Consider the following 230,686-nt stretch of genomic DNA (forward strand, 5'->3'; position numbering starts at 1 on the left):
TTACCGTTATGGTCAATAACGCAGATGCTTGTTTTCTTCTGGGAAACATCAAGTCCAACGAAAGTTTTCATGGCAATCACCTCAGATATCACAGACTGGGATCGTATTAAGATTACAGCATGTGGTTGAGTGTGGTCAGGTCGCCGGCACGCAGCAGAAACGTAATGCCGGCACGGTACAGCTTGTGGCGATTCCCTAGGTACTCTTTCACCTGAGCCACGTCCTGACGCACGCGGCCGGACTCGGTATTCTCGCCGACGGCGTTTTTCGACAGCTTGTTGAAATCATTCTCCAGCGTGTCCTGAGGCTGTACCACGATGGTCATGCACAGCATCGTTCCCTCCGGGAACAAGTCCATCAGCGCATTGATTTTCTTCTCCCCGCGTTTCATTTCACCGGTGATGGTGCCCGGCTCCGGCGGGCGGCGCAGCTTCTCGACGGGAATGGCGCAATGCGCCTGGTTATCGAACCACCATACCCCCTGATCCGGATCGGACACGGGCGGGGTGAACAACAGGGTCTCGGCAAAATCGTTCTGCACCGGCATGGCGCCTTCCGGCGTGTCACGACTGTCAAAATAAGCGGCGTCACGGTACAGGGTCTCTTTTTCCACCCACTCCGGGTTGGGATTAAAATGACGCAGCAGCCAGTCATGGACCTGTGCCCCGTTCTGGCGCACGCAGGCAACGCCGGCGCCGGCGAGCGCCCCGGTCACCCGCTCACAGGTCTGATTCAGCATGGCAACCGGTGGCATCGGATCATGATTGCCCTTGCCAATCCAGCGATACACCACCATACGGGTACGGCGTTGCTGCCCACGCCATGGCTGATCGGTGATCAGCGTGTCCTTAAACAGACCTTCCGGACGAGCGATACCGCGCATATGACGTTCGGTTTCTTTCAGCCAGTCTTCGGTGAACGCGCTGCCCTGGGCATGGGGTTTGACGTAATTTCTCAGGCGGTCGATATACGCCTCGGCGTTGTTCTCGTCCTGGCAGAAGAACTGTGCGATCCAGGGGTTTTCGTCATGCTCGTCAAACGAATCCTGCAGTGCGTCTTCCACCGTGTCGCGCATTTGCTCCAGGCGATCGTCCGTGCGTCCTTCGGTCGCTACCGGCGTGATGTCAAAAACAGCCCCGACGGACACACCGTCATCGAGCAAAATACACTGTTCGCGGTCGAGAAATTCCGCCCAGGGCAGGTAATCAACGATGGACGGATTGGCGTGATACACCTGCTGCTCATCCTTTACCGTCATCTTGCCGGGCCGCCGTAACGGCTCACGTCCGTCTACGGACAGCGGCACGCCATCCTCGGTCGCAGTCAATGTATCCTGGGCAACCGCCTCCGGTACCGACGACTTCTTGCGCGTCAGGCGCTTTTTATCAAACAGGGAAAATCGCATCAGTAGGCCTCCGTCCGTTCACCCGGCATCGCATACTGCACCTGGTTGTAGAACGGAAACACGGTGCTGTACCCCGGCACCGGTGCGTTACCGTCCGCCAGATGCGGAAAGACATACATCACCAGGTCGGGGTTCGGCAGCCGCGGGAACTGCTGGCTGATTTCGCTTTCCTGGGTGCGGCTGTAGCTGCGATCGTCCGCCGCTGTCGCCTGGCGTTCGCTGTCGGTGAGTGGACGGCGCAGACTGTCGCGGGCCGCCACCGCATTACGCGCCGAACCACCGCCGTCATCACCCTGCCACAATTCCAGCATCGAGCTGTCGCCCGGTGGCAGCATTTCCTCTTTCGACGTCGAGCAGCCGGCCAATGCTATGATGCTGACCATGACAGCGGTAGCCAGGACTCGGTTAAGTAGGTTTTTCCGCATGATTATCATTCTCTTATAAGCAAACACAGCAGAAGCAGCACACTCAGCCAAAACGCGCTGCAGAACAGTAAAATGAACGCCCAGCCCTGTGGGGGACTCATCCTTTCGCATTGACGCCACAGCCACAGCATGCCCTTTCTCCTCTGAATGACGCGTTAATCCAGTCCGCCGGTGCTGCCGTCTTCGCCTGGCAGGCTAAAGTCGTAACGCACCTTGCGCCCTTTGGTCTCAAAATCGATCGCCAGTTGGCGGGTAATGTGTACGGCCAGTTTCTGGCCCGGAGGGACGTAGACGGCGTCGAACATCATGCCGTAGCGCTCGCGTACCCAATCGGCGGTCTCTTTCATTCCGCCGGACAGGGCTTTGCCCAGCACCGCTTGGCCGGCATTGCCGGTCATGGTGGCGCTGATGCCATTGACATTGTTTTGCGTGGTGTATTGCCCCTGGCTGATCCCCTCACCGGCGGCGCTGGCGGCAGACAACGCGGCAATGGTCGGCAGGTAGGTCGAGGCATTGGATTTACGCTCCCCGCCGATACAGGGAATGCCATTGTCATCGGAAATCCAGCCGATACCGGCGGTGGTGCTGACGTCTTTGCCACTGTTGCCGCTATTGTTGTTGCTGTTTGCCTTCATATTGGTGTCAGGATGCGGCAAGGTGCGTACCGTACCGTCCGCAAACACAAAGGTGATGCTGTTGATCTGGCCACGCACGCACGACAACGTCCAGTCTCCGCTGGCGGTCCCAGAGACAATCGCCCCTTCCACGTCCGGCAGCTCGATGCCGTTCGCCGTCAGGTTGTCTTTACCAATCATCAGTTTGAACGGATAGGGGTCGGTCACCGTACCGTTGATCGGCACCCGGCCCAGCAGCGCCGTCATGGAACGACTGCCCACCAGGGTGGAGTTCTCAGGCAAGGTAAACACCGGCTCGGCATTCTCCTCCGCCCCTTTTTCATTGGTGCGGCCTTTTACCTGCTGTTCATAGGCGGCTTTCTGGCGCGTGATGGCGTTATCAGACAGGAACGACGTCGGGAACTGCGGGCCGTCTTTGGCGCTGTTCGGATTGCGCGGATCAGGTTCTTTCATGTCCTTCGGTCCGACCCACATCAAACCATCCTGGCCAGGTGCCGCGCTTCCCTCGCCGGCACCCATGCCATCCAGCCCCAGACCGAGCGGGATATCACTGTCGCTCTTCGCCTTGTCTTTGTTCCCGGCCAATTGATCGGTCAGCGTCTGGATTTTCCCCATCAGCGTTTGTTGCTCCTGCTGAAGCTGCTGCTGACGTTGCTGTGCCTGTTTCTGGAAACCGGCCACAGCCTCATTGACCTGGCCGGAGACATTGGTATTGCGTTTGCGCAGCGCTTCGTTTTCTTTCAACACTTTGTCGATGTTGCTCTGCAGCTCGGCCTGCTGGGTTCGGGTGGTGCGCAGGGTGCCGACCAGGGTACGCAGCGTGTCTTCCGGGGTATCCCCTTCAACGCCCAGGGCGCGCAACTCCTCCGGCGACATGTTGGCCAGGACGTTATGCGCCTGCTGAGTTTTTTCCGTCGTTTTATTGCTGCTGCAGGCTTTCAGCCCAACGAGGATCGCGGCGGCCAACACACCGAACACTATCACTTTCGGCAGCATGTTAGATTTCACATCAGCCATGGTTTGCCCTCTTCTTCGCTGCCTTCACCGCTTTGCGAACCCCCGACGGCTCCGCGACAAACGCCCCGTCCGGGCGACCGGCGGTGACCAGGTACAGCGTGGTGGTGTCTTCCGGGGTCCCCACAGGACCGAGATAACGGTGCTGGAAGGTGGCCGTCACAAACTGCCCCTGCAGTACCCGTGGATCGAGCATGATTTTGCGGCTGGCCGTGTTCTGCACCTTCAGCGCCACCACGTTACGGTCGCCAATACCCCAGCCGCCCAGCGGGGTGATGGCCACGGGTTCTGACGGGTACAGTGTGGTGATGCGTTTCGGCAGGTGCAGGTTGACCGGGTGAATGCCCGGCACCGCTTCAACCGTGCGCACCGGGCCGTACAGGCTCTGTGCCGCGTAACGCGTCAACACCACCGGCAGCGGCGCGTTGTATTTGATTTTTTTACGCTTCGCCTGAGTGCCATCCTCCGCCCCAAGCGCTGCCGAACTGCTCCCGTTTAATGGGGACGGGGTATCATTACTGCTGCTGACCGACGACACATCACCGCTGTAGACAATGCGCACCGGCTCGGCGGAGCCTTTGTCCGATGCCGTCACATCGAGGAGAATAACCTCCCCGTTCTCTACGTCCTGCAGTTGCAGACGCGTTGGCGGAAATGCGGCATCGGCTTTCAGATAAACAGCCCCGCCACTGCTTTGCACCCGCAGCTTGCCGTTCAGTGCCGGCGGGAAACCGACACGGACATTTTTATCGGCAAATAGCACCCGCTCCTTGCCGACGGCCAGCGGGATTTGCAACGGGATACGCTCCCATTTCATCAGCTCTTCCGCCTGGGCAACCGGTACCGTGAACGTTGCCGCCAGGGGAAGCACACTCAGGGAAAGCGCCAGAACACGTGCTCTCATCATTGGAATACTCCTTTCTTCTCGGGTGCGGGTTCCACCGGCGCCGCAGCCAGACGTTGTGGCATGCTGTCGTAACAATCCAGGGCCAGACCGAACTCATTACGTTCCGGATCCCCTTCTGCGCGCACCACTTTCAGCGGGTAGCGTGTCAGTGCGCGCTTCACCGGTTCGCCGGCAAAGGACTCATCCGCCACCAGGTCAAGGCGTACCACCCAGTTATCACGGCCTTTCACCGTCACCGGGCTCTGGTTATAACGGCCGTTGTAGCCATGTTCGGGGATTTCAAACACCACGCGCGTCCTGCCGGCGAGCTCGCCGCTTTCGCTGCGCTTTTTGGCGTCAGCTTTCAAGAAACGCTCACACGACGGTGTCAGGTAGGGTGACAGGCCATTGATTTTGGCCGGGTAATCCACCTCACCGTTTTTTGGCCAGGCATTGAGTTGCTGAAAGATATAAAAGCCGAAGCTGTAGACAGTTGACGGCGGAACCTCCCACCAGGCGCGGGTAGAGCCGCTACGCAGGTCGGGGGGATTATGGATAGTCAGGTTCTCCGGCGCCCGCATCCAGCCGATGCTGGCCACCAGGAGGAAAACAACCAGCACACCGCAGGCAACGCGTAATGTGAGAATGTGCTGGTCGCGGTTTTTAACCGCATGTCTAAAATGGCTCATGTTGACCTCTTAACAACGCGGCTGCGGCGCAACGACCAGCCCTGCTTGTCGATAATCAGGGTGGGATCACCCCACCCCATGCGACGTTTACGCGCCTCGAGGCGCTGCCAGATATAATTCTCCGGTTTACCGCGCTTGAGGCGCGTCAGCCGGCTGCCACCAAACCAGATAACGAGGAGAGGGGTCACCAGCATGCCGGTGGGTATCACGACCCAACCGGCAAGCGGAAAAAACGGCAACGACACGAGCAGACCCAGTCCCACACCGGCCAAAGCCGCCAGTCCCATCTCCGGGGTGGTAAAGCCCCGGAAGACGACAGGCTCAGCGTTGAGGCGGTCAGGCAAAAATCGGATAGTCTGCATAGCGAACGACCTTAGAACAGGATTTCAGCGGACTTGCCGACCAGCCAGATAACCGCCACGACCAGCACGATACCGACCACGATAATGGCGCCGAATTTACCCCAGTTGGTTTTCCCTTCACGGACCTCATGAAATGTGGAAACCGCTGACTGGGCCACCACGATAAATGCCACCGCGGCCAACACCAGACCGACCAGCACAATGCCGTCCTGCAGATAGCCTTTCAGCGTATCCATCAGGCCACCTCCACCGCCGGAAGACGGAGGTTCAACGCTCGGCAGGGCAGCCTGCGCCGGTTGACTGGCGGCATAAGCCAGAGAAGTCGCCACCGCGACACGCGCAGAGAAATGACGGAAAAGACGAACTACAGCATTCATAAAACATTCCTTTTTGCAGTGTGAAATTAACAACATGTAAAACCGTCCAGCGTCTTCAGCTGGCAAACATCCAGGTGACAACAACCAGCAGCAGCACGAGCCTGACGGCAAACTGCACCATCGCCGCGTTGCGGATCTTTTCGTTGCTCCACCCTTTCCAGATATCGGTCAGCGCCCAGGCCGCCCAGACAAACAGCGTCGCCAGCAACCCGCCGATGCAGATCAGCGACAGGATGTTGGCTTCAACCCCACCGCTGGCCGCATTGAAGGCCTGTTCCTGTGCACCGGTCATGGCCATCAGGGGCGCTCCCGACGGTAATTACCGGCCACAGCACTGCCATCACGCGGCTGCGCGCGCGATGGCTCGAGGTAGCGGTCAATACCGGCATTGATGGTCTTGAGGTCGGCAGTGGCACGTGCATAGTCAAAGAAGAAACGACCACGCTCGGACGGGTCGGCCTGAACGGCGGCAACGCGCGCGCGTTCAAGCGCTGCCTGCACCTGAACCAGCATGCGCTGGGCAGATGCGAGCTCGTCTTTTTCAGCAGCCTGGGCAGACAGTGCGATGAGGAATGACAACCCCAGCAAAAAGCCGGCGCCCAATCCTCGGGTAAATACGGGGATACGCATGCAAGCACTCCATAACGATTTAGGGTGCTGTCAGGGTGCGATAGATGAGGCGGGAGGTCAGTGGATAACTCTTTATGGAATTTTGATAATTTTTATCCACTTTGGGGGGAGCATGGTTGGGGAAACCGCTACGTGAGGTAAAAATGTGACAAAGCCGCCACGAATGGCGGCCCCTCCTATTTATGCTTTCTCTTCGATCCCAACGGCATCAGTTGCAGAGTTAGCAGCGTTGCAGCCAGCAGAAAGCTCCAGAACGCAGGGTCACCAGGAGAAACAAAAAACAGAGCATACTCCTGGTGTATGTTCGTTGCGTTTAACCCGTTGATAACAGAGTGAAAAACTTCAGCGCTCAGAATGTTCATGCGAATATCCTTTCACTATTAGACCTAATGTCAGTTTCCTCCAACTGACACCCCTACCAGTCACAGATAGACCGAACTGGCATTACCATCGTACAACAGGTGAAAGGGGGGCCGAAATTCTGGGGGAAGCCAACTGACGCGCCGCTTTGCGGCTTGTCTGCTGACGGCAGCGCACAAAAACAAGTTTTGCTCGCCGCCGTCCAGCCTGGTTCAAGACTATAGGTACTTTTTAAAGCTAGCCGTCGTCACCGTCACTGCAATACCCAGCAAAATCGCTGCCGGCAACAGCAGGAGATTCGGGTATACCGCCGTTGGCCAGGACAGATACAGCATGCAGGGAATATAGATAGCCGGCTGAACCATACGTTTCGCATGATGGTAGACAAAGCTGGACTCATAGCCAGCGCCATAACGACGGATATCACGCCGCCCCAGGCCTTCTGTCAGCGCAACCAGGACCACCAGGATAAACAGCGGGATGGACAGCACAAGAATGGTCACCCGCACCAAGGTGATGACGGTGACATATACCGTCGCCACCAGGTACTCTTTGAGCGTGGCGGCCAGCCAGCCACTCCAACTGTTCAGCTCTCGGGCCACCGCATTCTGGCTGTGCACCTGCGAATCATAGGCACGTTGGATCCAGTCCAAAAAACCGCTGTCCACGAAGGTCCACTGATACGCCTGGCCAATCCACCGCGTGACGGTGACTGACGGCTCAGACAACATCAGACTGCGGGTAAACTCCGATGACAGATACCCCATTTCAGTATGCATCACCGCTTCACTGTGCGACGCGCCAAGTTCTGTCCAAAAAAATGCCATCCCGACATACTCAATCACCAGGCTCACTAACAACGAGGCGAAGAACATCCCGATCAGCATCCATGGCCAGCCCCACAGTACGTTGTAAAACACCCCATGCTTACGGGGTTGTACGGGCTGCTGAGGCTGATTATTCACCGCTTGTGACATTCAGTCCCCCTTTTATGACCGCATCAGGCATTACCGTGCTGGCTGACCACCAGGATTCACTTGTCCGGTAGTTGCGCTGCATCTCCTCGGCAATCTTCTGCAGGTTGGGCGGCATCAACGCATCACCGCCGTCGCCACTTGGCAGGGGCATCCTGATTTTCCACAACTGCCCGCCTTCCAGCAGCGCAAACGCCTGCCCCTTCGGCAGGTTGATCACATCCGCCGGCATCAGCAGCGGCGTTTTCACCGTACCAACGCGATCCTGGGTGCTGGACGTGAAGTCCTGCCCTTTCTCAACGTCGGCCGTATCAGCGTGCCCCGACACCAGGGTTTTGGTGTAGACATCGACCTCCGGGAGTTGTGTCGTCAGCAACTGTGCGGTCCGGTTCTCGCGCACGCGCAGCATGATCAGGGTATTGAAGTTACCCGTCACCTGGGCCGCCTTGGCGGTACTGCCGATGCGTGCCTCGATATCCGACTCGGTTTGCGTGTAAGCCGTCACCTGCATGCCGGCGCCACCGCCTTTGTTGATGAGAGGGATAAATTCGTCCCCCATCAACTCATTGAACTCGTCACAATGCAGGTTGATAGGCAGTTTGCCGTCTGCGCGGGTCGGCAACCCGCCATGCATGCCGTGTTTATAGATATGGCCGGCCACAGACACCAGGTCAGCAAACATACTGTTGCCGACGGCAGAAGCAACCACTCCGTCCGACAACGCATCCAGCCCGACGTAAACAATGCCGCGCTTGCGGATGACCTGTTCCCAGTCAAATATCGGCCGGGGATCGTTCATGTCCATGTAGTTCGGTGCCAGCAGCTCTGCGGTCTTGCCGGTGGTGAGTTTTTCCAGCAACGGCAGCAGTGACGCCACAATTTTATCAAAATAGGTGCGGTCATAGCGCACGGCCGAGCGCAGTCCATCCAGGATAGGATCATACAGCTGCTTGCCGGCTTCCGAGCTCAGGGCCATTTCAACCGCGAATATTTTGACTGCATTCGGTTGTCCCTGCATGTTGCGCGGCACGTCCTCCTCCGTCAGCACCTTTAGGTTGTTATCTATCTGCTGCTGCAGTGCCGGCATACGCGTTTCAATCACCTTTTTCGCGTAGGTCTCATACAGTTCACTGATGTTGTTCACATAACGGGTGATCAGGGTGTAGTCCGGTCGCTGCCCCAGAGCGACCAGGGCACGCGCGACGATGTTGACGAATCGCCAGGCGAACTCGCGGAACGCCGCACTGTTGCCCTCCCCACTCAACTGCCCGGAGATACGGCCAGCTACCTCGGAGACACGCTCAAAACGCCCGACGGCGTTATAGCGTGCCGAGATATCCGGCCAGCCCAGGTGGAAGATGAACAGCTCATCCCCGCGGCCGGCACGGTGGGCTTCAGCCCAGACACGCCGCAGCAGGTCAGCATCACCTTTCGGGTCAAACACGATGGTGATATCACCGCGGCGAATATCCTGGGTGATCAGCAACTCAGCTAGACGCGTTTTGCCCACACGGGTAGTACCCAGTACCAGGCTGTGGCCCACGCGTTCACGCAAATCCATCGAAACATCCAGCTCATCGGGTTCAATACCATGAATTGCCGGGTTCCCTCCGACCGGTGGCAGCGGCCTGACCGGGTTCAGTACAGAGTCTTTGCGCAGCAACTGGGATAACCACGGTAGGGTGTATTCGGTTTTAAGCTCCAGACGGCGCGCCATCTGGTACAGCTGCGGCGGCTGAACATACTTCTCAACCTCTGGACGACGGGTGTCCATCAGACGCTGGGTGTGCTTTTGCTGCCAGCGAAAACCCCGCCCCAGGAACAGCCGCTGCCGGCTAACCGGTATTTGTGCGCTGGTCATGACATACCGCGGCAGTCGGCGCAGATTACGGCGGTAACGGATCACCCGCAGGCCCTGACGTGCCCGTACCGCAGACAGCACCGCAAACCCGCCGGCAGTGACATAACTCACCGACGGCGCCAATGCCACTGACCAGGGGGCAACAAAACAAATGGCGGCTGCGGCGCCGGCCACAATCGCTGTATTCAATTCGACTGCCGGGCGCAGCAACGCTTCCATAACGTGGCGATTACTCATGGTCGATTGATTCCTTTTTCGTACCAACGGGGATTACCGGCCAATAAATCCAGCAGGCGCTGACCACTGACAAGGTGAACGTGAGTATGGTTTTGCAGCAATGCCCGGCTGAGGTGGCCAGTACGACCGGTATGAATAAAAAAACCCTCGCACCGAGATTTCAGCAACAGCGCACCAAAGTCTTGGATGTGTGAGGGGGTGATGGTTCGGCCATAGCGTTTGGCCTGGATGAAGTATTTTTTGCCATCAATGATGACCTGACCGTCCAGGCCGCCATCACCGCTGTATGAGTCATTGCGTTTGACCGGATGTCCCTGGCGTTCACAGGTCAGCAACAACAGCTCTTCAAATACGTAGGGATTGATTTTGCGCAGGTAAGTCAGGCGCTGCGCGTCACCGGCCAATTGTGGTAAACGCTGAAGCACCCTTGCGGCCGTCGCCTGATAACGGCGGTGGCGGCGATGGCTGGCTGTCTCCCGTCCACGGCAGTTGAGTCCCGCCATGACAGCAACAAACAGCCCAATCAGCACTGCCGCAAGCCATGGGTTCCCAACCAAAGCTGCGACGATGTGCTGTGCCGACATCATGGTGAGACCTGTTGTGACAACCCGGTATCGGTGATCAGCACCGGGTAATGCGCCAACTGCAGACGACGCGCCAGTTCACTGCCGGATGCGGGCGCCATCGGCACACCCGGTGCCAGCTCACGCAGCGCCTGCAGTGCAGGCAGGTTACTGACGTTAACGACGAGACCTGCGGCGTGCCGGGATTTGAGTTGTTCCGCGTTCGACTTTAGCCAGATACGGCTGTCGTCGTCATCACCCACAATAAACAGCGCGCCGATCCCGGGTAACTGCAGAGGTCTGTCAGCCACATCACCTGGCGTCAGTTCTGGCGTTGCCACAGGCAACACTGCAGCCTCGGTATCAGCAGGAGATGCCGGCGCCGGCGGCGCGACGGGAGACGATTGTGCCCCCTCCTGGCGGTTGATACCTTCAAAATACGGCGAAGCATCTTCACCACCGACATCGGCGATCACATTCAGATTGGCCAGCGCCGCGGTGGTCACCAGACTCAGGCCGAACAGCAGAAAATTCACTTTTTTCATGATTATTGGCTCCGTGGTTCAATCCAGGTCAGTGCGGCCGTTTGTGCCGGTAATGCCGTGGCCGTGGGGGTTGTACTGGCCACCCGGGGCAGGTCAGACGCCCTGCCGTTTAGGCGTGCCAGCTTGCCACTCACAATAGATTTATACCGGGCAGCGGGCGCACCGCCGGCAGGGTGGTGATAGCAGCCGGCTGCGGTCAGCCAACTCCCAGGATTGCGGTCATAGCATTCCCGCAGGATGGCCGCCGCCGCGTTGAGATTGGTGTACGGATCAAACGCCGCCCAGGTCGACGTAAAGTGATGGCCGTTCCAGCCCAGATTGACCTGGGCAATTCCGACATCGATGCGCTTGCGAGGATGTGTTTTCAAAAAACGCAGCAAGGCTTCCCACGCCTGCAGTCGGCTGGCATAGCGATACCCTTTACCCGCAACATTGATGGTCCAGGGCCAGGGGCGCTCCACATCCGGAGCCGGACCGGCGCCGCGGGTCACCGAGACGATGCTTTTCGGCGCCATCGATGTCTCGGCCAACGCCACCGAATACAGGGACTCCGGAGGAACCCCGTGACGCAACGCCACCTCCCGATAACCGGAAGGGACCTGCTGGGTAGCAGCATGAACGGCTCCGCCCCCCACAGAAGTGAGGAAGGCAAGCAGGGGCAATAGCCCCCGGGTCAGAACGCGGCGAGTGTCCATCCGTTTTCCCCTTGCTGCAGTACCACCGGCATCAGGCCGTTGCCGAACTTCATCCAGCGGCCACCGTCATGATTGAGCGTGATTTGACGTGCGCGCACCTTGTCGATAGGAATATGATGTTCCCGGGCCCAGTCACGCAGCAGGCTGTCATTACCCTTGCTGTCGACCAGGTAAATGTCGACCGGCCGGTTATCTGCCAGCACCGCCGCCAGTCGAGCATCACACTGACCGCAGTCCTTCGCTTTCACGAACAGCGCCAGTCGCCCGCCGGTGTCATGCGCGATACCCGCAGCGTTCCCCATGTTGACCGGCAACACACCGAGGCGCTGCCAGGCCGCATCCACCTCACGCTGGAACTTGAGTTCTTTCTCTGTGCGGACAAACTCCTGCTTCACCCACTGCTCGGCGTACTTTTTACGTTCGGCGTCACTCTGAGCTTCAATGCCAAGGGCGGTTAATGGATCAAGCCCGGGGGATTGGGTCCCGCGGGGACCATCCATCAACTGCTGGTATCGCTGGTACTCTTCCCCACTGATGCCCCACTGCTTACCCTGTTCAGCCGTCTTGTTGTCCTGGCTCTGCTGAAGCTGGCTCAGGGTAGACTGGCTGTTCTCGATGGCCGTCTGCTGCGCCGCCTGTGATAACGGGCTCAGTAGCATCAACGCGACCATGTGGTATTTCAGTTTCATCACGCTCTCCTTATTGGGCGCTGACGGTCTGCAGACGGCCGTTCACACGAAACGTCGCCTGCCCGTAGCCGGCACTGACCAGGGTCCAGCCAGCGACTGACTCCCCTTCCCCGATTAACCGCACCTGCGACAAATCACTGAACCCCTGCGGCGCCACAGCCGCCAAGGCTGACGTCCCACGCTGCTCCACCCCGGTCAGCACGAATGGTGCTTTGCTCACCACACGGCGTACCGCATTACGCGGGGAGGATTTAATCGGCGTAGGTTTGTGCTTTGGGGTGATTTTGGCTGTCGCTGAAGGGGCTGCGGGTACGGACGTTGATGGCGCCACAGTCGATGCCGGCTTTTCAGTCGCTGACTTTTTCACGGACTCTATGCTGTCTTTCAGCACATTCAACTCAACCTGTTGAGCCTGCAGCTGTTGCTCAAGTTTTTCCGGTAACCCATTGGTTAGCGTCAGCGCCCCAATCTGTCGCATGAGCGAGGCCTGGCGTTCAGCCAGGCTTTTGAGCTGTTTTGCATGCGTCTGCACCACATCGGCCATAGAGTTCATGCCATCCTGCGGCGCCAGTGCTTTCTGTGCCTGCTCAAGCTGGGCAATACGCTGATCGACATGGTTGATAACCCCTGTACCGACGAGACCAGTAACCAAGATGACAACGACGCCGGCCGTTGCCCCCCAGAAGGTCTTGCTGCGCAGCAACCCTTTTTTAGCCGGTGTCATCGGCACCATTTCTTCATTATGCTCTGTCATTTTTTCAACCACCCACCGGTTGCCGGCACCGCGTTAACGGCTTGAGGTGCAATGACAGTTGCAGCAGGACGTGCTGAAACCGGTGCTAAAATCGCCTTGCCCGGTGCCTCCGCCACCGGCGGCAGCTGTGTCGCCGGCAACTGATACCCGTCACGCAGGCTGTGGCAGACAACACGTTGCACGTCGTCTACCTCGAGCTGCCACGCAGGGCCGGCCAACACTTGTAGGGCAGTACGCAAACGCATCGGTCCCAGTTGGTACTGCACCGCCGGCAACGCCTGGCGGTACAGCACGCCGTTTGCCGGTCCGGTCGCGCACAGGGAATAGCCCGACTGGCGCAGCGCATAGCGCAACGCATCAGCAACTGTCGGTTTTACTGACGCCGGAATACGGATATCGATGATTTGCGAGAGCGGATCACGCTGAACGGCCGCCGGGTCAGTGCTGGCCAATAAATAACGGTCGTAGCGCACCACCTCCGGCACCTGCCCGTAGGCATCCGGGCTGACCGGCTGAACATTGCGGTTGACGGTGACAGACGACGTAACAGGGGAAATATCGCGCTGCTGCAGAGGTTGCTGAGTAACGCACCCGGTCAGCATGAGTGCTGCCAGGGAAGAGACGAGAATTGTTTTTTTCATCCGGAAGGTTTCCTGTTCAGTGACAATTGACAGGTGTCACTGTGCGGTTACCGTCCGGGACGCTCAATTAACAACTCTTTATTGCAAACGAAAAAATAACTTATCCTTTGAACTGACTGGTGAGGTCCCTAACCCCACCAAGAAACAATCAATCAACGGATAACCCCTACTTTCCTTAGAGTAGTAAGCAACTCTAAGAATGTATTCAGTCTAAAATCACCTTGATTATAAATAACTCTCAATCCCGCTTTTTTACCAAGATTAGAGGACGCCCTATCTAAGGCAAAATCCAACTCCATATAATTATAACCATCACCACCGCGAGACGAGAAACCGACATCCACCTTTGATAGTCGCGATGATACTTTGAACCCCTCCGTTTCTAACTCCACAGCGCTTTTAAAATAGACCTTAAACCATCCCTTCACTGGCTCATTATTCTCGTACATATTCAAGAACAACTCCGAAATTAAAGGCTCATACACAATCAACATATATGGATCTATCTTAATGGATAGTGATTTTCGCGCTCCAGGAGAATGACCGTGCGAAACGGCGTATAAACCATGAGCATGGAGATCACCTTCATAGCTGTGCGCAGTCTGTACATTCAATCTTTGGAGTTTTCCCTCAAGCCTCTCTATCGCGTCTTCAAATATATTATTTTCATCCTGTGTTGTCACACTACCTACTAGTGCAGAGAGATTAAAATGCACATAGTCAACTAACTCTAGCGCTTCATTATTTTTACCAACGATACCATCATCAAACTGGGAAATTCGTTCAAAGTCAACATTAGAGAACGAAGCATCAAAACTACATGCAAACTCTTTATTTAGTACACTAATTATATTATTCATCCCTTCTGACGATGAGACATTGAAACCTTGCAACAAGTTAAGTGGCGGTTTGAGTGCGCCGACATCAACACCCTTAATGCCCACTGGAATAACACGCACTCCTTTTGAATATGCAAACCCCGACTCAAAATATATCCAACTAGATGATATTGATTTTGGAGAAACAAAAACAAACATTATTTTTGCTTTATGCAAATTTTCTTCAATCTTATGAACCCAGTTATTACCGAACGGAATACTTTCACCATCACTGGATTGAAAAACATTAACAGTTCCAGATGTGCGACCAGTTATCATTCCCTTTAACTCAGAAATATACTCTCGATCAATAGATGAGTGACTAAAGAAAATGGTTGGCTTATCCATACGCTCTCCAATTATAAAAATGTCTATAGACAGAGGGGTACTTTACTACCAATAAAAAAATAGCACCACTGCTCTATCTATAATAAACCCTGCCAGAGCAGGGTTTATTGTTCTCAGTTAACAACTCTGAAAAAAAGTACTCTGTTGGGTAGGGCACGTGCGCCCAGAACGGGATAGCCGTTGCCCCCCCACCGAACCGTACGTGCACATTTCTGTGCATACGGCTCTCCATTGGATCAAACAAAGCTTCTTCGGTCTGGCAGTGTTCCTCTGTGAAGGTTGACGTGACAGGTCCGGCAGATCACTAATGTTTTCCTGTTACGGGCAATCATCAGCTTCTTCCAGTTATCTGTACCCGACTTGATATCCTTAAGTTTCCTCACATGGTGGACTTCAAAAGGACCGGTTCTGGTACCGCAATATTCACATTGGCATGCAGCCATCCTGTCCAGCAATTCAGTTCTACCAGAATATTTATGCGTGTTCGGCAATATATCCGGTGAACTGTGTTTTGGCGCACTCCTGTTTTTGAGTCTAAATACCTCCAACTCATATACCTTTCCATTACGATTTTCCCGATAAACATACCTGCCATCCGCTTGCCTTAACCGCCGCGCGATTTTGGTGCGTGACATCCGATGTTTACCTGCCAGCGTCTTATAAAGACTATTTTCCCATATCCAATGCAACTTATTGAGATAGAGAACGGGGGTAAGATTGTAGTAATTCGCATAGCCGCGCATTTCGGCGTTGTACTGACCAATTATTTCATAGTCAGACATGTGCATCATTGCTGGCCGACCAGCACTATTACCATATCCGCCATCGTAATTCCCATAGCCACGTAGAGAGCAGAATTTCAGGATTCTTTCCCTCGGTACACCCAGATGGACGTGTTCCGTTATCGTACGTTTTATCGCATGAGTTTTACTTCCATCTGCATTAAGCCCTACAACACATTTGACCTGTTTGCTTTCACGGCGTGTTTTAATTTCATAACCGAGAAAAGTGAATCCTTTCTTTGGGTCAATAATGCCGGATTTCTCTTTTGATATTTCCAGATGAAGTTCAGTTTCAACAAAATTGACAACCTCTTTCATTATCTTTTTTGCCTCATTTTTACTTCCTGTCACACCAATCAGAAAATCATCAGCATATCGAACATACCGCATTCTTTTGAATTCAGAATCATCCATAATAACACTAGATAGTGTGCGCAATTTTTTCTCCAGTTCATCCGCTTCATGTCTCCATTTTTGGATTTTCTGCTCATCAGCAGGCATTCCGGAAGCGCCGAAACCTTGCCTGATCCATTTAATACGATTTGCTCGGTTCTGTAGTGCTCTTTTGTATATGGGATTGGGTTTCCTCCGTCCCCCTTTGCCGAACTCGCTGATTCTATTTTTCATAAACTCATCAAGTTCATGGAGAAATACATTGGCAAGAATAGGGGAGATAATACCACCTTGCGGTGTCCCGCTATGGGTGCCAAAGTAACGCCAGTTGTCCAGATAGCCAGCCTTCAGGAACTTCTTGAGAAGCGCCAGAAATTTGTTATCAGCGATCCGCTTACTCAGGAATTTCAGCAGCAGATCGTGGTCAATGTTGTCGAAGTAACCTTTGATATCAACATCACATACCCATTTTGTTCCTTTCCAACGGTTTCTGATTTCTTTTAATGCAGAATGACAGGAACGTTTAGGCCTGAATCCATAGCTCCAGTCGCTAAAAACCGGTTCATAGATTTCTTCCAGTAACATCCTCATTACTTCCTGTATTAACTTATCGTCTCCAGTTGGAATACCTAATGGACGTTTCTTTCCATTCGGTTTTCGGGCATCTTTAGGTATGTGCGTGCGCCTGCAAGGTTTGGGCTTATACGAGCCTGAATTTATAAGCTGAATGAGATTAATAATCCTGTCCACGCTCATTTCATCCATCGTATTATTATTTATTCCTCTCGTCATGGCTCCCTGATTAGAATAAATATTGGCATAGGCCTGTGCCCAAAGATCTTTATTGCTACACATGATTTTGTGCAGCTTCTTGATCTTATAACCTTGTGTACTGGCTTTGTTTATACCACTTAGAGCATTGAGTGTTCTTTGTGATAGCACTGACTATCGAACCTCGCTTCTATTAGTATAGTTCCAACTGACTCCCTTCCCCCTTACGAATATAATTTCACCGATAATTGCTTATCAATTTATATATATTTTTCAGATTGGTTAGCCAATTGCGACTCCATTACAGAGCTACGTTGGGTACTACGGAGCCTCCGTTACCATATTGGTTAATTACATAACCAACTTAGGTAATCCCGTATTTCTTTGTAGTCAAGGTGCATCCCACTTAGGTTCCACTTACGTTCAATTACCACTCTCACCGAGCAGGTGCCAATATTGTTGGATATAGTAACCTTCTAAAAATAATTACTATAAATACTGGTATGACTCCTGAATAACCGTGAGTCAAAGGCATCCCGAAACCCACTATGAACTATGATTCAACCAATCAGGCTTAACCATATGGGACTTGCAATGGCTGGCGCAAAGTAGGTTATTTCCCCGCAACCAGCCTTTTCCTGACATGCTACACTCCCCTCCCTCTTTCGAGGTTCAAACCCATTACTGGGTAAGGATAAGTCAGGCTTGCAATAGGCTCTCCAACAGCCTATGGTTAACTCAGAACATTGAGTTAACCACTTGATTTACAAAGCAAAACGGCGCACTCAGAAAGGTATATCATCATCAAAATCCATCGGCGCTGAATTCCCACCCGATTGAGATGGCTGGGATTGCTGAGCCGGCGTGCCGCTGTGGGAGGGTTGCTGAGGTTTCCCCCAACTGCCCTGGCCTGATTGCGCACCGTTGGCAGGTTGCGAACACCCCCCCAACATCTGCAGAGTGCCGCCAATGTTGACGACGATTTCAGTGGTGTATCTTTCCACACCGGCCTGATCGGTCCATTTGCGTGTCTGCAGGGAGCCTTCAATGTAAACCTGCGAGCCCTTACGCAAATATTCACCGGCAATTTCGGCAAGCTTACCGAACAGCACGACACGGTGCCATTCAGTTTTTTCTTTCTGCTCACCGGTCGCCTTATCGCGCCAGCTCTCTGAGGTCGCCAGGGTAATGTTAGCAACCGCACCACCATTTGGCATGTAACGGACTTCCGGATCCTGGCCGAGATGACCGACAAGTATGACTTTGTTTACGCCGCGAGACGCCATAATCGAATCCTCATAGGGAATAGAATTAGAAAGGGAAAAACGCCCCGATAAATCGAGGCGTAGGGGGCGTTATCAGAAAGAGTTTTCCGCATATTGCTGCTGTGCGGAACCTTGCTGAGGCGGAGTAGAGTCGGATTTCTCAGCCTGGAAGACCTTCTCCTGACCGATCTTGATCCAATCGACCTTGATAAGACGGGCTTTGAGGCTGACGCGCTGTTCACCCGCATGTTCGCCGCTGTTGAGCGTGAAGATATCCGTTTTTAGATTGCTAAGCACAAAACCAATCAGGACCTTCTTGTCTTCATCAACCGACTTTTGACAGCGATTGATCAGGCTGCTGGCTTCTTTACCGGCGACCGTCACATCGAAACGCGTATAACTGGCGTTATCGGTAGGACCTGAGAGTCCATTGACGACACAGCTGATAAAGGTACCATTCGGGCCATTGACTTGACGAATGTTGCTGAGGTACCCCATGCCCTTGATGGTCAGGTTGAAGTATTCAGTTTTAGTGGATGCTTGTTGAGTTTGGCTAGACATGATGTTTTCTCCAGGCGTATAGATTCGGTGACGGAGAAATACACCTTCCCTGACGGGAAAAGTGTTTCCCGTCGGGAGTCTGCAAAGTCGTACGTCAGTGCAGACTGTCTTGATTGTGAAATGGACCTTCATCACCGCTAAGTGATCTCCGTTCTCAAAGGCTAAACGGAGTTACCGCCACATGGGCTTCCTCTTTCAGGCTACGAGGCTATTGGCAGTCACCCGAAGGCGTTTCTCACAGACCGCTGAAACTTTGGCTGGCACTCACCCGAAGGCGCTTCTCACAGAGTGCTGAAGCATTGGCTGGTTGTTCGAAGACAACAAGTAAGCCTGTTCATTTTTAATGCAAGTACCGAGAGTGTCAACCGTAATATTCTGTTTTGAGAGCCATAAAATAAAAACGGCGTTGATCCGAAAATCAACGCCGCACGGCCGGTACCTTAGCCTTCTGTGAATTCTGTCTAACTCCGGGGAGGAACCTAGTCTCCCGACGCTTTTTTCACGGAGTTGCATACGTCTTGACAGCCAACCTGAGTGTGGAAGCCGCTGACCGAACTGAAGCAGAAAAAAACCATGGAAGAATTTTCCCACCACCGCAGTTACGGGGTACCCTGCATCAAAGCTAGCTCACCTTAGCAAAACTTTCCGCTATGTACATCAGACAATCTCTTACTCCGATCCTGTTGCTTTATTTTTAGTCGGTGATTTCGCTTTATAGCGCTTAGCCTTGCGCCCACCTTTTGCATCGATGTTAATGACACCCTGGCAAGTGGGATAATTACTGCAGCCCCAGAAAGCACCACCGCCTTTCTTGCCGGCACGCCGGCGCATCGACCCACTGCATGTCGGGCACGGCGGTGAAGGTGGGGCGGTAAACTTCACAGCCTGCGCCTTCCCTTTCTCCACCAGATGCCCTGTCCACTGTGCCTGGCGGCTCATGAACGTATCGAGTGTCATCTGGCCCTGAGCAATCTCGTCCAGCGCCTGCTCCCACAGCGCCGTCATCCCGGGATTGGTCAGCGCAGTCGGTAACGCATCAATCAGTTCGCCGGCGATCGGTGTGGAGAGTAGGTATTTGCCCTTCTTCTCCAGGTACCCGCGTTTAAACAGCGTCTCCAGGATACCGGCGCGCGTCGCTTCAGTACCCAGCCCTGCGTTCTCTTTCAACACTTTCTTCAGTTGCGGGTCACTGACGAACGCCGCTGCATTTTTCATGGCGGCGATCAGTGTCCCGTCGGTGAAATGTCCTGGGGGCTTCGTCTGCAGCATTTTGAGCTCAGCGCCGGCAACCGAGACGGTTTCACCTTTTACCAGGGCAGGCAGCCGAACATCATCCGTGTCAGCCGGTTCCTCTTTCGCCTCGCTCACGTCATGCTGGAACAACACTTTCCATCCAGCAACAGCCTCGACCTTGCCGCGAGTGCGGAACAGTTGCCCGCCGATATTGAAGGTGGCCTCCGTCACATCTACTTCATGTAACGGCAGGAACTGTGCCAGGTAATGCTGACGGATCAGCTGATAGACCTTGAGCTCATCGGCAGACAGCTTGCTCAGGTCGAACGGCTGTTTGGTTGGGATAATCCCGTGGTGCGCCGTGATTTTTTTGTCGTTCCAGATACGGGAAACAAAAGCCCTGTCGAGCCTGGCTACACTCTCGTTGAGCGTTGGGTCTGTGCGGGTTACAGCGCTCAACACATCGGCAGCCTCTTCCCGCATCGATGTCGGCAGATAGCCGCAATCCGTCCGGGGATATGTGGTGGCCTTGTGCGTCTCATACAGTGACTGTGCGATACTCAAGACCTGGTTGGCGCTCATCCCCCACTTGCGGGAGCAAGCCTGCTGCAGGGTGCCCAGATCAAATGCCAACGGCGCGGACTCTTTCTTGCGCTCGGTCCCCACCTCAAGCACAACGGCATGAGCCGTTTGCTGACACCGCTGCACGACGGCCTGCGCCACATTTTGTTGAATACAGCGTTTCCCTTCATCACAATAGTTGGCAGCAGGTACCCAGTTTGCCGGGAAGGTGATCCCATCTTTCTGCAGAGTCGCCCTGACTTGCCAGTACGGTTTGGAGATGAAGTTGGCAATGTCGCGGTCTCGGTTCACGACCAGCGCCAGCGTGGGGGTCTGCACCCGCCCGATCGACAATACCTCACCGTATCCCTGCTCACGGGCTTTGAGCGTATAAAGCCGGGTTAAATTCATCCCCGTCATCCAGTCAGCCCGTGATCGCGCCAGGCCAGCTTCATACAGGGGCGCGGTCTTCTCGCCAGGGAGTTTGTTCGCCAGGGCATGCCGAATACTGGCCTCGTCCAGCGCTGACAACCAGAGCCGCTGGACCGGGCCGGTAAAGTGGCAATGCTCTAGTAATTCCCGCGCGATCACTTCCCCTTCGCGGTCCGCATCGGTCGCAATCACGACCGAATCCACCTGTTTGAGCAGACCACGGATAACGGCAAACTGGTCAGCCGTATCCTTCTTAACCACCATTTTCCACTGCGTCGGGACAATAGGCAGCACCGACTCACGCCAGGGACTGCCATACTGTTCACCATAGGTTTCGGGTTGGGCTTGCTCCAGCAGGTGTCCGATAGCCCAGGTAACAATCACACCGGCCCCGGTCAGGTAACCCTGTTTGCGCTGATTGGCGCCCAGAACGGCGCCAATGTCTTTTCCCTGGGACGGTTTTTCACACAGGTAGAGTTGCATCAGATCCCCCCCGTCAGCCCAGCTGACCTTTAGCGACCTGCTGCAGCTGCGTCATCAAACGTCCGAGGTAAACATCGGTCAGGTGCGACGCATCTGGTGAGCTGTACGTCACTTTCAGGCGACTGCCGGCGCCGGACTTGACCACTTCGAGCTCAAGGCGATCATTGCCTTTCCATTCCTGCCCCATCTTGTAATAACTGCCCCGGTTTGCTGACCAGACCGGGCGAGCTTCATCAATGGAGCTCGCGCTCCAGTCGCCGTGCTGATCACGCTGACGCAGACTTTCCAGCTCTTCGGAGGAGATAAACTGATAATGGCTTTTCAACCGCGCCGCCGCGGTATCAACATCCACCGGGAGCGTATACGTATGACGCACATCCTGCCGGGGCCCGGAAATACCGGCTCGAGTCATCCAGGGCATGCTACCTTCGCTGGAGCCAACGCTGCCACCGCTTGCCAGCGAATGTGCAGCGTCACTGATTTTTTGGTTCCATTCACCCAGTTCGGTGCCTGCACACCCCGTAAACAATAACGCGGTGCAGAGAACAGCCGGCATCAAAACAGACTTTACCTGTCGATTCATGCTCATGCTTTGGCTCCTTTTTTAGAAGACGCGGAGGCCGTTAACACAGAAGTCTTATTGAGGGGCGGCGAAAAAGCGGAACGTGACTTGCCCGACATAATGTCTTCGTCAGGCTCCCCCAGACGCTTTACTGCATCCATACCGACCTGAGTTTGAAGGCGAATATCATCACGCGTAACGGCTACAGATCGATACTGTTGTACCACCCCATAGACCTGACGCACCCAATGCCCTCCCTGACTCAGTAAGTCATCCCGCTTTTGACGGGAGATCAGCCCGTAGTGCCATGCCTGGAACGCTTTCATCGCCAGTTGATCAAAGCCAACGAGTAACCAGACACAGCGATACCCGAGCGGGGTACGGCTAAATACACCGATATTCAGTGGAGATACTGATGAGACTTCTGACATCGAAACCTGGCCTGGCAAGCTGGATAAAACGGCATCAAGTCCTGCTACTGCACCCTGCAATCGCGCGGTGCCACGTTCAATAACCTGCTCCAATGACAACATCGCGCTATCGGCATAAGGATTGTCAGTATTTGAATCTGCATTAATTTTCCCTGCACGGGCGATGACCTGAGGCATGCTGACTATTTGTGGTTTATTTGACTCTTTCTCTCGCTGGCGCCCTTCCCACAACAAAATGGCATATTGGGTATGTAACTGAACGGTTAACGTCGATTTGAGAGCACCTGCGCGGGCTGGAGAGGGCTTATTTTCTTTACTGCCTGATGAATCAACCATTTGAAGCATCCTTTTGGGATTATGTGTGGCTTGAAATAGTTGCGCCAGCCTGTCTTGACAACAATCCAAAACTCTTTTTGCGCGACGAACAAAAACTCAAAAGACAACAACGTTCACTTTTCAACCACTGCTGCCAGTGGCAGCAGTGTTCTATTTTTGAACAAGATTGACTATCTGCACTCACGACTCATTTTGTTGCTCGCATCATTTGCTGACGCAATTTGGCCACGACACCACTTACATGGTCCCGTGACGCCAGCTGTTGGCGGACTGGACCTGTTGGTTTTGCCGGTGCCACAGAGCAAGGTATTTGGTGTGCCGGAACAGGCCTGGCAGGCTCTGGGGATTTGGCACTCGCATACAGCTCACCGTTCCGGGCGCGCTTAATTACCGCCAAAAGCCAGCCGGTGGGATTATTCAGGTTGCCTCTAGCCATCGTCTGCTCAAGACTCGCCAGCACCTGGCGAGCAGTCTCTGCAGGCAAAGCCTTAAGCTGGACACCTATCTGACGCAGATCATCCGCTGCCATGCTGGACTGTAGTTCGGACGGTAACTCAGGTACGTACGTTGTTTTATTCACACTCTGTGTGAAAGAACGTACGTTACAGTTCGGTTGGGGTGATGCACCGTAAGTAGCTGATTCCAGAATGAGTTCGGAAAACGAACTCGGTATTTTGCTCCCCTGTTTCACACTGAGTTCGGTATCCGAACCGGGGGTATATCTACTGAGTTCGGCATCCGAATTCGGGGATTTTTTCCTGAGTTCGACGTCCGAACTCGGGGAATTGTCCTGCCATTGAGACACTCTGGTGGCCATCTGTTGCGGGGTTTGTGGCGAGCCCAGTCGTTCAGCAATTGCCGCCATCTGGGAATGCTGATGACGCATTGTCGGGTCATTTTGAATATCGGACAGTACTGACCAGGCCGTCTGGCTGACGGTGCGGTTTTTATGCGCGCAGCCCATGGCGACCGTATCCAGCCAGGTCGGATCCAATGTCTCCGCATCACGAGCCGAGAGCGGCTCATCGTGTTGGGCATAGATATTGCCCTTCACCCGCCCCTTGTCGTCACGCACACGCCGGCACAAACTGAGCCAGCCGGTCAGGCGTAACATCAGCAGCACGCGGCTGACAGTCTCGCGGGACGCCTTACCGTTAAACGGCGAGGCGAGCTGCAGCTGCAGTTCGTCATAGGTAGGGAACACGGCGCCCTGGTTCTGTTGCGCGTACAGGCGGATCATTATCCACGCGGTTTTATCCAGCGGTGACAAACGGGTGTCCAGGAGCAACCGGCGGGGGATGGAATCATGCACATTCCCCATGAACAAGAGACCGCTGCGCAGATTCGTGACATCGGGAGCCCCCGCGTGCTTTTCGGCACCTATTCGTTCCGCCAGGCGGGCATTCATTTGTTCGAGCGTAAAGGTGATCAGGCTATCATCAGGTGTTTTTATGCTCATCGATTTTGCGCATCCTTTTACGCTGCCCTCGCCCACAGGGCGAAGGCGTCAAGCGGTTGTTGGCCTAACGGCACTCAGGCCTGTACCTGACAACCAGGCACAGGGTGAATGTCATCACTTCCACAGTTCGTTGTTGTAGCGCTCGTGGGTCAACAACTCCCAGTCATCACCACTGTTTCGGCTGAGCAGTCGCCAGCTGGTCCCGATATCAATCTTCATCCAGGCTCGCCCGGGGGCGTGCTTGCCTTTGACATGAAGCTGCTTGTAGTTACGCTCCCCGCTGCGGAAGCGCCTGACCTGCTCCTTCGCCTTTTTTTGACAGGACGGCGGCGCCGAACGAGGGACCTGCAACCCCGGCATTAATATCACCGGCTTCATGCCAACCTCCTTGCATTTCCTCCCGGCGTACCGCGTGGCGTACGCACGGCCTGAATGGCTTTTCTGGCAGTAGCAGTCTGAGGGGCATCAAAGCTGCGAACGGCATGCCAGACAGCTGTCAGAGAAACATCCATCTGCTCGGCGGCCAGCATCATGACGTCCAGTCCATCCGCACTGGAGGCGTCATCGACGTCCGCTTTTTGCCACTGACGCCACAATGCCGCATTCTCGTCGTCGCTGAGCGCCGCACACCGCCCCTGCCGAATATTGATACCGATCATGCGCCGGCGAGCGGCGACTTCAACGGTGGAGAGGCCAAAGTAGTGCTGCATCATTTCGATAGAGCCCCCTAACGCCAGTGCACGGTCAATCCGCTGCATACGCTGCTGCTCGCGGCGCGCGTGTTGCAACATCAATGAGAAATTCTCGTGATGGATTTGGAAGGTCAGCACCGATACGGAGCTGTTCATCAGGTAATGCAGATCTTCAATGGTCAGACCGTGCAGCAGCTGCATCTCTTCCGTTGTCAGCCCCAGGGACTCACAACGGCGGATATAGCCTGATTTCAACTCCATCACCAACTGCGTGAGCAGGCTGTTCGTTGCCTGCGATAAGCTATTACTCATTGTCCTATTCCCCCCCAATGCTATGTGCGATTGCCACTGGCCCATCACCCTGAACCCCCTGGTGCAACCTGGCGTTCTGCCCTGCTTTAAACCCCTGACTGCGAGCAAGATCACCACCACGGCATCCTTTCAACGCACGTGTCTTGGCATCCACCATGTCCTGATTAGCAATCCAGGTCGTCATCAATTGCTGCTCGTTGTCTGGTACCGGGAAACTGGAAATGACTCTCTGTACACCACGCACCCAACCGGCCCGAAACTGCTCGGCGCGTGCACGGCGCGTGCTCAGTTTCAGGCGGCTATTCTGGGTTTTCAGGTAGTCTGCAGTACTCTCTTTCAGTTGCCGGCTCAGCACATCAAACGCATAGGCAGCAATGGCCGGCCGCTCACTGAAGCCGTAGAACGTCACGTTACGACGCTGACCGGAAGGGGTATCTCGCCAGGAAAAATACGGTCGGCAGCCAAAGGCTCGACTGACGGCCCAAACCAGGCTGATCATCCATTCCGGTAATTTCTGCGCCTCCGACGGCGCCCCCTGGCTCGGCGCTGTCTGGATAGAGGACAGATTTGCTTCCAGTTCGCTGATACCGTATTTCGCCATCAGCTTTTGCGCCCGGGCTAATGCCAGCCCAGCCTCATGCGCATTACTGTTGCTATGGGCCAGCTCGAGGAGTTTGCGCACAAGTTTCACCAGGCGCGTTTGTCGTTGTGAATGGCTCATCAAGCTGTCTCCTCTGACGCGGGTAAGTCACGCTGCAGTTCACGCAGACGGCGCAAAACACGAATAAGACGCATCAATTTCACGGCATGAATATCGTCAAGCAGCGGCCAGTCAGCAGCATTTTCCGACCCGATGAGGGCTTCATTGAGAGAGCTGGTTCCGGCACCGTCCGGGTTGTTTCCGGCAAGGGTAAGGAGTAAGGCGGTGAAGCGAGATGGTCGCTCGGCAGTCAATGCGTAACCGGCAGCCTGCAAGTCGGCTTTATCGGCTTTGATTTCAGCTTCACAGCCCGCCACTTCGGCCAGTTCAAATGCCAACCGGAAGGTGATCACCTGCAGGTGCTCAATATCGTCCTGCAGGGCAGAAATAGCCCAAATGGAGGAGACCGGCTCAAGTCCCACCTCCGCAAAAGGCACCTCTACCACAGGGGCTACAGCTTGCTTTGGCTGTGTCTCGATATTGTTGTGAGGGGCGGTCGACTCATGAGAGCCAGGCAGGAGGGATTCATTGACGGTGGTATTCTCACCGTCTAAAAGCGTTTCAACGTCACCTGATAACACCGAAGAAGCACCGTATAAATCAGGTTGAGTCTCAACACGCGGTTCAGTTTGGGATGAGGGAATTTCCTCGTCCTGAACACCCTGTGATTCATTATCAGAATCACCGGCCGACTCAAGCAAAGCGCTGTCCAGCACCAAAGAAGAGCCACCACCCGGCACTTCAGATTCCGTTGAGGGTAAACCACCGTTTTCTTCCTGCTGCAGCTCAGGCGCCAGCACGACGGTACTCGCCTTATCTGGCAACTCAGGCGTTGACGTCGGTTCACCGAGGTGCTTGCGCCGGTTTTGCTCTTTCGGATCGAGCTCAAGTAGCCAGCGATCATAATTGAGCAAAGGGTGTGGCAATGCTTTGATGAGTGCCCCAATCAACTCATCGCGAAACATATCAAGCGAATAGACCTCAGGCGAATCAAAATGGCGGCAAACATCACCGAAAACGGTATCAAATGGCTGATCCGAGTCTTGGGTAATACAGTGCTTCTGCCATGTGGTTTCGGCATGAGACCGCATCGCCAGTAATTGCAGAATTTGCGGACGCCCCAAGCCAGTCTCCAACAAATGAGGCATATAGGGATATAGGTACTGCACCGCATCTTCCATCCGACTGATACTGGAATTATGGACGGGGTAACCTTCTGCGGTAAGGAGTGTTGAGAGCTCTCGTAATGAGACAGGCTTACCCAACTGCGCTTCATATAATTCTCGAGCCTGGCGAATGCCAAAGGCTTTTTCAATGAAGCTCAAGTCACCGCGAACCTCATTCTCGGCAAGATGACCTATCACGCAGGATAATCGTCCTGGCCAGGGCTTGAATACACAAGAGAAGCGGTAAAATCGTTCTTCTCCCGTTTCCTGCCAGAGCTCGGAAAGAATGGCATAACGCGTATTCCCACCATCACTGAAGAAATACCCCAGCTCGGGGCGCTCTGGATCTCGCGTCACCTTCGGTACTGTATCCAGACCTCGGGCACGGATTGACGACTTTATTTCCTCATATTTCGGGTTACACGAGGTTCGTGGGTTATCCGGGTTCGGGTTCACCTCATCCAGTGTCAGCACCAATGGCATTTCACTGACGGGGGTCTCCGCCACCACGGGGGCTAAAGGCTGTGTGCCTGCTGCAGTCTTGCCCTGCTGGAGCAAAGCACTGTTCAGATCGAGGATCTTGGTTTTAGGACGCGCCATGTTTACGCCCTCCCCGAGTATTGGTCATACTGACCGTCGTGGAGGTCGCTGAATGCGGTGAATTGCCCTTCAAACTTGACGCGAACGGTTCCCGTCGCCCCCTGCCGCTGTTTACCAATGATAATTTCTGCCGTGCCGGCATCATCAGAATCAGCGTAATAAACCTCATCACGGTAGATGAACGCGATCACATCAGCATCCTGCTCCAGTGCACCGGAATCACGCAGATCACCATTAAAGGGCCGTTTGTCAGCACGGCTTTCCAACTGACGGTTCAACTGAGATAGAGCCACGACGGGACAATCAAGTTCTTTGGCCAACGCTTTCAGGCTGCGGGAGATTTCCGCAATTTCCTGAGTGCGATTTTCCTGCCCTGGGCAGCGCATCAGCTGCAGGTAATCGACCATGATTAAGCCAGGCTTCCCGTACAACCGGGTGTAGCGCCGTGCCCTGGAACGCAACAGAGCGGGTGTCAAAAATGACTCATCGTCAATAATCAGGCGGTTTTCCAATGGCAACAACCGCTCCATCGCGTTGGAAATTCGGGCCCAATCTTCATCTTCCAACTGGCCACTGCGTAGACGCGAAAGTTCAACACGTCCATCCACAGCGATAAGGCGTTGAAGCAACTGCTCGCGCGGCATTTCCAAGCTGAAAAAGAATGCAGGTTTCTCCGTGCCACGAAGCGCGCCAGTGTAGGCGCGCAACGCAAAGGCGGTTTTACCCATCGACGGCCGTGCGGCAATCAAAATCAAATCACCAGGCTGTAAACCACACGTCATCTCATCAAGCCGTGAGAAACCGGTCGGGGTGCCGGTGATACCATTGCCGCCATTCGCAGTCTCAAGATAGGTCACGACAGCATTCAACCCATCCGTCAGGCTGACATTCTGCTCTGATTGGGTTTGCTCCGAGAGCTGGAACAATTGCTGTTCTGCCCGTTCGGTCAGGGCAGAAGACTCAGCGCGGGGATTGGCAGCATCCGCGCTTAATTCACGACCGAGTTGCAACAGGCTACGCAGACGACTGCGTTCGGCCACAATTTCCGCATAGGCGACGATATTGGCTGCACTCGGCGTGTTTTTAGACAATTCAGCCAAATAGGCAAAACCGCCCACTTGCTCGAGTTCACCATTTTGTTCCAGTGATTCATGGAGCGTAATCAGATCAATCGGCTGCTGAACAGCCATCAGGCGAGCCATGGCCTGGAAAATTCGGCGATGTACCGCCAGATGAAAATCACGCTCTCCAACCAATGGGAGAACATCATCCCACCGCTCATTATCCAGCATCAAACCGCCGAGAACTGCCTGCTCAGCATCGGAAGAATAAGGGACATTGGATGTTGTCTGGTTCATGGCTGCACCTCCGATTTCCCTGCCAGTAGCGCATCAAAGTTTGATTGCCACTGAGGGAACAACTCACAGGCCAACATGTGCATAGTGACCGCGGCCGCCTGTGTCGATGTGCGAGTCGTCGTTTTTTCGAGACGATGAACGGGTTGACCGGAAGCATGCCCCATTTTGTAAATTTCCAGCTTGGGGATGATGGTGTCGAGAAGGGAGACGTCGAAGGCATCTGCACGCAGATATTGGCCATTTGTGATGATGCTGCGCAAACTTTCCAGAGTCTGCCAATCCAGATTGGTGTACTCCATGCAGTTGGTCAGGATACGGATACGAGGTAATGCGATGCCGTAACAGGTCAGCGGCAATAACCCCTCCATCAACCCCAATGTGCCACGCAGAAACTCACGGGTGTCCGGCAGTATAGGCTTGATAACCCCGACGGCAAATTCCGTGCTAGCCACCAGAATGAGTTCGAGCATCACAGACGCCGCGCCTTTGGAGTCAATGATGATGGCATCGTACTCGTTGAACAAAGGGTGTTGCAGGACATTCCGCAGGCGCATACGCCCATCAGGGGCATGCAGCATGGCAGAAGATAAACGGTCGTGGGGATCGTTGGAAACAATGATGTCCAGATTTCGGATAACAGAACGGGAGATAATTTGCTCAGAATGGTTGAGGTCGACCGTCTTCATCAACAGTTCGTACAAACCATTGGGTGCTTCATATTCCAGGGAGAAAATGCTGCTTGCGGTGGGTTGGGAGTGGTCGCCGTCGATGAGGAGGATCTTTTTACCTGCATCGGCGAGGAAGCCGGCAAGGTTAGCACTTTGAGTAGATTTACCTTCTCCGCCTTTAGTTGAAACCATAGGCACGATTTGTGGCTTAGTACTGATTGAAGCAGTAGTGGCTTTTGTGACGATATTTTCCATGAGTACACTCGAATAAAGTATTCGATGAGTACAAATTCGATACAAAAACTAATTTCCCACTGCGATAATTCAACTTGCTAGCGAAGAGAGGATTGAAAATCCCCGTGTCCTTGGTTCGATTCCGAGTCCGGGCACCACTATTCTAAAGAACCCGCCCAAAAGGCGGGTTTTTGCTTTTCTGGGGTAGGACTCTTCATCGAACACGTTCGATTATTCGGCCAGAGGCCTCACCCTGCGGGCCAACGCTAAAGCGTTGTTCAATCCGGTGCAAGCACCGGTTGTCCGAGTTCGGCACCCTATTTAGAAGAACCCGCCTATGGCGGGTTTTTTGCTTCCCAACATAAATGCTAATATCCCCTTTTCCTGATAAACAGAATCCAGCATGCCATCGTCTTATCGTCGCTGTCTCACCCTCGTTATCGCGCTGATTATCGGCGTTGGCTCCCCCATGCTGGCGCAGGCCAGGCCCGATCTGGAACGTAAAATCGGCACAACCCTGGTCGATTCGAAATCACCTGATTATCAATTCAGCGATCTGCGCTTCACTTCGGCGGACGGTCAGCGCCGTTATCGTGTCCGCATAATAAAACCGCGCATTGCTCCGCCCTTGGGCGGCTTTTCGGTTATCTACTTCCTGGACGGCAACGCAGTATTGATGGAGTTGAACGCCCAGTTGCTGGCTCAGCTTGCCGTACAAAAACAGCCGCCGGTTCTGGTGCTACTCAGCTATGACAACGATCTGCGTATCGACTCCAAAGGCCGCAGTTACGACTACACACCGGCTTCGCAACAAGGTTCAGGAAAGCAGCCCCATGGCGGTGCAGACGCTTTCCTTAAACTGATCGAAACCCAGATTAAGCCTGCCGTTGCCGCTCAGGTCACCGTTAACCCGCAGCAGCAAACGCTGTGGGGGCACTCTTATGGTGGCCTTTTCGTTCTGCATACTCTGTTAACCCAACCTGCTACTTTCCAGAATTACATCGCGGTGGAACCTTCGCTGTGGTGGGGGAAAGGTTTTATCCTGCAAGAAGCGCAACGTGTTATGGATAGGCATCCGTCTTTGTCCGCCCATTTACAGTTGTGGATCGGCGGTGCGGAGAAAATGCGTGAAGCCCCGCCGATTATCAGGCAGAGTCAGCTACCCGCAGATGCGGCTCATGGCCTGGCCACACAGCTGGCGACACTTGACGGACTTAAGGTTGACTATCGGGAATGGCCCGGCTTAGACCATGGGGCAATGTTAGGTGCGGCCATACCGCCGGCTTTGGAAGGCATAGCCAAAGGCGAGGCGGCGGGTAAATAAGGGTTTAAAAGCGGTTTCTGGGAAAAGGCTGTACGCGGCGGCTCCCCTTTGGCAAGTTAACTTGCTCTACCGGTGGAGCCTGAATAGCTAATGTATTTCCTGGATGGGGCCCTGGTGAGGCACAATAGGAATAGATAGACTGAGCAGGACCAAAGGCTATTTATTACCGCGTATTACGTTATTTTCTGGCCCTGTCGCAGCTAATATAGCCCCTTGGGTACGTGACGGGAACGGGTGAAAACCACCCTTGTAATACATTATGAAAAGTGATAGTTAAACCGGTTGGAGAAACCTCCGTTTGATTGCGCTGCCTAATAATTATCACAGGGAATTATATTATAACGATGAATATCAATATTACCGACCAACCGAACCCGAAAGACGAAGAGTTTGTGATTGACAGTCTTTGGGCCCACAACGCCAAAATTGAACCCGTCGATATCCACCCCTTATTCCTGACCGTCACCGATGACGAGGGTAAAATCGTTGCCGGACTGGTTGCCAGAACCTGGTGGGGCGGGCTTGAAGTGCAGTATCTTTGGGTCAGCGACCAATACCGTAAAAGCGGTTATGGCCGTCAACTGATGGTACAGGCCGAAGAAGAGGCCAAGAAACGCGGTTGCCACATGGCCTATGTCGATACTTTCGATTTTCAGGCCCGCGGCTTTTATGAAAAATTGGGCTATCAGGTTTACGGCAACTTAGGCGACTATGCCAAACAGCATACGCGTCACTACCTGGCGAAAAAGATTTAACCCAATTCCAGTCGGTGAGGTCAGAATGGATTCGCCCGATAAAAGTAATGAATTCTATTTGAAAGGCCTGATTGCCATGATGGAGCACTTAAGTGAGCCATGGGGCATCAAGGACCTGGCATCCCATCATCTTTACATGAACCGGGCCGCCTACCTCTATACCAATACGCCATTAAATTTTGATATAGCCGGTAAGCGAGACGACGAGTTCCCCGCCGACTGGGCCGAATCTGCAGCCGATTTTGTAGAACATGACAAAATGACCGAGATCTCGCGGGATCGGGTTGCCGTGATAGAAACACATTATTGGTACGGGAAAGACAGCCTGACACCGTTTATCAGCGAAAAACTGCCTATCTACAACGACAAGAAAGAAGTCTTCGGGGTAATGTGGAATGCCAAACCGCTTAACACCTTATCCCCGCTTAACTATATCAACCATCAAAAACCCAGCGTACTAACCACAGAAACCAACAGCACCATTTTTACCCGGGCTGAGCTGGACGTTATATTTTTAATGCTGCAACGGCTGTCGGTGAAAGAAATCGCCAAAATATATAACATCAGCAATAAGACCATAGAAAATAGAATATATAATATTTATCAAAAATCTGATGTCCACACACAGCAGCAATTTGAGGAATTTTGCAAATATGCTCAGCTGGACAGCTACATTCCCGATCGCCTGATAGCTAAAGGCATCCAGTTTATTTAAATAGCAAGGAATACCTCACCGTGATCAAAATCGAAGACTATCCGTTAACCCGGGTACCTCAGGATAAAAGAGTCTCGTTTTTAAGCGTAGCCATAGTGCATATGGGCATGCTGACCGCGCTCGATCAGTTTATGCTCGGGGCCGTACTCGGCCACTCCATGACGCTGCTCGATGCATTTACCGCTATTTTCATCGGCAGCCTGATCTTTGGCGTGGTGACCTATGGCCTGGGCCTGGCGGGCATGCGCGAAGGGATCTCCGGCAGCCTGTTGGCCCGTTGGTGCGGCTTTGGTCGACTCGGATCGGTGTTGATCGGGGTGGTAGTGGCCGTCAGCCTGCTGGGCTGGTTTGGCATTCAAAACGCCATCTTCGCCAAGTCGCTGGATTTCGCGTTGGGGAACAAGCTGGGCTTTGGTCTGGCGGCCGGTCTGTCCGGCACCCTGCTGACCATTCTGGTGGCGTTCGGCTTCAAAGCCTTGCGTATCGCCGCCAGGATTGCGGTACCGATGTTTATTATGCTGGTGGCCTATATCTCCATCATCACCCTCACCGGCCACAATCTGCCTGAAATTATCCAATTGGTACCACCAGGCGAACCGCTGTCGATCAGCGCCGGTATCACTATCGTGGTCGGCGGTGCGATTGTCGCCAGCCTGATGACGCCGGATCTGACGCGCTATTCCAAGAACGGCAAGCATGTCTTTGGCGTCACCATTTTCACCATCATTGCCGGGGAATTCGTGGTTAACGGCCTGGCGATACTGATCGCCAAAACGCTGGGCACGGCGGATGTGGTCACCATCATGTCACAGGTCGCCGGTGGTGCAGGCCTGCTGGTCGTGGTGTTCTCTACCCTCAGGGTTAACGACCTCAACCTGTATTCCTCTTCGCTGGGCATCGTTAACGCCGTCGAAGGCATGACGGGCAAAAGACTGAAGTACACCGCCACCACCCTGGTGATCGGCGTGCTGGGCACCACATTGTCAGTACTGGGGATCCTCGACCGCTTCGTCGACTTCCTGACGGTGCTTGGCGTGGTGTTCCCGCCGATTATCGGCGTCATGCTGGTAGATTATTATCTGCTGCGTACTCACCGTAAAATTCTCGACGAGAGCCGTCGCGAAGGGAAATTGCCGGACCAGACGCCAACTATCGGCTGGGCGGCGATCATCGCCAGCATCGTCGGCAGCATTGTCGGCTTGGTGACTGAGTGGGGCGTGCCGACCATCAACTCTCTGCTGGCTGCCAGCCTGATCTATTGGGTATTTAAATTGGCCATGAGTCGTTCTCAGAAACCTGCGCCTGCGCAAAGCTGATTGATATCCCTACTCTCCCGCGCTGGGGAGTGGGGATAATCGAAACAGAAAGGGTGTTTGATTAAGTTGTCGCCACCTTTTTTAGGCGCAACAAATTGATATCGGTCGGCTAAAAAGCCGACTGGCATCAATATGAAAGCGGGTTTTTTACTGCGAAGGTAAAACAGAAGACGTAGTGGGGATCCCTGGTGTCGGTAGCTAAAACATCCTTTAATACCCAGAGAATGGAAACGCCTCCCTCCCCGAGCTTTTTATTATAGAAGTTGTCAGACAATCGTTTATTAACCGTTTTGACCGTCAAGAAACACTTCAGTGTGGATGAACAGTAGCTCACGGAAACCACCGTGGTCAACACAAAAGTAGACACAAAACCCACTTTTGTGTCCACTTTCCTCAGTCTTAAACCTAACCAATTGATTTATATTTAATTACCTTTGTTTTACATTTTACTCATCATGATAAAAGCATCAGCTGGTATGATACGTGAAAGATCAAAGCTCATTTCCAATGATTAATCAGCCGGTTACCGCCCCTACCTCAGCGTCAGTTCTGGACAATGTCGGCGCGTGCGATATAGTAATGCCGGCCAGAATATTGTAAGGAATGCTTATGAAGACCACTAACGCGCAGCGCAAAATCAACATCATTAAGAATATTGAATATCTGATGCGCACCCGGGGCGAAACTAAAGCATCCTTCTCTAACCGCACTGGCCTGACGCGTACCACCATCTATAAAATTCTCGACGGTCGGGTTAACAACGTGCAGCAGGCCACCGTCAACCGGATTTCAGATTTCTTTGGCGTTTCCTGTGAAGAGATCGAAGATTATGATCTGGCCAAGCTGGAACTGCTCAATGAAACGCTCTCTACCGAAGGCAATAAAAACCCTTCCGCTGTGCCCGTTATTCCTCAGTCGCGTTTTTTAGCAGTTACCGGTTGGAAAGTCGGCCAACTGGTGACGGAGTTCCCTTTGACTTATTTCTTCGGCGATGAGTCAAATATGGTAGCAATGAAAATAGAGACCGAAATAAAAGGTTCATTTATTCCAGGCGAGGTGATTATTATAAAACGCCCGCCGGTGCTGGTTTGCGATTCGCCTTTATTGTATCACTCGGGAAAAAATGGCTTCTTTGTGGTTAACGACAAAGAAGATTACTGCATGGAAAAAAATCATCAGGATACCGTGCAATTCCTGGGTTATATCTTTGGAGAACGGCTATAAATGGAACCGAATCAAAAGTTCAAGCTATTGGGCTTTACCCGGCATGGCACCCTCGCCGCCAATGTCATGATATTGGCCACCGGCAAAACCATCACCATGGGGCTCAATGAGCTGGCCGACAGCGAAATATCGGAAGATCTGAGCCGCCATGAGCTGCAGGCGCTGTACCGCAAAATCTACGGTAACAATCAGCAGCAAACCGCCTATGAACTCAGCGATCGCCATGAACGATCGTGGTACGCCTACCTGATCATTACCGTCGCACTCAGCGTGATTTATATCTTCTCAACCCTGTGTGGCGTCAAACCGATTCAAATTCCCGCATTGAACCTCATCACTCCCCCGGCGATTTTTATTTACCCCCTCACCTTTATCCTGGTGGATATTCTGAACGAGTTTTACGGGCTGCGACTGGCCAGGCGCACCATCATCATCTCGTTTATGGCAAACCTGATTTTCGTGCTGGGCGTCTGGGTCACCACCTTGGTACCCAGTATTCCGCAGTGGGAGTTCAGCAAGACCTATGACGGCATCGTCCACAGCATCATGGCGGTCCTGGTGGCGTCGTCTGCGGCCTATTTAATCTCCGAGAACGTCAACTCTTACCTGCTGTGCAAAATCAAAGAGCTGACCAACTCCCGCTACCTGTTTGTGCGCGTGATCACCAGCACCGTGGTCGCCTCGGCCATCGACAGCGTGGTGTTTTGCACGCTGGCGTTCTACAACGTTCTGAGCTGGGATATCATCAAGACCATGATCCTGTCACAATTCTTGATCAAGGTGGTCTACGCCCTGGTGGGTGTCGGGCCGATTTACGCCGCTCGCAGCCTGTTTAACCGCTATATCAATACCGATCATGCAAGGAGCAATGAATATGCATATCAAAAAACAAGATAAAATCACCCATCTTGGCGCAAACTCCGATTATCCGGACCAGTACGCTCCCGAATTGCTCGAGGCCCTGCCACGCTCACGCGGTCGGGATCTGATCGGTGTAGATGAACAAAACCTGCCGTTCAGCGGCTTTGATCTGTGGACCGCCTTCGAGCTTTCCTGGCTCAACGCCAAAGGCAAGCCGGTGGTAGGCATTGGTGAATTCACCCTGCCCCATTCTTCCACCAACCTGATCGAGTCCAAGTCATTCAAACTTTATCTCAACAGCTTTAACCAGACGCGCTTCGATAGCGTGGAACAGGTGAGTGCCGCGATGCAAAAAGACCTGTCGCAAGCGGCAAACGGTCAGGTTGGGGTTAAGCTCTATCCGGGTCTGGACGGATATTCGCCGCAGATCGATAGCCTGCCGGGCATCAATATCGACGATCTGGATATTGCCGTCGATGATTTCGACTTTAAGCCGGAATATCTGCACGGTGCAGCAGACCAACAAGGGGACATCGTGACCGAAACCCTGTCGTCCAACCTGCTGAAATCCAACTGTCTGGTCACCAACCAGCCGGACTGGGGCAGCGTGGTGATCCACTATCAGGGCCGGAAAATCGATCGCGAGCGCCTGCTGCGCTACCTGATCTCCTTCCGCCAGCATAACGAGTTCCACGAGCAGTGTGTCGAGCGCATTTTCAACGACATCAAGCAAAGCTGCCAACCGGAAAAGCTCAGCGTTTTTGCCCGCTATACCCGCCGCGGCGGCCTGGACATCAACCCGTTCCGCAGCGACTTCGAAACGGCGCCAACCCTCGGTCGTCTGATCCGACAATAAGCTTCCCCATCAATGCCCCCATGCGGGGCATTATTTTTCCCCTGTTCATCTCCTTGTTATTTTTCGCTATTACCGTCGTTAGCAACTATCTTCAAAGCAAACCTCAGGGAGTTTAACGACGCATGCCTGACTTTTCGCGCAGAGAAATACTGCGGGCTGCCGCCATCGGATCGGCTTTTTCACTGTTACCCGCGTCGATCCGCAAAGCCTTGGCGATCCCAGCCAATAACCGCACCGGCACCATCAACGATGTCGAACACGTGGTGATCCTGATGCAGGAAAACCGTTCCTTCGACCATTACTTCGGCACGCTGCCCGGCGTACGCGGCTTTAGCGATCGCATAACCATTCCTTTGCCCGACAACCGTCACGTCTGGCAACAGCAAGGGGAAGATCGACTGGTGCTGCCTTACCATCTGGACAGCAAACGTGGCAATGCCCAGCGGGTGAGCGGCACGCCGCACTCGTGGGTGGATGAGCAAGCTGCCTGGGACAGCGGCCGCATGAGCGCCTGGCCAACCTACAAAACGCCGACCTCGATGGGTTATTACCGTCGGCATGAGCTGCCCTTCCAGTTTGCCCTGGCCGAAACCTTCACCCTGTGCGACGCCTATCATTGCTCGATCCACGCCGGCACTAACACCAATCGCTTGTTCCACTGGACCGGCACTAACGGCCCGACGGCAGCCGAGGTCGCCGTAGTGGTCAACGAATGGGACAGCCCAGGCCCACCCGACGTTGGCTACCAATGGCAAACCTATCCCGAACGGCTGGAAGCCAGCGGCGTCAGTTGGAAGGTCTACCAGTTTTTACCGGATAACTTCACCGACAACCCTTTGGCGGGGTTCCATCAGTACCGTGCGGCCAGCGTGAAAGTGGGCAATCCGGCGCAGCCATCGAAGGACTTTACTGCCTTTGTCCCCTACCGCGACAAGCTGAACGCCGAAGCGCCGTTATACAAAGGCAATGGCAATACGCTGCCGGCGGCGGACGGCAACGATTTAGAGGCCATGTTGGCCGGTTTCCGCGCCGACGTGCAGCAAGGCAAATTGCCGCAGGTAAGCTGGATCATCGCTCCGGCGGCCTACTCGGAACACCCCGGGCCTTCCAGCCCGGTGCAGGGTGGGTGGTTTACCCAGGAGATCCTCAATGCGCTGACGGAGAATCCCGAGGTGTGGAGTAAAACCGTGCTGCTGGTCAATTACGACGAGAACGACGGCTTCTTCGATCATATGCCGTCGCCCTCCGCACCGTCACTGCGTGAAGATGGCACCTTCGCCGGTAAATCGACGGTGCCGTTCGACAGTGAAATCTTTCAGCATGTCGCCCCGCCAGGTTCACAGGAACAACCGCCGCCGGACGGCCGCATCTATGGCCCCGGCCCACGTGTGCCCATGCTGGTGCTGTCGCCCTGGAGCCGCGGTGGCTGGGTTAATTCACAGGTGTTCGACCACACTTCAGTGCTGCAATTTCTCGAGAAGCGCTTCCAGGTACACGAACCCAATATCAGCGCCTGGCGACGCGCGGTATGTGGCGATCTCACTTCGGCCTTCAACTTTGTCGATCCCAACGGGGAAACCTTGCCCAACCTGCCCGCCACCAGCCGCCATTCCGCCGACAGCCTGCGCCAGCGGCAGGAGCAATTGCCGCAGGTGCCTCTGCCGGCAGTAGACAAACAACAGTTGCCGCATCAGGCACGACTGGCACGCCCTTCACGCGCCCTGCCTTATCAATTGCATGTTGAAGAAACTCTCTCCCCCAGCCAGCAATTATTGACGCTCAACCTGTACAACACCGGGGCACAGGGGGTGGTATTTCACGTTTACGACCGGTTGGATTTGAACCAGATCCCACGGCGCTATACCGTCGAGGCCGGCAAAACGCTCAGCGATAACTGGTCCGTGACGAACCAGTATCACCTGTGGCTGCTGGGCCCGAACGGCTTTCATCGTGAACTGCGCGGCGCCATTGGGCAACCGCAGCCGCAAGTCCGCCTGACGCCGCAAGGCGACCACTTGTCATTAACCCTCACTAACCCCACCCGCCAGGCTATAACCGTGACTATCGCCCGCTGCCCTTATACGCAAAACGGCCCCTGGTCGATTGAGCTGCCGGCAGGAGAGCGCCACCAGCAGGCCTTTGACGCCAGGGCCAGCGGAGGTTGGTACGATATTTCACTGCAGGCTTCTGACGGTTGGCAACGCCGCATGGCCGGGCGGCTAGAGAACGGCGAGCACAACGTCAGCGATCCGCTAATGGGCAAAGCCTAAGATATCCGCACGGGGGTGTTCAAAAAGCGAAAGGATATGGATTATCATTAGCCTCTTTATTCAACACCCCATGCCCAAGGATCTCCATGCCTGCCGTTCTTATTGCCAAAGCCAGCCGTTGGCTGGCCGCCTGCGCCCTGCTGATGGTCAGCGCCGTACAGGCCGCACCGATCGTAGTCACCGATGTCGCGGGTCGAGAAGTCACCCTGCAGCAGCCCGCCCAACGGGTGATCCTGGCCGATGCCCGCGCGCTGCTGGCACTGAATATCCTGCATCCGCAGGAGCCGTTGAAAAATATCATCGCCTGGGATAACTCGCTGAAGGTGAAGGCACCGGATCTGGTGGAGGCCTACGCGAAAAAATTCCCGCAGGTGATGCAGATCCCCACCTTCGATAATCCTTACGTCAGCGATTTCAGCGTAGAAAGCGCCGTTGTCCGTAAGCCGGATCTGATCATTTTCGACATCGGCCTGCTGAGCAAGCTGAAGGACAGCGGCGTGCTGGCCCAGTTGGAAAAAATCGGCATCCCGGTACTGATTATCGACTTCCGTCAGCAGCCGCTGACCAACACCGTCGCCAGCATGCAACTGTTGGGCAAGGTGTTTGACGAACAGCAAAATGCCGACGCCTTTATCCAGCTCTACCAGCAACGTCTGGATCTGGTACGCCAGCGGGTGGCTACGCTGAAGCCGGAACAGCGCCCCAGCGTGTTTATCGAACGCAGCGCCGGCATGAAAGGCGAGCAGTGCTGCAACACCTTCGGCAAGGGCAGCTTTGGCCAATTTATCGATACCGCCGGCGGCAACAACATCGGCAGTAAACTGTTCCCGGAAATGGGCGGTGAGGTGAACGTGGAACAGATGATCGCCAGCAACCCGGATTTCTATCTGATGACCGGCGCCGACTGGAGCCGCGGTCATAAAGGTACATTGGCGGTTCCCTTGGGCTATGCCACCGATACCGCCACCACAGAGAAAAAGCTGGCGGTACTGATGAATCGCACCGGACTGAACGTGCTGAAGGCGGTAAAGGAAAAACGCGTGATGGCGATTTACCACCAGTTCTATGACACGCCGCTGAATTTTATTGCGGTCGAGGCCATCGCCAAATTCCTGCACCCGGACTTATTTAAAGATATTGATCCGCAAGCGGATATTGAAATGGTGCACCATAAATTCACGGCGCTGGATTACAGCGGCGTGTTTTGGGTCACCGCAAAATAATCCCCCGCTCGGGGCCCGCCGGCCGGGCTCCGACACCTTTCCCCGCCACTTGCTTACCGGTTGAATTATTCCGCAACAAAGCTATTTACTTGCCAATAATTATCATTAAGATTGTCATTTCTAAAAAAACACATCCGGGTTCGAAACTTTTAAGGCATTATTATGTCAATTCTTTTTCGTCTTTCGCTGTTGGCGGCTTCCGTTGCCATGGCGCTGCCAGTCCTTGCTGCTGATAATAAATCTCAAAATGATGCGCCTGCCGACACTATTACCGTCGTCGGCAACTGGCTGGATAACCCGGATACCAGTTCGGTGTTGCTCAACCACCCCGGCGCACGTTCCATCGTGACCGAACAACAAATGCATGAACAAGGCGACCAGACCATTGCCGATACCCTGCGCGGCGTGCCTGGCGTGCAGGTGCGCGACAGCAACGGTACCGGCGGCAGCGACATTTCGCTCAACGTCGGCGTACGTGGCCTGACTTCTCGCCTTTCACCTCGCTCCACCATTTTGATGGACGGCGTCCCCTTGGCGGTCGCGCCTTACGGTCAGCCACAGCTGTCGATGGCACCGCTGTCGATTGGCAGCCTGCAATCGGTTGACGTGGTGCGCGGCGGTGGCGCGGTGCGTTACGGGCCGCAAAACGTCGGCGGCGTGATTAACTTCGTCACCAAGGACATCCCGAAAACCTTCGGTGGCGCGGCCAGCGTCCAGACCCAGGGGGCCAGCCACGGCGGCCTGAAAACCCTGACCAGCACCTCGCTCGGCGGCACCGCCGACAACGGTTTCGGCGCAGAGCTGCTGTATTCCGGCCTGCACGGCCAGGGCTATCGCGACAACAACGACAATACCGACATCGACGATTTCATGCTGAAAACGCGCTATGCGTTTACCGATCGCGATGAGTTACTGGCCAATTTCCACTATTACGATGCAAAATCCGGCATGCCGGGCGGGCTGAGCAGCGCGCAGTATGCGCAAAATCCGTTCCAGTCGACCCGTCCGTGGGACCAGTTCGAAGGTCGCCGCAAGGACATGTCGTTCAAATATAAGCACCAGGAAGACGACAAGCAGTTCGAAGTGCTGACGTATTTCACCGACAGCTATCGTGGCAGCAGCATCGAATCGGAAGGCACCGGTAAAAACGCCGGGATGAAACGTATGGTGTCTTACCCACGCCACTACTCCACCTGGGCGATCGAACCCAGCTACTCGCAGGTCTTCCGTTTCTGGGACATGGCGCACGAGATCACCCTCGGTTACCGCTACCTGAACGAAACCATGGATGAAAAAGCGTCCCGTTCAGCCTGGTACAACCCGGCAGATATCGGTTCTACGCCGGAAACGCCGGATTACTATCAGCACACCTCCGGCGGCACCGCAGCCCACGCACTCTACATTGACGACACCATTAACGTCGGCAACTGGACGGTTACGCCGGGCCTGCGCTATGAAAGCATCCGCACCCATGTGGACGATTCGTTCAACAACATCAGCCGCGAGAAGAGCTACAGCGAACCGCTGCCGTCACTGAACGTCATGTACCACATGTCAGACGCCTGGAAGCTGTTCGCCAACGCCAACACCTCGTTCGGCAGCATGCAGTACTTCCAGCTGACCAAGGGTGGCAACGGCAACCAACCCGCGCCGGGCCTGACGGCGGAAAAAGCCCATACCTATGAATTCGGTACCCGTTATGACGACACCATCGTCAAAGCCGAGGCCACGCTGTTCTATATCGATTTCGATAACCAGCTGCAGTACATCAGCAACGACGTCGGCTGGACCAACATGGGCGCCACCAAGCACAAGGGTATCGAGCTGGCGCTCAGCTACGATCTCAGCGAACTGAACCGCGCGCTGGATGGCGTAAGCGTCTATACCAGCTACACCTATACCAAAGCCAGCACCGACAAGGGCGACTTCGCCGGTAAGGATTTGCCGTTCTATTCACGCCAGGTGTATACCGTCGGCACCCGCTACGCCACCGGCAGTTGGGTGTGGAATCTGGACAGCTATGCCCAGTCCAAGCAGCACTCGCCGGGCACCGGGCCGGATTACGTCACGCAGGAAAGCGCCGACGGCCAGTTTGGCAACATCGCCGGGTATATGGTGTGGAATATGCGTGGGGAGTATAACTTCGGGCCGCAGCTGTCAAATCTGACGCTGGGTGCCGGGGTGAAAAACCTGTTCGATCAGCGCTACTTCACCCGCTCCAACGACAACAACTTCGGCAAGTACGTCGGTGAACCGCGCACCTTCTTCGTGCAGGGTTCCGTGGCGTTCTAAGCATCAGCGCCCTCTTCGGGGGGCGCTGCTCTCAGCGACAGTGCAGACGAAACAGGCGCGCCAGGTGTGCGCCCATCGGCGTCAGCGTGGTGTCCTTACGCTGAATCAGATAAAACGTCGCCTTTGGTAAGCTTTCTTCCAGCGCCAGCGGCACCAGATGCTTACCCAGTATTGGGTCAGAGATCACATCTACCGATAAAATACTGACGAAATCACTTTGCGCCACCAGGCTGGTGCAGGCCATAAATGTCTCACAGGTCACGCTGATTGACGGCGCCATTCCCAAATCCCCGAACAGATCGTGCAGCAGGCGATAGTAGCTGCCTTTGGGCGTCGGCATGGTCCAGTCGCAGTGCTGCAGCTGTTTCAGGGACGTCGCTCCTTCCATCGGATGCCCCTTGCGCACCACCACCTTGTACTCTTTTTCCATCAGCCGTTCGTACTGTAATTCATTGTCCAGGCTGCTGGGGTAATAAGTATTGACGGTAAAATCCAGCTCGCCCTGGCGCAGCTCCGGGATCATCGATACCAGCTGTCCTTCGACAATCCGTACTTTGACCTTCGGGTATTCACGATGAAACTGAGTGATAACCTGCGGCATGACGGTGCGCGCAATGCTGCCGCCTACGCCGATATTCACCGAACCACCCGCCAGCCCCAGCCGTTGCTGAATATCCTCCTGCGCCACCCGCAGCTCTTCGAGGATCAGGCTGGCATGCTGGAAAAAGTTATCGCCGCAGTCGGTCAGCACCACGCCCTGGCTGCGGCGAATAAACAGCTTGGCCCCCAGCACCTGCTCCAGCTCCTGAATCGACTTGGTTAACGCAGGCTGGGAAAGGCGTGAAGTGCGGCTGGCGGCGCGGATGCTGCCCTGGCGACTGACTTCTACAAACGCACGTAATTGGTGCAATTTTATTGAGGCTGGCATAGGCAAATGGCGATAACCATTGTTTATCAATAGCAAGATATTGGCATCTTATTTAGCCTGATTCCATTGTGTACATTCGAAAAAAACAGAATATATAACCAAATTCTTATTTCGCTTAATTAAGCGCATTTTCTGCGCCGATAAGCGCTATTCACGGCAGTTAGTCACTAAATACGTCTTTTTTTCATTAAATAGCTTCACCGTCTGATTTGGTTCAGCGCACCACTGCTGCCCGGCATTTACCTGGGCGCGATAACTTATGAGATATCAAAATGAATAATCCGCTTTCGATGTTGGTGACCGATCTGTACCCGCAGCTGCAAGCCTGGCGGCGTGACTTTCACCGCTACGCCGAGTCCGGCTGGTTTGAATTCCGCACCGCTACCCTGGTGGCGGAAGAGCTGGATCGGCTGGGCTACCGCCTGCAACTGGGTCGTGAAGTGATTAACGCCGACGCCCGCATGGGGTTACCGTCGGCCGAGGCTCTGCAGGCTCAGGAGCAGCGCGCCCGCGAACAGGGTGCGCTGGAAAAATGGCTGCCACATTTTTCCGGCGGCTTCGCCGGTATTGTCGCCACGCTGGATACCGGCCGCCCCGGGCCGGTGATCGCCTATCGCGTTGACATGGACGCGCTCGATCTCAACGAAAAGCTGCAGCCGGATCACCTGCCGTTTCGCGAAGGTTTTGCCTCCTGCAACAGCGGCATGATGCATGCATGCGGTCACGATGGCCACACCACCATCGGCCTGGGACTGGCACACGTTTTCAAAAGCCTGGAGCCTCAGCTCAACGGCACCATCAAACTGATTTTCCAACCGGCGGAGGAAGGCACCCGCGGCGCAAAATCCATGGTGGAAGCCGGCGTAGTGGACGACGTTGATTTCTTCACTGCGGTGCATATCGGCACCGGCGTGCCGGCCGGCGAACTGGTGTGCGGCAGCGACAGCTTTATGGCGACCAGCAAACTCGACGTCACCTACCGTGGCGTGGCCGCCCATGCGGGGGCCAAACCGGAAGATGGCCGCAATGCGCTGCTGGCGGCGGCACAGGCCACGCTGGGGCTGTACGCCATTCCACGCCACAGCGAAGGCAGCTCGCGCATCAACGTCGGTGTGCTGCAGGCAGGGACCGGTCGTAATGTGATCGCCGACCACGCATTTATGAAAGTAGAAACCCGCGGCGCCACCAATGCCATCAACGAATTTGTCTACCAGCAGGCGCTGAACGTGATTGAGGGCGCGGCAAAAATGCACGGCGTTGAGTGCGATATCGCACTGATGGGCGCGGCGCAGAGCAGCAAACCGACCCAGCCGTGGGTGGACTACATTCACCGACAGGCGCAGGGCATTGCCGAACTGAGTTCGGTGGTCGACCGCCGCGAGCAGGCCGCCGGTTCAGAAGACGCAACCTACATGATGGAACGGGTGAAATCGCACGGCGGGCAGGCCTCGTACGTAATCTTCGGCACCGAGTTGAGCGCCGGGCACCACAATGAGAAGTTTGATTTTAACGAACAGGTCATGGCGGTGGCAGTGAAAACGCTGGCGTCGCTGGCGCTTAACCTGCCTACTTTTGGGAGCCAAGCATGAGCCATCCACAGCTGCTGAAGTTTATCCATCACTACATTGACCAACACCAGCCGCGTTTTAGCGCACTGAGCGACAGCATCTGGGATCACCCGGAAACACGCTTTACCGAAACCTATTCTGCCAATTTGCTGGCCGATGCGCTGGAGCAAGAAGGTTTTACGCTTGAACGCGGCGTCGGCGGCATTGAAACCGCATTTATCGCCAGCTATGGCAGCGGCCAGCCGGTGATCGCCCTGCTGGGCGAGTACGACGCCCTTGCCGGATTAAGCCAACGGTCAGGCTGCGCCACGCCGCAACCGCTGGTCGAAAACGGGAACGGGCACGGCTGTGGTCACAACCTGTTGGGCACCGCCGCATTGGCGGGAGCCTTCGCGGTCAAAGCCTGGATGCAGCAACAGCACCTGACCGGCACCGTGCGTTTCTACGGCTGCCCTGGCGAAGAGGGCGGTTCCGGCAAAACCTTTATGGTACGCGAAGGGCTGTTCGATGACGTCGACGCCGCACTCACCTGGCACCCCGAAGGCTTCAGCGGCATGTTCAATACCAGCACCCTGGCCAATATTCAGGCGGCGTTTCAGTTCAAGGGGGTCGCCGCGCACGCCGCCAACTCACCCCACCTTGGCCGCAGCGCGCTGGATGCCGTGACATTGATGAACACCGGTGCCAACTTCCTGCGTGAGCACATCGTGCAGGAAGCGCGATTGCACTATGCGGTTACCAATACCGGCGGCAGCTCGCCCAATGTGGTGCAAGCCGACGCCGAAGTGCTGTATCTGATCCGCGCGCCGCAGCTCGATCAAGCGCAGGATATTTACCAGCGAGTGATCAACATTGCCAAGGGTGCGGCGCTAATGACCGATACCCAAATGACGGTACGTTTCGACAAGGCCTGTTCCAACTATGTGCCAAACCGCAGCATGGAGCAGGTGATGTATCGCCACGTCTGTGGCTTCGGTCTGCCGGAGTACAGCGAGGAGGAGCGCAGCTTCGCCACCGAGATCCGCCAAACGCTGAACAAGGACGACCTGCGTAATGCCAAGTTGAATATCGCCCGGACTGGCGGGGCGGCCGGGCGTGAATGGGTGCAAAACCTGGGCGACAAGGTACTGATGGATGAAGTCGCGCCTTATGTGGCCTCAGAAGATCTGCTGTACGGCTCCACCGACGTCGGCGACGTCAGTTGGGTGACGCCGACCGCTCAGTGCTTCAGCCCGTGCTTTGCGCTCGGCACCCCGCTGCACACCTGGCAACTGGTGGCGCAGGGCCGCACCTCTATTGCGCACAAGGGCATGTGCCTGGCAGGCAAGGTGATGGCGGCCACCGCCATCGATCTGTTGAGCGACAGCGCTCTGCTGGCGGAGTGCCGCCGCGAGTTCGAACGTCAACGAACAGAACAGCCGTACAGTTGCCCAATCCCGTCGGGGGTTAAACCTTCGCCGTTAAAATAAAGACAGAACGACACAGGCCCACCCACGGGCCTGTGAAAATAATTATAAATAAATCAAATAATAAAAAATAAACACAACAGGACAAACACAGAGGGTAAGACAATGAGTGAGGCCACAACGTCAGTCAATAAAAGCCCCGGTCGCATTTTTTACTGGGTAGAACGCATCGGGAATAAAATCCCCAATCCTTTTTTACTGTTCGTCTATTTAATCGTTGTTTTAATGCTGGCCACGGCGCTGTTCTCCTGGCTGGACGTAGCGGTGAAGAACCCGGCCACCGGCGAACTGATCAAGGTGAATAACCTGATGAGCGTAGCGGGCATGCAGTGGATTTTCCCGAACATCATCCATAACTTCAGCAGCTTTGCGCCGCTGGGGGCCATTCTGGCACTGGTCATCGGTGCTGGGCTGGCAGAGAAAGTCGGGCTGTTACAGGCGCTGATGTATAAAATGGCCTCACGCGTTAGCGCACGCTATGCCAGTTACATGGTGCTGTTTATCGCCTTCTTCAGCCACATTTCATCGGATGCCGCGCTGGTGGTGATGCCGCCGCTCGGCGCACTGATGTTCCTTGCCGTGGGCCGCCATCCCATTGCCGGGCTATTGGCCGCTATCGCCGGGGTCGCTTCCGGCTTTACCGCCAACCTGCTGATCGTCACCACCGACGTGCTGCTGTCCGGTATCAGTACCGAGGCCACCAAAGCGGTAGACGCCGCCGTTCATGTCAGCGTGATCGACAACTGGTACTTTATGGCCACCTCGGTGATCGTGCTGACCATCGCCGGCGCACTGCTGACCGATAAGTTTATTGAGCCCAGATTGCCGGAATGGCGCGGCAGCGCGGAAGATAAAATTGAAGCGCTAACCCCGCTGCAAAACCGTGGGCTGATGATGAGCGGCATCGCCGCACTGGTGTTTATCGCGATTATCGCCGCGCTGGTGGTACCGGAAGCCGCCCCGCTGCGCGATCCCAAAACCGGTTCGGTGATCCCCTCGCCGTTCATCAAAGGCATTGTACCGATCATTATCCTGTTCTTTTTCACCGTCGGCATTACCTATGGCGTGGTGACCAAACAGATCCGACGCCCAGACGATATTCCCCACCACCTGATAGAGCCGATGAAGAGCATGGCCGGCTTTATCGTGATGGTGTTTCCGCTGTCGCAGTTCGTGGCGTTCTTTAACTGGAGCAACATGGGCAAGTTTATGGCCATCGGCCTGACCGACATGCTGGAAGCCGCCGGCATGAGCGGCGCACCGGCGTTCCTCGGCCTGATGTTCCTCTCCGCCTTCCTGTGCATGTTTATCGCCAGCGGTTCGGCCATCTGGTCGATTCTGGCACCGATTTTTGTGCCGATGTTTATGCTGCTCGGCTTCCACCCGGCGTTCGCGCAGATGATCTTCCGCATTGCCGACTCCTCGGTGCTGCCGCTGGCACCGATGTCGCCGTTCCTGCCGCTGTTCCTCGGTTTCCTGCAGCGTTACCGCAAAGACGCCCAGCTCGGCACCTATTACGTGCTGATCCTGCCGTATCCGCTGGTGTTCTTTGCCGTGTGGATTTTACTGTTGCTGGCGTGGTACGCACTCGGCCTGCCGATCGGGCCGGGGGTCTATCCGAAGATGGGGTAAAGATTACCGGCCTCTCGATATCGGGAGGCCGGAAGCATGCAACTATCAGAAACGATAGCCAATGCCGATATTGAAACCGTTGATGGAGCGATTTTTACCACCGGCATCCAGTTTGGAGCCTTCATAACCGATATCTACCGCCAAATTTTCCATTGGGTTAACCTGGAAACCAACGCCGTACATAAAGGAGGTTTTCTTCTGGTTACCGCTCTCTTCACCCATATATTCGTAAGTGTTGTATGCGTAATTGCTCCAGGATGACTTGTAATCCACCTTGTTATAATTCAAACCCAGCAGCCCGTAAACGCTGACAAATTGATTAAAACGGTATGCCGGACCAACGGACAGTGAGTAATATTTAACTTCGGCATGATTATTAACTTTGTCGCGATAGACATTGTAAGACTCGTCCTTGTCACCGCTCATATAGGTAAATGAGCTGATAACGCTGATTGGCGAATCCCACTCGTAACGGTACTTAACGTTCACGCCATTGATATTCTTGAAGTCCTGCACCTTGCTCTGTGCATAACCGGCAGTGATGGTACTTTGCCCGGCATGGGCAGCCATGCCGAAGCCCAGAGTGGAAAGAACCAAAGTGGAGATGATTAACTTTTTCATGCAATCTTCCTTAATCGTAAGTGGAACAACATTGGTAAAAAAAATAACTATCCATGTCGTATTGGCGGCATAAATCATTAATTTTTCATAATCAAACCCAATTGACACACAAAATGACAGCGTAGCAAATCCAGCTTCATAATTAATTAGTTGTACCAGTAACTTGCGATCCGCTTCACGTCAATAGTAAAATCGGCCACCCAGCAAGCCGATTTTATAATCGCACTTTTTATCTTCATCTACCTAAAACGTTGGAACAGGGGTTGCAACTGCTCAAGCCAGCAACTATTACCCCCAAAAGTTATCAGGGGGAGAAATAGAATTAACATCATTCATCATACTTATAGTTTATCTTGAAATCACCTTCAGATGAAATACTGAAATATATATTTGTTATATTTTTATTATGTTGTTTAACAAGATTATCTCTTAAACAAATAGCTGCTTTTGTAGCGGAAACAGAAATAGGTAAGCTTGGTATGTTCAACGCAGGATAACGCTGGCCCCGGTATACACGCCAACCTTGACTACTGCTCATTTGGTCGAACAGTTCAATATCAACCCCAGCGACATCCCAAGGCTCAGTACCGACAAATGCCAGCACCTCGTTAGCTATAAAGCTGTAGGCTTCTTCTATAGTCATCGTCTATCTCACTGTATAAATGTGTATGTTTTAGGCACACCATCTATGATGGCCGTCACCCTAAATGCATCGGGACGAACTCCTCCACCGTCCGGATATCCTACATCGAGTGTCCGCATTTCTTCGCGTGTGACAGCACCAGCACTCAGGGGGCTAAGCACTGCAATACCGATGTTCATCGGTAGCAAAACAGTCTTGCAAAGTCGTTTCATTTTTTCTTTTTTATCTCTTCTATCTTAGCAAACACCCAAACCCCAATGCCTAATGAAACGCCAGCACCTGCTCCAGCTTTGCAAGCAAAAATAAACGTATCTAACCGATACTCAAAAACTCCATTACGAACGAAGAAAATTATTGGCGCGATAAAACTAGCTAAAATAGCTATGCCTATTATCAATAATGCACACGAAAAAAAATAAATATAAAAACATTGAGAAACCTACACGTTTATTTTTCATTTTTCATCCTCAGCTTTCATCCCAGCTTCAATTCCTGCCCCTACAACTGTCCCAGCCACACCGCCACCCACAACCCCAGATGCTTCAGCAGTAATGGGGGATATACCTTTAGATATAATTTTTCGGTTATTTTTTCACCACTTTTACTTTGTCGAAGATCGGGCTTAACGTCTGATTGGCGTGCTCCACGTCGCGGCTCAGGTCGTTGACGTCCTGCGTTTGTTTGTCCTTAATCCTTGAACGGCTGCCGTGGCTGCCTGCATCGCACGTTGAACCTTACCGCCCGTACCATAGCCCGACTCGCTGAACGCCTGGTTATAGGCCGTCTGGTAAATCTGCGCGTTGATATCTTTGTCGGTGATGACCTTGCCCGGTTTCTCTTTCGCCAGCTTATCCGCTGCTGCCTGGCGATCGGCATCGGTAACGTTATTCATTTTCTCGTTGGCGGCTTTGGTTGCGGCGATCGCCCCCTCGGTCCGCGCAATATCCATCGCCTGATTGCCGATCTCGCCGATCAGCTGCGCCTGCTGTAGCCGTTTTTGCTCTTTCTCTTTGTCGAAGATCGGGCTTAACGTCTGATTGGCGTGCTCCACGTCGCGGCTCAGGTCGTTGACGTCCTGCGTTTGTTTGTCCTGATCGCGGATGATGATGGTGCCGTCGCTCACCGCCGCTGGTCTGACAGAATTTCATTTCAGCAGACCATGCATCTATCTGCTTACTGCTCAGATAGTTATTCTCGACAACCGCAAGAAGGTGGCCCTGTGGCTAAAGGATTTTCCGGGCCCGCGGAACGATATCGGCTATGGGCCGGTGTTCAAGCGCCGTGACGGATGGTGCTGGTAACGGCTGATAAAAGGATCCCGGCTCGGTAGCCGGGATTATTTCAAGTCCATAGCTCTCCACCATCAGGTGTTAGCCAAACGACCCCAACAGGTGCCTTAACTAAAAACCACATTCCATATTCATCTAAATCATCATCCTCATCTTCATATGGGTAAGCAGGCCAGGCCTCTTGCAACATTTTTATTTGTTGCTCAACAGGAGCAGTCAAAAACACGCCATTCGCAGCTAGTTTAATTCTCCTATCATTCAATAAATTACCCAAAACAACAAAAAATATTTTTTTCCTGAAAGAGTAGTTATCAGGCAACTCAGAACATTCAACACTGATATGTTGCCATATAGCCCCCAAAGACAATCCATAAGAACTTTCGGCAACAGATTTATATATCTCATTGATATTTTTAATCATTTAAATTTAATCTCCACCCTTCTTCCACCATTTATAGATGGAGTCATTAAATCTATGGTCCATTTAGCACCAGTTTGTTGTGCTGACGTTGAAAAGTCTCTCAATGTCAAAGTGCTACCAGCAGAAGGTCCTTCTGTGACTTTTAACGAATATACCGTACCTTTACCAGGAACCACCTTAGCTGATTGCATATTCTCTGACCTCGAAAGTTGCTTAAAGTAAGTCATAACATCAGCGTCAGTAGCTCCTTTAAATACAGGAGCACCTAAACTTAACGGTGGAGCTGCAACCATTGTTTTCCCATTAATATTTAACTGGAAGTCCTTCGGATGTACTGCCGGATTATTAAACTGAGTGGCAAGGCCATCAAATTTTCTTTCACTGCTTGCTGCTGTAATATCGCCCCAGATGGTTTTCCACTTAAATCAGAACTATTTTTCGCATTTTGCCCGATTCTTTCTAATGCTTCTTTTTCAGCTGATAATTTTCCAGCATTCATAGCTGTCGACTCAGCCTTACCCGCAACCTTAGCTGCAAACTTCTCCGTCAGTACCACTCCGCCCTTGGCCAGCCCAGCACCACCGGCAGCCAAAGATGCAATATCAGTCAGTAGTTTACCACCCTCGCCCCCTGCATTGAATGAGCCGCTGGCTCCCGCCTTTTGATACTCAGTAGTCAGCTTATCTATTCTGTCGATATAAGATTGTTTTACTGCGCCGCTAACATTACTTAATACACCATCACCGTCGAATAAGGCAGAGATTGAGTTCCATGTGTCCACTGGGCTTAAGCCCATTTTCACAATGCCTTCTACCGTTTCGTACAGTGAAGCAGGCACGCCCGCGACAATTCCCGCAGCAAAGCTGCCATCCTGGCCCGCATCTATTGCAGTCCATTTCGCCTGAGTACCCGCTTCGCATACCGCGAAAGGGTTTCAGGCTTAAAAATACTAACCCCGGCTAAAGCCGGGGGAATTAGATCAACTTATACTTTGCATTTGTTTATAAAAAAACTCGCCAAAATCATTTGCTAATGGCTTAAATGCGAGCTGATGATCATTCACTCCAGGAGACCATAGCTTAACAGGAGCTTCTGAGCCTGATTGAGCACAATCCAAGACCACATAATCCCCATCTCCCGTAGCACTGACAATTATATAATTATCTGGTAAATTAGAGTTATTTCGTTCTTGGATCGTTATCCAAACAGCATCAGGAACACTTGAGTTAAAAAAATCAGATTTAATTAGCCCATAAAACTCTTGACCCGCGATATCCCCACATCCTAAATTCTCTAAAAAGAATCGATATGTTATAGGAAAGCTTAAGCCAAGTACCTTCTCAGCAGATTTAATGAGCGCATCATCTTTAGGCCCATCAAAGTCTGCCTCGTCAATCTTACCATTAATAATATCAATGGCATTTTTCATATCGTTCAAGCTCATATCATCTACCTTTTAAAAGCCTGAGCACGTTCTTTCCAGTAATTAGAACGCCATTTGTCAAACTCAGTCCGATTAATGCCAGAAGGAATACTGTTATCATTGATATGGATAACCCCATGATTCTCTTTATGGAAAGCTTGAGTTACCTCCGCTATAGGGCCATCTTGACGTTGCAACATATGATGTAAATTCACAGAGTTTCCATTTGCATCAAGTGGTGCCAACCCTTTTTCCATCCTTTGAATATTGCTTCGCCCCCTGGCATCTACAGCATTAGGATCAAACAAATCATTCCGCTGATAGACCTTGTTACCATTAAATTGTATTGGTTCAGCAGACCAATACTTCCTTTCTTGGCCGAAGTACTTGGCGCTGCTTACTTCATCACTGGCCTTATTGAGTAACTTCGATGCGTCAGCAACATCACCTTTTGCCAGCGCTTTCTCTGCCGCCTTGATGAACTTACCGGCACCATCGCCCAGTACAGGAACCAACCCTACTGTCGCGGCCAGGTAATCCAGTGCGCTCTGCGCTTCCGCAAAGCTCTTGATATCCCCCACCACAGGTACAAAGTCTATACCAAAACCGGCGGCGCCTTTCAGCATTTCATCTCTGTTAGCGTGCAACTTGGCCGAACAAGCATCTGGACTCAACCCAGCACAGGTTTTCTGCTGGTAGGCCTCTACTGCCGCTTTAAGCTCATCCTGCGCTCTTTGGTATTTTTCTTCCTGCGTTATTCCAGAGAATTTATTCTCTACGATATCGCTAATCGCATTGTTCTCCACCACCGTCTTACCGGTCTGCGCACCCGCGATTGCATCAGCACTGCTATCACCAATCAAGCCACCAGCCAGGCCCGCTGCCAATGTCGCCAATGCCGAAACCGTCTGCTTCTCTGTTTCATTCAGTTCACTTACCGGCTTGCCGTAGGAATCGCTCGCTATCATGCCGATAAGTTCCCCCGTCGCAGCGCCACCCGCGCCAACCAAGGCATTGTTGCCCTGCGCTGCTGCCAACGCACCATTAACCGCTGCGTGCGCCAGGACTCGTGCTGCCGGATCTTCGATACTGTCGGCTATGACTTTAGTAATATAAGGTGCGGCACCATTAGCCAGTGCGCCCGTCAAATCACCACCAGACAATCCTTGAACGGCTGCCGTGGCCGCCTGCATCGCACGTTGAACCTTACCGCCCGTACCATAGCCCGACTCGCTGAACGCCTGGTTATACGCCGTCTGGTAAATCTGTTCGTTGATATCCTTATCGGTGATGACCTTGCCAGGTTTCTCTTTCGCCAGCTTATCCGCTGCTGCCTGGCGATCGGCATCGGTAACGTTATTCATTTTCTCGTTGGCGGCTTTGGTTGCGGCGATCGCCCCCTCGGTCCGCGCTATGTCCATCGCCTGATTGCCGATCTCGCCGATCAGCTGCGCCTGCTGTAGCCGTTTTTGCTCTTTCTCTTTGTCGAAGATCGGGCTTAACGTCTGGTTGGCGTGCTCCACGTCGCGGCTCAGGTCGTTGACGTCCTGCGTTTGTTTGTCCTGATCGCGGATGATGATGGTGCCGTCGCTTACCGCAGCAAAGGTGGTTGAGCTGTCGTGTCCGCTGTTGTTGGCGCCCACCAGCAGGCCGTTGGCCATGTTGCCGGCGAACTGGCTGCCAATGCTGCCGCCGGAGCTGATGCCTACGCTCTGGTGCTCCACGTCGAAATCGGCCTGATTGTGAATGTCCTTAAAGCCCAGCGTGCCGGTATCGAGCGTGTTTTTGTCGGCGGTGGCGGTGCTGCCGATCACTGCGCCGTTAAGCTGGGTATGTTCGCCCACCGTCAGGTCAAAGCCGCCCTTGCCGGCGAAAATGCCCGTCTGCTCCTGCACGCTGTCGTAATTGCTGTGCATCTTGTCTTTGCTCAGGCTGATGCTGCCCGAACCGGTCATCGAACCGAAGGTGAAGCTGCCGCCAGCGCTGGCATTCTGCTGTTTGGAATCGTAACGATCGCTGTCCTGCTGGCTTTCCAGCAGCAGATTGCGGCCAACGTCGGCCTTGACCGATTCGCCGGTGACCTGTGCGCCGATCAGGTTGGTATCGCGCCCGCTGGTAATGTTGACCTGATTACCGGCGTTAACCGTGGTTTCGGTGTGGCTGGTGCCGTTGCCCTTCTCGTTACCCTTGCCCTTGTTGACGCTGGCGGAAACGCTCAGCCCAATACCGCCGGAGCCAACACCGATACCCACGCCCAGCGTGCCGCCCTGGCTCTCGTTTTTACCGTCCAGATACTGGGTGTTTTTGGCGGAAAGCAGGTTCACGTCGCGGTTGGCATTCAGGGTGACGTCCTTGCCCGCCTGCAACTGGCTGCCCTGCACCAGGATGTCGCCGTCCTGGCCCTTCACGCCGTTGCCGCTGGCGGTAATGCTCAGGTTATTGCCCGCCGTCAGGCTGCTGCCCTGCGCGGTGCTCTGCCCGCTGTTTTGAGTAGAGGTGGAAGACTGGGTACCGTAGGAAATGCTGATCCCCACCATGTTGTTATTGGCCGGATCGGCGCCCTGCGCCTGCGCCAAACGCGCCGCCTGCACCGCCTGTACGCCGCTCAGCGCCGCCTTGGTACCCTGCAATGCCGCCAGGCGACTGTCGTCTGTGGATTTCGCCTGCTGCGAGGTTTCTACCGCAGTGTTCAGCGCACTGCCGACCGTGCCGGACAGTGCCAGTGTCAGACCGGATTTCTTCTGTTCAACCTTGTGAGTCTGGCTGTTCTGATCCTGCGCCTGCGTGACCGACACATTCTTGCCGCTCAGCGCCATGTCCTTGCCGGCCACCAGCTCGGACCCGGTCACCGCCAGGTTATTACCGGCCCCCAGGGTGACGTTGCCGTTTACGCTGCCGACGGTGCTGCCCTGATTGGTCAGCCCCTGCGCGGTATCCGTGGTTTTCAGGCTTTCGGTGCCGTAGCTGATGCCGATACCCCCGCTGCTCATCAGGCCGGATTTTTTCTCCTGCTTGAGGTGCAGTTCGCTGTTGCTTTCGGTCGCGCCGGTGATGCTAAGATCGTTCCCTGCCAGTAGTTTCACGTCCTGAGTCCCGGCCACGCTGCTGCCCTGAACGCGTAAATCATTGCCCGCCAATACATTAATACTGTCGCCGCTCAGGGTAGTGCCCTGTACGGTCTGGCGATCCAGAGTGTCGCGGGTGGTGGTCGTGGTTTTCGACATCAGGCCGTTACCGCCGGTCACCTTGTGTCGCTCGTCCAGATCGAGAGTGTTCTCGCCGCTGAGAATATTGATGTCATGGCCGGCATTGAGGTTCAGCGCATCGCCGGCCGAAACCGTTGCCGCATGGGCAGTAATATCGTTCCCGGCATTGAGGGTCACGGCCCCTTTGCCCACCACTTCGCTGCCGACCTGCTGGCTGTTGCCCTGTTTCAGGCTGTTGTCGCCATTCCAGATCAGGTTGTCGCGGCTGGCCGTAGTCACCGTATTCAGGGTGAGATCGCGGCCGGCACTCAGCAGGGTTTGGCCATTCTCACCGCTGTTAACCACCTGCGCCGCATCCAACTTGATGTCGCGACCGGCCTGCAGCATCAGCTTGCCGTCGGCTCCCTGCACGTACATGCCTGCCACGCTGTCGATGTTGGTGCGTTCGAAGCTGTTGGCACTGTTAACGCTCTGCGCCGTACGGGTAGTGCTGATGGCGTTGATATCACGCCCGGCGCTGGCCAGCAGCGAGTTGTTGCCCTGGATCACCCCACCGATATTGTTAATGTCGGTACGGGCAGTCAGGCCAACGTCGGCCCCCTGAATCTGGCCCGCCACGTTGGTGATGTTGGCGGCGCTCAGTTTCACCACTTCACGCCCGGCGATATGGCCGCTGTTGAACAGGCCTTCGCCCAGATTGAGATTGACGTTACGCCCGGCAATCAGCGCACCGGAGCCGTCCAGATCGCCCGGTTGCATGCGGGCATACACTTGCGGTACCAGGACGTTTTGCTGGCTGCCGTCCGGCAAGGTGACTTTGGCGTTCACCAGCCAAACGATATCTTGGGTCAACAACCCCATCTGCTCAGCCGTCAGCGCCACGCCCACCTTCAGGTTATATTGCTGGCTGAAGGCCAGCCCCTGATCCATCAGCGCCTTAAACTGCTCTTCGTCGTTGTTGAAACCGTCCAGATAGCGCTGGCCGGTCAGATTGATCACCTGTTCGCGGATCAGCCGCTGCTCGTAGTAACCGTCACCCAGGCGCTTCAACACGTTATCCGGATTATTGGTCACTTTACCCATCATATAATCCGAGCCCAGCCAGGCTTTCTGGTTGGTGAAGCGCGGATCGGTCTCCACCAGATACTGGCCGCCCGGCGCCGGATTGGTCTTGAACAGGCTGTTGTCCGGCAAACGGGTGTCTGGCCCGACAATGCGCACCACGCTGTCCGCCGCGTCGCCCTGCTGGTTATTGACCTTGTTGGCGACTTCGAACTGCTGACCCGGCTGCAACGCTACGGCCTGGATCACCGGCAGAGCGCCGCTGCCAATGGTCTGCAGGCCGGCGGAAATATCACTGCCGCTGACCACCGCATTGACCCCACCGGCAGCGCCGATAGTGGCATTGGTGCCCTGCTGCGTCAGTGGGGCAATGGCGATTGGGTTACCTGCCACCTGCCCGTGGTCAATCAGTTGGCTCGGCTTCAGCGAAATGGTCTGAATGGTGGTCGGTGGCGTATAGGCCGTGGCATTGTGCCCCTGCTTATCTTTGCCCTTCTTCTTGATGCGGTAGTAACTGGTCACTTCGCCGACGTCGGTGGTCAGGCGCTGGCCCGGCACCGCCACGTTATCCACGCTGCCGGCATTAATCGCCAGCGTGCCGCCCGCGATCACCTGGCTCTTGTCGTTCAGCAGATGCCCGGCGTTGATCGCCATATCGCCACCCGCGATGATTTTGGCCGGATCGCTTTCCTTGACCTGGGTTTCCTGCACAGTGCGGTTGTAGTCGTATTGCGTAAATCTGTCGTTGTTATGCCCAGTTTTCCCTGGGGTATTCAGGTTCAACAGCGAGTCTGATGAATTGCGGTCAACGAAAACGCCCGGTTCTCCGGCCATCCAGCGTACCGGGTCACCCGATTGCTGATACTCGGTAATTTTTCCGTTGGAAACGGTGACCAGTTCGGTAGTAAAGCGGTCGTTGACGTTGTTGATCTGTCCGGCCGAAATAGCCATATTGCCCGCAGATTCAAGGGTCGAACTGTGATTGTTGAGGGTGCCGGCCTGGCCAGTGGCCAGGTGGTTGGCGTCAAGCTGGCCACCAATCGCCATGTCCCCGCCGCTGTAGATCAACCCATGATCGTAGTTATTCAGCGTTTGGGTGCCGATATCCACCCGTTCGCGCCCGGCCAGCGTGGCAGCGGTGCCGTTTTCCGCCAGGTTGTTAAAGGTGACGGTTTGCACGCCAATAGCATCGCCATAAATACGGCCGGTGCCAATGTTGGTCAGCGTATTGGCCTGGATCAACGTATGTTTGCCGTCAATCAGACCAGAGTTGGTCAAGGTACCGTTGACCGTCAGCCAATCCTGCCCGGCGTTTATCTCGCCGCTGGCGGCATTGAACAGATTATTGGCGCGCAGATCGAGCTTGGCACCCGCCAGCAGTTTGCCGCTGTTGGTCACATCGCCCGGCGTAGTGAAGTTGAAATTACCGTTGGCAATCATCTCACCGCTGTTATTGATGCCCTGTGCGCTGACCAGGTTCATATCGCCCAGCGACAGCAATTGCCCGTCGCCGCCGACCGCTGCTGCGTTGATGTCCAGCAGCTTGCCCGCTTTAACGATACCGCCGGTGTTCAGCAGGTTAAGCGCCGCGCCCTGCAACTGCAGGTTTTCGCTGGCGGCCAGTTGGCCTGCGCTGTTATCCAACTGACCGCCGTTGGTGATAGTCAGCTGTTGGTTAGCCAGAATGCTGCCGCCACGGTTGCTCAACGAGCCGGTGTTCAACGCCACGGCTTGGCCTTCCAGCCCTTTATTTTCCGCCTTGGTGTCGTCGTTGATGAACTGCAGGGCATTGAGCGTCACGGTGGCGCCGCTGCGGATCAGCCCCAGGGCGTTGTCGATAACCCCCTGCGCGCTGTCCAGCAACAGGTTGCCGACCGCCTGAATTTGTCCGTTGCGGTTATCCAGACCGGCGCTGGCGAGTTGAACCGCCTGTTCGCCAACAATCCGCCCGCCGTTACTGTTGTCCAATTTCAGCGCCGCCAGGGCAAAGTCACCTTTGGCCCCCAGCGTTCCGCCCTGATTATTGACGTCGCCACTGCTGAGCTGCAGTTTACCCAGGCTGTGCAGGGTACCGTTCTGGTTATCCAGCCGCTGGCCGTGAGTATCAACAAACATATCCGCGCCCGACTGCACCAATCCACCCTGGTTATTCAGGCCGCCTGCGCCGGTGGTATTCAGCACCAATGCCTGCTGTGCCACCAGTTTGCCGCCACCGTTCAGCAACGCTTCGGCATCGAGCTGCAAGCCCTTGCCGGCAATCACCACGCCCTGGCCGTTATCGAACACGCCGGTAGTGAGGTTCATCGCACCCTGGCTGGTGATGCCGCCCTTGTCGCCGCTGTTGGCGTTGGTCAGCCGCTCAACGGTCAGATCTAACCCCTCACCACTCTGGATCAGGCCACCGTCGTTGTTATTGAGGCTATTGCCGTGCAGCTCCAGCGCCGTCTGTGCCGCCAACTGGCCGCCCTGATTCTCCAGCAGGCCGAAGTTAATCTTCGCCACATCGGCGCTGACCAGCGTGCCCTGATTGTTCACCAAATGCGCGCTGTCCAGCTGCAGTTTTTTGCCTGCGCCAATCACCCCAAGATTGCTGTTATCCAGCAATTCTTTGGCATCCAGCGTCATATCCTGACCGGACTTGATCGCCCCGCCCTGGTTTTTGATCACCCTGGCGGTGGCCGACAGCTGCTTCTCTGAAGCCAGCGTGCCGCGGCGATTATCCAGTTGCTCGCCATGCAGCTGCAGGTCACCCGCACTGGCGATAAAACCGGCCTGGTTATCCACGGCACCGCTGGCGATCGTCAGTTTGCCCAGGCTGCTGATACCGCCATTCTTGCCGCTATCACGGTTGCTCAACGCCTGACCGTGGGTATCGATGCGCGCATCGCCGCCCGCCTGCAACAGTCCACCGTCGTTGGTCAGTGCCAGGCTGTCGATATTCAGCTTCTGCTTGCCGACCAGAGTGCCCTGGCTGTTATCAAGCTGGGCGGTGAACAGATCGGTCGTCCCGGCACCCACCAGCATCCCCTGGCTGTTGTCCAGCGCGCCGCTGTGGATCGTCAACATCCCCTGGCTGAGGATGCCGCCGGTTTCACCGCTCAGGCGGTTGCTCAACGCCGCGCCCTGGGTGTCGATATTCAAATTGCCGGCGGCTTGCAGCAGGCCAGCGTCATTGTTCAGCACACCGCTGCTCAGGCCCAGATCTCCGCTGGCGGCGATAACGCCCTGTTGGTTGTTCAGCGCCCCTTTGCCCAGCGCCAGCGAAAGCGCGCCGCCCACGACCTGCCCGGCCTGATTCTCCAGCCCGGTACCGGTCAGTTGCAGAGCCTGTTTGGCTTCAATACGGCCGCCGCGGTTATCCAGCGCCTGTCGCGCCGTGACCTCAGCATTGCCCGTCGCGGCGGAAACCAGCCCCTTGCGGTTATCCAGCTTGTCCGCCCGCAGCTGAGTATGGCCGCTGGCCGCCAGTTGCCCCTGTCGGTTATCGATAGCGCCGCTGACCTGTGCCTTCAGGCTGCCGTCCTGCGCAGCAATCACTTTGCCGCTTTGGTTGTTCAACCGCGCGGCGTTAAGCGCGACGTTGCCGTTTGCCGCCAGTTGGCCGCCCTGGTTATCAATCTCCTCGCGGGTAGTGAGGCGCATCTCACCCTTGCCGCTCTGCACCAGTTGGCCGCTGCGGTTAGACAGGCTACCGGCATCCAACGCGATCTGCTGTGCCGAAGTGGTGCCGCCGTCCAATACGTAGTCGCCGCCCTGCATGCTGAGCTGGCCGTTGGACAGCAGCTTGCCACCATCGCCCTGCAAGCGACCGGTATTCACCGCCAGCGCACCTTTACCGGCATGGACGATTTGCCCGCCCTGGTTGTCGATCAGACCCGCTTCCAACGTCAAGTCATTGCCGTTGCTGGCAATACGGCCGCCGGCGTTATCCAGTTTGCCCTGTGGGTTCAACCGGAAGTTGTCTTCGCCAAGCTGGGTGATCTCCCCCTTGCGGTTGGATAAGTCATGCGCATTAAGCGCCAGTTTATTCGCCGCCAGCTTGCCACCGTCATTATTGAACCGCTTGCCGCTGCTGGCGGTGAGCTGTTGCGCGGCTTCAACCTGCGCATTGGCCGTGGACAAATCGCCGGCCCCGGCTTCCAATGTGACCTGAGTAGCCGCGGTACGGCTGCCGCTGATGTCCACGCCCTGCCCATTGGCACGCAGGTTGCCTGCCGCCAGATTTTGGCCCTGCGCAGTCAGTTTGCCGCTGGTGGTTAGCGCCAGTTCGCCGCTGCCGCCAAGCCGACCATCCTGTTGCACACCGGCCGCCAGCGTACTGCCTTTGCCGCTGTTCAGGTTGGCTGCCTGGATACGCACATTATTGCGGGCCGCAATAGAACCGCTGTTTTGTACCTCACCGTCGCTGCTGACATCGGCATGGCCCGCCGCGAACAGCGAACCGCTGTTGCTGACGCCGCCCTTCGAGGCCAGTTGCGTATCAGCGCCGCTGCTGATTTTGCCGCTGTTTTCAATACGGCCATCGGCAGTGACTATCACGCTGCCGGCCTGCGCACCGATGTTACCGGCGTTACGTACCCCAACGCCGGTTTCGGTACCGATCATGCGGATCTTACCGGCGTACATACCGCCCAGCTTAGCCACGTCCACCGCAAGTTGTGGACGGGTGGCCGGCTCGTCGCTTTGTTTGTCGATCTGTTGATGCGCAGCATCCACCTTGTTGCGACCGGTGGTGACTTTGAGATCGTTCGCCCACAGTCCGGCATTAATCTTCGTCGAACGTGCAATGATCTCGGTGTAATCCTGGCGCGAACTGTCCATACCGGCGCCTTCAACCACCACTTCACCGCGTTCGACGTTAAAGCCGGTCAGGTTACCGTTGTTCATCTGCGCCTGCCCGGTGGTCAGGGTGGCGCGGTTGGCGTTGATAAAGCCGCAACCGTTACAGGTAATGCCTGACGGGTTGGCGATCACCACCTGAGCACGCTGCCCGGCAACCTCGATATAACCATTCAAACGGCTGGGATCGCGGGAGTTGACCTCGTTGAGGATCACCTTGGCTTCGCCTTTCGCTAGCCACGGGTTACCGTCGACCCAGCCGCCCTGCTGGGTTTGAGTCATTTTGTGGGAGTTGTTGAGGATCGCACCCTGTTTGTCGACGTCAAACTGGCTGTAGGTATTGCGAGAAACCCCACCGGCGCTTGGCGTCTGGATATTGACCTGTGGCGTACCGTTAGCGCTGTTGACGATGGTCGGCTGCTGGCCGCCCGGCGCATTGCCGTCAGCAATAATCGCCGCCTGCACCGGTTGGATAGCCCCCAGCGCCATCAGCAGGCTAAAGCTGACGGCGTTCATCTTGCCTATGCACTGGCTCAGGGTATGCCCCAAACCAGACGAACGGGCTGACCCGGCACGGCCGGAGCGGGCGATATCCGCCACCACCATCAGCATGCCACGCGCTTTGTTGAAAACGATACGATACAGGTTCTTGTTCATGGCAATGTCCTTATTGGATTTCTGATGGCTCGACGGCTAACGGGTGGCTCGCCCACCATTGCTGCGCCTGTTGATGGCTAACCTGCGCGCCTTTAAAGTTCACCACGCGCTTTCCGCGCTGCTCTCCGCGGTGATACAGCGCCCGCATGCACAGGTGCGGGAAGATTTCCCGGGCGATCAGATTGCGCATTTCTCGCGTGTGCCCAAAGGGCGCTATCCAGTCGCAGAACCACAGACGATCGCCACTGTTCCAATCACTTTCCAGCATATTCACCGCAGGCTGCGTCAAATACCGCGCCTCGGCCTCTTGATTCATCCAGGCCCAACTGAGGAAAAACACCGGCTGATTCTGGTGCGACGCCAGCACATATTGCTGTCGCTTGATGATCGGCAGCAGCAGGGTCGGCAGGGTGTGCAGCGGGGCGTCGCGGTGCATCGGTGAATGCATCCACAGCCATACCGCCGCACCAAAGGCTTCTGCCTCACTGTCTTCGCCGCCGAGGATCAACGGCGCCCTGATATCGTATTCGCCTATGCGCATGGTCGTGCCCTCAGTAGTTCCAGCTCAGGTTAAAGCCCAGGGTGACCGGGCTGGTGCTGAACCCCTCGGGTTTGGAGAACGGCACGCCGGCGAACAGATCGTAACCGACCTTGAAGGCGTAGCCGCGCAGCCCCACCACGCCACCGGCCAGGTGCTGCCCAACCAGATAGTCGGAACCGTAACCGCCCACTTCGCCGTAGTCGGCGCCGAGGTACAACTCTTGCCCCTGCAACGGTGTGCGCCAGGCCAGATCGTTACGGACGAACCAGCCGTGATTGGCGTTCAGGGTGCGTTCGCCATCAAAGCCGCGCACCGTCCAACGGTTGCCGATAGCGAACTGATCCTGCGGCGTCAGCGGCGTATCGCTGATCTGACGCTGGTATTGCACGTTGTAGCGGAAATTCTGGCTGAACAGACTGAATGGCACGTCGAGCTGGGCGTTAAGCTGCACAATTTTGCTGAGCGCCGTGGCCTCGCCAAAGGTCTCTTCCGGCGCAGGCAATGCGCCGAACCAACGGGTACCGCGCTGATAACTGACACCCGCGTCCAGCGTAGCTTGTTGAATGTAGTGGCGGTGCTGCAGCCCCAGGCGCCAGCCCGAGGTGCGTCGGCGCTGCACTTCCACTTCGGTATCGTTGATGTAGTTACTGGACTCGCGCGCCAGCACGTCATAGGTCAGCGTAGTTTTCTGGCTGCCGTTGCGGTGCAGCACCCGGCTGAGTTGGAAATCCAGATTCTTGCTTTTGCCGCTGTAGCGGTAATCCTGATTCTGACCGGCAATGGTCTGGTGGTAGTCATAGCTGTTGGCGGTAACCCCGGCCATCCAGTAACCGAACGGGACCGAATAGTGCCCGGTGATGTTCTTCGATCCCTTGCCGCCCTGGTTTTGCAGATCGGTAGAGCCGGAGATATAGAACAGATCGCTGAGCGAAAACGGGTTATCCAGCGACAGCGTTAAACCACCCTGATAGCGCCCGGTACTCTTGGTGCCGGAATCATCCAGCGAGGCGCCAATACGCCACATGCGTTCCTGCTTCCAGCTCAGGGCGATGTCACTTTCGCCGGGCTGTTCGCCGGGGATGATTTCCATATTGGCCTGCACCGTCGGCAGGCGCTGCAGGTTCTCCAGCCCCTGTTCGATATCGCGCAGGTCCAGCAGGTTGCCCGCATGGGCCGGGAAGCTGCTGTAAGGCTGAATGTAATGGCCGCTGTCAGGCGTCAGTTTCACCTGCCGCACGTAACCCGGCACCACCACCAGCCGCAGCTTGCCGCTTTTCAGATCCTGCGTCGGCGCCAGCACGCGCGTAGTGATGTAGCCGTGATCCACCAGCCGGTTTTGCAGGGTACTCATCAACAGGTTAATGCCCTGCCCGCCCAGGCAGCGCCCCTGCGCCTGATTAGCGATGCGCTGTAACGGCAGCCAATGAGGGAGTTTGTCCTGGCCGCTCAATTCGACCTGATCGATAGGGAAGCAGGGTTTTTCCTGCGGGAAAGCAATACGTCCAAAACTGGATGAAGGTGGCGACAAGCGCACATCCGGCGTCGGAGGGGTCAGCTGTTGCTCCAGCGCCTTTTGCCGCTGCTGCTGTATGATCAGCTGTTCGCTGTTTGATGTTGCCGCCAGCAACGGTTGGCTGAATATAAATAGCGGCAAGACAACGGAGCCAAATGGAATACAGCCCTTGCGCACAGCAAGGCCGAGCGAAGAGTAAGCGGAGTGGCGCATTACTTTTTCCCTGTCGAAAGACAAATAAAAGATAAGAATTGTAAATAAACGCAAACATTATGCGCACGAATAGCTCACGATCAACTTAATTTTGCTCGGTAATGGGCGCTGGGTAACAAAATGCTTAATAAGAAGGATCTGCAATGCTAATGCCGGCGCTGTTAAGCTAAGCCAAAAATAACAACTAACAAATTGTTTTTAATCACTATATTTATAAATCCATTTTAATCGACATTCATATTCATGAATAATTGCATCTAAACAATGCAATTATTCATCACCGAGTCATTAACGCTAAACAGGTTACAACCTTTAAGAAATTTCCTATTTCAAATACGATTAACCACTTTATTAGCTCCCACCAGAAATCAAATTCGCGATTAATTGCCATGCTGTTTTTTAATTATATTTGTCAATGCGTTACTTATTCACAATCGATATAACTTATTCCGCCATCAAGTCATAGCCACCTCGCAGTCTGCTGCCTTTCGCCTGGTGCGACAGATTCTTTCGTTGCAATGCTAAACCGGTTCTTCTATTTTAGCTCGCCATCTGACACGGGTGAAAACAGAGGTTGAACATGGTTAATCGCGTATGGGTTCTGGGTGATGCAGTCGTCGACCTGGTGCCTGAAAACTCAAACAGTTACCTTAAGTGTCCCGGTGGTGCGCCTGCCAATGTGGCGGTTGGCATTGCCCGCCTGGGCGGCGACAGCGCCTTTATCGGCCGGGTTGGCCAAGACAGTTTCGGCACCTTCTTGCAACAGGTACTGAGCGAAGAACAGGTGGATATTGGCCATATGTTCCAGGACCCCGATCACCACACCTCCACCGTGGTGGTGGACCTTGATTTGTCGGGCGAGCGCTCCTTCACTTTCATGGTCAATCCCAGTGCCGACCTGTTCCTGCAGCCTGAAGATCTGCCTGAATTCAACGCCGATGAATGGCTGCACGTCTGCTCTATTGCCTTGTCGCAGGAGCCCAGCCGCAGCACCACGTTTGCCGCCATGGAGAACATCAAGGCGGCCGGCGGCTGGGTCAGCTTTGACCCGAACATTCGTGAAGAGGTCTGGCGTCAACCGGATGCGCTGCGCACCTGTTTGCAAAAGGCCCTGCTGCTGGCAGACGTGGTGAAAATCTCGCTGGAAGAGCTGAGTTTTATCAGCAATATCGGTGAGTTGGATAGTGCCATTGACTGGATGATGCAACGCTACCCGCTGCGTTTATTGCTGGTGACGCTGGGCGGCAACGGCGTATGCGTACACGACGGCAAGCAGATCCGGCATTTCCGTGCCCCCACAATCACCCCTGTCGATACTACCGGTGCAGGCGACGCTTTTGTTGCCGGCCTGCTGGCGGCGCTGGCGCAGATCGGCGCTTTGCCGCAGGAGGAACAATGGCCGGCGGTGATCGCTCAGGCTCAGGCCTGCGGCGCATTGGCGACTACCGCCAAAGGTGCGATGACCGCGCTGCCGCATGCCGACGAGCTCCGGGCCTTCCTTCGCCGCTGAGCCGCCCACAGTAAACCCGGCCCCGACAGACCCGAGATTAAGCAAACAATATCGGGGCCACATTCGCCCTTGCCAGTTCAGGCACAATTTGCGGAGTCGATCACAATAGCTGAATCGGGTTAGCAAACTTGATTGCCAGCCGCACAGCAACTCACTATCTTTCATCCTGAAAAACCGGTTTAGCAATTTAGCAAAAAATAATAACAACCTTCCCGGATGATAGAAAATCATGAAAAAACTTAGCTATCTGGCCATCACTACAGGGCTTCTCATCTCTACCTCTACCTCTGCCGCTGCGGCAGGCGCCAACGACAGCATCGAAGCGCGTCTCAATGCGTTGGAACAGCGGCTGCAGCAGGCCGAACAACGGGCGAGCCAGGCAGAAACGCGCGCCACGGCGGCGGAGCGCAAGGCTCAGCAGTTGGAGCAGCGTACCGCCAACACCGAGCGGCAAACCGTACAAGTGGCGCAGCGTACCGCGACGCTGGAAACCCAGGCCGCACCTGCCAGCAACCTGAAGCTCACCGGCTTAACCGATCTCAAGCTATACGGCGACGTCGAATTCAACCTGGACGGCGCCAGCCGCAGCGGCCAGTTGACGTCGTTGAAAGGCAGCGACAACAAGGACTGGAAGCCCGGTAACAAAGAAAAGTGGGATATCAACGGTCGCATACTGGTCGGCGTGGACGGTTATCGCCGCAACCCGGATGGCAACTTTTCTGGTTTCAGCGTGCAACCGCTGGCAGACATGACCGGCAAAATGAACCTCGACGATGCCGCCTTCTTCTTCGGTAACGAAAAGAACTGGCAAACCAAGATTGGTCGCTTTGAAGCCTATGACATGTTCCCGCTCAATCAGGACACTTTCATCCAGTATTCCGGCAATACCGCCAACGATTTGTATGCTGATGGCTTCGGTTATATCTACATGATGAAAGAAGGACGCGGTCGTAGCAGCAGCGGCGGTAACCTGATGCTGAGCAAGTACGCCGGCGACTTCTACTTCGAGCTGAATACGCTGGTCGAAGACGGTACTTCGCTGTTTCAGGACGACGCCTATCACGGCAACAGCCTGGATAACAAAAAGAATGTCGCCTACCTGCGGCCGGTGATCGCCTGGAAAAAAGATCGGCTCAGCGCGGCGGTGGCGATGGAAAGCAACGTGGTCAACAACGCCTATGGCTACCATGACGGTCAGGGACAATTCGTCGACCAATCCAAGCGCAACGGCTATGGCATGACCCTCAGTTGGAACAACACTGCCACTCATCCGGACAACGGCGTGGTCGCCAACCTGAGCACTGCCTATCTTGACGCCTCCGGCGAGCAGGACTTTACCGCCGGGGTCAACGTGCTGTGGCGCCGCTTTGAAGTGGGTTATATCTATGCTCACAACAACATCAAAGAGTTTAACACTGCCGGAATGACGGCCGATATCAGCAACCCGCTCAGCGAACCGGGCAAGTATGACATCCACACAATCCATACTTCGTATCAGATACCTAACATCATGAATATGAAGAATTTCAATTTGTACCTCGGCGCCTACGTTTCGATGCTGGAGGCCAATGCCGAGAACAAGATAGCCAACGCCAATAACGATCAGCGCTATGGCGTACGTGCCAGATTCAAGTACTTCTTCTGACGCGGATGAACTGATTTCCGCCGCGAAAAACCGCGGCGGCATTTTTATTTATGAAGGGAGTGAACATGGACATAACCGCAACCGCCAACGCGCTATTGCCGCTGCTCGGCGGTAAAGAAAATATCGCCAGTGCCGCCCACTGCGCCACGCGCCTTCGTCTGGTGCTGGTGGATGACAGCAAGGTAGACAAAGTGGCGATCGGCAAGCTGGACGGGGTGAAAGGCTGCTTTAGCAACGCCGGGCAGATCCAGGTGATTTTCGGTACCGGGCTGGTCAACAAGGTGCACGCGGAATTTATCAAAGCGGCCGGCGTCAGCGAATCCAGCAAATCGGAAGCTGCCGACATAGCCGCTAAAAAACTTAATCCGCTGCAACGCATCGCCCGCCTGCTGTCGAATATCTTCGTGCCGATCATTCCGGCCATCGTCGCCTCCGGCCTGCTGATGGGCCTGCTCGGCATGGTGAAAACCTACGGCTGGGCCGATGCCAACAGCGCCCTGTTCGTGATGCTGGACATGTTCAGTTCGGCGGCGTTCATCATTTTACCGATCCTGATCGGTTTCACCGCGGCGCGCGAGTTCGGCGGTAACCCCTATCTGGGAGCCACGCTCGGCGGCATTCTGACGCATCCGGCGCTGACCAACGCCTGGGGCGTGGCAGGTGGTTTCCATACCATGGATTTCTTCGGGCTGGAGATCGCCATGATCGGCTATCAGGGCACGGTATTCCCGGTGCTGCTGACGGTGTGGTTTATGAGCGTACTGGAAAAACAGCTGCGTAAGGTGATCCCCAACGCGCTGGATTTGATCCTGACGCCGTTCCTGACGGTGGTGATCTCCGGCTTCGTCGCCATGCTGTTTATCGGCCCCGCCGGGCGCGCACTGGGTGACGGCATCTCCTTTGTCCTCAGCACGTTGATTACCCACGCCGGTTGGTTTGCCGGCTTGCTGTTCGGCGGCCTCTATTCCGCTATCGTGATCACCGGCATTCACCACAGCTTCCACGCCGTCGAAGCCGGACTGCTCGGTAACCCGAATATCGGCGTTAACTTCCTGCTGCCGATCTGGTCAATGGCCAACATCGCCCAGGGTGGCGCCTGTCTGGCGGTGTATTTCAAAACCCGTGACGCAAAAATCAAAGCCATTGCGGTACCTTCGGCCTTTTCCGCCATGCTTGGCATTACCGAAGCGGCGCTTTTCGGCATCAACCTGCGCTTTGTGAAACCGTTTTTGGCGGCTCTGGCGGGCGGTGCGCTCGGTGGAGCCTGGGTGGTGGCCAATCATGTCGGCATGAACGCCGTCGGGCTCACGGCGATTCCGGGAATGGCAATCGTGCAGGCCAGTTCGCTGGTGAGTTATATCATTGGTCTGGTGATCGCCTTTGGCAGCGCCTTTACCCTCTCGTTGTTGCTGAAATACAAAACGGACAGTGAATGATGGAAGAACTAAACCTGATGAAACAGGCCGTTCAGGCGATGATGAGCGGCATGCCCAAGGCGCTGCGCGATCCGCACCGACCGGCGTGGCACCTGGCCCCCAGCGTCGGGCTGCTCAACGATCCCAATGGCTTTATTCAGCATAACGGGGTTTACCACCTGTTCTATCAGTGGAACCCGCTGGGCTGCGATCACCGCAACAAATGCTGGGGTCACTGGCAGTCGACGGATCTGGTCCACTGGCAGCACCAGCCGGTGGCGCTGGTGCCGGGAGCCTGCTACGACAGCCATGGCTGTTATTCCGGCTCGGCGATAGTGGCAGACGGCAAAATCATGCTGGCCTACACCGGCAACGTAAAATATCCCGACGGCTCGCGCACCGCCTATCAATGCCTGGCGCAGGAAAATGCTCACGGCGGTTATGACAAGCTCGGGCCTGTATTGCCGCTGCCGCCGGGTTATAGCGGCCACGTGCGCGATCCGAAGGTCTGGCGCCATCAGGACAACTGGTACATGGTGCTCGGCGCCCGTGACCTGCAGGATCGCGGTAAGGTTTTACTGCTGCGCTCCGCCGAGCTGCGAAACTGGCAGTTGCTGGGTGAAATCGCCGGCTCACAGCTGAACGGCATCGGTGACTTCGGCTATATGTGGGAATGCCCGGATCTGTTTACGCTGGACGATGCCGAGGTGCTTATCTGCTGCCCGCAAGGCCTGGCGGCGGAGGCCGAACGCTATCTCAATGTTTACCAGGCGGGGTATTTCACCGGCAGGCTGGACTATCGACAGGTCACTTTCGACCATCAGGATTTCCACGAACTGGATGCCGGGTTTGAATTCTACGCGCCGCAGACCACCCTGACCGAAGACGGTCGCCGGCTACTGGTTGGCTGGATGGGCGTGCCGGAGCAAGACGAGGATTGCCACCCGACCCTGCAGTATGGCTGGATCCATATTCTGACCTGCCCACGGGAGCTGTCGTTGCATAACGGCAGACTCTGCCAACGTCCGGCACGTGAACTGCAACAGCTGAGGGGCGAAAACCGCCAATGGCAGGGCACCGCCGACGACGCGCCCTGCTGGCCTGTCGACAGCGCGGAACTGCTGCTGGCGCCAAACGGCGCGTTCAACGCCGACTTTGGCGGGGCGATGGCCCTGAATTGGGATGGCACCGTGCTGCGGCTGACGCGCAACAACCTGCGCAGCGGGCAGCCGGAGCACCGTTACTGGCGCGGTGAGCTGACTCAGCTGCAGATACTGTTCGACCGTTCGAGCGTGGAGATTTTTATCAACCACGGCGAAGCGACCATGAGTTCGCGCTACTTCCCCGGCCCACAACCCTTGCTGCACCTGAGCGGTAAAGCGCAGCTGGCGCTCGAGCACTGGTCGCTGACGCCATGCATGCTAGAATGACGCATCCTTCGATGAATTCAGATGCCGTCAGTGAAAAAAAATAAACGCATAACCATCAGTGATATTGCCGCACTGGCCGGCGTGTCGAAATCGACCGCCAGCCTGGTGCTTAATGGCCGCAGCAAGGAGTATCGGGTGTCCGACGATACCCGCGATCGCATCCTGGCGCTGGCCGGCGAGCACCATTACCAGCCCAGCTTCCATGCCCGTTCGCTGCGTTCCTCCCGTAGCCATACCCTGGGGCTGGTGGTGCCGGAAATGACCAACTACGGTTTTGCGGTGATTTCACGCGAGCTGGAAACCCTGTGCCGCGAGGCCGGTTTGCAGTTGCTGATCGCCTGTACCGACGAAAACCCGGCGCAGGAAATGATGGCGGTGAACAGCCTGGTGCAGCGTCAGGTCGACGGCCTGATTGTCGCCTCCAGCCAGCTCAACGATGCGGAATACCAAAAGATTAACGCCAGCTTGCCGGTAGTGCAGATGGACCGCTTGATTACCGGCTCCGAACTGCCGCTGGTGATCACCGACTCGCTGAGCTCGACCGCTACGCTGGTGGAGAACGTCGCGCGCCAGCATCCTGACGAGTTCTATTTCCTTGGCGGGCAACCGCGCATCTCGCCAACCCGCGATCGATTGGCCGGTTTTCAGCTCGGCCTTGAGCGCGCCGGCGTGGTGTGTAAACCGGAATGGATCATCAACGGCAATTATCACCCCAGCTCCGGCTACGAGATGTTCGCCCAGTTGTGCGCACAGTTGGGCCGTCCGCCAAAAGCGTTATTTACCGCCGCCTGTGGTCTGCTGGAAGGGGTGTTGCGCTACCTGAATCAGCACCAGTTGATGGAGAGCGACCTGCATTTGTGCAGTTTCGACGATCACTACCTGTTCGATGGCCTGACGCTGAAAATCGACACCGTGGCCCAAGACTGTCGTGCTCTGGCGCAACACAGTTTCGACATGGTCAGCGCGCTGATTGACGAGCAGCCCCTGGAACAGAACGCGCTTTACCTGCCGGGCAATATCCACTGGCGCCACGCCGGTTCGAAGGCGCTGCTCGGCCAGCCCTGACTTGAGTTTTTTCTTTTCCCGCTTAAGGAGCTCAGCATGAGCCGTGAGATTAACAAAGATACCCAGCTGTGCATGTCGCTGGCCGGTCGCCCAGGCAACTTCGGTACTCGCTTTCATAACTATCTGTATCAGGAACTGGATCTGAACTTTATCTACAAGGCGTTCACTACCCAGGATATCCAGGCGGCAGTGGGCGGAGTACGGGCTTTGGGCATCCGTGGTTGCGCGGTTTCCATGCCGTTCAAAGAGAGCTGCATCCCTTTCCTCGATGAGCTGGACGCTTCCGCAACGGCGATTGAATCGGTCAATACCATCGTCAATGACGCCGGTTTTTTGCGGGCCTATAACACGGATTATATCGCCATCGCCAAATTGCTGGCCCAGTACCAAATCCCGACAGAAACCTCCTTTGCCCTGCGCGGCAGCGGCGGTATGGCAAAAGCGGTGACCGCGGCACTGCGTGACGCCGGTTTTAAAAATGGCCATATCATCGCCCGCAACCCGCAGGCCGGACAGGCTCTGGCCAGTGCATACGGTTATCAGTGGCAGGCGCAAGTCGATGAGCTAAAAGTGGATATGGTGATCAACGTAACGCCAATCGGCATGGCCGGCGGTGCAGAAGCGGAGCAATTGGCTTTCGCGCCCGCGACTGTCGATGCGGCGAAAATCGTCTTCGACGTGGTGGCACTGCCTGCGGAAACCCCGCTGGTCCGTTACGGACGTGAGCACGGCAAACAGGTGATTACCGGGGCAGAAGTGATTGCGTTGCAGGCGCTGGAACAGTTTGTCCTCTACACCGGCGTACGTCCTACCGATGAGCAAATCGCCCGTGCTGCAGCGCACGCTCGCGGTTAAAAACGCTAAACAACGCCAGGGCCGCGGTTCGTTTGAGCGGCCTTGATGGCCTAGCGATGAGCCAGCAGACGCAAAATATTTCTCGCACCGTGAAGTACTCGCTCGATCCTGACATTACGTTGTATCGCTGTGAAAACGATTAGGTATTTGCCGTAGGCGCTGATCCTGACGTCCCGACCAAGCTCAGGTCGCTTTTGGTAGGTTTCCGGCGACTCGCCGATTCGCTGGCATTGGTTATACAGTTCAGAAATAAAACTCAGCGCCCGGGCCGGGTTATCCTGTGCAATATGATCGCCAATACTTTCAATGTCATATATCGCTGCCGGCGATATTGTTAGCTTAATCAGTCACTTACGTTATCCACCATCCGTTGGTATTTAGCCCGCAAGCGCGCAAACGCCTCATCCGCCGGGACTCCCTCACCACTTTCAACTCCCTGTACAATGGCCACTTGCAACTCTTCAATTTTCATCGCGCGCTCATGTTCTTCAAGCAGACGCAGCCCTGCCCGTATCACTTCGCTGACGTTGCCGTAACGTCCGCTGTCAATTTGCTCATGAACGAACTTTTCAAAATGAGGGCTTAAAGCAATGCTAGTTGGCATGGCCGACTCCGGAAAGTAGTGTTAATTACTATCTATTAGTATTTTCATTTGTCGGCAATGCGTCAAGCCCCTGTACGAAATTCAGTCAATAAAAAAGGGCGCCTGAGCGCTGGGGAATCCCCAGTAATGGGCGGGTGAAAAAGACAGGCATAGAGTTTTGTGATCTACTGATTGTTCCAACAATTCAATGAGATCATCTCTATGCCTGCTCGCCGAGTATGTCAGAAGTTCTTCCGTGAGGCTTTAACCCCGTTCCACAAATATCGCCAAAATGCTTTGCTGGATGCAACCGTTGCATTAATCAACGGTGCTTCACTGACTCTAACCAGCATCGGACGATTTTTACCCGGTCAGGCTCAGGTTAAAAACAAAATTAAACGTGTTGACCGTCTGCTGGGTAACGAGTCACTTCACCATGATATTCCTCTGATTTTTAGAAACATTATCTCGATGCTGACAAGTCAGTTGCCCCTGTGCGTCATTGCCGTTGACTGGAGCGGTTATCCGTCACAGGAATATCACGTCCTTCGTGCCAGTCTGATTTGTGACGGACGTTCCATCCCGCTGCTGAGCGAAGTTGTACCGTCAAAAAAAAAGCATAATGCTATGATACAAAAAGCATTCCTTGATGAACTCTTTGAGGCGGTAAACCCGAAAGCCAGAGTCATCATTCTCACTGACGCAGGATTCCAGAATGCCTGGTTCCGGCATATTAAGTCACTCGGCTGGGATTTTATTGGTCGTATCAGGGGCAATATTCAGTTATGCCTCGACAGTAAAGGTGAATACTGGTTCAGGCGGCAAATATTAGTAGCCAAAAACAAACCGGAATACCTGGGGGCTGGAACCCTTGCCCGGGCTGATTACGCCAGATGTGACGGATACTTTTACCTCCATAAAAAAGCGGCGGAGGGGAGAAAATATAAGCGTTCCCGCTGCGGTATCGACAGACCCTCACAAATTAAAGACGCTCGCTCAGCAGCAAAAGAACCGTGGCTTATCTTCAGCAGTACGAATGATTTTAAGCCTCGTGAAGTCATGAAGTTATACAGTCGTCGGATGCAAATAGAACAGAACTTTCGTGATGAGAAGAGTGAGCGTTTTGGGTTTGGTCTGCGAGCCAGCTATAGCCGTTCATGTGGAAGGATGCAGGTACTGAGCCTGCTGGCGACACTGAGCACAATAGTGCTGTGGCTTGTGGGTTATCACGCTGAAAATAAGGGATTACATCTGAGATATCAGGCCAACAGCATTAAATCGCGCCGGGTGATCTCGTATCTGACATTAGCGGAGAATGTCCTTCGACATTCTCCGCTAATTTTACGTCGAACGGTGCTGAGCACCATTCTTAACCACCTCGCCAAAACCTACCGAAATATGGTGTTGGTTTATTAGCGCTGATTTAGTGGGGATCCCTCAGCGCCTGAGCGCCCTTCTAATCCTGGGTGATGCCAGCCCGCTACTTGGCGGTGCCTTCCATCCCCACCAGCCCCACTTTCAGGTAGCCGGCTTTACGCAGCGTATCCATTACGCTCATCAGCGTTTCGTAGTCCACACTCTTATCCGCCTGGAAGAAGATGGTGGTCTCTTTGTTCGCCTGCGTCCGTTGATCCAGCACCGACGTCAGTTGATCTGCACTGACCGCCTGCTCACCAACATAGAGCTGTTTGTCCGCTTTCACCGACAGGAACACCGGCTTTTCCGGACGCGGCTGAGGTTTGGCGGAGGACGCCGGGAGATCGACACGGATATCTACCGTTGCCAGCGGCGCGGCCACCATAAAGATGATCAACAGCACCAGCATGACGTCGATAAACGGCGTCACGTTGATTTCATGCAGTTCGCCGCTGTCGTCCAGATCTTCATTTAAGCGCATCGCCATAACTCACCCCACCCGCAGTTGGTGTGAATGCTGTGAGCGTTTGGCTTCCGCCGTGGCGGCCAGATCCAAATCACGGCCCAGCAACAGCAGAACCTGTGCCGCTACGTCGCCAACCTGAGCGCGGTGACCACTGATCACACGGGCAAAGATGTTATAAATCACCACTGCCGGAATAGCGGCGACCAGGCCCAGTGCGGTAGCCAGCAGCGCTTCTGCGATGCCGGGCGCAACCACGGCCAGGTTGGTGGTTTGTGAGTGGGCGATGCCGATAAAGCTGTTCATGATGCCCCAAACGGTACCGAACAGACCGACAAACGGCGAAATGGCACCGATGGTCGCCAGGAAGCCATTGCCACGTCCCATGTTACGGCTGTAGCCCGCTACGCGACGCTCCAGACGGAAACCGGTACGTTCCTTGATGCCATTGTTGTCGTTGGACGCCGCCGACAGCTCCAGTTCGTTTTGCGCATCATTCAGCAACACGGAGCTGATGCTTTCGTCAGAGAAGCTCTGCGCCAGTTCGGACGCTTCGTCCAGCGAGCGTACGTTGGCCAACGCCAGCTGTTCGCGGCGCAGACGGCGCTTGGCGCGGAACAGTTCGCTGCCCTTGGAGAACAAGATGGTCCAGGTGACGATAGACGCCAGCACCAGGCCGATCATCACGATTTTCACCACGATGTCCGCATGCTGGTACATACCCCAGACGGACAGGTCCATACCGCGGGTTTCCGGCGGCTGGATGGTCGGTTGCGGGTTGACCGGAGTGAGGGTTTCAGGCGCTGCCGCAGCAGGCGCGCTGGCTGCCGGAGCCACGCTTTCGGTAACGGCCGGATTAGTCGCCGGTGCCGCATGAGCACTGCCGGCCAGACCTGCCACCAATACCATTGAAGCTAACAGACCACGGCCGAACGCCTGGCCCCATTGCGCCCGGCCCTGACCGAACGATCCTTGATTTAAATTCTTGCCAGCCGTTTTCACGCTGTGCCTCCACCCGTTACCGATCAAAATTGAGGAATAATTCAGCGTGCGATCATATCAAACCAATCAGGGATTGATAGTAGTTCTCATTATTATTTACCAAATAATCGGGAAAATTACTCCTGCGGCGCACTTATGGCTCCCTGGCGAACCCATTCGCCGCCTGTTCGAGCCTATATGTACCCTTTATAGGGCTATTTCGTCACTTTTACCGCACAGGGCTGCAACAAAGACAGGGGATTTGTCGCATTTTACTGTTACATCCCGGTCTCACCGATAAACTCGCTTGGTTATCGCCGTCAGGCAGAAGGATGGCATGCGAGAGCACGATTGAGCAGAAGATTATAGCCGTTTCTACATTTGGATGTTAAAACGTCTGGATGGCTATAAAGCGTCGTGCTAACGTAAGGGCTATTGCAAATGGCCCGTGAAGATCAAGCAAAGGTGAGCCCGCTCCTATGACGTCTAAAAACATCGAAACTACCCTGATTGGCGCCGGGCGCAGCAAGCGCTATACCCAGGGCTCCGTCAACCCCGTCACCCAACGCGCTTCTTCATTGGTATTTGACTCCGTGGCGGCCAAAAAAGAGGCTACCGCCAAACGTGCTCATGGCGAGCTGTTTTACGGCCGACGCGGCACCCTGACCCACTTCGCGTTGCAGGATGCGATGGTCGAGCTGGAGGGCGGCGCGGGCTGCGTGCTCTATCCTTGCGGCGCGGCGGCGGTCTCCAACGCCATTCTGTCCTTTGTCGGCGCGGGCGACCATCTGCTGATGACCGGCTCCGTCTATGAGCCGACGCAGGACTTTTGTACCCATATTCTGAGCCGCATGAATGTGGAAACCACCTATTTCGACCCGCTGATCGGCGCCGATATCGCCGGACTGATTCAACCCAATACCCGTGTGGTGTTCCTTGAATCACCCGGCTCGATCACTATGGAGATCCAGGATATCCCGGCGATGGTGCAGGCGATTCGCGCCGTGGCACCTGAAGTGGTAATCATGATCGATAACACCTGGGCGGCCGGCATTTTGTTCAAGGCGCTGGATTTTGATATCGACATTTCGATTCAGGCTGGCACCAAATATATTATCGGCCATTCCGATTACATGCTCGGCACCGCCGTGGCTAACGAGCGCTGTTGGGACCAACTGCGTGAATACTCTTATTTGATGGGCCAGATGGTAGACGCCGATACCGCTTATATGGCCAGCCGCGGTTTGCGCACCCTGGGCGTACGCCTGAAGCAGCACCAGCAGAGCAGCATCGAAGTCGCCCATTGGCTGGCCCAGCGACCAGAAGTGGCGGTGGTCAATCACCCGGCGCTGCCTGGTTGCAAGGGCCACGAGTTTTACCTGCGCGATTTTAACGGCTGCAACGGCCTGTTTTCTTTCGTGCTGAAACAGCGCCTGAGCGACGTGCAGTTAGCCGAGTTTCTGGATAACTTCAGCCACTTCAGCATGGCCTATTCCTGGGGCGGCTTTGAATCCTTGATCCTGGCTAATCAGCCGGAAGAACTGGAAGCCATTCGCCCAGCGGGTGGCATAGACTTCTCCGGCACTCTGGTACGCCTGCATATCGGCCTGGAAAATGTGCAGGATCTGATCGCCGATCTCGCCGCCGGGTTCGACCGAATTGCCAATACGCGCTAACAGAACGCCTGCTTGCATCGGCAACTTTATTCGCCTTGTTTAATGTGTGCTTAAGCTATTAGCGTTACACTAGGCGGGTAACTGTCAGATACGGCCAACACTGTGCCCTGGATACCCTGAAGCCAGGCGCAACCGGTATGCAACAGGATAAATAATGGATGTATTACGAGAGATTGTTCATGCGCTTTGGCAGCAGGACTTCATTGCCCTTGCCGATCCCAGCGTAATTTGGGTGGTTTATGCGGTGCTTTTCACCACTCTATTTTTAGAAAACGGACTACTGCCAGCTTCCTTCTTACCCGGCGACAGCCTGCTGCTGTTATCCGGCGCGCTGATCGCCAAAGGCGTGATGGCCTTTGTGCCAACGCTGATCATTTTGACCATCGCCGCCAGCCTGGGCTGCTGGCTGAGCTACCTGCAGGGCCGTTGGTTGGGCCATACCAATCTGGTCAAAGGCTGGTTGCTGCAACTGCCCGCTCAGTATCACCAACGTGCACACAACCTGTTTAACCGCCATGGCCTGACGGCGCTGGTCATCGGCCGTTTTCTGGGTTTTGTTCGCACCCTGCTGCCCACCATGGCCGGGATTTCTGGCCTGAACAGCACCCGTTTTCAGTTCTTTAACTGGCTAAGCGCGGTGATTTGGGTAGGTGCAGTGGTCGGCCTCGGCTACGCTTTCAGCCAGATCCCTTTGGTTAAACGCTATGAGAGCCAGGTGATGACCGGGCTGATGATACTGCCGTTGGTGCTGCTGCTGGTTGGCCTGGTGGGCGGCATGCTGGTTATCTGGCGTAAAAAACGCGCCGCCTCTTCCTGATACCCGGACGGGCGGCCATCGTCGCCCTTAAAGCGCTTTTTCAACCAACGCCAGTCTGGGAGGCAGCTTGCTCACCAGCGTATCCACCGCCAATCGAACCTTCAAAGGCAAATGCGGCGTTTGCGGCCAAACCGCGTGAACGTCGAATGACATGCCGGGCCGATTGCGCATCAGCCTGACCAATTCCCCTTCCAACAACGATTCGCGCACCAGCCAGCAAGGTAACCAGGCTATGCCAAACCCCGCTACCGTGGCATCCGCAATCGCCTGCAGGTCATCCATCTGTAACCCTTTCTTCGGTATCACCTCCTGCTCTTTTCCGCAGGCATCCAGAAGCGTCCAGTTGCGAACCACGCCGGCGCGCATGTAGGTCACCGCATCATGTTGTGCCAACTGTTCGAGGGTTTTGGGTTCGCCGCTGCGCAACAGATATTCCGGAGCCGCGCACAATGTCATACGGTGGTCGCCAACGCGCCGTGCCACCAACCCACTGCTACTGACCAGCGTACCGTTGCGGATCGCCAGGTCAAAACCGTCCTCAATCAAATCCACCACGCGGTCGTTGAATGACAGCTCCAACTCCAGCCCAGGATGCTCACGCGCCATACTGGTCAACAGCGGCGCAATGCACATGCGGCCAAACAGCACCGGCATCGACACCCTCAGCCTGCCGTTGACCTGCTGCTTCCCCGACTCCAGCAGCATTTCTGCGGTACGTATCTCTTCCAGTGCCCGCAGACAACGTTCGTAAAACAGCGCACCGTCGTCGGTCAGGCTCAGGCTGCGGGTCGTGCGATGAAACAAGCGAACGGCCAACCGTTGCTCCAGGCGGGCGATGGTTTTCCCCACCGCCGAACGCGAAAGGTGTAGCCGGCTAGCCGCCAGCGCAAAACTGCCTGCCTCCACCGCGGTGACAAATACCGAAATGCCGTTCAATCGATCGCTCATGATTTGTAGCCCTGAAAGAAACAATCAAAGGAAATCTTATCGCCACTGGCGAACTTCTATCAACGATATTATCAGCAGGTCTGTTTATCGCTGACTTTGGAGTCAATCATGGCCGAAACAATGCAACGCTGGACAATGGACGCCCTGGGGCGCCAACACCTGCAACTGAACGAAAGCGTCATACCGCAACCGGGACCGCACCAGATCAGAGTGAAAGTGAATGCGGTATCGCTCAATTACCGCGACAAACTGGTCATTGAAACCGGCATGGGACTAGAACTGCCGCAGCCCTTCACGCCAGCCTCCGACATGGCCGGCGAAGTCGACGCCATTGGGCCCGACGTCACCCGTTTTCAGCCCGGCGAACGGGTGATTTCCACCTTTAGCCCCGGCTGGATCGATGGCCGGCAAAAACCCTATGGTAATGCGCGCATCCCACCCTACCGCACTCTGGGCGGCTTTTATCAGGGCATGCTGGCGGAATACGTGGTGCTGCACGAAGACTGGTTGGCGGCTGCGCCCACCTCGCTGGACGATGCGCAGGCCAGTACCCTGCCCTGTGCCGGACTGACCGCCTGGTTCGCGCTGGTGGAACAGGGCCAGCTGCACGCCGGAGAATCGGTGCTGGTACAGGGCACTGGTGGCGTGGCGCTGTTCGGGCTGCAAATCGCCAAAATGCTGGGTGCCGAGGTCTATGTTACCTCCGGCAGCGATGAAAAACTGGCGCGAGCCAAAGCCTTGGGTGCCGATCATGGCATTAACCGTCTGACTGCGGACTGGGTAGAAAAGGTGTACCAGTTGACCCAGGATCGCGGCATCGACCACGTGATTGACACCGTGGGTGGCCCTAATCTCGGTAATTCGGTGCGCGCCGTTGCGGTGCACGGGCGTATCTCGGTGATCGGGGCGCTGGAGGGCTTTGAAGTTTCGGCTCCCGCAGGGCCGCTGCTGATGAAATCACCGGTCATTCAGGGTATTGGTGTCGGCCACCGCCGCGCACTGGAAGATCTGGTGCGTGCGGTGGACGTTAATGCCCTACAGCCGGTGATCGACCAGCGCTACCGCTTTGATCAATTGCCGCAGGCGCTCGATCACCTCGATCGCGGAGCATTCGGTAAAATTGTGCTGACGCGCTGAATCACTGCCCGGCGGCGAGATTAACCTTCCATCATTAAAGGAGGGTTTTCGCGCAGTCGGGCAACTTCGTCACTCGGCGTCACGCCAAAGAAACGTTTGAACTCGCGGCTGAACTGCGAAGCGCTTTCGTAGCCGACACGGATCGCCGCGGTGCTGGCTTTCAAACCGTCGTGTACCATCAGCAAACGCGCCTTGTGCAAGCGATAGGATTTCACATATTGCAGCGGCGAGGTGTTGGTCACCGCCTTGAAGTTATGGTGAAACGCCGAGATGCTCATATTCACCTCCCCCGCCAACTGCTCAACGTTGAGATTGTCCGCATATTGGTTCTCAATACGCCGCAGCGCCTTGGCAATTTGGCTGAAGTGCGTATGGCGGTTAACCAATTCCTGCAATGAGGCGCCACAGGCTCCGCGCAGTACGTGGTAGAGAATTTCACGTACAATCTGCGGCCCCAGTACGCGTGCATCCAGCGGTTTGGCCATCACATCCAGCAGGCGTTCGGTGGCGCACAACAGTTCTTCCGACAGCTCGGCCAGGTTCACCCCGCTGCTTTCTCTGCGCGGCTTCACCAGGTAGTCGTCATCGCCGATGTCGATCAACAGGTCCTGCAGCATTTGGCTGTCGATATTCACCGACAGCCCCACCAGCGGCAATTCCGGGCTGGCGAAGGTTTCGCACTCAAACGGCAGCGGCACCGTCATCAACAGATAATTGCGCGGGTCATACTGGAAAACCCGATTACCGCAGTAGCCGACCTTATGCCCCTGGAAAATGATCACCACACCCGGCTCATACATCACCGGCTGGCGCGGGCAATGACGATCGACATAAAGAATTTTCACCAGCGGCACCGGCGAGGGCGTGTAACCGTTGCTCTCGGCAAAGCAGGCCGCCTGGCGCGCCATGCGGCCGCGCAGTTCATCGATTTCGCTCACGGAAACACCCTCTTACATTAAGAATAATTCGGCATAAATAATAGTTTAAAACTCTATTTTTCTACAACACTTTGTAGGAATAGGCAAGACTCGGGCAGGAATGTGCATTGTGCTGCTGAGCCAAGTTACTGACAATACACCTCAGATATTTTGCGCCAGCGGCGCTTGCCACATGCAGAAGAGAAATTACCCATGCAAAACTTTATTCTTCATACCCCAACCAAAATCCTGTTCGGCCAAGACCAAATCGCCGGCCTGGCACAGCAGATCCCTGCCGACGCACGCATTCTGATCACCTACGGTGGCGGCAGCGTGAAGAAAAATGGCGTGCTGGATCAGGTGTATGCCGCACTGGCGGGCCGCAACGTGCAGGAGTTTTCCGGCATTGAGCCTAACCCAACCTACGAAACGCTGATGAAAGCGGTCGAAGTGGTGCGCGCAGAGAATATCGATTTCCTGCTGGCGGTCGGCGGCGGCTCCGTGGTTGATGGCACCAAGTTTATTGCCGCAGCGGCCCATTATCAGGCGGATGCCGATCCATGGCACATCCTGAAAACCGTGGGCAGTGAAATCAAAGGCGCGGTGCCAATGGGCTGCGTACTGACACTGCCGGCCACCGGTTCTGAGTCCAACAGCGGCGCAGTGATCACCCGCAAAAGCAGCGGCGACAAACAGCATTTCTTCTCGCCACACGTGCAACCGCTGTTCGCGGTGCTGGATCCGGTAGTAACCTACTCTCTGCCGCCGCGCCAAATCGCCAATGGCGTAGTCGATGCCTTTGTCCACACCATCGAGCAGTACCTGACCTACCCGGTCGACGCCAAAGTGCAAGATCGCTTTGCCGAAGGCCTGCTGCTGACGCTGTTGGAAGATGGCCCGCGCGCGCTGTCCGAGCCGGAAAACTATGCGGTGCGCGCCAACGTGATGTGGAGCGCAACCATGGCCTTGAACGGCCTGATCGGTGCCGGTGTGCCGCAGGATTGGGCAACCCATATGCTGGGCCACGAATTGACCGCCATGCACGGTTTGGATCATGCCCAGACGCTGGCGATTGTTCTGCCTGCGCTGCTGATCGAGAAAAAAGCGCAGAAACGCGAAAAACTGCTGCAGTACGCCGACCGCGTTTGGGGCCTGCGCGATGGCAGTGAAGACAGCCGCATCGACGGTGCCATTGCCGCCACTCGTGCTTTCTTCGAACAAATGGGCGTACCGACCCGCATGGCGGATTACCAGCTCGACGGCAGCTCTATCCCGGCGTTGCTTGATAAACTGCATCAGCACGGCATGACAGCACTTGGCGAGCATCAAGACATCACCCTCGAAGTCAGCCAACGCATTTATAACGCGGCGCGTTAATCGCAAACCGCCTATTTCCTGCTAGGCTTTAGTTTCAACTTCTCTCCTGCGCCCGACTCTTCATCGGGCGCAGTTCAATGCGCTATTCGCGCTGCCGATCCTCATCTGATTAACCCATGGGAGAAAACATGACCTGTAGCCGCCCTATCCCGACAGCGCTGGAATTTGGTTAGCAAACTCAGCACTCCCCCAATTTGCCAACTAGAATTTATTAATAGCCGTTTCCGGTGCATGCAGCACCGGGCAATCCGTTGACAAGGAGATACGCATGACAACGCAACAACCCATCATCAAACTCCACGATGGTAATCTGATGCCGCAGTTGGGTCTCGGCGTTTGGCAGGCGAGTATTTCAGAAACCACCCAGGCGGTGCTTAAAGCACTGGAGGTGGGCTATCGCTCGATCGATACCGCTGCAATCTACAAGAATGAGGAAGGGGTTGGCGCAGCACTGCAATCCACCTCAATACCACGCGATGAGCTGTTTATCACCACCAAACTGTGGAACGACGATCAGGGCGACCCGCAAGGCGCGCTGGAAACCAGCCTGGAAAAACTCAAGTTGGATTACGTCGATCTGTATCTGATCCACTGGCCAAGGCCGCAGCAGGACCAATATGTCGACGCCTGGCGCGGGCTGATCAAACTGCGCGAGCAGGGGTTGGTCAAAAGCATCGGGGTATGCAATTTCCACACCCCGCACCTGCAGCGCCTGCTGGACGAAACCAATGTCGCACCGGTGATTAACCAAATCGAGCTGCACCCGTTGCTGCAACAGCGTCAGCTACGCGCCTGGAACGCAACCCACCATATTGCGACCGAATCTTGGAGCCCACTGGCACAGGGTGGCGAAGGGGTATTCGACCAACCGGTGATCAAAAAACTGGCGGAAAAATACGAGAAAACCCCGGCGCAAATCGTGGTGCGCTGGCACCTGGACAGCGGGCTGATCGTGATCCCGAAATCGGTCACGCCAGCGCGCATTCGTGAAAACTTCGAAGTCTTCGACTTCAAACTGGATAAAGACGAACTGGGCGAAATTGCCAAACTGGATATCGGCAACCGCCTGGGGCCGGATCCGGACTCACTGTAATCTCCCTGCGCCCGGCTTCGGTCGGGCGCAGCATCATCCAAAGTACGCTTATCGGCGATAGGCCTCCGCCAGATTTACCGACGCTCTCCGCTCCGCCTCCCTAAGCCAGGCAACCGCTTCTGCTCCGGTGATCTCTGCGCGCCCGAGCGCCGCCTGCTGAATACGCGCCAGCGCCTGAGCGGCACGTTGCCGGATGGCGGCCATATCCTGTCCCACCAGTTCGCCATGCCGCTTGCGAGTCTGGCCGTTGATGATCACCGTATCTACATCGGCGGCATGGGACTGCAACACGCTGCTCGCCCTTGGGAAAGAAGAAGGCACCATCGCCCGCTGATGTTTAAGCATAATCACATCGGCCTGTTTTCCCGGTGTCAGCGAACCAATACTTGTCTCCATTCCCAGCGCAGCCGCGCTGCCGTGGGTCGCCCAACGCAACGCATCCCCCACCGAGAGAGAAAGTTCAGAAACCACTTCACCACGGATATGGTGCTGATGGTTATCCAGGCAGCGCTGGGTTTGCAGCCCCAGCCGCATCTGCGAAAACAGATCCCCAGACCCCACGCAGACAATGTCAGTGCTGATCGCCGGGGCTATCCCGTGATCCAGACAGGCTCTGATGGGAGGAAAGCCCATGCCCATTTGCATTTCAGTTTCGGGGGCAATGCTGACTTTAGCGCCGGTTTTAGCCAACAGCCGCCATTCGGGATCGGTCAGACCGGAACAGTGAATATGCAGGTGACCGGGCTGCAGCAATTGATGATCGTCCAGCTCCTGTAACCCTTTCAATAACCGGCTATTCGGCAGTGCGCCGGTATGAGAAGCAATCAGGATATCCTGCTGCTGCGCCATGCGGATCTCCGCCGCTGTCTGCGTAAAGGGCACGGTGCCGAAATCGCTGAGCAAGGTCCCCATGCGCAACAAACCCTGATCGTCGCTAAAATAACGCTCGCGCAATTCAGCGGCAAAATTGACGCGTTCTTGATGGCTGGAAAAACCGGCGGGCTGAAAATCATAAACCTGAAATCCATAGGAATACACGCCACGGATACCGGATTGTTGCAGTGATTCGATCGCCGCGACGGCATGATCCGGGCTATTCACACAGTCACAGCAGTCGAGGATGGTTGTGACCCCGCTGTCTATGGCCTCGAGCGCCCCCACCAGGGTGGCAGCGGACAAATCCTCGGCGGTCACCAAGGCCCCCAGCCCATAAAACGTATTTGCCAGAAATTCCGGCAACGACATATCGCCGGAGATCCCCCGAAACAACGACATCCATGTGTGGCGATGACTGTCGATCATACCCGGCAACACGATCGCACCACGCGCATCGATCACCTCGGCATCCAGATGACTAAACGCTTTTGCGTTTTCCGCCAGCGCTGCGATCCGGCCATTTTCAATCAGCAGCGCCCCCTGGGGCAATTCCCCATACTCTGCATCCATGGTGATAATATGACCGCCAGTGATGACCTTACGATCGACCTGCATGCTCATGTTTTACCTCCTGATTACCCACTGGAAAACAGGCGTGCACAATGTCGGTGGTTTAATCACGGCAGACAGGCCGAACGACATAAATACGGCTACGCACATTCTTATGAATCTGCTCATCATTAGGAGCGCTGTTGCTACGGCGGGATGTTGCCTAGCCAATAAATGACCGAATTTCCATCACCACTTTGTCCGGCGATTCCAGGGTGGGGAAATGACTCGCCCCCGTAATTTTTACCGGATTGAACCAGCGGTGGCGTTGGGCAAACTCGCGCTGTAACTGGTCATACTCTGCGCTATGCGGTTGTGAATAGAGGTGCATTACCGGACGCTCAGGGGTGAGCTGTTCCAGGCGTTGCAGGGGAGAGCCAAATTGCCCATAGGCCAACTCGATTTCCCGACAAGAACGGATCCACATCTCCTGATCGAATCCGGCCATTTCCTGTTGGACATGGTTGATCACATCCTGGTTATCCGTATGGGCTACCCATTCCGCAAACAGGGCATCTCGCGCCTGTTGCCAGCTTTCCGGCCGCTGGCTCTGCTGTAAATTCTGCAGCAGATCGGTAAAAGCTCCGGTCATCAACCAGTCCACCACGATGGTTTTCGGTACCCGCAACGGGCCCAGTTGCTGGCTTAAAGCGATGTTGGCCCAGCCGCCATGGGATGTAGAGAGCGGAATCAAGCGCTCAACATCCAGCCGGTCAAGAAACAGAACCAGATCGGCCGTGAGATCATCCATACCAAAATCGCCGTCATAACTGCGTGCGGCATTGTGCCCGCGCCAATCAATATTAAGTACGCGATAGTGTTGCGCCAGCAGCGGTATTAGGTGTTTAAAAAGCCGGTGATCCTGGCACCAACCGGAAAGCAACAGCAGGGTGGTGTCCCCGCTGCCGCTGTCCTGGTAGTCGAATGAATTGCTGCCCAGCGTTATCGTTTTCATGCTCATGCTTGTTCCCTCATCATGCAGAAAGTGGGATGCAGGGGTGAATGGCGATCCGGCCAGATTTGGCCGTTTCCCACAAGAACTGTAGTAGATGCTTATGCTCTGCCAGCCGGCGAGGAAAATTGTGTGGCGGTTCAAGCGGGAAATCGCTCATCTCCCCCCTCCTGTTTGTGATGGTACGGTAAGGCAATGATTTGACTATATGGCGTTTTTATAGGCGGTGAGTAATGAATAGTCACAACACGGGTATGCCGAAATGGAATAGCAAGAGGGGATTTTGAGAAGGGTATGATTGACAAACAGATCAGAAAAAGAGGGTAAGTACCCGCCCAGGCTAAAGTGTTGCCTATCAGCCTGGGACATACTGAGACTTACCCCTTTAGCGAGTTACAACCGTTCGCCGTTGGTGGCGATCACCCGCTGGTACCAGCCAAAGCTCTGCTTCTTCTTACGTGCCAGATTGTTGTCGTGATCGACATACACAAAGCCGTACTGTTTCTGATAGCCGTTGAGCCAGGAGAGCAGATCGATAAACGACCACGGGTAATAACCACGAACATCCGCGCCCTGCTCGATCGCCGCGCCGATCGCCTGGATATGATCGCGTAGATAATCAATACGTGGTTGATCGCGCACCTCACCTTCGACGATCGGATCCTTGGCTCCCAGCCCGTTCTCGGTAATGTAGATTGGGATATTGCCGTAGCGTTTGACGATACGGCCAATGGCATCGGTCAACCCCTGCGGATAGACCTCCCAGTCCCAGTCAGTGTAGACGCCGTTCGGATTGCGAACCTGTTTAAACAACCCCTTGAAGCCCAGCTCGCGCCCGCTGCCCTTATGCCCGCTGGTGTTGATGGTATAACCGTCCACGTCATCGTTGTGCGCGACCATTTCACGCTTGTAGTAATTCAGGCCGATAAAATCGACGATATTCTCTTTCAGCAATGCCTCATCGCCCGGCGCGAAATGCGGCACGCCAAAGGCCTGCTGCGCCATCGCCAGCAGCTCTGACGGGTATTCGCCCTTCAGCACCGGATCGTACAGCCAGTGGGTGAAGATCCCTTCGGCGATCTCGCAGGCTCGGCGATCCTGCGGCGAATCGCTGATCGGATCGTTCGGTTGCAGCACGTTGACGAAGCCGATCTGGCCGTTGATCTTCATTTCACGGAAGCTTTTTACCGCTCGGGCGTTGGCCAGGAACACATGATGACACGCCTGAATGCCCTTTTTCGGATCGGTCAGTTTGGGTGGGTGCGCCCCGGTGAAATAGCCCATGCCGATAAACACGATGGTTTCATTGAACGTGGACCAGAGTTCGACCCGGTCGCCAAACCGCGAGTAACACAGACGCGCATATTCATCAAAAGCATCGACGATCTCTCGTGATTCCCAACCACCAAACGCGTCCTGCAACGCCTGCGGCAGATCCCAGTGGTACAGGGTGATCATCGGTTTGATATTGTGCTTGAGCAGTTCGTCGATCAGATCGCTGTAGAATTGGATCCCGGCCTCGTTCACTTCTCCTCGACCTTGTGGCAGCAGCCGTGGCCAGGAGATCGAGAATCGGTAGGTCTGCATACCCAGCTCGGCCATCAGCGCCACATCTTCACGGAAGCGATGATAGTGATCGACCGCCACGTCGCCGTTAGTCCCCTGATAGGTGGTGCCTGGCAGGTGAGAGAACAGGTCCCAGTTGGACAGGCCTTTGCCGTCGGCATCATAGCCGCCCTCGACCTGATAAGACGCGGTCGCGGCACCCCAGAGAAAGTCTTTCGGAAATACGCTCATTGGTTTTTCACCCCGTTTTGCTCCAGTAATCGGTAAATTCTCACCAGTTCCTCCACCAGATCGCGCGCCAGCATGGCATTCATGATGTGGTCCTGCGCGTGCACCATAATCAGGTTGACCGGCAACTTGCCCTCCCCCTCGTCAAAACCGATCAGCTCGGTCTGGGTGGCGTGGGCGCGCTTCGCCGCCAGTTGCGATTCCGCCAGCAGAATATCCACCTGGTCCCATTGGTACTTACGCGCCGCATACAGCGCCTGCATGGCGCAGCTGCGCGCCTCTCCGGCGTTGATGATCAGCTCCATTACCGCCGTTTCCATGTCCATCATTCGGTGACTCCTTGTGTCTGTTCAATCTGCTCCGCTTCGCTCACTTCCTGATCCAGCAGCTGTTGCTCATAGACTTTGAAGAATGGGTAGTAGATCAACGCCGAAACCGCCGCCAGCAGCAGCACCAACAGCGCGGCGCGGAAATCCCAACCGGTAGCCCAGGCGGCACCAATCGGCGCCGGAGCGGTCCAGGGCACCACCGAGATCACCCGCCCGATCAGATCCAGCTTCACCGCCGCGTAGGCGATGATCGAATTGACGATCGGCGCGGTAATAAACGGAATAAAGAAGGTAGGGTTCATCACGATCGGCGTGCCGAAGATCACCGGTTCGTTGATGTTGAAACAACTCGGCACCAGGCTCAGCTTGCCGATCGAACGCAGGTGCGCCGAACGGCTGCGCAGATAAAGCAGCACCAGCCCAAAGGTGGCGCCGGATCCGCCGATGACGATAAAGAAGGTCCAGAAGGCCTCCATAAAGATGTGCGGCATCGGTTGGTTGGCGGCCAGCGCGTCTTGGTTAATCCCCAGGTTGGTGAGCCAGAAGGCCTGCAGCATGCCGGAAACGATCACCGCGCCGTGGATACCCGCAAACCACAGCAAATGGCCGATCAGCACCGCCAGCAAGATCGCCGGCAGCGAATCCGCAGCGGAGATCAAAGGCTGGAACAGCGCCATGATCGCCTGCGGCAACAGCAGGTTGAACTGGTGCTGTACCAGCAGGCTCAGCGGATACAGGGTGATCACCACCGCCAGGATCGGGATCAGCAGATCAAACGACTGCTTGATCTTGGCCGGCACCTGTTCCGGCAGCGAGATGCCGATATTGTGCGCCTTAAGGAAGCGGATCAGTTCGGTGGTGTATATCGCCACCAAAATGGCGGTGAAGATCCCCACGCCGCCCAGTGCGGCGGTCGGCAGCATTTTTTCGCTTTGCGGTGCGGCCACCAGCAAGAAAGACATCAATGCCAGCATCGCCGCCATAAAGGGATCGAGCTTATAACTCTGCGCCAGGTTGTAGGCAATGGCGGCGGTGATATAGATGGACATAATGCCCATCGTCATATTAAACGGGGTGAGAATAGCGACCTGATGTTTTTCCGCCGCCCCCAGCCACCATTGGGCAATGCCCCAACTGCTGTCGGCGGAAAAGGGCGGATAGGCAAACACCAGCAAGAATGAACCGACGATCATAAAGGGCATCGCGGAAATAAAACCGTCGCGGATCGCCATAATATGTCGCTGAGTCGATAATCTCCCGGCAATCGGGCTGATGCGGTTTTCGATAAAATTGAATGCGGCCTGGCTGATACTCATGGTTCAACCCTCGGGAGGTGCTGAGTCAATGGTCACAGGATGGGAAAACCGGCGGAAACGGCCTGATGCCGGCGGCCCGGTGGGATCAGTGTTGTGCGATCATCTGTAAGGCTTCGGCGAGAATTTTATCGCCGCGCATCATGCCGTAATCCATGCTGTTTATTACCGCTATCGGCTTATTTTCCCTGTCGGCAATCTTTTTAAAATCGGCGAACTTATATTTCACCTGCGGCCCAAGCAGGCAACATTGGTAATTCGCCAATGTGGATTCAAATTCCTCCAGGCCGACGGCGATAATATCAACCTCAATCCCCTGCTGTTCGGCAGACTTTTTCATTTTATTCACCACCATGCTGGTCGACATTCCTGCGGCGCAGCATAAGAATATTTTTTTCATCCGTTCTCCTGGAGGCATAGGTACAAATGATTCAGTTGAAGAATGAGTATGGTTTCAAAAACGAGAAAACCGCAACCGGTTTCAGTAACCGGTTGCAGAGTTTGAATGGGTTCTGTGAAGGAGATCCGAATTTTAATTTTCGGGCTTAAAACGCGGAATAACTGAGCAACATCGTCTGGCTAAACCGCTGCCCTTTAGCCAGGCGGCGCAGCCCGCCCAGGTCAGCCATGTTATGCCCGTTGGCCGCGTGGGACATGGGTTCCAGACAGAAAAAGTCGAATTGATAACCTGGATCGAACGCCGGATCCGAGACGAACAGAAAATAAACCGGACAAGTCGGCTGAGTGTTCATTCGTAACCGAGCTCCCTGCTCCGGCCACTGGATCTCCGCCTCGCCGTTCCAGCCGCTAAAGCCGTTGTTCACCCAATGACGCGGCAATGGCCCCGGCTGGTTGAAATCCATTTCTTCGCTCAGCGCCTCCTGCTCGCCCGCCAGCCAGTCTTCGGCCTCCCGCCAATAGGCCGCGGCGGATGCCTGTACCCGGGTATGCGCGGTTAACGGAAAGTACGGATGCCAGCCCAGCCCATAGGGCATCGGCTTTTCACCGGTGTGCTCTACCGCCAGTTCGATGCTGAGTTGGTGCTGATGCAGGGTAAAGTATTGCTCTACCTGATAACGATAAGGGCCATTCTCATGCTGATAGCGCAAGTGAAGGACTTCGTCGCCTTGCTCAACACATTGCCATTCCTGCAGCCAGCCGTCACCATGCAGATAATGCCGATCCCAGTCGGTATTGGCGCTGAGCCGGTAGTCTTGCTGCTCGAAGCTGAAGCGGTTTTGATTGACCCGATTGCCGAAGGGGACCAGAGGAAAACATCCCGATTGCAGCGCTGGCGTAGCGTCACTCACTACCGCAGGCCGCAGCAGAGGGAGCTCTCCCTCCGGTGTGTAAGCGGTGAATTTCAGCACGCTGCCGCCCAACGAGGAAACCACCAGCGAGACGCAGCCGTTATCCAAACTAAACAGTGCCATAGTGCCCCCTGGCGTTAATCGGCGAAGTTAATCACCACCTTGCCACACTGCCCGGAAGCCATCAGCGCATAAGCATCGGCAGCCTGTTCAAGGGCAAAGCGGTGGGTAATCGCGTGATGCGGATGCATTTTCCAGTCGTGCAGGTCGGTACAACATTTTTCCATATGGTGCAGGCTGGTGACCCAGGAGCCGATAATTCGTCGTTGGTGATGCATCAGGTCTGCACTGACCTCAAATTCCACCTTGCCGGTTTCACCGATGTAGATAACCCTTCCCCAGTCCGAGGAGGCCTGCAGCGCCAGCAGCCGTCCTTTAGCGTTACCGGAACAGTCGAGGGTGACGTTGGCGCCGCCCGCGGTCAATTCGCGAATGCGCTCTGTCACCCCCTCGCCGGTCAGAAAACCGTGATCCATCAGCCCCAACCGCTTCGCGGTCGCCAGACGTTCCGGTATGACATCTACGCCAATCACCGTTTTCGCCCCGCGCCCCTTCGCCAGCATCATCGCCATCATGCCAACCGGGCCCAACCCTACGACCAGCACGTGATCGCTGCCGGACACCTCGCCGCGCACAATGCCTTCATAGGCCGTGCCGACGCCACAGGAAATAAAAGCGCCGTCTTCGTAGCTGAGCGAATCCGGCAGATGGATCAGATCCTTTTCCTCCGCCAACAGGTAGTCGGCGTGGCCGCCATCCCGTTGCCAGCCATAGGCAGCCTTGCCAACGCCGGTACAGGAAATCGGATAGCCCCGGCGACAGTTGCTGCAAAAGCCGCAGCCGGAAATGTGGTACACCAGCACGCGGTCACTCTCGCGAAAGTGCCGGCAACCGGCCCCTAACGCGACAATCTGCCCACAAGGTTCGTGACCGTTAATAAATCCCCGGTACAAGGGCTGATCCGGTGCGGCAGCCGTGCCACGGTGCTGATGATAAATATAATGAATATCGCTGCCGCAAATACCGGACGACTTCATTTTAATTAATACCTGGCCAATACCCGGTTGCGGAATATCCACCTCGCGCAGCTCTGCCGTGGAATTTCCGGGTAAATAAGCCGCCAACATTTTTCCCATAATATTTTCCTTCCAGATTTAATGCGTTATTTTTAGTGGCATATGAGGCTATTGCTTATTGTTCTTCTGCATCACGATAATATTGGCCAGCACCGCCAGTACGATAATCACCCCTCTGACCACCTGTTGGAAAAAGGAGTTAATCCCCAGCAAGACCAGACCATTGCCAATCAGGGTGATCACCAGCACGCCGAGCAGAGTGCCGAGCATCGAACCGCGCCCGCCGGACAAGGCTGTCCCCCCGACCACCACGGCGGCAATCACGTCAAACTCCAGGCCACTGGCCGCACCAGCATTACCGGAGCCCAGGCGCGCCGCCAGCAGAATACCGGTGACGGCCGCCAACAGGCCGGCCAGGGTAAACAGCAGGATACGAATGCGTTTGACGTTAATGCCGCACAGCTGGGCGGCGCTGGCGTTGCCGCCAATGGCGTACACCGAGCGGCCAAAGGCGGTTTTCTTGCTGATAAACTGAAAAACCACGAACAGGATCAGCATAATCACCGCCGAAACCGGCAGGCCCAGTACCTGCCCACCGAGCCAGTCCAGCACGTCATTTTCGTCGATCGGCACCGGCAAGGCGTTGGTCATAAACAATCCCATCCCGCGCAGGGCGCTCCAAAGCCCCAATGTGGCGACAAAGCTGGGCACGTTAAACCAGCCTCGCAACACCCCGGCGACCGAGCCCAACGCCGCCCCCAAACACAAGGCCAGGATCAACGCGAACGGCAGCGGGATCGCGTACTGCATCAAATAAGCCAGGATCACCGAGATAAACGCCACCATCGGGCCTACGCTAACGTCGATTTCCCCAGAAATAATAATCAGCGTCATGGCCCAGGCGGCAATGCCGATGGTGGCGGCATCGCGTAAGATATTCATTTGGTTATTCAGCGAAATAAACCCGGTGGCATAAATAGAAAATACCAGGTAAAGCACGACAATAATTGCCAGCAGGCCCAGTTCATTGGCGTGCTTCGATAATTTTCGGGTTCGGGTTATTTTTACTTCCGGTACCAATGTGGACATTGTATTACCTCCGGTGCCTTCGAATGCGGGCAGAATTATTGGATCATCAGCACTTCAGACATCAGCTGTTCAACATCCACGGGCGAGATAAACTCCTTCACTATCGTGCCTTGCTGCAACAACAAGATCCGGTCGCAGACCTGGGGTAATTCCTCCACTTCGCTCGATACGAAAATGATACTTTTTCCCTCTGCCGCCAGCTCACGCGCAATACGGTAAATTTGGTTTTTCGCTTCGACATCCACGCCGCGCGTCGGCTCATCCAGCAACAGGATCCGGCTTCTGGCGTAAACCCAACGGCCGATCACCACCTTCTGCTGGTTACCGCCGGAAAGCGTCATGATCGGCGTGCCGGTTTCTGCGGTTTTCACCCGCATCCGGCTGACGATCGCCGAGGTTGCCTGTTTGATCTTCGGCCAATTCAGCACGCCAAAGCGGCTGACGGAGCGGCTGTCTGTCATCACGGTATTTTCATCCACGCCCAGCAACGGCATGATGCCCTCCGCCTTTCGGTTTTCCGGCGTGTAGGCCATACCGCGCTGGAGCATCTGGGCGTAATTCGGGCAGATCAGCGCTTCACCGTCGAGGATCAGCTCGCCTTCGACGAACGGCGTCAGACCAACGATGGCTTTCAGCAATTCACTGCGGCCTGCGCCCAACAACCCGGCAATACCCAGTACTTCGCCACGCCGCAGCTCGAAACTCACCTGATGCAATTTGGGCGGCAGCGATAATTGTTTAACTTCAAAAACCTTGTCCCCGCCCTTCGGGGCCGTGACGGTTTGCGTATGGTGGTCCTGATGGCCCAGCATCAGGTCGACAATTTGCTGGGTGGAGGTGTTGTCCAGCGCCACGTCACCCGCCACGCGGCCGTCGCGCATGATGGTGCAGGACGATGCCAGCCGGCGGATCTCGTTCATTCGGTGGCTGACATACACCACTGCAATCCCGGCGGCGGAAAGGCGCATCACTGCCGCCGCGACCAGATCGGCCTCGGCGTTGGCCAACGAACTGGTTGGCTCGTCGAGGATCACCACTTTGGGATCCCCCTGACAGGCCCGGGCGATCTCCACCAGTTGCTGCTGCGCCGGGCTGAGATCGCGAACCCATTGTTGAGGATCGATGTCCACCCCGAGCAGCGCCAACGCGTGCCGGGCCTGCGCCAGCATGCCTGGTGCGTCAATCACGCCGGCGCGCTGCGGCCAGGCCCCCAAACACAGGTTTTCCGCCACGCTCATGTCCTGAACCAGGCTTAACTCCTGATAGACGGCCCGCACGCCAAGCTCACCGGCCCGGCGCGTCAACAGCGCATCTGGCCCCTCCAGCAGTCGATCGCCGATAAACACCTGCCCGGCGTCCGGCCGCTCACTGCCGGTCAACATGCGGATCAAGGTGGACTTGCCCGCGCCGTTTTTTCCCAGCAGAGCGCGCACCTCGCCACGCCGCAGCGTGAAATTCACATCTTGCAGCGCCACCACTCCCGGGTAACGTTTATGCCCCGATTGAATGCGGGCCACGACCGGTTGCTGCGCCAATTCGTTTAAGGCTCTGTCACTCATGCAAGCCACCGACATTAAGAGCCTATCCCAGTAGGCGTCATTGTTGCAGGCAGTTTGGACAAGGACAGCGCGGAAGAACCGGAGCGTACACAGAGTACGTGAGGATTCTGAGCACTGCCCAGGGCCAAACTGACAAATAAAATAGCCTAATGGAATAAGCTCTAAGGTAAGCCGTCTTTGTGAGTCACTAGCCAATCAGTAGCGCTCTGCGACGAGGCGTAGAGATCGATCGGCACCTGCACCACCTTTTGGCCGACCGGCCGCTGGTTGATGGCGTTCATCGCCTGAGTAAAGACCAACACCCCCATTTTCTTGCCCGAGATATCCACCACCGCCTGCAGTACCTGACGGTTCACCAGTTCCTGCGCGATTTCGGTGGTCATGTCCGAGCCGAATACCACCGTTTGGCCGACCTTGTTCTGGTTGCGCACGGCTTTAACCGCCCCGAGCGTAGCGCCGCCGGATTCGCCGAAAATGGCATCGACTTTCCCGGAGGAAATCAGCAGTTTCTCGCCGACCGATATCGCCTTGTCCAGCACGGTGCCTTCCTGATTAGCGACGATTTTCATGCCCGGTACTTTCGCTTTTAACGCCTCTTCAAATCCTTTACGCCGTTGCACGCAAACTTCGAAGGCTTCGCAATTAATAACGGCGATCGCAGGCTCGGTTATTTTCTTTTCAATGAAGTAGTCGGCGGCGGTATTACCCAGTTTTTTGCCAAACTCGTAGGGATCGCCGACCAAATAGGCATAAACATATTTATCTACGCCTTTCTCATTAATGCAGGTGTTGTAACAAATCACCGGAATGCTGGCTTCATTGGCACGCTTGATAGCCCGCACGCTGCCATTCACCGAAACGGCGGAAAGCACGATGGCATTCACGTCGCGCGCAATCATGGTATCGATAAACGAACTTTCTTTAGAAACATCCCCCTGCGCATTAGTTTCTATGATTTCAATTTTCCCTTTGTCCTTGGCGGCGCCATCTTGCACACCCCAGCGGACCCCGGCGTAATACCCCTGGGTATCGAGATAAATAGCGCCGATGGCGGTTTTGTCATTTTTAGCCTGTGCGCCTGCACTGAAAATAATCAGGCCCCCGGTAATGGCTAACAGCACGTGTTTTATTTTTTTTAGCAACATCGTTATTCTCCAGTTAATGTTCATTAACCTCTTGCTGCCTATTTTTATTATCCCGCCTGAAGGCTTTACCGCTGTTCGCCCTCAGGCGGAGCACAGACTCATTACACTAAATGATCAAACTGATTACTTACCGCCACAGGATCACGCATTAAACTAAACAGGGTTAAGTAAACTTTTTCTCCCTGGCGCGATCCGTGCCTGCTGCACTGAGCTGTTCTTCCAGTGCTTCCAGAGTAATGCCTTTGGTTTCCGGCACTCTGGCGTAAATGAACCCCGCACCGGCCAGGCAAATGACGCCATACAACAGGAAACTGCCCGCTGCGCCCAATGCGGCATTCAGCAACGGGAAGCTATAGGTCAGGACAAAACAGGCCACCCACAGCGCAAAGGTACCGGCGGCCATGGCCGCTCCGCGAATGCGATTGGGGAAGATTTCAGACAGCAGTACCCAGGTAACGGGGGCAAGCGTGACGGCATAGATAGCGATGGCGACCAACACCAGTAACAACACCGGCAGCCCCAGCAAACCATAGGCGTAAGCCGCCGCCATCAGCAGGTAGATCACCGTTAATCCACAGGCACCTATCAGCATCAGCCGGCGTCGGCCAATGCGATCCACCAGCGGTAAAGCCAGCAAGGTGAAGATCAGGTTGATCAGCCCGGTGGCGACGATCGACTTCAACGTATCGTTAATATCGAACCCTGCCGACGCGAAGATCTCCTGCGCATAGTTAAAGATCACGTTGATACCGCACCACTGCTGAAATATCGCCAGCACAATGCCTATCACCAACACCGGTCGTACATCGCTGCGCAGCAGCGCACTGAGCGGCACCTTGCCGCTGTCCTTGTCCAGCGTTTGACGGATCTCCTTTAGCGTTTGCTGCGCATAGCTTTCATTGCCGATGCGTCGCAAGACCTTCTGCGCCTGCTCGTGGCGGCCGACCTTCGCCAGCCAGCGTGGCGATTCCGGCACTGCCAGCATCAGTAGCAGGAAGGCCAGCGCCGGTACCAGTTCGGCGCCAAACATATAACGCCAGCCAACCTGTCCGTTCCAGCTGGCCAACAACTCCGCCTGACCGGCATTGGCCGCCACCGGATCGGCGATCAGCAGGTTGATCAACTGCGCTGCCAATACCCCGATCACAATGGTCAATTGGTTCACCGCAACGAAGCGACCCCGCTGTGCCGCCGGGCTGATTTCGGCGATATACACCGGCGACAGCGCCGAAGCCAGGCCAATGCCAACCCCGCCGACAATGCGGTAAATGATAAAGGCGTCAAAACTGGTGGCCACGGCGGTGCCCCAGGCCGAGATCACGAAGGTCAAGGCGGCAATCGCCAGCGGCAGCTTGCGGCCAAAACGATCCGACAGCAGGCCCGAGATCACCGCGCCGAAAATACAGCCCACCAGCGCCGAACTCATCGCCCAGCCTGACTGGGCGGGATCGGTGATGCCAAAATAGGCCTCGTAGAAAGGCTTGGCCCCGCCTATGACCACCCAGTCGTAGCCGAATAACAGGCCACCGCAAGCGGCGACCAGGCAGATAGTCCAGACATAGGGCATGTTCAGTTTATTCGTCACATTGGTCCCCTTTTGGGCATCAGTTGGCTAAAGTCTCGGCCAGCACGGTGAATAAACGCGCTTTGTCATGCGCAGGATTTATCGCCAGCAGCTCGCTTAACGTTTGCTGCGCTGCGGCTAACTGTCCTAACCCCAGTTGCGCCAAAGCCGTCACCAGCAGGCAGTGCTGTTGATGCGCCTGTTGCAGGTCATTGTCCAACGCCATCAAATCCGGCAGCGAAACGGCAAAGAAATCGGCGCCAGGCAACATCTCAGACTGCTGGCTTGCCCACTGCTGCATTTGGGTGAACTGCTGTTCGGCCTGTGCCGACTGCCCCAGTTGCTTGAGCGCCATGCCGCGATAGAACAAATAATCCACCGGTTGGTCGTTGTAGTAGCGGCTTTCAGCCAGTTCGCCGTGTCCCGCGCAGGCCTGTTGCCAGCAGGTGGCCGCTGCCTCGAGCTGGCCTTGCCGGGCAGCACAGATACCCAGCCAATAGTAGATATCGTTGTCGCTTTGCCCAGCCAGACGCCCTTCCCCCAGATTTTGCGGATAGTGCAACGCCGACTGCAGCAAATGCTGCGCCTGCTGCGGCGCTCCCTGTTGCAGCACCTGGAATGCCAACCGTTGCAGATTGATCAGATACTGGCCGGTGACTTTGCCTTCACCACCTTCCCACGGGTGAAACTCACGCTGCTGCAGGATCCGTTGCGCGTCACTCAACCGATCGCACTGGTTGTAAAGGCTCAGCAATTCGGCGGTAAGGTCGTCACGCCGGGCCACTACCGGCAAATGTTGCTCTAACATCGCCAGCCGCTGAGCAGGTGCAGTACCGAGGCGTTTGTTCAGTTGATCCAGTTCAAACAGCAGCCGAGCGTCATCAGGTTGCAGAGCAAAGGCCTGCTGCAGATGCGCCAGCGCCACGTCATGCTGCTGGAGTTTATTGAAGGCGTAGATCCCCAGATTGCGCCAGGCGTCGGCAAACGTCGGCTCCCGCTCCACGCATTGCTGCCACAGCACTACCGCCTGCGAGTAGTTGCGCTTGCTGTAATGGAAACAAGCCAACAGATACTGTGCAAAAACGCACTCCTGCAGTTGGCTTAGCATCTGCACTTCATTCAGGGTATTGGGGAAGCGCACCTGGTGGCCGAAGCCGTCGCGCGCCTGCGCCAACAGCTGCCGATATTCCCGGTCACTTACCGCGCCTTTGCGCAGGCTGGCCAACATATAGCGCGGCAAGGTTTCCTGGCTGTCCAACAGCGTCAGTAACTCAATCGCCTGCTCTTTGGCTCCCCATTCACAGAGTTGACCGGCAATGTTTAGCGCATTGATGCCACGGCAACCGGTCACCGACCGCAGTCGTTGTAAATCGGCCTCGGCGTGAGTTTGCGCATAGCGCAGGTAATACAGGCTGTAATGCATCGGACGGGCGACAAGCTGGTCATCGATATAGTCCAGGCTCTGTGCCCCTTTCCCCAGGCGTTGCAACAGCAGCGCTTTCAGGGCGATCAGCGGATAATGGCTGGCGTTAACACTCAGGCTGCTTTCGCAAAACGCCAGCGCCTGCTGATACTCCCCGCGCCGCGCCGCGACCCGCGCCAGACCATAGAAACCGCCCGGTTTACCGTTACCGCTCCAGATGGCGCGGTAGAAATCCTCGTAGGCCGCGTCGTCGTTACCCAATTGTTCCTGTGCGCAGGCACGAATCAGGCTGGCTAACCCGCACTGTGGGTTGCGGTTAAGGTTATGGGCTCGCGCCAGCGCGTCATCCGCGTAGGCAATCGCACGTTGGAAATTGGCACGGTTATATTCCAGCGTGGCCAGAGCCAAATTGCAGCGGTAATCAAGAGGATCCAGCGTCAGGCCCCGCTGGTAGTAATCGAACGCCGAACGGCTGGCATGGTGGTACTGCTCCAGATGCTGGCCTATAAACCAGGCTTCATCGACGCTGACGATCTGTTCTGCCGCCAGTGGCGCTTTGGCGGGCTGCGGTAATTCGGTGCTTTCGCTCGCCTGATGCTGGCGATAGCTGAGTACGCTGCGGCCCTGGGCGTCCTGCAATTCAATCGTCAGGCGACCGGAGAAATCGCCGGTCATGGTCTCCAGCAGCGCCGCACCGGGGGTGAGATCAACGCGGCGGTCGAGCAGCAGTTGCTGGTCGCTATCGCTGCGGATCACCAACCGGTGCTGCGCCAGCGGCGCGACCGCATACAACCCCCACACCAGTTGTCGCCCGTCGCTTTCCAGTTTTAGTGCGGCACGGGTGTTGGCGTTCTGCACCATGCCCAGGGTGTTGTAGGGCAGGAAATTCTGCACGAAGCATTTTTCTTCGTAGGCGTCGAGCCAGGTGAAATCCGGTTGGTTATCGGTGTAAACCCCGGTCATCAGCTCAATGTAAGGGCCGTTATTGTCGGTCAGATTGCGATCCCAGGCCTGGCCAAATTCGCCGTGGCCCCAGCTCCACTGTTTCTTGCCGGGCGACACATGGCGATCGGCGATGTGCAACAATCCGCCCTGCTCATCGTGGCTGTAAGCGCCTACAAAGTCATAGTCCGACTTATGCGCCATGTAAGACGTCGGTACCGGGATATTCTTGTAGCGCGAAATATCCACACCGGCCGAATAATCCACCTTGTAGTAGGTGCCGGTGGCAATAGGGAACGAAGAGACATCGCGCTTGCCATGGTCAAAAACGGCGGTCACATCCGGCGGGAATACGCTCTGGTGATCGTCTCCACCTTTCACCGCCGGGTTGGCCCACCACAGGAAATGGCGCGGCGTCGGGTTAGGGTTAAAGATCTTGGCGCTGATTTCAATCAGCGCGCGGTCAGGATACAGCGTGAAACCGGCCATCACCTGCAGCCCGCGCATCGGCTCCACCTCCCCCAGCCAGACGGTCTGCGCCCCGTTATCGTGCTGCTGGATCTGGCAGTCCACCGGCATATAGGTGGTCGGACGGTGGTGTTGCGGCCAGTTGAACTCGATCCCCCCGGAGATCCACGGCCCCAACAGCCCCACCAGCGCCGGTTTCACTACCTCGTTGTGATAGACAAAATCGCGCTGCTGCACTTTGTCGTAAGCCCGATGAATACGCCCGCCCAGTTCCGGCAACAGCATCACGCGCAGGTAGTCGTTTTCCAGATATACCGCCTGATAGCGACGCAGGGATTTTTCACCGCTCAGGGTGTCAATAACGCCATAGGGATAAACCGCACCGGACGATCCCTGATAGACGCGATTTTCCAGGAACATCGGGTGCGAGTCCTGCTCGCCCGTGCCGTAAGTGGGTAATTCAACCTGCTCTTGCCAAACCTTGACTGTCCCGTGCATGTTTTCCTCGCTAAAAATACTGAAGGTTGCTTTTCAGGCAGTCTAAATGACAGAATCGGCTACTTTACGCGCTACCATCACGCAATACAGTAAACGGGGTTTAATGAATGGCATTGCAAGGGTTGAATAACCAACGGGTGCGCAATTTTAATAAACGGGTGCTGTGCGCGTTGCTGTATCGGGAAAAGGTGGCCAGTAAATCGACGCTGGCGCGGCTTTCACAGCTGTCTATTCCTGCCGTCGGCAAAATTCTCGATGAGCTGCAGGAAGAACGCCGGGTTGAGCACGACCAGCAGAATTTGCACCGCCGCGGTCTGGGCGGCGGCAGTTACCGCATCGCTGCCTCTGAGCAACGGATCCTGTGCCTGAACGTGTCGCCCTATCTGATTGAAAGCATCGTGGTGGATGGCCTGATCACGCCGTGCAGCGCCTTCACGCCGCAACCGATCGTTGCCACCACGCCACAGGCGATGCTGCAGGAAATGGTGCAGATCTATCACCTGCACAGCCGACAACAGGGGATGCCGCTGAAAATAGCGCTGTCGATCCACGGCCAGGTAAACCCGCTCACCGGGGTGTCGCAGCGCATGCCACAGGCCCCCTGGGAAGGCCCGGTGGAGATAAAATACCTGCTGGAAGAGCGCCTGAAGACCGAGGTCCTGCTGGATAACGACTGCGTGATGCTGGGGCTGGCAGAAAAGTGGCAAAATAACGCTAACGCGCAGGACTTCTGCGTGATTAACGTCGATTACGGCATCGGCTCGTCGTTCGTGATCAACCAGCAGATTTACCGGGGCAGCCTGTTCGGCAGCGGCCAGATTGGCCACACCATCGTCGATCCCGATGGTGGCCTGTGCTCCTGCGGCCGTTACGGCTGTCTGGAAACCATCGCATCACTGTCGGCACTGAAGAAAAAAGCGCGCATTCAGCTAAAAGTCACCCCCAGAGCGCAACACGAAGGCGAAAGGCTTAAAACCCCCACCACCGCCGAGCTGATCGCCCGTTATCATCAAGGGGACCCCGTGTTGCAGGTGTTGGTGCAACGCGCCGCCCAAGCGATTGGCCTGAGCCTGTATAACTTCCTTAACATCTTAAATATTAACCGTATTTATCTTTATGGCCGCAGCTGTGGCTTCGGTCAGGCCTGGCTGGAGACCATCATCAGCCAGACCGGGTTCAACCCCTTCGATCGTCACGATCAGATCCAGACTCAGGCCACGCATATCGGCTTTGGCCAACTCACGCGCGCGCAGCAGGTGATGGGGATTGGCTATCTGTATGTCGAACAGGCACTGACGGAGATGCTATGATGCCGACTTTTATCCCAGCAAAAACAATACGGAGCACCATGAAACCCACCCTACGACACTGGTCGCGCGCAGGCGTGATATGCCTGATGCTGATCCTGGCCGGTTGTTCCAGCAAAAAACCGCGTACCAGTTATGATGCTCATGCCTTTGACGACGCGATTGAGGATGCTGCGGATAAATACGATGTCGATCAAAAACTGATCGCTGCGATGATCAAGGTCGAGTCCGGTTTTAACCCGGCGGCAATCAGCCGCTCCAATGCTATCGGGTTGATGCAGTTGAAAGCCGACACCGCCGGCTGTGACGCCTATCGCTACAAAGGGAAACGTGGCTGTCCGGACGACGACGATCTGCTGGATCCGGATACCAATATCGACCTCGGCGCAGCCTATCTGGCCGTGTTGCAAAAACAGCAGCTTAAAGGCATCGACGATCCTGTCACGCTGCGTTATGCCACCATCATCGCCTACGTCAACGGCACCGGTGCGCTGCTGCGGACCTTCTCCAGCAACCGCCAGCAAGCCATTTCGATGATTAACAATCTGTCACCGGAAGCCTTTAACTGGCACGTGCGCAAGTATCATCCCGCCCCGCAGGCGCCGCGCCACTTGATGAAGGTAGAAGCGGCCTACGAGCAGCTCTGATTTTCAAAAGCAAAAAAGGAGAACCCGAGGGTTCTCCTTTTCATTTAAGCCAGTGCTGAGCCGTTATGGCTTGCCGTTACGAATCGGCTTGCGCGGCGGCTTGTTGGACGGCGTACGCTGACGGGTGATGTCGGTGTGCTTGGTCAGCGCCGGGCGGGTATGACGCTGCAAGCGCTTGGCTTCGCGCTGTTCGTCAATGCTCGGTGCCGGCACCAGACACTCGCGACGGCTGCCGATCAGGTGCTTCATGCCCATTTCTTCCAGAGCGGTACGGATCATCGCCCAGTTGGCCGGATCGTGGTAACGCAACAGCGCCTTGTGCAGGCGACGCTGACGATCGCCTTTCGGTATCACCACATCTTCACTCTTATAACCCACTCTGCTCAACGGGTTCTTGCCGCTGTAATACATGGTGGTGGAGTTTGCCATCGGTGACGGATAGAAGTTCTGTACCTGATCGAGACGGAAACGGTTTTTCTTCAGCCACAGCGCCAGATTCACCATATCCTCATCGCGGGTGCCCGGATGCGAGGAGATGAAATACGGGATCAGATACTGCTCTTTGCCCGCCAGCTTGGAGTAATGGTCAAACAGCTGTTTAAACCGGTCGTAGCTGCCCATGCCCGGCTTCATCATTTTCGACAGCGGGCCTTCTTCGGTGTGTTCCGGCGCAATCTTCAGGTAGCCGCCAACGTGGTGGGTAGCCAGCTCTTTGATATAGCGCGGATCTTCCACCGCCAGATCGTAACGCACGCCAGAGGCGATCAGGATCTTCTTGATGCCTTCCAACGAACGCGCACGGCGATACAGCTTGATGGTCGGTTCGTGGTTGGTGTCCATGTAGGTGCAGATTTCCGGGTACACGCACGAGGCGCGGCGGCAGGTCTGCTCAGCGCGCGGGTTGGTACAGCGCAGCATGTACATGTTGGCGGTCGGGCCGCCCAAATCGGAGATCACACCGGTAAAGCCCGGTACTTTGTCACGAATTTCTTCGATCTCGCGAATAATGGAGTCTTCCGAACGGCTCTGGATGATGCGCCCTTCGTGCTCGGTAATCGAACAGAATGAACAGCCGCCATAGCAACCGCGCATGATGTTGACCGAGAAGCGGATCATGTCATAGGCAGGAATGGTTTCCTTGCCGTAGGACGGGTGCGGAATACGCTGGTACGGCAGGGCAAACACGCTGTCCATTTCCGGCGTGGTCAGCGGGATCGCCGGTGGGTTGATCCACACGTAACGGTCGCCGTGCGACTGCATCAGCGCACGGGCACAGCCAGGGTTGGTTTCATGGTGCAGAATGCGCGAAGTGTGCGCATACAGAACCTTGTCGGCCTTCACCTTTTCAAATGACGGCAGCAACACGTAGGTTTTTTCCCACGGCTTGGGCTTGGCGGCGCGCACGGTAACCGGTTTGGCCTCCGGCTCCGGTTTACCGCCGTCGGCGCACGGCAGATCGTCGCCGTAAGGGTTCGGGATAGGCTCAATGCGGCCCGGCTTGTCCAGACGGGTAGAATCCACGCCGGTCCAGCCCGGCAACGCGCCCTTGCGCATCACCGCGGTGTTACGGATGTCGTGGATCTCACTGATTTTCTCGCCCGCAGCCAGGCGGTGCGCCACTTCCACCAGCGGACGCTCGCCGTTGCCGTAAATCAGCATGTCAGCTTTGGAGTCCACCAACACCGAACGGCGTACGGTATCAGACCAGTAATCGTAGTGAGCGATACGACGCAGGCTGGCTTCGATGCCGCCCAGCACGATCGGCACGTCTTTATAGGCTTCTTTGCAACGTTGACTGTAAACCAGCGTCGCGCGATCCGGACGTTTGCCGCCCACGTTGCCGGCGGTATAGGCATCATCGTGACGCAGTTTTCGATCGGCGGTATAACGGTTGATCATCGAGTCCATGTTGCCGGCGGTGATGCCGAAGAACAGGTTCGGTTTGCCCAAGCGCATGAAATCTTCTTTATTGCTCCAGTCCGGCTGCGCAATGATGCCGACGCGGAAGCCCTGCGCTTCCAACATGCGGCCGATGATCGCCATACCAAAACTCGGGTGGTCGACATAGGCGTCACCACTGATAATGATCACATCGCAGCTATCCCAGCCCAGTTGATCCATCTCTTCGCGCGACATCGGTAAAAATGGCGCGGTGCCATAACATTCGGCCCAATAAGGCTTATAGGAAAACAATTCACGATCGGGTTGGATCAGGCTGGTAGTGCTCATTCTGGTGCTCTTTCACAGGTTAATTAATCGCCGGGCGGCGATTATACGCACTAGTGACAAAAAGAGCATGGTTATTTCACGCCTTCGCCACAGCATCTCGGGCTTCCCTCTCGACTCCACGCGCCTGCGCGGTCATCATAGCGCATTCTGTTCGGCCCACCGGCCGACAGCGGAGGAGATCAATGAGTGAGTTTTTAGCAGTAAAACCGATTCTGGCCCTGGGCAGCGCGATCGTTGAGGTGACGCTGACGCAGGAGCAAAAAATAGGTGGCTGCGCGTTTAATGTTGCGCGGGCGCTGAAGCGCCTGCAGGTCCCGGTGCTCAACGGTATGCCGGTCGGCAATGGAGTATGGGGCGCCGCGATTGAAGCCGAGATGGAAAGTTTAGGCCTGCAGGTACTGCTGCGCCATGGTCAAATGGACAACGGCCGCCGTCTGACACAGATGCAACCCAACGGCGAGTCGCTGTCGGTGATCGAGCCCGGCTGCGAAACCCAGTGGAATAAAGCCCAGTTGGGCACGCTGCCCTTGAGCGAAGACACGCTGATTTACATCAGCGGCGAGCAGTTGGCCGGAGAAAGCGGCGAGGCGGTACGTGAATGGTTAACACGCTTGCCGTTTGACCAGTGGCGGCTGATTGATCCCGGACCGGGCATCGCTCAATTGGATGAAGATTTCTTTGCCATGCTCAGCGACAGCCACACCCTGCTGACGCTGAACCGTAATGAAGTGGTCACGCTCTGCGGCGCAGGCGATGCGCTCACTCTGGCCCAGCAGTTTGCCACCGCGCATAATATCACGCTGATCTGTCGGTTGGATTGCGATGGCGTCTGGATTTGCCGTGGCGACACCCCGCCGCTCCAGATAGCGGCCTATCCGGTGAACGTCGTCGATACTCTGGGTGCGGGCGACGCCCACTGTGCCGGCCTGCTGGCCGGGCTCTCCGCCGGTTGGCCATTGCCGCAAGCGGTCGATCTGGCTAACCGCGTGGCCGCCTGCGTGGTAGCAACCCAAGGTGCAAGCGACGGGCCAGACTGGCAACAGCTACAACAGCGTTTCCCCGACGTTTGATGCCAAATGGGCGCGGTTTGCGCGCCCATCTCCTTTTTCTAATGCGCTCGCTCTACCGGCCCGACATATTCTTCCGGCCGGTGCTGATAGTTGAAGGTCAGCGCAAAAATGATCCCCAGCACCAACGTATACAGCGCGAAGATCAACCAGATGCTCTGCCAATCTTTGACGCCGTCGTGGGTGAAGAAATCCACCACTTCGCCGCTGGCTATCGCCCCCAGATACGCGCCGATACCGTTGACCATGGTCATGAATAACCCCTGCGCACTGGCGCGGATGCGGCTATCGGCCTCTTTCTCAACGAAGATGGCCCCGGAGATATTAAAGAAATCAAAGGCACAGCCGTAAACGATCATCGACAGCAGCAACAGCACAAAGCCGAAACCAACCGGGGTGCCATAGGCCAGGAACAGGAAGCGCAGCGTCCAGGCCGCCATGCTGATCAGCATCACCTGTTTGATACCGTATCGACGCAGGAAGAACGGAATGGTGAGGATAAAGAACACCTCGGAGATTTGTGACAACGACAACAGCACCGCCGGGTATCGGACGCTTATGCTGTCCTGATACAGCGGGTTGCTCGCGAAATCATGCAGGAAGGGATTGCCGAAGGTGTTGGTGATCTGGAGTGCCGCGCCCAACAGCATGGCAAACAGGAAAAACAGCGCCATACGCCGCTGGCGAAACAGCACCAACGCGTCCAGCCCCAGCACGCTGAACCAGCTTTTCGATTTTTCGACTTTGCTGGTCGGGCAATTCGGCAGCGTCAGAGAATAGCAGGCCAGCAACAGTGACACGGCAGAAGCCAGATACAGCTGCATATTGCTCAGCTCAATTCGGCTAAAGCCGATTAGCCACATCGCCACAATAAAGCCCAGGGTGCCGTATACCCGCACCGGGGGGAAATCTTTCACCGTGTCGTAACCGTGCTTTTCCAGGCAGAAATAGGCAATGGCGTTGGAAAGCGAAATGGTCGGCATATACACCATGGCGTTGAACAGCATGACCCAGAACATCACCATCGGCTGCTCAACCTGGGCGGCGCAATACAGCGCAAGCGCACCGAACAGATGACAGAGCGCGTACAGGTAATTGGCCCTGATCCAGCGGTCGGCAAGAATGCCCGCCAGCCCCGGCATAATCAGCGCCGCGACGCCTTTGGCGCTGTACACCATGCCCACCTGCAACCCGCTGAAATGCAGGGTATTAATCATGTAAGACCCCAGCGTAACCAGCCAGGCACCCCAAATAAAAAACTGCAGAAAAACCATTATCTTCAGTCGCGTTTTTATTGCCATCACCATCACCTTATTATTTTGATTAAAACGATGATTCGCGCGGCCAGGCCCCTGCACCTCGCCGCGGGGGAATTTGCAGCGTTACAGCGTTTTGAAGAACTCACGGATCAGGCGCATAAAGTCTTCTGCCGCCAGGGCCGCGCAGCTCAGCGTTTGCTCGTGGGACAGTGGCGTATCGGACAGCCCTTCGGCGTAGTTGGTCATCGCCGAAACCACCAGCACTTTCAGCCCGCAATGGCGCGCAGAGAGCACTTCCGGCACGATGGACATGCCGACCACGTCGCACCCCAGCGTTTGCATCATGCGAATTTCAGCCGGGGTTTCGAAGTTGGGCCCGGTGTAAGCGGCAAACACCCCTTCCGCCAGCGGAATACCCACGCGCTGGGCCACCTGCGTCAGTTGAGCACGCAAATCGCGATCGTAGGCATTGGCCAGGCTGAAAAAGCGCGGACCGAAACGCTCATCGTTATCGCCAACCAACGGCGACTCGGGCATAAAGTTGATGTGATCGGTGAGGGCCACCAGGCTGCCCGGCGGCACCGACTGGCGCAACGAACCGGCGGCGTTGGTCGCCAGCAGGAATTCGCAGCCCAACAGTTTGAAGGTACGTACGGCAGTGGTCATCACCTGCATACCGCGCCCTTCATAGTAATGACCGCGCCCTTTCATGCACACGACAGGAACACCTTCCAGCCAGCCGGCAACCAACTGGCCGGCATGCCCCACCACGCTGCTGACCGGGAAACCCGGCAGTTCGGCGTAGTCGATGGTCAGGGTGTCGGTCATCACCTCCGCCAACGCCCCCAAGCCGGAGCCCAGAATCAAAGCCGCTCGCGGTTGGAAGCCCGGCAGGCGGGCGCGGATAGTTTCAGCACAGGAAAAAGCATCTTCTTGATTAAACATAGTATTCTCTTCTGTGGAAGGGTGAAATAATCCCCATAGTAGAGAGCGATGCGCACTGGCGACCAATACATTATTGGCGGCTGATTTATTCCATTCATCTATAAATTGCTCGCATCAGGAGGCCATCATCAACCTAAAGCAGCCACAGCAACTGCCGGATCCCAGCCGGATTAACTTCCGCCTGCTGCACTATTTTCGCGTGGTGGCGGAAGAGATGAACTTCACCCAAGCCGCACTGCGGCTGAACATCTCCCAACCCCCGCTCAGCAAACACATTAAAGAGCTGGAGAGCCAACTGGGCGTAGAGCTGTTCAAACGCACCACCCGCTCGATGGCGCTGACGCTGGCGGGCCGAACCTTGTTTCACAACGTCGAGATGCTATTGGATCAGGCGGGTAATGCACTCAATCAGGTGCAGCAATTGGGGCGTGGCGAAGCGGGCCATATGGTGATTGGCATGGTCGGCACATCGGTGTGGGGTGGGCTGATACCGGCGCTGAAGCGCTTTACCGAACAAACGGCCAACGTCACCTGGGCGTTGAACGAACTGACACCCGGCCAGCAAATAACGGCGCTGCAAAAACGTCATATTGATATCGGCGTGTGGCGAGAAGCCAGGGAACAGATATTACCGGGACTGGCATGCCAACTGCTGGCACGGGAGAACATTGCGCTGGTGCTACCGCTCGATCACCCGCTGGCACAGGCGGAAAGCCTGCCGCTGGCGGCGCTGCGGCATGAAAAATTCATCGTGCTGCCGCCTCATGAGGCCAGTCTGGGGCTATATCTGCACAACCTGTGTTTGCAGCAGGGGTTCAAACCGGATATCGCCTATCAGGTCAACGAACCGCAAACCCTGATGGCGCTGGTGGCCGAAGGCTATGGCATCACGCTGTTGCCGGACAGCTACGGCCGCATTCCGTGGCCCGGCGTGCGTTTTTGCCCGCTGAAGCAGGCACCGTCAGCGGATTTGTACGCCATTTACCATGCCGACAGCGCGACGCCGGTGGTGCAGGCCTTTCTGGCGATGTTGGGTTCGGCAGCTTAGCGCCGTACTCAGCGAATTTACAGCGCAGGCTGCACCATAAACTGACCGGCGCTGCCGCGATCTGCCATTTCCAGCGTCTGGCTGTAGTAGAGGAACGGGAAATGTTCTGAGGTGGACTGATTGAAGTAAACCAACAGCTCAACGTCCCCGTCGATCCACACCGTGTCTTTCCAACCGCGATCTTCTGCCATTGGCTGCGCACCGTTAACGCGCTTGACCAGGAACTGTACGCCCTGAATGTGGAACGCCTGCGGGGTATCCGCATGGATATTCCAGCGTTCCCAACTCCCCTGCTGAGTTTGCACATCGATGCGATTCATGTCCCAGATCGCCCCGTTGATCCCGGCCTGGCTGTCGCCCAAACGGAACTCGCGGGTGCGGCTGACGCTGCCGTCCAACAGTTGATCGGCCAACAAGCGCATCGGCAGGTTATCGGTCACCAACGGCAAGAGCCCGGTCGGTTTCAGCGTCAGCACCTGGGTAGAGACCAGGATGCTCGAAGGTTCAAACAAGCCGCGCAGGCGATCCATAATGCCTGCCGCTTCGCCGGCGGTGATCGTCACCTCATCGCCTTTTGACATGTCGATCAGCACTTCACGGCGTTCGCCCGGTGCCAGCGAAAGTTGCTGTACCGCGACCGGCGCAGGCAAAAAGCCCTGATCGCTGGCGATCACGTTGAGCGGTCGGCCGTCACTCAGTTGCAGCATGTAGCGACGCGAGTTGGAAGCATTAAGCAGGCGCAGGCGCACCCAACCGCGGGAGACTTCGATATAAGGATTTTGTACGCCGTTAACCAACAGCGTATCGCCGACAAAGCCCCCCTGCGACGGCGGGTCATATTCCGGCGTGCCAAAGTTATCGAGGCGCTTGTCCTGAATGATTAGCGGGAAGTCATCTACGCCATAGTGATTCGGCAAAGGCAGCGATTTGCTGACCTCGTCTTCGACCAGCCACAGCCCGGTCAAGCCATTGTAAACATGCGGCGCCATGCGGTTAGGGGTGCTGGCGTGATACCAGCAGGTGGCCGCATTCTGGCGGATCGGCAGCACCGGCGACCAGTCAACGTTGGGAGACATCATGCGCGGCGCGCCCCCCATCAACGTACCCGGCACTTGCAGGCCGCTGATGGTCATCGCCACCGGCTCCGGCAGGCGGTTGCTGTAAATCAGCTTTACGTCATCACCGTTGTAAACCCGCACCGTCGGCCCGAGGTACATGCCGTTGATGCCCCACACCGACGCCTTGCGGTTATCCATAAATGCCCAGTGGGCACGCTGTAAGGTTAAAAACAGCGGTTGCCCACGGCGGGATTCCAGCAACGGGGGAACAGGTAACGGGGTCTGCGTTCCGCTCGCCTCAGCCCTCAGCGGCACGGCTCCCGCGCACAGCGCCAAGCCCGATGCCTGAATAAACTGACGTCGACTGAGTGACATATTTTCTCCATGAAAAGCAATGACTAAACCGTGTGCAAAGACCGGGCCCCTGTTAATCAGATTAGCAGGAGCCCCGGCGTTAACGGCATTTGACGCCGTTTAAAAGTTCATTCTTTGAAGCCGGTAGGAATATTATTTTCCGGCGGCATTGCGCTGGGCGACTTCCGCATCCAGCTCGGCGATTTTCGCCAGCATCAGCTCATGGCAATGGGCCGCCAGCTCACGCACATTTTCTCTACCGTAGCCGCTGATATCGACCGGCTCCAACATTTCGACGATCGCATGACCATTATTCCAACGGTTAAGATTAATTTTACCGCTGGTGGTGGAAACGCAGATGGGCACAATCGGCACCCCGGCGGCGATTGCCGCATGGAATGCGCCGGTTTTAAACGGCATCAGCCCGCGCCCGCGGCTGCGGGTGCCTTCAGGAAACATCCAGATCGAAATGTCGCGTTTTTTAAACTGTTCGGCGACCTGTGCAATGGTGCCGTGCGCTTTGGCGCGGTTATCACGGTCAATCAGCAGGTTACCGGTCAGCCAATACAGTGGACCAAAGAACGGCACCCACAGCAGGCTCTTTTTACCCACGGTCACGGTACGCGGCTGCACCGCTTTGGCGGCGGTCACCATATCGTAGTTATTCTGGTGGTTGGCGATATAAATGCAGTTGCCATTTTTGGCCGCATCGGCCGGTACGCGGACTTCCACCTTCAAACCGAATAACCCGGAAAGGCGGCCAAACAGGTGACCGAAGGTCGCCACATGGCGAGGATCGCGCGGGCTGAACAAACAGTAAATAGAACCGAAGATGCACACCAAAATACAATACAGAGTGGCAAGAATGGCACGCAAAATTAATAACATAACAACCTCATTAGCACACTGCCGACACAGCCTGAAACGCTGCGCAGGTCCCTTTTTCACTTCATACTTGAAGCTGCATCTGTGTTGGCTGCGTCCGCGCACCCCAGTCACTTAGTTTACTAAGCTCCCAGGGATTTACGGCCTTGCCGCCTTGATGCAACTCCAATTATTTTGGGTAAACTCATTCTTTGATTGCAGGGGCTGAAAACCTGCCCTGCATTTTTTTGCTATTTTCCCGCCAGCCGGCGATACGCACAATAATTTTATGCAGAGAAATGTTAACTATTTGAAAATAATTGCCGGTTGCGTGAAAAAAAGCGGGCGCAATATGCTGCGCCCGCTTGTTATTCCCTCAGGGTTACTCTTCGCTGTCGCCCGTCGGCGCTCGTGCAGGCGCGTCGATCTCTACGCGATCGATACGCTGCAGGCCACGTGGCAGTGACGTGCCTTTACGGCCCCGCTCCGCACGGAACTTCTGCAAATCTTCCGGACGCAGCGTCAGCTTGCGTTTACCCACATGCAGCGTCACAGAGGTCTGCGGCGGCAACACGAACAGCCATGTCAGCTTGTCTTCACCGGAGGCGGCCTGCGCCGACGGGATAGAGACAATCTTGTTACCTTTGCCCTTCGACAACTGAGGCAGATCGGCAACCGGGAACAGCAGCATGCGACCGGCTGCGGTGATCGACAGCAGCATATCGTCGTCACCGTGGATCTCCATCGGCGCCAGCGCTTTGGCGTTGTCCGGCAGAGTAATCATCGCCTTGCCGGCACGGTTGCGTGCCACCAAATCGTTGAAGGTACAAACGAAGCCGTAGCCGGCGTCGGAAGCCATCAGCAGTTTTTGGTCGTCCGCCGCCATCAGCACCTGCTCAATGGTGGCGCCCGGCGGTGGCGTCAGCTTACCGGTCAGCGGCTCGCCCTGCCCGCGAGCCGAAGGCAGCGTCAGCGGATCAAGCGCGTAGCTGCGTCCGGTGGAGTCGATAAACACCACCGGCTGGTTGGTTTTGCCGCGCGCCGCGCTGCGGAAGCTGTCGCCCGCCTTGTAGCTCAGGCCGCTTGGGTCGATATCGTGGCCCTTGGCGCTGCGCACCCAGCCCATTTCAGACAGTACAATGGTCACCGGCTCAGAAGGCACGAAATCGTGCTCACTCATCGCCTTGGCTTCCGAACGCTCGGTAATCGGCGAGCGGCGATCGTCGCCGTAGGCCAATGCATCGGCCTGGATCTCTTTCTTGATCAGAGTATTCAGCTTGCGCTCGGAGGCCAGCAGCGCCTGCAGTTGATCGCGCTCTTTGGCCAGTTCGTCCTGCTCACCGCGGATCTTGAACTCTTCCAGCTTCGCCAAATGGCGAAGTTTCAGTTCGAGGATGGCCTCGGCCTGAGTGTCTGAAATACCAAAACGCGCCATCAGCACCGGCTTGGGTTCGTCCTCAGTACGGATGATGTTGATCACTTCATCGATATTGAGGAACGCCACCAGCAAACCTTCGAGGATGTGCAGGCGTTTCAGCACTTTTTCCAGACGGTAATTCAGGCGACGGCGTACCGTATCGCGACGGAACGCCAGCCACTCGGTCAGGATTTCTACCAGCCCCTTAACCTGCGGGCGGTTGTCCAGACCGATCATGTTCATGTTGATGCGGTAGCTGCGTTCCAGATCGGTGGTCGCAAACAGGTGGTTCATCACCTGTTCCAAATCGATACGGTTGGAACGTGGCACGATCACCAGCCGCGTTGGGTTCTCGTGATCGGATTCGTCACGCAGATCTTCAACCATCGGCAGCTTTTTGGCGCGCATCTGGCTGGCAATCTGCTCCAGCACCTTGGCGCCGGAAACCTGGTGCGGCAAGGCGGTAATCACCGCGCTGCCGTCTTCTTTCTTCCAAACGGCGCGCATACGCACTGAACCGCGGCCATTTTGATAGATTTTGCGAATTTCGTCGCGCGGCGTGATGATCTCGGCTTCGGTCGGGAAGTCCGGCCCCTGCACAAACTCGAGCAGGTCTTCAAGCGAAGCGCCCGGCCGCTCGAGCAGCTCCACCGCAGCGGCAGCCACTTCACGCACGTTGTGCGGAGGGATATCGGTCGCCATGCCCACGGCAATGCCGGTGGTGCCGTTCAGCAGAATGTTGGGCAGACGTGCCGGCAACATCTTCGGTTCTTGCATAGTGCCGTCAAAGTTCGGCACCCAGTCAACGGTGCCCTGACCCAGCTCGGCCAGCAACACTTCCGCATATTTGGACAGGCGCGATTCGGTATAACGCATCGCGGCGAAGGATTTCGGATCGTCCGGCGCACCCCAGTTCCCCTGGCCGTCTACCAGCGGATAGCGATAAGAGAATGGCTGCGCCATCAATACCATAGCTTCATAACAGGCGCTGTCGCCGTGCGGATGGTATTTACCCAGCACATCACCGACGGTACGGGCGGATTTTTTGAATTTGGCGCTGTTGCTCAGCCCCAGTTCCGACATGGCGTAGATGATGCGGCGTTGTACCGGCTTCAAACCGTCACCGATGTACGGCAACGCCCGATCCATGATGACGTACATGGAATAGTTCAGATAGGCGTTTTCAGTGAATGTGTGCAGCGGTAAACGCTCTACACCGTCATGAGTCAGATCACTCATTACTCAATTATCCTCAGACCGTGGCTTGGCAATCCCTGGACGACAAAGGGTTGATTCTGCCTGCGATAGTAACCCATCAGCAGGGTAGCTGTCACAGATGGCGCAGCAATCATCCGGCGAAGCCGGTGTATCAGGCAGTTTTATGCAAAATAGCGCTATGCGGTGGCGCATTTATTGACTCACAGTCAACACTGTTGTGCGCTGGATCGCATTTTTACTTGTATTGCTAACGATTACACTGTTTCTCAGCGAAATGTTTCCCGCCCCCGGCGCGGAGAACATCACACATTCTAATTCTGACAGGAGCCGTGAATAATGAGCAATATCCTGATTATCAATGCTAAAAAGCAGTTTGGCCATTCCAACGGCGAACTCAATCAAACCCTGAGCGACGTGGCGGAAAGCTTCCTGCGCGATGTACCGCACCAGGTGCAGGTCACCGTCGTCGACGACGGTTACGACATCGAAGCCGAGGTGCAAAAATACCTGTGGGCCGACGTGGTGATTTATCAAATGCCGGGCTGGTGGATGGGCGAGCCGTGGATCCTGAAAAAATACATCGATGAAGTGTTCACCGCCGGGCACGGCAGCCTGTACGCCAGTGACGGTCGTACCCGCTCAGACGCCGGCAAGAAGTACGGCTCCGGCGGCCTGATCCAGGGCAAGAAATACATGCTGAGCCTGACCTGGAACGCCCCGCTGGAAGCCTTTACCGACCCGGATCAGTTCTTCCATGGCGTCGGCGTCGACGGCGTGTATCTGCATTTCCATAAGGCCAATCAGTTCCTGGGAATGGAAGCGCTGCCGACCTTTATCTGTAATGATGTGATTAAACAACCGGATATCGATAGCGACATCGCACGTTATCGCGCGCATCTGACCGAAATTTTTGCTTAACTGATAGGTTATTCCCGAGATAATTCAAGTTGCTTCAAGGCGGCAACCAAACGCATCCGCGGGAGCGTACAAGTGGTACGTGACCGGGGTAAGTACGGACAGCCAACAAAGAGGCGGCTTGAAGTATGATGGGAATACACGTCAACCAATGAGGTAATGATGATCACCGTAATTGCAGAAATCAAAACCAAGCCGGGCCACCGTGAAACGGTTCTGAAGGCGATTGAGAAGCTGGTCCCGCTGGTACTGGCAGAGGATGGCTGTAGCGAATACACGCCAATGATCGACAGCCATACCCAGGCGCCATGGCAGAAGCTGTCGCCGGACTCGGTGTTTATGCTGGAGAAATGGGCCAGTCAGGCGCATCTGGAAAAGCATCTGGATATCGCTCACATGCACCGTCATCGTGACACCATCAAAGACAGCGTGCTGGGCGTGACCATTCACGTGCTGGGCAACGCCCTGTAAGACCGGTTGGGAACAGCCAGCCGTTTTCTACAGCGTCTGCGCATCAATATGCGCACTGACGTAGTCCAGAAAACAGGTAATACGCGCCGCCAACTGGGTATTGCGGTAATACACCGCATTAATCGGTTGGCGCACATCCAGCGTTTCCTGTTCCAGCAAGGGTATCAGTCGCCCCGCACGCTGATCGTCTCGCGTCATAAAATCCGCCAATTGCACTATCCCTTCCCCCCGTAACGCCAACTGACGCAGGGTTTCACCGCTGGAAGCCGAAATTGTCGGGGTGATGGCAAAATGCTGCGCCTGCTGATAGCGCAACGGCCACAGGTTGAGCGATTCCGGCTGGGTGAACCCGAGCAGGCAGTGCTCGCGCAGCGCTTCCACGCTGCCCGGTGTACCATTGCGCGCGAGGTATTCCGGGCTGGCGAGAATACGCAAGCGGCTGGAGCCCAACAGACGTGCATGAATGGTCGAGTCCCGCAGCGCGCCAATGCGAATGGCAATGTCGGTGCGCTTTTCCAGCAGATCGATGATCAGGTTATCGGTATTCAGTTCCAGCTCAATCTGCGGATAGCTTTGCCGGAAGCCGGCCACCAGCGGCACGATCACGTGTTCCATAAACGGAGCGGCAGCGTTGACCCGCAGTTTCCCGGCAGGGATCAACCTGCGCAACGCCATTTGCTCTTCGGCATTTTCCACCGAATGGATAATCTCACGCGCGTGGCTGAGAAAATTCTGGCCTTCTTCGGTCAGCTCCAGTCGACGCGTGGTGCGGCGCATCAGGGTCGTATCGAGTTTTTTTTCCAACCGGCTGAGTGCGCGGCTGATGCCGGAGGTAGTCTGGCCGAGCTGTTCGGCTGCGGCAGTGATGGAGCCGCTGTCAACGACGGTGGTAAAGGCAAGTAACTCTTCGAGGGTGATTTTCATGCATGCCGCCCAGAGTGGTCGGGTGCCGCACGCAGCGCCCCTGCGGAAAGAAGGCCCGGCGGAGAAGCCGGGCCTGACAGTCAGACAGAAAGCTCGGCCATATCGCCTTTGTCCTGCAGCCAGTTACGGCGGTCTTCTGAACGCTTCTTGGCCAGCAGCATGTCCATCATCGCCAGCGTCTGATCCACATCGTCGTCACTCACCGTCAATTGCACCAGACGGCGGGTATTCGGATCGAGCGTGGTTTCACGCAGCTGCAATGGGTTCATCTCGCCCAGCCCTTTAAAGCGCTGAACGTTAGGCTTGCCCTTTTTGCGCTTCAACTGCTCCAGCACGCCGGCTTTCTCTTCTTCGTCCAGCGCGTAGTACACCTCTTTGCCCAGATCGATACGGTACAGAGGCGGCATCGCCACATACACGTGGCCGCCCTTCACCAGCGAACGGAAGTGACGCACGAACAGCGCGCACAGCAGCGTGGCGATGTGCAAACCGTCGGAGTCCGCATCCGCCAGGATACAGATTTTACCGTAACGCAGTTGGCTAAGATCTTCGCTGTCCGGGTCAATGCCGATCGCCACGGAAATGTCGTGCACTTCCTGCGAGGCCAGCACTTCGTCCGAAGACACTTCCCAGGTGTTGAGGATTTTGCCTTTCAGCGGCATGATCGCCTGATATTCGCGATCGCGCGCCTGCTTGGCTGAACCGCCCGCCGAGTCCCCTTCTACCAGGAACAGTTCGGTCATGTTCAGATCCTGCGACGTACAGTCGGCCAGTTTGCCCGGCAATGCCGGCCCGCTGGTCAGCTTCTTGCGCACCACTTTTTTGGCGGCACGCAAGCGACGCTGGGCGCTGGAAATCGCCAACTCGGCCAGCTGTTCCGCCGCCTGAACGTTCTGGTTCAGCCACAGGCTGAAGGCGTCTTTCACCACGCCGGAAACGAAGGCCGCGCACTGGCGCGACGACAAACGTTCTTTGGTCTGGCCGGCGAACTGCGGATCCTGCATCTTGACCGACAGCACATAGGCGCAGCGGTCCCAGATATCTTCGGCGGACAGCTTAACGCCGCGCGGCAGAATATTGCGGAATTCGCAGAACTCACGCATCGCGTCCAGCAGGCCCTGACGCAGGCCGTTGACGTGGGTACCGCCCTGCATGGTCGGGATCAGGTTGACGTAGCTTTCGGTCAGCAGCTCACCGCCTTCCGGCAGCCACAGCAACGCCCAGTCCACCGCTTCGGTATCACCGGAGAAGTTACCGACAAAGGCCGCTTCCGGCAGGGTGATCAAGCCGTTGACAGCTTCCATCAGGTAATCGGTCAGGCCGTCCTGATAGCACCAACGTTGCTCGGTATTGTTCAGCTTGTCGATGAAGTAAATTTCAACGCCGGGGCACAGCACCGCTTTGGCCTTCAGCAGGTGGCTGAGGCGCGATACCGAGAAACGCGGGCTGTCGAAGAACTGCTCGTCAGGCCAGAAGTGGATACTGGTGCCGGTATTGCGCTTGCCGCAGCTGCCGGTCACCGCCAATTCCTGCACCTTGTCGCCGTTTTCGAAGGCAATGCTGTAGACGTTACCGTCACGCTTGACGTTGACTTCCACCCGTTTCGACAGGGCGTTAACCACCGAGATCCCCACGCCGTGCAGACCGCCGGAGAACTGGTAGTTTTTATTGGAGAATTTACCGCCGGCGTGCAGACGACACATGATCAACTCAACCGCAGGTACGCCTTCTTCAGGGTGGATATCCACCGGCATGCCGCGGCCGTCGTCGATCACTTCCAGTGACTGATCGGCGTGCAAAATCACGTCGATGCGCTTGGCGTGACCGGCCAAAGCTTCATCGACACTGTTATCTATCACCTCTTGGCCGAGGTGATTGGGGCGCGTCGTGTCGGTATACATGCCGGGACGACGGCGCACTGGTTCTAGACCGCTGAGTACTTCAATGGCATCAGCGTTATAGCTGGATTGAGTCATCGTTGATTATTTTTTCGTGGTTAAAGGAAGGTGCCGGAACCGTCTGCTCAGACAGCGTTGAGCCCTAAAAAATCCACAATCTGGGGGAAGTAGTGCTCGAAACCGACGAAAGCGTGGTTTCCACCCGATTCCACCGTCTGACGGCACGCAGTGTAATAGGCCACCGCTTGCCCATAATCGAGAATTTCATCGCCCGTTTGTTGCAGCAACCAGATTAAATCCGGTGACTCCAAGGGATCGATCTGCATCGTTTTCAGATCGTAAACGTGTCGTGACTCTAACACATATTGCTGGCCGGTGTAGGGGTTCTCGTTTTCGCCAAGGTAGTCAATCAGCAGCTCAAACGGCTTCACGGCAGGGTTAACCACTACCGCTGGCAGTGAAAAACACTGCGAAAGCCAGGTCGCGTAGTAGCCACCCAGCGAGGAACCAACCAGGCCCATCGTCTGCCCGGCACGCTCCATCACCAGATTCTCGATCATTTCGGCGGCTTCAGCCGGAAAAACCGGCAGCTGTGGCACCAACATTTCGATATGCGGATGATGCTCGGCCAGCCACGCCTTGAAGGACGTCGCTTTGGCCGAGTACGGCGAACTGTTAAAACCGTGCAGATAGAGCAGCGTAGAAGGCATCAGTACCCATCCGAATCCATGTCGGGGCGGAAGTCGTCGTTTTCCAATCGGAAAACCTGCGTCTCGATACGGCCGTCCGGCAGCAAGTCAAGATAGCGCCAGCCGGGCGAAACATCGTCGATGGTAAAATTGGTGCAGTGCGGTTTGAATTGCACGCAGGTAGAGGGCGACGCCAGCAGACGACGCCCCTGCCACTCCAGATCCAGCTCCTGATGAATATGCCCGCACAGCAGCGTGTTCACTTTCGGGTAGCGCAGCAGCACCGCACCCAGCATGTGTGGGTTGCGCAGGCTGTGCTGATCGAGCCAGGTGCAGCCGGAAGGCAGCGGATGATGGTGCAGCAGCATCAGGGTATAGCGCTCGGGATAGGCCTGCAGGCAGCGCTCCATCCACTCAAGCTGGTACTCGCTCAGTTCGCCGTGCGGCACGCCGAAAACCTGACTGTCCAGCAGCAACACCTGCCAGTGGTCGCCCACCAGCACCTGCTTTGACGGGGCGATACCGGCGTCGGCCAATGCGTCGACCATCGCCGGCTGAAAGTCATGGTTACCCGGCAACCAGACGCAAGGCGCCGGCAGACGGGCAATACCTTCGGCAAAATGCCGGTAGGCAGCCAATGAATGATCCTGGGCCAAATCACCGGTGGCGACGACCAAATCAAAATCACGCTGCTGCGCCAAAATGGCGTCCAACACCGCGTGATAGCTGCGATAGGTATTGATGCCGAGCAAAGTCTCATTTTCGCCGGCAAAAAGGTGGGTATCTGTTATTTGCAGAATCCTGACCCTGGCCCCACTTGCCACGGTCGGTTTAAACAGGCTTTCCAAATGGTGTCCTTTGTTATCTCAGTCTGTCTAACAAACCGGAACCGCCATCGCTCCATGCGCCAAACAGTAGCGCAACCAATCAGCAAGAAACTGGTTAATTTGATGCTTTTCGTCGCGTTGATGCAACTTTTTGTTGGGATAATCATAACGCGCTTTAAAGCGATAGATCTGCTGACTTGAACACACTTCCGCAACCATCGCGTCATGATACAGGCGCACCGTCATGGCAGGCAGGCTCCAGTAGCTGACCGCCGGGACGGTCTGCTCAATCTGCACCAGCGAGGTATAGCGTGTGGATTCAACAATAGTCAGACGATAACTGGCGCCACTCACCTGATAAGTCACCGTTTCACCCACTTCATCATTGCGCGGCAACAAGCGGCGCAATTGCGCGAAGTTGGTTTCGCACAATCTCATCATTTCGGGGAAATCAGGGGTATAGCGCTGTTTCATTAGTTGGCCCACTCTTTTCTCAACGATTCATGGTGCAACGCCAGCCACTGCAATGCAATCACTGATGCCGCGTTATCAATCGCGCCCTCTTCAACCCAGCGGTAAGCCTGTTCGCGGCTGACCACATGGACACGGATATCTTCATGCTCTTCTTCCAGTCCATGGATACCTTCCGCCGTGGTGGCGTCTACCTCGCCGACCATGATCGACAAGCGCTCGCTGGTGCCGCCTGGGCTCGCCAGATAACTCAGCACCGGCTTGCAGCGCCCGACCGTCACGCCGGCTTCTTCCTGCGCTTCGCGGCGGCATACGTCTTCAACGCTTTCGCCGGTTTCGATCATACCCGCCACCATTTCCAGTAGCCAGGGCGAGCTACTGGTATCGACCGCAGCGATGCGCAGTTGTTCAATCAGCACCACTTCGTCACGCACCGGGTCATAAGGCAGCAGCACCGCCGCGTGCCCACGCTCGAAAATTTCGCGCTTAATCTCCGGGCTCATATCGCCGTTGAATAAACGGTGACGAAAGCGATATAAATTGAGTGAAAAAAAACCACGATAAAGTGTCTCACGTGCAATAATTTCTACATCATTTTTATCGAGAGTAACGGGCGATGGCTGCGAGTGGCTCATAAGCGAATTCTCCTGCGTGAGTATGCCGATAAAATAAACAGTTTTGATGACAGAAACGGCGGGATAATCTTCCGCGGCTTTATGATAGATTGTGAGCCATGATATCAGGTGTGACGTACGCAGCCAGTTGAACTAAGGTAAACAGGCGGCCTGAAAGGTAAAAGTTACGCAAGATGGCACATTCCGCCACCTTATGCGTACAACAGACTCTGTTAGAATCGGCAACTATTTCGTCTATCGTCAGCGCTAACTACATAGCAATATTGCTGCACAACAAGGAATGCAAATGAAGAAACTGCTCCCCCTTCTTATCGGACTGAGCCTGGGCGGCTTCAGTGCAATGAGCCAGGCAGAGAACCTGCTGCAGGTCTACAAACAGGCCAGGGAAAGTAACCCGGATCTGCGCAAAACCGCCGCTGACCGTGACGCCGCATTCGAAAAAATCAATGAAGCGCGCAGCCCCTTACTGCCACAGTTGGGGTTAAGTGCGGGTTATACCCACACCAATGGCTACCGTGACAGTCGCGATCAAAACAGCGATGCCACCAGTGGTTCACTGGCGTTGACCCAAACCATCTTCGACATGTCGAAATGGCGCGCGCTGACGCTGCAGGAAAAAACTGCCGGCATCTCCGACGTGACGTTCCAGACTTCGTCGCAACAGCTGATCCTCGATACCGCCACCGCCTATTTCAACGTGCTGAGCGCCATCGATTCACTGTCCTATACCCAAGCGCAGAAACAGGCGGTATATCGCACCCTGGATCAAACCACTCAGCGCTTTAACGTTGGTCTGGTAGCGATCACCGACGTGCAGAACGCCCGTTCCAACTACGATACGGTGCTGGCGGCGGAAGTCACTGCCCGTAACACGCTGGATAACGCCTTGGAAAAACTGCGCCAGGTCACCGGCACCTTCTACCCGGAACTGGCTTCGCTGAATACCGACCGTTTCAGCACCCAGCGCCCGGAAGCAGTGAATAATCTGCTGAAAGAGGCCGAAAGCCGCAACCTGAGCCTGTTATCCGCCCGTCTGAGCCAGGATCTGGCCCGCGAGCAGATCCGCTCTGCGCAAACCGGCTATATGCCAACGATTGACTTCAATGCGTCCACGGCAGTCAGTAACACCAAAAACAACGGCTCGCGTAATTCAACGCCAGACGCCGATATTGGTCAGAACAAAGTGGGCCTGAGCTTTAATATGCCGCTTTACAGCGGTGGCCAGACCAACTCGCAGGTGCAACAAGCACAGTACAACTTCGTGGGCGCCAGTGAGCAACTGGAAAGTGCACACCGTAACGTGGTGCAGACTGTTCGTTCCTCGTTCAATAACGTGAACGCCTCGATCAGTAGCATCAACGCCTACAAACAGGCAGTGGTGTCGGCTCAGAGTTCACTGGATGCAATGGAAGCAGGTTATCAGGTCGGTACCCGCACCATCGTCGACGTGCTGGATGCCACCACCACACTGTATAACGCCAAGCAACAGCTCTCCAGCGCGCGTTATACCTATCTGATCAACCAGTTGAACATCAAGTTTGCGCTCGGTACCTTGAACGAGAACGACCTGATGCTGTTGAACGGTGCCTTGGGCAAACCAATCTCTACCTCGCAAGACGTGGTAGCGCCACCGACCACGGCGCAAGACGCTTATGCCGATGGTTATCAGGATAATGCGCCTGCACAGCAAAGCGCAGCGCCGGCACCGGTTGCCGCTACCCGGACCTCTGCGCCGGTGAGCACAACCACTCCGCCTGTACGCAACAGCGGTAATCCATTCCGCAACTGATTCGCGCACAGCATTGAAAACGGGGTATGGCATCTGCCTGCCCCGTTTTTTTTGTCTCGGCTTATAGATTTGGATCCTCAGCCCCAATAGCAGGAATTCACTTCTGGGCGTTTGGGCAGAAGAACTGGCTGAAAATCGAGAAAAGGCTCAAATAACCTGCATAAGTGCTTTCATGTATCCCATCGCATAGGCCATACCCGAGTGCCATGGCGCCTCACAGCTCATCTGCGGCGAATGATCGGGGATCAATACACCGTCAAATTTGCACTCTTTTAGCACTCGCAACACCTTCAGCATGTCTATATCACCTTCATCGATAAAGGTTTCATGGTAGTACGGCACTTTGCCTTTCACATTGCGAAAGTGGATATAAGCAATGGCATCCTGCTGTGCGTACTGCTCCACCGCCTGGTAAACATCCCCCTCTGACATTTCGGCGATAGTGCCAAGGCAGAATTCCAGCGCATTCGCGTGGCTGGGTTGCAAATCCAGCAATTTTTGATACAAATGCGGTTGATTGACCAACCGCGGCTGACCGCGTACAAACTCGAGCGGTGGATCATCCGGATGCGCTGCCAGCCTGACGCCAGCCTCTTCCGCCACCGGGACAATCTGCGCCAGGAACCACTCAAGACGCTGCCAAAGCTGCTCTTTCGTCGTCACCTCTCTCAACCCTGTAGCGTTTTCATCCACCACCATATTCCACGCCATGCTGGCCGGTAGCGGGCTTTCTGTTTGCTCATTGGCTCCGTTTAGCCCAACGGTTTTTGCTCCGCCACGCGCTTTATTTTCCTCTATTCGACCGGCGACCCCGGCCAGGCTGAAGTTATAGCCAAAAACGGGAATACCGGCGGCACCCACATTGCGAATAATTTGTTTAACCGTTTCTATCTGCTGAGTTTTTTTGGGGCCATCAAACAGAATGTCGTCCCAATGACAGGGATCGAAGTTTTCGATGGCAAAAAATGTCAGGCCGAATTTCTCCATCCGGGCACGAATATCGAGCAGCTCTTCTGTGCTCCAGATCTCCGCCTGTGCCGTTCCCCACCCTTGAGTATCGCCCACGGGCTGATTCGAACGAGAAAAACGATCGTTTCGATGAAAGTAATCCACCATGTGCACCACGACATGCGTCGCACCGCACTGGCGAGCAAAGGCAAAGTGCTCATCATCCAGCATATGCTTGTACAGACCGAAACCCAGTTTCATCACCTTATCTCCTGAAGAAAAAAATTTTATTTATCACCGATTACGGATTCGTACCCTGCCCCTCAGGCAGAAGCTATCAACCTGTATGACAGGTTATGAGAAATAAAAATAACAGAAAAGCGGCAAATCACTGCGATGTGATCTTCATCGTCAATATGGCAACAGCAAACCGTCGAAAAGAAGAGGGGGTGATATCATCACGGCTATCGCTTTATCTCGTTTGGATGGGATCCGATGGAGAACACTTCACGCTGGCAACGCCTGATCGAAGGCGAACTGCCGCCGGCCCAGCGCCCTGCTCCGGCAATTTATGCTTCCTGGCTACGTTGTCGCAGCCTGATGCAGCCTGCGGTGTGGAAAGCCCCCCACTGCGCGCTGGGCGCGACTTTTGCGTCAATCTGCCAGCGTAAGAACGATCTGCTGACGCTCGGCCAGGCAGCGTTGGAGGACGCCTGCGAATACATGGAACAGCGCCGCTGCCTGTTGGCTATCCTCGACGAAAGCGGCTGCATGCTGTGGCTGTGCGGCGATGTCCTGACTCGCGAACGTCTGCAGCTGTTGGGGTTTACCCCCGGCGCCTATTGGGCGGAAGGTGATATCGGCACCAATGCACCGTCGCTGGCAGCATCGGAGGGGCATCCGATACAGGTACGCGGCAGCGAGCACGTGCGTCAGGCGCTGCACGACTGGTCATTCTGCGCCACCCCAGTCTATGACAACAGCGGCCGTCAACGCGGGTCAATTGCGCTGGGCTGTCTGCTGGCCGACTGCGCCGCCGGCGATCTGTCCCTGACGCTGGCGCTGGCACGCGAAATCGGTAATTCGCTGAATGCCGATGGCCTCCTTGCCGAGTCCAACCGCCACCTGAACCAGCTTTACGGCCTGCTCGACGGCGTGGATGACGGCGTTATGGCCTGGGACCATCGCGGCTATCTGCAGTACATCAACCAGCGTGCCGCCACCCTGTTGAAACTGGATGAGCAGCAAAGCCAGGGCAAACCGCTGACACAGCTGCTGACGCTGCCCGCGTTGCTCAACCGAGCTATCGCCCAGCGTCAGGCGCTGCAGCACGTTGAAGTCACCTTTGAGAGCCAGCGGCAGTTTATCGCAACGCTATTGACCCTGAAGCCGATCTTCGACGGCGAGCGCTGCAGCTTTATCGCCCTGCTGCACCCGCTGGAAAGGCTGCGCCAGTATGTCAGCAGCCAATTGGGGCGCGTCAGCCACAGCTTTGAACAGATGCCGTCCGCCTCGCTGGAGATGCGTCGCTTGATTCGCTATGGCCAACAGGCGGCGAAGGGGCAGCATCCCATTTTGCTGTGTGGCGAAGAAGGCGTCGGCAAGGAACAACTCAGTCAGGCGATCCACAATGCCAGCGATCGCGCCGCCGGGCCCTATATCGCCCTCAACTGTCAGCTATTGCCGGAGGCCCAGGGGCTGCGCGAGCTGCTGGGCAGCGACGCCAACGAAGAGGAAGCGGGCCAGCTCAGCAAGTTTGAACTGGCCAACGGCGGGACGCTGTACCTGGAGCAGATTGAGTATTTGCCGATGGAAATGCAGTCGGCACTGTTACAGGTGCTGAAAACCGGCGTGGTAATGCGGCTCAACTCTAACCGGGTGATCCCGGTCGACGTGCGGGTGATCGCCAGCAGCGCCGCCGATCTGCCATTGCTGGTGCAGCAAAATCGCTTTCGCCGTCAGCTGTTTTACAGCCTGCAGGCGTTCGAGATCCAGATCCCGGCGTTACGCCAGCGCCTGAGCGATATTCCACTGTTGGTGAAGCATCATCTGCGCACGCTGGAACAGCATTTCCAGTGCCGCTTCCGGGTAGACGACGAGGTGATGACCCAACTTGGGCTCTATCTGTGGCCCGGCAACGATCTGGAGCTGAAAGGCGTGGTGGAGCGCACGGCGATGATGTGCCACGGCCACCACCTGCAACTGGCCGATCTGCCCGAGCACCTGCTCGGTCAACAGCCCTTACTGGAAAGTGACCCGCAGCCGGGTATGCCGCTGTTAACATTGGCGGAAATGGAGCGCCAGGCGATCATTCGCGCGGCCAACGTCAGCCGCGGGCAGTTGAATGAAATGGCGCAGCTGCTGGGGATTGGCCGCACTACGCTGTGGCGGAAAATCAAACAGTATCAAATTGATATCCGCCAGTTTAAGCTGCGCGCCTGAGGCGGCCGTCAGTGGCTGAGCTGCAATACCCCGCGTGCCGCATCCAGCATCGCTTTTTGGCCGTTGCGGGTTTTGCTCATGCAGTCGTGCATGCCAATCACCATCGGGATCCCCATCGCCTTAGCGAGGATCGCGCTGTGCGACAGCGCATTGCCACCGCTCAGGCAGATGCCCAGCACCAGCCGGCGATCTAACATCACCACGTCAGACGGCATCAGTTCGTCCATCACCAGAATCGACGGTGTGGTCAGCGTGATTAACGGCAACGGCTGCTGCTGCAGATGGCTCAAGGTGCGGCGCAGCATGTCGCGCACATCCAGCTCACGCGCCCGCATATATTCGTCGTCCAGCGCGCGATACTCCTCGGCTATCGCTTCCATCTCCTGCTGCCAGGCCTGCTCGGCACTGCATTGCTGACGGGCAATGCGAGTGTAGGCCGCCTGCTGCAGGTCCGGATCGTCCAGCAACATGCTGTGCGCGCCGAAAATCGCCGCCTGCGGCTTGCCAATCAACGAGCCGGTGCGCTCCGCCAGGCGGTTCAAATCGCCGAGCGTATGCTGCAGCGCTTCACGCAGCCGCTGCTGTTCGTTGAGTACGTCATCGGCGCCAATCTGGCGTTCGGTGATCGCCGGGCAGAAGCTGTACGCCTGCCAAACCGGGCCGCTGGTGACGCTTTCCGCCACCGGGATACCGTGCAGCGAAGGTAAGCTTTGCTCAGAGACGGTTTCGCCAAAGTGCTGCTCCGCCAATGCGCTAAAGGCAGCCAGCGCCTGGTCGGCCTGCGCACCGTCGGCAATCAGCCGGATGGTGTCGCCATGACGCACCTGCAACAATGCCAGTTGGTTAAGGCTGCGAGGATTGGCGCACTGCCCCTGCTTTTCCAGCACCAGTTCGGCATCGAACGGCGCCAGCGCTTCCGCCAGTCGGGCCGCCGGGCGGGCGTGCAGCCCATGTGGGTTCTGCACCGTCCAACTGACGCTTTTCCCCTGAGTGAGCGGTAATTCAACGTTTTTGACCACGGGCGCAGTACCCTCGCCCAGTTGCGCCTGCTTGGCCTGCAACGCGCCCTGCGCCTCGGCCAGCACCTGCTCCAACCCCGCGCCGGCATTTGCGGCAACCACGGCAGCCAGCGTCCCTTCAACCAACGGCGCCGAACACAGCCTGACTTTGGCGGCCAGCGCCGGATCCAGCAGATCGATGGCGGTTTCAGCGCTCAACAGCGCGCTGCCCAGGTCCATCAGCACCACAATGCCCGCGCCTTCAGCCACCGACTCTATCGCCTCCATCACCTTGATCGCATCGGTGCCTATCGGGTGCTCCGCATCATCGACACCCGCTGCCAGCGCCAGCTTGCAGCCGTCGCCACGCATCATCTGCAATGCCAGTTCCTCAACGCCGCGAGCCAACTGCGCACTGTGTGAAACAACAACGATATTGATCATCTCGCCTCCTGCTATTGGCCGGCGACCTCTGCCAGCGTTTTCATCATCAGCATCACCGAAGTTGCGCCCGGGTCCTGATGACCGATGCTGCGCTCACCCAGATAGCTGGCTCGCCCTTTGCGCGCCTGCATGGTGATAGTGCTTTCGACCGCCTGCTCCGCCCGCTCACTGGCGCGCTGCAGGGCTTCCGCGACGCCAAGCTGCTGCTCAACCGACTGACCAAGGCTGTCCACCACCGCCCACCAGGCATCGCACATGGTTTTATCACCCGGTTCCGCCTTGCCGCGCATCACTACGCCATCAACGCCTTCCTGCATCAGTTGATGCAGCTCCGCCAGATCCAGGCTCTGCTTGGCATTCGCCGCCTGCGCCGCACGAATGAAGAAGGTGCCAAACAGCGGACCGCTGGCGCCGCCCACGCTGGACAGCAGCGTCATGCCGGTGTTTTTCAGGATAAAACCAATGTCTTTGTCCGCCACCGAAGGCAGTTTCTCCACCACCTTGTTGAAGCCGCGGTTCATATTAAGCCCGTGGTCGGCGTCGCCGATCTCGGTATCCAGCCGGGTCAAGAAATCGCGCTGCTGAGTAAACACTTCGCCGCAACGCATCAGCCAATCGACCACTTGTTGTTTGGTTAACGCCATAATTCCTCCTCAGCAACCCCAACGCAGCGCAGGCGTTTTCACCGGCGCATCCCACAGGGACAACAACTCGTCATCCACCTTCAGCAGCGTGATTGAAACCCCTTGCATGTCCAGCGACGTGCAGTAAGAACCGATCAGGCTGCGTTCGACGATCAAGCCTGCTTCAGCGCAACGTTCCGCCAGACGGTGATAGACGCCATACAGCTCGGACAGAGGCGTCGCACCCAGGTTATTCACCAATGCAATTACGCGATCGCCGCGCGTCAGCGGCTGCTTGGTTTGCGCTTCATCACGCCATTCCCCCTGCTGACGATCCCAAACGCGGAGGGTGCGCTGGTAATGGCCATGGTCTATCAGGGTATGGAACATGTCGTCCACCGCCGCATTGAGGGTGGTAAACGGACGCCGCGCAATGCCCGGCTCGCCGTGAATGCCGACGCCAAACTCCATCTCGTTTTCCGCCAGCACGAACGAGGGCTTGCCGGCGGCCGGTACGGTACAGGCTCCCAATGCGATGCCGATCGAATGCCCGTGATTGTTGATGCTGTGGCCCAGCGTCACCAGGCTATCCAGATCGTCACCGCGCGCCGCTGCCGCACCGAGCAATTTTTCCATCAGCACGGTATTGGCCACCCCGCGACGTCCGGCGGTGAACAGGCTGTCTTTGACCGCCACGTCATCGTCCACCAGCACCGTCGCCACCTGGACGCCGCTGTCATGCAGCAGCTCGGTAGCGGTTTCAAAGTTCAGCACGTCGCCGGTATAGTTTTTTATTAGCAACAACACCCCGGCACCACCGTCGATCGCCTGGCCGCACTCGTACATTTTGTCCGGCGTTGGCGAGGTGAAAATTTCGCCCGGGCAGGCGCCGTCGAGCATGCCTTCGCCGACAAAGCCGCAGTGCATCGGCTCATGGCCGCTGCCGCCGCCGGACAGGATCGCCACTTTGCCCGCGACCGGCGCGTCGGCGCGAGTGACGAACACCGGCTCCTGATGCACCAACAGCTCCGGGTGCGCCTCTGCCAGCCCCAGCAGTTGCTCTTCCAGTACCGATTCCACCTTATTAATCAGTTTCTTCACGGTTATTTCCTCGTTTGGCCCACGGGACGCAGCCTGCTGCGCCCCTGCGGCATCAGCTTGAGTGTCGTTGCAGCCAGGCATTGCCCAGCCGATCTGCCGTCAGAATGGCCGCCTGAACGCTGGCCGGCGTGACCTTGAACGGCATGTTGTGGATAGTTTCGCCGGCAGCGCAGCTGGCTTCGGCAACCGCCATGATTTTCTCTGCCGCATCGCCGCTAACCCCCATTTGCGCCAGCGTGATCGGCAAACCGAGCTGCTGACAGAAATCCAGCACCGTTTCGATCTGCTCCATGCTGCTGTTTTGCAGCACCAGCTGCGACAGCGTGCCAAAAGCCACTTTCTCGCCGTGGTACAGATGATGGCACTCTTCGAGCACGGTAAAGCCGTTGTGGATGGCATGCGCTCCCGCCAATCCGCTGCTTTCAAAGCCGATGCCGCTCAGGTAGGTATTGGCCTCGATAATGCGTTCGACCGCCTCCGTCACCACTCCGGCCTCGACCGCCAGCTTGGCTTTGACGCCCTCCGCCAACAGCGTCTCATAACACAAGCGCGCCAGACTGAGGGCTGCCAGCGTCGATTTGCCGCCCGCCATACTGGTGGCCTGCGCATCGAAACACGCCTGCGCCTCAAAATAAGTCGACAGCGCATCACCCATACCCGCCACCAGCAGCCGCACCGGGGCCTTGGCGATAATTGCACTGTCCATCACCACCATGTCGGGATTGCGTGGGTAAATCAGGTATTCGGCAAATTCGCCCTGTTCGGTATAAATCACCGATAACGCGCTGGTCGGCGCATCGGTAGAGGCGATGGTCGGGATCAGCACCACCGGCAGATGCTGGTAATACGCAATCGCTTTGGCGGTATCCAGCGTTTTGCCGCCGCCGATGCCAATCACTCCGCGACAACCGTGAGCCTTGAGTTCCCGGCCGAGCCGGTCGATTTCCTTATGGCAGCATTCGCCGTTGAACACGCAGGCATGGTGCTTCACCCCGTGCTGTTGCAGGCTGCCCATCAGGGTATCGCCCGCCAGCTTCATCACGAAGTCGTCGGCAATCACGAAATAATGGTCGGCAAGGTTTTTGGCGTATTCGCCCACGGCGGCCAATGCGTTGGCGCCCTGAATGTACTTGCCTGGAGACTGGATGATTCTCAACATAACCGGATCCTTGTAGGGAAATTGGCGATGGTAACGTTCAGATATCAGGTGATGCTGCGTCGATCTTGTGCCGCCGCGTTGTTATGGACTGACTATAGGGCTTGCCGCTTGCTTTGCGATCTCGGGATTTTTCGTTTCATTATGGAACATTACTTTCCCCTGTACGTTCCATAATGAAACCCTGACGCCGCTTTTTTAGTCAGTAAAGCGAGCTGGCGCACAGCCCAACGTATAACTGCGTAAAGAGTGGATTCTGTGGGCGTTTCAGCTTTAATTTTGACCATCTTTCCCCTATTCTTACGGCCACTACTGGGAAAGGGCGAAAACAGCCCGACTGATGGGATTACTAACGATGAAACGGACAAAAAACATCAACCAAGAGACGTTCCGCAAATCCTGGCGCAACTACCGTGTTGCCCCCGTGGCTTTGGCGATCAGCGCAGTCTTTATGCTGGCCGGCTGCGAGAAGAGCGATGAAACTGTCTCCATGTATCAGAATGCCGACGACTGTTCGCGCAACAACCCTTCCATGAGCGAGCAGTGCACCACCGCCTATAACAACGCCCTGAAAGAAGCCGAAAAAACGGCGCCGAAATACGCAACCCGCGAAGACTGCGTCGCCGAGTTCGGCGAAGCTCAGTGTACTCAGGCACCAGCTCCGGCCCAGGCCGGCATGGCCGCAGAGTCGCAGAGCAGCGGCAGCTTCTGGATGCCGCTGATGGCCGGTTACATGATGGGCCGCATGATGGGCGGCTCCGGTTTTGCTCAGCAACCGCTGTTCACCTCCAAAAATGCAGCCAGCCCGGCAAACGGCAAGTTTGTTGACGCCAGTGGCAAGAGCTACGGCCCAGCCACCGCCGGCGGCCGCACCATGACGGTGCCGAAAACCGCGATGGCGCCAAAACCGGCAGTGACCAATACCGTCACCCGCGGTGGCTTCGGTGAATCCGTGGCCAAGCAAACCAGCATGCAGCGCAGCAGCGCAACGTCCAATTCCGGCTCACGCAGCATGGGCGGTTAATGCATGAAACGCGTTGCGATTACCGAGCGTCCGGACTGGCGCGAAAAAGCCACCGAATTTGGCTTCCGCTTCCACACCATGTACGGCGAACCCTACTGGTGTGAGGATGCCTATTACCAATTCACGCTGGCGCAGATTGAAGAAATTGAAAACGCCACCGCTGAATTGCACCAGATGTGCCTGCAGGTGGTAGAGAAAGTGGTCAGCAGCGATGCGCTGATGACCAAGTTCCGCATCCCGAAACACACCTGGGAATTCGTGCGCAGCTCATGGCGCACCAACCAGCCTTCGCTGTATTCGCGTCTCGATCTGGCCTACGACGGCGTTAACCCGCCGAAGCTGCTGGAGAACAACGCCGATACGCCAACTTCGCTGTATGAAGCGGCCTTTTTCCAATGGCTGTGGCTGGAAGATCAGATCAATGCAGGCAACCTTAGCCCGGAATCCGATCAGTACAACAGCCTGCAGGAAAAGCTGATCGAGCGTTTCGCCGATCTGAAAGCGCACCACGGTTTTGGCCTGCTGCATATGGCCTGTTGCCAGGACAGCGAAGAAGATCGCGGGACAGTGCAGTATCTGCAAGATTGCGCGCTGGAAGCCGGCGTGCCGACCGAATTCCTGTTTATGGAAGAGATTGGCCTGGGTGAAAAAGGCCAGTTTAGCGACCTGCAGAACCAGGTCATCGGTAACCTGTTCAAGCTTTATCCGTGGGAGTTCATGCTGCGCGAGATGTTTTCCACCAAGCTGGAAGACGCCGGCGTACGCTGGCTGGAGCCGGCATGGAAAAGCATCATTTCCAACAAGGCACTGCTGCCGATGCTGTGGGAAATGTTCCCGGATCATCCAAATCTGCTGGCGGCCTACTTTGCAGAAGACGAGCACCCGCAGCTTGACCACTACGTCACCAAGCCGCTGTTCTCACGCGAAGGCGCCAATATCCAGATCGTGCAGAACGGCCAGCAAGTCGCGAGCGTCGATGGCCCTTACGGCGAAGAAGGCATGATCGTGCAGCAGTTCCACCCGCTGCCCCAGTTCGAAGGCAGCTATACGCTGATCGGCAGTTGGCTGGTGGACGATCAACCCTGCGGGATCGGCCTGCGCGAAGATCGTGAACTGATCACCCAGGATCTGTCGCGTTTCTATCCGCATATCATTCTCGGCTAACGGCTCAGTTCTTGGGTAAAAAGCGCGATCTTATCGCGCTTTTTTTATGCCTTCCATCTGGTGATTAATCGATTAACCTTCTATACTCGAAGCGTCTGTTCTCCTCGGGCGGAGCAACCAGATATGAAACTGACGTCCATGATCCCACCGCAGGTCAACCTGGCGGACGGATGCTTTACCGCACCTGATGTTCAACGCAAATCCACGACGCTGGGCAGCCTGGCGGGGATCTTTGCCGATGCCGTGGCCTGGCAAAGCTTACCGGCGGAGCTTGCCGTCTATCAGGTTGAAATGTTGCCTTCCGTGCAGCAGGAAGGCGAGCTGTTTGTCGGCACCACTCATCTGCAACCTGGCCGGGTGGGCGACGAATTCTTTATGACCCGTGGGCATTTTCACCAGCGGCCAGAACAGGCCGAGTTCTATTTTGGCCTACGGGGCCAAGGTTTGCTGTTGCTGCAACACCAGGACGGCACTTGTACGCTGGAACAGGTTTCCCCCGGTAGCGTTCACCATATTCCCTCCTTTACTGCCCACCGTTTGATCAATACCGGCAATGACGTGCTTTCTGCGCTGGCGGTGTGGCCAACGGTCGCCGGCCACAACTACGATGCGTTGCAGCCTCAGGGGTTCAAGCTGCGGGTCTTCGCCGATGGCGATGACTGGAAGGCGGAGGCGCAATATGAGTGACTCAATGCTGCGATTTGGGCTTGATGTCCGTATTAGCGACAGTCCGATGGGATTTGGCTATGGCAATGACGTGATTGGCCCCTTGCCGGAGATACGCACGCTGGAGCAAATCCGCCGTTCCCTGCGCGATCCTGACTGCCAGGGACCAGAGCAGGTTTATGCCATCGCGATGGACGTCGCGAAACAGCAACATTTGGCCGAATTGAAGAAACGCATGCTGTTGTTCGGCATTGTCACCTATGCCCAAGGGCAATTGGGCCAGGAGCCGATACGCAGCCAGGGACACGTACACCGTATCAGCGCGCACAGCGGTTGGTCACCACCGGAACTGTATGAAATCTGGCAGGGAAAGGCGATCATTTACATGCAGGAACAGGTGGAATATGAACCGGGCCGCTGCTTCGCCGTCCACGCCGGACCCGGCGAGAAGGTGCTGGTGCCGCCGGGCTGGGCCCACGCCACGATTTCTGCCGATCCTCACCAGCCGCTGACCTTCGCTGCCTGGTGCGATCGTGAATATGGCTTTGAATACGATGCCGTGCGTGAATACAAAGGACTGGCGTGGTACCCGCTATTGCAGGGCGACAATATAATCTGGCAACAGAACCCACGTTATCAATCCGGCCGGCTGCACGCCATCGGCCCACGCCAATACCATGAATTCGGTCTGAGTGATGCCCCGCTCTACTCGCAGTTTGAAACCGATCCGGCGCGCTTCCAGTTCATTTCCAAACCGGGCAGCGTAGCGGAAAAATGGCAACGGTTTGAGCCTTAAAGATTACTGTCTAATTCAATAATAGGAAATTTCTACCCTATGAGTTTCAAGCTGCAGCCTAGGCGCCTGGCTGCAGCTTGAAAGGCGACGGGTATCAGGAGAACAAGCCGCAGGCCACCCCTGCCGCTGCCAGGGCCAACAGCCCCAACATCGCTTTCACCGGTGACAATCCCCGCTTGGCCATCAGATACCAGGTCATCAGCACCACGATCAGCGGCATCAGGTTAGGGAAAATGCCGTCCAACATTTGCTGCAGGTGAATATTCACCCCGTCTTTGGTGATGAACTCCAGGCCGGTGCCCAGTTTGACGTAGCTCGCGGCTACGCCGCCCATAACGAACACTCCCAGCAGGGAAAGCGCTTCTCGCAGGCGTGAGGACTTGCTGCTGACCAGCATTTCCACCGAGCCGGAGCCCATATGGTAGCCCTTCATAAACAGCCAGTAAGACCCGGGAATGACGATCAGGCTGAACGCCATAATGTAGAATAACGGGCCAATCACGCTGCCGCCGGCAGCCAGCGCCATACCGATGCTCAACAATATGGGCAGCAACATGCCCGGCACCATGGAGTCGCCGATACCGGCCACCGGCCCCATCAGGCCGACCTTGAGCGTATTGATGGTTTCACCGTCGATCGGCTCGCCGTTGGCACGTTTTTCTTCCAGCCCTATCACCATGCCGTTAACAATCGCGCCCAGCTGCGGCTCGGTGTTATAGAACGAAGTATGGCGGCGAATGGCCTCAATGCGCTGTTGTTTTTCCGGATACAGTTTTTTCAGCGCCGGCATCATGCTCAGGCAGAAACCGTAAGATTCCAGACGTTCAAAGCTCATCGACGACAGGTTGTACATCATCCAACTGCGCCAGCAACGACGCAGGTCCTGCTTATTCAATTTTGGTGTTGGCGTATCCATCAGAATTCATCCTCATCGTCAGCCTGAGGCGCGGCCTGTGCGGCAGCCGCCTGCGGCTCTGGCTTATAGTTGTAGTGAATCAATGCCAGCAGCGCGCCGACAATCACCAGCGCCACCATATTCAGCTTGAGGAAAACAATGCAGATGAACCCCACCAGGAAGTAAATCAGCATGCTGTAGCTTTTAATAATCTGCTTAAGAAGAATGGCGATACCGACCGCAGGCAGAATGCCGCCGACCACGTTCATGGTAGTCAGCACCAGCGTCGGCAAGCTGTCCATAAAGGCGTTGATATAGCGCGCCCCGAAAAAGACGGCGATAAACGTCGGTACAAAGCGCAGCAGGAAGTTGGTGACCTGCGGCCAGATGGCGCTGTTGAGGTAAATGCCCTGTTCGTCCCCGCGCTCCACCGCCAGATCCGCGCGGTGGTTCCAGTAGGAATTGAGTACCATCATAGCATTGAACAACACGGTGCCCATGATGCCGATAGTCGCTGCCAGGGCGACGGCCACCTCGGGTCCTTTACCGGAAAGAATGCCCAGCGCAATCGCCGGGAATGCTACAAAATTGAGGTCGGCCGGCATCGATCCGCCCGGTGTAACCATGGCGATATAAACCGCCTGTACCGCCACACCAATGATGATGCCGGTCTGTACATCGCCGAGGATAGCCCCCACCAGCATGCCGGAGACCAGCGGACGGCTGAGAATATACCAGCCTCCGGTCAGTCCCAGCAGCCAGGGGCTGCTCAGCGCGCCGAGATAGCAAAGTATCCCGATAAGCGTCGCTTCAAACCACATAGTTCACTCCCGCCGTTCAGGCTTATTTGAGTTTCTTTTTTGCATCCAGCCAGCTGAAATGGCTGGCATCCGGGACTAAACGGAATTCGATGGCATGGCCGTGTTCGGTCAGGAAATCGAAGGCTTCCGACTCTGTTACCGTCACGGATTGATTCGGGCCGATAGTCACCGTGTCTTTGCGGGCAGACATCGGGCCGACGTTGATTTTCTTGTTGCGATTGCTGAGGTCGATTCCTGCTTCCATCAGCCGTCGCAGCGTGACCGGCGATTTGCCAATCACGAAGTACTGCTTGTCGCTGGCAATCACCTTCGGCAGTTTTTCTATCGCCTGCTGTACGGTGAACAGCCATACCTTGGTATCCTGCACTGCCCCTTTCATCACCGATGACAACAGCGGATCTGCCGCGACCTCATCATCAATCGCCACGATGCCGTCGCAGGGCAGCTCTTTCGCCCAGCGGGTCACCAGTTGACCGTGAATGACCCGGTCGTCGATACGTACGAATGAAATAGCCATACTCTCTCCTCAGAAATCGTCCATTTGCGCCGTCACCGCAGGACGGGCAAGCGCAATCGCCTCACCGCCCTGCGCCACCAGCTCTTGTGCCGCCAGTTGAACATCCTTTCCTTCCAGCAATTCGGCACTCATCAGCAACATCGGGAAATTCACGCCGGTCACTACCGCCATCGGCACTGGCGCATTGGGATCAAAGGCGTGACGACAGGCCACGTTGTACGGCGTACCGCACCGCATGTCGCACAGTATCAACACACCGTCAGCCCCTGCGCTCACCCGACGCAGTTCGTCGGCAAAGTCCCGCTTAAAAGCCTCGATGCCGGCGCCTTCACTCAGACCGACATGACTGGTCCCCGGCAACTCGCCGTAAACCATGCGCGCGCTGTTCAGTAACGCCTCGGCCAGCGGCCCATGAGAAGTCACAATCACTCTCAACATAATGTTTATCCCCTTACCCAGGCTTTTATGGTGCCCAGGGTTTTACCCAGGCTGCGGCCATGTGGGCTGATGCGATACGCCCCGACCGCAGCCGGGACGATGAAGGTTTCCGCGTAATGCACCACAAAGGGAGCAAAATGGCCCTCAGGGCTTTCAACCACTGCCTCTTCCCCTTCCACCAGGTTCAGCACGTTCACTCGCCCTTCGGTATGGTGCAACACCGGTTCACTGAACCAGTGACGGCGGGTTTCGATAAATTCACGCTCGTGCAGGCCGGTTCGCTCTTCCTGCCAGCCTTGCCCTTCAGCAACCGGTTCAACGTGGTTGACCAGGTGCTCCGTTGCCCAGTCGGTGTCGCATTGCCAGTTGATCACCTGCTCACCGTGCTGCAAATGCACCGGACGCGGCAGGCCATCTAATCCCACACGGCCCCAGTCCCACAGTTTGAAGGTGAAAATGTACGGCGTAGCGCTGATCTCCAGCACCATGGTTCCCGCACCTGAACAGTGCACCGTCCCAGCCGGGATCAGGAAGTGATCGTGTTTACGCGCCGGGAAGCGGTTCACAAAACGGCAATCGTCGAACGCCTTTTCGCCCCTTTGGGCGGCCGCCAGATCGGCCATCATCGCCTGCGGATCGGTACCGTTTTTCATCCCCAGATACACTTCGGCGCCTTGCTCTGCCGCCAGAATGTAATAGCTTTCATCCTGGGTGTAATGCATGCCGAAATGCTGTTGGATGTATTCTGTCAGCGGGTGCACCTGGAAGCTGAGGTTTTGCCCGCCGACGGTATCCAGCAGGTCAAAACGGATCGGGAATTCGGCGCCGAAACGGGCGTGTACGCGCTCGCCCAGCAGGGGCCTCGGATATAACAGCACCAAATCCTGTGAGGGGATCTCGACCCGAACGTCACCAAAACGCATTAGCAGGCTGTTTTCCTCGGGCACGCAGTCAAAACACCACGCGTAGTTGGCTGCCGTCGGGTCGAGATCGAACTGTTGTTTCATCCATTGACCGCCCCAAATACCGGGGTCAAAAAAGGGAACGACGCGGAATGGACGTTGGGTGACCTGCTGCAATCCAGCGTGGAATGCCTCGCCACTCACGGCCTTGGGCTTACCTGCCTGGTTGGTGTCCAACACCAGGTCAGCACGCTGCAACAACGGGGTTTTATGGCGATCGAACACCCGCCATTCCACAAAAAAGGCCCGCTTGTAACGACGCAACACGTCTTCGTCCACATTGGTGACGCCCCAGTTGCCCAGTTCACCACGGCGAAAACGCTGCTGGATTTCCCAGCGAGCCATGTCGGCATAAACCAGCACATCGCCCTCGGCGATCAACGCCGCGCCCGGTCCATAAATCACTACCAGGCCACTGTCGACGCTCGCAATTTGATCGCGCAGCTGCTGCACGCGCTCATCATCAAAAAATTCAGTCAGTTGATGACATGACAGCACGCCAAAAACGCGGTCTTCGGTTAAGTTGCGTTCAATCATCGCGTGAATATGCGATTCATCATATTTGGCCAATTCGGCGTTGATACTGCTGGCGGGCTTCAGCGAATGGATAAGATTCTCGCTCAGTTCTGCCAAATTCACCCCAGGGTAGCAATCCACCACCAACAGGGTTTTGCGTAACCCGAGGGCGGCAACCTTGCGGCTGACTGCCTCGACCACCGCCGGCCAACCTTGCCAGGCGGCATGATCAAAGCCCTGAACCGCCACTTCCGGGTGTTTGTCATAGCTTGTTGCGTTGCGCTGTTGCTCTGTCATATCCTTCTGCCTATGCACTGAATAGATAGAAAAAGATTAATCGATTAACCTCATAACAAACAGGCTGGTTAACGAGATTAACCTCATATAACGAATAATAACTCGCTAAAAAGCTTATAAATCGCGATCGTCGTCACACTCTATTTAACGAAATCACACAGAAAAGGTTAATCGATATACCTTGATGTAAAAGCCAGTATCGACAGGAGATGAAATGAGCACCATAACCTTGGCGGATGTCGCCGCATACGCAAAAGTCTCCACCGCTACGGTTTCGATGGTATTGCGCAACCGTGGCCGCATATCGGATGAAACACGCAAGCGTGTGCTGAGCGCCATCGATCATCTGGGCTACGTTTACAATCAGACCGCGGCAAACCTGCGCAATCGCAGCAGCAATCAGGTCGGCCTGCTGCTACATGACATCACCAACCCTTTTTACGCCGAGATGACCGCCGGGCTGAGCCAGGAAATGGAACGCCATCAACTGATGCTGTTTCTGGCCAACAGTGAAGAATCGGCCGACAGGCAACAAAAATTTGTCGACTCGCTGCTGCAAAACAGCGCCAGCGGCATGGTGTTGTGTGCCGCCCGACAAACGCCGAGCCTGTTTTTTGAAACGCTGAAACGCCGCAAGATCCCGGCCATCATGGTGGTCAGGCCGGTGGCTGATGCGCACTTTGACTTTGTCGGCACAGATAACTTCCTTGGCACACAGTTGGCAACCCAGCATCTGTTGGATCTTGGCCATCGCAATATCGCTTTCATCGGAGGATCCATCAACTCCACCACCCGCGCGCAGCGGTTGGGGGGTTACACCAGCAAGCTGCTGGAACGGGGGATTGTGGTCAAGGGCGAATGGATCGTCGACAGCGAGGCCAGCCAAAGCTCCGGCGCCAAAGCTGCAGAGCAGTTGCTGATGGCCCATCCGGAAATCACGGCGGCGTTATGCTATCAGGACATTGTCGCGTTGGGCGTGATGCAGACATTACGCAAACTCGACCGCCAGATTGGCCGTGATTTCGCGCTGATAGGATTTGATGATATTACCGAAGCGTCGCTGGTGCAGCCGGGTTTGACCACCGTATCGGTGGCCTCCCGCGAGATCGGCCGCAAGGCGGGGGAACTGCTGTATAGCCGCATTCAAGGCAATGATGAACCGCCAAAACGCATCATCCTGCCGCCTTCGCTGGTGATCCGCCAATCCTGCGGCTTTGCCGATCAATCTACGCCAGCCTGAGGCCGGCGTAGAGCCTTTAGCCAACCTGCACCGACAGCATACTCAGTGCGCTCATCTCGATGCCCTCCACCGGAAGGGTTATCGCCTCTTTGCCGTCCCAACTGCCCAGTACGTATAACAGCGGCAGGTAGTGTTCCGGCGTCGGGTTAGACAGCGCTGCGCCTTCGTGCTGCATAAAATTGACCAACGGGTGGTTATCCCCCTGATAATTCAGGTTATCACGCACAAACCGGTCAAACGAAGTGGCCCACGGATAAGGGGTGGCGTCCCCCTGCCATTTTACCATCCGCAGGTTATGCACCACGTTGCCGCTGGCGACGATCATCACCCCCTGGTCACGCAACACCGCCAGTTTACGGCCCAGTTCATAATGGTATTCCGCCGGTTTGGTGCCGTCGATGCTGAGCTGCACGATCGGAATATCCGCCTCGGGATACATTTTGATCAACACGCCCCAGGTGCCGTGATCCAGGCCCCATTCGCTGTCGTCTGCCGTGACAGTAATCGGCGCCAACACTTGCTGGATCTGCGCCGCCAGCTCAGGGGATCCTGGCGCCGGATACCGGGTATCGAACAGCGCCTGCGGGAAACCGCCAAAGTCATGGATGGTTCTTGGTTTTTCCATCGCGGTCACCGCGGTGCCACGGGTGTACCAGTGAGCAGAAACGGCAATGATGGCCTTCGGGCGCGGCAGCGTTTCACCCAGATGACGCCAGGCCTGGGTATAGCGGTTTTCTTCCAGCGCGTTCATCGGGCTACCGTGGCCGAGAAAAAGTGCAGGCATACGAGAGCTGTTCATACAAGATCCTTTGTCAGTCGCAAACATGATGGGGACTAGACTACGCCGTTTGCCACGGCGACACAGCCGGATAACCGTGATGATGATCTTCAATAAATTTGAACGGTTAAAACGATAGAAACAATCAGCCAAATCCACTCGATTTATGCCTTTACTCTGTTAGTATCAGAAAATAAACGATAATTTCAGCATATAAGGAGACGACCATGTCCGTACCGCTGCTCCTGACCTTGCTGGCCGGCGGCGCCACCTTTGTCGGCGCCCTGTTCGGCATTATTGGCCAGAAGCCTTCCAACCGAATGCTGGCTTTTGCTCTTGGATTTGCCGCCGGGATTATGCTGCTGATATCGCTGATGGAAATGCTGCCCGCGGCGCTGCACACCGTCGGCATGTCGCCGATGATGGGTTACGGCATGTTCATGCTTGGGCTGCTGGGGTATTTCGCGCTGGACCGCATACTGCCGCACCAGCACCCGCAGGACCTGATGCAGCAACCGCTGAAACCGCACAACCTGAAGCGCACCGCGGTGCTGTTGACGCTGGGCATCAGCCTGCACAACTTCCCGGAAGGCATCGCTACCTTCGTCACCGCCAGCGCCGACCTGGAACTGGGCATGGGCATTGCGTTGGCCGTGGCTATCCACAATATTCCTGAAGGTCTGGCGGTGGCTGGCCCGGTGTATGCCGCAACCGGCTCCAAGACCAAAGCCCTGCTGTGGTCCGGTATTTCCGGCATGGCGGAGATTCTCGGCGGCGTATTGGCGTTCCTGCTGCTTGGCCCGATGATTTCGCCGGTGGTAATGGCGTCGATTATGGCGGCGGTTGCCGGCATCATGGTGGCGCTGTCGGTTGATGAACTGATGCCGTTGGCGAAAGAAATCGATCCGCACAATAACCCGAGCTACGGCGTGCTGTGTGGGATGGCGGTGATGGGATTCAGCCTGACGCTGTTGCAAAGCGGCGGCATAGGTTAACGGTTTTCAGCCACAAAAAAAGCCGCATTACGCGGCTTTTTTCATCGTCAGAAGGTCAGTTAGTTATCAGCTGGCTTTCTTTTCGTGAGCCTGACGGTAAGCCACCAGATCTTCGATGGTCAATACGGTCATATCATGCTGTTTGGCAAACACGATCACTTCCGGCGCATGCGCCATGCTGCCATCGTCGTTAGTCAGTTCACACAGCACACCGGCAGGTTTGAAACCGGCCATAGAGACCAGATCGATAGTCGCTTCAGTGTGACCACGACGGCTCAGCACACCACCTGGCTGCGCGCGCAGTGGGAAAACGTGCCCAGGACGATTCAGATCGCTTGGCTTGGCGTTATCGGCCACGGCCGCACGGATAGTGGTCAGGCGATCGGAAGCAGACACGCCGGTGGTCACGCCCTGCGCCGCTTCGATAGTCACGGTGAAGGCCGTCTGGAACTGGCTGGAGTTGTTGGTCACCATCATCGGCAGTTCGAGCTGCTGACGACGTTCTTCGGTGAGACACAGACACACAATACCGCTGCCGTGGCGAATGGTCAGTGCCATCTGCTCAACGGTCATGGTTTCTGCGGCGAAGATCATATCACCTTCGTTTTCACGATTTTCATCATCAAGCACCATTACACCGCGGCCATTGCGCAATGCTTCAATAGCTCGCTCTACGCGTTCTACCGGCGTGCCGAAATCTGAAAGTAGGGTCTGATTCATGGTAAAAAACCTCATTAAAAAATTATGGATTACCAGAACCAGGGCGATCTTGAGGAGTAGCTAGCAATAGCTAAAAAAATAACGCAAGCGGGCGCAAACCCGGCAGATACCGTTACTCTCTCCCATCCGGACTATAACCGTCGGCCCCGGAATTACACCGGATCTGCTGACCTCTAACCAAACTGCAAGAGACTGGCTGAGCGCTCGCGGGCTTTCACCGTAGAAGGTGATTTACCGCCGGTGGGGACTTGCACCCCGCCCTGAGAATAAGCTTCTCGACTATAACGCTAATGATTAATCAGGGCAATTGGCAAAAGCACAATTCGGCCAATCACAGGGAATGCGGTTATTAGTTTATCCGGCGGGCAACTCGCATTACACTAGACGACAGCTATTAAACTCTGAAAGGGATACGCCATGATTGACCCGAAAAAAATTGAACAGATCGCACGCCAGGTGCATGAATCCATGCCTAAAGGCGTACGTGAATTCGGGGAAGACGTTGAGAAGAAAATCCGTCAGGTGCTGCAGTCGCAGCTTACCCGTTTGGATTTGGTCAACCGCGAAGAGTTCGACGTACAGACACAGGTGCTACTGCGCACCCGTGAAAAGCTGGCGTTGCTGGAACAGCGCATGAACGAGTTGGAAAGCAAGCTGAACGCAGCACCAGCCGCCCCACAACAGCCAGACGCAGAATAGTTACCGCTAAGGGCGCGGCATCGCGCCCTTACTGCCGTTTTAGCGCAGCCTTCGGCCTGCGTGGCAACACCAGCCAAATCAACGCGAACATCCCCAGCGCATACAGGCTTTTCCAGCCGATAATGACCATCAGCAGCAAACACAGCCCCAGCCCTACCGCCGCCATTAACCGCGAACGTCCGTGCAAAATTCGACAGCCCGCCAGCATACACAGCAGGTAGATCAGCACAAAGATGCCATTGGCATACACCAACAGCATATCCAACGGCAGTTTCAGCGTATAAATCAGCAGGGTAAACAGCAGGCAACAGCCCACCACCGCGCTTAATGCATTGACCGGTGCCTGCCCGGCGGACAGTTTAGCCAACGCGCTGGCTGGCCGATCCTGCGCCTGCGACCACACCAGCCGGGCGAAGCTTTGGGTATAGATATTCACGCTGGCAAAGCAAGCCAGATAACCTATGACGCAGGCTACCCACAACGCATGTTGCCCAAACAGTTGCACCACGATACCCGGCAACGACGCGGCCGCCGCCTGATGTTCACTGTATGCATGAAAGTGCAACACCGCCACGGTACAACCCCAGTACACCGCCCCGGCGACCAGCAAGCCAAACAGCAGGGCACGCGGGAAATCGCGCTCAGGGTTGCGGAACTCGGTTGCCAGATGCGCAAAGGCTTCCAAACCGACAAAGCACCAGAACATCACCGCCAACGCGTGGAACAAATTAGGGGGAGATATTTCGTCGAGTGCTGGCCAGGGGACTTGAGCAGGAGAGATGCCGCCACGCCACCAAATTGCGGCGACCAGCGCCACCACCAGCATGGCGATCAGCGTTTGAATATTGGCGCTGGAACCGGCGCTGCGCGTACCCAGCAGCCAAATCACCATCAGCGTAGCTATTTGCACCAGCAGCAGGCCATTGGCGCTCCAGCCGAACGCGGCCTGCCAAAAACCGGCGGCTATCTGTAACGCCGCGGGCAAGCCCACCGGGATCACCGACAAAAACAGCCAGCCGGTCACTTTCGCCATACGCGGGCCAAAAGCCAGCCCGACAAAATGCGCGGCACCACCGGCGCTGGGGAAATGCCGGCCCAGAGCAGCAAAAGCGATGGCAATAGGGAACACCAGCGCAATCAATACCGGCCAGGCCCAAAGGCTATCGCCCTGCGCCACCTGGGCCGCCAGCGCAGGAACGGCGAACACCCCCGTTCCCAGCAATGAAGTGGACAATAGCCCAACGCCCTGCGCCAAACTCAATTCCTGCTTCAGTCCACTCACTGCCACCGCCGTTTTATCCGCCATACTTCAAGTTGCATCCGCGTCGGCTGCTTTTACTCACCCGATTACTGCCTTGATACCACTCGAATTATTTAGGCTAAAAAGAGTCTGTTAGCCACGCCCGTCTTTGATTGCCTTGATAATATTGGTGGTCGACAGGCCGTCTTCAAAGTTCAGCACCTTGACGTCGCCGCCGTTGGCCCAAACCTCGGCGCTGCCGGCAATATCTTCAGGTTTGTAGTCGCCGCCTTTCACCAGCAGATCCGGCAGTATATCGGCGATCAGGCGTTGCGGCGTGTCTTCTTCGAATGCCACAACCCAATCCACCGCTTCCAACGCACCCAATACGATCATGCGGTTTTCCAGCGCGTTGACCGGACGGGTCTCGCCTTTCAGGCGCTTGGTGGAAGCGTCGCTGTTGACCGCCACAATCAGGCGGTCGCCCAGTTTGCGGGCATTCGCCAGATAGGAAACGTGACCGGCATGCAGAATGTCGAAGATACCGTTGGTCATCACCACTTTTTCACCGCGCTGACGTGCTTGCGCCACGGCGGTTTTCAACTGGGCTTCGGTCATGACGCCAAAGCCGGTTTCGGCACGGCCACGCACCGCATTTTCCAGCTCGATCGGGGAAACGGTAGAGGTCCCCAGTTTGCCCACTACCACGCCGGCGGCGGCATTGGCCAGGAAACAGGACTCTTCCAAGGTATTACCGGCAGCCAACGCGGCAGCCAGCACGCCAATCACGGTATCGCCGGCGCCGGTAACGTCAAACACTTCCTGCGCCTGGGTTGGCAGGTGCAGTGGCGGAACGCCCAATTGCAGCAACGTCATGCCGTGTTCGGAACGGGTGACCAGCAGCGCGGAAAGCTCAAAGTCCGCCACCAGCTTCATGCCGCGTTCGACCAGCTCGGCTTCGTCTTTGCAGTGCCCCACGACCGCTTCGAATTCAGACAGGTTTGGCGTCAGCAGCGTCGCGCCGCGATAACGCTCAAAATCGGAACCCTTTGGATCGATCAGCACCGGCACCTTGGCGGCCCGCGCCAGTTGGATCATGCTCTGTACCTGGCTCAGCGCGCCTTTGGCGTAGTCAGACAGCACCAGCGCACCAATTTGCGGCAGCGCCTGCTGGATGCGTTCCAGCATGGGTTGCGAATCGACGTTGGAGAACCCTTCTTCGAAGTCGAGACGGATCAGTTGCTGGTTGCGTGACAGCACGCGCAGCTTGGTGATGGTCGGATGCGTCGGTACCGAAACGAAATCACAGCGCACGTTCACTTCGTTCAGCTTGGCGCTCAGTGCACGCGCCGCGTCATCAATACCGGTCAAGCCCACCAGGCGTGAGTTGGCACCCAGCGAAGCGATGTTCATCGCCACGTTTGCTGCACCGCCGGGACGCTCTTCAATGGTTTCAACCTTGACCACCGGCACCGGCGCTTCCGGTGAAATACGGCTGGTCGGCCCATACCAATAGCGATCCAACATGACGTCACCCACCACCAATACCCCGGCGCGGCGAAAATCAGGCAGTGTAACTTTCATCCGATAACTCCAAAAAAGTACAAAATTTTAGTGGCGCAGATATTACCACAGACGTCTGTAATAGCTGCAGAACGTATTGCGCAACCGGCATGCCTAACCCAGCCACTTCGCCCAACTGGTGCGAACCTGTTCTCGCTCGGCGGCAAATTGCCCCTTGGCGACCTTGCCGGAATGCTCCTGCAACGCCAGGTGGTGAATTTCATCGCGCATGGTGACGTAGGCCTGAGTGAGCGCCTGCGCCTCTTCTTCCGGCATGATGCCGTAATTGGCCATCAACTCGAAAATGCGTACGTTATCAGACCAACGCGTCAGACGGGGCTCGGTGCTTGCATAGCCTAAGACCAGATACTGGGCAATAAATTCGATATCGGTGATACCGCCCTCGTCGGCTTTGATATCAAAGAGTTCACGCTGCTTGTTGCCGAGGTGATTGCGCATTTTCTCGCGCATCTCGCGTACCTCCAGCCGCAGCGTTTCGCCGTCGCGTGGTTTGCACAAGATCTCACGGCGGATCGCGTCAAACTGCTGATGCAGCGCCGGATCGCCATGGACGATACGCGCCCGAACCAGTGCCTGGTGCTCCCAGGTCCAGGCCTCGTTCTGCTGATAATCGGCAAAGGCTTCAACCGTGCTGACCAACATGCCTGCTGCGCCCGAAGGCCGCAGGCGAGCGTCCACCTCGTACAAAATGCCGGAGGAGGTGCGGGTACTGAACAGGTGCATGACGCGCTGCGCCAAACGCAGATAAAACTGACGGCCGTCGATGCAGCGATCGCCGTCGGTCATCACGTCCGGAGGACAATCCAGAATAAACACCAGATCAAGATCGGAGCTGTAGCCCAGCTCCCAACCGCCCAGTTTTCCGTAGCCAATCACGGCAAAACCGCGCCCTTCCCGCTCCTGCAAATGGGTCGGTTGACCATAGCGAGCAACCATGTCGTTCCACGCTTGCTGCACCACCGTGTCGATAATGGCCTCGGCCAGGTAGGTGAGGTGATCGCTCACTTTCATCACCGGCAGCGCGCCGGAAATATCCCCGGCGGCGATGCGTAACTGCTGCGCCTGTTTGAATTGACGCAATGCCTCAAGTTTCTGCTCTTCGTCATCTTCCGGTACCCGCAACAGGTACTGGCGCAGTTCGCTGCGGTAAGCGTCCGGGGCCACCGGCTGATACAGCGTCGCCGGATCCAGTAGTTCGTCCAGCAACAGCGGATAGCGCGACAGCTGGTTGGCGACCATCGGCGAAGCGGCGCACAGGCGAATCAGATGGCTGAGCGCCGCGTGGTATTCCACCAGCAGCTCAAGGTAGGTGGTGCGCGTTACGATGCTCAACAGCAGCTGGGTCAACCGCAGCAGCGCCGTCGGCGCATCCTGACGCGGACACACTTCCGCCAGCAGACGCGGCATCAATTGATCAAGCACATCGCGACCGCGCGGGCCGATAGTGCGTTTGTCGACATCGTGACGAAACTCGGCGATGGTACGCAACATCTGCCTGCGCGCTTCTTCATCCAGGTGTGGCGTCAACGGTGCCAGCTCGTGTTCTTCCAGTGCGTCCTGCCACAGGCTGTGGTAGTGCTGATAATCGGGATCTTCGCCCACATCGGGGCTATCGTCGCCAATCAGGTCGTTAAATACCGCTCTCACCGCCTGCATATGCTCGTCCAGCGCCGCGAGCAGCGTCGACCAGTCGTCGAACCCCATGCCCCAGGCCAAACGGGCCTGATCGAGCTCATCTTGTGGCAGCGTCTGCGTTTGTTGGTCGGCAATGGCCTGCAGCAGGTTTTCCAGCCGGCGCAGGAACAAGTAGCTGGCGCTCATCGCCTGTACCTGCTGCGGCTCCAGCAACCCCAGTTCCCCCACCGCCTGCAGCGTGGGCAGCAGCGATCGCCCCTGCAGTGCCGGCTCTCGCCCACCGCGGATCAATTGGAATACCTGAGTGATAAATTCAATTTCGCGGATGCCGCCGGCACCCAGCTTGATGTTGTCTTTCAACCCACGCCGCCGCACTTCGCGGGCGATCATGCCTTTCATATTGCGCAGCGACTGGATCACGCTGAAATCGATATAGCGACGAAAAACGAACGGCCGCAGGGTTTTGCGCAACTCTTCACTGTAGGCGTCTTCCGAACCGCCCATCAGCCGCGCTTTCACCATCGCGTAACGTTCCCAGTCGCGCCCCTGCTCCTGGTAATAGTCCTCCAGGGCGGCGAAGCTCATGACCAGCGGACCACTGTCGCCGAAGGGCCGCAGCCGCATATCCACACGATAAACAAAGCCGTCGATGGTTTGCTGATCCAGCGCCTTGATCAGCCGCTGCCCCAGACGGGTAAAGAACTGCGCGTTATCCAACTCGCGCCGTCCTCCCTGGGTCTGACCGTTTTCCGGGTAGGCAAAAATCAGGTCTATATCGGACGAGAAGTTCAGCTCGCCGCCGCCCAGTTTCCCCATGCCGAGGATCAGCAACGGCTGGGGTACGCCCTGGGCGTTGCACGGGGTGCCCCACTCACGGCAGCAGGTTTGATATAGCCAGTCGCGAGCGCTGACGATCAGCGTTTCCGCCAGCCCGCTCAGCTGCAACAGCGTCTCTTGCGTGCTGCACAGATTCTGCGCCTGCGCCCAGGCGATCCTCACCAGCGTCTCGCGGCGGAACAGACGTAACGCGCGCATCAGTTGCGCTTCGTCGCGCACATCTTCCAGCGTGTCTTGCAACCAGGCGGCGTAATGTTGCCACTCGTCCGCGACCGGTGGCTGTTTGCGCAACGTCTCCAGCCATTGCGGCTGACTGAGCAACATGTCGCAGACAAAATCGCTCGACGCCAAAACCCGCTGTTCCTGGCTGCTGAGCACGCAGTCCGCGCCCTGAGTTTCCTGAAAACGCTGCACGATGCTCTGTGCCTGAACCTGTAACCTGCTCGAGAGTGGCAACATAGTGAAGGATCCGTTCTGCGGCCTGCGCCTCGCAGGCCAGCTTTATTAGCGGAGCGCGCCGTTTAACCAGAATGGCGCATGCGATAAGGCCTGCTTGCGGCTGGATTCGTACCAGCCTTGACGACGTTCGGCCAGCGCCTGCTGCAGTTCGCGCCAGCTTTCGATATAAGGACCGGTTTCGTCATCGGGATAAGCACCGGACAGCAGGATAAATGCCGACACCTGACGGGTCAGGCGCGGCAACTGTTCCTCGTATTCATCCTCGTTCAACGTGCGCGTGAAGGCCTCTTTCAACTCGGCCGCGCTGCGTCCCAGCATAATGTCGCTGAAACGTTTGAATGAACCGTCGAGCTTGGTTTGCGCCTTGGCGTCGATAAAGGGTTTCCAGGCGCCGGTCACCAACCATGATGTGAGCGCTAACTTACACTGCAGGTATTCTGCGCTGTAACACAACACCTGCGGCTGAGTGCTCTTATCAATCAACAGCGGCTCCAGTGCGGTCAGGCGGGCGCGCAGATCGGCGCTGGCTTTGCGTGGTACCAGACCACCGAAGATCACCAGTGCCTGACGGATCAGCGCAATCGCCTCCATAACCGAGCGACGGGCCTGGGTATCACCACGCAGCCACAGCTCTTCGTGATACTGCCAGTGGCTCAGGCCCAGTTCGAAGCTGGCAACCATACCCTGTTCTACGCTGGATTTGGCCGCAGGCTTCAATACCGCCAACGGGCGGCGCTCACGCGGAGCATTGCCCTGCGCCAGATGATAGCCGCGCGCCGCTTTGCTCAGGTTGCCCTGACGCAGGCCGCCGTGCATCGCCAATTCTTTGGCCAGCGCCAGCAGATCGTCGGTATTACCCGTTTTAAGCTCCAGCTCAATCTCGCACAGCGCTTCACTCAGCTCACCGGCGCTGACCTCGCCCTGGTCAAGCCCAACCTCAATCTCGCTCTTACCGTAAGTGACCACCCACTTCTCACGCACGAAGTCGGTGCGGAACAGGGGCTGCAACGCCTGCTGCAGCGCGTCGACATCACAGCCTTGCGGCCAGATATCCGCCGGGAACCGTTCCAACGCCAGCTCCGGCGTGGTGATAGCCACATTATATTCCGGGCGCTGATGCAAACCCGCCACCACCTTACCGGCGGTTTTGATGGTCATTTCATAACTGTCGTCGAAGCCGCGGATACGCAGCCCCATATCCTGACTGCGCAGGAAATTATCGGCGGTTTCGAAGTAGATATTGGTCAGTTTTTGCGGCGCGGAATGCTGATGAGGCCAGGCAGCCAACTGCTGCGGCAAAGCGGCAACCGCATCCGGGGTAGCAATAAATTTCAGTTCTATTTCAACGGTCATAAGTCTTTTACACCAATAAGTTACGCATTCGCGTCAGCCTTCACGGCGGCGGGCCTCGCCTGCCGCGCTCTGCCCGATGACGCACAGTTGCCGTTATCTTACCGCGATTCCCTGCACCTTAACCCTGCTAACTGCAGAAAAAACCTGTTACGTTATAAAACACTGCGCAACTCACAGAATCTGCCACAGTAAGATAGTTCTCATTCCGGTTTTTGCGTTGCGTCGTCAGACTGAACGCTCTACTATCGTTCCCATAAATTCACACAGAAACGATGAACTAATGCAGAAATTACGCCTAATTTGCCTTGCCGTGCTGAGCTTCAGCATCACTTGGGGCGCCCATGCCGAAGATAAACGCTATATCTCCGATGAATTGAATACTTACGTCCATAGCGGCCCGGGTAATCAGTACCGTATCGTCGGTACCCTGAACGCCGGTGAAGAAGTCACCCTGTTGAGCGTAAATGACAGCACCAACTATGGCCAGATCCGCGATGCGAAAGGCCGCACGACCTGGATCCCACTCAATCAGCTGAGCCAGACGCCAAGCCTGCGCACCCAAGTGCCGGCGCTGGAGCAACAGGTAAAAACCCTGACCGACAAGCTGGCCAACATCGACAATAGCTGGAACCAGCGCACGGCAGAAATGCAGCAGAAAGTGGCCGGCAGCGACAGCACCATCAGCGGTCTGCAGCAGGAAAACCAGGATCTGAAAAATCAGCTGGTGGTTGCACAGAAAAAGGTTAACGCGGTTAATCTGCAGCTCGACGACAAACAGCGCACCATCATCCTGCAGTGGTTCATGTACGGCGGTGGCGTAGCCGGCGTAGGCCTGCTGCTTGGCTTGTTGCTGCCACACCTGATCCCGCGGCGCAAAAGCAACAACCGCTGGATGAACTGATTTCAGTCTCCTTCTGTTTGAGATCGGGCGCCTGCGGGGCGCCCTTTTTATTGGCTGCGGCACCGCCCGGCTAATTGAGGTAATCTGGTCAGCAGAAGCCTTAAGATAAATTCAGGAGTTAACAGTGAAGACTTACCTGGTCGGCGGCGCCGTCCGCGACAGCCTGCTTGAGATACCGGTATTCGACCGCGACTGGGTGGTGGTGGGCGCCGCGCCGTCAGAGCTGATCGCGCTGGGATATCAACAGGTCGGTAAAGACTTCCCGGTGTTTCTAAATCCCAAGACCCATGAAGAATATGCGCTGGCGCGCACCGAGCGGAAATCCGGCCAGGGCTATACGGGTTTTACCTGTTACGCCGCGCCGGACGTGACGTTGGAACAAGATCTGCAGCGCCGGGATCTGACCATCAACGCCATCGCCCGCAGCGCCGACGGGGAGTTAATCGATCCTTTCAACGGCGTGGCCGACCTGCAAGCGCGGGTGTTACGCCATGTATCTGAAGCTTTTGGTGAAGATCCGTTGCGCGTGCTGCGCGTGGCGCGCTTTGCCGCCCGCTTCGCTCATCTGGGTTTTACCGTCGCCCCGGAAACCGCGGAGTTGATGCGTCAGATGGCGAACAGCGGCGAACTGGCGGCGCTGACCCCGGAACGGGTCTGGAAAGAAACCGAGAAGGCGCTGCAGAGCCAAAGCCCGCAGGTCTATTTCCAGGTGCTGCGCGACTGCGAGGCGCTCAGCGTACTGTTCCCGGAGATCGATGCTTTATTCGGCGTGCCGGCCCCCGCCAAATGGCACCCGGAGATCGATACCGGCATTCACACGCTGATGACGCTGGCTATCGCCGCCCAACTCAGCCCCGAGGTCGACGTACGCTTTTCGGCGCTGTGCCATGATTTGGGTAAAGGGCAGACACCAAAAGAGCTGTGGCCCCACCACCACGGCCATGGGCCTGCCGGTGTTGTGCTGGTCGATGCCTTGTGCCAGCGGTTGCGCGTGCCCAACCCGGTACGCGACCTGGCCAAACTGGTGGCCGAGTATCACGACCTGATCCACACCGTTAACAAGCTGCGCCCGGAGACCCTGTTGAAACTGTTTGATGCGGTCGATGTCTGGCGCAAGCCTCAGCGGTTGGAGCAGATGATCCTCACCAGCGAAGCCGATGCTCGCGGCCGTACCGGATTTGAAAACAATCCCTACCCGCAGGGTGACTATCTGCGCCAGGCGTTTCAGGTGGCGAATGCCGTCTCGGTAAAAGAAGTGGTGGCCAGCGGCCTGCAAGGACTGGCGATCCGCGATGAGCTCAAACGCCGTCGTCAACAGGCATTGGCCGACTGGAAACAAACCCAGGATATCCTGAAAGACCAGGCATAAAAAAACCCCGCAGCGCGGGGTTTTTTATTGACGTGTCGCTTACATGAAGACCATGTAAACCACGGCGGCAACGATAAAACGATAGATGGCGAACGGCACAAACGAAATGCGTTTGATCAGCGACAGGAAGGTTTTTATCGCGATCAGCGCTACGACGAAAGCGGTAGCAAAACCGACGGCGAACATCGGTAAATCGCCCATCGTCAGGAAGTGCAGGCTCTTGTACAAGTCCAGCCCGCTGGCACCGATCATCATCGGCACCGCCAGAATGAAGGAGAACTCGGAGGCCGCATAACGGTTAACGCCCACCAGCATACCGCCGGCAATGGTCGAACCTGAACGGGAAAAGCCCGGCCACAGCGCCAGACACTGGAAGCAACCAATCATAAACGCCTGGCGGTAGGTGATGTCATCCAGCCCTTCAGCGCTCGGTTTTTTCGGCTTCAGCCATTCTGCCGCCAGCAACAGGAAACCACCGACCACCAACGCATACATCACGTTTTTCGGCGCGAACAGCGATTTGATGAAATCATGGAACAACAGCCCCAGCACCACCGCGGGGATCATCGCCAGCAGGATATGGCCCAGTTTTAACCGGCCCGCCGTTTTGCCTTCGTGCTCAACCGGCTTACCGCCGAAATGAATGCCGATCAGCCCGAACAGACGGCGCCAGAACATCACCACCACCGCCAGAATCGACCCCAACTGAATGATCACTTCAAAGGTTTTGGCCTTATCGCCGGTAAAACCCAGCCACTCGCCAACGATGATCATGTGCCCGGTAGAAGATACCGGCAAAAATTCAGTTAACCCTTCAACCACCCCAAGAACAAACGCAATAAACAGTGAATGCATGTCCGCCATGTGCTTCGATCACCCCATAAATTTACGGCTATAAACATAAAAAAGCGGCAGTGTTCAATACATTGCCGCTAAAACAATTCTCAGGTTCAGACCAGGTTAACGGCCTTTAGTTGCACCTGTATGACAGAACATCACACCGGACGGGTACCACGCTCAATAATCACCCCAACCCGGCTGGCATGTGCAACAGCGCCCGGTTTGCTGACCTTAATACGGACCCAGGGGGATTTGAAGCGCTGGAGCAATATTTCAGATATTTCCTCCGCCACCCGCTCCACCAACGCAAAGCGATTTGGCTCCACGTGCTGGATGATGGCTTCACTGATATCGGCATAGCTCAGACAGTCGTTCACGTCGTCGCTGGCAGCTGCCTGGCGGTTATCCCAGCCCATTTCGATATCGAACACCAGCTTCTGGCGAATGTTTTGTTCCCAGTCATAAACGCCAATGGTGGTGATTACGGTAAGTTCTTCTATAAATACGATATCCATCACGTCATTCTCTGTTTTTGGCCTTGCCGGATACCACTTCCAGCGGAATATGCGTATTATCCCTTTATGTTGCGAGTAAAACGACCCTTATTAAACGGAACCGCGTTATGAGTGCTACCGCGCTTGGCATGATTATCTTCGCGTATCTGTGTGGCTCAATTTCCAGTGCGATCCTGGTTTGTCGGATCGCCAGGCTGCCCGATCCGCGTGAACATGGCTCAGGGAATCCAGGGGCTACCAACGTCCTGCGCATCGGCGGTCGCCTGGCGGCGGCGGCGGTGCTGGTTTTCGATATTCTCAAAGGAATGCTGCCGGTCTGGCTGGCATACAAGCTTAATGTCCCACCGCTGTACCTGGGGCTGACGGCAATTGCCGCCTGCGTTGGGCACATCTATCCGGTGTTCTTCCATTTCCGTGGCGGCAAGGGCGTGGCAACAGCATTTGGTGCCATAGCGCCGATAGGCTGGGATCTGACCGGTCTGATGACCGGTACCTGGTTGCTGACCGTGTTGCTCAGCGGTTACTCTTCGCTGGGCGCGATTGTCAGCGCGCTGATTGCCCCCTTCTACGTTTGGTGGTTCAAACCGCAGTTCACCTTCCCGGTAGCCATGCTGTCATGCCTGATCCTGATGCGGCACCACGACAACATTCAGCGCCTTTGGCGTGGGCAGGAGGGAAAAATTTGGGCCAAATTCCGCAAGAAAAAGCCTGAAGCGGTTGAACAGGAAACCAAAAAAGAAGAGTAATTCATAACGCCAGGGGCAGGTCAGCCTGCCCCGAATTAACCCGGTTACTGTTCCCCACGGTGCCCGGTTTTTTGAGTTATCACTCTATCGTCGTGAATATATTGCGTTTTCCCGCCAGAGTAACGCCTCTGCAGTAATAATATCCCTCTTTCAAAATCGCATGAATTGCCAAATGGCCCCATCGCTAATGATTATCATTAGCGACAATTAAATATTGTCATTCCCTAAAGATGGATCATCAATAAAATGCCTATGAAGACTATTCGGCGCCTGATAATAAAACAGCCTAACCTTTTTATGCTGCTGGCAGGAATATGTACCAGTTCATTGGCTTATGCCGCAGGGGAAAACGAAAGTGTCATTACCGTTTATGGCGAGGGAAATACGGCAGAAGAAGCCATAGGATCCAATGGAACCTATGCCGCCAAACAAAGCGTTACGGCAACAAAAACCAGCACGCCATTAATCAAAACTCCCCAGTCTATTTCCGTTATTACGCAAGAAGAATTACAAACCAAACGCCCAGCCACCATTAAAAATGCGCTCAACTATACGCCGGGTATAATGACAGGCAACAGCGGCAGTTCGAGCATATTTGATAGCGTCATGATCCGGGGATTCAACAACGTCAGCCAGAATATCTATTTGGACGGTTTGAAATTACAAGGGGATATGTATGCCGACAGCAAAGTGGATCCGTATTTTTTACAGCGGGTAGAAGTTTTGCGCGGCCCGGCCTCGGTGCTGTATGGCAAAAGTAATCCCGGCGGCGTTATTTCCAGCGTCAGCAAGCGTCCACAAAAGCAGCCATTGCATGAATTACAACTGCAGGCCGGCAACCATCACGAATGGAAAACCCAATTCGATTTCAGCGACGCTCTTGATGATGAAGAAGCATTGGCTTACCGCTTAACCGGTAATTATTACGAAGCGCACAGCCAGCAAAAGGGCGAGCGCGAAAAACGCTATGCCATTGCGCCTTCTTTGCTTTGGCAGCCGTCGGATAAAACCTCGCTGTTGTTTCAGCTGTCTTTGCAAAACGAACCACGCACCGGTTATTACGGCTGGCTGCCAAGCGAAGGAACTTTGACTTCCGGCGAATTCGGCAAATTGTCTCCTTCGTTTAACGAGGGCGAGCCCAGCTATAACCGTTTCGAACGCCAGCAGCGCACTGTGGGCTATCAGCTTGATCATGCCTTCAACGATACCTGGTCCTTCCATCAGGCCGTCCGCTATCAGCATACCAAGGTCAACTGGCGCAGCATCTATGGCAACGGCCTGTGCAACCCAATGACCTGCATGGGAGTAGCCCCCCAGCAATACGGCACCACCTTGTCCCGCGCAACCATGGTCAGCGACGAGAGATTGAATGGGTTAACCACCGATACTCGGCTGGTAGGGAAATTGAACGCCGGCAGTTGGCGCCACACCCTGTTGATGGGGATCGACTATTCGCAGCTGCGCAACGATCTGCAAAACAAGATGGGCTCTGCCGCGCCGCTCAATCTGGTGAACCCGCAGTATGGCAACCATGATGTGCTTTATTTTGGCGACACCCATACGATTAACAAAAACCACCAGTTAGGCACTTATCTGCAGGATCAGGCCGAATGGCAGAACTGGGTATTCACGCTGGGCGGCCGCTTTGACCACAGCGTCGTAAAAACCCATGAAAGCAGTAATATGACGGGCGCGGAATCCTCATCCAGCATCACGGATAATGAATTCACCTGGCGTGGCGGCGTTAACTATGTCTTCAATAACGGCATCGCACCTTACCTGAGCTATAGCGAGTCATTTGAACCCAATAGCGGCAACAGTTTATCAGGCCAGGCTTTCAAACCTTCCCGAGGGAAGCAATATGAAGCAGGGATTAAATTCATCCCTGATAACGCACCGGTTTCTGCCTCTATCGCCGCATTCCAACTGACCAAAGACAATAATTTACGCCGTGATGCCCTTAACCCTTATTACAATGTGCAGGAAGGCAAAATCCGCTCTCGCGGGATTGAAATTGAAGGTAAGGCCGCACTCACTTATAACCTTAATTTAATCGCAAGCTATACCTATACCCATGCAGAGTTCCGCGATAACTCCGGTAATAATGGTCATACTCCAGCCATGGTGCCTAAACATATGGCTAATTTGTGGACCGATTACACCTTTAATCAAGGCTGGCTAAATGGGCTGAGCCTCGGCGGTGGCGCACGTTATGTGTCAAGCACCCCAGGTGACGATGGGAATAATTTCAAAGTCCCGAGCTATACGGTTTTTGATACCGCCATAAAATATCAACTGGATGACATCCCCGGACTGGAAAACGCAGAAATTGCTTTAAACGTAAATAATCTTTTTGATAAGCACTATGTTTCCTCTTGCTTTACCAACAATACCTGTTCATGGGGTGCAGAACGGCAAATCCTCACCACATTAACCTTGCATTGGTAATAGCAAATATTACAGCCCTATTCTTTCGAAATTATATTGAGCTACATGTCGTGCTTTAATTATGGCGTTTGATTTTCGCCACTCTATTTCTTGGCCAATCTTGGCCAAGAATCCTTATTTATATTCCTCAGGGGAGTTATTATGAGTAGTCATCAAACGGGGGCCGGTAAGCCTGGTCCTATCGGGCGACTGCTGCGGCCTATACGTGGGAGCCTTATTGTCGCCGGGGTACTGGCAGCTATCGGCACAATATTCACGCTGGTGCCGTTGGCGGGCATTGCCCATATTGCCGTCATTGTTTTGGGTCATCAGGTACAAACAGGAGCCGCTACTTCGTTTCTGGCGGCGGGTGGGATTGGCGACAGCGTCGTCGTCTGCCTGGTCAGCCTGTTTGTCGGCTTAATCATTGTCACCCTGGCCGAAGTGCTCGCACACCTGGCCGATAACCGCATTACCCATGGCCTGCGCATTACGGCGGCCCGGCATCTGGCACAGGTGCCCTTGGGGTGGTTTAGCGACCGTGCCTCAGGCGAAGTGAAACAGGCGATGCAGGACGATATTGGCACTCTGCACGATCTCACCGCCCACTTTTTCACCACGCTGGGACGCACAATCGGCGCGATGCTGATCTCGGTTATCTACATGTTCGTCATGGACTGGCGGATGGCGATCGTCTCGATCATTCCTTTCTTCCTGTTCTTCTTCATTTTCGGCAGGGCTCAGAAAGCCGGAGCGCCCCATATGGGCGAGTTTGTTAAGGGGTTAGGCCGTATCAATAATGCCGTAGCCGAATTCGTTAACGGCATCCCGGTGATCAAGACCTTCAGCGGCGGCGGCAAAGCGCACAGCAGCTACCGTAAAGCGATCGCCTCCTTTACCCAGGTATTCACCCGTACCATGAGCCCGGTGATCAAGACCATCGCGCTGGCGAATGCCATCGTTGCTCCGGTGACCGTATTGGGGGTGGTGTTGGTTTTCGGTACCTTGTTTGTGGCACTGGGCTGGCTTGAACCGCTTAACGTCTTGCCGTTCGCCCTGGTCGCACCGGGTATTTCCGCCCCGCTGCTGCTAATGGGCTTTATTACCCACGGCCTGCGTAATGCCACAGGGGCGGCGGAGCGCATACAATCGCTGCTGGACATGCCGATCCTCACGCAGCCGGAAGTGCAGCCAATGCTGAAAGACGCGGAGATCCGTTTCGAACAAACCGGTTATTCCTACAATAGTGACAGTCACGTGCTGGCAGACATCAACCTCAGCCTGAAACCCGGCAGCGTAACCGCCATCGTCGGCCCATCAGGCGCGGGCAAATCCACCCTGGCGCGCTTGCTGTTGCGCTTCTTCGATCCGACGCAGGGGCGCATCACGCTTGGCGGCGTCGATCTGCGCGAAATGAGCTCGACCCAGCTTTATCAACACATTGGTTTCGTGTTGCAGGAAGTGAAGCTGATCCACGCCAGCCTGCGAGAAAATATTGCGTTGGGTCGCCCCAATGCCAGCATGCAAGAAATCGAAGCCGCCGCCATGGCAGCCAATATTCACGATCATATCCTGAGCTTGCCACGGGGCTACGACTCGGTAGTCGGGGAGGATGCAAAACTCTCCGGGGGTGAACAGCAGCGCGTAAGCATTGCGCGCGCCGTGCTGTTGAACCCACCGATTTTGGTACTGGATGAAGCCACCGCCGCCGCTGATGCGGAGAACGAATACCTGATTCAGGAAGCCCTTTCCAACTTTGCCAAAAATCGCACGTTACTGGTGATTGCCCATCGGTTAGATACCATCATGCACGCCGATCATATCGTTGTGCTTGAGGACGGCACGATCCGCGAACAAGGCAACCATGCTGAGTTGTTGGCTGGCCAAGGCCGCTATGCTCGCCTCTGGGCTGCGGGGGGTTACGAAAACATGACGAAACAGGCGGATCAACCATGTTAAAAACATTTATGCAGTTGCTCGGCAACGATGCTCCCATATTCCGTCGTTATATCGGCATGGCCGCGCTTTACGGTGTGTGTTGCGGCCTGACGGTCACCACCTTGGTGCCTATAGTCGGCTATCTGCTGCAAGGTGAAGTCTACACGGCGGCCGGTTGGCTGATAGCGCTTTTCGCCGGCGTACTTTTGAGCTGGCTGTTGCGCAGGCGCGTCGATTTCGCCGGCATGAACGTAGGTTCATCGCTGTTACTGACCGCCCGTCAACGCATTGGCGACCATGTGGCTACCTTGCCTATCGGCTGGTTCACTCCTGATAATACGGCGCGACTCAGTCATGTGGTTTCTCAGGGGATGATGGATGTGGCGCAACTCCCGGCGCACCTTTTTACACCGATCGTCAGCGGTGTCGTCACGCCGCTGGTGCTGGTGATAGCGCTCTGCACCCTGCAGTGGCAAATGGGGCTACTGGCGCTGGCGGCCCTCCCCCTGATTGCCGGTATTTTCCTGCTCTCAGCGCGGCTCGGTACCCAGGCTGACGAAGCCTTCCATCAGGCATCCGCCCACACCAGCCAACGTATGGTGGAGTTTGCTCAGGCACAGTCCGTACTGCGTGCCTTCAATGGCGAAGGCGGCGGGACCCGTTTCCTCGAACAGGCCATCGATCGGCAGTATCAGTCAGGCAAGCGGCTTATTTATATCTCCACGGCCTCTGTGGTGCTCAACTCCTGGGTAGTGCAACTGGTGTTTGCCACCCTCTTGGTCACCGGAGCCACGCTGCTGAGCCATTCTCAGGGGCACCTGCCGGCTATCGGTAGCGCCGTGGGGACGGTGATCGCCCTGATGCTGGTTAGCCGCTTTATCGACCCGTTGCTGGACGTTGCCAGTTATGGCGAAGCCCTGCGAAACGCCCGCGGCCAGTTAAATGCCGTCAGCGAAATTTTAGCCATTACCCCCTTGCCCGAACCTCAACAGGCGCAACGGCCACATAACGGCTCGCTGGAGCTGCGCGATGTTTCGTTCAGCTATTCGCCAGAACAGGCTGCCGTACTGCACGGGGTCAGCTTTAAGGTTGAACCCGGCACCATGACCGCACTGGTTGGCGCATCCGGCTCGGGTAAAACCAGCCTGGTTCGTTTGATTGCGCGTTTCTTTGACGTCACCGGCGGGGCAGTGATGATTGGCGGAGCCGACGTACGCCAGATCCCTAACGAACAATTGACGGATCAGATCAGCCAGATTTTCCAAAATACCTACCTGTTCCAAGGCAGCATTGGCGAAAACATCCGTCTGGGTAAGCCGACGGCCAGCGATGAGGAAGTGTTGATGGCCATCGAACAGGCCGGTGCGGCGGAAATCATCGAACGGCTGCCCCAGGGGCTGGATACCCCGGTAGGGGAAGGCGGCGCACGGCTTTCCGGCGGCGAGCGCCAGCGTATTTCTATCGCCCGCGCGCTGATTAAAGACGCCCCTGTTCTGCTGGTTGATGAAGCGACTGCGGCACTGGATCCCGAGAATCAAGCGATCATTGCCGACACCCTGGCACGGCTGCGCGGCAAGAAGACGTTGATTGTCATTGCGCACCAGCTGTCGACGGTAGCGATGGCCGATCAAATTCTGGTACTGCAAGACGGCGAAATTGCTGAACGCGGCACCCATGCCCAGCTTGAAGCCCTGGGGGGACGCTACGCGCATTTCCTGACTCAGCGGCACAGAACCAAAGGTTGGCGTATTGCCTGACTGAAAACTGAAAAGGCTCCCACGAGGGAGCCTTTTGTTTGACTATGGAAATGTCCAGGCCAATTAAACGGCAGGCAGCTCAGCCAATGGCCAGCGCGGCCGTACCGAAACGCTCAGCTCCGGATTAGCGCCGCTTTTCAGCCGCACCATGCCTGCGTAAGCGATCATCGCACCGTTATCGGTGCAGAACTCCGGTCGGGCGTAAAACACTTCACCGCCGCGCTTATGCATCATTTCTGCCAGCTTGGTTCGCAGCGTACGGTTGGCGCTGACGCCACCGGCCATCACCAGGCGCTTAAAGCCGGTTTGTTCCAGCGCGCGTTTGCATTTGATCGCCAGCGTATCCACCACTGCATCTTCAAACGCCCGGGCTATGTCAGCACCCGTCTGATCGTCATTGCCGTTGGAGCGAATGGTATTGGCGGCAAAGGTCTTCAGCCCGGAGAAGCTGAAATCCAGCCCTGGCCGGTCGGTCATCGGGCGTGGGAAGGTGAAACGCCCCGCCGTGCCCTGTTGCGCCATCTTCGACAGCATCGGCCCGCCAGGGTAGTCCAGCCCAAGCAGCTTGGCGGTTTTGTCGAAAGCTTCACCGGCCGCATCGTCGACCGATTCGCCCAGCAGTTCATATTCGCCGATACCGGTCACGCTGATCAGCTGCGTATGCCCGCCAGACACCAGTAGAGCGACAAACGGGAACGCCGGCGGGTTATCTTCCAGCATCGGCGCCAGCAGGTGGCCTTCCATATGATGCACCGGCACCGCCGGCACATTCCAGGCAAACGCCAGTGCGCGGCCAATGGTGGCTCCGACCAGCAGCGCCCCCACCAGGCCCGGCCCGGCGGTGTAGGCAACGCCGTCGATATCCGCCGCGGTCAGGTTCGCTTCCTTCAATGCCGCCTGAATCAACGGCACGGTTTTGCGCACGTGATCGCGGGAGGCCAGCTCCGGCACCACGCCGCCGTAGTCGGCATGCAGCTTCACCTGGCTGTACAATTGGTTGGCTAATAAACCGGCCTGATCGTCATACACTGCAATTCCGGTTTCATCGCAGGAGGTTTCTATGCCCAGTACTCGCATTACATTTCCCATCATTCACGTGCGGCCGCCAGTTTAGCACAATCGAGCCTGTTTACCGCCAGCGTGGCGCACGCTTGTCACCATTATTGGGCTATGTTGATGATTACAGCCACAAATGCCGATTTGATTAAAAACGAGCATTTTTTTCTGATTAGTCTATAATCAGCGCCCGATGCAAAATTGCGCATGTTTTACCAGGGTGGCCGCAGGTTTCAATTTGCTGTGGTGCTTTACAAAGCAGCATCCGTTGAAGTAAAATTCCGCACCATTTTGAAATTGCTGGCGCTTGGCCAGCAGCAAACCGAATTTTATTGAGGTGAGAGGCACATGCCTGTAATTAAAGTACGTGAAAACGAGCCATTTGACGTTGCTCTGCGTCGTTTCAAACGCTCTTGCGAGAAAGCAGGCGTTCTGGCTGAAGTTCGTCGTCGTGAGTTCTATGAAAAACCGACTACCGAACGTAAGCGCGCTAAAGCTTCTGCTGTGAAACGTCACGCGAAGAAACTGGCTCGCGAAAACGCACGCCGCACTCGTCTGTATTAATTCTTCGGGGGCAACCCCGCCGCGTGAATTTCTGATTTTAAAAATCGCGCAGACCGAGTAGTTGCATACGAAGGCCGTGCTTTCCGAAAGGAATGCGCGGCTTGTTCTCGTTTATAGGCTAGTAAAGTAAGGGCTTATGGCTGGACGAATTCCGCGCGTATTTATCAATGACTTGCTGGCTCGCACCGACATCGTCGATCTGATCGATGCCCGGGTAAAGCTCAAGAAGCAGGGCAAGAACTATCACGCGTGCTGTCCGTTCCACCACGAAAAAACGCCTTCATTTACGGTTAATGGCGAAAAGCAGTTTTACCACTGCTTTGGTTGTGGTGCGCACGGTAACGCCGTCGACTTTCTGATGAATTACGACAGGCTCGAGTTTGTCGAAACCATCGAAGAGCTGGCCACCATGCACGGACTGGAAGTGCCTTACGAGGCGGGTTCCGGACCGACGCAAATCGAACGCCATCAGCGTCAAAGCCTGTATCAACTGATGGAACAGCTCAGCGCGTTCTATCAACAGTCACTGCATCAGTCCTCCGGCACGCCGGCGCGCAATTATCTGCAACAGCGCGGGCTGAGTGACGACGTTATCCGTCATTTCGCCATCGGTTTTGCACCTGCCGGTTGGGATAACGCATTAAAGCGTTTTGGTCGTGACGCCGAGTCACGCCTGGCATTGAACGATGCAGGCATGCTGGTGACTAACGATCAAGGACGCTCGTACGATCGTTTCCGTGAGCGCGTAATGTTCCCTATCCGCGACAAACGCGGGCGAGTGATCGCCTTTGGCGGACGCGTATTGGGTGACGGCATGCCGAAATACCTGAACTCACCGGAAACCGAAGTTTTCCACAAAGGTCGTCAGCTGTACGGCCTGTATGAAGCGCAACAGAGCCACCCTACCCCGCAGCGATTGCTGGTAGTGGAAGGCTATATGGACGTGGTGGCGCTGGCGCAATACGGCATCGATTATGCCGTCGCCTCGCTTGGCACCTCGACAACGGCCGAACATATTCAGCTGCTGTTCCGCGCCACCGACAACGTTGTCTGTTGCTATGACGGTGACAGAGCCGGTCGCGAAGCGGCATGGCGTGCACTGGAAACCGCGTTGCCCTATCTCAATGACGGGCGTCAACTGCGGTTTATGTTTTTGCCTGACGGCGAAGACCCAGACACATTGGTACGCAAAGAAGGCAAAGAGGCCTTCGAGCAGCGAATGGAGCAGGCGCAGCCGCTTTCCACTTTCCTGTTCGAAACCCTGATGCCGCAGGTAGACCTGAGCAGCCCGGACGGCCGCGCCAAGCTGAGCACGCTGGCACTGCCGCTGATTACTCAGGTGCCGGGCGAAACGTTGCGCTTGTACCTGCGCCAACAACTCGGCAGCAAGCTGGGTTTGCTGGACGACAGCCAGTTGGACAAGCTGATGCCCAAGCAAGCCGAAAATGCGAATACTTATCAGGCGCCCCAGCTAAAACGCACAACCATGCGTATACTGATAGGGTTACTGGTACAAAATCCGCAACTGGCTACACTTATCCCTTCGCTTGAGGGATTGGAGCAGACCAAACAGGCGGGTTTGCCGCTGTTTGTCGAGCTGGTGCAGACCTGTCTGGCTCAGCCAGGGCTGACAACCGGCCAGCTGTTGGAGCAGTATCGTGACAACAAATTGAGCCAACAGCTTGAAACCTTGGCAACATGGAACCATATGATCGTTGAGGATATGGTTGAACAGACTTTTTTGGATACTTTAGCCAGCCTGTACGACTCGGTACTGGAACAGCGGCTGGAGACATTGATCGCACAGGCCAGAACCCATGGCCTCAGCCCGGAAGAACGTGAAGAAGTCCGTTCTTTGAATCAGGTGCTGGCGAAGAAAAACTGAATACCAAACGGCTTAAGTGCCGATAAATGTGAGGGCAGAGCCCTGCAATATGCCGCCACAGTGGGCCGCGGCAACAACAAAAACGCCCCAAATGCTATTGTTGGCGGTTTCGCCGACCGACACCAACCCAAATACTCTGAAGTGTGGATACCGTCTTATGGAGCAAAACCCGCAGTCACAGCTAAAGCTACTTGTCACCCGTGGTAAGGAGCAAGGCTATCTGACCTATGCTGAGGTCAATGACCATCTGCCGGAAGATATCGTCGACTCCGACCAGATCGAAGACATCATCCAGATGATTAACGACATGGGCATCCAGGTTCTGGAAGAAGCACCGGACGCCGACGACCTATTGCTTGCTGAAAACTCAAACAGCACGGACGAAGATGCGGAAGAAGCTGCCGCTCAGGTATTGTCCAGCGTTGAGTCTGAAATCGGCCGTACCACTGACCCGGTGCGCATGTACATGCGCGAAATGGGGACCGTTGAACTGCTGACGCGCGAAGGCGAAATCGACATCGCCAAGCGCATTGAAGACGGCATCAACCAGGTGCAGTGCTCGGTTGCCGAGTACCCGGAAGCCATTACCTATTTGCTGGAACAATACGATCGCGTCGAAGCGGGCGAAGCTCGCCTGTCCGATCTGATCACCGGCTTCGTCGATCCTAATGCGGAAGAGGACATCGCCCCTACCGCTACCCACGTGGGTTCTGAGCTGTCTACCGAAGAGCAGAACGACGACGACGAAGAAGAAGATGAAGACGAAGAAGAAGACGACAACAGCATCGATCCTGAGCTGGCCCGTCAGAAATTCGCCGACCTGCGCGATCAGTACGAAGCGACTCGTGTCGTCATCAAAAAGAACGGCCGCAGCCACGCCAGCGCAGCAGAAGAAATTCTGAAGCTGTCTGAAGTGTTCAAGCAGTTCCGCTTGGTGCCAAAACAGTTCGACTTCCTGGTCAACAGCATGCGTACCATGATGGACCGCGTTCGTACTCAAGAACGTATCATCATGAAGCTGTGCGTTGAACAGTGCAAAATGCCGAAGAAAAACTTCGTCACTCTGTTCGCCGGCAACGAAACCAGCACCACCTGGTTCGAAGCGGCGCTGGCAATGGCCAAGCCATGGTCAGAGAAGCTGAAAGACGTCGCCGAAGACGTGCAACGCAGCCTGCAGAAACTGCGTCAGATCGAAGAAGAGACCGGCTTGACCATCGAGCAGGTGAAAGACATCAACCGCCGCATGTCTATCGGTGAAGCGAAAGCCCGCCGTGCGAAGAAAGAGATGGTTGAAGCGAACTTGCGTCTGGTTATTTCTATCGCCAAGAAATACACCAACCGCGGCTTGCAGTTCCTGGATCTGATCCAGGAAGGCAACATCGGTCTGATGAAAGCGGTAGACAAGTTTGAATACCGTCGTGGTTATAAGTTCTCGACTTACGCCACCTGGTGGATCCGTCAGGCTATCACCCGTTCTATCGCCGACCAGGCGCGTACCATCCGTATTCCGGTGCATATGATTGAGACCATCAACAAGCTCAACCGTATTTCGCGCCAGATGCTGCAAGAGATGGGCCGCGAACCGACGCCGGAAGAGCTTGCTGAACGCATGCTGATGCCGGAAGACAAAATCCGCAAAGTGCTGAAGATCGCCAAAGAGCCGATCTCCATGGAAACGCCGATCGGTGATGATGAAGATTCACATCTGGGCGATTTCATCGAGGATACCACCCTCGAGCTGCCGCTGGATTCTGCCACCTCGGAAAGCCTGCGCTCCGCAACGCACGACGTATTGGCCGGCCTCACCGCCCGTGAAGCGAAAGTGCTGCGTATGCGTTTCGGCATCGATATGAACACTGACCATACGCTGGAAGAAGTGGGCAAACAGTTCGACGTTACCCGTGAGCGTATTCGTCAGATCGAAGCCAAAGCACTGCGTAAACTGCGCCACCCAAGCCGTTCCGAAGTGCTGCGCAGCTTCCTGGACGACTAAGGTTCAGCTGTTGACAAAAAACCCCGGCTCGCCGGGGTTTTTTATTGCCTAAAACATGCTGTTGCCGCTGGCGGTTTTCTCCGGCACCGGTTGGGTCACGTCCCAGTGCTCCACGATTTTGCCTGCGTCATCAAGCCGGAAAATATCGATAATCGCGGCCGTCTTGCCCTTTTCTCGTCCGCTGGTCTCTACGTGCAAAATCACATAGTTGCCGTCGACAAATGCCTGTTTGATTTCGCTGTGAGAATCGGGGTAACGCGCTTTGAGCAGCTCGACAAACTTGCGGAACCCTTCCACCCCATCCTGCGCATTGGGATTGTGCTGTTTGTACTCGTCACCCAGAAAGGGCCGTGCCGCGGCAAAATCCTTGTTATTTAGCCCCTGCTGATAAAACTCCAGCACGTTATTTTTGTTCTTCAGTTCCTGCACGCTGTTGCCCGCATGGGCAACGCCGCTTGCCAACAGCAGAGCGACCAATCCCGCTTTAATCATCGCTTTCATCCTGCAACTCCCTCTCAGATTATTTCAATGCCAGAAACAGCTCGCGATAACTCTCTGTAAGCTGCTCCAGCGTGGCACGATTCAATCCGCTGGGGTTCGGCAATACCCAAACCTCAGTTTTGCCGATCATCATCTCCTGACGGCCCCAAGCTACATTTTTTACCCCAAAGGCGCTGCTGAACGCCTGCTTGCCCAAAACAGCCAATGCGCGTGGCTGGTAGCGCAAGATTTTTTCTTTTAACGCCTCGCCGCCGCTGAGCAATTCGCCACGCGTCACTTCGCTGGCGGCGACCGTTGGCCGTGCCACCAGCGCGGTGATGCCGCAGCCGGTATCCTGCAGCTGTTGCCACTGTTCGGGCGCCAGTTGACGTTCGGTAAAGCCGGCCTGATGCACCACCTTCCAGAAGCGGTTGCTGCCGTTGGCAAAAGGGTAGCCTTGGTGGGCGGAGGAGAGGCCGGGGTTGATGCCGCAAAACACCACCCGCAGGTTTGGCGCCAGGAGTTCCATAGGGTTCGGGAGTCCATTAAAGGGGATTTACAGCGGTTATCGCAAAATCCGCCAGTAATTACAACAGGCTAGAACTGCGCATAAAAGCAACATACGGATGGTTAACTGTAGACCTGCGTCGAAGGATTGCCGTATAATCTCGCCGCTTGGCCCCTTAGCTCAGTTGGTTAGAGCACGCGACTCATAATCGCTTGGTCACTGGTTCAAGTCCAGTAGGGGCCACCAAATTCAGAAGGGCTTAGACAGGAAACTGACTAAGTCCTTTTTTGTTTTGTGGTTTCAGAAAAAAATAATCGGCGAAATAGGCTTCAGACTTGCGCCAGTTAAATCGCCAGAGAGTAACGCTCGTTCCACATCACTCTCTGGAGGTTAATTAACATTGAAATTCGCCATTTAAAAATGGGCGAACCATCTCCTTACTCAGGGGTATGCCGTACCTCTTTCCACACCTGCAAGGCGAGCAACAGCAGCGCCCCGGCCCCAAACACTAACAGTAACCAAAGCAGGCCTTTTTTCCACGCGCTGATAACCTCACTGGCATCCATCGCATTCAAACGCTCGTTTCCCCCCAGAATGACCCTGGATTGAAACCCCACCAATGGCAGGTCGTTAACAGACACTGATTTTCGTAATGCAGCAGGGATCAGCTCATCTAACGAGATAGCCTGATGCTGAGCCGCTTTATTTCCCCACGCCAGCAGGAAAGGAGGCGTTCCTTGAGCATTGAAAACTATCGTTTTTCTGTCTCGTTCCGCTACAACCTCTGGCATATGATCATTCCATTGTTGGTTGATCCCCTTCAAGCGGATGCCTTGCACCAACAAATCCTTCAGTGGGATCGCTTCAGCAGTGCGATCATTCACCGAGTAAACAACCCGCTTAACTAAAGGCTGCCAACGGTCATTCGCTTTACTACGGTATTCAATCTCAAGTGGTAATACAGTATTGCTTTGTGTAGGCCGCACGCTGATATTGTTAAGCGGTTGAGGATTTGACCAGGTATATTCAGCTTCGCTCGTCGAAATGGCTTTCGAGCTGAACGGCAAGGTGATCCTTTGTTGATCCGTTCGATGAGAAGCAGCAATCCCCTCCGCGGAAAGGATTTTCAGGCCCGGAGCCATTTGATCATCGTTGAACACCAATAATAAGTAACGAATTTGGGAATAATACCTGCCATTATCAAGATCAATAGTATTCAGCAACAGCCGATCGGTACTGGATACTAAATCCATCAAAGGCGCATCATCAACACCACTCATCCATTCATTTAAATCATGGCTGTACATAATACTCACACGTGACTGCCAATTTTCAGGCTGACGCTCCCAGGTCAGCTTTAACTGGGTAAGGGATGGACTGCTACCATCGTACTGAGGCACCTCCAACAAATAGGCGTTACCCATTTGTTGGTCGCTATCAATTGGCAATATAATTTCTACCCCCCCGGCCGATTTTAACGAAATCACCTCTTGCTCCAGCAGAGTCGTCTTTTTACTCTTCATCGGAAACAGCCTAAGAGAGTAAGTCTGACTGTCACTCTGAGTAATCGTATTCGCTGTCAGCGCAAACGCTACTGATTGCCCCTGGCTATTGAACACCCGAACGTCACGCATATCCGGCCACACCGTTTCGGTATAAACCGCCTCTGGCAGTTCAATTCGGAAAAACGGATCCCGACTTTCGGTCGTTAACGGCAAACCATATGCGAAATCTTGAGTTTTTTCGCTAATCGGGCTCTGTTGAGCCTGTGCCGTCCCGGCCAGGCAAAAAAAAACACAAAATAACCGGCTAGTTATTTTTATATTCATACATTCCCTCGCTCACTATCCATATTGAATCCCTTCTTGTTCTTCGTTTTTGGGGGAAGTGGAGAAAAATATCCCACGATCAAAACCAGTATCGCTACACCGATAAACGAAACCGCACGAGCCAATCCCCCGTGCTGCGCACTGTCCACAAAGATCAGTTTAAGGATAACAACACCTAACAAACCGGCCCCACTGAACCACACCTCACGCCGTTGATGGCGAGTTGACCACAGCATAGTAATCAACGCAGCTAGCATCCAGATTAACGAGAACGATGTCTGAACCAGGTGAGAAGCCCAGAGTGCATCCCCCCGCCAGGCAATTTTTGCGTAAAAAGCCAATATCCGAAGCAGTATGCCATTACCCCACCAAAACAAAACGGCAACGATAAATAGCAACAGTGCAAGCCTCATTCTGGAACGGTATTCGGGGAATTCCGTACGGACAAACATCCCTTGGGTAACCATTGCCAAAAACGCGAAACCAGCTCCTTCCTCTAATGGATTTAACAAAGGTAAATACAGCCAATCGGCACTAACACCATCAGACATGTTGCCTATAAATAAGAACAAGAGGGTTAATAAGATTAGTGGGGCAAGGGCAATACCGCCATAAAGTCGCCGGTGTGCTACAAACGGCCAATATTGTCTGCGAAGCGCGCTATGTGTGGCCAAAATGATCAGTGAGATAACGCTCACCTGCAGGCCAAAACGCCATTCATCCATTCCCCATGGCAAACGCGCAGTACGCCAAAATACCTCATAACCCAGAGCTAACAACACCATCCAGAACAGCGAAAGATGCAAACCTTGCTCCAAATAAGGTAACCGCAAGGAACTGGCATCTCGTTTCAACAACCAATACGCCAATGGCAAGGTCATCAGCCATACAAGGTTTAACCAACCGGATGCCAACAATGAATCCCAAGACCTCATTTGGAAAAACAACGTGGCCAACATTGCTGGCCACAGCAGCCAGACGTTGTAGCCCAATTCAAACCACGCCATTCTTTGCGCCACGTAACGCCAAGCCGCCACAGATAACGTCACTAATACCAATGCCAGGAGAGCAGTTTGATCGGCTACCAGGAGCAAGCGTGCGACAAAACCCAAAAGACAGACTAACCAGAGACAGATCCCTCCGAACAGGAAAATCCAGCTGATACTCGATCCGACTTCTGCTGCCGACTCCCATTCACGCCAAATAAATGCCACTACGAGCCAGGTGAAGGCTAATACAGCGAATACCAGGGTGAAGGACAGTGTCGACACGCCGGCATGACAAGCTACTACAGCAGAAGCCAACGCCAGTACCAATAATCCGGAACCACTGAGGCTTACGCGGATTTGCTGCTGCATACGGCCGAGCCATAGAATTCCAACCCCTTCCAAAGCCCAGGCCATTGATGTCCATTGCGCTGACAACGCTAGTGGGATAGCCAGTGTGGTAAACACACACCCCAACGCTAACCAAGAAATCGCCAACACCTTTCCTGTAGATAAATGGCGTTTCAATGCAACCCAAGCCAGAAGCAAATATAATAAACCAAAGCCAAGCGCAGAAAATGCCGGGCCAAACTCCCACTGGCGAGTGATCCAATACTGAATACCAAAACCTATCAGCGGTGTGCCAAACAACAGCACACTATCAATAACCATCTCGTCTTTGTCAGATAATTTTGAGCGTAGGGCTAAAGCAAGGCAAAGCACGCCAAAAATCATAATATTGGCAATTAGGAGAAGTTGACACACCAGATAATATTCATGAGAGTAATGATTAACACCCCGACCCCCGGCAATGCCAAATGTGAAAATAAAACCCAGAAGGTTAAGCGGCCGCCACGACTGCCAAATGCTGATGGCTAAAATACCCAGTGAGAGCAACAAATAATAAGAGAATAGCGCGACATAATTTGCACTACCGGTGGAAAGCAGCAGAGGTGAAAGATAGCCACCAAAACTGGCAAGTATCGCTAGGCTAGGTGCGCGTTGTAATACAGCTAAACCCACGCTAGCAGCGCAGATGACCAACATCAGCCCAAACGCCAACATATGCGGCAAAAGCTGGTAAAGCCGAAATGCGCCAAACACGGTGATATAGAGGGTCCCAATGGCTCCCCCTTGCAAGATCAACGCATACAAGTTTCGTTTAAGACGTAGGCGCCAACCAAACCATAGTAGTATCCCGCTTGTCGCGGCTGCCCCTATCAGTCTGAACTCTATGGGTAACATGTCTCGTTCAACGGTGTATTTCAGCAAATAAGCCACCCCAAAGAACAGCAGCATGATCCCTAGTTTTGCTAGCGGATTACCCTGCATGAACCAAGCAAATAGCCCACCGAACAAACGGTCTTTTATCTCCTCATAGTTATCAACCTTAGGTTTTGACTCTATTGGCTTTGACTGAAGCCAAGCTGTGGTCTGAGCTTCAGGCTCATCAAGGATCTGAATTGGCTTTGACTGAAGCCAGGATGCGGTCTGAGCTTCAGGTTCAATACGTTCCTGACCAGTCGGAAGAGATATTTTTTGTACTGCAATACCAACATCAGCAATGGCACCTGGAGTCTTCGGATAAACATAATCCGTTTTCTCCGCCGACACGGGGTGATTCAAAGGTGCACCGTCCGGTCGTAGGTGCTCAGTTTTGGCGCTTGTGAAGCAATCTACCTGCTGTCGTAGTTCAGTTACGGTGAGTGTCAGTTGCTCTATGTCATATTGGTTACGCTTACCTCGTCCCAGCGATATAACCACCGAAATAGGCAAGACTATCAGACACAATAACAACGCCAATCCTGCGATAAAAACCAATCCATCCATGGCACGGCCTTTAACTTATCTATTGTGACAACACTCTTACATCAAAAAATGGCTCGCAACAACGGCTCGATAAAACTCTTGGCATGTAGATCAATATTTATTTTAATTAAGTATTATTTCATGCTCTGCTAGTACATATTTTTTGATCTATAAAACTTTATCAATTCGCTTCTCATTCAATACAACAACCAAGATGAGCAGAAATCACTATTCACATAAAGTAATGGATAAAAAACAGAGACACTAGAATAAAACTCACCTTTCAATTCCGTTTCACTCAATAATATCCCCAGCTAATACCATGCTAAAAATAAGATATGAACTTCATTGCCAATCGGAACCAAACAGCGGGCGGTGAGCTGGCGCCCAATACCGACATCGCCAATCTCAAAGCCCAGCGCCGGCATGCGGCGTTGGGCTTTGGCGAAACGGAGCGCGTGGTGTTCTATCGCAAAACGCTGGCTTAATCAGGCGGTGCCGCTCTGGCGTTGATGCGCTAGCTGTTCGGCACGCAGCAGGATTTCCTGCAGATCGTCCTCGTCGATATCAAACAGTTCGCCCTGCATCAGCGCCTCGTGCAGATCGGCGCGGGTGATAGACACCGCATCAATCGGCAGATTAGCCGGCTTCGCCTCGGTCGGCGCCAAAGGGTGCGGGTAGCGTCGCCCGGCCAGGTTATTGAAGACGATCGCCAGCAGCGCCAATAGCACCGAGTTCAGCAGCACCGGGTACAGCACAAAGCTATAGCCCAGTTGATGAATACCCGGGCCACCGAGAATGGCGGTCAGCGCCACCGCGCCACCGGGCGGGTGCAGGCAACGCAGCTTAAACATCAAGCCAATCGCCAGTGCGGCCGCCACCCCGCAAGCCAGCCCCGGGTCGGCAATCAGCAAACTGGTGCTGACCCCCACTGCCGCCGCCGACATATTGCCGCCCACGATCGACCAGGGCTGCGCCAACGGGCTATTCGGCACGCCAAACAGCAATACGGCCGATGCTCCCATCGGGGCGATAAACCACAGGTTTACCTCGCCCAGAACAAAATGGCTGATCCAGCCGGCAATCATCAGCCCCAGCCCGGCACCGACGCTGGAAAGCAAAATCTCTTTTTTGCCCACCGCCAATGGATGCGGCCACAAACGTGCGCACCCTACTTTCACTCTTTCCAACAACGGCATTTTCATGTTACTTCGTGCTGCCAAATTCAACTTAATGGCAACAAATATATCACAACGCCAGGCGTCGCCGCTCGCCGCGCTTTTCATTACGAAAATAACTTTCGGCTAACAGATTGATCTTTAGCCACTCCTCGTCAATTATCAAAGTTCGCCTCCCTTTGCCTTGAGGAAAACCCAATGTCTCAGCCGATTGCCGAACTCTATACCGACGCCGAATTTTTCAGCCCTTATGCCATGTCGGCGTTTATCACCCTGACGGAAAAAGGCATTCCCTTCACCGTGAAGCCGGTCGATTTGTCGCAGGGGAAAAACCATGAGCCGGCCTACGCGGCCCTGTCATTGACGCGCCGGGTGCCAACGCTGGTGGTCGGTGAGTTTCAGCTTTCGGAGTCCTCGGCGATTGATGAGTACCTGGATGAGATCCATCCTGCCCATCCGGTGTACCCACGCGATGTAAAACACCGTGCCAAAGCCCGCGAAGTTCAGGCATGGCTGCGCAGCGATCTGCTACAGCTACGCGCCGAGCGGCCGACCGAGGCAGTGTTCATTAACGGCAAGTTTCCTCCGCTGTCCAACGCCGCGCAGGGTGCCGCCAACAAGTTGATTGCCGCCGTCGAAAAGCTGCTGAGTCACGGCCAGGATAATCTGTTCAGGGAATGGTGCATTGCCGACACCGATTTGGCTTTGATGCTGAATCGGCTGGTAATACATGGCGATCCGGTACCGGAAAATATTCGCCACTACGCTCACAAACAGTGGCAACGGCCTTCCGTGCAGGCCTGGTTGGCGCTGCCAGAGAAAATGCGCGGGTGATAAAAAATCGGCGGCCACGACGCCGCCGTTCTCAACTGAGAAATAACATCACTTCTTGAGGGAAGGCAAATCACCATCCCGCGGGCAGATAGCCTAACAGCGACGCGATGGCATACACCGCGCTGGCCAGATACAGCAACACGATGCAGATCTGCAACAGCGGGTGGGTTATCCAGTTACACTGCCAACGTGGTGTCTGGTCGCCATGCTTGCGCGCCCCACGCAGGATCAGCATTGGCATAATCGACAAAATCACCCCGCTGAAAACCCCGGCGAAATAGAGCGCGTTAACGAATGACACCAACCCGCTGTAGGCCAGCGCGAACGGCGGCAGCACCACCAGCATCAGCACGCCGAAACGGCGTAGTGGCTGTTCGTCGTTGCCCAGCCTGAACTGGTCGAAAATATTGGTCAGGAAGCTGCCGCCGAGGCCCCAGTAAGAAGTCAGCATCGCGCACAGGGCAAAAATATTGGCGGAGAAGAAGGCCCACTGCCCTAACGCCTGGCCCCATGAAATGGTCGCCACGTCAGAAATGTTATTCAGCCCGCTGAGCGCAATCACCGACATCGGCACCGCCGCCAGCAGCACAAAGGTCACGGCCATTCCGACCATAATCGCCTTGGGCAGTTGTTCCGGCTTGTCCGAAAAACCGCGCGCCATTTCCGGCACGATATACTGCGCAGAGAAACAGAACACCACCACGTTGAATACCGGCACCATAAAGCGCCAGTCACCGTCCAGCAGGTTGCGCATCTGGGTGGTGTCTTTGAGCAGCGTGGCCGCCACCAGCGCACTCAGCATGACCACCATGCCGATGCTGATAAACTTCTCCCCGCGGCCAATCGCCTTTAATCCCAGGTACAAGACCCCCGCAGCGGGTACGAAAAACAGCAGGCTGCCTATCGCCGGGGAAATGCCGAACAGGGACTGCAACAGTTTGCCGCTGCCGCTCATGTAGGCGGTCAACGCCCCAATGCTGTTAACGCAAACCGAAGCAAACATCAGCCAGGCACCGATACCGCCGACATAACGTTTCGCCAGTCCGCTCAATTGCAGATGGGCACGGGTACGCAGGGTAGATTCAGCAACGTACAGCATGGTGATAGTGGTCAGACTGCCCACCAGCACCAGCCAAAACAACAGCGGCAGAAAACCGGCCTTGCTGGAGGCGTAGGCGATGGACAGCACGCCGGCGCCAATGTTGGTGCCGACAATCATCGCCACCCCTTCGAGGAAACTCAGTGATTTGGCGGGTGCAGGCGTTCGCACCCCGGCGGCAAGCGCCGGAGAAATAGAGATGTTTTCAGAAGACATGCAGCATCCTTTGGCTCCCGGCGGCGCTGGCCACCGGGGTTGGTTAATTTCCCAGGGGTTAACAGCTCACATCGATACACAGGTATTTCAGCTCCAGATATTCTTCAATCCCGTAACGCGATCCTTCACGTCCGAGCCCTGACTGCTTCACGCCGCCAAAAGGTGCCACTTCATTAGAAATCAGCCCGGTATTGATGCCGACCATGCCGTATTCCAACGCCTCCGGCACTCGCCATTGACGCGAGGCGCTCTGCGTGAACAGATAGGCGGCCAACCCGAACTCGGTATCGTTGGCCATGGCGATAGCTTCCGCCTCGTCATGGAAACGGAACAGCGGTGCCACCGGGCCAAAGGTTTCCTCTTTGGCGAAGCGCATTTTCTGCGTCACGCCAGTCACCACCGTAGGCTGGAAGAAGGTGCGACCCAGTTCGTGCGGCTGACCGCCGATAGCGATTTGCGCGCCCTTGATCAATGCATCGTCGATATGGCTCTGCACTTTTTCCACCGCATCCTGGTCAATCAACGGGCCCTGAGTGGTGCCCGCCTGACTGCCGTCACCGACCTTCAGTTGCTCGACCGCCACCACCAGCTTATCCACCAGCCGGTCATAGATACCGTCCTGCACGTAGATGCGGTTGGCGCAGACGCAGGTCTGGCCGCTATTGCGGAATTTGGAGGCCATAATGCCCGCCACGGCCGCGTCCAGATTGGCGTCGTCGAAAACGATCACCGGCGCATTGCCGCCCAGCTCCAGCGATAGCTTTTTGATGGTTGGCGCGCACTGCGCCATCAGAATGCGGCCGACCTCGGTCGAACCGGTAAAGCTCAACTTGCGCACCACCGGGCTGTCACACAATACTTTACCCACCTGAGCGGCATCGCCGGTCACGATCTGCAGCACCCCCGCCGGAATGCCGGCGTCCTGCGCCAGCTTGCCCAACGCCAGCGCGGTCAGCGGCGTTTGTTCGGCCGGTTTAACGATAATTGCGCAACCTGCCGCCAGCGCCGGCGCCACCTTGCGGGTGATCATCGCCGCCGGGAAGTTCCACGGAGTGATCGCCGCACAAACGCCGATGGGCTGTTTTACCACCACCAGACGTTGTGAAGCCTGCGGCGCTTGCAGTACCGCGCCGTCCACTCGCTTGGCTTCTTCAGCAAACCAGGTGATAAACGATGCGGCATAGGCCACTTCACCGCGCGCTTCCGCCAGCGATTTGCCCTGCTCCGCGGTCATCAACTGGGCCAGATCTTCCTGCGCCGCCAGCACCTTGTCGGCCCAGGTCAGCATCAGAGCGGAACGCTGTTTGGCGGTCAGTTGTTTCCAACCTTGCTGCGCAACCTGCGCAGCGTTAATCGCCTGTTGAGTTTCTTCGCCGCTGACTAACGGAATACTGGCCAGCTCAACGCCGGTCGCCGGATTGATGACCGCTTCACGTTTACCGCTCAGCGCATCGCACCACTCGCCGTTAATCAGGCACTGGCTGCGCAGCAGCTCGGGGTTATTCAATTTCATACCGGTCACTCCTTATTGAGCCAGCGCGCGGGAAAGAATGCCCAGCGCATTGGTGAACTGGTCTTCAGGAATGGTCAGTGGGTACAGGAAGCGGATCACGTTGCCGTTAACACCGCAGCTCAGCAGCAGCAGGCCTTCTTCCAGCGCTTTCTGTTGCACCTGGCGGGTGATCTCGGCCGAGGGTTTGCCGGTCTTGGGATCGTTGAACTCTACCGCCACCATCGAACCCTGCGCACGAATATCCGCAATCGCCGGGCTGCTCTGGCGTGCCTGCTGCAGCACCTCCACCAGATGCTGGCCCAGGCGTTGAGAACGTTGGCACAGTTGCTCTTCTTCAATCACATCCAGCACCGCCAGCGCTGCCGCCACCGCCAGCGGGTTACCGGCATAGGTGCCACCCAGCCCGCCCGGTGCCGGGGCATCCATCACCTCTGCACGACCGGCTACGGCCGACAACGGCATGCCGCCCGCCAGGCTTTTCGCCATGGTGATCAGATCGGGTTTGACGTTGTAATGATCCATGGCAAACAGCTTGCCGGTACGGGCAAAACCGGTTTGCACTTCGTCGGCAATCAGCAAAATGCCGTGTTCGTCGCACAAGGTGCGCAACGCCTGCATAAACTCGGCCGGTGCGACGTTGAAACCACCTTCACCTTGCACCGGCTCCAGCACGATGGCCGCAACCTGCTTGGGATCGATATCCGCTTTAAAGATACGCTCCAGGCTGTTCATCGCATCTTCGGTGGTCACGCCGTACAGCGCATTCGGATACTGGCCGTGGAACACCGAGCCCGGGAATGGCCCGAAGCCCAGTTTGTAAGGCGCCACTTTGCCGGTCAGCGCCATGGTCATGTAGGTGCGGCCGTGGAAGCCGCCGCCGAAGGTGATCAGACCCGGACGGCCAGTGTGGGCGCGGGCAATTTTGACGGCGTTCTCTACCGCTTCCGCCCCCGTGGTGAAGAACGCGGTTTTACATGGTCCTTCGATCGGCGCACGCTGGTTGATGCGCTCGGCCAGCGAAACGTAGCTTTCGTAAGGGACAATCTGGTAAGCGGTATGGGTGAAGGCCTTCAGCTGCTTCTCAATGGCAGCGATCACCTTCGGGTGACGGTGTCCGGTATTCAACACGGCGATACCGGAGGCAAAATCGATAACTTCATTCCCTTCGACATCCCACAGCGTGGCGTTCTCGGCGCGTTCGGCGTAAAAGCCGCACATCACGCCGACCCCACGTGGGGTGGCATCCTGACGACGTTGATTCAATTCTGCGTTTTTCATGTTGTTCTCTCCAGTCGGTAGTCGGTGCCAGCTAAACGGTTTGTTCACATTCGTGAAACAATGACGTTTATTTACACAGGATGTGGCCCTATAATCGAGAGCCAGTTACGATTAATTGAGGGATCCAATTGCGCTCACTGAGTGGTGACCTGCTGTTGCAACGTCTTGGCGAACAGCCGGATGATAAGCTGCATAAGCGGCTGTATAATGCGATCCGCACCAGCATTTTGGACGGTAGCCTGCCGCCCTCCAGCCGCCTGCCCGCCTCACGGGATTTAGCCCAGGAGCTCAGCCTCTCTCGTAACACTGTGTTAACCGTTTATGAACAACTCTTGGCGGAAGGCTATATCCTGGCGCGCGCCGGAAGCGGCACATTTGTCGCCGAAACCGTCCCGGACAGCTGTTTATCCACCGTCAGCACGCCAGCAGGCAGTGACGGGGAACAGCGGCGGATTGAACTGTCAGCGCGCGGTGCCACCCTGCTGCACCACGCCAGCGCCAGCCCCAAACAGTGGGGCGCCTTTATCCCCGGCGTGCCTGACGTCAATGCTTTCCCACACCAGTTATTCAGCAAGATCCAGGCGCGTATCAGCCGTCGTCCGGCCCCGCAGAAGTTGACCTACAGCAACCAGGGCGGCAGTCCGGAGCTGCAGCATGCGCTGGTGGACTATCTGCGCGTAGCGCGCTCGGTACGCTGTTCGCCAGAGCAAATTCTGATTACCGAAGGCATCCATCAGGCGATAGATCTGGTGACGCGCCTGCTGTGTAATCCGGGCGACGACGCATGGATTGAAGAACCGGGCTATTGGGGGATCCGCAATATCCTGCGGATGAACGACGTGAATATCTGCCCGTTGGCGGTGGATGAAGCCGGTATGGTGCCACCGGAACAGCCTACCGAGGCGCCGCGGCTGATTTTCGTCACGCCGTCGCACCAGTACCCACTGGGATCGGTGATGAGCCTGGCGCGTCGGCAACGGTTATTGGCCTTGGCGCGCAACGCCGGCAGTTGGATTGTTGAAGATGACTACGACAGCGAGTTTCGCTTTTCCGGTCAGCCGATCCCGGCGTTGCAGGGCTTGGAAGCCGACGCGCCGGTGATCTATATCGGCACCTTCAGCAAAACGCTGTATCCGGCGCTGCGACTGGGTTATGTGGTGTTGCCGAAACCGCTGATGGCGGCGCTGAAAACCGCACATGCAGAGCTGTATCGCGGCGGCCATTTGCTGATCCAGACCGCGCTGGCGCAGTTTATTCAGGAAGGCCACTACAGCGCACATATCCGCCGCATGCGCCTGCTGTATGCCCGGCGGCGCGCCTTCCTAACCGGTCTTATCGAGCAGCATCTGGGTAAGCAGTCCCTGAGTGAATTCAATAACAATGCCGGGCTGCACCTGATCCTCAACCTGCCGGACCAGGCGGACGATGTGGCAATTGCCGCCGCAGCCAATACGCGTGGCGTACTGGTACGGCCGCTGTCGCGGTACTACATGTTGCCCAACCATCGCCGCGGCCTGCTGATGGGCTTTGCCTGCGTACCAGAAGAGCAGATGGCCGCCGCTTTTACCCTGCTGTTGGAGTGCATCCCCCCTGAAAACAGAAGGCAGCCCTAAGGCACGAATGAGCTTCATAAGCTCTGGAGGTGCCATTCCCCCGCCTGCCACTGCAAACGATGGGTCAATTTCAGCGCCTGCAGGAAGTTTTCATCATGAGAAACCACCAGCATCGCGCCGGGGAAGCTGGCCAGCGAAGCCTCGATTGCCAGTGACGACGCCAGATCCAAATGGTTAGTCGGCTCATCCAGCAACAACAACTGCGCCGGTTCCCGACGCCACAGCATGCAGGCCAGCGCCGCCTTCAGTCGTTCGCCGCCGCTCAGCACCGCCATCGGCAACAGTACGCGTTCGGCGTTTAGCTGCAACTGCGCCAATTGACTGCGTACCGTCCCCTCATTGAGCGGTGAATCCTGCAGCCCCAGATGTTCAACCACAGAAAGCGAAAGATCGAGCTGTGAAAGGGTTTGATCGAGGTAAGCCGTCGACAGTGGGCAGTGACAACTCCCCGCTTTGGCCGCCAACTGCCCCAGGATCACCTTCAGCAACGTGGATTTTCCGCAGCCATTTGGGCCGGTCAGCGCCACGCGCATCGGGCCATCAATGCGAAAATTCAGCGGCGGCATGGTGATAAAAGGCAGTTCCAACTGTTCGAGTACCAGCACCTGCTTGCCCGCTACCACGGCGCTGCCCGGCAGGGTGAGCATCACCGGGCAGTCGTCTTCCACCCGCTGATAGGCATCGCGCACGGCGGCATCGAGGGCATCCTTCTGGTCCTGATGCTGCTTGCGCAGCGTGCCGAGGCTTTCTTTGGCCGCCGCTTTGTAGGCCACACGCTCAAAAGACGCGATATTGAGCGTATCGACGGTTTTCAGCGTTTGCGCAGAGCGCCGTTGGCTGATGTCGTGTTCTTTCTGCTGCCGGGCCCGGGTGCGCCGACGTTCCTGGCGCGCGTGTTCCAGCCCGGCTCGTGCGGCCTGCTGATCCAAATCACGCTGGCGGCGATAGTCGTCGTAGTTGCCGCCGTAGCTGTGCAGTGCGCCCGGCGTCAGTTCGACAATGCGCTGCATACGCGCCAACAGCTGCCGATCGTGGCTGGCCACCAGCAAGCCCCCACGCCACTGTTCCACCTGTTGATACAGCCAGTCGCGGCCCCGGCCGTCGAGGTGGTTGGTCGGTTCGTCGAGCAACAAAAAATCCGCGTTGCTCAGTATCGCCCCACACAGCGCGGCACGCATTCGTTCACCGCCGCTCAAATCGCTCACGGGGCGTTGCGCATCGAACGCCGGTAGCCCGGCGGCGACAAAGGCAGCCTGCAGACGATCGCGCAGATCCCACTGACCTTCCAAAAGATCGAGATCGTCCGCCAGCGGTTGCCCCTGCTCAAGGCGGGCCAATGCGGCAAATATCTCACCGTAGCCCAGCAGTTGGGCCAGCGTAGTCTGTGGGGAGAGCTCCGGCTGTTGCGCGACGTAAGCCAGCGATGCATGGGATTCAACATGTCCGCCACCGGAATGATCCAGTCCGGCGATCAAACGCAGCAAGCGCGTTTTGCCGACGCCATTGCGCCCAACCAGGCCACAGCGTTGCTGATCGAAAGTCAAATCCAAGGGACCGAACAGCGTTTCGCCGTCAGCGAACTGGCAGATCAGGTGATGTAAAACAAAATGAGGGGATTGCGCAAAATGAGCCATAAGCACTCCTGAATGAAATCAAAACATCCCCACAAGGCACCGGTGTGCGCAACGTGGGACAAGATATCAGCAGGCGTGTGTGTTCATTTTCGGTGATGGCTCCGTAGAGAGAGGAAATTTATGACGAACAAATGCTAACCCATTTGTTGTTCACCATGCAAACAGAGGCACAGATTCATGACATCTATCACATTCAGCGCAACGCAGATTCCCAACGACAGAGACAACGGCTAGATTTATCTCATCCGACCACTTGAGGTCGCACATAATAATAACTACAGATCATACCCAATAGCTTTCACGCGGCAGCGAGGCAGCAAGTTCGCGAGTCTCCAGGAGCTTACTCAGGTAGGTGACTGGGGTGAGCGAATGCAGCCAACAACGCTGCAGCTTGAAAGATGAAGGGGATGAATGATGGAGACTGCAATGAGCAATTACCCACACCTGCTGGCGCCGCTGGATCTCGGCTTCACCACCCTGAAAAATCGGGTGCTGATGGGATCGATGCACACCGGCCTGGAAGAACTGCCGAATGGCCCCGAGCGCATGGCCGCTTTCTATGCCGAGCGCGCCGCAGCCGGCGTGGCGTTGATCGTCACCGGCGGCATCGCCCCCAATGAAAAAGGTGTGGTCTATCGCGGCGGCTCAACCCTGAGCCACCCGGAGCAGGTCGACCATCACCGCATCGTCACCGACGCCGTCCACAAGGCCGGCGGTAAAATTGCGCTGCAGATCCTGCATGCCGGTCGCTACAGCTACCAGCCGCAGCCGGTAGCCCCCTCCGCGCTACAGGCGCCGATCAATCCCTTTACTCCTACCGCACTGAGCGAAGCGGACATTCTGCAAACTATCGCAGACTTCGCGCAGTGCGCGGCTTTAGCTCAACAGGCAGGTTATGACGGCGTCGAGGTGATGGGTTCCGAAGGCTATCTGATCAACCAGTTCCTGGTCGCACGCACCAACCAGCGTGATGATCAATGGGGCGGCAGCTTCAGCAACCGCATGCGTTTTGCCGTGGAGATCGTCCGGGCGGTACGCCAGGCGGTCGGCCACGAATTTATCCTGATTTATCGCCTTTCGATGCTCGATCTGGTTGAGGATGGCTCCAGTTGGCAGGAAATCGAACAGTTGGCGCTGGCCGTTGAGCAAGCCGGGGCCACTATTATCAACACCGGCATTGGCTGGCATGAGGCGCGTATCCCCACCATCGCCACCATGGTACCGCGAGCAGGATTCAGTTGGGTGACCCGCAAGCTAATGGGTAAGGTACGCATTCCGCTGATCACGACCAACCGCATCAACGACCCGGCGGTAGCCGAGCAGGTCTTGGCCGACGGCTGCGCCGACATGGTATCAATGGCGCGTCCGTTCCTGGCCGACGCCGCTTTTGTGCAGAAAGCCGCCGAAGGGCGTGCCGATGAGATCAATACCTGCATTGGTTGTAACCAGGCTTGCCTCGACCAGATTTTTGAAGGCAAGCTCACCTCCTGCCTGGTGAACCCTCGAGCCTGTCGCGAAACCGAGATGCCGCTGGTGGCAACGGAGAAGCCGAAAAAGCTGGCGGTGATCGGAGCCGGGCCGGCCGGATTGGCCTTTGCCACCACCGCAGCCAGCCGCGGCCACCGGGTGACGCTGTTCGATGCCGCCGATCAGATTGGCGGCCAGTTCAATATCGCCAAGCAGATCCCCGGTAAAGAGGAGTTTCATGAAACGCTGCGTTATTTCCGTCGCCAATTGACGCTGCAAGAGGTCGATGTGAAGCTCGGCACCTGGGTGACGGCGGCCGATCTGGCGGAGTTCGACGAAGTGATCCTTGCCTGCGGTATTGTGCCGCGTACCCCGGCGATCCCCGGCATCGACAACGCCAAAGTGTTGACCTATCTGGATGTGCTACGCGATAAAAAGCCGGTCGGCCAGCGCGTGGCGATTATCGGTGCCGGCGGCATCGGCTTCGATACCGCCGAATACCTCAGCCAACACGGGGTGTCGAGCAGTCTGGATCCGGCGGAATTTAACCGTGAATGGGGTATCGATGACCAGCTTAGCCAACGCGGCGGGCTGGCGGTGCAGGGGCCAGTGGTTGCCCGCCCTGCTCGGCAGATCTACCTGCTGCAACGCAAAACCAGCAAAGTGGGCGAAGGCCTGGGGAAAACCACCGGTTGGATCCACCGCACCAGCCTGGCGATGCGCGGTGTAAAAATGCTCAACAGCGTGAACTACCAACGCATTAATGATGAAGGCCTGCATATTTCACGCGCCGAACAGGAAAGCTGCCTACCGGTGGATACGGTGATTATCTGCGCCGGACAGGAACCCAGACGCGAACTGCAGCAACCGCTGCTGGAGATGGGAAAAACCGTGCATTTGATTGGGGGTGCGGACGTCGCCGCCGAGCTGGATGCCCGCCGCGCTATCGATCAGGGCACGCGGCTGGCAATGGCACTTTAATTCGCTAATCATGGAGGGGCGCATTCACCGCGCCCCTCGGTCAATCAGTAACGTGCGCCGGATTTCACCGCTCTGAGGATCACAAATTTCTTGTTAGATGCCACAACGGTGCAGTTGCCAAACAGGCGCTTCAGCTTATGGTGATAATCCAGATGACGGTTGCCGACGATGCGCAACTCGCCACCGACCTGCAGGCAACGCTTGGCGTCGCAGAACATCTGCCAGGCGGTGTGATCGGTGATCGCATGCTGTTGGTGGAACGGTGGGTTGCACAGTACCGCCTGCACGCTTTCACGCTCAATCCCCGCCAGTGAGTTGTTCACCTCAAACTGACAACGATCCAGATCCTGCGGCAGGTTGTGCTCTACGTTCAACTCGCTGGATGCCACCGCCATATAAGACTCATCGACAAACGTCACCTGAGCCTGCGGGTTCTGCGCCAGTGCCGTCAGGCCAATCACGCCATTACCACAGCCGAGATCGACAATATGCCCTTCCAGATCCTTCGGCAGATGCTCCAGGAACAGGCGCGCGCCGATGTCCAGATTGCTGCGCGAGAACACGTTGGCATGGTTGTGGATAAGCCAATCCGTACCGTCCAGCGTCCAGTTGGTGGTTTCCGGGGCCGCCGGCGGCACAATGTCCGTCACTTCGCAGTGGATCAGGCGCGCTTTCTTCCATGCCAGGCTGGTGCGCGTTGGGCCAAGCACCTTTTCAAACAGCTGCATGGTCGAGGTGTGAACGTCACGCGCCTTGGCTCCGGCGATAATGACCGTATCCGGCGCCACCACGTTGCGCAACGAGCGCAGTTGCTGTTCCAGCAGTGCCAGCGCTTTAGGAATGCGGATCAGCACCACTGCCGGTGATGCAGGCAGTTCGGCCAGGCTGTCCAGCAGCGTCACCTGCTCTGGATCCAGTTCATTGAGCTTCAGGTTATGGCGCGTTGCCAACTGACTCATGTAGGAATCGCTGATGCTGTAAGGCTGATAAGCGTGCAATGCGCAGGCCAGCGTGCCGAAGTTGTCGTTGAAAATCAGCACCGGACGATCGCCAATGTTTATATTTTCAAGCTGTTGCAGCAGATATTCGTCCGCCGCTTCCCACGCCTGCAGTTGGGTGGATTCTTCCTGTTGGGGATAACGTTCCAGCTCAAGTTGCTGTGTTCCCAGATCGAGTTGGCTCATTGCCCCTCCTGACTGATAAAATTTGGGCTGTTTATCCCCTAAAAACGTCCGGCAGTAAAATGTTTTTTCGGATAAATTGCGCATTAACTCGCATCGTGGAAAGCCAATCCCGCTTTTCACTCCTCAAAGCTATAGCATTCATTCCGCTTATTCTGAACTGGACAATTTTTAATCTGACTTGATGTAACTTTAAATGTTACACTCATTCACCCAATGGAATGGGGATGAAAATGATTTCATCGTTCCGAGACGGATACCTGGCGCAATTCTATAGGGAGGGTCGGCGCGATCGTTTGATCCCCTCGACCATTGAGCGCCAACTGGCCAGAAAACTCGATATGCTGGCTGCTGCGCAAAAAGAATGTGATTTACATAACCCGACCGGTAATTATTACAAACGTCTGTCCGGCCCCTTTCAAGGCTGGTCCAGCATGCGGGTGAATCTTCAATGGCGATTAATGTTTCAATGGCGCCACGATGCGGCTGAGCAGATTTATTTGGATCCGCACCAAGATACCTAGCAACGGAGAACCTATGTTAGAGACTACAAGCCGGAAACCCACTACGGTGGGGGAAGTGCTGCAAGAGGAGTATTTAACACCGCTGGGCATTGGGCAGGAGGATCTTGCAAAGGTCTTGGGTGTCACCCGTGCCACGGTAAATCGCTTGTGCAATGGACATCGTCGTCTAAGCGTTGCGGAAGCGAACTTGTTCGCCGATCTGTTCGAAACCACCGCCGATTTCTGGCTAAACCTGCAAGCGGCCCACGACCGTTGGGAAGCCCGACAGGCCAATGTACAGCGCGAGCGTCTGCGTCCGATTATGGAAATATTGGGGCGTAATATTACTCATGCGTGAAATCGAACTGACCTACCTGCAGGGCTACCCTGAACATCTGCAAAGCCAGGTGCAGCAGCTGATCGACCAACGACGCCTGGGGGATGTGCTGTTGCAGCGCTATCCGCAAGTGCATGACTGCACTACCGACAAGTCGCTTTATCAGTTTACCGTCGATCTGAAAAACCAGTATTTGCGCAACGCTCAACCGCTGAGCAAGGTGGCTTACGACGGTAAAATTCAGGTGATGAAACACGCGCTGGGCATGCACACCGCCATTTCCCGCGTGCAGGGTGGCAAACTGAAGGCCAAGGCGGAAATCCGCGTGGCGACGGTCTTCAAGCTGGCGCCTGAGCCGTTTTTGCGCATGATCGTGGTACATGAGTTGGCGCATCTGAAAGAGAAAGACCACAACAAGGCCTTCTACAGCCTGTGCTGCCATATGGAACCCAATTACCATCAGTTGGAGTTCGACACCCGGCTGTATCTGACCCACCTCTCCGTGTTTGGCGATCTGTATGCATAGCGAGATTCGCCTTCTGTAAATGCCGTGATAATCTGATTCTTTCTACCCTGTGCGACGCGTGAAGCGCATAGGGTACAGCGCCTGGGAACCGGAGATATCTATGATTCGCTTTGCCGTTGTGGGCACCAACTGGATTACGGAACGCTTTATCGACGCCGCGCACGAAAGCGGCAAGCTGAAATTGACCGCCGTCTATTCGCGCAGGCTGGAAAAAGCGCAGGAATTTGGCGCCAACTACCACGTCAGCCTGTTTTTCGATTCCCTTGAAGCATTGGCCCAATCTGATGCCATCGATGCGGTTTACATCGCCAGCCCCAACGCCCTTCACTGCCAACAATCGCTGCTGTTCCTCAGCCATAAAAAGCATGTGATTTGCGAAAAGCCGCTGGTGTCCAACCTGCGTGAAGCCGAAAAGCTGGTGGCCTGCGCGCGTGAAAATCAGGTGGTGCTGTTCGAAGCTTTCAAAAGCGCTCATCTGCCGAATTTCCTGGCCCTGCAACAGGCGTTGCCGCAAATCGGCAGGTTGCGCAAAGCCTTCCTCAACTACTGCCAATACTCGTCACGCTACCCGCGCTATCTGGCCGGCGAGAATCCGAACACCTTCAATCCGCAGTTTTCCAACGGCTCAATCATGGACATTGGCTATTACTGCCTGGCCAGCGCCGTAGCCCTGTTCGGCGAACCGAAATCGGTGATTGCCAGCGCGGCGCTGCTGGATACCGGTGTGGATGCCCACGGTACCGCTTGCCTCAACTACGGCGATTTCGACGTCACCCTCTCCCACTCCAAAGTCAGCAACTCGGACATTCCCAGTGAGATACAGGGCGAAGAAGGAACGCTGGTGATTGAGAAAATTTCTGAGTGTCAGGGCGTGGTGCTGACCCCACGCGGCGGCCATCGTCAGGATCTGACCCGTCCTCAGCACATCAATACCATGCTGTATGAGGCACAGGTGTTCGCCGATCTGGTGGAAAAACGACAGGTGGAACACCCGAGGCTGGAGAATTCACTGATTATCGCCCGCCTGCTGACCGAAATTCGCCGCCAGACCGGCGTGGTCTTCCCTGCCGACGGAGAGTGACATGAAACCCTTATTACTGATGCAAACCGGCGATGCCCCAGAGGTTATCCGCCGGGAAAAGGCCAACTTCGACGGCATGTTCTTACAACAGGGGAACATTGATGCCGATCGCGTGCAGATCGTGCACCTTCCCGCAGGCGAGCAGCCGCTGCCGCCGCAAAATTACGCCGGCGTGGTGATCACCGGTTCACCGGCGATGGTGACCGAACGGCTGCCGTGGAGCGAGCAAGCCGCCGAGTGGCTGCGCCAGGCGATGCAGATCCAACTGCCGATCTTCGGTGCCTGCTACGGGCACCAGCTGTTGGCCTATGCGCTTGGCGGTGAAGTCGGTTATCACCCGCAGGGTATGGAAGTCGGCACATTGGACGTCGAATTGCTGCCCGCCGCCGCCAACGACCGGCGAATGGCGATGTTACCGCCGCGCTTCAAGGCCAATCTGATTCACTCGCAGAGCGTTTTGACGCCCCCCGCCGGCGCAGTGCCGCTGGCCCGGTCGCAACAGGATGCCTATCAGATCCTCAGTTATGGCGATCGCGTGCTGACGACCCAGTTCCATCCGGAATTTAACGGCGCGGTGATGCACCAGTATCTGAGCTGGCTCGGTGAACTGTATCCAGAGCAGCAGGCTGCGTATCAGCTTAAGCAACAGCGGGTTAGCGATACGCCGTTCAGTCGGCTGCTGCTGCAGGGATTTGTCGTCAGCCTCGGCGCGCAAAAAGCCCTGGCCGGGTAACTTAATAAACGTTGACCGCTGACATATTTTGCATTACTTTCTGCCGTGCAAAGGGGAGTAACTTCATTGCCGGTCAATCGTCATTACGATGCGCAAGCATCCGGTTACCGGGCAACATGATGTAACGGGCACGATCAGTGCACCTTCATCAACGTTGTAAGTGAGACCTTGCCGGAAGGCGAGGTTTGCTTGCAGCGTTCATAAGAGCGGCTAGCGTCTTCCGACGTTGGCCGTTTTTGTTTTTGAAGGATACCTCTGATGATGAATACCGTTGGCACACCTTGGTTATGGGGCAGCTTTGCCGCCATCATAGTTGTGATGCTCGCAATCGACTTACTGCTGCAAGGCCGCAAAGGCGCACACACCATGACGCTCAAGCAGGCCGCCAGTTGGTCGCTGGTGTGGGTCAGCCTCTCTTTGCTGTTCAACCTGGGCTTCTGGTACTACCTGAACCAAACCGCCGGGCGCGCCGTCGCCGACACCCAGGCGTTGGCCTTCCTCACCGGTTATCTAATCGAAAAAGCGTTGGCGGTCGATAACGTCTTCGTCTGGCTGATGCTGTTCAGCTACTTTGCCGTTCCGGCCAACCTGCAGCGTCGGGTGCTGATTTTTGGCGTCCTGGGCGCGATCGTGCTGCGTACTATCATGATCTTCGCTGGCAGCTGGCTGGTGACCCAGTTCCAGTGGTTGCTGTACCTGTTCGGTGCGTTTCTGCTGTTTACCGGTATCAAGATGGCGCTGGCAAAAGAAGATGACTCGGCGATTGGTGACAAGCCGCTGGTGAAATGGCTGCGCAGCCACCTGCGTATGACCGACAACCTGGAAGGTGAACGTTTCTTCGTGCGCCGCAACGGCCTGCTGTTCGCTACGCCGCTGGTGCTGGTGCTGATCCTGGTCGAACTGAGTGACGTGATCTTTGCGGTCGATAGCATCCCGGCAATTTTCGCTGTGACCACGGATCCGTTTATCGTTCTGACCTCTAACCTGTTCGCCATCATGGGCCTGCGCGCCATGTACTTCTTGCTGGCTAACGTGGCAGAGCGCTTCTCGATGCTGAAATACGGCCTGTCGATTATCCTGATGTTTATCGGCGTCAAGATGTTGATTATCGACTTCTTCCATATCCCGATCGGCGTTTCGCTCGGCGTGGTGGCCGGTATCCTGACGTTAACGTTGGTGATCAACGCCTGGGTTAACCGTCGTAACGACCGTCTGGCCAATCATAAAGCACCATAATCTGTTAGTCGGGGCGGCTTGCCGCCCCGCGATTGTTTGGCAATTCCCCCCAAACGCCAAATGTTATTGCGATCACACAAATGTAATCAGTATGTTATAAAGAGTTGATCCGCGCTCAGAATTTCACCCTCTCCCCTTTCCAATACCCAGGCTTTACTGAATACTGATTCGGCAAACACACTTGGTTACAGATCCCTATAAAGTTGTCCGGTGGCGTTCCCACCGAGGTGACAAAGTCTGTACGCAACATCATCGGGAAAAAGCATTATGCAAAACTTACTACACAGGATCGTACAGGGCAGTCTGGTTAAACAAATCATGATCGGCCTGGTGGCCGGGATTATCGTGGCGTTAATCTCACCGGCAGCAGCTTCTGCGGTGGGCCTGCTTGGCGCCCTGTTCGTCGGGGCACTAAAAGCGGTAGCGCCGGTATTGGTGTTGGTGTTGGTCATGGCCTCAATCGCCAACCACAAGCACGGGCAAAAAACCAATATCCGCCCGATCCTGTTCCTCTACCTGCTGGGGACCTTCGCCGCGGCGCTGGTGGCGGTAGTGGTCAGCTTTATGTTCCCGTCCAACCTGGCGCTGGTGACCGGCAATGCGGATATCAACCCGCCGGGCGGCATTATTGAGGTGCTGAAAGGCCTGCTGATGAGCGTGGTCGCCAACCCGTTCCATGCGCTGATTAACGCCAACTATATCGGCATTCTGGCCTGGGCCGTGGGTCTGGGGCTGGCGCTGCGCCACGCCTCTGAAACCACCAAATCGCTGATTAACGATATGTCACATGCGGTCACCCTGGTGGTACGCGCGGTGATCCGCTGCGCTCCACTCGGTATTTTCGGTCTGGTGGCCTCGACGCTGGCGGATACCGGTTTCGGGGCGCTTTGGGGCTATGCGCAACTGCTGGTGGTGCTGATCGGCTGTATGCTGTTGGTGGCGCTGGTGCTGAACCCGCTGATCGTTTACTGGAAAATCCGTCGCAACCCTTATCCGCTGGTGTTTGCCTGCCTGCGCGAAAGCGGCGTGACCGCCTTCTTCACCCGCAGCTCAGCCGCCAACATCCCGGTGAATATGGAGCTGTGCAAAAAGCTGAATCTGAACGAAGACACCTATTCGGTTTCCATCCCGCTGGGTGCCACCATCAACATGGCTGGCGCCGCCATCACCATTACCGTGCTGACGCTGGCGGCGGTGCATACTCTGGGGATCCCGGTTGATGTGCCCACGGCGTTGCTGCTCAGCGTCGTCGCGGCTATCTGTGCCTGCGGCGCTTCCGGCGTGGCAGGCGGTTCACTGCTGCTGATCCCATTAGCCTGCAACATGTTCGGCATTCCGAACGACGTGGCAATGCAGGTGGTGGCAGTCGGCTTTATCATCGGCGTACTGCAAGACTCCGCCGAAACCGCGCTGAACTCCTCGACCGACGTGCTGTTCACCGCAGCCGCCTGTCAGGCGGAAGATCAGCGTTTAGCAGATGAAGACCCGCTGAAAGTACGTTAATCCCCAAAATGTTCCAGAAGGCGCTCGTGATCGGGCGCCTTTTTTACGACTGTCGCCTTACAATGTCACTCCACTCTTAAAAATCGCCAACTCACGGAAATCATTGGTTTCGTTGCGTGCTGGCTGACCATTGGCAATCGCCACAATCAGATCGACAAACTGCTCCAGCAGACTTTCCATCGGGGTGCCGTGGATCAGTCGACCGGCATCGAAGTCGATCCAGTGCGGCTTCTTCGCCGCCAGTTCGCTGTTGGTTGCCAGCTTCACCGTCGGTACGAAACCGCCATAGGGCGTACCGCGCCCGGTGCTAAACAACACCATATGGCAGCCGGCGCCAGCCAGCGCGCTGGTCGCTACCGCGTCATTGCCTGGCGCACTCAGCAGGTTTAAACCGGGTTGCCGCAGCCGTTCGCCATATTTGAGCACGTCCACCACCTGGCTGTGCCCGGCTTTCTGCGTGCAGCCGAGCGATTTCTCCTCCAGCGTGGTGATCCCGCCAGCTTTGTTGCCCGGCGAAGGGTTTTCATAAATCGGCTGGTTATGGGCAATAAAATACTGTTTAAAGTCGTTAACCATGCTGACGGTCTTGTCGAACGTCGCACGATCGCGACAGCGGCTCATCAGGATCCTTTCGGCGCCAAACATCTCCGGCACTTCGGTCAGTACCGTCGTGCCGCCGTTGGCAATCAGATAGTCGGAAAAACGCCCCAACAGCGGATTGGCGGTGATGCCGGACAGCCCGTCAGACCCGCCGCACTCCAGCCCGAATTTCAATTCACTCAGCTTGCCCGGTTGACGGCGATCATCGCGCATCACCTGGTACAGCGCATGTAGCTGCTCCAACCCAGCCTCTACCTCATCGTCCTGTTGCTGACAGACCATAAAGCGCACCCGCTGATCATCAACCGCTCCCAAGGTACTGCGGAAAACATCCACCTGATTATTCTCGCACCCCAGGCCAATCACCAACACCGCGCCGGCATTGGGATGGCGCACCATGTTTTGCAGCATAGTGCGGGTGTTCTCATGATCTTGCCCCAGTTGGGAGCAGCCAAACGGATGACTGAACAGGTGCACGCCGTCGATCCCCTGCGCATCCTGGGTTTCCTTGAGGAAACGCTGCTGGATCTGTCGGGCAATGCCGTTGACACAGCCAACGGTCGGTATGATCCACAGCTCGTTGCGGATCCCCACTTCCCCACTGCTACGGCGATAAAGCTGTACTTCCCGATCCGCAGCCTGCGGCGGTAATACGGGAAATTGCGGCTGATACTGATAGCTGTCCAGGTCACTCAGGTTGGTTTTGGCATTTTGCGAGTGAATATGCACACCGGAAGCAATCGTCTCCAGTGCATGGCCGATCGGCAGGCCATATTTGATGATTGCCTCACCGGCGGCAATCGGCCGTAGCGCAAACTTATGCCCGCGCGCTACCGGCTGCGCAAGCCGAATTGCCGTGCCGTCCAGCATCAACGTTTCATCGGCCGCCAGATCGCGCAGTGCCACCGCGACATTATCCAGCGAATGAATTTTTACCATGCTTTGCATAAACCCACCTCGGGCAGCGGCTACGCCAGTTCAATGGCGAAATAGTTCTTGGCATTGTCGAAGCAGATGTTTTTCACCATCTCGCCCAGCAGCGCGATATCTGCCGGTGCCTCGCCGTCTGCCACCCAACGTCCCATCATCTGGCAAAGGATGCGGCGGAAGTATTCATGGCGGGTATAAGACAGGAAGCTACGACTGTCGGTCAGCATACCGACAAAGCGGCTCAACAAGCCGAGCTGCGCCAATTGCGTCATCTGACGTTGCATACCGTCTTTCTGATCGTTGAACCACCAGCCGGAACCGAACTGCATCTTGCCCGGCGTACCCTCTCCCTGGAAGTTACCGACCATGGTGGCGATCACTTCATTGTCACGCGGGTTGAGGCAGTACAGGATGGTCTTCGGCAGGCCCCCCTGACGCGCCTGGGCATCCAGCAGGCGTGAAAGTGGCTCCGCCAGCGGTCGGTCATTTATCGAATCAAAGCCGATATCCGGGCCGACGCTGGCCAGCATGCGGCTGTTATTATTGCGCAGCGCGCCGATGTGATATTGCTGCACCCATTCACGGCGTTGATATTCTGCCGCCAGGAACAGCAGCACCGCACTTTTGAATTGGGCGCTCTGCTCTGGCGCAGGTAACTTGCCGCTCAGGCGCGCCGTTAAAATCGCATCCAGTGCAGCTTCATCCGCCTCTCCATAAACCACCACGTCCAACGCATGGTCAGCCACCTTGCAGCCATGGGCGGCAAAATGATCCATGCGCTTTTTCAACGCGTCACACAGCGCGCTGAATCGACCGATATGAATATCGGCTGCCGCTTCCAGCTTTTGCAGATAGTCATTGAAGCCCGGCGCATCGATATTAAACACCTTGTCCGGTCGCCAACTTGGCAACACCTTGATATCGAAACTGCTGTCGGCGGCAATGGCTTTATGGTGGCGCAGATCGTCGACAGGATCGTCAGTGGTGCCGACCATCTTCACATTCATCTGCTGCATGATGCCGCGCGCCCTGAAATCGTCCTGCGCCAGCAGGGCATTGCCGCGCTGCCAGATATCGTCCGCCGTCGCCGGGGAAAGCAGCGTGTCGGTGATACCGAACGGACGACGCAGCTCCAGGTGGGTCCAGTGATAAAGTGGGTTACCCAGGGTATGCGGTACGGTGGCAGCCCAGGCATCGAATTTTTCACGATCGCCGGCATCGCCGGTACACAGCCGTTCTGCCACCCCGTTGGTGCGCATCGCCCGCCATTTGTAGTGGTCACCCTTAAGCCAGATTTCGTATAAATTTTTAAAACGGGTGTTCTCGGCGATCTGTTCCGGTGGCAGATGACAGTGATAGTCAAAGATCGGTTGCTCCGCCGCATAGTCATGATACAAACGCCGGGCGAATTCGCTGCCCAGCAAGAAATCTTCGTTTAAAAACGTCGCCATAGCTGGCTCCTCACCTTGCTTGCCGTTCGACACAGTGTTCAATGCGACAAAGTTATCACACCAATTTTATTGGGCGTCCAGCAAAATATCGCCTTCAGCCAGGGTGCCATGACCCAGAAAAGGCCGTTTACCGGCATTTTTGCGGTCAGATAGCGCCTAAACAGCCCAATCATGCGGCAAACAGTATTGCCGAATTGAAAAATGGCTTTTGTGATATCACTCAACTTTTAAATCTGTATGACAAGTTATTGTCTCGCCACCCAGTCGTGCTTGCGGCGGGAATACGCCGGTCATGAACAGGCCGGCGCAAATCAACGATAAAGGGATAACCCCTTAAAACGCTGACGCCGACAGGGCGCCGCCAATTCAAGACTGGGAGATATTTCGGATGCGTAAAATTAAAGGGTTACGCTGGTACATGATCGGGCTGGTGACCATCGGCACCGTGCTGGGTTACCTGACGCGTAACGCCATCGCCGTCGCCGCGCCCACGCTGGAAGACACCTTACACATCACCACGCAGCAGTATTCTTACATCGTTGCGGCCTATTCTGCCTGCTATACCCTGATGCAACCGGTGGCGGGATATGTGCTGGACGTCTTGGGTACCAAGGTCGGATACGCCATGTTCGCCATCCTGTGGGCGCTGTTTTGCATGGGCACGGCTCTGGCCAACAGTTGGGGCGGGCTGGCATTGGCGCGCGGGGCTGTGGGCATGGCGGAGGCGGCAATGATCCCCGCCGGGCTGAAGGCCAGCAGTGAGTGGTTCCCGGCCAAAGAACGTTCCATCGCCGTGGGTTACTTCAACGTCGGCTCGTCGATAGGCGGCATGCTGGCGCCGCCGCTGGTGGTCTGGGCGATTGTCGCGCACAGTTGGGAAATGGCGTTCATCATTACCGGCGTGCTGAGCCTGATCTGGGCTGTCTGCTGGCTGATTTTCTATAAACACCCGAAAGACCAGAAGAAACTCAGCGACGAAGAGCGCGAGTACATTCTGGGTGGGCAGGAAGCACAGCACCAAACCGGCAACGCCAAGAAAATGTCCGCCTGGCAGATTGTTCGCAACCGCCAGTTCTGGGGCATCGCGCTGCCGCGCTTTCTGGCAGAACCGGCCTGGGGCACCTTCAATGCCTGGATCCCGTTATTCATGTTCAAAGCCTACGGCTTCAACCTGAAAGAGATCGCCATGTTCGCCTGGATGCCGATGCTGTTCGCCGATCTGGGCTGTATCGTCGGCGGTTACCTGCCACCGTTTTTCCAGAAACACTTTAAAGTGAACCTGATTGTTTCACGTAAGCTGGTGGTTACCTTGGGTGCTGTGCTGATGATTGGCCCTGGCATGATAGGCCTGTTTACCAGCCCCTATGCGGCTATCGCGCTGCTGTGCGTCGGTGGCTTTGCCCATCAGGCGCTGTCTGGTGCACTGATTACCCTGTCTTCTGACGTCTTCGGTCGCAACGAGGTGGCCACCGCCAACGGCCTGACCGGCATGGCGGCCTGGACCGCCAGCACCCTGTTTGCCCTGGTGGTCGGCGCCCTGGCGGACACACTGGGCTTCAGCCCACTGTTTGCCGCACTGTCGGTATTCGATATTCTCGGCGCCATCGTTATCTGGACCGTCCTGCAAAATCGCCCCGCTACGCAATCCGAAGAGGCAGTATTGGACCCCTCCCCCGCGCGCCATTAACCCCGCAGCCCGGCCATCGCGCCGGGCGCTCCCCGGAGCCTACTGGCAGCTCTGCCGGATAAGTGGTATAACAAATCCATGGCCATACGCCCCTCCCTATCCAAAGAGCATTCACTATGGAATTCACTGAAACCAGACGCCTGTATCAGCAACTGGCCGCCGAGCTTAAACAGCGTATCGAAAGCGGCCGATACCCGGTGGGCGATAAGCTGCCGGCCGAGCGCTACATTGCCGAAGAGATGAACGTCAGCCGTACCGTGGTACGCGAAGCGATCATCATGCTGGAAGTGGAAGGCTACGTCGACGTACGCAAAGGCTCCGGGATCCACGTGATGTCCAACCAGCAAAAGCATCTGGTGGTGCCGGGCGACAGCATTGAATTTGCCACCGCCGGGCCGTTCGAGCTGCTGCAGGCACGCCAACTGATTGAGAGCAACATCGCCGAATTCGCCGCGACCCAGGTTACCAAGCAGGACATCGTCCAACTGATGGAGATCCAGGAACAGGCGCGCAAGGAAGATCGCTTCCGCGACTCGCAGTGGGATCTGAAATTCCACGTGCAGGTGGCGCTGGCCACTCAGAACACCGCCATGGCCACCATCGTGGAAAAAATGTGGGTTCAGCGGGTGAATAACCCTTATTGGATCAAGCTGCATGAGCATATCGACGATCGCTCCATCGCCAGCTGGTGCGACGACCACGATCAGATCCTCAAAGCATTGATACGTAAAGATCCTTACGCCGCCAAGTTGGCCATGTGGCAGCACCTGGAAAACACCAAGCAGATGCTGTTCAACGCCACCAGCGACGATTTTGAATATAATGCCGACCGCTACCTGTTCGCCGATAACCCGGTAGTGCATCTCGATGGCGTAGCCGCCGAAAATAAATAGCCCAGGCGGTCAAAAATCGTCGGGTTATGTCAGGTATTGTAAAATCCGCTGAATCGATGCCTGAACGGCGATTTGCCGTGTAGTATTTCACCGCTGGCAACGTAGATTTCCCTGTTGCCAATCGTGCTATTTTGGTAAAGTTGAGCCACTTTTTTACCCTCTGCTACGGGGCGGGACGCGAATACATGCGCTGGTTGTTTGCCATGCTTATTGCTCTTTTTTGCTGGACCGGTTCGGTCTCCGGCCAAAAGCTATGCGCGGCACCTTCCAAAGCAACCCCTACATCGCTGAGCAGTTTACCCTCGCTCTCCGATCCGCTGCTTTCCCCTTACGACCAGGTTTATCGGTCACCGGCAGAGCTGCAGCGAAAAAAGCCGGGTAAATTGCCGTTGTTATTGCCGCGGTTGCATTCCTTCTCCGGCTCGCTGTCGACCTGCGCCCAATTACCGCCGGTCTATACCCTGGCCGCAGAGCTGGGCCACCGCACCAAACTCCCGCGCCAGAACTCACCTGCGCTCAACCGGCTTGCCCAGGTCAACTGGACGCTGCACACCCCGCAGCAGCAAAACAGGCTAGGCGGCTGGAAAGAAAGTAATATGCTTTACCGTGGCACGCTGACTTACCACTCATGACCGGTGTCGCACCGACTAGAATCTACTAAAAAGCAACGCCGTTTCATCATTATCAGCAGCCAGCATCGCCCGCGCGCTTTCGGCCCCACTCGATCAGCCGCTGAAATAAAATAAACAATGACGTTTTAGGAACACCGGATGGACATCATTAAAGAACTGTTACATGCCTTATGGCAGCAGGATTTTGAGACGCTGGCGAACCCTTCGCTGGTCTGGACCCTCTACGTGCTGCTGTTTATGATCCTGTTTTTGGAAAACGGTCTGCTGCCGGCAGCCTTTCTGCCAGGGGATAGCCTGTTGATCCTGGTCGGCGTCCTGATCGCCAAAGGCACCATGAATTTCCCGCTCACCATCCTGATCCTGACCGTCGCCGCCAGCCTGGGGTGCTGGGTCAGCTACATACAGGGCAAGTGGCTCGGCAATACCCGAACGGTACAGGGCTGGCTGTCGCATCTGCCGGCTCACTATCATCAACGGGCTCACCAACTGTTCCACCGCCATGGGCTTTCGGCCTTGCTGGTCGGCCGTTTCCTGGCGTTTGTCCGCACTCTGCTGCCGACCATTGCCGGACTGTCTGGCCTGAGCAATGCCCGCTTCCAGTTCTTTAACTGGATGAGCGGCCTGCTGTGGGTCGTGATCCTCACCTCGCTGGGCTTTGCGCTGGGAAAAACTCCGGTATTTCGTAAGTATGAAGACCAGCTGATGTTCTGCCTGATGCTGTTGCCGCTGGTGCTGCTGGTCGTCGGGTTAGTCGGCTCGCTGATCGTCTTGTGGCGCAAGAAACGCGCCGACAGCCAGGACCAGGGGAAAGGGGCGTGATGATCAAGCGCCCGCGCTGGCAATATGTTTTGCTGATTGCGCTCGCTTTGCTGGCACTCGCCACGCTGTTGGTGCCCTGCATGGTGCGAACCGAAAGCGAGCTACGCATTCGCGCAGGGCAGCAAGGCCTTTCGCTGCCTGACGGTTTTTATGTCTATCAACGGCTGGATCAACGCGGTATTCGCATCAAAAGCATTACTCCGGAAGGCGACGGTCTGGTGATCCGCCTGGACTCGCCGGAACAGCAGTTGCTGGCGCGCGAGGCCTTGCAAACCATTCTGCCGCCGGGGTACATCATTGCCCTGAGCGAATCCCCAGTACCTACCCATTGGGTACGTGAATTTGCACGCTCTCCCCTTAATCTGGGATAATACCCTTTCATATGAAAGGGTTTCCTTTCATAACACCGCCCTGTTCAATTAAGCATCAATCACCACCGAACTGTGGCGGATTCTTTGGGGTCTTCACGATTTATGGCTATGCTCAAAGTTAGCGTCAGTCAGCCACGTAAGACTCCTGTCGCACTGCCCCTGTTGGCAGTCAGGAACAGTGGATGCGTTCTAGCGCCTCCCATTAACAAGGAATTGATAGCATGAAATTACGCCAATCGATGTTACTGGCTCTCCCATTCTTCGTCTTCCCGGCCCTGTCGTTTGCGGCTGAGGGCGGTTGTGCAGCCAAAGCACAAGAGATTCAAAAACAGATCGATTACGCCACCCAGCATGGCAACACTCACCGTGTTGCTGGGCTGAAAACGGCACTGAGCGAAGTGCAAACGCATTGTACCGAAGCCGGCCTGCAGGCCGATCGCCAGAAAAAAATCGATGAGAAACAAAGCAAGGTTGCCGAACGTCAGCAGGAGCTGAAAGAAGCTCAGCAGGCCGGCAATCTGGATAAAATTGCCAAGAAACAGAAAAAGCTGACTGAAGCTCAAGCCGAGCTTAAGCAAGCCCAAGCGGAATAATTTTTTTACACTAGCGGATTTATCGCTGAGAGCCGCACCATGCGGGATTTTTACCGTATTTGAAATGGATGCTTAGTGATATCAACTACTCATCCCCCCTTTGCTCCGGCGAAAAAATCCGCTATGTTAAAAGTCTGTCTCAGTTAACGTTAAGGAATTATCACATGGCACATGATTCAAATGCAGAAAACTTACGCGCTGAACTTAAATCCTTAGCCGATACGCTGGAAGAAGTGTTGAACTCTTCCACCGATAAGCCAAAAGCCGAGCTGGAAAAGCTGCGCTCCAAAGCTGAAGGCGCACTGAAGGATACCCGTGCTCGCCTGAGCGATGCCGGGGACAAACTGGCTTCTCAAACCAAACAGATCGCCGGCCAGGCGGACGAATATGTTCGTGATAATCCGTGGACTGGTATCGGTATCGGCGCCGCTGTCGGTGTGGTTCTGGGCGTTCTGTTAGCTCGCCGCTAATTATGGCTGAACAACAACCGCAAGTTCGTGCACAGGGCCCCGCCAAGGGGGTCCTGGATGTCGCCCAGCGCATCATTACTATTCTGGTCGGTATGGTGGAAACCCGTGTCCGTCTGGCAGTGGTCGAGTTGGAAGAGGAGAAAGCCAACCTCATTCAGTTGCTGATCATGGCCGGCATGACACTGTTGTTCACCGCATTTGGCCTGATGAGCCTGTTGATCCTGATTTTCTGGGCCATCGATCCTATCTACCGCCTGATGGCGTTAGGGGCCACTACCGGGGTGCTGCTGTTCTTGGCCGTGTTCGGTGCCATTTGGACACTGGTCAAGGCTCGCCGCTCCACGTTGTTGGGCGCCACGCGCAAACAGTTGGAGATCGACCGTTCCGAGCTGGAGGACGAAAAATGAATCGTCGCCGCTATCTGGAATGGAGAAAAGAGAAGCTCGTCCGCAAGATCCAGCAGCAAAGGCTGGATCTTGCGGAAAACAAAACCCTGTGGTTGGAAAAGACCGAGCGTATCGACCGCGGCTGGCAAACGGTTTTCGGCTTGCGTAAATACCTGGTGGTCGGCTCCAGCGTGATGGCCATCTACGGTATACGCCATCCAAGCAAGCTGATTCGCTGGTCTCGTCGTGCTTTTGGTGTCTTTGGCACTATCCGTTTGATCCAGAAAACCTTTTCCAACAAATAACCTTTCGCAGTTCCTTCAATTCTTCCGTTGTTAAGCCCGCCTTTTCGCAGAAAATTCCCGTTTCTGTCGGTGAAGGCTGGGCAACATTCTGATTCCCCTCTCTTTGTTAGCAGGCTAAAGATTCAGTTTTTTTGAAAAAATACGACAGTTTTACTTGCTAACAAAGCGTACGCTTCCCGATTAACATTCACTCCATCGACACGAGACGGGCCGCACGGGGCTAAATACCCGGCATACCGCCCACCGACATGAAAACGCCAAGACTGGCAAACAAAAATCACTTTGGAGTAAATGATGAAAAAATTAGAAGATACAGGTTTGCTGGTTGCGCGTATTTTGATGACAATCCTGTTTATCGTGGCAGGCTACGGCAAAATGGGCGATGCCTATGCCGGAACCCAACAGTACATGCAATCAATGGGCGTGCCTGGCTTCTTGTTGCCGCTGACCATCCTGCTGGAATTTGGCGGCGGTCTGGCAATCATGTTCGGTTTCCTGACTCGTACCGTAGCGCTGTTCACCGCCGGTTTTACTGTGCTGACCGCGTTATTGTTCCATACTAACTTTGCGGAAGGCGTAAACCAGCTGATGTTCATGAAGAACCTGGCCATCGCCGGCGGCTTCCTGGTACTGGCTGTTGCCGGCCCGGGCGGTTTCAGTATCGACCGTTTGCTGAACAAGAAGTGGTAAGTTTTTAATAGCGACACGGGGCCCGGTAAGCGGGCCCTTCTGCTTTTTCACTCGGACACGAAGGAGATTCCCATGGGACAACTCGTCGATGGCGTTTGGCAAGACATCTGGTATGACACCTCATCTACCGGAGGCCGTTTCAAACGCTCAACCTCTCAGTTCCGCAACTGGGTGACCGCCGACGGCCAGCCGGGCGAACACGGCGTCGGAGGTTTTAAAGCGGAGAAAGATCGTTATCACCTGTACGTTTCACTTGCCTGCCCTTGGGCGCACCGCACTCTGCTGATGCGTAAATTGAAAGGGCTGGAGCAGATCATTCCTGTTTCGGTGGTACATCCGCTGATGCTGGAAAACGGCTGGACCTTCGGCACCGATTTCCCTGAAGCGACCGGCGATGATCTCTATCACTCAGATTTCCTCTACCAGCTTTACCTGCGCGCCGACCCGCACTACACCGGTCGTGTGACTGTTCCGGTGCTGTGGGACAAGCAGCAGCAAACCATCGTCAGCAATGAATCCGCCGATATCATTCGCATGTTCAACAGCGCATTCGATGGCGTTGGCGCACGCGCCGGCGATTATTATCCTGCAGAGCTACGCGGGAAAATTGATGAGCTGAACGGCTGGATTTACGACCTGGTGAACAACGGAGTGTATAAGGCCGGTTTTGCCACCAGCCAGGAGGCCTATGACGAAGCGGTACACGGGGTATTCGACGCCCTGGCACGGCTGGAGCAAATTCTGGGACAACAGCGTTATCTGACGGGCGATCGCCTGACTGAGGCTGACCTGCGCCTGTGGACCACGTTGATACGCTTCGATCCGGTGTATGTTACCCACTTTAAGTGCGACAAACACCGCATCAGCGATTACCTCAACCTGTACGGCTTCCTGCGTGATATCTACCAGATGCCAGGCATTGCCGAAACGGTCAGTTTGCCGCACATCCGCAATCACTATTATCGCAGCCACGCCACCATCAATCCGCACGGCATCATTTCGATTGGGCCGGCGCAGGATCTCGACGAACCACACGGTCGCGACACGCGTTTCGGTTAACGGCAAGCTCCCCTTTGCATGCGGCAAGGGGGAGCGCTTACTGACGCTCCAACTGGGTGAACAGCCTTGGGATCTCGCGCAGGAACCAGGCTTTCGCCTCGCCCATGCTGTCGCGCCGCCAGGCCATGATAATGTCAACTTCACGGCTGTATTCAGGCCCCACCACCCGCAAGCGCCCTTCTTCGATATCTTTCTCGACCATCGGGTAAGGCATGGTCGCCACGCCCAGACCGGCCAACAGAGCCAGACGTTTATCTTCAATGGTGCTCACCGTCAGACGCTGCTGCTTATCCAGCAATTGTACGGTTAATACCGGACGTTCCCTGGCGGTATCGGCTACCGCGATACCACGGTATTTCACCCGCGTGGCCTCAGCCAACGGCTCCGGCTCGAGATGGATCGGATGGTCCGGTGCGGCCACATACATGCTCGTCACTTTGTACAGTTTGCGCGTGTTGATTTCTGACGAGGCGCGAAAATGCATGTCCGGGGCGATAACGATATCGGCGCGCCCCTGCTCCAGCCGCTCCCAGGCTCCAGCCAGCACCTCAGTGAAGATAGACACCTGGGTATTGGCTTTGAGCGCCAGCTTATCAACCAGCGGAAACAGCTTGCTTGGCGGCGACAAGGCCTCGCTGACGATAGTCAGATGGGTTTCCCAGCCGCGCGCCAGTGCCTCGGCGTCGGTGGTCAACTTATCCGCCGCCTCCAGCAGCACCCGTCCACGATCCAGCAGCATGCGGCCGACGTTGGTGAATTTGGTGCGGTGGCCGGAGCGGTCGAACAGCACCACGTCCAATTCTTCTTCCAATTTTTGCATGGTGTAGCTGAGCGCCGAAGGCACACGCCCCAGCTCATCGGCTGCCGCAGCAAAGCTGCCACGTCGGTCGATCGCATCCATAACCCTTAACGCTTCAAGCGTTAACGCCCGATCTCTGGCCATCGAATCTCTCTGTCAGGAAATTTGAATATGCCGACCAGATTAACTGGCTAACAATCCGGCGTCCAGATGCTTACCATCTAGATAATGAATTTAGAGAGCCAATTGCCATGATTACATGCAGAACAGCAAAACAATGCGGGCAAGCTGACTTTGGTTGGCTGCAGGCTCGCTACACCTTTTCTTTTGGACATTACTTCGATCCCAAGCTGATGGGTTACGCCTCGCTGCGGGTGCTCAATCAGGAAGTCCTGGCGCCGGGCGCAGCCTTGCAGCCGCGTACTTATCCGAGCGTGGACATTCTGAATTTGATCCTGCAGGGCCAGGCCGAATATCGCGACAGCGACGGTAACTCGATGAGCGCCAAGGCCGGTGAGGCTTTGCTGCTGGCCACCCAGCCAGGGATGAGTTACAGCGAACAAAACGCCAGCAGCGATACGCCGCTAACCCGTCTGCAACTGTGGTTGGATGCCTGTCCAGACACCAATAACGAACGAGTGCAGCGCCTGACGCTGCCAGCGAAGGGTGTGACGCTACTGGCATCGCCGGACGGCGCTCAGGGTAGCCTGCAACTGCGACAACAGGTGTGGATCCATCACCTGGATTTACAGGAAGGCGAGCAGCAGACGTTGGCATTGAATGGGCCCCGTGCTTACTTGCAGTCGATCCACGGTACCATTGAAGCCCAGGGCAACCATCAGGACAGCCAGAACCTGACGTGCGGTGACGGCGCATTTATCCATGATGAAAACCGCCTGACGATACGCGCCGCCACGCCGCTGCGTGCGCTGCTGATCGACTTGCCGGTGTGAGTCACATCCTGAAAGGAAAAAACCCCGCGTAACTTGCGTCACGCGGGGTTTTCTTTATAGAGGGAGCTGACCGGTAAGCCGGGTTCTGTCGTGGACAGTCATTCCTCTAGGCCAGCAATCGCTCACTGGCTCAAGCAGCCTACCCGGGTTCAGTACGGGCCGTACCATGTGAACCCCTATTTGGCCTTGCTCCGGGTGGAGTTTACCGTGCCACGAACTGTTGCCAGTCGCGCGGTGCGCTCTTACCGCACCCTTTCACCCTTACCTGATCCCGCTTGCGCGGGCCATCGGCGGTTTGCTCTCTGTTGCACTAGTCGTAGGCTTGCGCCTCCCAGGCGTTACCTGGCACCCTGCCCTATGGAGCCCGGACTTTCCTCCCCTCCACCTGTCTCCCCCGAAAGGGACGGCAGTGAAGCGGCGACTGTCTGGTCAACTCCGGCGCGGATAGTAGCGTTGCGCTCACGGCAGGTCAACCGCTTTACTGTTCTTGTTGCTCCAATGCGTGTTTATACAACGCATTTTTCTTCACGCCGTGGATCTCCGCCGCCAGCGCCGCCGCCTTTTTCAACGGCAATTCTTTTTGCAACAGCGCCAGCGTCCGCAACGCCTCCAGCGGCAGTGCATCTTCCTGTACTTTGTGGCCTTCAACGATCAACACCATCTCACCGCGACGACGCACTTCATCTTCCTGCACCCAGGCCAGCAATTCGCCGACCGGCGCACCGGTAATGGATTCCCAGGTCTTGGTCAGTTCGCGCGCCAGCACCACGTAACGGTGCGGCCCCCACACGGTCACCATGTCCTGCAAACTTTCCAGAAGACGGTGGGTTGATTCGTAGAAAATCAGCGTGCGCGGTTCCTCTGCCAGCGCCATCAGCGTATCCTTACGCCCCTTGGTTTTCGCCGGCAGGAACCCTTCGTAACAGAAGCGGTCTGAAGCCAGACCGGCAGCACACAGCGCGGTGGTTGCCGCACAGGCGCCGGGTAAGGGTACGACGCGGATACCGGCTTCACGGCAGCGGCGTACCAGGTGATAGCCAGGATCGTTAATCAAAGGCGTACCTGCGTCGGAAACCAGCGCAATGCTCTGGCCTTCCTGCAATTTCGCCAGCAGTTGATCGGCCTTTTGCTGTTCGTTATGGTCGTGCAGCGCAAACAACCGCGCGCTAATCGCAAAGTGTTGCAACAGCAACCCGGTGTGGCGCGTGTCCTCCGCCGCAATCAGATCAACGCTTTTCAGTACCTCTAACGCACGGTGGGTAATGTCCCCTAAATTGCCGATTGGGGTGGGCACCACATACAGCGTTGATGCAGAAATGACTGATTGTTGGTGTTGATTCATTGTTTCATCCGGATTGCCGATTTAATATTAAGCATCTTGAAAAAAACATCACTGGATACAGTATGCTTTCCTCAACATTCGTTCGTACCAAAGCAGGGCGTTCAAAGCCTGTCCGACTTACCGCAGTTATCGCGGCAGCCCTTTTCCTTGCAGGTTGCCCGAGTCAGGCCCCGCAGACGCCGCCCGCTAATATACAGGACGAAGCGAGCGCCAGTTCCGATTACTATCTGCAGCAGCTACAGCAAAGCAGCAATGATAACAAGGCTGACTGGCAATTACTTGCTATTCGCGCGTTACTGCGCGAAGGGAAACTGCCGCAGGCCAGTGAACAACTGAACCAGCTGCCGAAAAACCTCAGCAGCGTTCAACTGGTGGAGCGCCAGTTACTGAGCGCCGAGCTGCAGGTGGCGAACAAAAGCTATGTCGCTGCCCGCACCACCCTGAGCCATCTGGATACCGGCTCGTTGTCGGCCAACCAGCTGGTGCGCTTCTACCAGGCGCAGATCGCTGCTAATCAGGGTAAACCTTCCCTGCCGCTGATCCGCGCTTACATCGCACAAGAACCGCTGGTGACCGGCAAAGCGCACCAAACCAATCTGGACCAGACCTGGCTGGCCCTGCTGCAGCTGACACCGCAGGACATGAACAGTCTGGTGATCAACGCCAATGAGAATGTACTGCAGGGCTGGTTGGATCTGCTGCGCGTTTATCAGGACAACAAACAGGATCCCGATCTGCTGAAGGCCGGTATTAAAGATTGGCAGAATCGCTACCCGCAGAATCCGGCGGCGAAAACACTGCCCACTCAGTTAAACCAGGTACTGAACTTTACCCAGGCTTCCACTTCAAAAATCGCACTGCTGCTGCCGTTGAACGGCCAGGCAAAAGTGTTCGCCGACGCGATCCAAAAAGGGTTTGAAGCGGCGAAAAACGGCGTGACGCCTTCCGCTCCGGTGCAACAACAACAGCAGCAACAGCCTACCAGCGAGCCGGTACAGGCTCCTGCCTCGACGGATCCCAATGCCAACGGCGCAGTAAGCACCTCGGCGCCGTCAGCAGATGCTGCCCCGGTCACTGCCGCTCAGCCTTCTGCTCCGTCTACCGCGCCAATTACGCCGCCGCAGGCCGCTAACGCGCAAATTAAGGTGTATGATACCTCCAGTCAGCCACTGGCCGCGCTGCTGACGCAGGCCCAGCAGGATGGTGCCACCCTGGTGGTCGGCCCGCTGCTGAAAGAAAATGTCGATCAACTGGCTGGCAGTACCACCACCCTGAATGTCTTGGCGCTCAACCAGCCGGAAACGCCGAAAGACAATCCGAACATTTGTTACTTCGCGCTTTCACCGGAAGATGAAGCCCGCGATGCTGCCCGCCACATTTGGGAACAGCAGAAACGGCAACCGCTGTTGCTGATCCCGCGCGGTGCCTTCGGCGATCGCGTTGCCAAAGCCTTTAATCAGGAGTGGCAAAAACTGGGCGGCCAAACGGTGCTGCAGCAAAATATCGGCTCCGCCGGTGAATTGCGCCAAATGGTGAACAGCGGCGGCATTCGCATGTCGGGTACGCCAATCTCCACCGCGCCGGCACCGCAGGCCGTTACCATTGCCGGGCTGACCATCCCTGCGCCACCGAGCGATACGCCAGCAGCCAGCGGCGGCAGCGTAGATTCGGTCTATATCGTCGCGACCCAGTCCCAGCTGACGTTGATCAAACCGATGATCGACATGGCCACCAACTCGCACAGCAAGCCGGCGATGTACGCCAGTTCACGCAGCTACCAGGCCGGTGCCGGTCCGGACTTCCGTCTGGAAATGGAAGGCCTGCAGTTCAGCGATATCCCGTTGCTGGCCGGTGCCAACCCGCAGCTGTTGCAGCAGGCAAGCAGCCAGTTCCGCAACGACTACTCGCTGGTGCGTCTGTACGCCATGGGGATGGATGCCTGGACATTGTCCAACCACTTTGCTGAAATGCGCCAGTTGCCCGGCTTCCAGGTCTCCGGCACCACTGGCATGCTGACCGCCTCACCGGGTTGCGTCATCAACAGAAAACTGCCTTGGTTGCAATACCGCCAGGGCATGGTCGTTCCGGTCTCTTGAGTCAACGTGCCACAGGGGCGGGCTATGAATTACAGGCCCGCCACTATCTGGAACGCGCCGGGCTCACCTTCTTCGCCGCCAATGTTACGCTGCGCGGCGGTGAGCTCGACCTGATCATGCGCGATGGCCAAACCTGGGTGTTCGTTGAAGTACGCTACCGACGCAGCGATGCGTTTGGCGGTGCAGCCGCCAGCGTTACCTATCGCAAGCAACAGCGGTTGCTGCATGCCGCCGCCGTTTGGCTGGCGGGGCGCGGAGCCAGTTTTGACACATCGTCTTGCCGTTTTGATGTTTTGGCCATTACCGGTAGCCAGTTAGAATGGATACCCAACGCCTTCAATGCGGATTAAACGTGGTTTACCGGTGCAGACCGGCCCTTTGACTTAGTGGATTAATACAACGTGCTGGATAGAATTAAAGCCTGTTTTACCGAAAGCATCCAAACCCAGATTGCGGCGGCGGAAGCTTTGCCCGACGCCATCTCGCGTGCAGCAATGACGCTGGTTCAATCCTTACTTAACGGTAATAAAATTCTGTGCTGCGGTAATGGCACCTCGGCAGCCAATGCGCAGCATTTCGCCGCCAGCATGATCAACCGCTTTGAAACCGAGCGCCCAAGCCTGCCGGCCATTGCCCTGAATGCCGATAACGTAGTGCTGACCGCGATCACCAACGATCGCCTGCACGATGAAGTCTATGCCAAACAGGTTCGTGCGCTCGGACACGCCGGCGACGTACTGCTGGCAATTTCCACCCGCGGCAATAGCCGTGATATTGTGAAAGCGGTCGAAGCCGCCGTGACGCGTGACATGACGATTGTCGCACTTACCGGTTACGACGGTGGGGAACTGGCCGGCTTGCTCGGTCAGCAGGATGTCGAGATCCGCATCCCTTCCCACCGCAGTGCACGCATTCAGGAAATGCATATGCTGACTGTAAATTGCCTATGCGACCTGATAGATAATACGTTGTTTCCCCACCAGGACGATTAAGGAACTGAGATGAAGCTAAAAGCCACATTTGCAGTGCTGTCCAGCGCCCTGCTGTTACAAGGTTGTATTGCAGGCGTTGTCGTTGGCAGCGCCGCCGTCGCCACTAAAACGGCCACCGACCCACGCAGCGTGGGGACTCAGGTAGACGATGGGACGCTGGAAGCCCGGGTTGAAAATGCCCTGAGCAAAGATCAGCAGCTGAAAAAAGAGGCTCGGGTGGTCGCAACCGCCTACCAGGGTAAAGTCCTGCTGACTGGCCAATCGCCAAGCACCGATCTGGCGGCTCGCGCCAAGCAAATCGCCATGGGCGTTGAAGGCACCACCGAAGTGTATAACGAGATCCGTCAGGGAACGCCGGTTAGCCTGAGCACCGCCTCCTCCGATACCTGGATCACCACCAAGGTCCGTTCACAGCTGCTCACCAGCGATACGGTGAAGTCATCCAACGTGAAAGTGACCACTGAAAATGGCGAAGTGTTCTTGCTGGGCCTGGTCACCCAACAGGAAGGCCAGTCTGCGGCGCAGATCGCCAGCCAGGTGAGCGGCGTGAAACACGTCACCACCGCCTTCACCTTCGTTAAATGATCCTTCAGGCAAGGGGCCTTCCCCTTGCCGCTTTTCTGCACGCTCCCCGCTGTTGTACCCTGGTTTAATGAGTCGCGTTTAAAGTCATCTCTCACTTCATTACGGATAAAATTCAAATGGACAGAATTTTAATCGGTTTTCTCACTGCCGTTTCTTTATTCACCGCCGGAGTTTCCGCCTCCAATCCGCCACAGGAAGCGCCCCGCGCCGAGCACGCCCTAGCCCCGATGGCCGATAAAACCGTTGCTACCGAAGGCGCGATCACGGTCAACCAGGTAAAAATCAATTATCAGGCGCAAACCGGGGTGCTGGAATTGAGCAAAGACGACCCAGAAGATCCCGTGACCGGCATGTTCTATGTCGCGTATTTCAAAAAGAATGAGAATAAGAACGAGAACAGGCCGATTACCTTTATCTACAACGGCGGGCCGGGCTCCGCCTCGCTTTGGCTGCATATGGGGGCACTCGGGCCTAAACGGGTTATCGCTACTCAGCCAGAGAAAACACAGCTGGCGCCTTACCAACTAACCGATAACCAATACAGCCTGCTCAACGTCAGCGATCTGGTGTTTATCGATGCCCCCGGAACGGGTTACAGCCGCTTTTCCAGCAGTGCCGCCAGCCAGCCGGAGAGAGCGCAGCAAAAATCACAGAGTGCCAGCAACGTTTATGGCGTCAACGGCGATGCTCAGGCTTTTTCTCAGTTTATCGTTCAGTTTCTAACGCATTACCAACGCTGGAACTCACCTAAATATTTATTGGGTGAAAGCTACGGCACCACCCGCTCGGTGGTATTGGCCGAGACGCTAAAAAATCAGAATATCGATCTTAACGGCATTATCCTGATGTCGCAGTTTCTGAACTATGACAACAATGTCGACGATCCCAATCAAAACCCCGGCGTCGATCAGCCTTACTACCTGGCACTACCCACCTACGCGGCCAGCGCGTGGTACCACCAGCGGCTGCCGGGCAAACACCAGAGCCTGCAAACCTTGTTAGACCAGGCCGAGAAGTTTGCACTGGGGACTTATGCCCAGGCATTGCTGCAAGGTGCCAATCTGCCTGAAAAAGATCGCCAAACGCTCGCCGAGCAACTTTACCAATTTACCGGCATTTCGGCCGATTATTGGCTCAAGGCCAATCTGCGCCTGAGTGGGCCGGTTTTCGCCAAACAACTGTTGAGCGGCCAGGACGAGACCATTGGCAGAATCGATACCCGCTATCGTGGGCCATCGCTGGATAATATCGCCGAAACGTCCAATTACGATCCCAACATCAGTGCAATTACTTCCGCCTACGTCGCGCAATTCCACGATTATCTTGGCAAGACGCTGCATTTTAGCGCCGACCAAAACTATCGCGCATTTTCCGATGAGATCTATGACTGGAACATGTCCAGCAACAGCCGCGACAGATCGTTTAACGTGTTGCCGAGCCTGTCGCGGGTGATGAAAATGAACCCGGCAATGAGAGTGATGGTGATAGGAGGGGTTTACGATCTGGCCACGCCTTATTTCGTCGCCAAATATGAGATGAGCCATCTGCCCGTGTCGCCCAAACTACGCGACAATATCCGTTTCTATTGGTATGACACCGGGCATATGCCGTACGTGGATGAACCATCGCTCAAAAAGATGCATGCAGACCTGAGTGCGTTTATCAGTCAAAAACCCTGATACAAAATTCACTGCTAAAGAGACGGCTCCCCTGCCTAACGGTAGGGGAGCATCAGGTTAATCGAGCTTATTCTCTTTCAGGAAACCTTCCCCACCCAACTGGCGCATCTGGCGCATGATCCACTGCTGTCGCTGTATGACATAGCCGGAAGGCGCATTGGCCTTGAAGCGATGTGGATTGGGCAACACCGCCGCCAGCAGTGCAGCCTCCGATGCAGTCAGACGCTTGGCCGGTTTATTGAAGTAGCGCCGTGACGCTTCCTCTACACCGAATACGCCGTCGCCGAACTCCACGATATTCAGGTATACCGTCAGGATCCGGCGCTTGGTCCACACCAGTTCGATGCCGGAGGTCAAACCGGCCTCTAACCCTTTGCGCAACCAACTGCGGCCGTCCCACAGGAACAGGTTCTTCGCGGTTTGCTGCGACAGCGTAGAAGCGCCACGAATGCGCGTGGGTCGACGTTCATTGTGGCTGAACGCCTTTTCTATCGCCGCCACGTCAAAACCCCAGTGATCCGGGAACTTCTGATCCTCCGCCGCCATCACCGCCAGCGCCATCTGCGGGGAAATATCGTCCATCGACACCCAGTCGGAGTGCGCCACATAGCCAAAATCGCCTCTCAGCCAGGCACCGATCTGCCGCTCGACCATCACCGCAGAAAAAGGCACCGGTAAAAAAGCAAATACCAGGATACCCAGCAGCCAGGCGCCAACCACTGCGATCAATCCGCGTTTCAGCCAAAACCATGGCCGGGATAGCATCGATTTGCCCACAGATTTTCTCATTCAGCCAAATCCAGCACCCGTGAAACCAGCTTATCAATCCCGCGGGCGGCCTCACCGATCGATTTCGCCAACATATAGGCCGGCGTGGTCACCACTTTGTTCTCAATATCCACCACGATATCGTCAACCGGGCAAATGACCGGCTCACCGCCCATGGCATCAATCACTTCACCGAGGTCAGGATCGTTGCCAATGGTCAGCCGCACTTGTTGATCCAGCAACTTTGGCAGCAGCGCCGGCGCGATGCACATAAAACCAATTGGTTTATTTGCCTTATGCATTTGTTGCGTTAGCTTCGCTAAATCTTTATCAATCCAGCATTCCGCCCCTTCGCTGGCAAAACTGCTGAGGTTCTTCGCAGCGCCAAACCCACCGGGGACAATCAGGGCGTCCAGTTGGTCGGCATCGGCCTGTGAAAGCGGCTGGATCTTGCCTCTGGCAATGCGTGCGGACTCCAGCAAAACATTGCGCGCCTCTGGCATTTCATCACCAGATAAGTGATTAATAACATGAAGTTGAGGTTTATCAGGCGCAAAGCACACCGCCTGTGCGCCTGCCCGGTCCAACGCCAGCAGCGTCAGGACGGCCTCATGGATCTCCGTACCGTCATAAACCCCGCAGCCACTCAGCACTACACCCACGTTTTTCATCACCCTTCCTCCTGTTGATACTGTCAACTGGTTAGTGCTCGGAGTAGTCAAACACTAATCTACATCACACATTTTAATGAATCTTCTAACAAGAGCGCTTACATTTGCTATGTTGTTGGCTGTATGATGTTTAGGAATTCTCTACAACCTGCTCGACCAGAACACTAAATCCAATACGCAGGTTCACAATTTCCCTGGTGTTGGCGCAATATTCGCGCACCCCGGCCTAGGTCGGGGTCATTTTTTTTCAGCTTCCGCTACCCACGCCCGTAATACCTGCACGTCGTTACGCCATTCCTGCTTCAGCTCATCCACCCAGTCCTGCACGTTATCCCACCACGCCGGCAACGTCGGGGTTTGAATTTGCTGTGCCAGCTGTTGCAAATGACGCAGCCCCACCGAACCCGCTGCACCTTTAATTTTGTGCCCTTCTTCCGTGATGCCTTTCTGGTCACGCGCGGTCATATTGGAATCCAACACCGCCAGATAGCCCGGCATCATTTGCTCAAACATCTCCAGGCTCTGATGGATCAACTGCGGCCCCACCAGGTCCATGTACTGTTCCAGCATGGTGGTATCCAGTAAAGACTCATTAATCTGCATCGTCTTTTGCTCCATTTTCTTTGTGGTGTGAGAGGGTTGATGATCCCAGTAATGTTTAATCACCTTGGTCAGCGCCGGCACCGACAGCGGCTTGCTCAGCACGTCGTCCATCCCCGCGTCGAGATACTCTTTTTTGTCTTTCAGCACGTTGGCAGTCAATGCAACCAGCGGCGGCAGCGCCTGTCCGGCATAGCGCTCTCGCAGCAACCGGGCGATATCCAGCCCGGTCATGTCCGGCAATTGGATATCCAGCAACACCAGATCGAACTCGTCTGGATCAAACATCGCCAGCGCATCCTTGCCGTTCATCGCTACTTCGACGCTGTTGCCCAGCTTCTCCAGCACCGAACGCGCCACAATCACGTTCAGCTCGATATCTTCGACCAGCAGAATATGCAGCGCCGGTAATGGCAGGGCCTCCTCCGCCTGCGTTTCACTTTCCGCTTCCTTCACCGCCGGCGCCTGGATGGTCAAAGTGAAGCAAGAACCGTGCCCTTGCACGCTGTTGACTGTGATATCGCCGCCCATGCTCTGCGCCAAGCGCTTGGAAACCGCCAGCCCAATGCCGGTGCCGGTCGCCGGACGGCCGCCGTGCTGGTCCTTGACCTGATAATACATGGCGAAGATTTTGTCCTGCTCATCCTTCGGAATCCCCATGCCGGAGTCTTCCACCTCAAACACCAACCGATCCTGCTCTTCGCGGCGTACGCGGACCACAATTTGCCCCTGCGGCGTGAACTTCACCGCATTGCCGATCAGGTTCCACAAGATCTGACGCAGGCGGGTACCGTCGGTGATGATTTGCTGCGGCAGCGGTTGCTGCGGCTCCATCACAAACTGCAGGCCTTTCGGCTGAGCCAACAGACCGGAGAGGTTTTCCAGGTCCGCCAGGAAGCCGGTGAAATCTACCGGTTGATTGTCGAGCTGCACTTTGCGCCGCTCAAGCTTGTCCATCTCGATAATGTCGTTGAAGATATTGCCCAGGGTAATGGCGCTGACATGGATGGTTTTGAGGTATTTCAGCTGTTCGTCGTTTAACTCGGTATCGAGCAGAATGCGGCTCAGCCCGACAATGCCGTTAAGCGGCGTACGAAGCTCGTGGCTGATCGTGGAGATGAAGGTGGTCTTGTCCCTGCTGGCATTCTCCAGCGCGTCCTGATAGCGCTTACGCTCGGTTATATCGCGGCCGAAGCCCATCAGCCCATGCCGTTTGCCAACGCGATCGTAAAACGGCACTTTGCGCAGCTCAAAACAGGCCTTCCGCCCATCCGGATAGACCAGCCACTGTTCGTAGGTCAGCGAAACGTTGTGTCGGAACACTTTCTCATCGGTTTCTATCACCTTTTCGGCGATTTCCTGGCCGTAAACGTCATACGGCGTCAGGCCAATCAGCTGTTTTTCACTTTTGCCGGTCAGCAGCTCCATCGCCCGGTTACAGCCGGAGAATTCTTTGTCTTCGTTACGGTAATACACCAGATCCGGCGAGGCATCGAGGAAAGAACGCAACAGCGCCGACTGCTGGCCCAGTTCGATTTGCGCCAGTTCACGTTGTTCCATCTCTTCCGTCAGCTTGTCCATCACCTGCTGGCGTTCTTCCTCCGCCTTGATACGATCGGCAATTTCCTGATTCAGCTGGCTGATGTTGTCCTTAAGCTGCTGGTTCAGCTCCAGATCGCGGTGGCGCATCTCTTCCAGCTTATCTACCAGCCGCGCCAGGCGCTGGCGTGATTCTTCAAGCTGTTCGACCACCACCGACAGAAAGTAGACTGCCCAGGGCGTAATCAACAGGCCGAAGAAGATTGAGCGCACCACGTCGATGCTTTCCACTTCGCCGCGCAGCAGCATGGTCACCGCCATCTGCACCACCATCGCCAGCACCACCAGCGCCGACGCCAGCAGCAGCGAAAAGCGTACCAGCCCCAGTTTTACCATTAAATCAACGTAGTACTGGGCTAACACCCGGATTTGCTTCATAGCCGCTCCCATCAGACAGAATCGTCTAAATCATACCGTAAAACACCGAGGAGATAAGGAAGCAAACGTCGAAGTGTGGGAAAGATTGCAAATCAAAACAGCGATCAAGGGCGATATTGCTGCTTTTCATCCAATCGGCTGCCCTGCCCGCCATGGCGTTGCAAATAGCCGCCGACCGCCTGCATGCCGTTCCAGCGGTTTTCGCACCATAACGGTGCCAACAGCGTCGGCCGACGCGCGCTGGCGGAAATACGGTGATATACCACCTCCTTCGGCGTGTGGCGGATCATCTCTCCGGCGCTGGCGGCGTATGCCTCCAGCGACAGTTCAGGCAACCGGCCCGCCTGCCAGGCCCGCGCCAGCGTGCTGCCGGTCACGATGTGCAGCGGATGCAGCTTGATGCCATCCACGCCGCTGTCCACCACCCGTTGTAACGTGGTCAGATGTTCGGCGGCGCTTTCCCCCGGCAGCCCAACAATCAGATGGCTGCACACCTTCAGCCCGCGTTCGCGCGCCAGCCGGGCGGTGTGCTGATAACAGGAGAAATTGTGGCCGCGGTTAATGCGCTTTAGCGTTTTATCGTGCGCCGTCTGCAGCCCGAGTTCCAGCCACACTTCGTAGCCTTTTTCGCGGTAACTCGCCAGCAGATCCAGGGCGGCAGGTGGCACGCAGTCCGGCCGGGTTCCAACACAAATGCCGACCATATCCGCCTGTCCCAGCGCCTGGCGGTACATCTCCGCCAGCAGATTCACTTCTGCATAAGTACTGGTATAGGCCTGGAAATAGGCCAGGTAGCGTTTTGCGCGATTCACCCTGCCGGCCTGCAGCGCCAACTGTTCGGCGATGCTTTGATGCTGCATCTGTTCATCGGCAAAAGAAGCGACATTGCAGAAGGTACAGCCACCACGCCCCAACGTGCCGTCGCGATTCGGGCAACTGAACCCGCCGTGCAGGGTGAGTTTATGGATCTTTTCGCCGTATCGCCGCTGAAGGTCGGCACCAAACATATTGACTAATTGCGGCAACTGCATAATCTTGGAGGTCTCTGTGCTCAAAGCCCGTGATGCTAATAAAAAACGGCTTTTCCCGCGATGACAGAGATCAACGCTTTCTCCGCAAGGCTTCACCAAGCATAACTATTCATTATAAATGCAAATAAAATCATCTTGGCCGAGATGAATTTTTCTTATTTCCACGCAACCGTTAACGCCAGTATGACAAAGCGATGAAAAATAGTTGTAAAAAACAAAAAAGAATAAGTTATTAGAATAAAACTCTGACATTCCCACCCGCACTAGCATGGTGCAGAGATTCAGGCGTTGCACTATAGTGAGACAGCTCACATTTCTTCGGGGTATGACACTCCTCCATGCAAGCTTAAAAAACGCCAAAAAACAATTAATATCAAATAATTAAATACAGTTATTTCATTAAAAAACCCCCTTAGGCCTATATTTGACCTGCGTATTCTTTCTCGCTAAGTTGGAAGTCCGCTGGAAGCTTTCTGGACGGGCAAACGTCTCGTCATATTTATGCAGTAATTTAAGACTCCCTCTTAAAACAAGTCATTTACCACTTGTGAGCACCATCACGAGAGGCCATTGACGGAGGGCGGAAAAGCAGATCGGCGATATTCAGCTTGCTGATTGGACTTCTGCCTGACGTTGAGAAGCCCGCTCGTGAGTCGGTTGTGAGAGTCACGCAGAGCCTGGGGAGGTTCACTGATATGTTGTACGATAAATCCCAAGAGCGGGACAACTGTGGTTTCGGCCTGATCGCCCACATAGAAGGCGAACCTAGCCATAAGGTCGTGCGTACCGCGATTCACGCACTGGCCCGCATGCAGCACCGTGGCGCAATCCTTGCTGACGGCAAGACTGGCGACGGTTGCGGCCTGTTATTACAAAAGCCCGACCGCTTTTTCCGCATGGTGGCGGAAGAGCGCAGCTGGCGCTTAGCCAAGAACTACGCCGTTGGCATGATGTTCCTCAGCCAGAACGAAGAGGAAGCCCGTGCCAGCCGCCGCATTGTAGAAGAAGAGCTGCAGAACGAAACGCTGTCGGTTGTTGGCTGGCGTGAAGTGCCGACCAACCCAGACGTTTTGGGTGAAATTGCCCTCTCCTCCCTGCCGCGTATTGAACAGATTTTCGTTAACGCCCCGGCCGGTTGGCGCCCACGCGATATGGAACGCCGCCTGTTTATCGCGCGCCGCCGTATCGAGAAGCGCGTCCAGGACGACAGCTTCTATGTATGCAGCTTCTCGAATCTGGTGACGATCTATAAAGGCCTGTGCATGCCTGCGGATCTGCCCCGTTTCTATCTTGATTTGGCGGACCTGCGTCTGGAGTCGGCCATCTGCCTGTTCCACCAGCGTTTTTCCACCAACACCGTACCACGCTGGCCGCTGGCGCAGCCGTTCCGCTACCTGGCGCACAACGGCGAAATCAACACCATCACCGGCAACCGCCAATGGGCGCGCGCCCGTACTTATAAATTCCAGACGCCGCTGATCCCGGATCTGCAAACGGCAGCGCCTTTCGTTAACGAAACCGGTTCCGACTCCAGCTCGCTGGATAACATGCTGGAGCTGTTGCTGGCAGGCGGTATGGACTTAATCCGCGCCATGCGCCTGCTGGTTCCGCCAGCCTGGCAGAACAACCCGGATATGGATACCGATCTGCGTGCCTTCTTCGACTTCAACTCGATGCACATGGAGCCGTGGGACGGCCCTGCCGGTATCGTGATGTCCGACGGCCGCTACGCCGCCTGTAACCTGGACCGTAACGGTCTGCGTCCGGCACGCTACGTCATCACCAAAGACAAGCTGATTACCTGTGCCTCTGAAGTCGGCATCTGGGATTACCAGCCGGATGAAGTGGTCGAGAAAGGCCGCGTGGGCCCTGGCGAGCTGATGGTGATCGATACCCGCAGCGGCAAGATCCTGCACTCTGCCGAAACCGACGACGATCTGAAAAGCCGCCACCCGTATAAAGAGTGGATGGAAAAGAACGTCAAGCGGCTGGTGCCGTTCGAAGACCTGCCGGCCGATCAGGTCGGCAGTCGTGAGCTTGACGACTCGCAGCTCGAGACTTACCAGAAACAGTTCGGCTACAGCAGCGAAGAACTGGATCAGGTGATCCGCGTGCTGGGGGAGATTGGCCAGGAAGCTACCGGCTCAATGGGTGACGATACCCCGTTTGCCGTACTGTCCAGCCGCCCACGCATCATCTATGACTATTTCCGTCAGCAGTTCGCTCAGGTGACCAACCCGCCTATCGATCCGCTGCGCGAAGCGCACGTCATGTCGCTGGCCACCAGCATCGGCCGCGAAATGAACGTGTTTTGCGAAGCCGAAGGCCAGGCGCACCGTTTAAGCTTTAAATCGCCGATCCTGCTGTATTCCGACTTCAAACAGCTCACTACGCTGGAAGGCGAATACTATCGGGCCGACACGCTCGATCTGACCTTTGATCCAGCGGAGCAGGATCTGGAGCAGACCATCCGTTCGCTGTGCGACGAAGCGGAACGTAAAGTCCGCGACGGTGCCGTGCTGCTGGTGCTGTCAGACCGTGCCATCACCCCCCAACGTCTGCCGGTGCCTGCGCCAATGGCCGTTGGTGCGATCCAGACCCGTCTGGTCGAGAAAAGCCTGCGCTGCGATGCCAACATCATTGTTGAAACCGCCAGTGCCCGTGACCCGCACCATTTCGCCGTGCTGTTAGGCTTTGGCGCGACGGCGGTCTACCCCTACCTGGCTTACGAAACGCTGGCCAAATTGGTAGATACCCAGGCAATCGACAAGAAATACCGTGAAGTGATGCTGAACTACCGTAACGGCATCAATAAAGGCTTATACAAGATCATGTCCAAAATGGGCATCTCTACTATCGCCTCTTACCGCTGCGCCAAGCTGTTCGAAGCCGTCGGCCTGCACCGCGATCTGTCCGATTTGTGTTTCCAGGGCGTGGTCAGCCGCATCGGCGGCGCCAGCTTCAGCGACATCCAACAGGATCTGCAGAACCTGTCCAAGCGTGCGTGGTTGAAACGTAAACCGCTGGAACAGGGCGGCCTGCTGAAGTTCGTCCACGACGGCGAGTACCATGCGTACAACCCTGACGTGGTGAGCACGTTGCAAACGGCAGTGCACAGCGGCAAATACAGCGACTATCAGGCTTACGCCAAGCTGGTGAACGAGCGCCCGGTGGCCATGCTGCGCGACCTGTTGGCCATCACGCCGAAGGGCACGCCAATTCCGGTTGATCAGGTTGAACCTGCTGAATCGCTGTTCAAACGTTTCGATACCGCAGCGATGTCCATCGGTGCCCTGAGCCCGGAAGCGCACGAGTCGTTGGCAATCGCCATGAACAGCCTCGGCGGTTTCTCCAACTCCGGCGAAGGCGGTGAAGATCCGGCCCGTTACGGCACCAACAAAGTGTCGCGCATCAAGCAGGTGGCATCCGGCCGTTTCGGCGTGACGCCGGCTTACCTGGTGAATGCCGATGTGATCCAAATTAAAGTGGCGCAAGGAGCCAAGCCGGGTGAAGGCGGCCAGTTGCCGGGGGATAAGGTTACCCCTTATATCGCCAAGCTGCGTTATTCGGTACCGGGCGTGACGCTGATTTCGCCACCACCGCACCACGACATCTACTCGATTGAAGATCTGGCACAGCTGATTTTCGACCTGAAACAGGTCAACCCGAAGGCCATGATCTCGGTGAAGCTGGTTTCCGAACCGGGCGTGGGCACCATCGCCACCGGCGTGGCGAAAGCCTATGCCGATCTGATCACCATCGCCGGCTACGACGGCGGCACCGGCGCCAGCCCGCTGTCTTCAGTGAAATACGCCGGCTGTCCGTGGGAATTGGGCCTGGTGGAAACCCAGCAAGCGTTGGTGGCCAACGGCCTGCGCCATAAAATCCGCCTGCAGGTGGATGGTGGCCTGAAAACCGGTGTGGATATCGTGAAAGCGGCAATTTTGGGTGCGGAAAGCTTCGGCTTCGGCACCGGTCCAATGGTGGCGCTGGGTTGTAAGTACTTGCGTATCTGTCACCTGAACAACTGCGCTACCGGCGTGGCAACTCAGGATGAAAAACTGCGCCGCGATCATTACCACGGCCTGCCGGAACGCGTGACCAACTACTTCCAGTTTATCGCGCGCGAAACCCGCGAGATCATGGCGCAGTTAGGGGTTAGCCAACTGGTGGATCTGATTGGTCGTACCGATTTCCTGACCGAACTGGACGGTATCTCCGCCAAGCAGAACAAGCTGGATCTGTCGCCGTTGCTGAAAACCGCCACGCCGCATCCGGGCAAGGCGCTGCATTGCACCGAAAGCAGCAACCCGCCGTTCGACCAAGGGTTGATGAACAAGGATCTGCTGGCGCAGGCGGAACCGCATATTGAAGCGAAAAGCAGCAAAGCCTTCTACTTCGATATCCGCAACACCGACCGTTCAGTGGGCGCTACCCTGTCCGGAGCCATCGCTACCGTGCACGGTGACCAGGGCATGGCGGCCGATCCGATCAAGGCCTACTTCTCCGGTACCGCCGGCCAGAGCTTCGGCGTATGGAATGCGGGCGGCGTAGAACTGACCCTGACCGGCGACGCCAACGACTACGTTGGCAAAGGCATGGCAGGCGGCCGTATCGCCGTGCGTCCACCTATTGGCTCCGCGTTCCGCAGTCATGAAGCCAGCATTATCGGCAACACCTGCCTGTACGGCGCTACCGGCGGCAAGCTGTTCGCTGCGGGCCGTGCGGGGGAACGCTTCGCCGTACGTAACTCCGGTGCCATCACCGTGGTAGAAGGCATCGGCGACAACGGTTGTGAATACATGACCGGCGGCATCGTCTGCGTGCTGGGTAAAACCGGCATCAACTTTGGTGCGGGCATGACCGGCGGCTTCGCCTACGTGCTGGATGAAGACGGCGAGTTCCGTAAACGTGTGAACCCAGAACTGGTGGAAGTGTTGGATGTCGACCAACTGGCAATTCATGAAGAGCACCTGCGCGGATTGATTACCGAGCACGTGCAGGCGACCGGTTCTTCGCGTGCGGAAGAGATCCTGGCCAACTGGCCGGAATGGGCACCGAAGTTTGCTCTGGTCAAGCCGAAGTCCAGTGATGTCAAAGCATTGTTGGGTCACCGTAGTCGTTCCGCAGCCGAGCTGCGGGTTCAGGCGCAGTAAGAGGTCATTAAATGAGTCAGAATGTTTATCAATTTATCGACCTGCAGCGCGTTGATCCGCCAAAGAAACCGCTGAAGATCCGTAAAATTGAGTTTGTAGAGATTTACGAGCCGTTTTCGGAAACTCAGGCGAAAGCGCAGGCGGACCGCTGCCTGTCTTGCGGTAACCCTTATTGCGAATGGAAATGCCCGGTTCACAACTACATCCCGAACTGGCTGAAGCTGGCGAATGAAGGTCGCATCATGGAGGCGGCGGATCTGGCGCACCAGACCAACAGCCTGCCGGAAGTCTGCGGCCGCGTTTGCCCACAGGATCGCCTGTGTGAAGGCTCTTGTACTCTCAACGATGAGTTCGGTGCGGTGACCATCGGTAACATCGAGCGCTATATCAGCGACAAAGCGATCGAAATGGGCTGGAAGCCGGACATGTCCCATGTGCTGCCTACCGGCAAACGGGTGGCGGTGATCGGTGCCGGTCCTGCCGGTCTGGCCTGTGCCGATGTGCTGACCCGCAATGGCGTGAAAGCGGTGGTTTACGATCGTCATCCCGAGATCGGTGGCCTGCTGACCTTCGGTATTCCGGCCTTCAAGCTGGAAAAAGAAGTGATGGTGAAGCGTCGTGGCATCTTCAGCGAGATGGGCATTGAATTCCAACTCAACACTGAAGTGGGCAAAGACATCGCCATGGAAACGCTGCTGAGTGAGTTTGACGCGGTGTTCCTCGGCGTCGGTACTTATCAGTCGATGCGTGGTGGTCTGGAGAATGAAGACGCGCCGGGAGTCTATGACGCATTGCCGTTCCTGATCGCCAACACTAAACAGCTTATGGGTTATCAAGCCGAGCAGCATGAACCGTATGTCAGCATGGAAGGCAAACGCGTGGTGGTACTGGGCGGCGGTGATACCGCGATGGACTGCGTACGCACCTCTATCCGTCAGGGCGCCACCGAGGTTATCTGCGCCTACCGTCGTGATGAAGCCAACATGCCAGGCTCCAAGCGCGAAGTGAAAAACGCGCGTGAGGAAGGGGTTGATTTCAAATTTAACCTGCAGCCGCTGAGCATCGAACTGAACAGCGCCGGCCGCGTCGCCGGTGTGAAAATGGTTCGTACCCAGTTGGGCGCGCCAGACGCCAATGGTCGTCAGGTTGCAGAACAGGTGCCAGGCTCCGAGCACGTTATCGATGCCGATGCCGTGGTCATGGCGTTTGGTTTCCGTCCGCACCAGATGGACTGGCTGGCTGCCCACGACGTCGAGCTCGACAAGCAAGGTCGTATCGTGGCACCGGAAAGCACCGATAACGCCTTCCAGACCAGCAACCCGAAAATCTTCGCCGGTGGCGATGCGGTACGCGGTTCTGACCTGGTGGTGACGGCGATTGCCGAAGGGCGTAAAGCCGCCGATGGCATCATGAGCTATCTGGAAGTGTAATTTTTCGCTGACTTCCCCCCAAGGGCCCGCAGCCAAAACTGCCGGGCCTTTGTTTTTTCACCGCAGCCCACACGCTTTGTAACACCCCCTTTTGCCCAACGCGCTATAGTATTGAGTTAGCATCACTCAGGGGCGCTGCTGCGTCTGATATCTTGATAAGGATAGCTAACCATGAAATTCTCCTTTGCCTTACTGACTGGCGCACTGCTGGTTGTCAGCTTCAATTCACTGGCCATGTCGCTCGACTCTCAGGAAGTGGGTTATAACATTGAGGCACGCGGTGCGGCGTCGGTGGTAGCACAACTGGCTAAAGCAGGCCAGCTTGCCGCGGTAGAAAAAAACATCAAACTGGGCGACGATAACTGGATCGCGCTGGCCCCTAAACTGGCCAATGGCGGTAACGCCTCATTTACCGCCGGCGTGAAGTCAGCCCTGTCTTCCGCGTTGGTCTATAACCCCGCGGCGGTGCTGCATGCCCTCGACAAAGGCAATAACTTACCGATCAACGATATCTGTACCGCGCCGCCGGAAGTGCAAGGTGATACCGCTATCACCACGTTCAAGCAGCGCGCCACCCATGCACTCACCACCGTCCGTATCGGCGATCTCAGTGCACCGCGTGACGCCTGTATCGCCTCATTGAAAAGCTAAGCCAAGCTGGATCGCAGGCAATAAAAAAGGTCGCCGAAGCGACCTTTGGTGTTCACTACCGCGAGGTTATTTCACCACGCGCAGTGCCGGGCGGCCACCACGTGGCGGCGGAGGCGGTTCATCGTCCGAATCGTTATCTTCACTCAGATCCGGCCGATCGCCATCAATCACCGACATCAGGCTTTCCGATGGGATCGTCTCATTGTCCAGGCCTTCAAACGCGCCTTCCGCTTCATAAGCGGCTTCCGGTTCGAACATGGTGCCTGCACCGTTCTCACGCGCATAGATCGCCAGCACGGCTGCCATTGGCACAGAAACCTGACGCGGCACACCGCCGAAACGTGCGTTGAAATGCACTTCGTCGTTGCCCAGTTCCAGATTGCCCACCGCACGCGGCGCAATGTTCAGAACAATCTGTCCATCGCGGGCGAATTCCATCGGCACTTGCACATCAGGACGCGTCACATCTACCACCAGATGCGGTGTTAGCTGATTGTCCAGCAACCAGTCATAGAACGCCCGTAGCAAATACGGACGGCGTGGTGTCATCTGAGACATATCCATAACGCTTAGCCCCGAGTCTGCAGGCGCATTTCGCGCTCGGCTTCGGTCAGGGAGGCCAGGAAGGCATCGCGTTCGAACACGCGGGTCATGTATCCTTTCAGCTCTTTGGAGCCAGCACCGCTCAGCTCAATGCCTAACTGCGGTAAACGCCACAGCAGCGGCGCCAGGTAGCAATCCACCAGGCTGAACTCTTCGCTCATGAAATACGGCGTCTGACCAAAGATAGGGGCAATCGCCAGCAGCTCTTCGCGCAGTTGACGGCGAGCTGATTCAGCTTCTTGACCGTTGCTCTGCTCGATTTTGTACATCAGCGAATACCAGTTTTTCTCGATACGCAGCATCATCAGGCGGCTCTCGCCGCGCGCGACCGGATAAACCGGCATCAACGGCGGGTGCGGGAAGCGCTCATCAAGGTATTCCATGATGATACGGGATTCATACAGGGTCAGTTCGCGATCGACCAGCGTAGGCACCGTCTGGTACGGGTTGAGGTCAATCAGATCCTGCGGCAGGTTATCCAACTCAACCTGCTCAATCTCGACGCTGACACCTTTCTCCGCCAGTACGATACGTACTTGATGGCTAAAAATGTCGGTCGGGCCAGAGAACAGCGTCATTACCGAACGTTTGTTGGCAGCGACAGCCATGAAAACCTCCAAGTTATCTAGAAAATACTGCGAATAGCCCACTGACAGGCTGCTATCCTGAATGATCTTGACCGCAGGCCAGCAACTCGCAGCTAAACCTTAGGTCTTAAAAACCGGCCTCGGAGGTAAACTGATAACTGCTGCATGGCGAACAGGCGCAAAAGTGGATGATAGTTTACCAGATTTTGCTTGTTTTGTGGGGGCTGTGCGGCGAATTCGTATTGAATTGTCTGATATACCAAAGATTTTAGTAGCAGCGACGTGATTTTCAGGCATAAAAAAACCCGGTGAAGCACCGGGTTTTTTGCGTAAATTCCACTGCCGAAGCAGTAAAAAATTAACGCTTGGAGAACTGCGGACGGCGACGTGCTTTACGCAGACCGACTTTCTTACGTTCAACCTGACGGGCGTCACGAGTGACGAAGCCAGCTTTACGCAATTCTGCACGCAGAGTCTCGTCGTACTCCATCAGTGCACGGGTGATACCGTGACGGATAGCACCAGCTTGACCAGAGATACCACCACCTTTAACGGTGATGTACAGGTCAAATTTACCAACCATGTCAGTCAGTTCCAGCGGTTGACGAACTACCATGCGGGCAGTTTCGCGACCGAAGTACTGTTCCAGGCTGCGCTGGTTAATTACGATGTTACCACTGCCCGGCTTGATGAAAACGCGAGCGGCGGAGCTTTTGCGGCGACCAGTGCCGTAGTATTGATTTTCAGCCATTGCCTATAATCCCGATTAGATGTCAAGAACTTGCGGTTGCTGTGCCGCATGAGTGTGCTCGTTGCCCGCGTAAACTTTCAGTTTACGGAACATTGCACGACCCAACGGACCCTTTGGCAGCATGCCTTTAACCGCGATTTCAATCACGCGCTCAGGACGGCGGGCAATCATCTCTTCAAAGGTCGCTTGCTTGATACCACCGATGTGGCCGGTGTGGTGGTAATACACCTTGTCTGTACGCTTGTTGCCGGTTACAGCAACTTTTTCTGCGTTCAGAACGATGATGTAGTCACCGGTATCAACGTGCGGGGTGTATTCCGCTTTATGCTTGCCGCGCAGACGACGAGCCAGTTCAGTAGCGAGACGGCCTAAAGTTTTACCATCTGCATCAACAACGTACCAGTCGCGTTGAACGCTCTCTGGTTTAGCTGTAAAAGTTTTCATTAGAAAGCTTACCCAATAATTAGTTACACGTTGGTGAACACCCAAACGCTCGAAAACAGTTGAGGCTCACACGACCATACAAGTCCAGCAAACCTACCCCTTCGAATAGCCATTGCCGGCACTATAAAGTTTTTGGGAAAAAAAACTTTGTTGTAACGTGGGGTCGCAAGATTATAGAGAAGTCGCTCACAAAGATCGAACGCTTTTTGAATGGAAACGCAATTAATCGCCAGCAGCGGAAAATCGGGGACGCCGGCGGTGGCGCCCCCGGCCAATCAAGGCAGATGCGGCAACTTGAGATACTCCTCGCTTTGCATCTCCTGCAGACGTGACAGGCAACGCTGGTACTCAAACTTCAGCCGCTCGCCCTGGTAAATCTCGAACATCGAGGCTTCGGCAGCGATCACCAACTTGACGTGACGCTCGTAAAATTCATCCACCAACGCCAGGAAGCGGCGTGCGGTATTTTCCTTCAACGGCCCCATCACGCGCACATTATACAGGATAACGCTGTGGTAGAGGCGCGATAAGGCGATGTAATCGAGCTGGCTGCGTGCTTCCTCGCACAAGGTATGAAAATCAACGGCCAGCACGCCGTCTACCGCGTGGATAACCTGCAGCGGCCGGTGATTGATCTGCAATACCGGTGCCGCCTCGCCTTTCTTGCCGGCCAGTTTCACGAACATCTGATCCATGGTCTGCCGGGTTTGTTCATCCAGCGGCGTCAGATACAGGTGCGCCTGAGTCAGGGTGCGCAGACGATAATCAATGCCGGCGTCAACGTTCATCACATCGCAATACTCGTTAATCAGGTCGATCGCCGGCAGGAAGCGCGCGCGCTGCAGACCGTTGCGATACAGATCGTCCGGCGGAATATTGGAGGTGGCGACCAGCGTGATGCCACGGGAAAACAGCGCCTGCAACAGCGTCGCCAGCAGCATGGCGTCGGTGATATCGGAAACAAAGAACTCGTCGAAACACAGCACGTCGGTTTGCGCCTTGAAACCATCAGCGATGATTTCCAGCGGATTTTCCTGCCCCTGCAATTCGGTCAGCTCTTCGTGCACCCGCAGCATGAAGCGGTGGAAATGCAGCCGTAGCTTGCGGTCACCCGGCAGGCTGTGGAAAAACATATCCATCAGCCAGGTTTTGCCACGCCCGACCCCGCCCCACATATATAAGCCCTGCACCGGCCGCTGTTTTGCCGTTTCGCTGCTTTTGCCCAGCAAACGGCTCAGCTTGCCGCGCAGACCGCCGGCAGGTGCACTGACGGCCGGTATTTGCTGCAAGGCCTGATAGATATGATCCAGTTGAGTGACGGCCTGGCGTTGAACCTCATCGGCCTGGTATTCCCCCGCAGCAAGCAGCCGCTGGTAGCGTGATAACGGTGATTGTGCCTGCATCTGTTCGATGTTCCCTAAGAACGCTTAGAAATTATTTAGCCCATTTTCGCGACATATTACGGCTGGTTAGCCCTCATATCGCCACAAATGCCCACTCTGAGCGGCGCTGAAAACCCTGTAAAAATCAGGTCAAAGCTCATCAGGATTCCACTCGGACAAGGTTAACGGTTATAGTGGATATTATTAAGTGAAAAATCCCTGCGGAACAACGAAGTCAAAATAGGAGTCATCATGACCTGGGAGTATGCGCTGATTGGTTTGGTGGTCGGTATCGTCATTGGTGCGGTAGCGATGCGTTTTGGTAACCGTAAATTACGTCAACAACAAGTTTTGCAGAACGAGTTGGATAAGAGCAAAACCGAGCTGGAAGAGTATCGTCAGGAGTTGGTCGGTCATTTTGCCCGCAGCGCCGAGCTGCTGGACAACATGGCACGCGATTATCGCCAGCTGTATCAGCATATGGCGAAAAGCTCAAACAACCTGCTGCCGGATCTGCCGATGCAGGAAAATCCGTTCCGCTATCGCCTGACCGAAGCCGAAGCGGATAACGATCAGGCGCCGGTAGAAATGCCGCGCGACTACTCCGAAGGCGCATCAGGCCTGCTACGTGGCGAACGTCCACGTCGCGACTAAACGCCGTTCTTCGCCCGTGGGCCAGTCCCACGGGTTTTTGATCCTCCTCATACTTCTTCCCCCACGCTGAGCTATCCTTAACGCAGACGTTTGAGTGAACTTTTCACGCAAATTCACGGTCTTACCCTTCACTATGGTATTGCTGCTGCTTTATCATCACTATTCCACCGGCAGGTATTGAGAGAGCTATTATCAATGAAGAAAAAGTCGTTAATTCTTAGTGCATTGGCAATGAGTATTGGCCTCACACTGACCTCCGTACCGGCTGCCACCGCCGCGATGCCCGTCGCCGTTCAAGGGCAACCGCTGCCAAGCCTGGCGCCGATGCTGGAGAAGGTCTTGCCCGCAGTGGTCAGCGTACATGTTGAAGGAACCCAGGTACAACGCCAGCAAGTTCCGGAGGAGTTCAGACGCTTCTTTGGCCCTGGTGGCCCTGGGCAACAGCAAAGCTCACGCCCGTTTGAAGGCTTGGGTTCCGGCGTCATCATCGACGCCGCCAAGGGCTATGTGCTGACCAACAACCACGTGATCAACAACGCCGATAAAATCAGCGTACAGTTGAACGATGGCCGTGAAGTGGACGCCAAGCTGGTAGGCCGTGACGAACAGTCCGATATCGCCCTGCTGCAGCTCAACGACGTGAAAAACCTGACCGCTATAAAAATGGCGGACTCCGATAAACTGCGGGTCGGTGATTTCGCCGTGGCCGTCGGCAACCCGTTTGGCCTGGGCCAAACCGCCACTTCAGGCATTATTTCCGCGTTGGGCCGCAGTGGCCTGAACCTGGAAGGGTTGGAAAACTTTATTCAGACCGATGCGTCCATCAACCGCGGCAACTCCGGTGGCGCGCTGGTTAACCTTAACGGTGAGCTGATCGGCATCAACACCGCCATTTTGGCGCCAAGCGGCGGCAACGTGGGGATCGGTTTTGCCATTCCGAGCAACATGGCGCAGAACCTCAGCCAGCAGTTGATCGAGTTTGGCGAAGTGAAACGCGGGCTACTGGGCATTAAAGGCAGTGAAATGACCGCCGATATGGCCAAGGCCTTTAATACCGACGCACAACGCGGCGCGTTCGTCAGCGAAGTGCTGCCGAAATCCGCCGCTGCCAAGGCGGGCATCAAGGCCGGCGATATCCTGGTTTCGGTGGACGGCAAGCCTGTCAGCAGTTTCGCCGAGCTGCGCGCCAAGGTCGGTACGACCGCACCGGGCAAAACCATCAAGGTTGGCCTGCTGCGCGACGGCAAACCGCAGGAAGTTTCCGTTACGCTGGATAACAGCGAAAGCGCCTCAACCAATGCCGAAACGCTTTCCCCAGCTCTGCAGGGGGTTTCACTCAGCAACGGGGCAATCCCAAGCGGTGAAAAAGGCGTGAAGATCGATAAAGTGGACAAAGGCTCTGCGGCGGCACAAATCGGGCTGCAGAAAGACGATGTGATCATCGGCGTCAACCGCCAGCGTATTGAGAACATCACGGCACTGCGCAAAGTGCTGGAAGCCAAACCACCGGTCATGGCGCTGAATATCGTGCGCGGCGGCGAAACCATTTATCTGCTGTTGCGCTGATCGTATATTTGTTTAAAAACCGGGCGCGGTGACATACTGCGCTCGGTATTCTCATGTTATCCTCCCGGTATCTTTCACCTCACGTACTAAAACTCCATGTTTGCTAAGCTTTTGCGCTCTGTCGTTATTGGTCTAATCGTTGCTGGCCTACTGCTGGTTGCGTTGCCTGTGCTACGTTCTTCCAATGCCTTGTTCGCAGACAAACATGACAATACCCGTGATGAAACGCCCGTCAGTTACAATAAGGCGGTGCGTCGTGCCGCGCCTGCCGTAGTCAATATCTACAACCGCAACATGAACGGCACCGCCAACGTGCTGTCGCTGGGTTCTGGCGTGATCATGAATGAACGCGGCTATATCCTGACCAATCGACACGTGATCAAGGATGCGCAACAAATTACCGTGGTCGTCCAGGACGGCCGCCGCTATGAGGCGCTGTTGGTCGGCTCCGACAGTCTGACCGATCTGGCAGTGCTGAAAATAGATCAGGGCAACCTGCCGGTGATCCCAATTAATAACGCGCGCACCGCGCACGTAGGTGACGTCGTGCTGGCGATTGGCAACCCTTACAACCTCGGCCAGACCGTGACTCAGGGGATCCTCAGCGCCACCGGCCGTATCAGTATGAGCACCACCGGGCGTCAGACCTTCCTGCAGACCGATGCCTCGATTAACCGCGGCAACTCCGGCGGCGCGTTGGTTAACTCCCTGGGCGAATTAATCGGTATCAATACCCTGACCTACGACAAAATCACCGACGGTGAAACACCGGAAGGCCTGGGTTTCGCCATTCCTATCGAACTGGCCACCAAGATTATGGACAAACTGATCCGCGACGGCCGCGTCATTCGGGGTTATTTCGGCATTCAGGGCAAAGAGATTATTCCGTTGCGCTCGTCCAATTCCGGCATCGATCGCCTGCAGGGCATTATCGTGACTGAAATTACTCAGGGCGGGCCGGCAGGCAACGCCGGTTTCCATATTAACGACGTGATCATCAACGTGGACAACAAGCCTGCGGTATCGGTGCTGGAAACCATGGACCAGGTAGCAGAAATCCGACCGGGTACAGAAATTCCGGTGGTGGTCCTGCGCGAAGGCAAACGCATCACGCTGAAGATGACGGTGGGCGAATTCCCGGAAGATAACAATTAAAAAGGCCCGGCAATGCCGAGCCCTCAATACTGCGTTGACTACGCCGGCGCCAGGCCCCGGCGTCAGACAAATTACTCGCCTTTCACACGCTCGATATTAGCACCCAGCGCGCGCAGCTTGTCTTCGATACGCTCATAACCACGGTCGATGTGATAGATACGATCGACGACGGTCACGCCATCGGCGATGCAACCGGCCAATACCAGGCTGGCTGAAGCACGCAGATCGGTCGCCATCACCTGAGCCCCTGACAGTTGCTCAACGCCGTGGCAAATCACGGTGTTGCTCTCGATCTCAGCGTGTGCACCCATGCGGATCAGCTCAGGCACATGCATGAAGCGGTTTTCAAAGATGGTTTCGGTGATCACACCGGTGCCTTCCGCAACCAGGTTCAGCAGGCTGAACTGAGCCTGCATATCGGTCGGGAACCCCGGGTGTGGCGCAGTACGCACGGTCACCGCTTTAGGGCGTTTGCCATGCATATCCAGACTGATCCAGTCTTCGCCCACTTCGATATCCGCACCGGCTTCGCGCAGCTTGGCCAACACGGCGTCCAGCGTATCAGGACGGGTATCTCGGCACATCACCTTGCCACCGGAAACGGCTGCAGCGATCAGGAAGGTACCGGTCTCGATGCGGTCCGGCAGAACGCGATAAACACCGCCGCCCAGACGTTCAACGCCCTCGATAGTAATGCGGTCACTGCCGGCACCGGTGATTTTTGCGCCGAGCGTGTTGAGGAAGTTAGCGGTATCGACAATTTCCGGTTCGCGAGCCGCATTCTCAATCACGGTGGTACCGGTCGCCAGGGTGGCAGCACTCATGATGGTCACGGTAGCGCCAACGCTGACCTTGTCCATAACGATGTGTGC

General features: G+C 55.9%; 197 protein-coding genes, 1 tRNA gene, 1 other RNA gene, 3 pseudogenes and 1 riboswitch (1 of these 203 cut by a window edge). Of the genes and pseudogenes, 84 read left to right on the plus strand and 118 right to left on the minus strand.

Translation table 11 applies throughout. The features are described from left to right. Positions 1-121: 121 nt before the first annotated feature. From AAZT04_RS17405 to AAZT04_RS17560, 32 genes and pseudogenes are all read right to left on the minus strand, one after another. Positions 122-1,405: pseudogene (locus AAZT04_RS17405) on the minus strand (conjugative transfer ATPase); the annotation flags it as partial. After that, positions 1,405-1,830 carry a TIGR03751 family conjugal transfer lipoprotein gene (locus AAZT04_RS17410; RefSeq protein WP_434681091.1) on the minus strand — a complete coding sequence of 142 codons (426 nt, stop codon included), beginning with the start codon at positions 1,828-1,830 and terminating at the stop codon, positions 1,405-1,407. The pseudogene AAZT04_RS17405 and the gene AAZT04_RS17410, both read right to left, overlap by 1 nt. A gap of 155 nt (positions 1,831-1,985) precedes the next feature. Continuing rightward, positions 1,986-3,482 (minus strand): TIGR03752 family integrating conjugative element protein, encoded by a 1,497-nt coding sequence (locus AAZT04_RS17415; protein WP_434681093.1) that lies wholly within the window; start codon positions 3,480-3,482, stop codon positions 1,986-1,988. Continuing rightward, positions 3,475-4,386 carry a TIGR03749 family integrating conjugative element protein gene (locus AAZT04_RS17420; protein WP_434681095.1) on the minus strand — a complete coding sequence of 304 codons (912 nt, stop codon included), beginning with the start codon at positions 4,384-4,386 and terminating at the stop codon, positions 3,475-3,477. Before AAZT04_RS17420 ends, AAZT04_RS17415 begins: the two co-directional genes overlap by 8 nt. Then, positions 4,383-5,054: a PFL_4703 family integrating conjugative element protein gene (locus tag AAZT04_RS17425; RefSeq protein WP_434681097.1), complete on the minus strand. Its 672-nt coding sequence runs from the start codon at positions 5,052-5,054 to the stop codon at positions 4,383-4,385. The genes AAZT04_RS17420 and AAZT04_RS17425 overlap by 4 nt, the downstream gene beginning before the upstream one ends. Further along, positions 5,051-5,416, minus strand: coding sequence for a TIGR03750 family conjugal transfer protein (locus tag AAZT04_RS17430; RefSeq protein WP_012146873.1), 366 nt, complete (start codon positions 5,414-5,416; stop codon positions 5,051-5,053). Before AAZT04_RS17430 ends, AAZT04_RS17425 begins: the two co-directional genes overlap by 4 nt. An 11-nt stretch (positions 5,417-5,427) precedes the next feature. Further along, on the minus strand, positions 5,428-5,793 hold the full coding sequence (locus AAZT04_RS17435) for a TIGR03745 family integrating conjugative element membrane protein (RefSeq protein WP_033635992.1): 366 nt from the start codon (positions 5,791-5,793) through the stop codon (positions 5,428-5,430). A 55-nt stretch (positions 5,794-5,848) separates the two neighbouring features. After that, the gene (locus AAZT04_RS17440) at positions 5,849-6,091 is read right to left on the minus strand and encodes a TIGR03758 family integrating conjugative element protein (protein ID WP_212556649.1); all 243 of its coding nucleotides are present in this window, start codon (positions 6,089-6,091) and stop codon (positions 5,849-5,851) included. After that, on the minus strand, positions 6,091-6,423 hold the full coding sequence (locus AAZT04_RS17445) for an RAQPRD family integrative conjugative element protein (RefSeq protein WP_434681101.1): 333 nt from the start codon (positions 6,421-6,423) through the stop codon (positions 6,091-6,093). Before AAZT04_RS17445 ends, AAZT04_RS17440 begins: the two co-directional genes overlap by 1 nt. A 176-nt stretch (positions 6,424-6,599) precedes the next feature. Beyond that, entirely contained in the window at positions 6,600-6,785 is a 186-nt protein-coding gene (locus AAZT04_RS17450) for a hypothetical protein (RefSeq protein ID WP_290016658.1), read from the minus strand. Positions 6,786-7,001: 216 nt separating this feature from the next. Beyond that, positions 7,002-7,760 (minus strand): TIGR03747 family integrating conjugative element membrane protein, encoded by a 759-nt coding sequence (locus AAZT04_RS17455; RefSeq protein ID WP_434681104.1) that lies wholly within the window; start codon positions 7,758-7,760, stop codon positions 7,002-7,004. Next, positions 7,741-9,855 (minus strand): type IV conjugative transfer system coupling protein TraD, encoded by a 2,115-nt coding sequence (traD, locus tag AAZT04_RS17460; RefSeq protein ID WP_434681106.1) that lies wholly within the window; start codon positions 9,853-9,855, stop codon positions 7,741-7,743. Before traD ends, AAZT04_RS17455 begins: the two co-directional genes overlap by 20 nt. After that, entirely contained in the window at positions 9,852-10,442 is a 591-nt protein-coding gene (locus AAZT04_RS17465; protein WP_434681108.1) for a restriction endonuclease, read from the minus strand. The genes traD and AAZT04_RS17465 overlap by 4 nt, the downstream gene beginning before the upstream one ends. Further along, positions 10,439-10,963, minus strand: coding sequence for an integrating conjugative element protein (locus AAZT04_RS17470; protein WP_434681110.1), 525 nt, complete (start codon positions 10,961-10,963; stop codon positions 10,439-10,441). The genes AAZT04_RS17465 and AAZT04_RS17470 overlap by 4 nt, the downstream gene beginning before the upstream one ends. Before the next feature lie 2 nt (positions 10,964-10,965). Beyond that, positions 10,966-11,658: a transglycosylase SLT domain-containing protein gene (locus AAZT04_RS17475; protein WP_434681112.1), complete on the minus strand. Its 693-nt coding sequence runs from the start codon at positions 11,656-11,658 to the stop codon at positions 10,966-10,968. Next, entirely contained in the window at positions 11,637-12,347 is a 711-nt protein-coding gene (locus tag AAZT04_RS17480) for a TIGR03759 family integrating conjugative element protein (protein WP_012004789.1), read from the minus strand. Before AAZT04_RS17480 ends, AAZT04_RS17475 begins: the two co-directional genes overlap by 22 nt. A gap of 10 nt (positions 12,348-12,357) precedes the next feature. Further along, the gene (locus AAZT04_RS17485; RefSeq protein WP_434681114.1) at positions 12,358-13,101 is read right to left on the minus strand and encodes a hypothetical protein; all 744 of its coding nucleotides are present in this window, start codon (positions 13,099-13,101) and stop codon (positions 12,358-12,360) included. Beyond that, on the minus strand, positions 13,098-13,742 hold the full coding sequence (locus AAZT04_RS17490) for a pilus assembly protein PilL (RefSeq protein WP_434681116.1): 645 nt from the start codon (positions 13,740-13,742) through the stop codon (positions 13,098-13,100). The genes AAZT04_RS17485 and AAZT04_RS17490 overlap by 4 nt, the downstream gene beginning before the upstream one ends. Positions 13,743-13,894: 152 nt before the next feature. Next, the gene (locus tag AAZT04_RS17495; RefSeq protein WP_434681118.1) at positions 13,895-14,968 is read right to left on the minus strand and encodes a toll/interleukin-1 receptor domain-containing protein; all 1,074 of its coding nucleotides are present in this window, start codon (positions 14,966-14,968) and stop codon (positions 13,895-13,897) included. A 236-nt stretch (positions 14,969-15,204) separates the two neighbouring features. Next, the gene (locus AAZT04_RS17500) at positions 15,205-17,085 is read right to left on the minus strand and encodes a group II intron reverse transcriptase (protein WP_434681120.1); all 1,881 of its coding nucleotides are present in this window, start codon (positions 17,083-17,085) and stop codon (positions 15,205-15,207) included. Positions 17,086-17,699: 614 nt separating this feature from the next. After that, complete coding sequence (locus tag AAZT04_RS17505; RefSeq protein ID WP_434681122.1) at positions 17,700-18,200, minus strand: single-stranded DNA-binding protein; 501 nt, start codon at positions 18,198-18,200, stop codon at positions 17,700-17,702. Between the two features lie 72 nt (positions 18,201-18,272). After that, on the minus strand, positions 18,273-18,740 hold the full coding sequence (locus AAZT04_RS17510; protein WP_434681124.1) for an STY4534 family ICE replication protein: 468 nt from the start codon (positions 18,738-18,740) through the stop codon (positions 18,273-18,275). A gap of 669 nt (positions 18,741-19,409) precedes the next feature. Next, entirely contained in the window at positions 19,410-21,449 is a 2,040-nt protein-coding gene (locus tag AAZT04_RS17515) for a DNA topoisomerase III (RefSeq protein WP_434681126.1), read from the minus strand. 13 nt (positions 21,450-21,462) lie between these two features. Next, the gene (locus AAZT04_RS17520; RefSeq protein WP_434681128.1) at positions 21,463-22,038 is read right to left on the minus strand and encodes a hypothetical protein; all 576 of its coding nucleotides are present in this window, start codon (positions 22,036-22,038) and stop codon (positions 21,463-21,465) included. Then, positions 22,035-22,778 (minus strand): PFL_4669 family integrating conjugative element protein, encoded by a 744-nt coding sequence (locus AAZT04_RS17525; protein WP_434681130.1) that lies wholly within the window; start codon positions 22,776-22,778, stop codon positions 22,035-22,037. The genes AAZT04_RS17520 and AAZT04_RS17525 overlap by 4 nt, the downstream gene beginning before the upstream one ends. Positions 22,779-22,965: 187 nt before the next feature. Next, positions 22,966-24,237: an STY4528 family pathogenicity island replication protein gene (locus tag AAZT04_RS17530; RefSeq protein WP_434681132.1), complete on the minus strand. Its 1,272-nt coding sequence runs from the start codon at positions 24,235-24,237 to the stop codon at positions 22,966-22,968. Between the two features lie 114 nt (positions 24,238-24,351). Beyond that, positions 24,352-24,615 carry a ParE family toxin-like protein gene (locus AAZT04_RS17535; protein ID WP_012004773.1) on the minus strand — a complete coding sequence of 88 codons (264 nt, stop codon included), beginning with the start codon at positions 24,613-24,615 and terminating at the stop codon, positions 24,352-24,354. Beyond that, positions 24,612-25,241, minus strand: coding sequence for a DUF2857 domain-containing protein (locus AAZT04_RS17540; protein WP_434681134.1), 630 nt, complete (start codon positions 25,239-25,241; stop codon positions 24,612-24,614). Before AAZT04_RS17540 ends, AAZT04_RS17535 begins: the two co-directional genes overlap by 4 nt. A gap of 4 nt (positions 25,242-25,245) precedes the next feature. Continuing rightward, positions 25,246-25,962, minus strand: a complete 717-nt coding sequence (locus AAZT04_RS17545) for a DUF2786 domain-containing protein (RefSeq protein WP_434681135.1) — start codon at positions 25,960-25,962, stop codon at positions 25,246-25,248. Further along, the gene (locus tag AAZT04_RS17550; RefSeq protein ID WP_434681137.1) at positions 25,962-27,707 is read right to left on the minus strand and encodes a ParB family protein; all 1,746 of its coding nucleotides are present in this window, start codon (positions 27,705-27,707) and stop codon (positions 25,962-25,964) included. Before AAZT04_RS17550 ends, AAZT04_RS17545 begins: the two co-directional genes overlap by 1 nt. Before the next feature lie 2 nt (positions 27,708-27,709). Next, positions 27,710-29,065: an SPI-7-type island replicative DNA helicase gene (gene dnaB-PI / locus AAZT04_RS17555; RefSeq protein WP_434681139.1), complete on the minus strand. Its 1,356-nt coding sequence runs from the start codon at positions 29,063-29,065 to the stop codon at positions 27,710-27,712. Beyond that, positions 29,062-29,988, minus strand: a complete 927-nt coding sequence (locus AAZT04_RS17560; RefSeq protein ID WP_434681141.1) for a ParA family protein — start codon at positions 29,986-29,988, stop codon at positions 29,062-29,064. The genes dnaB-PI and AAZT04_RS17560 overlap by 4 nt, the downstream gene beginning before the upstream one ends. 382 nt (positions 29,989-30,370) lie before the next feature. Between AAZT04_RS17560 and AAZT04_RS17565 the strand changes: the two genes are divergently transcribed. The 10 genes from AAZT04_RS17565 to AAZT04_RS17610 all read left to right on the plus strand — a co-directional run bounded on the left by AAZT04_RS17565 (position 30,371) and on the right by AAZT04_RS17610 (position 42,803). Further along, positions 30,371-31,291, plus strand: a complete 921-nt coding sequence (locus AAZT04_RS17565; protein ID WP_129983983.1) for an alpha/beta hydrolase — start codon at positions 30,371-30,373, stop codon at positions 31,289-31,291. 344 nt (positions 31,292-31,635) lie between these two features. After that, positions 31,636-32,046 carry a GNAT family N-acetyltransferase gene (locus tag AAZT04_RS17570; protein WP_020828618.1) on the plus strand — a complete coding sequence of 137 codons (411 nt, stop codon included), beginning with the start codon at positions 31,636-31,638 and terminating at the stop codon, positions 32,044-32,046. Positions 32,047-32,071: 25 nt separating this feature from the next. Next, positions 32,072-32,761: a helix-turn-helix transcriptional regulator gene (locus AAZT04_RS17575; protein WP_261450056.1), complete on the plus strand. Its 690-nt coding sequence runs from the start codon at positions 32,072-32,074 to the stop codon at positions 32,759-32,761. 20 nt (positions 32,762-32,781) lie between these two features. Beyond that, entirely contained in the window at positions 32,782-34,077 is a 1,296-nt protein-coding gene (locus tag AAZT04_RS17580; RefSeq protein ID WP_434681145.1) for a cytosine permease, read from the plus strand. A 609-nt stretch (positions 34,078-34,686) separates the two neighbouring features. Next, positions 34,687-35,301 (plus strand): helix-turn-helix domain-containing protein, encoded by a 615-nt coding sequence (locus AAZT04_RS17585; protein WP_197821376.1) that lies wholly within the window; start codon positions 34,687-34,689, stop codon positions 35,299-35,301. Further along, the gene (locus AAZT04_RS17590; RefSeq protein ID WP_020828622.1) at positions 35,302-36,198 is read left to right on the plus strand and encodes a queuosine precursor transporter; all 897 of its coding nucleotides are present in this window, start codon (positions 35,302-35,304) and stop codon (positions 36,196-36,198) included. Next, positions 36,176-37,018, plus strand: a complete 843-nt coding sequence (queF, locus tag AAZT04_RS17595; RefSeq protein ID WP_048759769.1) for an NADPH-dependent 7-cyano-7-deazaguanine reductase QueF — start codon at positions 36,176-36,178, stop codon at positions 37,016-37,018. The genes AAZT04_RS17590 and queF overlap by 23 nt, the downstream gene beginning before the upstream one ends. Before the next feature lie 122 nt (positions 37,019-37,140). Further along, positions 37,141-39,288: a phosphocholine-specific phospholipase C gene (locus AAZT04_RS17600; RefSeq protein WP_434681148.1), complete on the plus strand. Its 2,148-nt coding sequence runs from the start codon at positions 37,141-37,143 to the stop codon at positions 39,286-39,288. A 143-nt stretch (positions 39,289-39,431) separates the two neighbouring features. Then, on the plus strand, positions 39,432-40,511 hold the full coding sequence (locus AAZT04_RS17605; protein ID WP_369982364.1) for an ABC transporter substrate-binding protein: 1,080 nt from the start codon (positions 39,432-39,434) through the stop codon (positions 40,509-40,511). A gap of 162 nt (positions 40,512-40,673) precedes the next feature. After that, a complete protein-coding gene (locus AAZT04_RS17610; RefSeq protein ID WP_020828626.1) occupies positions 40,674-42,803 on the plus strand; it encodes a TonB-dependent receptor family protein in 2,130 nt (709 codons plus the stop codon). Between the two features lie 31 nt (positions 42,804-42,834). Here AAZT04_RS17610 and AAZT04_RS17615 read toward each other — a convergent pair whose 3' ends face one another. Then, on the minus strand, positions 42,835-43,731 hold the full coding sequence (locus tag AAZT04_RS17615) for a LysR family transcriptional regulator (RefSeq protein WP_041414962.1): 897 nt from the start codon (positions 43,729-43,731) through the stop codon (positions 42,835-42,837). Positions 43,732-44,003: 272 nt separating this feature from the next. On the opposite strand from AAZT04_RS17615, the gene AAZT04_RS17620 reads away from it, so the two are divergent. The 3 genes from AAZT04_RS17620 to abgT all read left to right on the plus strand — a co-directional run bounded on the left by AAZT04_RS17620 (position 44,004) and on the right by abgT (position 48,397). Further along, positions 44,004-45,320 (plus strand): M20 family metallo-hydrolase, encoded by a 1,317-nt coding sequence (locus AAZT04_RS17620; protein ID WP_020828628.1) that lies wholly within the window; start codon positions 44,004-44,006, stop codon positions 45,318-45,320. Next, positions 45,317-46,768 carry a M20 family metallopeptidase gene (locus AAZT04_RS17625; protein ID WP_046372632.1) on the plus strand — a complete coding sequence of 484 codons (1,452 nt, stop codon included), beginning with the start codon at positions 45,317-45,319 and terminating at the stop codon, positions 46,766-46,768. Before AAZT04_RS17620 ends, AAZT04_RS17625 begins: the two co-directional genes overlap by 4 nt. Before the next feature lie 102 nt (positions 46,769-46,870). Next, complete coding sequence (abgT, locus tag AAZT04_RS17630) at positions 46,871-48,397, plus strand: p-aminobenzoyl-glutamate transporter (RefSeq protein WP_129941486.1); 1,527 nt, start codon at positions 46,871-46,873, stop codon at positions 48,395-48,397. A 45-nt stretch (positions 48,398-48,442) separates the two neighbouring features. Here abgT and AAZT04_RS17635 read toward each other — a convergent pair whose 3' ends face one another. The 10 genes and pseudogenes from AAZT04_RS17635 to AAZT04_RS17680 form a co-directional block, all read right to left on the minus strand. Continuing rightward, positions 48,443-49,018: an Ail/Lom family outer membrane beta-barrel protein gene (locus AAZT04_RS17635; RefSeq protein WP_020828635.1), complete on the minus strand. Its 576-nt coding sequence runs from the start codon at positions 49,016-49,018 to the stop codon at positions 48,443-48,445. A 328-nt stretch (positions 49,019-49,346) separates the two neighbouring features. Then, positions 49,347-49,661, minus strand: a complete 315-nt coding sequence (locus AAZT04_RS17640; RefSeq protein ID WP_116691740.1) for a hypothetical protein — start codon at positions 49,659-49,661, stop codon at positions 49,347-49,349. 688 nt (positions 49,662-50,349) lie between these two features. Next, positions 50,350-50,805 (minus strand): annotated as a pseudogene (locus AAZT04_RS17645) (VENN motif pre-toxin domain-containing protein); the annotation flags it as partial. Between the two features lie 197 nt (positions 50,806-51,002). Beyond that, positions 51,003-51,371: a DUF596 domain-containing protein gene (locus AAZT04_RS17650; protein ID WP_115060495.1), complete on the minus strand. Its 369-nt coding sequence runs from the start codon at positions 51,369-51,371 to the stop codon at positions 51,003-51,005. Further along, positions 51,368-51,664, minus strand: coding sequence for a hypothetical protein (locus tag AAZT04_RS17655; RefSeq protein WP_128865732.1), 297 nt, complete (start codon positions 51,662-51,664; stop codon positions 51,368-51,370). Before AAZT04_RS17655 ends, AAZT04_RS17650 begins: the two co-directional genes overlap by 4 nt. A gap of 17 nt (positions 51,665-51,681) precedes the next feature. Further along, entirely contained in the window at positions 51,682-52,209 is a 528-nt protein-coding gene (locus tag AAZT04_RS17660) for a hypothetical protein (RefSeq protein WP_261158757.1), read from the minus strand. A gap of 141 nt (positions 52,210-52,350) precedes the next feature. Then, complete coding sequence (locus tag AAZT04_RS17665) at positions 52,351-52,815, minus strand: SMI1/KNR4 family protein (RefSeq protein WP_020828634.1); 465 nt, start codon at positions 52,813-52,815, stop codon at positions 52,351-52,353. A 5-nt stretch (positions 52,816-52,820) separates the two neighbouring features. Further along, entirely contained in the window at positions 52,821-62,558 is a 9,738-nt protein-coding gene (locus AAZT04_RS17670; RefSeq protein WP_434681153.1) for a hemagglutinin repeat-containing protein, read from the minus strand. Positions 62,559-62,568: 10 nt separating this feature from the next. After that, positions 62,569-63,099: a toxin-activating lysine-acyltransferase gene (locus tag AAZT04_RS17675; protein WP_020828639.1), complete on the minus strand. Its 531-nt coding sequence runs from the start codon at positions 63,097-63,099 to the stop codon at positions 62,569-62,571. Between the two features lie 10 nt (positions 63,100-63,109). Further along, the gene (locus tag AAZT04_RS17680; RefSeq protein WP_046372625.1) at positions 63,110-64,825 is read right to left on the minus strand and encodes a ShlB/FhaC/HecB family hemolysin secretion/activation protein; all 1,716 of its coding nucleotides are present in this window, start codon (positions 64,823-64,825) and stop codon (positions 63,110-63,112) included. Between the two features lie 580 nt (positions 64,826-65,405). Here AAZT04_RS17680 and AAZT04_RS17685 point away from each other — a divergent pair. The 6 genes from AAZT04_RS17685 to AAZT04_RS17710 all read left to right on the plus strand — a co-directional run bounded on the left by AAZT04_RS17685 (position 65,406) and on the right by AAZT04_RS17710 (position 72,745). After that, positions 65,406-66,335 (plus strand): aminoimidazole riboside kinase, encoded by a 930-nt coding sequence (locus tag AAZT04_RS17685; protein ID WP_434681156.1) that lies wholly within the window; start codon positions 65,406-65,408, stop codon positions 66,333-66,335. Between the two features lie 229 nt (positions 66,336-66,564). Continuing rightward, positions 66,565-67,980, plus strand: coding sequence for a carbohydrate porin (locus AAZT04_RS17690; protein ID WP_434681158.1), 1,416 nt, complete (start codon positions 66,565-66,567; stop codon positions 67,978-67,980). Between the two features lie 65 nt (positions 67,981-68,045). Beyond that, complete coding sequence (locus AAZT04_RS17695) at positions 68,046-69,416, plus strand: sucrose-specific PTS transporter subunit IIBC (protein ID WP_020828643.1); 1,371 nt, start codon at positions 68,046-68,048, stop codon at positions 69,414-69,416. Beyond that, positions 69,416-70,825, plus strand: coding sequence for a glycoside hydrolase family 32 protein (locus AAZT04_RS17700; protein WP_434681356.1), 1,410 nt, complete (start codon positions 69,416-69,418; stop codon positions 70,823-70,825). Before AAZT04_RS17695 ends, AAZT04_RS17700 begins: the two co-directional genes overlap by 1 nt. Before the next feature lie 21 nt (positions 70,826-70,846). Beyond that, complete coding sequence (locus AAZT04_RS17705; RefSeq protein WP_048759788.1) at positions 70,847-71,890, plus strand: LacI family DNA-binding transcriptional regulator; 1,044 nt, start codon at positions 70,847-70,849, stop codon at positions 71,888-71,890. Positions 71,891-71,926: 36 nt separating this feature from the next. Then, complete coding sequence (locus AAZT04_RS17710) at positions 71,927-72,745, plus strand: shikimate 5-dehydrogenase (protein WP_261158761.1); 819 nt, start codon at positions 71,927-71,929, stop codon at positions 72,743-72,745. A gap of 50 nt (positions 72,746-72,795) precedes the next feature. Here AAZT04_RS17710 and AAZT04_RS17715 read toward each other — a convergent pair whose 3' ends face one another. Next, a complete protein-coding gene (locus AAZT04_RS17715; RefSeq protein ID WP_434681358.1) occupies positions 72,796-73,089 on the minus strand; it encodes a type II toxin-antitoxin system RelE/ParE family toxin in 294 nt (97 codons plus the stop codon). Beyond that, complete coding sequence (locus AAZT04_RS17720; RefSeq protein ID WP_434681161.1) at positions 73,089-73,349, minus strand: type II toxin-antitoxin system ParD family antitoxin; 261 nt, start codon at positions 73,347-73,349, stop codon at positions 73,089-73,091. The genes AAZT04_RS17715 and AAZT04_RS17720 overlap by 1 nt, the downstream gene beginning before the upstream one ends. Before the next feature lie 201 nt (positions 73,350-73,550). Between AAZT04_RS17720 and AAZT04_RS17725 the strand changes: the two genes are divergently transcribed. Next, positions 73,551-74,744 carry an IS4 family transposase gene (locus AAZT04_RS17725; protein WP_434681163.1) on the plus strand — a complete coding sequence of 398 codons (1,194 nt, stop codon included), beginning with the start codon at positions 73,551-73,553 and terminating at the stop codon, positions 74,742-74,744. A gap of 64 nt (positions 74,745-74,808) precedes the next feature. Here the strand turns inward: AAZT04_RS17725 and exbD are convergent, their stop codons facing one another. Then, positions 74,809-75,231 (minus strand): TonB system transport protein ExbD, encoded by a 423-nt coding sequence (gene exbD / locus AAZT04_RS17730; protein ID WP_020828649.1) that lies wholly within the window; start codon positions 75,229-75,231, stop codon positions 74,809-74,811. Between the two features lie 3 nt (positions 75,232-75,234). Beyond that, positions 75,235-76,209 (minus strand): tol-pal system-associated acyl-CoA thioesterase, encoded by a 975-nt coding sequence (gene exbB, locus AAZT04_RS17735; RefSeq protein ID WP_020828650.1) that lies wholly within the window; start codon positions 76,207-76,209, stop codon positions 75,235-75,237. Positions 76,210-76,667: 458 nt separating this feature from the next. Between exbB and metC the strand changes: the two genes are divergently transcribed. Together metC and AAZT04_RS17745 are read left to right on the plus strand one after the other, a co-directional pair. Continuing rightward, positions 76,668-77,864 carry a cystathionine beta-lyase gene (metC, locus tag AAZT04_RS17740; RefSeq protein WP_046372620.1) on the plus strand — a complete coding sequence of 399 codons (1,197 nt, stop codon included), beginning with the start codon at positions 76,668-76,670 and terminating at the stop codon, positions 77,862-77,864. 154 nt (positions 77,865-78,018) lie between these two features. Beyond that, positions 78,019-78,681 carry a DedA family protein gene (locus AAZT04_RS17745; RefSeq protein ID WP_419225724.1) on the plus strand — a complete coding sequence of 221 codons (663 nt, stop codon included), beginning with the start codon at positions 78,019-78,021 and terminating at the stop codon, positions 78,679-78,681. A 27-nt stretch (positions 78,682-78,708) separates the two neighbouring features. Here AAZT04_RS17745 and AAZT04_RS17750 read toward each other — a convergent pair whose 3' ends face one another. After that, entirely contained in the window at positions 78,709-79,629 is a 921-nt protein-coding gene (locus AAZT04_RS17750; protein ID WP_434681166.1) for a LysR substrate-binding domain-containing protein, read from the minus strand. Between the two features lie 108 nt (positions 79,630-79,737). Between AAZT04_RS17750 and AAZT04_RS17755 the strand changes: the two genes are divergently transcribed. Then, positions 79,738-80,766 (plus strand): zinc-dependent alcohol dehydrogenase family protein, encoded by a 1,029-nt coding sequence (locus tag AAZT04_RS17755; protein WP_020828654.1) that lies wholly within the window; start codon positions 79,738-79,740, stop codon positions 80,764-80,766. Between the two features lie 20 nt (positions 80,767-80,786). Here AAZT04_RS17755 and AAZT04_RS17760 read toward each other — a convergent pair whose 3' ends face one another. Next, positions 80,787-81,674, minus strand: a complete 888-nt coding sequence (locus AAZT04_RS17760; protein WP_218167687.1) for an AraC family transcriptional regulator — start codon at positions 81,672-81,674, stop codon at positions 80,787-80,789. A gap of 222 nt (positions 81,675-81,896) precedes the next feature. Here AAZT04_RS17760 and yqhD point away from each other — a divergent pair, with 222 nt between their 5' ends. Then, positions 81,897-83,060 (plus strand): alcohol dehydrogenase, encoded by a 1,164-nt coding sequence (gene yqhD / locus AAZT04_RS17765; protein WP_020828656.1) that lies wholly within the window; start codon positions 81,897-81,899, stop codon positions 83,058-83,060. 268 nt (positions 83,061-83,328) lie between these two features. Continuing rightward, entirely contained in the window at positions 83,329-84,153 is an 825-nt protein-coding gene (gene dkgA / locus AAZT04_RS17770) for a 2,5-didehydrogluconate reductase DkgA (protein WP_434681169.1), read from the plus strand. Positions 84,154-84,201: 48 nt separating this feature from the next. Here the strand turns inward: dkgA and AAZT04_RS17775 are convergent, their stop codons facing one another. The 13 genes from AAZT04_RS17775 to AAZT04_RS17835 all read right to left on the minus strand — a co-directional run bounded on the left by AAZT04_RS17775 (position 84,202) and on the right by AAZT04_RS17835 (position 101,160). Then, complete coding sequence (locus AAZT04_RS17775) at positions 84,202-85,650, minus strand: amidohydrolase family protein (protein WP_434681171.1); 1,449 nt, start codon at positions 85,648-85,650, stop codon at positions 84,202-84,204. 151 nt (positions 85,651-85,801) lie between these two features. Beyond that, positions 85,802-86,599: an alpha/beta fold hydrolase gene (locus tag AAZT04_RS17780; protein ID WP_434681173.1), complete on the minus strand. Its 798-nt coding sequence runs from the start codon at positions 86,597-86,599 to the stop codon at positions 85,802-85,804. Positions 86,600-86,983: 384 nt separating this feature from the next. Further along, positions 86,984-88,387, minus strand: a complete 1,404-nt coding sequence (locus AAZT04_RS17785) for a GH1 family beta-glucosidase (protein ID WP_434681175.1) — start codon at positions 88,385-88,387, stop codon at positions 86,984-86,986. Beyond that, positions 88,384-88,713, minus strand: coding sequence for a PTS lactose/cellobiose transporter subunit IIA (locus AAZT04_RS17790; RefSeq protein ID WP_020828661.1), 330 nt, complete (start codon positions 88,711-88,713; stop codon positions 88,384-88,386). The genes AAZT04_RS17785 and AAZT04_RS17790 overlap by 4 nt, the downstream gene beginning before the upstream one ends. After that, positions 88,710-90,029, minus strand: a complete 1,320-nt coding sequence (locus AAZT04_RS17795; protein ID WP_020828662.1) for a PTS sugar transporter subunit IIC — start codon at positions 90,027-90,029, stop codon at positions 88,710-88,712. Before AAZT04_RS17795 ends, AAZT04_RS17790 begins: the two co-directional genes overlap by 4 nt. 85 nt (positions 90,030-90,114) lie before the next feature. Beyond that, positions 90,115-90,426 carry a PTS sugar transporter subunit IIB gene (locus tag AAZT04_RS17800; RefSeq protein WP_020828663.1) on the minus strand — a complete coding sequence of 104 codons (312 nt, stop codon included), beginning with the start codon at positions 90,424-90,426 and terminating at the stop codon, positions 90,115-90,117. 145 nt (positions 90,427-90,571) lie between these two features. Then, positions 90,572-91,459: an aldose 1-epimerase gene (locus AAZT04_RS17805; RefSeq protein ID WP_434681178.1), complete on the minus strand. Its 888-nt coding sequence runs from the start codon at positions 91,457-91,459 to the stop codon at positions 90,572-90,574. Between the two features lie 14 nt (positions 91,460-91,473). Then, positions 91,474-92,532, minus strand: a complete 1,059-nt coding sequence (locus AAZT04_RS17810) for a zinc-dependent alcohol dehydrogenase family protein (protein ID WP_020828666.1) — start codon at positions 92,530-92,532, stop codon at positions 91,474-91,476. Between the two features lie 48 nt (positions 92,533-92,580). Continuing rightward, positions 92,581-93,561, minus strand: coding sequence for an ABC transporter permease (locus AAZT04_RS17815; protein WP_048759801.1), 981 nt, complete (start codon positions 93,559-93,561; stop codon positions 92,581-92,583). Positions 93,562-93,596: 35 nt separating this feature from the next. Next, positions 93,597-95,120 carry a sugar ABC transporter ATP-binding protein gene (locus AAZT04_RS17820; protein WP_234529743.1) on the minus strand — a complete coding sequence of 508 codons (1,524 nt, stop codon included), beginning with the start codon at positions 95,118-95,120 and terminating at the stop codon, positions 93,597-93,599. Between the two features lie 161 nt (positions 95,121-95,281). After that, positions 95,282-96,265, minus strand: a complete 984-nt coding sequence (locus AAZT04_RS17825; RefSeq protein ID WP_129941662.1) for a substrate-binding domain-containing protein — start codon at positions 96,263-96,265, stop codon at positions 95,282-95,284. Between the two features lie 163 nt (positions 96,266-96,428). Further along, entirely contained in the window at positions 96,429-97,850 is a 1,422-nt protein-coding gene (locus AAZT04_RS17830) for a sugar porter family MFS transporter (RefSeq protein ID WP_020828670.1), read from the minus strand. Between the two features lie 19 nt (positions 97,851-97,869). Further along, positions 97,870-101,160, minus strand: coding sequence for a DUF5107 domain-containing protein (locus tag AAZT04_RS17835; RefSeq protein ID WP_434681182.1), 3,291 nt, complete (start codon positions 101,158-101,160; stop codon positions 97,870-97,872). A gap of 107 nt (positions 101,161-101,267) precedes the next feature. Between AAZT04_RS17835 and AAZT04_RS17840 the strand changes: the two genes are divergently transcribed. Beyond that, a complete protein-coding gene (locus tag AAZT04_RS17840; protein WP_174574798.1) occupies positions 101,268-102,470 on the plus strand; it encodes an ROK family protein in 1,203 nt (400 codons plus the stop codon). 38 nt (positions 102,471-102,508) lie between these two features. Further along, positions 102,509-103,114 carry a transglycosylase SLT domain-containing protein gene (locus tag AAZT04_RS17845; protein WP_041414972.1) on the plus strand — a complete coding sequence of 202 codons (606 nt, stop codon included), beginning with the start codon at positions 102,509-102,511 and terminating at the stop codon, positions 103,112-103,114. Between the two features lie 63 nt (positions 103,115-103,177). On the opposite strand, the gene AAZT04_RS17850 is transcribed toward AAZT04_RS17845, so the two are convergent. Next, entirely contained in the window at positions 103,178-105,343 is a 2,166-nt protein-coding gene (locus AAZT04_RS17850; RefSeq protein WP_020828674.1) for a YgiQ family radical SAM protein, read from the minus strand. 182 nt (positions 105,344-105,525) lie between these two features. Here AAZT04_RS17850 and AAZT04_RS17855 point away from each other — a divergent pair, with 182 nt between their 5' ends. Then, a complete protein-coding gene (locus AAZT04_RS17855; RefSeq protein ID WP_020828675.1) occupies positions 105,526-106,413 on the plus strand; it encodes a PfkB family carbohydrate kinase in 888 nt (295 codons plus the stop codon). A 38-nt stretch (positions 106,414-106,451) separates the two neighbouring features. Here AAZT04_RS17855 and AAZT04_RS17860 read toward each other — a convergent pair whose 3' ends face one another. Continuing rightward, positions 106,452-107,711: a nucleoside permease gene (locus tag AAZT04_RS17860; protein WP_041415706.1), complete on the minus strand. Its 1,260-nt coding sequence runs from the start codon at positions 107,709-107,711 to the stop codon at positions 106,452-106,454. 81 nt (positions 107,712-107,792) lie between these two features. Next, positions 107,793-108,614: a xanthosine phosphorylase gene (gene xapA, locus AAZT04_RS17865; RefSeq protein WP_046372607.1), complete on the minus strand. Its 822-nt coding sequence runs from the start codon at positions 108,612-108,614 to the stop codon at positions 107,793-107,795. A 151-nt stretch (positions 108,615-108,765) separates the two neighbouring features. Between xapA and AAZT04_RS17870 the strand changes: the two genes are divergently transcribed. Then, entirely contained in the window at positions 108,766-109,662 is an 897-nt protein-coding gene (locus AAZT04_RS17870; protein ID WP_434681361.1) for a LysR family transcriptional regulator, read from the plus strand. 17 nt (positions 109,663-109,679) lie between these two features. On the opposite strand, the gene ftsP is transcribed toward AAZT04_RS17870, so the two are convergent. From ftsP to parC, 3 genes are all read right to left on the minus strand, one after another. After that, on the minus strand, positions 109,680-111,095 hold the full coding sequence (ftsP, locus tag AAZT04_RS17875; protein ID WP_020828679.1) for a cell division protein FtsP: 1,416 nt from the start codon (positions 111,093-111,095) through the stop codon (positions 109,680-109,682). A 132-nt stretch (positions 111,096-111,227) separates the two neighbouring features. Next, positions 111,228-111,962, minus strand: a complete 735-nt coding sequence (locus AAZT04_RS17880) for a 1-acylglycerol-3-phosphate O-acyltransferase (RefSeq protein ID WP_020828680.1) — start codon at positions 111,960-111,962, stop codon at positions 111,228-111,230. Between the two features lie 358 nt (positions 111,963-112,320). After that, entirely contained in the window at positions 112,321-114,594 is a 2,274-nt protein-coding gene (parC, locus tag AAZT04_RS17885; RefSeq protein WP_020828681.1) for a DNA topoisomerase IV subunit A, read from the minus strand. A 315-nt stretch (positions 114,595-114,909) separates the two neighbouring features. Between parC and AAZT04_RS17890 the strand changes: the two genes are divergently transcribed. Beyond that, a complete protein-coding gene (locus tag AAZT04_RS17890; RefSeq protein WP_020828682.1) occupies positions 114,910-115,491 on the plus strand; it encodes an NAD(P)H-dependent oxidoreductase in 582 nt (193 codons plus the stop codon). Between the two features lie 159 nt (positions 115,492-115,650). Further along, a complete protein-coding gene (locus AAZT04_RS17895) occupies positions 115,651-115,959 on the plus strand; it encodes a putative quinol monooxygenase (RefSeq protein WP_020828683.1) in 309 nt (102 codons plus the stop codon). 27 nt (positions 115,960-115,986) lie between these two features. On the opposite strand, the gene AAZT04_RS17900 is transcribed toward AAZT04_RS17895, so the two are convergent. The 6 genes from AAZT04_RS17900 to nudF form a co-directional block, all read right to left on the minus strand. Next, complete coding sequence (locus AAZT04_RS17900) at positions 115,987-116,883, minus strand: LysR substrate-binding domain-containing protein (protein ID WP_128864549.1); 897 nt, start codon at positions 116,881-116,883, stop codon at positions 115,987-115,989. A gap of 80 nt (positions 116,884-116,963) precedes the next feature. Next, a complete protein-coding gene (gene parE / locus AAZT04_RS17905) occupies positions 116,964-118,859 on the minus strand; it encodes a DNA topoisomerase IV subunit B (RefSeq protein WP_020828685.1) in 1,896 nt (631 codons plus the stop codon). 47 nt (positions 118,860-118,906) lie between these two features. Then, positions 118,907-119,491 (minus strand): esterase YqiA, encoded by a 585-nt coding sequence (gene yqiA, locus AAZT04_RS17910; protein WP_020828686.1) that lies wholly within the window; start codon positions 119,489-119,491, stop codon positions 118,907-118,909. Then, the gene (gene cpdA, locus AAZT04_RS17915) at positions 119,491-120,318 is read right to left on the minus strand and encodes a 3',5'-cyclic-AMP phosphodiesterase (protein WP_116691721.1); all 828 of its coding nucleotides are present in this window, start codon (positions 120,316-120,318) and stop codon (positions 119,491-119,493) included. Before cpdA ends, yqiA begins: the two co-directional genes overlap by 1 nt. A gap of 27 nt (positions 120,319-120,345) precedes the next feature. Beyond that, on the minus strand, positions 120,346-120,771 hold the full coding sequence (locus tag AAZT04_RS17920) for a DUF1249 family protein (RefSeq protein ID WP_020828688.1): 426 nt from the start codon (positions 120,769-120,771) through the stop codon (positions 120,346-120,348). Further along, complete coding sequence (gene nudF, locus AAZT04_RS17925; RefSeq protein ID WP_020828689.1) at positions 120,771-121,403, minus strand: ADP-ribose diphosphatase; 633 nt, start codon at positions 121,401-121,403, stop codon at positions 120,771-120,773. Before nudF ends, AAZT04_RS17920 begins: the two co-directional genes overlap by 1 nt. 286 nt (positions 121,404-121,689) lie before the next feature. On the opposite strand from nudF, the gene tolC reads away from it, so the two are divergent. Further along, complete coding sequence (tolC, locus tag AAZT04_RS17930; RefSeq protein WP_046372603.1) at positions 121,690-123,192, plus strand: outer membrane channel protein TolC; 1,503 nt, start codon at positions 121,690-121,692, stop codon at positions 123,190-123,192. Positions 123,193-123,339: 147 nt separating this feature from the next. Here tolC and AAZT04_RS17935 read toward each other — a convergent pair whose 3' ends face one another. Beyond that, positions 123,340-124,401 (minus strand): mannonate dehydratase, encoded by a 1,062-nt coding sequence (locus AAZT04_RS17935; protein ID WP_262259230.1) that lies wholly within the window; start codon positions 124,399-124,401, stop codon positions 123,340-123,342. 234 nt (positions 124,402-124,635) lie between these two features. Here AAZT04_RS17935 and dhaR point away from each other — a divergent pair, with 234 nt between their 5' ends. After that, a complete protein-coding gene (dhaR, locus tag AAZT04_RS17940; RefSeq protein ID WP_046372601.1) occupies positions 124,636-126,582 on the plus strand; it encodes a dihydroxyacetone kinase operon transcriptional regulator DhaR in 1,947 nt (648 codons plus the stop codon). A gap of 8 nt (positions 126,583-126,590) precedes the next feature. Here dhaR and dhaM read toward each other — a convergent pair whose 3' ends face one another. Genes dhaM through AAZT04_RS17960 form a run of 4 tightly spaced genes read right to left on the minus strand, consistent with a single transcriptional unit; the run spans position 126,591 to position 130,907 of the window. Further along, positions 126,591-128,024: a dihydroxyacetone kinase phosphoryl donor subunit DhaM gene (dhaM, locus tag AAZT04_RS17945; RefSeq protein WP_262259208.1), complete on the minus strand. Its 1,434-nt coding sequence runs from the start codon at positions 128,022-128,024 to the stop codon at positions 126,591-126,593. Positions 128,025-128,035: 11 nt separating this feature from the next. Then, a complete protein-coding gene (dhaL, locus tag AAZT04_RS17950; RefSeq protein WP_020828694.1) occupies positions 128,036-128,668 on the minus strand; it encodes a dihydroxyacetone kinase subunit DhaL in 633 nt (210 codons plus the stop codon). Positions 128,669-128,677: 9 nt separating this feature from the next. After that, complete coding sequence (gene dhaK, locus AAZT04_RS17955) at positions 128,678-129,748, minus strand: dihydroxyacetone kinase subunit DhaK (RefSeq protein WP_041415710.1); 1,071 nt, start codon at positions 129,746-129,748, stop codon at positions 128,678-128,680. A 52-nt stretch (positions 129,749-129,800) separates the two neighbouring features. Next, on the minus strand, positions 129,801-130,907 hold the full coding sequence (locus AAZT04_RS17960) for a glycerol dehydrogenase (RefSeq protein WP_046372598.1): 1,107 nt from the start codon (positions 130,905-130,907) through the stop codon (positions 129,801-129,803). 352 nt (positions 130,908-131,259) lie between these two features. On the opposite strand from AAZT04_RS17960, the gene AAZT04_RS17965 reads away from it, so the two are divergent. The 4 genes from AAZT04_RS17965 to AAZT04_RS17980 all read left to right on the plus strand — a co-directional run bounded on the left by AAZT04_RS17965 (position 131,260) and on the right by AAZT04_RS17980 (position 134,554). Beyond that, positions 131,260-131,928, plus strand: coding sequence for a DUF1190 family protein (locus AAZT04_RS17965; protein WP_020828697.1), 669 nt, complete (start codon positions 131,260-131,262; stop codon positions 131,926-131,928). Positions 131,929-131,931: 3 nt separating this feature from the next. Then, on the plus strand, positions 131,932-133,092 hold the full coding sequence (locus tag AAZT04_RS17970) for a glutathionylspermidine synthase family protein (protein WP_427693064.1): 1,161 nt from the start codon (positions 131,932-131,934) through the stop codon (positions 133,090-133,092). A gap of 123 nt (positions 133,093-133,215) precedes the next feature. After that, positions 133,216-133,779 (plus strand): glucose-6-phosphate isomerase family protein, encoded by a 564-nt coding sequence (locus tag AAZT04_RS17975; RefSeq protein ID WP_427692725.1) that lies wholly within the window; start codon positions 133,216-133,218, stop codon positions 133,777-133,779. Then, positions 133,772-134,554: a glucose-6-phosphate isomerase family protein gene (locus tag AAZT04_RS17980; RefSeq protein WP_122080262.1), complete on the plus strand. Its 783-nt coding sequence runs from the start codon at positions 133,772-133,774 to the stop codon at positions 134,552-134,554. Before AAZT04_RS17975 ends, AAZT04_RS17980 begins: the two co-directional genes overlap by 8 nt. A 94-nt stretch (positions 134,555-134,648) precedes the next feature. On the opposite strand, the gene AAZT04_RS17985 is transcribed toward AAZT04_RS17980, so the two are convergent. The 5 genes from AAZT04_RS17985 to AAZT04_RS18005 are packed head-to-tail and all read right to left on the minus strand — an operon-like array spanning position 134,649 to position 139,000. Then, entirely contained in the window at positions 134,649-135,470 is an 822-nt protein-coding gene (locus tag AAZT04_RS17985; protein ID WP_020828701.1) for a PTS system mannose/fructose/sorbose family transporter subunit IID, read from the minus strand. Continuing rightward, a complete protein-coding gene (locus AAZT04_RS17990) occupies positions 135,470-136,270 on the minus strand; it encodes a PTS mannose/fructose/sorbose/N-acetylgalactosamine transporter subunit IIC (protein WP_020828702.1) in 801 nt (266 codons plus the stop codon). The genes AAZT04_RS17985 and AAZT04_RS17990 overlap by 1 nt, the downstream gene beginning before the upstream one ends. A gap of 22 nt (positions 136,271-136,292) precedes the next feature. Then, on the minus strand, positions 136,293-136,787 hold the full coding sequence (locus tag AAZT04_RS17995; RefSeq protein WP_020828703.1) for a PTS system mannose/fructose/N-acetylgalactosamine-transporter subunit IIB: 495 nt from the start codon (positions 136,785-136,787) through the stop codon (positions 136,293-136,295). Positions 136,788-136,796: 9 nt separating this feature from the next. Continuing rightward, positions 136,797-137,225 carry a PTS sugar transporter subunit IIA gene (locus AAZT04_RS18000; protein ID WP_434681192.1) on the minus strand — a complete coding sequence of 143 codons (429 nt, stop codon included), beginning with the start codon at positions 137,223-137,225 and terminating at the stop codon, positions 136,797-136,799. Between the two features lie 5 nt (positions 137,226-137,230). Beyond that, the gene (locus AAZT04_RS18005; RefSeq protein ID WP_129941650.1) at positions 137,231-139,000 is read right to left on the minus strand and encodes a class I mannose-6-phosphate isomerase; all 1,770 of its coding nucleotides are present in this window, start codon (positions 138,998-139,000) and stop codon (positions 137,231-137,233) included. Between the two features lie 214 nt (positions 139,001-139,214). Between AAZT04_RS18005 and AAZT04_RS18010 the strand changes: the two genes are divergently transcribed. Continuing rightward, the gene (locus AAZT04_RS18010) at positions 139,215-140,240 is read left to right on the plus strand and encodes a LacI family DNA-binding transcriptional regulator (RefSeq protein WP_020828706.1); all 1,026 of its coding nucleotides are present in this window, start codon (positions 139,215-139,217) and stop codon (positions 140,238-140,240) included. A 16-nt stretch (positions 140,241-140,256) separates the two neighbouring features. Here AAZT04_RS18010 and ygiD read toward each other — a convergent pair whose 3' ends face one another. Next, positions 140,257-141,039 carry a 4,5-DOPA dioxygenase extradiol gene (gene ygiD / locus AAZT04_RS18015; protein ID WP_020828707.1) on the minus strand — a complete coding sequence of 261 codons (783 nt, stop codon included), beginning with the start codon at positions 141,037-141,039 and terminating at the stop codon, positions 140,257-140,259. A 206-nt stretch (positions 141,040-141,245) separates the two neighbouring features. Between ygiD and zupT the strand changes: the two genes are divergently transcribed. Further along, positions 141,246-142,013 (plus strand): zinc transporter ZupT, encoded by a 768-nt coding sequence (gene zupT / locus AAZT04_RS18020; protein WP_046372592.1) that lies wholly within the window; start codon positions 141,246-141,248, stop codon positions 142,011-142,013. A gap of 66 nt (positions 142,014-142,079) precedes the next feature. On the opposite strand, the gene ribB is transcribed toward zupT, so the two are convergent. After that, on the minus strand, positions 142,080-142,733 hold the full coding sequence (ribB, locus tag AAZT04_RS18025) for a 3,4-dihydroxy-2-butanone-4-phosphate synthase (RefSeq protein WP_020828709.1): 654 nt from the start codon (positions 142,731-142,733) through the stop codon (positions 142,080-142,082). A gap of 110 nt (positions 142,734-142,843) precedes the next feature. Next, positions 142,844-143,005, minus strand: a riboswitch (FMN riboswitch). 145 nt (positions 143,006-143,150) lie between these two features. On the opposite strand from ribB, the gene ubiK reads away from it, so the two are divergent. Then, the gene (gene ubiK / locus AAZT04_RS18030) at positions 143,151-143,432 is read left to right on the plus strand and encodes a ubiquinone biosynthesis accessory factor UbiK (protein WP_046372591.1); all 282 of its coding nucleotides are present in this window, start codon (positions 143,151-143,153) and stop codon (positions 143,430-143,432) included. Between the two features lie 28 nt (positions 143,433-143,460). On the opposite strand, the gene yjeH is transcribed toward ubiK, so the two are convergent. The 4 genes from yjeH to AAZT04_RS18050 form a co-directional block, all read right to left on the minus strand. Beyond that, positions 143,461-144,714, minus strand: a complete 1,254-nt coding sequence (yjeH, locus tag AAZT04_RS18035; protein ID WP_334647498.1) for an L-methionine/branched-chain amino acid transporter — start codon at positions 144,712-144,714, stop codon at positions 143,461-143,463. A gap of 111 nt (positions 144,715-144,825) precedes the next feature. Beyond that, positions 144,826-146,256: a bifunctional D-glycero-beta-D-manno-heptose-7-phosphate kinase/D-glycero-beta-D-manno-heptose 1-phosphate adenylyltransferase HldE gene (hldE, locus tag AAZT04_RS18040; protein ID WP_020828712.1), complete on the minus strand. Its 1,431-nt coding sequence runs from the start codon at positions 146,254-146,256 to the stop codon at positions 144,826-144,828. A gap of 93 nt (positions 146,257-146,349) precedes the next feature. Then, positions 146,350-149,187: a bifunctional [glutamate--ammonia ligase]-adenylyl-L-tyrosine phosphorylase/[glutamate--ammonia-ligase] adenylyltransferase gene (gene glnE, locus AAZT04_RS18045; protein WP_129941649.1), complete on the minus strand. Its 2,838-nt coding sequence runs from the start codon at positions 149,185-149,187 to the stop codon at positions 146,350-146,352. 45 nt (positions 149,188-149,232) lie between these two features. Further along, a complete protein-coding gene (locus tag AAZT04_RS18050; protein ID WP_129983999.1) occupies positions 149,233-150,540 on the minus strand; it encodes an inorganic triphosphatase in 1,308 nt (435 codons plus the stop codon). 280 nt (positions 150,541-150,820) lie between these two features. Here AAZT04_RS18050 and AAZT04_RS18055 point away from each other — a divergent pair, with 280 nt between their 5' ends. Together AAZT04_RS18055 and AAZT04_RS18060 are read left to right on the plus strand one after the other, a co-directional pair. Further along, on the plus strand, positions 150,821-151,441 hold the full coding sequence (locus AAZT04_RS18055) for a TIGR04211 family SH3 domain-containing protein (RefSeq protein ID WP_020828715.1): 621 nt from the start codon (positions 150,821-150,823) through the stop codon (positions 151,439-151,441). A gap of 124 nt (positions 151,442-151,565) precedes the next feature. Next, positions 151,566-152,810 carry a multifunctional CCA addition/repair protein gene (locus tag AAZT04_RS18060; RefSeq protein WP_046372588.1) on the plus strand — a complete coding sequence of 415 codons (1,245 nt, stop codon included), beginning with the start codon at positions 151,566-151,568 and terminating at the stop codon, positions 152,808-152,810. Positions 152,811-152,849: 39 nt separating this feature from the next. On the opposite strand, the gene bacA is transcribed toward AAZT04_RS18060, so the two are convergent. Next, on the minus strand, positions 152,850-153,674 hold the full coding sequence (gene bacA / locus AAZT04_RS18065) for an undecaprenyl-diphosphate phosphatase (RefSeq protein WP_020828717.1): 825 nt from the start codon (positions 153,672-153,674) through the stop codon (positions 152,850-152,852). A gap of 131 nt (positions 153,675-153,805) precedes the next feature. Next, positions 153,806-154,165, minus strand: coding sequence for a bifunctional dihydroneopterin aldolase/7,8-dihydroneopterin epimerase (gene folB / locus AAZT04_RS18070; RefSeq protein WP_020828718.1), 360 nt, complete (start codon positions 154,163-154,165; stop codon positions 153,806-153,808). Positions 154,166-154,272: 107 nt separating this feature from the next. On the opposite strand from folB, the gene plsY reads away from it, so the two are divergent. The 4 genes from plsY to AAZT04_RS18090 all read left to right on the plus strand — a co-directional run bounded on the left by plsY (position 154,273) and on the right by AAZT04_RS18090 (position 161,033). Then, positions 154,273-154,911: a glycerol-3-phosphate 1-O-acyltransferase PlsY gene (gene plsY / locus AAZT04_RS18075; protein WP_020828719.1), complete on the plus strand. Its 639-nt coding sequence runs from the start codon at positions 154,273-154,275 to the stop codon at positions 154,909-154,911. Between the two features lie 252 nt (positions 154,912-155,163). Continuing rightward, positions 155,164-157,359: a ferrichrome porin FhuA gene (gene fhuA / locus AAZT04_RS18080; RefSeq protein ID WP_434681200.1), complete on the plus strand. Its 2,196-nt coding sequence runs from the start codon at positions 155,164-155,166 to the stop codon at positions 157,357-157,359. 141 nt (positions 157,360-157,500) lie between these two features. Further along, positions 157,501-159,297: an ABC transporter ATP-binding protein gene (locus AAZT04_RS18085; RefSeq protein ID WP_434681202.1), complete on the plus strand. Its 1,797-nt coding sequence runs from the start codon at positions 157,501-157,503 to the stop codon at positions 159,295-159,297. Beyond that, positions 159,291-161,033, plus strand: coding sequence for an ABC transporter ATP-binding protein (locus tag AAZT04_RS18090; RefSeq protein WP_048759835.1), 1,743 nt, complete (start codon positions 159,291-159,293; stop codon positions 161,031-161,033). Before AAZT04_RS18085 ends, AAZT04_RS18090 begins: the two co-directional genes overlap by 7 nt. 63 nt (positions 161,034-161,096) lie before the next feature. Here AAZT04_RS18090 and tsaD read toward each other — a convergent pair whose 3' ends face one another. Further along, entirely contained in the window at positions 161,097-162,110 is a 1,014-nt protein-coding gene (tsaD, locus tag AAZT04_RS18095; RefSeq protein WP_434681205.1) for a tRNA (adenosine(37)-N6)-threonylcarbamoyltransferase complex transferase subunit TsaD, read from the minus strand. A gap of 327 nt (positions 162,111-162,437) precedes the next feature. Here tsaD and rpsU point away from each other — a divergent pair, with 327 nt between their 5' ends. From rpsU to rpoD, 3 genes are all read left to right on the plus strand, one after another. Next, on the plus strand, positions 162,438-162,653 hold the full coding sequence (gene rpsU / locus AAZT04_RS18100; RefSeq protein ID WP_001144069.1) for a 30S ribosomal protein S21: 216 nt from the start codon (positions 162,438-162,440) through the stop codon (positions 162,651-162,653). 136 nt (positions 162,654-162,789) lie between these two features. Next, a complete protein-coding gene (gene dnaG / locus AAZT04_RS18105) occupies positions 162,790-164,538 on the plus strand; it encodes a DNA primase (protein ID WP_046372583.1) in 1,749 nt (582 codons plus the stop codon). A gap of 157 nt (positions 164,539-164,695) precedes the next feature. Continuing rightward, positions 164,696-166,531, plus strand: coding sequence for an RNA polymerase sigma factor RpoD (gene rpoD, locus AAZT04_RS18110; RefSeq protein ID WP_020831770.1), 1,836 nt, complete (start codon positions 164,696-164,698; stop codon positions 166,529-166,531). 48 nt (positions 166,532-166,579) lie between these two features. Here rpoD and AAZT04_RS18115 read toward each other — a convergent pair whose 3' ends face one another. Together AAZT04_RS18115 and mug are read right to left on the minus strand one after the other, a co-directional pair. Next, on the minus strand, positions 166,580-167,023 hold the full coding sequence (locus tag AAZT04_RS18115; protein ID WP_046374960.1) for a nuclear transport factor 2 family protein: 444 nt from the start codon (positions 167,021-167,023) through the stop codon (positions 166,580-166,582). 28 nt (positions 167,024-167,051) lie between these two features. After that, on the minus strand, positions 167,052-167,540 hold the full coding sequence (gene mug, locus AAZT04_RS18120) for a G/U mismatch-specific DNA glycosylase (protein WP_334647490.1): 489 nt from the start codon (positions 167,538-167,540) through the stop codon (positions 167,052-167,054). A gap of 148 nt (positions 167,541-167,688) precedes the next feature. Between mug and AAZT04_RS18125 the strand changes: the two genes are divergently transcribed. Beyond that, positions 167,689-167,765, plus strand: a tRNA-Ile gene (locus AAZT04_RS18125). Positions 167,766-167,956: 191 nt separating this feature from the next. On the opposite strand, the gene AAZT04_RS18130 is transcribed toward AAZT04_RS18125, so the two are convergent. Beyond that, the gene (locus AAZT04_RS18130) at positions 167,957-169,348 is read right to left on the minus strand and encodes a DUF3999 family protein (protein WP_129984002.1); all 1,392 of its coding nucleotides are present in this window, start codon (positions 169,346-169,348) and stop codon (positions 167,957-167,959) included. Continuing rightward, positions 169,345-172,164 carry a DUF2339 domain-containing protein gene (locus AAZT04_RS18135; protein WP_434681231.1) on the minus strand — a complete coding sequence of 940 codons (2,820 nt, stop codon included), beginning with the start codon at positions 172,162-172,164 and terminating at the stop codon, positions 169,345-169,347. The genes AAZT04_RS18130 and AAZT04_RS18135 overlap by 4 nt, the downstream gene beginning before the upstream one ends. A gap of 341 nt (positions 172,165-172,505) precedes the next feature. Here AAZT04_RS18135 and AAZT04_RS18140 point away from each other — a divergent pair. After that, positions 172,506-172,631 (plus strand): annotated as a pseudogene (locus AAZT04_RS18140) (aminoglycoside N-acetyltransferase AAC(6')-Ic); the annotation flags it as partial. Here the strand turns inward: AAZT04_RS18140 and AAZT04_RS18145 are convergent. After that, positions 172,632-173,348, minus strand: coding sequence for an HPP family protein (locus AAZT04_RS18145; protein ID WP_048759997.1), 717 nt, complete (start codon positions 173,346-173,348; stop codon positions 172,632-172,634). Between the two features lie 171 nt (positions 173,349-173,519). Here AAZT04_RS18145 and yfcF point away from each other — a divergent pair, with 171 nt between their 5' ends. After that, positions 173,520-174,155 (plus strand): glutathione transferase, encoded by a 636-nt coding sequence (gene yfcF / locus AAZT04_RS18150; RefSeq protein ID WP_020831776.1) that lies wholly within the window; start codon positions 173,520-173,522, stop codon positions 174,153-174,155. A 70-nt stretch (positions 174,156-174,225) separates the two neighbouring features. On the opposite strand, the gene AAZT04_RS18155 is transcribed toward yfcF, so the two are convergent. Genes AAZT04_RS18155 through AAZT04_RS18165 form a run of 3 tightly spaced genes read right to left on the minus strand, consistent with a single transcriptional unit; the run spans position 174,226 to position 178,261 of the window. Next, positions 174,226-175,470 carry an aromatic amino acid transport family protein gene (locus tag AAZT04_RS18155; RefSeq protein ID WP_115060543.1) on the minus strand — a complete coding sequence of 415 codons (1,245 nt, stop codon included), beginning with the start codon at positions 175,468-175,470 and terminating at the stop codon, positions 174,226-174,228. Positions 175,471-175,528: 58 nt separating this feature from the next. Then, on the minus strand, positions 175,529-176,983 hold the full coding sequence (locus AAZT04_RS18160; protein ID WP_262033128.1) for an NAD-dependent succinate-semialdehyde dehydrogenase: 1,455 nt from the start codon (positions 176,981-176,983) through the stop codon (positions 175,529-175,531). Positions 176,984-176,995: 12 nt separating this feature from the next. Beyond that, the gene (locus tag AAZT04_RS18165) at positions 176,996-178,261 is read right to left on the minus strand and encodes a 4-aminobutyrate--2-oxoglutarate transaminase (RefSeq protein WP_129984005.1); all 1,266 of its coding nucleotides are present in this window, start codon (positions 178,259-178,261) and stop codon (positions 176,996-176,998) included. A gap of 128 nt (positions 178,262-178,389) precedes the next feature. Between AAZT04_RS18165 and AAZT04_RS18170 the strand changes: the two genes are divergently transcribed. Beyond that, on the plus strand, positions 178,390-179,874 hold the full coding sequence (locus tag AAZT04_RS18170; protein WP_434681235.1) for a PLP-dependent aminotransferase family protein: 1,485 nt from the start codon (positions 178,390-178,392) through the stop codon (positions 179,872-179,874). Positions 179,875-179,888: 14 nt separating this feature from the next. Here the strand turns inward: AAZT04_RS18170 and AAZT04_RS18175 are convergent, their stop codons facing one another. After that, the gene (locus AAZT04_RS18175; protein ID WP_129984007.1) at positions 179,889-181,508 is read right to left on the minus strand and encodes an ABC-F family ATP-binding cassette domain-containing protein; all 1,620 of its coding nucleotides are present in this window, start codon (positions 181,506-181,508) and stop codon (positions 179,889-179,891) included. A gap of 426 nt (positions 181,509-181,934) precedes the next feature. Here AAZT04_RS18175 and AAZT04_RS18180 point away from each other — a divergent pair, with 426 nt between their 5' ends. Further along, positions 181,935-183,956: an FAD-dependent oxidoreductase gene (locus AAZT04_RS18180; RefSeq protein WP_434681237.1), complete on the plus strand. Its 2,022-nt coding sequence runs from the start codon at positions 181,935-181,937 to the stop codon at positions 183,954-183,956. 44 nt (positions 183,957-184,000) lie between these two features. On the opposite strand, the gene rlmG is transcribed toward AAZT04_RS18180, so the two are convergent. Continuing rightward, positions 184,001-185,140, minus strand: coding sequence for a 23S rRNA (guanine(1835)-N(2))-methyltransferase RlmG (gene rlmG, locus AAZT04_RS18185; RefSeq protein WP_020831785.1), 1,140 nt, complete (start codon positions 185,138-185,140; stop codon positions 184,001-184,003). 224 nt (positions 185,141-185,364) lie between these two features. Here rlmG and AAZT04_RS18190 point away from each other — a divergent pair, with 224 nt between their 5' ends. From AAZT04_RS18190 to sstT, 7 genes are all read left to right on the plus strand, one after another. Continuing rightward, positions 185,365-185,661 (plus strand): type II toxin-antitoxin system RelE/ParE family toxin, encoded by a 297-nt coding sequence (locus AAZT04_RS18190; protein ID WP_020831786.1) that lies wholly within the window; start codon positions 185,365-185,367, stop codon positions 185,659-185,661. Positions 185,662-185,674: 13 nt separating this feature from the next. Continuing rightward, complete coding sequence (locus AAZT04_RS18195) at positions 185,675-185,998, plus strand: HigA family addiction module antitoxin (RefSeq protein ID WP_041414990.1); 324 nt, start codon at positions 185,675-185,677, stop codon at positions 185,996-185,998. Continuing rightward, entirely contained in the window at positions 185,991-186,503 is a 513-nt protein-coding gene (locus AAZT04_RS18200; RefSeq protein ID WP_020831788.1) for a M48 metallopeptidase family protein, read from the plus strand. The genes AAZT04_RS18195 and AAZT04_RS18200 overlap by 8 nt, the downstream gene beginning before the upstream one ends. A 100-nt stretch (positions 186,504-186,603) precedes the next feature. After that, complete coding sequence (locus AAZT04_RS18205) at positions 186,604-187,584, plus strand: Gfo/Idh/MocA family protein (protein WP_434681240.1); 981 nt, start codon at positions 186,604-186,606, stop codon at positions 187,582-187,584. Position 187,585: 1 nt separating this feature from the next. Continuing rightward, positions 187,586-188,317 carry a glutamine amidotransferase gene (locus AAZT04_RS18210; protein WP_434681242.1) on the plus strand — a complete coding sequence of 244 codons (732 nt, stop codon included), beginning with the start codon at positions 187,586-187,588 and terminating at the stop codon, positions 188,315-188,317. Positions 188,318-188,575: 258 nt separating this feature from the next. Further along, a complete protein-coding gene (locus AAZT04_RS18215; protein ID WP_020831791.1) occupies positions 188,576-189,553 on the plus strand; it encodes a TerC family protein in 978 nt (325 codons plus the stop codon). 267 nt (positions 189,554-189,820) lie between these two features. After that, complete coding sequence (sstT, locus tag AAZT04_RS18220; protein WP_020831792.1) at positions 189,821-191,056, plus strand: serine/threonine transporter SstT; 1,236 nt, start codon at positions 189,821-189,823, stop codon at positions 191,054-191,056. Between the two features lie 57 nt (positions 191,057-191,113). Here the strand turns inward: sstT and AAZT04_RS18225 are convergent, their stop codons facing one another. Beyond that, on the minus strand, positions 191,114-192,604 hold the full coding sequence (locus AAZT04_RS18225; protein ID WP_046372568.1) for a UxaA family hydrolase: 1,491 nt from the start codon (positions 192,602-192,604) through the stop codon (positions 191,114-191,116). 20 nt (positions 192,605-192,624) lie between these two features. Further along, positions 192,625-194,037 (minus strand): glucuronate isomerase, encoded by a 1,413-nt coding sequence (uxaC, locus tag AAZT04_RS18230; RefSeq protein WP_129941639.1) that lies wholly within the window; start codon positions 194,035-194,037, stop codon positions 192,625-192,627. A 388-nt stretch (positions 194,038-194,425) separates the two neighbouring features. On the opposite strand from uxaC, the gene AAZT04_RS18235 reads away from it, so the two are divergent. The 11 genes from AAZT04_RS18235 (at position 194,426) to AAZT04_RS18285 (ending at position 201,942) form a co-directional block, all read left to right on the plus strand. Further along, positions 194,426-195,724 carry an MFS transporter gene (locus AAZT04_RS18235; RefSeq protein WP_020831796.1) on the plus strand — a complete coding sequence of 433 codons (1,299 nt, stop codon included), beginning with the start codon at positions 194,426-194,428 and terminating at the stop codon, positions 195,722-195,724. 116 nt (positions 195,725-195,840) lie between these two features. Next, positions 195,841-196,617, plus strand: a complete 777-nt coding sequence (exuR, locus tag AAZT04_RS18240) for a transcriptional regulator ExuR (RefSeq protein WP_020831798.1) — start codon at positions 195,841-195,843, stop codon at positions 196,615-196,617. Between the two features lie 185 nt (positions 196,618-196,802). Beyond that, positions 196,803-197,249 carry a hypothetical protein gene (locus AAZT04_RS18245; RefSeq protein WP_020831799.1) on the plus strand — a complete coding sequence of 149 codons (447 nt, stop codon included), beginning with the start codon at positions 196,803-196,805 and terminating at the stop codon, positions 197,247-197,249. A gap of 138 nt (positions 197,250-197,387) precedes the next feature. Further along, on the plus strand, positions 197,388-198,068 hold the full coding sequence (locus AAZT04_RS18250; RefSeq protein WP_020831800.1) for a DedA family protein: 681 nt from the start codon (positions 197,388-197,390) through the stop codon (positions 198,066-198,068). Continuing rightward, positions 198,068-198,439 carry an EnvZ/OmpR regulon moderator MzrA gene (mzrA, locus tag AAZT04_RS18255; protein ID WP_020831802.1) on the plus strand — a complete coding sequence of 124 codons (372 nt, stop codon included), beginning with the start codon at positions 198,068-198,070 and terminating at the stop codon, positions 198,437-198,439. The genes AAZT04_RS18250 and mzrA overlap by 1 nt, the downstream gene beginning before the upstream one ends. Positions 198,440-198,660: 221 nt before the next feature. Beyond that, positions 198,661-199,032 (plus strand): DUF1090 domain-containing protein, encoded by a 372-nt coding sequence (locus AAZT04_RS18260; protein WP_020831804.1) that lies wholly within the window; start codon positions 198,661-198,663, stop codon positions 199,030-199,032. Between the two features lie 164 nt (positions 199,033-199,196). Further along, positions 199,197-199,502 (plus strand): DUF883 family protein, encoded by a 306-nt coding sequence (locus AAZT04_RS18265; protein WP_020831805.1) that lies wholly within the window; start codon positions 199,197-199,199, stop codon positions 199,500-199,502. Between the two features lie 2 nt (positions 199,503-199,504). Then, positions 199,505-199,909, plus strand: coding sequence for a phage holin family protein (locus AAZT04_RS18270; protein WP_020831806.1), 405 nt, complete (start codon positions 199,505-199,507; stop codon positions 199,907-199,909). Next, complete coding sequence (locus AAZT04_RS18275; RefSeq protein WP_048759871.1) at positions 199,906-200,193, plus strand: YqjK-like family protein; 288 nt, start codon at positions 199,906-199,908, stop codon at positions 200,191-200,193. Before AAZT04_RS18270 ends, AAZT04_RS18275 begins: the two co-directional genes overlap by 4 nt. A gap of 294 nt (positions 200,194-200,487) precedes the next feature. Further along, the gene (locus AAZT04_RS18280) at positions 200,488-200,883 is read left to right on the plus strand and encodes a DoxX family protein (RefSeq protein WP_020831809.1); all 396 of its coding nucleotides are present in this window, start codon (positions 200,488-200,490) and stop codon (positions 200,881-200,883) included. A 72-nt stretch (positions 200,884-200,955) separates the two neighbouring features. Then, complete coding sequence (locus AAZT04_RS18285) at positions 200,956-201,942, plus strand: glutathione S-transferase family protein (RefSeq protein ID WP_020831810.1); 987 nt, start codon at positions 200,956-200,958, stop codon at positions 201,940-201,942. Positions 201,943-201,979: 37 nt separating this feature from the next. Here the strand turns inward: AAZT04_RS18285 and AAZT04_RS18290 are convergent, their stop codons facing one another. Continuing rightward, positions 201,980-202,885, minus strand: a complete 906-nt coding sequence (locus AAZT04_RS18290) for a LysR family transcriptional regulator (RefSeq protein ID WP_041414994.1) — start codon at positions 202,883-202,885, stop codon at positions 201,980-201,982. A gap of 107 nt (positions 202,886-202,992) precedes the next feature. Between AAZT04_RS18290 and AAZT04_RS18295 the strand changes: the two genes are divergently transcribed. Next, positions 202,993-203,694: a pirin family protein gene (locus AAZT04_RS18295; protein WP_020831814.1), complete on the plus strand. Its 702-nt coding sequence runs from the start codon at positions 202,993-202,995 to the stop codon at positions 203,692-203,694. Positions 203,695-203,752: 58 nt separating this feature from the next. On the opposite strand, the gene rnpB is transcribed toward AAZT04_RS18295, so the two are convergent. Beyond that, positions 203,753-204,131: RNase P RNA component class A (rnpB, locus tag AAZT04_RS18300), an RNA gene on the minus strand. A gap of 41 nt (positions 204,132-204,172) precedes the next feature. Continuing rightward, a complete protein-coding gene (gene rsmI, locus AAZT04_RS18305; protein WP_020831815.1) occupies positions 204,173-205,036 on the minus strand; it encodes a 16S rRNA (cytidine(1402)-2'-O)-methyltransferase in 864 nt (287 codons plus the stop codon). 62 nt (positions 205,037-205,098) lie between these two features. Here rsmI and AAZT04_RS18310 point away from each other — a divergent pair, with 62 nt between their 5' ends. The 5 genes from AAZT04_RS18310 (at position 205,099) to AAZT04_RS18330 (ending at position 210,388) form a co-directional block, all read left to right on the plus strand. Continuing rightward, positions 205,099-207,132, plus strand: coding sequence for a penicillin-binding protein activator (locus AAZT04_RS18310; protein WP_129984012.1), 2,034 nt, complete (start codon positions 205,099-205,101; stop codon positions 207,130-207,132). Continuing rightward, positions 207,129-207,482 (plus strand): YraN family protein, encoded by a 354-nt coding sequence (locus AAZT04_RS18315; protein ID WP_020831818.1) that lies wholly within the window; start codon positions 207,129-207,131, stop codon positions 207,480-207,482. The genes AAZT04_RS18310 and AAZT04_RS18315 overlap by 4 nt, the downstream gene beginning before the upstream one ends. Before the next feature lie 51 nt (positions 207,483-207,533). Further along, positions 207,534-208,124: a DnaA initiator-associating protein DiaA gene (gene diaA, locus AAZT04_RS18320; RefSeq protein WP_020831820.1), complete on the plus strand. Its 591-nt coding sequence runs from the start codon at positions 207,534-207,536 to the stop codon at positions 208,122-208,124. Between the two features lie 9 nt (positions 208,125-208,133). Then, positions 208,134-208,709: a division/outer membrane stress-associated lipid-binding lipoprotein gene (gene dolP / locus AAZT04_RS18325; RefSeq protein WP_020831822.1), complete on the plus strand. Its 576-nt coding sequence runs from the start codon at positions 208,134-208,136 to the stop codon at positions 208,707-208,709. A gap of 116 nt (positions 208,710-208,825) precedes the next feature. Continuing rightward, on the plus strand, positions 208,826-210,388 hold the full coding sequence (locus AAZT04_RS18330; RefSeq protein ID WP_349525938.1) for a S10 family peptidase: 1,563 nt from the start codon (positions 208,826-208,828) through the stop codon (positions 210,386-210,388). A 57-nt stretch (positions 210,389-210,445) separates the two neighbouring features. On the opposite strand, the gene mtgA is transcribed toward AAZT04_RS18330, so the two are convergent. From mtgA to AAZT04_RS18350, 4 genes are all read right to left on the minus strand, one after another. Continuing rightward, positions 210,446-211,177, minus strand: coding sequence for a monofunctional biosynthetic peptidoglycan transglycosylase (mtgA, locus tag AAZT04_RS18335; RefSeq protein ID WP_046372559.1), 732 nt, complete (start codon positions 211,175-211,177; stop codon positions 210,446-210,448). Next, positions 211,174-211,827, minus strand: a complete 654-nt coding sequence (elbB, locus tag AAZT04_RS18340) for an isoprenoid biosynthesis glyoxalase ElbB (protein ID WP_020831829.1) — start codon at positions 211,825-211,827, stop codon at positions 211,174-211,176. Before elbB ends, mtgA begins: the two co-directional genes overlap by 4 nt. A gap of 237 nt (positions 211,828-212,064) precedes the next feature. Further along, positions 212,065-214,404: an aerobic respiration two-component sensor histidine kinase ArcB gene (gene arcB / locus AAZT04_RS18345; RefSeq protein WP_020831830.1), complete on the minus strand. Its 2,340-nt coding sequence runs from the start codon at positions 214,402-214,404 to the stop codon at positions 212,065-212,067. A gap of 104 nt (positions 214,405-214,508) precedes the next feature. Further along, on the minus strand, positions 214,509-215,435 hold the full coding sequence (locus AAZT04_RS18350; protein WP_116691671.1) for a TIGR01212 family radical SAM protein: 927 nt from the start codon (positions 215,433-215,435) through the stop codon (positions 214,509-214,511). Between the two features lie 695 nt (positions 215,436-216,130). On the opposite strand from AAZT04_RS18350, the gene gltB reads away from it, so the two are divergent. The 3 genes from gltB (at position 216,131) to AAZT04_RS18365 (ending at position 222,672) form a co-directional block, all read left to right on the plus strand. Next, positions 216,131-220,591: a glutamate synthase large subunit gene (gltB, locus tag AAZT04_RS18355; RefSeq protein ID WP_020831832.1), complete on the plus strand. Its 4,461-nt coding sequence runs from the start codon at positions 216,131-216,133 to the stop codon at positions 220,589-220,591. 11 nt (positions 220,592-220,602) lie between these two features. Then, a complete protein-coding gene (locus tag AAZT04_RS18360; protein ID WP_044553650.1) occupies positions 220,603-222,021 on the plus strand; it encodes a glutamate synthase small subunit in 1,419 nt (472 codons plus the stop codon). Between the two features lie 171 nt (positions 222,022-222,192). Further along, on the plus strand, positions 222,193-222,672 hold the full coding sequence (locus tag AAZT04_RS18365; protein ID WP_020831834.1) for a hypothetical protein: 480 nt from the start codon (positions 222,193-222,195) through the stop codon (positions 222,670-222,672). A gap of 66 nt (positions 222,673-222,738) precedes the next feature. On the opposite strand, the gene sspB is transcribed toward AAZT04_RS18365, so the two are convergent. The 5 genes from sspB to zapE form a co-directional block, all read right to left on the minus strand. Further along, a complete protein-coding gene (sspB, locus tag AAZT04_RS18370; RefSeq protein WP_046372555.1) occupies positions 222,739-223,236 on the minus strand; it encodes a ClpXP protease specificity-enhancing factor in 498 nt (165 codons plus the stop codon). Between the two features lie 5 nt (positions 223,237-223,241). Further along, complete coding sequence (gene sspA, locus AAZT04_RS18375) at positions 223,242-223,883, minus strand: stringent starvation protein SspA (RefSeq protein WP_012147043.1); 642 nt, start codon at positions 223,881-223,883, stop codon at positions 223,242-223,244. A 337-nt stretch (positions 223,884-224,220) separates the two neighbouring features. Further along, on the minus strand, positions 224,221-224,613 hold the full coding sequence (gene rpsI / locus AAZT04_RS18380) for a 30S ribosomal protein S9 (protein WP_020831838.1): 393 nt from the start codon (positions 224,611-224,613) through the stop codon (positions 224,221-224,223). Positions 224,614-224,628: 15 nt separating this feature from the next. Continuing rightward, positions 224,629-225,057 carry a 50S ribosomal protein L13 gene (gene rplM, locus AAZT04_RS18385; RefSeq protein WP_020831840.1) on the minus strand — a complete coding sequence of 143 codons (429 nt, stop codon included), beginning with the start codon at positions 225,055-225,057 and terminating at the stop codon, positions 224,629-224,631. 275 nt (positions 225,058-225,332) lie between these two features. Beyond that, positions 225,333-226,460, minus strand: coding sequence for a cell division protein ZapE (zapE, locus tag AAZT04_RS18390; protein ID WP_349525939.1), 1,128 nt, complete (start codon positions 226,458-226,460; stop codon positions 225,333-225,335). 231 nt (positions 226,461-226,691) lie between these two features. Between zapE and zapG the strand changes: the two genes are divergently transcribed. The 3 genes from zapG to degS all read left to right on the plus strand — a co-directional run bounded on the left by zapG (position 226,692) and on the right by degS (position 229,814). After that, on the plus strand, positions 226,692-227,093 hold the full coding sequence (zapG, locus tag AAZT04_RS18395; RefSeq protein ID WP_020831844.1) for a Z-ring associated protein ZapG: 402 nt from the start codon (positions 226,692-226,694) through the stop codon (positions 227,091-227,093). 195 nt (positions 227,094-227,288) lie between these two features. Beyond that, the gene (degQ, locus tag AAZT04_RS18400) at positions 227,289-228,659 is read left to right on the plus strand and encodes a serine endoprotease DegQ (protein WP_041415005.1); all 1,371 of its coding nucleotides are present in this window, start codon (positions 227,289-227,291) and stop codon (positions 228,657-228,659) included. 96 nt (positions 228,660-228,755) lie between these two features. Next, positions 228,756-229,814 (plus strand): outer membrane-stress sensor serine endopeptidase DegS, encoded by a 1,059-nt coding sequence (gene degS, locus AAZT04_RS18405; protein WP_020831847.1) that lies wholly within the window; start codon positions 228,756-228,758, stop codon positions 229,812-229,814. 71 nt (positions 229,815-229,885) lie between these two features. On the opposite strand, the gene murA is transcribed toward degS, so the two are convergent. Beyond that, positions 229,886-230,686, minus strand: the 3' portion of a protein-coding gene (murA, locus tag AAZT04_RS18410; protein ID WP_020831849.1) for a UDP-N-acetylglucosamine 1-carboxyvinyltransferase. The gene runs 459 nt beyond the window's last position; 801 of the gene's 1,260 nt are visible here — the last part of the coding sequence; the start codon falls outside the window, past its right edge; the stop codon is at positions 229,886-229,888.

Source organism: Serratia sp. Je.1.23.a (genome assembly GCF_051129805.1).
GTDB classification, from domain to species: domain Bacteria; phylum Pseudomonadota; class Gammaproteobacteria; order Enterobacterales; family Enterobacteriaceae; genus Serratia; species Serratia liquefaciens.

What these genes read in the sequence shown, in the direction of transcription:
- AAZT04_RS17410 (WP_434681091.1), bottom strand. Translation starts at nt 1,830, where the DNA reads ATGCGGAAAAACCTACTTAACCGAGTCCTGGCTACCGCTGTCATGGTC.
- AAZT04_RS17415 (WP_434681093.1), bottom strand. Translation starts at nt 3,482, where the DNA reads ATGGCTGATGTGAAATCTAACATGCTGCCGAAAGTGATAGTGTTCGGT.
- AAZT04_RS17420 (WP_434681095.1), bottom strand. Translation starts at nt 4,386, where the DNA reads ATGATGAGAGCACGTGTTCTGGCGCTTTCCCTGAGTGTGCTTCCCCTG.
- AAZT04_RS17425 (WP_434681097.1), bottom strand. Translation starts at nt 5,054, where the DNA reads ATGAGCCATTTTAGACATGCGGTTAAAAACCGCGACCAGCACATTCTC.
- AAZT04_RS17430 (WP_012146873.1), bottom strand. Translation starts at nt 5,416, where the DNA reads ATGCAGACTATCCGATTTTTGCCTGACCGCCTCAACGCTGAGCCTGTC.
- AAZT04_RS17435 (WP_033635992.1), bottom strand. Translation starts at nt 5,793, where the DNA reads ATGAATGCTGTAGTTCGTCTTTTCCGTCATTTCTCTGCGCGTGTCGCG.
- AAZT04_RS17440 (WP_212556649.1), bottom strand. Translation starts at nt 6,091, where the DNA reads ATGGCCATGACCGGTGCACAGGAACAGGCCTTCAATGCGGCCAGCGGT.
- AAZT04_RS17445 (WP_434681101.1), bottom strand. Translation starts at nt 6,423, where the DNA reads ATGCGTATCCCCGTATTTACCCGAGGATTGGGCGCCGGCTTTTTGCTG.
- AAZT04_RS17450 (WP_290016658.1), bottom strand. Translation starts at nt 6,785, where the DNA reads ATGAACATTCTGAGCGCTGAAGTTTTTCACTCTGTTATCAACGGGTTA.
- AAZT04_RS17455 (WP_434681104.1), bottom strand. Translation starts at nt 7,760, where the DNA reads ATGTCACAAGCGGTGAATAATCAGCCTCAGCAGCCCGTACAACCCCGT.
- traD (WP_434681106.1), bottom strand. Translation starts at nt 9,855, where the DNA reads ATGAGTAATCGCCACGTTATGGAAGCGTTGCTGCGCCCGGCAGTCGAA.
- AAZT04_RS17465 (WP_434681108.1), bottom strand. Translation starts at nt 10,442, where the DNA reads ATGATGTCGGCACAGCACATCGTCGCAGCTTTGGTTGGGAACCCATGG.
- AAZT04_RS17470 (WP_434681110.1), bottom strand. Translation starts at nt 10,963, where the DNA reads ATGAAAAAAGTGAATTTTCTGCTGTTCGGCCTGAGTCTGGTGACCACC.
- AAZT04_RS17475 (WP_434681112.1), bottom strand. Translation starts at nt 11,658, where the DNA reads ATGGACACTCGCCGCGTTCTGACCCGGGGGCTATTGCCCCTGCTTGCC.
- AAZT04_RS17480 (WP_012004789.1), bottom strand. Translation starts at nt 12,347, where the DNA reads ATGAAACTGAAATACCACATGGTCGCGTTGATGCTACTGAGCCCGTTA.
- AAZT04_RS17485 (WP_434681114.1), bottom strand. Translation starts at nt 13,101, where the DNA reads ATGACAGAGCATAATGAAGAAATGGTGCCGATGACACCGGCTAAAAAA.
- AAZT04_RS17490 (WP_434681116.1), bottom strand. Translation starts at nt 13,742, where the DNA reads ATGAAAAAAACAATTCTCGTCTCTTCCCTGGCAGCACTCATGCTGACC.
- AAZT04_RS17495 (WP_434681118.1), bottom strand. Translation starts at nt 14,968, where the DNA reads ATGGATAAGCCAACCATTTTCTTTAGTCACTCATCTATTGATCGAGAG.
- AAZT04_RS17505 (WP_434681122.1), bottom strand. Translation starts at nt 18,200, where the DNA reads ATGGCGTCTCGCGGCGTAAACAAAGTCATACTTGTCGGTCATCTCGGC.
- AAZT04_RS17510 (WP_434681124.1), bottom strand. Translation starts at nt 18,740, where the DNA reads ATGTCTAGCCAAACTCAACAAGCATCCACTAAAACTGAATACTTCAAC.
- AAZT04_RS17515 (WP_434681126.1), bottom strand. Translation starts at nt 21,449, where the DNA reads ATGCAACTCTACCTGTGTGAAAAACCGTCCCAGGGAAAAGACATTGGC.
- AAZT04_RS17520 (WP_434681128.1), bottom strand. Translation starts at nt 22,038, where the DNA reads ATGAGCATGAATCGACAGGTAAAGTCTGTTTTGATGCCGGCTGTTCTC.
- AAZT04_RS17525 (WP_434681130.1), bottom strand. Translation starts at nt 22,778, where the DNA reads ATGGTTGATTCATCAGGCAGTAAAGAAAATAAGCCCTCTCCAGCCCGC.
- AAZT04_RS17530 (WP_434681132.1), bottom strand. Translation starts at nt 24,237, where the DNA reads ATGAGCATAAAAACACCTGATGATAGCCTGATCACCTTTACGCTCGAA.
- AAZT04_RS17535 (WP_012004773.1), bottom strand. Translation starts at nt 24,615, where the DNA reads ATGAAGCCGGTGATATTAATGCCGGGGTTGCAGGTCCCTCGTTCGGCG.
- AAZT04_RS17540 (WP_434681134.1), bottom strand. Translation starts at nt 25,241, where the DNA reads ATGAGTAATAGCTTATCGCAGGCAACGAACAGCCTGCTCACGCAGTTG.
- AAZT04_RS17545 (WP_434681135.1), bottom strand. Translation starts at nt 25,962, where the DNA reads ATGAGCCATTCACAACGACAAACGCGCCTGGTGAAACTTGTGCGCAAA.
- AAZT04_RS17550 (WP_434681137.1), bottom strand. Translation starts at nt 27,707, where the DNA reads ATGGCGCGTCCTAAAACCAAGATCCTCGATCTGAACAGTGCTTTGCTC.
- dnaB-PI (WP_434681139.1), bottom strand. Translation starts at nt 29,065, where the DNA reads ATGAACCAGACAACATCCAATGTCCCTTATTCTTCCGATGCTGAGCAG.
- AAZT04_RS17560 (WP_434681141.1), bottom strand. Translation starts at nt 29,988, where the DNA reads ATGGAAAATATCGTCACAAAAGCCACTACTGCTTCAATCAGTACTAAG.
- AAZT04_RS17565 (WP_129983983.1), top strand. Translation starts at nt 30,371, where the DNA reads ATGCCATCGTCTTATCGTCGCTGTCTCACCCTCGTTATCGCGCTGATT.
- AAZT04_RS17570 (WP_020828618.1), top strand. Translation starts at nt 31,636, where the DNA reads ATGAATATCAATATTACCGACCAACCGAACCCGAAAGACGAAGAGTTT.
- AAZT04_RS17575 (WP_261450056.1), top strand. Translation starts at nt 32,072, where the DNA reads ATGGATTCGCCCGATAAAAGTAATGAATTCTATTTGAAAGGCCTGATT.
- AAZT04_RS17585 (WP_197821376.1), top strand. Translation starts at nt 34,687, where the DNA reads ATGAAGACCACTAACGCGCAGCGCAAAATCAACATCATTAAGAATATT.
- AAZT04_RS17590 (WP_020828622.1), top strand. Translation starts at nt 35,302, where the DNA reads ATGGAACCGAATCAAAAGTTCAAGCTATTGGGCTTTACCCGGCATGGC.
- queF (WP_048759769.1), top strand. Translation starts at nt 36,176, where the DNA reads ATGCATATCAAAAAACAAGATAAAATCACCCATCTTGGCGCAAACTCC.
- AAZT04_RS17600 (WP_434681148.1), top strand. Translation starts at nt 37,141, where the DNA reads ATGCCTGACTTTTCGCGCAGAGAAATACTGCGGGCTGCCGCCATCGGA.
- AAZT04_RS17605 (WP_369982364.1), top strand. Translation starts at nt 39,432, where the DNA reads ATGGTCAGCGCCGTACAGGCCGCACCGATCGTAGTCACCGATGTCGCG.
- AAZT04_RS17610 (WP_020828626.1), top strand. Translation starts at nt 40,674, where the DNA reads ATGTCAATTCTTTTTCGTCTTTCGCTGTTGGCGGCTTCCGTTGCCATG.
- AAZT04_RS17615 (WP_041414962.1), bottom strand. Translation starts at nt 43,731, where the DNA reads ATGCCAGCCTCAATAAAATTGCACCAATTACGTGCGTTTGTAGAAGTC.
- AAZT04_RS17620 (WP_020828628.1), top strand. Translation starts at nt 44,004, where the DNA reads ATGAATAATCCGCTTTCGATGTTGGTGACCGATCTGTACCCGCAGCTG.
- AAZT04_RS17625 (WP_046372632.1), top strand. Translation starts at nt 45,317, where the DNA reads ATGAGCCATCCACAGCTGCTGAAGTTTATCCATCACTACATTGACCAA.
- abgT (WP_129941486.1), top strand. Translation starts at nt 46,871, where the DNA reads ATGAGTGAGGCCACAACGTCAGTCAATAAAAGCCCCGGTCGCATTTTT.
- AAZT04_RS17635 (WP_020828635.1), bottom strand. Translation starts at nt 49,018, where the DNA reads ATGAAAAAGTTAATCATCTCCACTTTGGTTCTTTCCACTCTGGGCTTC.
- AAZT04_RS17640 (WP_116691740.1), bottom strand. Translation starts at nt 49,661, where the DNA reads ATGACTATAGAAGAAGCCTACAGCTTTATAGCTAACGAGGTGCTGGCA.
- AAZT04_RS17650 (WP_115060495.1), bottom strand. Translation starts at nt 51,371, where the DNA reads ATGATTAAAAATATCAATGAGATATATAAATCTGTTGCCGAAAGTTCT.
- AAZT04_RS17655 (WP_128865732.1), bottom strand. Translation starts at nt 51,664, where the DNA reads ATGGTTGCAGCTCCACCGTTAAGTTTAGGTGCTCCTGTATTTAAAGGA.
- AAZT04_RS17665 (WP_020828634.1), bottom strand. Translation starts at nt 52,815, where the DNA reads ATGAGCTTGAACGATATGAAAAATGCCATTGATATTATTAATGGTAAG.
- AAZT04_RS17670 (WP_434681153.1), bottom strand. Translation starts at nt 62,558, where the DNA reads ATGAACAAGAACCTGTATCGTATCGTTTTCAACAAAGCGCGTGGCATG.
- AAZT04_RS17675 (WP_020828639.1), bottom strand. Translation starts at nt 63,099, where the DNA reads ATGCGCATAGGCGAATACGATATCAGGGCGCCGTTGATCCTCGGCGGC.
- AAZT04_RS17680 (WP_046372625.1), bottom strand. Translation starts at nt 64,825, where the DNA reads ATGCGCCACTCCGCTTACTCTTCGCTCGGCCTTGCTGTGCGCAAGGGC.
- AAZT04_RS17685 (WP_434681156.1), top strand. Translation starts at nt 65,406, where the DNA reads ATGGTTAATCGCGTATGGGTTCTGGGTGATGCAGTCGTCGACCTGGTG.
- AAZT04_RS17690 (WP_434681158.1), top strand. Translation starts at nt 66,565, where the DNA reads ATGAAAAAACTTAGCTATCTGGCCATCACTACAGGGCTTCTCATCTCT.
- AAZT04_RS17695 (WP_020828643.1), top strand. Translation starts at nt 68,046, where the DNA reads ATGGACATAACCGCAACCGCCAACGCGCTATTGCCGCTGCTCGGCGGT.
- AAZT04_RS17700 (WP_434681356.1), top strand. Translation starts at nt 69,416, where the DNA reads ATGGAAGAACTAAACCTGATGAAACAGGCCGTTCAGGCGATGATGAGC.
- AAZT04_RS17705 (WP_048759788.1), top strand. Translation starts at nt 70,847, where the DNA reads ATGCCGTCAGTGAAAAAAAATAAACGCATAACCATCAGTGATATTGCC.
- AAZT04_RS17710 (WP_261158761.1), top strand. Translation starts at nt 71,927, where the DNA reads ATGAGCCGTGAGATTAACAAAGATACCCAGCTGTGCATGTCGCTGGCC.
- AAZT04_RS17720 (WP_434681161.1), bottom strand. Translation starts at nt 73,349, where the DNA reads ATGCCAACTAGCATTGCTTTAAGCCCTCATTTTGAAAAGTTCGTTCAT.
- AAZT04_RS17725 (WP_434681163.1), top strand. Translation starts at nt 73,551, where the DNA reads ATGCCTGCTCGCCGAGTATGTCAGAAGTTCTTCCGTGAGGCTTTAACC.
- exbD (WP_020828649.1), bottom strand. Translation starts at nt 75,231, where the DNA reads ATGGCGATGCGCTTAAATGAAGATCTGGACGACAGCGGCGAACTGCAT.
- metC (WP_046372620.1), top strand. Translation starts at nt 76,668, where the DNA reads ATGACGTCTAAAAACATCGAAACTACCCTGATTGGCGCCGGGCGCAGC.
- AAZT04_RS17745 (WP_419225724.1), top strand. Translation starts at nt 78,019, where the DNA reads ATGGATGTATTACGAGAGATTGTTCATGCGCTTTGGCAGCAGGACTTC.
- AAZT04_RS17750 (WP_434681166.1), bottom strand. Translation starts at nt 79,629, where the DNA reads ATGAGCGATCGATTGAACGGCATTTCGGTATTTGTCACCGCGGTGGAG.
- AAZT04_RS17755 (WP_020828654.1), top strand. Translation starts at nt 79,738, where the DNA reads ATGGCCGAAACAATGCAACGCTGGACAATGGACGCCCTGGGGCGCCAA.
- AAZT04_RS17760 (WP_218167687.1), bottom strand. Translation starts at nt 81,674, where the DNA reads ATGGCGCGCCAGGCGGCCTGCTTTGCCGAGAGCAACGGTTACACGCCC.
- yqhD (WP_020828656.1), top strand. Translation starts at nt 81,897, where the DNA reads ATGCAAAACTTTATTCTTCATACCCCAACCAAAATCCTGTTCGGCCAA.
- dkgA (WP_434681169.1), top strand. Translation starts at nt 83,329, where the DNA reads ATGACAACGCAACAACCCATCATCAAACTCCACGATGGTAATCTGATG.
- AAZT04_RS17775 (WP_434681171.1), bottom strand. Translation starts at nt 85,650, where the DNA reads ATGAGCATGCAGGTCGATCGTAAGGTCATCACTGGCGGTCATATTATC.
- AAZT04_RS17780 (WP_434681173.1), bottom strand. Translation starts at nt 86,599, where the DNA reads ATGAGCATGAAAACGATAACGCTGGGCAGCAATTCATTCGACTACCAG.
- AAZT04_RS17785 (WP_434681175.1), bottom strand. Translation starts at nt 88,387, where the DNA reads ATGAGCGTATTTCCGAAAGACTTTCTCTGGGGTGCCGCGACCGCGTCT.
- AAZT04_RS17790 (WP_020828661.1), bottom strand. Translation starts at nt 88,713, where the DNA reads ATGATGGACATGGAAACGGCGGTAATGGAGCTGATCATCAACGCCGGA.
- AAZT04_RS17795 (WP_020828662.1), bottom strand. Translation starts at nt 90,029, where the DNA reads ATGAGTATCAGCCAGGCCGCATTCAATTTTATCGAAAACCGCATCAGC.
- AAZT04_RS17800 (WP_020828663.1), bottom strand. Translation starts at nt 90,426, where the DNA reads ATGAAAAAAATATTCTTATGCTGCGCCGCAGGAATGTCGACCAGCATG.
- AAZT04_RS17805 (WP_434681178.1), bottom strand. Translation starts at nt 91,459, where the DNA reads ATGGCACTGTTTAGTTTGGATAACGGCTGCGTCTCGCTGGTGGTTTCC.
- AAZT04_RS17810 (WP_020828666.1), bottom strand. Translation starts at nt 92,532, where the DNA reads ATGGGAAAAATGTTGGCGGCTTATTTACCCGGAAATTCCACGGCAGAG.
- AAZT04_RS17815 (WP_048759801.1), bottom strand. Translation starts at nt 93,561, where the DNA reads ATGTCCACATTGGTACCGGAAGTAAAAATAACCCGAACCCGAAAATTA.
- AAZT04_RS17820 (WP_234529743.1), bottom strand. Translation starts at nt 95,120, where the DNA reads ATGAGTGACAGAGCCTTAAACGAATTGGCGCAGCAACCGGTCGTGGCC.
- AAZT04_RS17825 (WP_129941662.1), bottom strand. Translation starts at nt 96,265, where the DNA reads ATGTTGCTAAAAAAAATAAAACACGTGCTGTTAGCCATTACCGGGGGC.
- AAZT04_RS17835 (WP_434681182.1), bottom strand. Translation starts at nt 101,160, where the DNA reads ATGCACGGGACAGTCAAGGTTTGGCAAGAGCAGGTTGAATTACCCACT.
- AAZT04_RS17840 (WP_174574798.1), top strand. Translation starts at nt 101,268, where the DNA reads ATGGCATTGCAAGGGTTGAATAACCAACGGGTGCGCAATTTTAATAAA.
- AAZT04_RS17845 (WP_041414972.1), top strand. Translation starts at nt 102,509, where the DNA reads ATGAAACCCACCCTACGACACTGGTCGCGCGCAGGCGTGATATGCCTG.
- AAZT04_RS17850 (WP_020828674.1), bottom strand. Translation starts at nt 105,343, where the DNA reads ATGAGCACTACCAGCCTGATCCAACCCGATCGTGAATTGTTTTCCTAT.
- AAZT04_RS17855 (WP_020828675.1), top strand. Translation starts at nt 105,526, where the DNA reads ATGAGTGAGTTTTTAGCAGTAAAACCGATTCTGGCCCTGGGCAGCGCG.
- AAZT04_RS17860 (WP_041415706.1), bottom strand. Translation starts at nt 107,711, where the DNA reads ATGGCAATAAAAACGCGACTGAAGATAATGGTTTTTCTGCAGTTTTTT.
- xapA (WP_046372607.1), bottom strand. Translation starts at nt 108,614, where the DNA reads ATGTTTAATCAAGAAGATGCTTTTTCCTGTGCTGAAACTATCCGCGCC.
- ftsP (WP_020828679.1), bottom strand. Translation starts at nt 111,095, where the DNA reads ATGTCACTCAGTCGACGTCAGTTTATTCAGGCATCGGGCTTGGCGCTG.
- AAZT04_RS17880 (WP_020828680.1), bottom strand. Translation starts at nt 111,962, where the DNA reads ATGTTATTAATTTTGCGTGCCATTCTTGCCACTCTGTATTGTATTTTG.
- parC (WP_020828681.1), bottom strand. Translation starts at nt 114,594, where the DNA reads ATGAGTGATCTGACTCATGACGGTGTAGAGCGTTTACCGCTGCACACA.
- AAZT04_RS17890 (WP_020828682.1), top strand. Translation starts at nt 114,910, where the DNA reads ATGAGCAATATCCTGATTATCAATGCTAAAAAGCAGTTTGGCCATTCC.
- AAZT04_RS17895 (WP_020828683.1), top strand. Translation starts at nt 115,651, where the DNA reads ATGATCACCGTAATTGCAGAAATCAAAACCAAGCCGGGCCACCGTGAA.
- AAZT04_RS17900 (WP_128864549.1), bottom strand. Translation starts at nt 116,883, where the DNA reads ATGAAAATCACCCTCGAAGAGTTACTTGCCTTTACCACCGTCGTTGAC.
- parE (WP_020828685.1), bottom strand. Translation starts at nt 118,859, where the DNA reads ATGACTCAATCCAGCTATAACGCTGATGCCATTGAAGTACTCAGCGGT.
- yqiA (WP_020828686.1), bottom strand. Translation starts at nt 119,491, where the DNA reads ATGCCTTCTACGCTGCTCTATCTGCACGGTTTTAACAGTTCGCCGTAC.
- AAZT04_RS17920 (WP_020828688.1), bottom strand. Translation starts at nt 120,771, where the DNA reads ATGAAACAGCGCTATACCCCTGATTTCCCCGAAATGATGAGATTGTGC.
- nudF (WP_020828689.1), bottom strand. Translation starts at nt 121,403, where the DNA reads ATGAGCCACTCGCAGCCATCGCCCGTTACTCTCGATAAAAATGATGTA.
- tolC (WP_046372603.1), top strand. Translation starts at nt 121,690, where the DNA reads ATGAAGAAACTGCTCCCCCTTCTTATCGGACTGAGCCTGGGCGGCTTC.
- AAZT04_RS17935 (WP_262259230.1), bottom strand. Translation starts at nt 124,401, where the DNA reads ATGAAACTGGGTTTCGGTCTGTACAAGCATATGCTGGATGATGAGCAC.
- dhaR (WP_046372601.1), top strand. Translation starts at nt 124,636, where the DNA reads ATGGAGAACACTTCACGCTGGCAACGCCTGATCGAAGGCGAACTGCCG.
- dhaM (WP_262259208.1), bottom strand. Translation starts at nt 128,024, where the DNA reads ATGATCAATATCGTTGTTGTTTCACACAGTGCGCAGTTGGCTCGCGGC.
- dhaL (WP_020828694.1), bottom strand. Translation starts at nt 128,668, where the DNA reads ATGGCGTTAACCAAACAACAAGTGGTCGATTGGCTGATGCGTTGCGGC.
- AAZT04_RS17960 (WP_046372598.1), bottom strand. Translation starts at nt 130,907, where the DNA reads ATGTTGAGAATCATCCAGTCTCCAGGCAAGTACATTCAGGGCGCCAAC.
- AAZT04_RS17965 (WP_020828697.1), top strand. Translation starts at nt 131,260, where the DNA reads ATGAAACGGACAAAAAACATCAACCAAGAGACGTTCCGCAAATCCTGG.
- AAZT04_RS17970 (WP_427693064.1), top strand. Translation starts at nt 131,932, where the DNA reads ATGAAACGCGTTGCGATTACCGAGCGTCCGGACTGGCGCGAAAAAGCC.
- AAZT04_RS17975 (WP_427692725.1), top strand. Translation starts at nt 133,216, where the DNA reads ATGAAACTGACGTCCATGATCCCACCGCAGGTCAACCTGGCGGACGGA.
- AAZT04_RS17980 (WP_122080262.1), top strand. Translation starts at nt 133,772, where the DNA reads ATGAGTGACTCAATGCTGCGATTTGGGCTTGATGTCCGTATTAGCGAC.
- AAZT04_RS17985 (WP_020828701.1), bottom strand. Translation starts at nt 135,470, where the DNA reads ATGGATACGCCAACACCAAAATTGAATAAGCAGGACCTGCGTCGTTGC.
- AAZT04_RS17990 (WP_020828702.1), bottom strand. Translation starts at nt 136,270, where the DNA reads ATGTGGTTTGAAGCGACGCTTATCGGGATACTTTGCTATCTCGGCGCG.
- AAZT04_RS17995 (WP_020828703.1), bottom strand. Translation starts at nt 136,787, where the DNA reads ATGGCTATTTCATTCGTACGTATCGACGACCGGGTCATTCACGGTCAA.
- AAZT04_RS18000 (WP_434681192.1), bottom strand. Translation starts at nt 137,225, where the DNA reads ATGTTGAGAGTGATTGTGACTTCTCATGGGCCGCTGGCCGAGGCGTTA.
- AAZT04_RS18005 (WP_129941650.1), bottom strand. Translation starts at nt 139,000, where the DNA reads ATGACAGAGCAACAGCGCAACGCAACAAGCTATGACAAACACCCGGAA.
- AAZT04_RS18010 (WP_020828706.1), top strand. Translation starts at nt 139,215, where the DNA reads ATGAGCACCATAACCTTGGCGGATGTCGCCGCATACGCAAAAGTCTCC.
- ygiD (WP_020828707.1), bottom strand. Translation starts at nt 141,039, where the DNA reads ATGAACAGCTCTCGTATGCCTGCACTTTTTCTCGGCCACGGTAGCCCG.
- zupT (WP_046372592.1), top strand. Translation starts at nt 141,246, where the DNA reads ATGTCCGTACCGCTGCTCCTGACCTTGCTGGCCGGCGGCGCCACCTTT.
- ribB (WP_020828709.1), bottom strand. Translation starts at nt 142,733, where the DNA reads ATGAATCAGACCCTACTTTCAGATTTCGGCACGCCGGTAGAACGCGTA.
- ubiK (WP_046372591.1), top strand. Translation starts at nt 143,151, where the DNA reads ATGATTGACCCGAAAAAAATTGAACAGATCGCACGCCAGGTGCATGAA.
- hldE (WP_020828712.1), bottom strand. Translation starts at nt 146,256, where the DNA reads ATGAAAGTTACACTGCCTGATTTTCGCCGCGCCGGGGTATTGGTGGTG.
- glnE (WP_129941649.1), bottom strand. Translation starts at nt 149,187, where the DNA reads ATGTTGCCACTCTCGAGCAGGTTACAGGTTCAGGCACAGAGCATCGTG.
- AAZT04_RS18050 (WP_129983999.1), bottom strand. Translation starts at nt 150,540, where the DNA reads ATGACCGTTGAAATAGAACTGAAATTTATTGCTACCCCGGATGCGGTT.
- AAZT04_RS18055 (WP_020828715.1), top strand. Translation starts at nt 150,821, where the DNA reads ATGCAGAAATTACGCCTAATTTGCCTTGCCGTGCTGAGCTTCAGCATC.
- bacA (WP_020828717.1), bottom strand. Translation starts at nt 153,674, where the DNA reads ATGGCGGACATGCATTCACTGTTTATTGCGTTTGTTCTTGGGGTGGTT.
- folB (WP_020828718.1), bottom strand. Translation starts at nt 154,165, where the DNA reads ATGGATATCGTATTTATAGAAGAACTTACCGTAATCACCACCATTGGC.
- plsY (WP_020828719.1), top strand. Translation starts at nt 154,273, where the DNA reads ATGAGTGCTACCGCGCTTGGCATGATTATCTTCGCGTATCTGTGTGGC.
- fhuA (WP_434681200.1), top strand. Translation starts at nt 155,164, where the DNA reads ATGAAGACTATTCGGCGCCTGATAATAAAACAGCCTAACCTTTTTATG.
- AAZT04_RS18085 (WP_434681202.1), top strand. Translation starts at nt 157,501, where the DNA reads ATGAGTAGTCATCAAACGGGGGCCGGTAAGCCTGGTCCTATCGGGCGA.
- AAZT04_RS18090 (WP_048759835.1), top strand. Translation starts at nt 159,291, where the DNA reads ATGTTAAAAACATTTATGCAGTTGCTCGGCAACGATGCTCCCATATTC.
- tsaD (WP_434681205.1), bottom strand. Translation starts at nt 162,110, where the DNA reads ATGCGAGTACTGGGCATAGAAACCTCCTGCGATGAAACCGGAATTGCA.
- rpsU (WP_001144069.1), top strand. Translation starts at nt 162,438, where the DNA reads ATGCCTGTAATTAAAGTACGTGAAAACGAGCCATTTGACGTTGCTCTG.
- dnaG (WP_046372583.1), top strand. Translation starts at nt 162,790, where the DNA reads ATGGCTGGACGAATTCCGCGCGTATTTATCAATGACTTGCTGGCTCGC.
- rpoD (WP_020831770.1), top strand. Translation starts at nt 164,696, where the DNA reads ATGGAGCAAAACCCGCAGTCACAGCTAAAGCTACTTGTCACCCGTGGT.
- AAZT04_RS18115 (WP_046374960.1), bottom strand. Translation starts at nt 167,023, where the DNA reads ATGATTAAAGCGGGATTGGTCGCTCTGCTGTTGGCAAGCGGCGTTGCC.
- mug (WP_334647490.1), bottom strand. Translation starts at nt 167,540, where the DNA reads ATGGAACTCCTGGCGCCAAACCTGCGGGTGGTGTTTTGCGGCATCAAC.
- AAZT04_RS18130 (WP_129984002.1), bottom strand. Translation starts at nt 169,348, where the DNA reads ATGAATATAAAAATAACTAGCCGGTTATTTTGTGTTTTTTTTTGCCTG.
- AAZT04_RS18135 (WP_434681231.1), bottom strand. Translation starts at nt 172,164, where the DNA reads ATGGATGGATTGGTTTTTATCGCAGGATTGGCGTTGTTATTGTGTCTG.
- AAZT04_RS18145 (WP_048759997.1), bottom strand. Translation starts at nt 173,348, where the DNA reads ATGAAAATGCCGTTGTTGGAAAGAGTGAAAGTAGGGTGCGCACGTTTG.
- yfcF (WP_020831776.1), top strand. Translation starts at nt 173,520, where the DNA reads ATGTCTCAGCCGATTGCCGAACTCTATACCGACGCCGAATTTTTCAGC.
- AAZT04_RS18155 (WP_115060543.1), bottom strand. Translation starts at nt 175,470, where the DNA reads ATGTCTTCTGAAAACATCTCTATTTCTCCGGCGCTTGCCGCCGGGGTG.
- AAZT04_RS18160 (WP_262033128.1), bottom strand. Translation starts at nt 176,983, where the DNA reads ATGAAATTGAATAACCCCGAGCTGCTGCGCAGCCAGTGCCTGATTAAC.
- AAZT04_RS18165 (WP_129984005.1), bottom strand. Translation starts at nt 178,261, where the DNA reads ATGAAAAACGCAGAATTGAATCAACGTCGTCAGGATGCCACCCCACGT.
- AAZT04_RS18175 (WP_129984007.1), bottom strand. Translation starts at nt 181,508, where the DNA reads ATGGCTCATTTTGCGCAATCCCCTCATTTTGTTTTACATCACCTGATC.
- AAZT04_RS18180 (WP_434681237.1), top strand. Translation starts at nt 181,935, where the DNA reads ATGAGCAATTACCCACACCTGCTGGCGCCGCTGGATCTCGGCTTCACC.
- rlmG (WP_020831785.1), bottom strand. Translation starts at nt 185,140, where the DNA reads ATGAGCCAACTCGATCTGGGAACACAGCAACTTGAGCTGGAACGTTAT.
- AAZT04_RS18190 (WP_020831786.1), top strand. Translation starts at nt 185,365, where the DNA reads ATGAAAATGATTTCATCGTTCCGAGACGGATACCTGGCGCAATTCTAT.
- AAZT04_RS18195 (WP_041414990.1), top strand. Translation starts at nt 185,675, where the DNA reads ATGTTAGAGACTACAAGCCGGAAACCCACTACGGTGGGGGAAGTGCTG.
- AAZT04_RS18200 (WP_020831788.1), top strand. Translation starts at nt 185,991, where the DNA reads ATGCGTGAAATCGAACTGACCTACCTGCAGGGCTACCCTGAACATCTG.
- AAZT04_RS18205 (WP_434681240.1), top strand. Translation starts at nt 186,604, where the DNA reads ATGATTCGCTTTGCCGTTGTGGGCACCAACTGGATTACGGAACGCTTT.
- AAZT04_RS18210 (WP_434681242.1), top strand. Translation starts at nt 187,586, where the DNA reads ATGAAACCCTTATTACTGATGCAAACCGGCGATGCCCCAGAGGTTATC.
- AAZT04_RS18215 (WP_020831791.1), top strand. Translation starts at nt 188,576, where the DNA reads ATGATGAATACCGTTGGCACACCTTGGTTATGGGGCAGCTTTGCCGCC.
- sstT (WP_020831792.1), top strand. Translation starts at nt 189,821, where the DNA reads ATGCAAAACTTACTACACAGGATCGTACAGGGCAGTCTGGTTAAACAA.
- AAZT04_RS18225 (WP_046372568.1), bottom strand. Translation starts at nt 192,604, where the DNA reads ATGCAAAGCATGGTAAAAATTCATTCGCTGGATAATGTCGCGGTGGCA.
- uxaC (WP_129941639.1), bottom strand. Translation starts at nt 194,037, where the DNA reads ATGGCGACGTTTTTAAACGAAGATTTCTTGCTGGGCAGCGAATTCGCC.
- AAZT04_RS18235 (WP_020831796.1), top strand. Translation starts at nt 194,426, where the DNA reads ATGCGTAAAATTAAAGGGTTACGCTGGTACATGATCGGGCTGGTGACC.
- exuR (WP_020831798.1), top strand. Translation starts at nt 195,841, where the DNA reads ATGGAATTCACTGAAACCAGACGCCTGTATCAGCAACTGGCCGCCGAG.
- AAZT04_RS18245 (WP_020831799.1), top strand. Translation starts at nt 196,803, where the DNA reads ATGCGCTGGTTGTTTGCCATGCTTATTGCTCTTTTTTGCTGGACCGGT.
- AAZT04_RS18250 (WP_020831800.1), top strand. Translation starts at nt 197,388, where the DNA reads ATGGACATCATTAAAGAACTGTTACATGCCTTATGGCAGCAGGATTTT.
- mzrA (WP_020831802.1), top strand. Translation starts at nt 198,068, where the DNA reads ATGATCAAGCGCCCGCGCTGGCAATATGTTTTGCTGATTGCGCTCGCT.
- AAZT04_RS18260 (WP_020831804.1), top strand. Translation starts at nt 198,661, where the DNA reads ATGAAATTACGCCAATCGATGTTACTGGCTCTCCCATTCTTCGTCTTC.
- AAZT04_RS18265 (WP_020831805.1), top strand. Translation starts at nt 199,197, where the DNA reads ATGGCACATGATTCAAATGCAGAAAACTTACGCGCTGAACTTAAATCC.
- AAZT04_RS18270 (WP_020831806.1), top strand. Translation starts at nt 199,505, where the DNA reads ATGGCTGAACAACAACCGCAAGTTCGTGCACAGGGCCCCGCCAAGGGG.
- AAZT04_RS18275 (WP_048759871.1), top strand. Translation starts at nt 199,906, where the DNA reads ATGAATCGTCGCCGCTATCTGGAATGGAGAAAAGAGAAGCTCGTCCGC.
- AAZT04_RS18280 (WP_020831809.1), top strand. Translation starts at nt 200,488, where the DNA reads ATGAAAAAATTAGAAGATACAGGTTTGCTGGTTGCGCGTATTTTGATG.
- AAZT04_RS18285 (WP_020831810.1), top strand. Translation starts at nt 200,956, where the DNA reads ATGGGACAACTCGTCGATGGCGTTTGGCAAGACATCTGGTATGACACC.
- AAZT04_RS18290 (WP_041414994.1), bottom strand. Translation starts at nt 202,885, where the DNA reads ATGGCCAGAGATCGGGCGTTAACGCTTGAAGCGTTAAGGGTTATGGAT.
- AAZT04_RS18295 (WP_020831814.1), top strand. Translation starts at nt 202,993, where the DNA reads ATGATTACATGCAGAACAGCAAAACAATGCGGGCAAGCTGACTTTGGT.
- rsmI (WP_020831815.1), bottom strand. Translation starts at nt 205,036, where the DNA reads ATGAATCAACACCAACAATCAGTCATTTCTGCATCAACGCTGTATGTG.
- AAZT04_RS18310 (WP_129984012.1), top strand. Translation starts at nt 205,099, where the DNA reads ATGCTTTCCTCAACATTCGTTCGTACCAAAGCAGGGCGTTCAAAGCCT.
- dolP (WP_020831822.1), top strand. Translation starts at nt 208,134, where the DNA reads ATGAAGCTAAAAGCCACATTTGCAGTGCTGTCCAGCGCCCTGCTGTTA.
- AAZT04_RS18330 (WP_349525938.1), top strand. Translation starts at nt 208,826, where the DNA reads ATGGACAGAATTTTAATCGGTTTTCTCACTGCCGTTTCTTTATTCACC.
- mtgA (WP_046372559.1), bottom strand. Translation starts at nt 211,177, where the DNA reads ATGAGAAAATCTGTGGGCAAATCGATGCTATCCCGGCCATGGTTTTGG.
- elbB (WP_020831829.1), bottom strand. Translation starts at nt 211,827, where the DNA reads ATGAAAAACGTGGGTGTAGTGCTGAGTGGCTGCGGGGTTTATGACGGT.
- arcB (WP_020831830.1), bottom strand. Translation starts at nt 214,404, where the DNA reads ATGAAGCAAATCCGGGTGTTAGCCCAGTACTACGTTGATTTAATGGTA.
- AAZT04_RS18350 (WP_116691671.1), bottom strand. Translation starts at nt 215,435, where the DNA reads ATGCAGTTGCCGCAATTAGTCAATATGTTTGGTGCCGACCTTCAGCGG.
- gltB (WP_020831832.1), top strand. Translation starts at nt 216,131, where the DNA reads ATGTTGTACGATAAATCCCAAGAGCGGGACAACTGTGGTTTCGGCCTG.
- AAZT04_RS18360 (WP_044553650.1), top strand. Translation starts at nt 220,603, where the DNA reads ATGAGTCAGAATGTTTATCAATTTATCGACCTGCAGCGCGTTGATCCG.
- AAZT04_RS18365 (WP_020831834.1), top strand. Translation starts at nt 222,193, where the DNA reads ATGAAATTCTCCTTTGCCTTACTGACTGGCGCACTGCTGGTTGTCAGC.
- sspB (WP_046372555.1), bottom strand. Translation starts at nt 223,236, where the DNA reads ATGGATATGTCTCAGATGACACCACGCCGTCCGTATTTGCTACGGGCG.
- sspA (WP_012147043.1), bottom strand. Translation starts at nt 223,883, where the DNA reads ATGGCTGTCGCTGCCAACAAACGTTCGGTAATGACGCTGTTCTCTGGC.
- rpsI (WP_020831838.1), bottom strand. Translation starts at nt 224,613, where the DNA reads ATGGCTGAAAATCAATACTACGGCACTGGTCGCCGCAAAAGCTCCGCC.
- rplM (WP_020831840.1), bottom strand. Translation starts at nt 225,057, where the DNA reads ATGAAAACTTTTACAGCTAAACCAGAGAGCGTTCAACGCGACTGGTAC.
- zapE (WP_349525939.1), bottom strand. Translation starts at nt 226,460, where the DNA reads ATGCAGGCACAATCACCGTTATCACGCTACCAGCGGCTGCTTGCTGCG.
- zapG (WP_020831844.1), top strand. Translation starts at nt 226,692, where the DNA reads ATGACCTGGGAGTATGCGCTGATTGGTTTGGTGGTCGGTATCGTCATT.
- degQ (WP_041415005.1), top strand. Translation starts at nt 227,289, where the DNA reads ATGAAGAAAAAGTCGTTAATTCTTAGTGCATTGGCAATGAGTATTGGC.
- degS (WP_020831847.1), top strand. Translation starts at nt 228,756, where the DNA reads ATGTTTGCTAAGCTTTTGCGCTCTGTCGTTATTGGTCTAATCGTTGCT.